The following is a 201297-nucleotide window of genomic DNA, read 5'->3' as shown; positions in this document are numbered from 1 at the left end:
TAAGCTTTCCAGCGCCGATGGTACTGCACCGGGGACGGTGTGGGAGAGTAGGACACCGCCGGACAATCTTTGTTATGCAGGAGGGCCACCCGAGGTTTCGGGTGGCCTTCCTGCGTTATAGGCGCCTTTCGTATGCGGGTCTCTCGTCTCCTGTACCGAGTCGTGGGTTGCGTTTGCAGGGTGTCGTCAGCCGCCTGGAGCAACCCGGGTTTCTGTGTGGCATGAACCTTCAGCGGCGGACGGGGTTCTCGGGGACGTGGCGGGCCGCAGGGAAAGGACAGGCGCGTAGAGAGAACTTTGCGCGGAGGACCGGTGGGCTTGGGTGGCTTGCTAGGCTGGTGGTGCTGGCCACCCCATGGCGGGTGGCCATCGTCGCGTAAGGCGCCGAGGGCGAGCAGCGACAGAGCGCGAACGGGCCTGTGGCTCGCGGCCGGACGGACCGTCCCCTCTCCACACGGTCGGCGGCGCGATGGACGAACGCGATCATGATGCACGTGGTCTGCGAATGACTAAGGACAGAAGTGAACAGAGACAACGGACGTGAGGACTCGGGCCGTCCCGACGACGGCGGATACCGCTCGGGCGAGCGCTCTGGCGGGTTCCGTGGCGACCGCTCCGAGCGAGGCAGGGACGGCCGCTCGTTCGAGCGTGACCGCGGTGGACCGCGCCGGGAAGGACGTCCAGGGGACGGTCCGCGCTACGGTGAGCGCCGCGAGGGGCGTCCGGCCGGCTCCTACGGGTCCCGCGACCGTGACTCTCGGGGAGGTCGCCCGTTCCAGCGCGAGGGGGGCGGCGATCGGCCGTTCGACCGTGAGGGCCGCGGAGGCCGGGGGTTCGGCCGAGACAGCGGTGGGGACCGTCCCGGCCGTTTCTCTGATCGCGACGGCCGTCCCTCCGAGCGCGGCGAGCGCGGTGGTTACGGCGGCGAACGTCCCTATAACCGTGATGACCGTGATCGCGGCTCCGGCCGTGGTTCGTACGGCTCGCGGGAGGACCGTCCCTATCGTGAAGGAGGCCGTCCCGAGTCGCGTTACGGGGACCGGCGGGAAGGCGGCCAGGGGGACGGCTACGGGCGGCCCCAACGTGACGACCGTGGCGGGCGGCCCAACCGCTCCGATGACCGCGGTGGTTACCACCGTTCTGATGATCGCGGCGGCAGGCCCTACCAGTCCGACCGGGGTGAGCGCGGCGGCAGGCCCTTCCAGAGAGACGACCGCAGAGGCGCCTCGGGCCCACGCCCGTTCAGCCGTGAGGGACGCGGCGAGGGCGAGGGTCGGCGTCCGTACAACCGCGATGAACGTGGTGACCGTGACAGCCGTCCGTCGTACCGCGATGACCGCGGGGCTTCCGGTGAGCGCCGCTACGGCCGCGACGACCGTGGTTTCGCCGGTGGCGGCCGCCCGTCGGGCAGAGACGATCGGTACGGCCGTGAGAGCCGTTCGTTCGACCGAGGGAGCCAGGGCGGTGGAGGAGATCGCTTCTCCGGCCGTGGCGACCGGGGTCCTCGTCCGTTCGACCGCGATGATCGTCCGGGACGCGGCGGCCGCTCTTTCGAGCGCGACGATCGCCGGGGCGGGGAATCGCGTCCCCCCTTCAACCGTGAAGGCCGCGAAGGCCGTGAAGGCCGGCCGGATCGTGACGACCGGGGCGGCTTCGGCGAGCGTCCCCCGTACCGGCGTGACGATCGGCCGTACGGCCGGGACGATCGCGATGGGCGTTCGTTCGGGCGTGACGATCGGCGTGGCGCGGGACCGCGTCCGTTCAGCCGTGAGGGCCGTGAGGGCCGTGAGGCTCGGGACGACCGTGGGCCGCGCGGCGGGCGGACGTTCGAGGGAGATCGCGGGCGGTCGTCGGGGCACCGGGACAGGGATGAGCGGGGCTCCGGTGAGTTCCGTGCCGGGACCGGGCAGTCCGAGGGCGGCGGCACCCGTGCGCGGTACGGCCGTGAGCGTGGCCGGCCCTTCGATCGTGAGACCCCGCGTGCGGCGCGGGAGGAGCAGGCCCCCATTCCCGAGCTCGCGCCCGACATCACGCCTGACGAGCTGGACAAGGAGATCCGGGACGAGCTGCGCGCTCTCCCGAACGACCTCGCGGACAAGATCGCCAGTCACCTGGTGGCCGCAGAGCGCGCGTTGGGTGACGATGATCCGGCACTGGCCTACGAGCACGCGAAGGTCGCGCGCAGATTCGCGGCCCGCATCGGGGTCGTGCGTGAGGCGGTCGGCCTGGCGGCATACCGCGCCGGCCAGTACGCGGAGGCCCTCAGCGATCTACGGGCGGCGCGTCGGCTGACCGGCTCGGACGAGTTCCTGCCCATCATGGCCGACTGCGAGCGCGGCCTCGGCCGTCCGGAGCGTGCCCTCGACCTGGTGCGTTCTCCCGAGGCTGAGCGTCTCGACCGGGCCGGGCGCATCGAGCTCGCGATCGTCGAGTCCGGGGCCCGGCGTGACCTCGGGCAGCACGACGCCGCCGTGATCACGCTGCAGCGCCTGCCGGAGCTGCGCGTCCAGGAGCCTCGCCCGTGGTCGGCGCGCCTGACGTTCGCCTACGCGGACGCGCTCGCGCAGGCGGGTCACGTGGAGGCCGCCACCGACTGGTTCGAGCGCGCGATGGCGTTCGACGAGGACGGTGAGACGGACGCCGCCGAGCGCTACGCGGAGCTGACCGGCGCGGTGATCGAGGACGTCGAGGAACTCGAGGACGACGAGTCGTTCGATGACTTCGACGACGCGGAAGGCGATGTCGACGACGAGGCCGGGGAGGACCTGGACGACGTCATCGACGCCGATGACGACCTCGATGACGATGAGGACGACCGTGCTGGCGTGGCCGCCGAGGCGATCCTGGTCGAAGACGCCGCCGAAGACGACGCCGAGGACATCGACGAGAACGCGAACGCCACCGCCGCGGTGACGCGGGAGCCTGTCGCCGAGCGCGGAGCGCCCGGGGAAGAACCCGCTGCCGCCGGAGCCTCGTCCGAGGGCGCGGCCGTCGCCGAGGACGTCGATGACGAGGACGACGACATCGAGGGTGACATCTTGGGGCCCACCGGCGGGCGCGTGCGGCTGGAGCCGGGGATGGCTCCGGCGTTCATCGAGCCCGACTTCGGCGACGTGAACGCCGCGCACTCGGGCGACGACCTCGATGACCATGACGAACCCATGGAGAAGCCGGACAAGTCCGACAAGCGCAAGGCCTAGGCGCGCGAGGGGAGTTGGTGGGCGCCGCCTAGCGTGAAGGCGCGCGGCGCCCGCCAGACATGGTTCCCACCCCGCATCGTTCCTATGCATGCTCATGGAAATTCGAGCCCGGCCTCCGCGTTTAAGCGGTGGCCGGGCTGGACGGGTTCAGGTGGACTCCGGCTTGGCGAGATCGAGCCAGTGCATGATGCCCGCCACATTCGAGGGCGCGCCGCTGAGCAACTCGAAATGCTCCGCCGTCTGCTCGTCGCCTGAGGTCAGGGCGGCATAGCGTTCGCGCGTCCTGTCCCGGACCATCGCGACCGCGTGATCGAGGTCCATGCCCGCCGTGTGCGCCTGCTTGGTCAGATCCACCCATATGCGCAGTTCCTCGGCCGACCGCTCCAGCGTGGCGGCGACGCCGGTCACCGGTCCGTAATGGCTGAACAGCAGCCGCTGGGGACGCAGATCGCCGAACAGCGCGACGGAGCGGAGCGCGGTCTCGAGGTCGAAGTCGGGCGGCGGGGTGGCGGGGCGCAGGTCGCCGCTCTCGGGAAGGTAGACGCCCGCCGCGTCGCCGACGTAGAGGTCGCCGGTGGCGGAGTCGAGCAGGCCCACGTGGTGCTTGGCGTGGCCCGGGGAGTAGTGGCCCCCCAGGACGCGGCCGCCGCCGAGGTCGATGGAGCCGGTGTCGCCGAGGGTCCTGATGCGTGTGGCATCGGTCGGGGCGAGCGAGCCGAAGAGCGTGTCCAACTGGTCGCCCCACACCATGCGGGCGCTGGCCATGAGACGTGACGGGTCCGTCAGGTGCCGCGCTCCCTTCTCGTGGACGACGATCTCGGCGGCCGGGTAGTACCCGGCGATGTCGCCGACGCCTCCGGCGTGGTCCAGGTGGATGTGGGTGACCACGACCGTGGCGAGATCGTCCGGGCCCACACCGAGAGAAGTGAGGGCGTCGCGGACCACCGGCGCCGATGTGGAGGTTCCCGTCTCCACCAGGCAGGGGCGGTCGCCGAGGATCAGGTAGCCGGCCGTGATCCCGGTGTATCCCGCCATCCGCGTGTCGATCTCGTAGACGTCACCGCCGAGCGGTGTCACGTTGTCCACAGATCACTCCCTTGCAGGCCGGCGGGTCGGTGCGGGTTCGCTGACGAGCGTAGGGCACATCCGGGACGCGATGTGACCCTGGTTCGCCCTGCTCGCCCGCCGCCTGGGGGAAATAACGGGCCTTTTCGTCGCCGCCCATCCGCGTCATACCCGAGAGCGCCGATCTGTATATATCCGTAATGGCAGTGCCCGGATCGGTGCGCTGCCGGTCTCGCCGCCGCTTCCTTCGACCTCGGCCGGCGCGGGGGCCGTGTCTGGCGCGCGCGAAGTTATCCACAGAATGACGCTCGGCCCCTCGTTCCGCCGTCCCCGACCCCAAGAATGGGCCCCGATCGAGCGATTCGAGTGATCGAGGGGGATCCGATGGAAGAGCATGTGGTGCACCGCAACGAGGTCATGCTGGTCGGGCGCGTGTCCAGGGCGCCCGTCTGCAAGGAACTGCCCAGCGGTGACCGGGTGACGAGCTGGGGTCTCGCCGTCCGGCGTCCGCCCGGTCATCCCAGCAACAAGAAGTCCGACGGCATCGCCTGCGTGGCCTTCGGATCCGAGGTGGCGGCCGTCGTGACGCAGTTCGGCGTGGACGACGTGGTCAGCGTGGAGGGAGCCCTCCACCACCGGTTCTGGAACCAGCCGGAGGGTGGGTCGAGCACCTACGAGGTCGAGGTGCACCGAGTACGAAGGCTTTCTGATTCGATTAGCGAATCGTAGTTATGTCGTGGCGTGCTGTTACCAGCACGCCCGGCGCCCAGGCGACGTCGGGCACCCTCCCCGGTCAGGCCGTGCACGCCTGACCGGTCAGCGTCCGGAGGGACGTGCTCAACGGGCCGGCGGCTCCAGTTGCCGGCACCCTCACACGCCGCCACGGCCGCTCCGTAGAGGAAGGCCGCGGCGGCATGGGAGAGCGTGCGGGCCGGTCGCCGAACCGGCCGTCAGCCGGTCGCGAAGGTGCGGAGGATCAACCCGGTGCGGGGCTTGGGGCCGAACGAGGTGGACTTGCGCGGCACGCGTTCGCCCCCCGCCGCGATGGCGTACACGTCCTCCACGGACAGGGACGGCACGATCACGGCTGTGCCCGACTCGCGGCGAGCCATCCGGACGGCGAGCAGGGGGTCGTGGTGGACGATGCGCACGGTCCGCTCGTCGTCGCGCAGTCCCCAGACCTTCGGCAGGAGGAACTCCGACAAGATCGAGGTGGTGAGCGACTTCCATCGGGCCGTCCGCGACCCCGGCATCGCGTGGTCGAGCTGGACCGGGTCCGGGTCGGTGAGCAGATGGCTCGGGCCGTTGCCCGCCAGGACGAAGGCCGGTCCCCGGGCCGCGGCGAGTGCGGCGAGGGCGTCCTCCACGTGGGCGTGCTCGTGCACCTGCCAGGCCCCCTTGGCGCGCGCCGCCGCCTCGGCCAGGGGAAGCCCGGGGATGACGCGGTGGATGGCCTTGAGGTGCGGGGGGTAGGCCGTCGAGTCGACCAGAAGCGCGAGGCCGTAGTCCCAGGGCCCGGGACCGCGCCCTTCGGCGCGGTACTCGCGCTGGAGCGCCAGGTATGTGGCGTACCGATGGTGGCCGTCGGCGATCAGAGCCTGGTGGTCGTGCAGCCCGGCCGCCACGGTGTCCAGTTCGGCCGGGTCGGTCAGGGCCCACAGGCGATGGACGATGTCGTCGTCGGTGCGGACGTCGACCAGAGGCGGCCGGGTGGAGGCCACGTCGTCGATGAGCGGCGCGAGGGCGCCCTTACCGTCGTAGAGGAGGAAGATGGGTTCGAGATTGCTCTCGGTCGTCCGCATGAGCGCGAGCCGGTCCGCGACCGTGCCGGGCATGACGTTCTCGTGCGGGAGGACGATGCCGTCCTCCGGGGCCGAGAGGGCGAGGTCGCCGATGAGACCCCGCACCACGAGACCGGGGGCGCTCTGTTCGTACACGTAGACGGCGGGGAGGTCGTCCGCGGCCAGGACGCCGGATTCCAGCCACGTGTGCAAGGTGTCGCGGGCCTCGCCGTAACGCCGCTGGTCGGTGCCGGGAAGGATCAGTCGCACGACATTGTTGGAGTGGACGTCAAGAAGGGGCTGCACGTCTTCCCGCGGGATGAGGTCGTACGGTGGGGAGGTGACTGCGGCCAAATCGTCGACGGCGAATCGCACGCCGCGAAATGGGCGTAGTACCAGTCCGTCCGGTGACGGCAGTTCAGGAATCGCCATACCGGGCATGGTGCCATAAGGCCCTCGGCCACTCAGAGACAGCCCCGACATCGTTGCGTTGACCGGCTCGTCGGAAAGCCGGAATCACAGGTCACCTGAAGGAGGCTTCGAGGAAATGACGCAGGGACGAGGCCAGCCTGAATCCCCCGACTACGAGCCGAGTGCTCCTGCGGGTGATGTCTACGAGTGGTTTCAGCGCGGAGTAAAGCTGTTGAAGGACGGCAGCCCGGCCGCGGCGGCGGCCATCCTGGCCCGGGCGGCCGATGCCGAGCCCGATTCCCGCAGCATCAGGGAGGCGCTCGCCCGGGCGCAATTCAATTCGCGGCGCTACGAAGACGCCGCCGACAGTTTCCGCTGGATCGTCTCGGCCAACCCCACCGAGGACTACGCGTACTTCGGCCTGGGCATGGCTTTGTGGCGCACCGGCGACATGGAGGCGGCCCAGGAACCCCTGGCCATCGCGGTGGCCATGCGCCCTGATTCCCGCGACTATGTGTCGGCCCTCAAACAGGTAAGGGCCACCCTCCGAGCGAGAGAGACCTGACACGTCTGCGGCGCGGTGCCGTAGCCGGAGGGGGGCGGTGGTGGAGGCCGGGGATCGGTTCAGTGGGGGGTGGGTCTTGGGATTCTTGGATCGGACATAGTAGGGGCATGGACTCCGTGTTGATCGACTCTTACGACACCCTGTTGCTCGATCTCGACGGGGTCGTGTATCTGGGACGACAGGCTGTGCCGGGTGCGCCGGAGGCGCTCGTCCAGGCTCGTGACGCCGGGGTGCGGTTGGCCTATGTCACCAACAACGCCTCGCGCACTCCGGCCGCCATCGCCGAACACCTGGCTCATCTGGGCGCGCCCGCCACCCCCGACGACGTGGTGACCTCGGCGCAGGCGGCCGCGCGGCTGATCGCGGAGCGGGTGCCCCCGGGCTCGCCGGTGCTGGTGGTCGGGGGGATGGGGCTGCGCTCGGCCGTACGGGCGCGGGGGCTTCGCCCGGTGACGACGGCCGCCGAGGAACCGGTGGCGGTCGCCCAGGGCATCTCACCCGATCTTTCCTATGGTCTGCTCTGTGAGGGCACGCTGGCCGTACGGCAGGGGGCGTGGTTCGTCGCGGCCAACGCGGACACGACCATGCCCACCAACCGGGGGGTGCTGCCGGGCAACGGGGCGATGACCCGTGTGATCGCCACCGCGACCGGCGTCGCGCCCGTGGTGGCGGGCAAGCCCGAGCCTCCCCTGCATCGGGAGTCGATGCTGCGTACCGGCGCGGAGCGCCCGTTGATCGTGGGGGACCGGCTGGACACCGACATCGAGGCCGCCACGCGCGCGGGCGTCGACAGCCTGCTCGTGCTGACGGGCGTTACCGGTCCGATGGACCTGCTGACGGCACCGCCCGAGCACCGCCCCACGCACATCGCGGCCGACCTGTCCGCCCTCCACCTGCCGCCCGCGCCGGTCGCCCAGGAGGGGGACGCGTGGACCCGCGCGGGCTGGACGGCCGGTTGGGAGGGAGATCGCCTGCGGCTGACAGGGGTGGGTGATCCGGTGGACGGCCTTCGTGCGGCGTGTGCCGCCGCCTGGGCCCGCGCGACCGGCGGGCCAGTGGAGGAGGACAGTCTCAAACAGGTTGTCGAGGCCCTGGACCTCTAGCCGCCTCTAGCCGGCCGACAAGAGGGCCCGGGGCGTCAACGGGGTTCAGTCCCCGGGGGTTAGAGGAGTTTTCGGAGGCGGAGGAGGTCGCCGAGGCTGGCGTCGATCTTCACGCGTCCCCCGAACAGGGCCCGCCCCATGTCGAGCTCGCCGTTCACCAGCGAGAGCAGGTCGTCGCTGGAGATGCGGATGCGCACCTCGGCGGGCCGCCCGTCCGGCGGGGGCACGTCGGTGAACGGTTCGAGCCCGTCCTGGTGGATCCTGCCGTAGAAGGTCACGTCCAGGTCGGTGATGCGGCAGCTCAGACTCCTGTTGACGACGTGCTTGGTACGGGTCTCGTCGTCCAGCTCGCCGAACTGCTCGGTGAGCTTGTCCAGCGCCGCCCGGCACTCATCGACGGTCGCCATGCGTCCTACCCCTTCTCATGCGCCGAAGCTCCTGACCTACGGAAGGTAGCGTTTCACTTGAGTACTACGCGAAATTCGGCTCGCGGGAGCGGCCTGGGAAGAGAAGTGCATCGCACGAGTCGTGGCTTCCGATACGGTCAGGGTCTGACGGCTGTGACACAGGCGGTCGTCCGCCTGCGCGTTGAGCACACCATCATGGACCGGAATCCGCGCCGCGACCAAGAGCGACACCGGGAATGGAGGGTGTCCGGCAGTGGGATTTGCCCGGGGTTCGCGTGACCGGGCGCGGGCGCGGCGCCCGGGGGCCGCGAGGACGGCGGCAGGGCGCGGTGCCGGGCGGTGGGACGATGATGCGGGTGGGTGGAAAGACGGATGACGGAGACCGGCGAGTCCCGGACGGGCAGCGGCGAGGCGCGGGTGGCGGCCGCCCTGACCAGGCTGGGCGCCCTCGGCGATCTTCCCGCGGGGGAGCACGTCGCGGTGTTCGAGGAAGTGCTCGGGGGGCTGGAGGCGATCCTGGCCTCGGTGGACGAGGCGTCCGCCGTACCTGGGAACGGGAACGGGCATCAGTGAGGGCGGCGGCACCGGCCGGCCCCACCATGTACGACATGAACCACATGAACCACAGGGCCGCGTGGCGGCACGGGCGTGCGCGGTGAGCCGTCGCACCCGGCTGGACAGCGAGCTCGTACGCAGGGGCCTGGCCCGTTCCCGTGAGCACGCCGCCGATCTGATCACCGGGGGCCGGGTGACCGTGGGCGGCCGTACGGCGGCCAAGCCCGCCACACAGGTCGACACCGCCTCGGCGATCGTGGTGGCCGAGGCGGCGCAGGGCGCCGACTACGTCTCGCGGGGCGCCCACAAGCTGCTCGGCGCCCTGGACGCGTTCGGCCCGGCGGGGCTGGCCGTTGTCGGCCGCCGCTGCCTGGACGCGGGCGCCTCGACCGGAGGTTTCACGGACGTGCTGCTCCGTTCGGGCGTGGCGCACGTGCTGGCGGTCGACGTCGGGTACGGTCAGCTCGCATGGTCGCTGCGCACGGACGATCGCGTCACGGTGATGGAGCGGGTCAACGTCCGCGATCTCACGCCCGAGATGGTGGGCGAGGCGCCGTCCCTGGTGGTAGGCGATTTGTCGTTCATCTCGCTGCGCCTGGTGCTGCCGGCCCTGGCCGCCTGCGCGGCGCCCGAGGCCGACTTCGTCATGCTGGTGAAGCCGCAGTTCGAGGTGGGCAAAGAACGTGTGGGGGCGGGTGGTGTCGTGCGCGATCCGGTGCTGCGGGCGGGCGCCGTGCGCGATGTCGCGGCGGCGGCGTCCGCGCTGTCCCTTGAGGTGCGCGGCGTGACGGCCAGCCCGCTGCCCGGTCCGTCGGGCAACGTCGAGTACCTCATCTGGCTCGGGAGAGGTCCCGGGCCCGCGCCGGTGGCCGATCTCGACGCCGTGATCGAGCGCGCCGTCGCGGAAGGTCCCCAGTAGTGCGCGGAGTGCCCGCCGGACGAGCGGAGTCGAGCATGGATGCCGTCAAGCGTACGGTGCTGATCACGGCCCACACCGGGCGCGAGCCGGCGGTCGAGAGCGCGCGGCGGGTGATCCAGCGCTTCCTGGAGGCGGGCTTCACGGTCCGCGTCATGGAGCCGGAGGCCGAGGAGATCGCCGCCCCCGGGGTGGACGTCGTGCCCGCGCGTCCCACGGCGGCCGAGGACGCCGAGGTGCTGATGGTGCTGGGCGGGGACGGAACCCTGCTGCGTGCGGCCGAGCTGGCCCGCCCCGCCGGTACGCCTCTGCTGGGCGTCAACCTCGGCCACGTCGGATTCCTGGCCGAGGCCGAGATGGCCGACCTCGCCGAGGCGGTGGACCGCGTCGTGGCGCGCCGCTACACGGTCGAGGAGCGGATGACCGTCGAGGTCAACGTCCGGGCCAACGGCGAGGTGCTGGCCTCGACGTGGGCGCTGAACGAGGCGAGCGTCGAGAAGCGCGACCGCATGCTGGAGGTGGTGGCCGAGATCGACGGACACCCGTTGTCGCGCTGGGGCTGCGACGGGGTGATATGCGCCACTCCCACGGGTTCGACGGCCTATGCCTTCTCGGCCGGAGGCCCGGTGGTCTGGCCGGAGGTCGAGGCCCTGCTGCTGGTGCCCAACAGCGCCCACGCCCTGTTCGCCCGCCCGCTGGTGGTCTCGCCCAATTCGGTCATCGCGCTGGAGATCCTTCCGGGGACGACGGGCGCGGTGTTGTGGTGCGACGGCCGCCGCCGGTTCGACCTGCCGCCGGGCGTGCGGGTGGAGGTGCGGCGGGCCGGGCTGCCCGTCCGGCTGGCGCGGCTGCACGATGTGGACACCACCGGGGCGCCGTTCACCGACAGGCTGGTGGCCAAGTTCGACCTGCCCGTACAGGGCTGGCGGGGCCGGGTCCGCCCGTAGTACCCGGGCGGCGCCGCGACACTCCAGGACGCGCGAGCCCGGCTCCCGGTCCGTGTGGGGTTTACGCCCTGGTCGCGCCCATGTGCGGGGGTAGTCATCGAAAACCTTGGCGATTTCCGCGTAGGATCGGCTCCGCACGGAGAGGTGACCGAGCCATGCCCGACACGGTCCGGCGAGGTGCCCGATCGGGAGGCGGCGCGGCGATACGGCGGGAGGGACCCAGTGCGGCCACGGGTCGATGAGGTCCGGATCAAAGGGCTCGGCGTGATCGATGAAGCTGTCCTGAAGCTCTCGTCGGGTCTCACCGTCGTCACGGGCGAGACGGGCGCGGGAAAGACGATGGTCGTGACCGGGCTCGGGCTCCTGTTCGGCGGCAGGGCCGACCCCGCGCGCGTCCGGCCGGGCGCCGACCGCGCGTCGGTGGAGGGCACGCTGGTCGTCGAGTCCGGCGGCCGGGTGGCCCAGCAGGTCGAGGACCTGGGCGGCACGGTCGAGGACGGCGAGCTGATCATCGCGCGCACGGTCTCGACGGAGGGCCGTTCGCGGGCGTGGCTGGGCGGCCGTTCGGTGCCGGTCGGCACGCTGACCTACCTCGCCGAGGATCTCGTGGCCGTCCACGGCCAGATGGACCAGCAGCGGCTGCTCCAGCCGGGCCGCCAGCGCGCGGCCCTGGACCGCTACGCGGGCGAGGAGCTGGTCAAGCCGCTGCGTGCCTACACCCAGGCGTACAAACGGCACAAAGACGTCACTGGGGTCCTCGACGAGCTGACCACCCGCGCCCGCGAGCGCGAGCAGGAGGCCGACCGGCTGCGCTTCGGCCTGGAGGAGATCGAGAAGGTCGATCCCAAGGCCGGCGAGGAGGTCGAGTTCAAGCAGGAGGAAGAGCGGCTGGCGCACGCCGACTCGCTGAAGAGCGCGGCCGTCACCGCCCACACCGCCCTGCTCGGCGACCCCATGGCGAGCACCCAGGGCGCCCAGGACGCCATCTCGCTGCTCGGGAACGCCCGCGCGGCGGTGGAGGCCGTGCGCGGGTTCGACGACGCGCTGGCGGGTATCGGCGACCGGCTGGCCGAGGCCGGCTATCTGGTCTCGGACGTCGCCACCGAGCTCGCCGCCTACGCCGAGTCGGTCGACGCCGACCCGGCCAGGCTGGCGGCCGTGCAGGAGCGCCGCGCGCTGCTGACGGGCCTGCTGCGGAAGTACGGCGAGGACACCGCCGCCGTCCTGGCGTGGGCCGCGAACGCCGCCGCCCGGGTCTCCGAGCTGGAGGGCGACGACGACCGCATCGCCGAGCTCACCCGCGAGCGCGAGGAGCTCACCGCCCGCCTTACTGAGCTGGCGGACGACCTGACCCGCATCCGCACCGCGGCGGCCGAGCGCTTCGGCGCGGCCGTCACCGCCGAGCTGGCCGCGCTCGCCATGCCGCACGCCCGTGTGGTCGTGGTGGTCACGCCGAGCGGCCAGTTCGGCACCGAGGGCGCCGACGAGATCGAGCTGCGCATGATGTCCCATCCGGGGGCTCCTGCGCTGCCGCTCAACAAGGGGGCCTCCGGCGGTGAGCTCAGCCGGGTGATGCTGGCCATCGAGGTCGTGTTCGCCGGCGCCGATCCGGTGCCGACCTTCGTGTTCGACGAGGTCGACGCCGGGGTGGGCGGCAAGGCGGCCGTAGAGATCGGCCGCCGCCTGGCCCGCCTGGCCCGCACGGCTCAGGTGATCGTGGTGACCCACCTTCCGCAGGTCGCGGCGTTCGCCGACCAGCATCTGGTCGTCGAGAAGGCCGGGGACGGCCGTGTCGTGCGCAGCGGCGTGACGGCGCTGGACCACGAGGCCCGTGCGCGCGAGCTGTCGCGCATGCTGGCCGGCCTGGAGGACTCCGAGCTGGGTCGCGCGCACGCCGAGGAACTGCTGTCGATCGCCGCCGCCGACAAGGTGGCGGACTGACGAAGACGGCCGGACCCGCCCGTTTCGCCGGGTATGCGATGACTCACCGCGGGCAGGGAGATCGGGTGATCGCGGGGCGGATGCCCGCGATCCGGGGGCAGTGACAAATCTGACACGCCGTGAAGCGAGCCCATCTTGGTCTCAAGCTCTGGCAGGATGGTTCGTGATGAAGGTGCCGACCTTGAGGGTTCAGGGCCTCCGCCGCAGGAAGGCGTCAGACCTTCCCGGGGTGACGGCAGTGGCGAGGATCGATCGGCGGACCAAGACACTGACCAAGCGTCTGCGGCCGGGGGAGATCGCGATTGTCGATCACGTCGACGTCGACCGGGTGAGCGCGGAGGCTCTTGTCGCGTGCGGAGCTTCGGCCGTGGTGAACATCGCCGCCAGCATCAGCGGGCGCTATCCGAACCTCGGACCGCAGATCCTGCTCAACGCCGGGGTCGCGCTGATCGACAACGCCACGCCCGACCTGTTCGACCGGGTGCGCGACGGCGACGTCGTGCGTGTCCATGAGGGCGAGGTCTACCTGGAGGACGAGCTCGTCGGCAAGGGCGAGCCGGTCACCGCCGAGAGCGTGAGCGCGGCGATGACCGAGGCGCGGGCGGGCCTGTCGATCCAGATCGAAGACTTCGCCATGAACACCATGGAGTACATCCGCCGCGAGCGGGACCTTCTCATCGACGGCGTGGGCGTCCCCGACATCCGCACCACCATGGAGGGCCGTCACGTCCTGGTCGTGGTGCGCGGGTACCACTACAAGGAGGACATCGCCACCCTCCGCCCCTACATCCGCGAGTACCGCCCCGTCCTGATCGGTGTGGACGGCGGGGCCGACGCCCTGATCGAGGCCGGCTACCTGCCCGACCTCATCGTGGGCGACTTCGACTCGGTGTCCGAGCGCGCGCTGTGCTGCGGCGCCGAGCTGGTCGTGCACGCCTACCGTGACGGGCGCGCCCCCGGGCTGGAGCGGGTGCAGCAGCTCGGTCAGCAGGCCGTCGTCTTCCCCGCGACCGGTACGAGCGAGGACATCGCGATGCTCCTCGCCGACGACAAGGGCGCCAGCCTGATCGTCGCGGTCGGCACGCACGGTACCCTGATCGAGTTCCTGGACAAGGGCCGGTCCGGCATGGCCAGCACTTTTCTCACCCGGTTGCGCGTCGGGGGCAAGCTGGTGGAGGCCAAGGGCGTCAGCAGGCTCTACCGCAGCCGCATCTCGATCGGCTCGCTGCTGCTGCTGGTGGCCACCGCCGTCGTCACCATGAGCGTGGTGCTGTGGTTCTCTCCGATGGGCAAGGTCTGGCTGAACGGGCTTCGTGACGCCTGGAACGGTTTCGTCTTCTGGTTGGTCGGGCTCTTCTCGTGATCGATTTCCGCTATCACATCGTCTCCATCGTCGCGATCTTCCTCGCGCTGGCCATCGGCATCGTGCTGGGCAGCACCGTGCTGAACGCGCCGCTCGTCGCCTCGACGGAGAAGGTCACCGCGCAGCTCCGCGGCACCAACGCCGAGCTGTACGACCAGATCGCCCAGGCGCAGACGCGCGGCGGCGCCAGCGACGCCTTCATCGCCGAGCGGCTGCCCCAGCTCGTGCAGGGCACGCTCGCCGGCGAGCGCGTCGTGATCGTCGAGGCCCCGGGCGCCGACTCCAAGCTGCGCGAGCCGGTCCAGCAGGTGCTCACCGCGGCCGGCGCCGTGGTCAGCGGCCGGGTCACGATCACCGAGAAGTACCTCACCGCCGACCCGTCGCCCGCCGTCGACCAGCTCGTCACGGCCAGGCCCACCCCGCTGACGTTCTCCGCCGACGCCACCCCCTACGACAAGGCCGCGGCGGTGCTGGCGAGCGCCGTCGTGACGTCCGACAAGACGCTGGCGGGCAAGGACGACCCCACGGCCACGAGCGTGCTCGACGGCTTCGAGAAGGGCGGCATGCTCGCGCTGGACGGCGACCCGGGCAAGCGGGCCACGCTCGCGCTGGTCATGGCGCCCGCCGCCCCGTACGAGGGCAAGGACGCCGAAGCGCAGACCGCCGCCATCGTCGCCCTGGCCACCGGGCTGGACCAGGCGAGCGAGGGCGTGGTCGTGGCCGGGGTGGTCCCGGTCTCCACGGCCGCCGGCGTCGTGGCCGCGGTGCGCGCGAACGGGGACGCCTCCGGGAAGGTCTCCACGGTCGACAACGCCGATATGGCCTTCGGCCGGGCCGCGGTGGTCTACGCTCTGCGGGAGCAGGTGGCCGGGGACGCCGGGCAGTACGGCCTGGGTTCGGACGCCGTGGCGGCCGACCCGTCCCCAGCGGCCCCCCTGACCCCCACGCCCACCTCCTCGGAGGGCGCGGGCGGCTGATCTGCCCTGACGACCACGCGTCCCGGCGCGCGCCGGGTGCTCCTGACGAAGAGGGATCCGCTGTGGCCCAACGCTCCTGGCTCGGTGCCCTGGCCGGTGCCGCCCTCGGCGCCGTCGCCGCCCGCGCCGCCTACACCGCGTTCACCCGCCGCCCGCCGATCGGCGACGAGAAGACCTGGACGCGCACCAACCACCGCGGCGAGCCGATCACACTGCTCGAAGGCCCGGCGTTCGTGGCGGGCGCGGGGGCCGCAGCCGCCCTGGTCCCGGGCCTGCCCGGGCGGGTCCGCGCCGCCGCCGTCCTCGCCGGGGCGAGCGCCGGGGGGCTCGGCGCCTACGACGACCTGCGCGGGTCGGGCGCGTCCAAGGGCTTCAAGGGGCACCTGACCGCGCTGGCCCGGGGCGAGGTGACCAGCGGGGCGGTGAAGATCCTCGGCATCGGCGCCGCCGGCCTCGCCGCCGCCGCCCTGCTGCCGCGTGCTCCCAAGGGGGCGGCGCGGCTCGCCGACACGCTGATCGACGGCGCGCTCATCGCCGGGGCGGCCAACCTCGCCAACCTGTTCGACCTGCGCCCCGGCCGCGCCATCAAGGTGGGGCTGCTGGCCGGAGGCCCGCTGGTCGCGGCGTCGCTGGCCAAGGACGCCCCGGCGGGCGCCGCGCTGGCCGCCGTGCCGCTCGGCGCGGGCATCGCCCTGCTTCCCGAGGACCTCGGCGAGCGCGCCATGCTCGGCGACGCGGGCGCGAACGCCCTCGGCGCGCTGCTCGGCGTCGCCGCCGCCTCCTCGCTCGGCCGTCCCGCTCGGCTGGCGGCGCTCGGCGTGGTGGCCGGGCTGACCGCGGCCTCCGAGAAGGTCAGCTTCACCAAGGTGATCGCCGGGAACCCCGTGCTGAACCGCCTCGACATGCTGGGCCGCCGTCCCAGATGATCAAACGGGTGGGCCAGGGGGTCGCGGCGGCCGCGGTGGTGATCGGGGTCGTCACGATCCTCGCGCGCGTGGTCGGCTTCGGCAAGCAGCTCGTCCTGGCCCGCACCGTCGGCACCAACTGCCTGAGCACGGCCTACTTCACGGCCAACCAGGTGCCGAACATCGTCTTCGAGATCGTCGTGGGCGGCGCGCTCGCCGGCATGGTCGTCCCCGTGATCGCCGGCGCGTCGTCCCGCGGCGGCCACGGCGCGGAGCGGACGCCCGAGGCGCGTGCCGAGGCGGGGCGGATCACCTCCGCCCTGCTGACGTGGGTGCTGCTGCTCCTGGTGCCGCTGGCCGTGCTCACGGTGCTGGCCGCGGGCCCGGTCATGGGGCTTTTCGCTGGAAATGTCCCCCGCTGCAGCGACTCAGTGGCCCTCACGGCCGTCGCCACCCGCATGCTCGTGGTGTTCGCCCCGCAGATCCCGCTGTACGGCATCGCGGTCGTTCTGTACGGGGTGCTCCAGGCCTACCGCCGTTTCGTCGGCCCGGCCGTGGCGCCGCTGGTGTCCAGCCTGGTGGTCATCGCCGCCTACCTCGCGTACACGCCGCTGGCCGGGACCGCCGCCGCCGACCCGTTGGACGTGCCCCTGTCCGCCGAGCTGGCCCTGTCCGCCGGCACGACCCTCGGCGTCCTGGCCCTGGTGGTCACCGTGATCGGGCCGGCGTCCCGGCTCGGCCTGCCGCTGCGGCCCACGCTGCGCTTCCCCGAGGGCGTCGCGGCCCAGGTGCGCCGTCTGGCCCTCGCGGGCCTCAGCGCCCTGGTCGCCCAGCAGGTCGCCATGGCGATGGTGGTGTGGCTGGCCAACAGCCAGGTCGGCGGCGGAGGGCTTCCGGGCTACAACTACGCCTGGGCCATCTACCAGGTGCCGTACGCCGTGCTGGCCGTGCCCATCGCCACCAGCGCGTTCCCCGCCCTGTCCGCGCGCGCCGCGGATCCGGAGGGCTTCGCCGCGCTGTCCGCGCGCACCACGCGCGCCGTGCTCCTGGTGTCGGGGCTCGCGGCGGGGGCGCTGGCGGCGGTGGCCGCGCCGGTGGCCGCGGTGTTCGTGGAGGGCATGGGCGGCGAGATCGCCCCCGTCGAGCTCGCTCGGGCCATCGCGCTGTTCGCCCCCGGCCTGGTCGGGTACGGGCTGCTCGCCCACCTCGGCCGCGTGCTGTACGCGTCCGGCGGGGGCAGGGCCGCCGCCGGGGGGACGGTGGCCGGATGGGTGGTCGTCATGGCGGCGCAGACCGTCTTCGTGTTCGCGTTCCCCCGTGAGTGGAAGCTTGGCGGGCTGGCGCTCGGCAGCGCGGTCGGGATGACGGCCGGGGGCGCTCTGCTGCTCGCGGCCGTCGCCCGCGCCCGGGGCGGCGGGGCGCTGGCGGGTGTGCCGCGCGCGGCGCTGGCGGCCGTGCTGGGCGGGGGAGCCGGTTTCGTCGCGGGTCAATGGGTCGCCGCGGGCGTCGCCGTCCACGGGCCGGCCGCGAACGCGGGCGTGGCCGTGCTGGCCGGTGCCGTCGCGGTGGCGGTGGCCCTGGCGGTCGCGGCCGTGATCGACCGGCGCGACCTCGCCTCGCTGCTCGCGCGGCGCCGGGGTCCTGGGGACGGAGCGCCGCCGGCGGCGCCGGACGGGCCGCCGCGAGACCCAGTCCCGGCACGGGCGGGGGACGAGGTCGTGGACACCGGCACGAGCGCGGACACGGGCGTCGACACGGATGGGGGCTCACCGTCGCGGGCCGTCCGGCAAGGTGCGGACGCGGGCGCGGCCGGTGGCCGTGGGCATGAGAGGGGCGATGGGCATGGCTGACGAGCGTGGTGACGAGCAGGGCGATGGGCATGGTGTCGGGCAGGGCGATGGGCAGGGCTGAGGCGGCGTTGCGCGTGCTGCTGGTGCTCGGGACGAGCGCGGGCGGGGTCGGGCGGCACGTGCGCATGCTCGCCGAAGGGCTGCGCGCCGAGGGGGACCAGGTCGTCGTGGCCGGTCCCGCGAGCACCGACCGGGCGTTCGGCTTCTCCGGACTCGCCCGGTTCGCCGAGGTGCCGATCTCCGATCGGCCGCGTCCCGCGAGCGACCTGCGCGCCGTCCGGCGGCTGCGGGCGCTGGCGGCGGGGGCGGACGTCGTGCACGCCCACGGGCTGCGCGCCGGAGCCCTGGCGGCGCTGGCGCCGGCCGGGCGGCGTGCCGGGCTGGTGGTCACCCTGCACAACGCGCTGACCGCTTCGGGGATGATCGGCGCGATGTACGGCGTGCTGGAGCGCGTCGTCGCGAGACGGGCGGACGAGGTGCTGGTCGTCTCGCCCGACCTGGGGGAGCGCATGGCCGCCCTCGGCGCGCGGCGCGTCGCGCCCGCCGTGGTTCCGGCGCCGCCCCTCGGCCCGCCGGTCCGGACGCCCGCCGAGGTCCGCGCCGAGCTCGGCGCGGGGGAGCACCCGATCCTGCTCACCATCGCCCGCCTGGCCCAGCAGAAGGGGCTGGAGACCCTGCTGGACGCCGCCCGAGGTCCGTACGCCGGGCCGGTCCCGCTGTTCGCGGTCGCCGGGGAGGGGCCTCTGCGGGGGGTGCTCCAGGCGCGGATCGACGCCGAAGGTCTGCCGGTACGGCTGCTCGGCGACCGCGCCGACGTCGCCGACCTGCTGCGGGCGGCGGACGCGCTGGTCCTGCCGAGCAGATGGGAGGGGCAGCCGCTGAACGTGCAGGAGGCCCTGCGGGCCGGGCGGCCGATCATCGCGACGGCGGTCGGGGGGGTGCCCGGCATGGTCGGGGACGCCGCCCTGCTGGTGCCGGCCGGTGACGCGGCTGCGCTGCGGCGGGCCGCCGAGGCATTGCTCGCCGATCCGGGGCTGGCCGCGCGCCTGTCGGCCGCCGCGGCGGCGCGTCCGCTGCCCGACCGGGACGCCGCCGTCCGCGCCGTCCGGGAGAGGTACGGGGCGCTGCGGGGCGGGCGGGGGTGATCGGGGCCGCACGGGCGGTTCCCGGCGACTTCACTCAATACGGGTGAAGTACTGATTCTGTGAGATCCATCTCCGGGGGCGCCGCGGAGGACGTAGGGGCGCGTTCTCGGGGCGCGAGCCTGTGACCTGCGTCATCACGGCCGCGGGAGTGGCCCTGTGCGTGATCAGGCGCCGTCGGGGCGCAGACGCCGTGCCCATGATCGCGCGGCGCGCTCATGGGCTGATTAGGTAGGGCTTATGTGCTCGCCTATACTCCTCGGCGAGGGGGGGAGTATCCCTTCGCGACAGCCTCGTCATCACGGTGTGCCCCCATGGGCCGACCCGGGGCTGCCGGTCCGAGGCGTCGCCGCCACGGGCGGGAGAGACCTCCGGCACTTTGACGCGGGCCGGAGGTTTTGTGTTGGACGTTTCCGTGTGGGCGTGGGCCGCCGTCATCGGCGGGCTCCTGGTGGTTCTCGCCATCGACCTCTGGATCGTGGACCGCGGCGAGCCGCGGGAATTCTCCTTGCGCCAGGCGGGTTTCTGGGTCGGTTTCTACGTCGGCCTGGCGGCGTTGTTCGGCATCGGGCTGTTCGTCGTGGAGGGCGCGGACAAGGCCGGAGAATTCTTCGCCGGCTACATCACCGAGTACAGCCTGAGCGTGGACAATCTGTTCGTCTTCTACATCATCATGGGCCGTTTCGCCGTGCCGCGGATCTACCAGCACAAGGTGCTGCTGGTCGGCGTGCTGCTGGCCCTGGTGATGCGCGGGTTCTTCATCCTCGTCGGGGCCGCCGCGCTCGAGCGCTTCAGCTGGCTCTTCTACGTCTTCGGCGCCTTCCTCATCTACACGGCGGTCAACCTGCTGCGCGGCCACGACGAGGAGGAGTTCAAGGAGAACCTCCTGCTGCGCTGGGTGCGCCGCGTCTTCCCGACCACAGACGGCTTCGTGGGGTCCAAGGCCATCACCAAGGTGGACGGCCGCCGCATGGTGACGCCCATGCTGATCGTCATGGTGGCCATCGGCACCACCGACCTGCTCTTCGCGCTGGACTCGATTCCGGCCATCTTCGGCCTCACCACGGACGCCTTCATCGTCTTCACCGCCAACGCGTTCGCGCTGATGGGACTGCGTCAGCTCTACTTCCTGCTGGGCGGCCTTCTCCAGCGGTTGGTGTACATCAGCTACGGTCTGTCGTTCATTCTGGGCTTCATCGGGGTTAAGCTCATCCTCGAGGCATTGCACGCCGGTGGCGTCGACTGGGCGCCCGAGGTCCCGATCTGGGTCTCCCTCTCGGTGATCGGCGGCACGATGGTCATCACCACCGTGGCAAGCCTGATCAAGGCCCGGCTGGACAGGAAGCGGTCCGGCGAGCCGACGGCGCCCGCGAAGGTGTCTCAAGGGTAGCGAAACGGTGCATGACCCGATTTGCTTGTCCCATATCGCTATGCGGGAGCCGCGAGCTGGGTAGCATTCGGCGATAAAGTCACAATCCGGTCTCTGGCCGCAATCATCACAAAGGTTCCCTGTGTCCAACGATTCGCCCAACCACGGCCGTCGCCGCGTGCGGCTGGCCCGTGGCGTTTCCCCCTGGCTGGCCCCCACCGCCACGGCCGCCGTCGTGTCGGCGGCGCTGGCCCGGCGGTCCCGCCCGTGGGTGCTCGCGGCGGCTCCGCTGGCCGCCCTGACGGGCGCCATGCTGTGGTTCTTCCGCGATCCCGAGCGCGACCTCGGTCCCGGACTGGTGCTGAGCCCCGCCGACGGTGTGGTGCAGAGCGTCGACCCCCAGCCGGACGGCCGTACCCGCGTGGCGATCTTCATGAGCCCGCTGAACGTCCACGTGAACCGCGCGCCGCTCGACGGCACGGTGACCTCCGTCCAGCACGTGGCGGGCGGGTTCCGCCCGGCCTTCAACAAGGACAGCGACCAGAACGAGCGGGTCGTCTGGCACTTCGCCACGGCCCTCGGTGACATCGAGCTGTGGCAGATCGCCGGAGCCGTGGCCCGCCGCATCGTGCCGTACGTGGGCATGGGCGCCAAGGTCTCGCGCGGCGAGCGGATCGGCCTGATCCGCTTCGGGTCGCGGGTGGACATCTACCTTCCTGAAGGGATTGCCCCCGCGGTCAGCGTGGGGCAGCGGACGACGGCGGGAGTGACTCGCATTGACCATGGCTGACGCCGGATGGTCCATGGACGACCTGGGCGAGGACGAAGAGCCGCGAGGGCCGGTCGGGAAGGCGTTCCGGCTGTCCGCCGCCGACTCGCTGTCCATCGGCAACGCGGTCTGCGGGTTCCTGGCGGTCTGCGTGCTGGCGTGGTCGGCGATCACCCAGCTCCAGCAGTCGAAGGGCGAGTTCCACCCCGATCCGCGCTATTTCGCCACGGCGGTGGTGCTGCTGCTGATCGGCGCCACCTGTGACCTGTTCGACGGGCTCGTCGCACGGCGGTTCCGCGCCTCGGCCATGGGCGCCGAGCTGGACAACCTCGCCGACGTGATCAGCTTCGGGTTCGCCCCCGCCTTCATGGTGGTGGCCTGGGCGGGTTTCTCCCACAAGCTTCCGCTGTGGCTGGTGCTGTGCGCCGCGGTGTCCGTGCTGGTCGCGGGCGTCGTCCGGCTGGCGCGGTTCGCCTGCGTGAAGACCAAGAGCGGCGACTTCATGGGCCTGCCCATCCCGATGGGGGCCATGACCGTGGTATCCATCGTGCTGCTCTTCCAGCCGTCCTACCCGACGGTTATCGGCGTCTTCGCCGTGGCCTGGCTCATGGTCAGCCGCATCGAGTACCCCAAGCCCAAGGGCAACCTGGCGGCGGTCGTGCTGGCGTGGATCATGGTCAACGTCACCTGCCTGATCATCTGGGCGGCCGACCTCGCCGGCGGTGACATCTTGATCCAGATCGGCGCCTGCATGCAGATCGCGCTGGTGTCGGCGATCCCGCTGCGCGTCCTGATGTTCAAGCGCGAGCAGCGCAAGGAGCGCAAGGTCGCCGCGGGCGTGCGCTAGTCCCTCCGTACTCTGGCTGATCAAGGCCTCGAACGGCCCGGCGCCTTCCTTCACGGGTGCCGGGCCGTTCGCGTCTCAGGGGCGGGAGGGCTACCAGCCCCGGGCGCGCCACTCGGGCAGCGCGGGCCGCTCGGTCCCGAGCGTGGTGTCCTTGCCGTGACCCGGGTACACCCAGGTCGCGTCGGGCAGTCGGTCGAAGACGCGCTCCACCACGTCGGTGTAAAGCTGGTCGAACCGGGCGGGGTCCCCCTGGGTGTTGCCGACCCCGCCGGGGAACAGCGAGTCGCCCGTGAACAGATGCCCGTCCTGGTAGAGCAGGGCGATCGAGCCGGGCGTGTGCCCGCGCAGGTGGATCACCTCGATGGTCACCACGCCCACGCTGACGCGGGCGCCGTGCTCCACCGGGCGGGTCACCGGCACCGGCAGTTCGGGGGCGTCCAGCGGGTGGGCGACGATCTCGGCGCCGGTCTCCTTGGCGACCTCGGCCAGGGCCATCCAGTGGTCCTGGTGCCGATGGGTGGTGATGATCTTGCTGATCGGACGGTCGCCGATGAGCTCGAGCAGGCGGGGCGCGTCGTTGGCGGCGTCGATCAGCACGCCGTCACCGGTCTCGCGGCACCGCAGCAGGTACGCGTTGTTACCGAAGTCCCCGACCTCGATCTTGCTGATCGTCAGGCCGGGCAGGTCACGCACGTCGGCGGGGCCGCCGGCCGTCACGTCACCGGTGTACGTCATGGATACTCCTCAGGAGGCGTCGGCGGGAGGCCGAGCGGCGCGGACTTCGTCAGCCACTTCGGCGCCGCCGGCGGGCTCTCCGCCAGCCTAAGCCCCGTGAAATCCAGGCCCGCCGCCCGAGGGCCGCCGTCCAGGCGTCCCGTCGCCCAGGCCAGGACGATCGGGGCGTCCCCGCGCAGCTCCGGACCCTCGCCGAGGCCGGTCCAGCTGCGCCCGCCCGCGTGGATCGCGCTGATCCGGCTCTCGGCGCGCGGCCAGGTCGCCACCGTGTCGTGCAGCTCCCGCAGGACGAACGCGGGCGGCAGATCGGCCCAGGCGTAGCCGGCGCCGAGGTCGACGTGGTGGAGCTCAACCTCCCGGAGCCTGCGGACCAGCGCGTACCAGGCGGGGTGGCCGTCGCCGGTCATGCCGGTCACGGTCGCGCGCCAGGCCTGCGGGGGCGTGTCCCGGACGGCCACGTCCAGCCGGGCCGCGCTCGCGGCCAGGTCGGCGTGCTGCTCGGCGGCGGCCCTTCCGGCGCCTTCGGCGATCTGGGCCTCCCGGGCCTCCAGCGTTGGGTACTGTGGGGTGAACACGCCCGTCTTGGCCCAGGTCAGCAAGTTGACATGGCTGTCCGCGTTGCGCGCGACGTGGGTGAGCACGTGGCCGCGCGTCCAGCCCGGAAGCAGGGAGGGGGCCGTGACGTCCCGATCGGGCATCGCGGCCGCGGTCGCGAGCAACCGCTTCGTGGCGGCGTCGAGTTCGGTCCCAAGGTCGTCCAGAACGGTCATGAACACCATCATCGCGTCAGACCCTCACGGCCGCGCGTACGCCGGGGTCACGCCTCCTCGCGGGGGCGTTTCCGGACCGGAAGAAAACTGTCGGACCCCGTCGTTAGAGTGGCGGCGACTAGTCAGAGGTGGCCCTAGCTCGGCTGCCGTGGATCATGAACGGACATGAGAGATCTGCTGTGGCCGACCGCTTGATCGTTCGTGGCGCCCGCGAACACAACCTTAAAGACGTCTCGCTCGACCTCCCGCGAGACGCTCTGATCGTCTTCACCGGGCTGTCCGGCTCGGGTAAGTCCAGCCTGGCCTTCGACACCATCTTCGCCGAGGGCCAGCGCCGGTACGTCGAGTCGCTCTCGGCGTACGCCAGGCAGTTCCTCGGGCAGATGGACAAGCCCGACGTCGACTTCATCGAGGGCCTGTCGCCGGCCGTCTCGATCGACCAGAAGTCCACCTCGCGCAACCCGCGGTCCACCGTCGGCACGATCACCGAGGTCTACGACTACCTGCGCCTTCTGTGGGCGCGCATCGGCAAGCCCCACTGCCCGGCGTGCGGCCGTCCCATCGCCCGGCAGACCCCGCAGCAGATCGTCGACCGCGTCCTTGAGCTGCCCGAGGGCACCCGCTTCCAGGTCATGGCCCCGGTGATCCGCGGACGCAAGGGCGAGTACGCCGAGCTGTTCCGCGAGCTCCAGACCAAGGGCTTCGCGCGGGCCAGGGTCGACGGCACCGTCGTCAGGCTCGAAGAGCCGCCCACTCTGAAAAAGTACGAAAAGCACGACATCGAGGTCATCGTCGACCGTCTCTCGGTGAAAGAGAGCGCTCGCCGCCGGCTCACCGACTCGGTCGAGACCGCGCTCCAGCTCTCCGGCGGCACGATCACCCTCGACTTCGTCGACCTCGCCGAGGACGACCCCGGCCGCGAGCGCTTCTACTCCGAGCACCTCTACTGCCCCTACGACGACCTGTCCTTCGAGGAGCTCGAGCCCCGGTCCTTCTCCTTCAACTCGCCGTTCGGCGCCTGCCCCGACTGCACGGGACTCGGCACCCGCATGGAGGTCGACCCCGAGCTCGTCGTCCCCGACCCCGAGAAGTCCCTCGGCGACGGCGCCATCTCCCCGTGGGCCGGCGGCCACACCAGCGACTACTTCATCCGCCTGGTCGAGGCGCTCGGGCACGCACTGGGCTTCGACCTCGACACGCCGTGGGAGCGGTTGTCCAAGCAGGCGCAGAAGGCGCTGCTGCGTGGCCACGACGAGCAGGTCCACGTCCGCTACAGCAACCGGTACGGCCGGCAGCGCTCCTACTACACGACGTTCGAGGGCGTCATCCCGTGGGTGCAGCGGCGGCACGCCGAGGCCGAGAGCGACTCCAGCCGTGAGCGCTTCGAGGGCTTCATGCGGGAGATCCCCTGTCCCACCTGCAGGGGAGCCCGACTCAAGCCGGTCTCGCTGGCGGTGACGGTCAGCGACCGCTCGATCGCCGAGGTGTCGTCCCTGTCGATCGGCGAGTGCGCGAAGTTCCTCGGCGACCTCACGCTGTCCGAGCGCGACATGCACATCGCCGAGCGGGTCGTCAAAGAGATCAACGCCCGGCTCGGCTTCCTGCTCGACGTCGGCCTCGACTACCTCACCCTCAACCGCGCGGCCGGGACGCTCGCCGGTGGCGAGGCACAGCGCATCCGCCTGGCCACGCAGATCGGCTCGGGCCTCGTCGGCGTCCTGTACGTCCTGGACGAGCCGTCCATCGGCCTGCACCAGCGCGACAACCAGAGGCTGCTCGACACGCTGATCCGCCTGCGCGACATGGGCAACACCCTCATCGTCGTCGAGCACGACGAGGACACCATCGCCGCCGCCGACTGGGTGGTCGACATCGGCCCCGGCGCAGGCGAGCACGGCGGCCAGGTCGTCGTCTCCGGCACCGTCCAGGACCTGCTCGCCAGTGAGGACTCGCTGACCGGCGCCTACCTTGCCGGGCGCAGGAGCATCCAGGTGCCCGTGGCGCGGCGCAAGCGCGACCTCAAGCGCAAGCTCACCGTCAAGGGCGCGCGCGAGCACAACCTCAAGGGGGTCGACGTCGACTTCCCGCTCGGCGTGTTCACCGCGGTCACGGGCGTGTCGGGCTCGGGCAAGTCGACGCTGGTCAACGACATCCTCTACAGCGCCCTGGCCAAGGAGCTCAACGGCGCCAAGACCGTCCCCGGCCGGCACTCCCGCGTGACCGGCACCGACCTGGTCGACAAGGTGGTCCACGTCGACCAGAGCCCGATCGGCCGTACGCCGAGGTCCAACCCGGCGACCTACACCGGGGTGTTCGACCACGTCCGCAAGCTGTTCGCGCAGACCACCGAGGCGAAGGTCCGCGGCTACCTTCCCGGCCGGTTCAGCTTCAACGTCAAGGGCGGCCGCTGCGAGGCCTGCGCGGGCGACGGCACCATCAAGATCGAGATGAACTTCCTCCCGGACGTCTACGTCCCCTGCGAGGTCTGCCACGGTGCCCGGTACAACCGGGAGACGCTGGAGGTCCACTACAAGGGCAAGACGATCTCCGAGGTCCTCGACATGCCGATCGAGGAGGCCCTGGAGTTCTTCGACGCGATCCCGGCGATCAAGCGCCACCTGCAGACGCTCAACGAGGTCGGCCTCGGGTACGTCCGGCTCGGGCAGCCCGCCACCACGCTGTCGGGCGGCGAGGCCCAGCGGGTCAAGCTATCCTCCGAGCTCCAGCGCCGCTCCACCGGCCGCACGGTGTACGTCCTGGACGAGCCCACCACCGGCCTTCACTTCGAGGACATCCGCAAGCTGCTCGGCGTGCTCGGCCGCCTGGTCGACGGCGGGAACACGGTGATCGTCATCGAGCACAACCTCGACGTCATCAAGACCGCCGACTGGCTGATCGACATGGGCCCCGAGGGCGGGTCGCGGGGCGGCCAGGTGCTCGCCACCGGCACCCCCGAGCAGGTCGCGCGCGTCGAAGAGAGCCACACCGGCCGCTTCCTCAGCAAGATCCTCGGGGGCTGACCGCGCGCCCGGGTGCCGGGGGCGCGGGCCCGGTGCCGGCCTGCGTCCGTGCCCGGCCGCGCACCCGCCCCCGGAGCCGCCCGACGGAGTCGCTCGACGTGACGTCGTGGCGCCGGGCGGCCGGGTCGGGCGCCGTCTCCGTCCAGATCGGCGACGGGCGACGGCCGGTCACGGCCGGCTCGTCCCTCTTCTCTGTTGCGGGTATTTGCCATAATGTTGGTAGGAATGCCGGGGAATCTCTCAACCCGTTCCCGCAGTAGGACGATCGATCCTGGAGGCCCCACTTATGACCGCCGCCGCCGACACTCCCGCACAGCAGGCTCCCGCCTACGCCACCCCCGCGGACGTCCAGGTCCACGGCCCGTACGGACCCGGCCGCCTCGACGCCGCCCCCAAGGGCGTCCACGCGCTCTACCCTTTCCATGGGCGGATCACCGCCGACGGCTCCAGCGGCTACCCGGCTTCACCCGGCCGCTACCACATCTACAGCGCCTGGCACTGCCCCTGGGCGCACCGCTCGGCCATCGTCCGCAAGCTCGCGGGTCTCGAGGACGTGGTGTCGCTGTCCTACGTCGACGACGAGCGCGACGCCCGCGGCTGGGCCTTCCGTGAGCGGCGCGGCGCCGACCCCGTGAACGGCTTCACGCTGCTCGCGCAGGCGTACGAGGCGACCGAGCCCGGCTTCACCGGCCACATCTCGGTCCCCACCCTCTGGGATCGCGAGAGCGGCCGGATCGTCAGCAACCACTTCCCCGACATCACCCTTGACCTCGCCACCCAGTTCGAGGAGTGGGCCGACCCCTCCGTCCGCCTCTACCCCGCCGAGTCGCGGGCCGAGATCGACGAGCTCAACGCGGAGATCCTGCGCGACGTCAACACCGCGGCCCCCAGAGTGGCGGGGGCGTCCACGCAGGAGGAGTACGAGAGGCTTCGCGGCGAGACCGTGGCCGCCCTTGAACGCCTCGACGAGCGCCTCGCCGGTCGCCGTTTCCTCGTCGGCGACGCCATCACCGAGGCCGACGTCCGGCTCTGGGTCACCCTGGCCCGTTTCGACCTCGCCGACAACCCCGGCGCCCGTATCAGCGAGCGCCGGCTCACCGACTTCACGCACCTGTGGTCCTACGCCCGGGATCTCTACCAGCGCCCCGCCTTCCGTGACACCACCGACTTCTCCACGTACCGGCATACCGCCTTCACGCCCGCGGAGGGCGTCAAGCGCTTCGACCTGGCGCCGCTCCAGGGGGGCTGGGACTCCCCTCACGGCCGCGAGCGCCTCACCGGTTGACAGGGGGAAGCCGTGCATCATAGGCCCTTGCGGTGCCTGGTGGCGGCATGGGGGACGTTTGACTCGCGCGTTACGCGTAATTGTTCATACTTCCTGAGTTGCTTCTGGCCCATGCTGAACCAACCCGCGGCGGGAGCCGTAGCAGGGGTAAGAGATCTCTAGGAAGGCGATCATGACGGATACGGAAACCACACGGCGTGCGATGATCCTCGGTGCGGGCGGCGCGGGCCTCGGCGTGGTGCTCACCGCGTGCAGCGGCTACGACTCCTCGGCCACGGTGGGCGGCGGCTCGTCGTCGGACCCGGCTCCCGCCTCCTCGTCGGCGGGCGACGCCCCGGCCGGCGCAGACTCCGCCGGGGGAGCGGGCGGCCTGGCGAAGACCAGTGACATCCCCAAGGGCGGCGGCAAGGTCTTCAAGGACCAGAACGTTGTGATCACCCAGCCCAACGACGGCGAGTTCAAGGCGTTCAGTGCCATCTGCACCCACCAGGGCTGCCCGGTCAACGCCGTGTCCGGCGGCACCATCAACTGTCCTTGCCATGGCAGCAAGTTCAGCATCTCGGACGGTTCGGTGACCGCCGGCCCGGCGAAGCAGCCGCTCGAAGAGAAGCAGCTCAAGGTCGACGGCGACTCGATCAGTCTCGCGTGACGTCGTGGCCGTGAACTAGCCGCCAGTGGCTCGGTCGCCGGGCGGGGGTGAAGGGGGCGATGCCCTTCACCCTCGCCCGTAGTCATGTCCGGGACCGAATTTCACCGGATATTTGCTGCCATATACCTTGATATCCGTATTGCGAGGTCTAACGGCGGTGTTCACCGCCTCCGGGATCGCTCCTTCCAAGGCCCCGGTCACGCGGCCTATCCGGCCGGCTTCGGAGGAAGCGGGCGTCCGTGCCCGGGGCGTGTTCCGGCCGGGGGCGGTGGCCTTGATGGTGGTGCCGTCTCCTCCGTGGACGTGGCGGCGCCGGTGATCCTCCCGTCCGGCCTCCGGACCCCCGGGTGGCGTCCGATCGCCTTATTCTGTCGGCGGGTCCGGATAGGCTTTGAGGTGTGGTGAGACCCGCGAACAGCCCCTTGAGTTTCCGGCCCGAGCCCGGGTCGATCCCCGACTGCCCGGGGGTCTACCGGTACAGGGACGCCAATGGCCGGGTCATCTATGTCGGCAAGGCCAAAAGCCTGCGCCAGCGGCTGAACTCCTACTTCGCCGACTTCGCGAGCCTGCATCCGCGCACCCAGACGATGCTCACCACCGCCGCCGGCGTCGACTGGACGGTCGTCGGCACGGAGGTCGAGGCCCTCCAGCTCGAATATTCCTGGATCAAGGAGTTCGACCCCCGATTCAACGTCAAATACCGCGACGACAAGTCCTATCCCTTCCTCGCCGTCACCATGGGGGAGGACTACCCGCGGGTTCAGGTGATGCGCGGCGCCAAGCGCAAGGGCACCCGCTATTTCGGTCCCTATTCCCACGCCTGGGCGATCCGCGAGACCGTCGACCTGCTGCTGCGCGTGTTCCCGGTGCGCACCTGCTCGGCCGGGGTGTTCAAACGCGCCGGCCAGATCGGCCGCCCCTGCCTTCTCGGCTACATCGACAAGTGCTCGGCCCCGTGCGTCGGTCGCGTCAGCGAGGAGGAACACCGCCGCCTCGCCGAGGACTTCTGCGACTTCATGGCGGGCAACACCGGCCGGTTCATCAAGCGGCTGGAGCGCGAGATGCGCGAGGCCGCGTCCGCCGAGGAGTTCGAGCGGGCAGCCCGGCTGCGCGACGACATCCAGGCGCTGCAGCGGGCGCTGGAGAAGCAGGCCGTGGTGCTCGGCGAGGGCACCGACTGCGACGTCGTCGCGCTCGCCGAAGACCCGCTGGAGGCCGCCGTCCAGGTCTTCTACGTGCGCGGCGGCCGCATCCGGGGCCAGCGCGGCTGGGTGGTCGACAAGGTCGAGGAGGCCGCGCCCGGCGAGCTCGTCGAGAACTTCCTGCTCCAGATGTACGGCGAGGCCGCGCCCGAGGCGGTGCCGCGGGAGGTCCTCGTGCCCGCCCTCCCGCCGGAGGCCGACGCGGTGGCCGAGCTCCTCGGCGAGCAGCGCGGCTCCCGGGTCGAGGTGCGGGTTCCCCGGCGTGGCGACAAGAAGACGCTCATGGAGACCGTCGAGCGCAACGCCAAGGAGTCCCTGGCCCAGCACAAACTGCGCAGGGCGAGCGACCTCACCACCCGCAGCCGCGCCCTCCAGGAGATCGCCGACGCGCTCGACCTCGACCAGGCGCCCCTGCGCATCGAGTGCTACGACGTGTCCCACCTGCAGGGTGACGACGTCGTCGCCTCGATGGTCGTGTTCGAGGACGGCCTCGCGCGCAAGAGCGAGTACCGCCGCTTCGCGATCCGCGGCACGGCCGGCCAGGGCGACGTCGCCTCGATCTACGAGGTCATCTCCCGGCGGTTCAAGCGCCACCTGGAGGAGCGCTCCTCCGTCGGCGAGCTCGACCCCGAGCCGATCGACCCCGAGACCGGCAGGCCGCGCAAGTTCGCCTATCCGCCCAACCTGGTCGTGGTCGACGGCGGCCCGGCTCAGGTGGCGGCGGCCCAGCGGGCGCTCGACGAGCTCGGCGTCGACGACGTCGCCGTCAGCGGGCTGGCCAAGCGGCTGGAGGAGGTCTGGCTTCCCGGCGACGACCAGCCGGTCATCCTGCCCCGCAGCAGCGAAGGCCTTTATCTTCTCCAGAGGGTGCGCGATGAGGCCCACCGATTCGCCATCACCTACCATCGATCCAAACGCGCGAAGTCGCTCAAAGAGAGTGCTCTGGACGAGATTCGCGGGCTCGGCGCGGCGCGCAAGCAGGCTCTGCTGAAGCGCTTCGGATCCGTCAAGCGGTTACGCGGGGCCACGGTCGACGAGATCCGCGAGGTTCCCGGCATCGGCCTGTCCACGGCCGAGGCGATCGTTGCGGCGCTGAAGGGGGAGGGCACGTGAACGAGCACACGAACCGGCACGACGACGACCACGGCACCGGGCCGTCGGCGCCGGGCGCGACGCCCGCGCCGCCGCACGGCGCCCGGGGCGTTCCGGCGTCGCCGGAGGCCGGCCAGGACGTCGTCCCGCTGCCGGGCGACCGGCCGGACGTCGGCGTGCCGCCGGCCTCCGCGGAGGGCTCCGGAACGGCGTACGGCGGTCATGGCGCGGTCCACCCGCCGGGGGAGCGGCGCGCGGCGGGGGACACCGCGTTCGTCATCGTGACCGGAATGTCCGGGGCCGGGCGCAGTACGGCGGCCAAGGCCCTGGAAGACCTCGGCTGGTTCGTCATCGACAACCTGCCGCCGGGCATGCTGTTCGCCATGGCCGAGGAGGCCGGGCGGGTCAAGCTCGCCACCGACAAGGTCGCCGCCGTCGTGGACGTGCGCAGCCTGGCGTTCACCACCGACCTCAACTCCGCCATCGAGGAACTCGAGGCGCGCGGCGTCGCCGTCCGGGTGGTGTTCCTGGAGGCCGGCGACGAAGGGCTCGTCCGCCGCTTCGAGAACGTCCGGCGTCCCCACCCGCTCCAGGGGGAGGGCCGACTGGTCGACGGCATCGCCCGCGAGCGCGGCATCCTGCGGGAGGTCCGCGCCAACGCCGACCTGGTCATCGACACGTCCTCGCTCAACGTGCACGAGCTGCGCGGGAAGATCATCTCGTTCTTCGGTGGCGAGGACCGCCCCGGCCTGCGGGTCAACGTGGTGTCCTTCGGCTTCAAGTACGGCCTGCCGGTCGACGCCGACCTGGTGGTCGACTGCCGTTTCCTGCCGAACCCCCACTGGGTGCCCGAGCTGCGCGCGATGAACGGCCTCGACACCCCCGTGCGCGACTACGTTCTCAGCCAGCCGGGCGCCAAGGAGTTCCTGGACGCCTACGAGGAGGTGCTGGGTGTCGTGGCCGCCGGATACGTCCGCGAGGGCAAGGGGTATGCCACCCTCGCCGTGGGCTGCACGGGTGGCAAGCACCGCAGCGTGGCCATGTCCGAGCAGATCGGCGCCCGGTTGCGCGAGCGCGGCATGGAAGTGCAGGTGAGCCATCGGGATGTGGGCCGCGAGTGAGCGACGAGAGCGGGGCGTCGCCGGGCACGTCCCAGGGTGAGGCCCTGGGCGGGCGCCCCGTCGATGACGCCGGGGAAGAGGGCGGCGAAGGTCCCCTCTGTCCGCCGTTCCCGCGCGCCCGCGCCCGTTGGCACGCTCTACTGCCCGCCGGGTCGATCCCCGTCGGGGCGCCCGGGCCGAGCGGGCTCTCCCCTGGTGCCGCGGTTTCCTCCGATGCGGCCGTTTCCCGCGGCCGTGCCGTCGCCTGGGGGCCTGTCGTTTCTCGCGGTGCCGCTGTCGCGTGGGGCCCGCCGTTTCTCGTCGCGCCGCCGTCGCCTGGGGGCGCGGCGTTGGCCGTGGCACGGCCTTTCCTGCTTCTCGCGGCGCTGCCGTCGCCTGGGGGCCTGCCGTCGCCGGTGGCGCGGGCTTTTCCGCCGGCCCCGCGCGTGACGCCGGGCAGGGCGTCGCCGGTGCGGGGGCCTCACGGGGGCGGCCGTCGGGTCCCGATGAGGGCGGGATGGCGGGCGCTGGGGGCGCCGGAGGGTCGGGCCCGGTGGCGGGCGGTGAGGGTGAGGGGTGGCCTCGGCGGGGCCGTCGCTCGGAACCGAGAGGAGATCGCGTGGGCCAGGGCGCCAAGGTGGTCGCGTTCGGCGGTGGGCACGGCCTGTACGCCTCTCTGTCGGCCCTGCGCAGGGTGACGAGCGAGCTGACGGCCGTGGTGACGGTCGCCGACGACGGGGGCTCCAGCGGCCGTCTGAGGCGCGAACTCGGCGTGCTCCCGCCCGGCGACCTGCGCATGGCGCTCGCGGCGCTGTGCGGGGACGACGACTGGGGCCAGACCTGGAGCAAGGTCGTCCAGCACCGCTTCCGCAGCGAGGGCGAGTTACACGGGCACGCGGTCGGTAATCTGCTGATCGTGGCGCTGTGGGAGCTGCTCGGCGATCCCGTGGCGGGCCTCGACTGGGTGGGGCGCCTGCTCGGGGCGCACGGCCGGGTGCTGCCGATGGCGTCGGTGCCGATCGACATCGAGGCCGAGGTCGAGCTGGACGGCCGGGTGACGGTCGTCCGCGGCCAGGTGGCCTGCGCGCTGACCCCGGGCAACGTCCAGGCGATCTCCCTGGTGCCCGCGGACCCGCCCGCCTGCCCCGAGGCCGTTGAGGCGGTGGCGGAGGCCGACTGGGTGGTGTTCGGCCCCGGCTCGTGGTTCACCAGCGTGATGCCGCACTTCAAGGTGCCCCGGCTCGCCGAGGCGCTGCACGGCACCTCCGCCCGCAGGGTGGTCGCGCTCAACCTCGCCCCGCAGCCCGGCGAGACCGACGGCTTCTCGGCGGGCAAACACCTGCAGGTGTTGCGCGAGCACGCCCCCGACCTGACCGTCGACGTCGTGCTGGCCGACCACCGGGCCGCCGGGGACCGCGACGAACTGGAGAAGGCCGCCGACGCCCTCGGCGCGCGGCTGGTGCTGGCCGACGTCGCCGCCTCCGACGGCTCGCCGAGACATGATGCACGACGGCTTGCCTTGGTCCTGGACGAGATTTTCCGTGGGAAGCGTTGATCCTGGTCAGCGCGCCCACGGGGTGCGAGAGACTTGCCGGGGGCCGATGGAGCCGCGTCGCCTGCCCGCCACCCACGCGTGGCGCGACGAGGCGGCTCCGACCAGAAGACGGGTCTGTATGGGGGAGGACACACGCACATGGCCATGACGGGTGTGGTGAAGGACGAGCTGAGCCGGCTCGCGGTGCTCAAGCCTTGCTGCCGCAAGGCCGAGGTGTCGACGCTGCTGCGGTTCGCGAGCGGGCTTCACCTGGTGGGCGGGCGCATCGTCATCGAGGCCGAGCTCGACACCAATGTCACCGCCCGGCGTCTGATCAAGGACATCGGCGAGGTTTTCGGGCACAAGGCCGAGGTCCTGGTGCTGGCGCCCGCCGGGCTGCGCAAGGGCTCGCGGTACGTCGTGCGGGTGTACCGCGACGGTGAGGCGCTGGCCCGCCAGACCGGCTTGATCGACAACCATGGCCGGCCGGTGCGCGGCCTGCCGCGGCAGGTGGTGTCGGGGGCGACGTGTGACGCCGAGGCGGCCTGGCGCGGCGCGTTCCTGGCCCACGGCTCCCTGACCGAGCCCGGCCGCTCGATGTCACTGGAGGTCACCTGCCCGGGCCCGGAGGCCGCGCTCGCGCTCGTCGGCTCCGCCCGGCGGCTCAAGATCCACGCCAAGGCGCGGGAGGTGCGCGGCGTCGACCGGGTGGTGGTGAGGGACGGCGACGCGATCAGCGCGCTGCTGACCCGCCTCGGCGCCCACGACAGCGTGCTGGCCTGGGAGGAACGCCGCATGCGCCGCGAGGTGCGCGCCACCGCCCACCGCCTGGCCAACTTCGACGACGCCAACCTGCGCAGGTCGGCCCGCGCCGCGGTGGCCGCGGGCGCGCGGGTGCAGCGGGCGCTGGAGATCCTCGGCGACGACGCCCCCGAGCACCTGGTGGTCGCCGGCCGGCTGCGCGTCGAGCACAAGCAGGCGTCCCTGGAGGAGCTCGGCCAGATCGCCGACCCGCCGCTGACCAAGGACGCCATCGCCGGCCGTATCCGCCGCCTGCTGGCGATGGCCGACAAACGGGCCTCCGACCTGGGCATCGCCAGCACGGACGCCAACCTGACCGCCGACATGCTCGCCCCCTGATCCGGACCGCCGCGACGGGGTCGGCCGCCGGCCGGCTGCGGACGGTGTGGCGCGACACGCCGCCGGGTCCTGAGGGACGGCAGGGACCTGGGGGAATCCGGCAGCGGTCCGAGCCCGCGCGCGGGGACCGCTCCCACGGGAGGTTCCGGGCGCGGGCGTTCGGGTGGGGATCACGGCCTTCGGGTGGCCTCGATGTGAGGCGCGGCGGCGTGGCGGAGAATTTTGATCAGGGCTTTGACCAGGGGAGACGCTATCCTTACCAAGGCCGGTGCGTGAAGGGTGGAGCCCGGTGGTCTACACCAATTGGCACCCGGTAGGGTTATCTGAGGTTTCAGCCCGCCACGACGCCGGCATGAGCCGGCGTACGACGTTCGAGGAGATCTGTTTCCGTGAGCATCCGCGTAGGCATCAACGGCTTCGGCCGTATCGGCCGCAACTTCTGGCGTGCCGTGGCGGCCAGCGGCAAGGACATCGAGGTCGTCGCCGTCAACGACCTGACCGACAACGCCACCCTCGCCCACCTGCTGAAGTACGACAGCATCCTGGGCCGCCTGCCGTACGAGGTCAAGAGCTCGGCCGATGACCTCACGGTCGACGGCAAGGCCATCAAGGTGTTCGCCGAGCGCGACCCCGCCAAGCTGCCGTGGGGCGACCTGGGTGTCGACGTCGTCCTTGAGTCCACGGGCCTGTTCACCGATGCCGCCAAGGCCAGGGTGCACGCCGAGAACGGCGCCAAGAAGGTCATCATTTCCGCGCCCGCCAAGGGTGAGGACATCACCATCGTGATGGGCGTCAACCACGACAAGTACGACGCGGCGTCGCACACGATCATCTCCAACGCCTCCTGCACCACCAACTGCCTGGCCCCCATGGCGAAGGTCATCAACGACACCTTCGGCATCGAAAAGGGCCTGATGACGACCATCCACGCCTACACCCAGGACCAGAACCTCCAGGACGGCCCGCACAAGGACCTGCGCCGCGCCCGTGCCGCCGCGCTGAACATCGTGCCGACCTCCACCGGCGCCGCCAAGGCCATCGGCCTGGTCCTGCCGGAGCTCAAGGGCAAGCTGGACGGTTTCGCGCTGCGCGTGCCGATCCCGACCGGCTCGGCCACCGACCTGACCGTCGAGGTCGCCCGCGAGACCACCGTCGAGGAGGTCAACGCGGCGCTGAAGGCCGCCGCCGAGGGCCCGCTGCGCGGCATCCTCAGCTACACCGCCGACGAGATCGTCTCCAGCGACATCGTCACCGACCCGGCGTCCTGCATCTTCGACTCCGGCCTGACCAAGGTCATCGGCAATCAGGTCAAGGTCGTCGGCTGGTACGACAACGAGTGGGGCTACTCCAACCGCCTCGGCGACCTCATCGAGCTGGTGGGTTCCCAGCTCTGATGCGGACCATCGACTCGCTTGACGTGAAGGGCCGGCGCGTCCTGGTGCGCGCCGACCTCAACGTCCCCCTCGACGGGGACACCATCACCGACGACGGCCGCATCCGCGCCTCGGTCCCGACGATCTCGTCGCTGGCCGGGCGCGGGGGGCGCGTCATCGTCTGCGCCCACCTCGGCCGTCCCAAGGGCAAGGTGGCGCCGGAGTTCTCCCTGGCCCCGGTGGCCGCCCGCCTGGGCGAGCTGCTCGGCGCCCCGGTGAAGTTCGCCTCCGACGTCGTCGGGGAATCGGCGCGCGAGATCGCCGAGGGCCTGGCCGACGGCGAGGTCGCGCTGCTGGAGAACCTGCGCTTCGAGGCGGGCGAGGAGTCCAAGGACGACGAGGCGCGCGGCGCGTTCGCCGGCAAGCTGGCCGCCCTCGCCGAGCTGTACGTCGGCGACGGGTTCGGCGCGGTCCACCGCAAGCACGCCAGCGTCTACGACGTGCCGAAGCTGCTCCCGCACGCCGCGGGCGGGCTGATCGTGGCCGAGGTCGAGGTCCTCAAGAAGCTCACCGAGGACACCGCGCGGCCGTACGCCGTGGTGCTCGGCGGCGCGAAGGTCTCCGACAAGCTCGGCGTGATCGCCAACCTGCTCGCCAAGGTCGACCGCCTGATCATCGGCGGCGGCATGGCGTACACCTTCCTCAAGGCCCAGGGCCACGAGGTCGGCAAGTCCCTGCTGCAGGAGGACCAGCTCGACAAGGTCCGGGGCTTCATCGCCGAGGCCGAGAAGCGCGGCGTCGAGCTCGTCCTGCCGGTGGACGTCCTCGCGGCGACCGAGTTCGCCCCGGACGCCGAGCACGAGGCGGTCGCGTCGACGGCGATCCCGTCCGACCGCGAGGGGCTCGACATCGGCCCGAAGACGCGCGAGCTGTTCGCCTCCAAGCTGTCCGACGCCGCGACGGTGTTCTGGAACGGCCCGATGGGCGTGTTCGAGTTCGACGCGTTCTCCGGCGGCACGCGCGCCGTGGCCGAGGCGCTGATCGCCGCGGGCGCGTTCACCGTCGTCGGTGGTGGCGACTCCGCCGCCGCCGTGCGTAAGCTCGGTCTCCCCGAGGACGGCTTCTCCCACATCTCCACCGGTGGCGGGGCCAGCCTGGAATACCTCGAGGGCAAGACCCTGCCCGGACTCGCCGCGCTGGAGGACTGAGCGACATATGAGCACCGCCCGCAAGCCGCTCATGGCCGGTAACTGGAAGATGAACCTCAACCACCTCGAGGCCATCGCGCACGTCCAGAAGCTGGCGTTCTCGCTGACCGACAAGGACTTCGACCGCGCCGAGGTGGCGGTGCTGCCGCCGTTCATCGATCTGCGCAGCGTGCAGACCCTGGTGGACGGCGACAAGCTCCGCATCGTCTACGGCGCGCAGGATCTGTCGGTCCATGACAGCGGGGCCTACACCGGGGAGATCTCCGGTTCGATGCTCGCCAAGCTCGGCTGCACGTTCGTGCTGGCCGGCCACTCCGAGCGGCGCGAGTACCACGGCGAGGACGACCACGTCGTCAACACCAAGGTGCAGGCGGCCTACCGTCACTCGCTCACGCCCATCCTGTGCGTGGGCGAGGGCCTGGCCATCCGCCAGGCCGGCGGTCACGTCGCCTACTGCCTGTCCCAGCTCGACATCGCACTGAACGGTGTCAAGACCGACCAGGCCAAGTCGCTCGTCATCGCCTACGAGCCGGTCTGGGCGATCGGCACCGGCGAGGTCGCCACGCCTGAAGACGCTCAGGAGGTCTGCGCGGCGATCCGCGTGCGACTCGCCGAGCTGTACGACGGTGAGGTGGCCGCCGCCATCCGTATCCTTTACGGTGGGTCGGTCAAGTCCGGCAACATCGCCGGCATCATGGCGCAGGCCGATGTCGACGGGGCCCTGGTCGGTGGCGCGAGCCTCGACCCGGCCGAGTTCGCCAAGATATGCCGATTTGGCGAATTGTCGGGCTAAGCTGAGCTGTTTCGGAGGTGCGAGTTGACATTACGACGTACCCTCGAAGAGATACTTTGAATCGTCACCCGGCGAAGGTCGGGCAGGTCAGGTCGCGCTACGGCGCACGTAACAGGGAACAGGTCACCGGTGACTATTGGCATCTCGATCGCCCTCATCCTGTCGAGCGCTCTCATGGTGCTGCTCGTACTGCTCCACAAGGGCAAGGGCGGAGGCCTCTCGGACCTCTTCGGAGGCGGGTTCACGTCGTCGTTCGGCGGGTCTTCGGTGGTGGAGCGGAACCTCGACCGCCTCACGATCATCACCGGCACGGTCTGGTTCGTGTGCATCATCGCGCTGGGCCTGATCCTCAAACCGTAAGCCGCCCGCCCGGGTCCGGGCCTGACAGTGATTCTTTCCCCCGCTTCAGGGCGGGGGCGATCTAGCGAGGAGTTCTTCCGTGGGTAGTGGCAACGCGATCCGTGGTAGCCGTGTCGGCGCGGGCCCGATGGGCGAGGCCGAGCGTGGCGAGGCGGCCCCTCGAGTGCGGGTCTCGTTCTGGTGCGCCAACATGCACGAGACGCGGCCGAGTTTCGCCAGCGACGCCGCCGTCCCTGAGTACTGGGACTGCCCGCGGTGCGGTCTCCCGGCCGGTCAGGACGAGTCTGCCCCGCCCGCGCCTCCGCGAAACGAGCCGTACAAGACTCACCTGGCCTACGTGAAGGAGCGGCGCAGCGACACCGACGGCGCCGCGATCCTCGCCGAGGCCCTGGAGCGGCTGCGCAGCAACAACCGCACCCTCTGGTAGACCTCGCGCCCGGCGAGCCGGGCAAGGTGTGAACGGAAGGCCCCCGCGGACGTCGCGGGGGCCTTCCGCGCCCTTGGGAGACGCGGGGAGCCGGTCAGGCGGGACGCTCGTAGACCGCCTCGCCGTCCACGAATGTCATGGCGACCCGGGTGGTCCAGATGTCCTTGGGGTCCAGCGCGTACGGGTCGCGGTCGAGCACGACCAGGTCGGCGCGCATGCCCTCGGCGATGACACCCGCCTCGTCGTCGTGGTTGATCCGGGCCGAGCCCGCCGTGTACGCCGCCATGACCGTGGCGAGGTCGAGGCTCTGCCGGGGGAGGAACGGCGTCTGGGCGGTGGGGTAGTCCGCGTGCACCGATCCTCCGGGTTCGGTGCGGTTGACCGCCACGTGCATGGCCTGGATCGGATCGGCGGAGGAGACCGGCCAGTCGCTGCCCGCGCACAGCCGGGCGCCGGTGTTCACCAGGTCGGCGAACGGGTACTGCCAGCCGGAGCGCTCCTCGCCGAGGAACGGGATGCACAGCTCGTCCATCTGCATGTGGTGGGTGGCCCACAGGGGCTGCAGGTTGGCGGTGACCTCCTGCCGGGCGAAGCGCGGGATGTCGGACGGCTCGATGATCTGCACGTGCGCGATGTGGTGGCGGTTGGCCGGGTCCGTCCCCTCCAGCGCGTTCAGGGCCTCGCGCACGGCGCGCTCGCCGATGGCGTGGAAGTGCACCTGGAACCCGCGCCGGTCCAGCTCGGCGACGTAGCCCCTCAGCAGTTCCGGGTCGACGTACGACAGGCCGCGCTGGTCGGGGCCGCAGTTGCAGTACGGCTCGATCACGGCGGCGGTGAAGTTCTCCGGGATCCCGTCCTGCATGATCTTCACCGAGCGGGCGTGGAAGCGGCCCGTGGACTTGGCGCGGCGCTCGGCCATCTCCTCGATCTGCTCGGCGCCCCGGGTGCGGTCCCACCACAGCGCGCCGACGACGCGCGCCTTCAGCCGCCCGGACGCGGCGGCGGAGATGTAGGCCGGGTACTGGTCGTCGGAGCCCGCGTACGAGCCGACGATCGCGTCCTGCCAGCCGGTGACGCCGAGCGAGAACAGGTGGGACTGGGCGTCCATCAGCGCCGCGTCGATGTCGCTCTCGGTGGGGCGCGGGGTGAGCAGACCGACCAGGTCCATGGCGCCCTCGTGCAGGACGCCGCTCGGGGTGCCGTCGGCGTCGCGCTCGATGCGGCCGTCGGCGGGGTCGGGGGTCTCGGCAGTGATCCCGGCGATCTCCAGGGCGCGGGTGTTCACCCAGGCGGCGTGGTGGTCGCGCTGGATGAGGTAGACGGGCCTGTCCACGAAGTCGATCTGCGTGCGGTGGGGGAGCCCGCCGGGGAAGGCGGACATGTCCCAGCCTCCGCCGTCGATCCACTTGTGGTCCGGGTGCGCGTCCGCGTAGGCGGCGATCTTCTCCAGGTAGGCGGGTAGACCGTAGACCGCGGAGATGTCGCACTTGGCCCGTTCGAGCCCGGCCTGCACCGGGTGGATGTGGGCGTCGACGAACCCGGGGGTGAGCAGCCTGCCGCCGAGGTCCACCGTCTCGTGCCCGGGACGCGCCTGCCGCCGGACCTCGTTCTCGTCGCCGACGGCGGCGATCCGCCCGTCGCGGACGAGCGCCGCCTCGGCGAAGCTCGGGGTGGAGTGGCCGGCGGAGCGGGTGGCCCGGGTGAACACGGGGCCGCCGCGGAAGAGCAGATCGGTCATCGAAGAATCCGGGGCCACCGCGGGGCGGGTACCCCTCCTCCTGCCTGTGGTCGGGATGGTCGGGTGATGCGACTACGTCGCCTTATCCTGCTATATCCGTCGCAAGACCGCAGCATGGCCACGGAGAACCTCGGCGATTCGCGGCGTATCCCATGGAAACGCCTGTTCGGCAACAAACTACGTAAACGAAACGGCGGGCTCATCCATGTGTAGCAGTCTTGTAACAGTCCGGCGGCACTCTGGTATCCGGACACCAGGGGGTTTTGAATGGGCTTTTTGCGGATCCGCACCACCGTGGACGAGCGGCCGGGCCGGCTGGCCTCCCTCACCGCCGCGCTCGCGGCCAAAGGCGGCAACATCCTCGGGCTGAGCGTGCAGCCCGACACCGACGGCACCGTCGACGAGTTCATCGCCGACATCCCCGCCTCCGCCGAGACCGTGCGGGAGGCGCTGGAGGCGGCCGGCGGGCGTCGTGTGCAGGTCGTCCCCGCGACGGCCCACGAGCTCACCGACGAGCCCACGCGCGTGCTGCTGCTCGCCTCCCGCCTGCGCGCCGCGCCGTGGCGGCTGCCGGAGGTGCTGGCCGACCTGCTGCGGGCCGACGACGCGCGCTGGGTGTACGGCGCGGACCTGTCCGACCTGCCGGACCCGACGCTGCTGACCGTCCCCGTGGCGCCGCGCCGGGCGATCCGCCTGCGCCGCATCGGCCTGCCGTTCACGCTCACCGAGTCCGCCCGCGCGGCGGCCCTCGTCCGCCTGGCGCAGCCGCCCGCCGAGACGATGCCCGCCGAGCGCCCCGTGACGCTCAGCGACGGCATCGAGGTGCGGGTGCGCCCGCTGACCCACCTGTACCGCGAGGCCGTCCGCGACCTGCACGACCGCTGCTCGCCCGACTCACGCCGTTTCCGGTACTTCACCTCCATGCCGTCGCTGCCGCCGCGCATGTTCGACCGGCTCTGCGACCGCGACCGCGGCCACTCGCTGGTCGCCGGGTACGACGGCCAGGTCGTCGCCATGGCCAACCTGCTGTTCAGCCCCGACCCGGGCATCGCGGAGATGGCCTTCCTGGTCGAGGACCGCTGGCAGGGGCGCGGCCTCGGCTCCACGCTGGCCCGCATGCTGCTGCAGGAGGCCCGCGACCTCGGGTTCGCGGAGGTCAAGGCCACCCTGCTCTCGGACAACGCGCGCATGCGCCGCCTGCTGCTCTCCCTCGGCGCCACCCTGGCCTATACCGAGGACCCGGGCGTGCTGGAGGCGCGGATCGCCGCGGGCGCGACGGTGCCGTTGCCCGGGCCCCTTCCCCGCCCGTCCTGAGCCTCCGGCCGCGTCAGTCGCGGCCGTAGATCACGCGGCCGGGTAGCCGGTCGCCGGCGACGCGCAGCCACGTGCGCAGGCACGCGAGGATCTCGCCGCTGCGCGCGTCTCCGGCGCGGTAGGCGATGTCCCGGTTGCCCGTGTAGTCGCGCAGGTCTGCGTACGGCCGGATCTCCAGCACCTTGACCTCGGTGTCCACCCCGGCGTCCCGCGCCCGCCGGACGTGGTCCTCCAGCAGGCGCCGGGAGCGGTCGGCCACGCCTCCCCACCAGCTTCGCGGATGGGCGGGCGGGCGGTGGACGAGCGAGCAGATCGCCTCGTCCACCAGCCGGTGCGCCCGCAGCGCGGCGGGGGACGCCTCACCGGCGGCGGCCACGGTGGTGGCCATGGTGGCCAGCCGCCGCGTCAGCTCGGTCCGGTAGGCGCTCCACGTCCGCGGGTCGTCCAGCGGGTGCAGCCCCGACGTGCGCAGCCCCTCCAGCGCGTGGCACGTGGCCGGGTCGACCTGGGAGATCCGCACGACCCGCGTGGCCAGCACGGCGAGCCCGTCCCCGACGCCGCCGCCCGGCGCCCGGGCGATGGACGGGTCCGCCGGGCACTCCGGCGTCTCCCTGATGCCCGGCGTGGCCAGGGCGGGCGCCGGCTCGACCAGCACGCGGTGCTCGGGCCCGGGCAGCTCCAGCCACGTCGCGGCCCCCGCGCCGGACAGGTGCACGTCGCGGACCGCGCACGCCCGGACGCGCCAGTCGTCGGCGACCGCCGGGTCCAGCCGCAGGCACGCCGTCCACAGCGCCCGCCAGGTGTCGACGTCCGCCTGCTTGGCCACCGTCGACCGGCCGAGGTGGTCCGCCACCCGGGGGTCGGCCATGAACGCGCGGGCCAGCTCGCCGAGGGGAGTGATGCCCGGGTCCGCCATGTGCCGCCGCGCGGGCGCCGCGGGCGGCGAGGGGGACGGGGACCGCGCCGCCGGCGGGCCGGACAGCAGCGTGGTGAGCTCCTCCGCGAGGGCGGCGCAGGCCGCGCGGGCCGGGTCCTCGGGGGAGGCGGACCGCACGCCCGACACCAGCGCGGCGTGCGTCCCGGTCAGTACCGCCCGGGCCAGCGTCGCCAGGGCCGAGTCCGGGGTGTCGAGCACCGCGCGCAGGTGCTCCTCCAGCCGGCCGCCGGCGTCCGCCATCAGTGCACTCCGGCGAACGGGTCGTAGGCCTCGCGGTAGTCCAGGTCGCCGGAGAACATGTGCGCGCGGTACACCGTGCCCGGTACGTTCTCGACCTCCCGCAGGCCGGAGGCGGTCCGGAACGGCGGGTCGCCCCGGTGCACGCGCAGGTGACCGCGTTCGTCCAGGCTCACGGTGAACCGCGGGGACACACCGGGGACGTCCCGGCCCGTGACCTGGTCCAGCGACACGGTCGCGATCAGCGTGTCCCCGGACGGATCGGGTGCGCCGTCCATCGGGGCCGCCGCGTGCGGGCGCAGGTAGAACCGCCAGCCGTACGGCGCGGGCGGGGGCAGCTCGGTGAACACGCCGCGGAAGACCGTCGCGTCCGGCCCGGACTCGGTGACGAACGAGCTGGTGAACAGCCCGTCGGCGTCGCCCAGGTCGAACAGGGGCCTGCCCACGCCGTCCGTCATGCTGCCCGGGATGCCGGGATTGACGACGATCGAGGCGGGCGTGCCCAGGAACCCGTGCTCGGAGGGCATGTCGAGGGAGGCGTGCCGCCCGGACCCGACGGCGTAGTGCGGCGCGTCGCCCCGGCACAGCAGGACGTGCATGTCCATGTCGGTGTCGGCCTCGATCATCGCGCGGATCTCGGTGCGCCAGACCTCCTCGGAGTAGGAGAAGCCCGGCTCGGGGTTGGCCTGCAGGTAGTCGGCGACGCGGAAGAACGTCCAGTACACCGGCTCGCTCGTGCTCTTCTGCCGGTACACCTGGAAGCTCTCGGTCAGGCCGATCCACCGGTCGTTGCGGATGATGAGCTGCCCGTCGCCGCCCAGCAGGGGCAGGCGGTCGCCGGAGGCGAACAGGTGGGTGGTGCCCGCGCTGCCGCTTCCGGTCTGGCCGCCCGCGGTGAAGGTGCCGCGCAGGAAGAAGAACAGGTTCTCCACGTCGATCTGCAGCCACACCGCGCCGCGCCGCAGGTGGTCCTCCACCTCGCGAGGGTCGGGGTGGATCTCCTGCCGCAGGCTCTCGGCCCAGCACGAGCCGATGGACGCGGCGTGCTTGGCGTACTCGTCCTCGATCCAGACGCTGCTCGGATCCCACTTGATCTGCCGCCGCTCGTCGGGCTGCCGTTCCGAGAAGGCGGTGATCAGCTCCTCCCTGACCAGGTTCATCCGCGAGCTGCGCCCGGTGAAGATGACCCGGTCCAGCGTGGCGTCGTGCCGTTCGGTGAGCTGGCCGCGCACCAGGTCGGCGGCCAGGCGCATGATGTCGGCGAGCACCGGGCGGATCAGCGCGGCGAAGTCCTCGTGCTGGAGTTCCTCCTCGGGGTCGCCGGTCGCGACGTACCCGAGCGCGCTCATGATCTGGTCGACGTCCTCGCGGGGAAGCGGGTACGGCCGCTCGCCGCCGAGGGCGATCTTCGCGGTCTCGGCCAGGTCCCACAGCAGGTCGAACGCCTGCCGCGCCTGCTCGGCCTCGGCGCCGTCCTTGTCCTTCCACTGCGTCGGCACCAGGAGCTGGACGTTCTCACGGGCCGTCTCGCGCGTGCCGGGCTTGGGGCTCAGCATGGCCTTCAGCAGCGACCCGGGGACGTACCGGCCGGAGGAGTCCTTGAAGCGGTCGTCGAAGACGCCGATCACCTTGCGTGGATCCGGCCCGTGCCCCGCGGGCCCGTTCCCGCCGGAGATCCTGATGATGCGCTCGGCGATCACCGCCTTCAGCCAGTTGAAGACGAGGAGCGTGAGGTAGTCGCCGCCGCGCTGCGTCTCTCCCGTGGTGCCGAGCAGCCAGGGCGTGAGCCGGTAGTAGCGGCCGTAGTGCGGGTCGCCGTCCGCCCCCGCCGCCGGGGTGCGGTCGGCGAGCTCCAGCCTCAGCAGCGCGATGTCGGTCGTCCCGCCGCCGATGTCGACGATCAGGACGTGCTGCTCCCACTCGGCCCGGTTCGCGTTCTCGCGCGGCGGCAGCACCGGCCGGCTGCGCGCGGCGAACGCCTCGACGCTCAGGTCGAAGACGCCGCCGAACTCCCGCATCAGGAAGAACATGGCCGCGCCGACGGCCTCGTCGAAGCGGGTGATGACCCGGCCGACGCCGCCCGCCTCCACCATCTTGTGCAGCGCCTGCCGCACCCGCGGCGGCGACATCGTCGGGTAGGTGACCAGGACGTTGTTCACCTCGCCCGGCGCGAAGCCCTCGCTGTTGCGGCGCCGGGCGAGGTAGCCGTCGGTGCGCCTGAGCATGTCGCCGAGGACGCCCGCGATGAGGTCCTCGACGGCGAACTCGTCGCCGGGCCCGGTGCGCGCGTCCGGCCGGCCCAGCCGCTGCTTGAGCCCGCGGTGCTCGCGCCTGGCGTCCTGGTCGGCGTCGTCCCCCTCGGACGGCGGCAGCATGGAGACGGTCAGCGGACGCCTGCGGACGACGTAGGCGGCGCTTCTCAGCTCGTTGGCGCGCGTGGACGGGTCCAGCTCGACGCGGAACAGGCGCAGGCTGTCCAGGGGCGGCTCGCGGAAGGCCGCGTCGTAGGCGTCGCTGAGGCGGTTGGTGAGGACGCGGCGCAGGTGGGGCGAGCACAGCGGCCGCGAGCGTTCGAGCTCCAGGATGAGCCTGTCGCCGATCGTCACGTCGGTGTCCGAGCGCAGCAGGGCCACCAGGCGCTCGGCCGACGGCGTCGCGGCGCCGTCCATGCCGGGACGTAGCAGGCGTTCGGCGAGCTTCTGCACGAAGCCGCCCCATTCCGTGCTCAGGGCCGGGTTGCCGCCGCCCAGGTCGCTCTGCAGCAGCGACGCCAGCTCGCCCGCCAGCCGGCGCTGCTGCTGGGGGGAGAACAGCATCCAGTCCCTGCGGCCGATGTCGTACAGCGTCGCCGTCGAGCTGGAGGTGCCGAAGTCCAGCGCGACCAGGCCCGGGTGCGGCTGCCGGACGCGCCGGCGGGTCGCCTCCCGATCCTCCGGTTCGGGGCGGGGACCGGGGAACTCGTGGGCGCGCGTGTCCCCGTCCCGGGCCGGCGGAGGGGCGTCCTGGACGGGCGCGTGGACGTCCTGGACGGGTGCCCGCGCCGCCTGGGCGTCCACGGGCGGGGGCGGAGCCTCCCAGGTCCGAGGGCGGGTGAACGGCTGCGTCACCGGCTCCACGTCGTCCACCCACGCCTCCGGTTCCGGTCGCCCGTCCTGTCGCGGCGGGCGGTCGGAGGTGGTGTGGTCCCGGGAGAACTCGCTCCAGTCCGACCAACGGCCTGACCGGTCACCGGCGTCCGGACGTTCCTCACGCATGCGCGCCCTCCCTGCCCTCGCCCGACTCGCGTTCCGCAATGATCTCCGAGAGCTTGTCCGGCCAGACGAGGCGGGAGCCGATCTCGGCCAGCCGCCGGTCCAGCACGCGGCACGCGCGCGTCTGCAGCGCCGCCAGGTGCTGGCCCACGTGCCCGGACGCGGCCTCGCCCAGATCGCGCCGGAGCCGGAAGACCTGGATCATGTCGCAGTACTCCCGCTTGCCACGCCGCGGCGAGCCCGGATGCCAGGCCAGCGACCGCGCCGGGTCGAACGGGAACGAGGCGTCCAGGTCCCGCGCCTCGGGCGGGCTCACCGACGCCAGCCGTCCCTCCACGCGCGTGACCAGCGCCTTCTCGCCGAGCAGCCAGTCGAGGGACTGGAAGAGCGCGAGCACGTACTGCGCCGCCGGGTCGCGCCGCGCCTCCTCGGCGGCCAGCGCGCGCAGGGGCTCGTCCAGCACATCCTCCACGACCAGCCGTTCCTCGGCGAACACGCGCCGCCAGCCTCCGACCCAGTCGGTCACCGCCCGGGTCAGCCGCTCGCCGACGCTGCCGTACAGGGAACGGCAGGTGTCCTGGTACGGCTCCAGGAAGTCCCGCACGTTGACCGGCGCGGTGGGCAGAGGGATGAGCGGCTCGTCGTCCTCGTCATCGAAGTCGTCGAAGTCGCCTAAATCGCCGAAATCGTCGTCGGGGCCGCCGCCCGGGACGTCGCGGACGACGATCATGCCGTTGTCCACGGAGCCGAGCAGGACCAGCCAGAGCGGCCACTCGGCGACGCCGTTCGCCGCGTCCTGGCGGATCCGGTCGAACAGGGACGGCGCGCCGTCGGGGCGGTGGCGCGGGTCGCCGAGGGTTCCCCACAGCTCGGCGCGCATGTCACTGACGTGGTTGGACAGGGACGACACCGCGGCGCGCAGCCGGGCGGCCGTCTCGCGCTCGGTGACCTCCAGCGGGCCGAGGCGCGCCTGGATCTTCTCCAGCTCGCGCTCGTGCTCGGCGAGCGTCGCGACGTCCCGGCCGAGCCCGCGGACGTGCAGGTCCAGGCCGCGGCCCCGGGCGTGGGCGAACAGCTTGGCCTTGAGACGGGCGATCCCGCCGTCCTCGGTGAAGGCCCGCAGCGCCGCGCCGGCCTCGCCCGGAGGGAAGCCGACCCGCGCCCAGCCGGCGGCCTTCTCGCGGGCCTCGTCCACCTCCTTGCGCAGGGCGAGCTTGGCGACGACGTCCTTGGCCCACTGCTCGGTCAGGCCGTCCTCGGCGGCCCGCGCGAGCGAGACCAGGGAGGAGATGACCAGGACGCGGTCGTCCCTGCCGGGCGGCAGCAGCTCTCTGGCGGCGGTGAAGACGCCCCGGATGTCGCCGGCGGCGTCGAACAGCTGCTGTTCGGTCGGCGGCGAGGGCAGCAGGGACGTGCGCTCGTCGTCGGCGAGCAGGCGCCAGGGCAGCCCTTGCAGGCCGTCGAACTTGCCGGCCGCCGCGAACAGGCAGTCCTCGAAGTCCTCGGGCAGGCGGCCGGAATGGTAGATGAGGTTGTTGAGCGTGAGCCGCTCGGCGGTGCGGGCGCGGTCGGCGCTGAACATCACCAGGGCCACCGTCACGGCGCCGATCTCCAGCGTCGTCAGGAACTCGTGCCGGGCCCAGTCCTCGCCGCCGCCCCGGCCGGGCACGTCGACGAACTCGATCTCGGCGCCGTGCAGCTCGGCGAGGTTCCACGTGGCGACCGGGACCGCCACCTCCAGCACCAGGCGGCGCACCATGGCGCGGCGCACGCCGATCGCGGCCGTGGCCGTACGGGGGCCGTCCCTGCCCTCCGCCTGGGTGAGCAGTTCCGTCAAGGCCGCCTGGTCGAGATCTTCGGCGGTGCCGGGGGAGACGGCCGCCAGGGCGTCCCGCAGCTTGCCGACCTCGGCGAGCAGGGCGGGCAGAGAGCTGTTCGGGCGGGCGGCCGACTGCTCGCTCAGGAACGTCTGGAGCGCGGGCAGCGACCGCGGCTCGTGCGGCAGCGTCCGGAGCAGGACGGACTCGTCCTTGGGCACATTGGCCTGGTCGGCCGCCTCGGCGGCGTGGTTGAGGAGCTGGGTGATGTAGGCGGACAGCTCCGCGTCGCTCAGGTACTCGGCCCGGGCGCCGGTGATCTCGGCGACGTCCCCGTCGCTCTGCGTCAGCCGGAGCACGGCCACGTTGGCGGTCGTCGCCTGATTGTGCACGGGGAGCAGGAGCGGGTTGCCGAGGACGGTGCCGAGGAGGAGGGATTTGCCGACGGAGAACCCGCCGAATAACCCAATTCTTACCCGTTTGTCCGAGTTTTCGATAATCTTGCCGGCCAGTTTCTCGGCCGCGAGCCGGAGCGCGTCCAGTTCCGGGTGGGCCGGGACCCGCCCCAGCCGCAGGAGCGCCTCCTCGGCGAAAATTCGCAGCTCAGGAAGGTCTCCGCCGTGCGTCTCAGGCATGGGTCATCGGCGCCTTCCTGGTCTCCCGGCTATGTGTGACGGCACAGAGCACCCCAAATGGTTCGGTGCGTCGGGAACAGGCGCGACCGGTTCCCGTGCCGTGCGCACCGGGATTTCCAGCCCCACCCTTTCCCCTCCGATGATAGATCGCGTCGTGACTTGGACCGTTTCATAACCTATGTGGTCCGAGGTGTACGCGCGCTTCCCGCACGAGCCGCCCCGTGCGCCGGGCGGTGGGCGTTTTCAGGAGGAAATTCCTTTTCGGTTCATCGGGGGCAGATGTGCGCACCGTCTGTCCAGGTCGGTTCGACGGTGCGCACGCCTGCGGGTTCGTACGGAACGGACGGGGGATCAGGAAGTTCTGGTGAGGGGGAGGCCGGTGAGGAGGTGGTCACGCAGGGCGGGGCCACGGATGCCGATCTCGGGGAGGTCGTCGGGACCCGGGGCTCCGGTGATCAGCAGTTCGGGGACCAGGAGGCTGCTGAGCGGGGCATCGGGCGCCGGGTCGACGAGACCGCCGATGGGGGCGGTGGGGAGGTCGAGGTAGGCGGGGGCGAGAGTCCTGCCGTGCAGGGTGCCGGCGACCAGGTCGGGGCAGAACTCGTTCCAGAAGATCGTCACGGTGGTGCGCAGGTCGCCGTGGAGCATCACCAGCTTCTCGGTCATGTCGCCGACGAAGGTCTCCGCCGTCACGTGACCGAGCACGATCAGCTTCGTGTCGCCCGCCAGGTAGATGTTCTTCGCCCGAAGATCCCCCAGGACGATCAGCGCGGCGGCCCCGTCGTCCACGTCGGTGATGTTGCCGTCCACGGTCAGGTCGCCGTCCACGACGTACCCGGTGGCAGCGTCGGGCGTGTCCTCCTGCCACGGGGTCCGCTCGTGCTCGTCGAGGGGGAGCTCCCCGGTCACCGAGACGGGACCGGGCACCAGGATGTACTCCTCTTCGTACAGGTTCTCGTACGTCCCCTCCGGCAGGCCGCGCCGCTCGAACAGGTCCACCGCATCGCCCCAGGCGAGGTAACTGCTTCGCATGCGCGTGACCGTAACAGGTACCCACGACAAACCCCGCCCGGAGATCTCGACTCCGGGTGATCGAGCGGCCCGCGCCCGGAAACGACCGGCCCGCCCTCGGGGATCGACCGGCTCGGTTTCTCGAGAATGATCGCCCTTTTTCATGACCCGCGAATATCGGCGTGAAGAGCGCTGATCTTGTTTCGCCCGGCCCGTGGGCTTCTCCCCGGAGCTTCGCACCTCGCCGTTACCAGGGACGCACGTCCGGGCGGGGACAGGTCATCGGACACGGACCCGGGACTGCCCTGTCGTCGGCGACACCACCGACCCCCTCTCCAAGAGCGTCCAGTCCACGCACGCGACCTCGTGTCGCACCTTCACCTGGGAAGTGCCTCTGGTCTCAGTGGAGACAAGGACCTAGACAATCCTCATTCTTGCTGGTCAGAGCGCTTTCTGCTTTCCTGGCCACCTACCGGACAGCCCGCCTCATGAAAGCGCGAGGCTAGGGCCCTCGGCCGCGAGCGGAAGACTGCGCAGTGACAGTGCGCTCGGCGCCGGCAATGGCTCGCGGGCCGCTTGGGCGCGGAACGACTGGAGCAGGTACGCCACCAGACGCTGGGACGCCGCACGATCGCCCGGCAGCGCGGTGACCAGGCCGCAGTGGGACAACAGGGCCACGGCGAGGTCGGAAGGGTGGAAGTCGGCTCGCAGCGAGCCCGCCGTCTGAGCCCTGCGGACCAGGGTCACGAAGTCCCGCTCGGCCCGTTCCCGTACCCGCGCGTGTTCTCGCGAGCTGTCCGGAAAGGCGGCGACGAACGCGGCCGGGAAGCCTCGTTCCTCCCGTTGCATTGCGCAGATCGTCTCGAACAGCCGCTGGAAGCCCCGCCAGGGATCGGGGTCGGACAGCGCCTCGGTGAGCGCTCGGGCGCAGGTGTCCAGCTGGTGCGCGAACGCCGCCCGCACCAGGGCGTCCCGGGTCGGGAAACGCCGGTAGAGGGTCGCCACGCCGACGCCCGCCCGTCGGGCCACGGTCGCCATGGGCGCGTCGATGCCGTGCTCGGCGAAGACCGCGCGGGCGGCCGAGAGGATGCGCCGCCGATTGCGCTCGGCGTCCGCCCGCAGCCCGTTCCGACCCGCGATCCGAGAGGATTCCCCCACCATTGTCTCTCACCTCCGGCTCAATTGGACGATCTCGTCCGGTTGGCAGCTTACGCTCGGTGCCCAGATCCCCCCGCACGACCGCTGACTGTCGAGGTGAGAACGATGGACGCCCCCGAAATGAAAGCTGTACTGTTCGACCGCTTCGGCGGCCCCGAGGTGCTGTACGTGGGTCGGGTGCCACGTCCCGGACCGGCCCCCGGAGAGGTGCTCGTGCGGGTGCGCGCGTTCAGCGTGAACAGCGGCGAACTGTTGGCCCGCTCCGGCCGGTCCCGCCTCCTCACCGGCCGGAAGTTCCCGCAGGGCATCGGACAGGACTTCACCGGCGAGGTCGCCGCACTAGGCACCGGCGCGATCGGCGTCGCGGTCGGCGACCAGGTGTGGGGCATCGTGGGCCGCGTCTCCGGATTTCGCAGCGCCGCCGAGTACGTGACGGTACGGCCCGAGCGGCTCGGCCGGGTGCCGGACGGGCTGGACCTCGTGGCCGCTGCCGCGCTGCCGGTGACGGCCACCACGGCCGTCACGGCCCTGCGCGACAAGGCCGCGCTGCGCCCAGGCGAACGGCTGCTGATACGGGGCGCGGCGGGCGGTGTCGGCAACGCCGCCGTCCAGTTGGGACAGGCGTACGGCGCCGAGGTCACGGCGCTGACCCGGGCCGCCAACCTCGATTTCGTCCGCACGCTCGGTGCGCACCACGCCGTCGACCACCGGACCGTGTCCCCGGCGGAACTGGGCCTGTTCGACGTGGTCCTCGACACGGTGGGCACCGACCTTAGTACCTTCCGGCGGCTGCTGAGGCCCGGCGGACGCATGGTCACCGTCGCCGTCGACCTGACGCGGCCCGCCGCCTGGCTGGGCTCCATCGCGGCGAGCGCCGTACATGGTCGTGGCAGGGTGCGCTTCTTCAGCGGCAACCCCCGACGTGCTCTCCTCGACGACCTCGCCCGCCTGGTGGGGAAGGGGAAGATGCGGCCGGTGGTGGACACGGTCTTCCCCCTGGAGGAGACAGCGGCGGCGCACCGCGCACTGGAGGCGGGCGGGGTGCGGGGCAAGTACGTGGTCAGGGTCGACTAGGGTCTGTCGTTTGGATCGGCCCGGCTGCGGCCGACGGGACTGTTCGGCCGACCCGAGCGGGGTCTGGTGCGTGCAGCTGCAAGGTTTACCTTCTTGCTGCACCCGGTTTGACTGCACAGGTAGTAGCCGCCTGCATGGTCGGTCCACCAGCGGTCGGGTTCCCGGTCGGTGTGCCCGACACCTTAGCTCTTCGTCAGCTCTTCGTCGCGTCGACCGGAGCCCCCTGGTGGGCCGGGAGCGAGCGCATCTTCTACTCCCGGCTCGGCTGACGCGAGAACGGCCGGAGGGGCCGGCGAGGCGCGGCGCCCCGCCGGACGCTGCGCGAGGCGCCGGGGCCGGTCAGCTCGCCCCCGGTATGGTGACGTTCTGCTCCTTGAAGTGGAAGCCGGTCTTGCTCGCGTCGCTCTGCAGACCGTCCATGGACGACTTGCTGGCGTCGAGGTCGCGTTCGGTGGCGGTCCCGCCCTTGAGCTTGTCGGTGAGGCTCTGGAACTTGCTGCTCACGCCCTCGACGGCCTTGCACAGCGTGGGGTTGGCCGCGGCGAAGCCCTTGGCGACCCTCAGCTCGTGCAGCGCGAACGCGCCCGCGATCGCGGCCTTGACGAACGTGCGCTTGCGCTTCTCGGCGCCCTCCTTGAACCCGCCGGCGCGCAGGGGCTTGTAGATGTACCGGTGGAACGCGCCGAGCGCGAGGCCCGCGTGCAGGGCGAAGCGGGTCTTGGCGAACGGCCGCGTGTTGCCTTCGGTCGGGCACGCGCCTTTGTACTCGGAGTCCCCGCCGGTCGGCGCCGCCGCCGGGCTGCCGGCCACCCCCGCCGGGCCGGTGGCCACCGCCGGGCCGGTGTTCACCGCGGCGTCCGGAGTCATGGTCGCGGATTTGCCGCCGCAGCCGCCCACCAGCGTCACCGTCAGGATCGCCGCGGTGGCGGGCACCGCGATGATCCGCGTACGTCTCGCACTCCGTACAGCCACTTCTTCCCCCTAGGAACCTCACGGCGCTGATCCGCCCCCCTCCTCTCCTTTCCCAGCGTGCAAGATCCGACACTATGTGTGACCGAGGGAAGATTCCGCCGAGGTCAGGGACGGCTCGCGCGGGCGCGGAAGGCGGCGGTCTTGACCCGGTTCTGGCAGGACGTCGAGCAGAAGCGGCGGGTGCCGTTGCGCGAGGTGTCGACGTAGACCCGGTCGCAGTGCGGGGCGGTGCAGACGCCGAGCCGGTCGTACAGCTCGCCGCCGAGCACGATGGCGAGGCCGGTCGCGCACGCGGCGGCCCAGTCCTCGCCGGGGGCCTCGCCCTTGCCGTGGAAGTGCAGGTGCCAGGGCTCGCCGTCGTGCCGCTCCAGGTGGGGGCGCGCCTGGGTGCGGTCGAGCAGCCGGTTGACCTGGAGGGCGGCGGTGTCGACGTCCCCGGCGTCGACGGCCTCGAAGACGACGCGCAGTTCGGCCGCGACCTCGGCGAGCGCCAGGGCTTCGGCGTCGGTGACCTCCCGGGGGCGTCTGCCCCCGGCACCCAGCGCCTCGCCCGCCGCCGCGCGCCGCGCCGGGCCCTCGTGGGGGAGCGCGTACGCCCGGCCGCGGGCCTCGCCCGGGGTCAGCGTGTTCACCAGGGATGCCGCCACCGCCACCACGGCATCGGAGTGACTGTTGAAGTTCACTTGACCGGTTACATCCTTCGGTTCTACGCTGTCACTATCTAAAGGATAGACGACAGTTACGTGGAGGCTTTCGTGTCCATTCTCACGCGGACGACGGCACAGGACTGGATCGCTCGCTGGGACCGCCAGCAGGAGGGCTACCTGCCCGACCGCGAGGAGCGTTTCACCGCGCTGATCGACGCCGTCGAGGCGGGCGCAGGGCGGCCCGACCCGCTCGTGCTCGACCTCGGCTGCGGCCCCGGATCGCTCTCGGCCCGCCTGCTCGACCGGCTCCCCGAGGCCACCGTCGTGGCCGTCGACGCCGACCCGCTGCTGCTGGCCCTCGGCGGGGCCGCCCACGCCGGGCGTCCCGGCCTGCGCTTCGCCGACGCCGACCTGCGCCGGCCGGGGTGGGCCGCGTCCCTAGGCCTGCCGCGCCCGGTGGACGTGGCGGTGAGCACGACGGCCCTGCACTGGCTGTCCGCGGAAGGGCTGCGCGCGATGTTCGCCGAGCTGACCACGGTGCTGCGTCCCGGCGGCCTGTTCCTCAATGGAGACCACCTCGCGGTCGGCGACGTCTCGCCGGGCCTGGCCAAGCTGGAGCGCGCGCTTCACGACCGGGCGACGCAGAGGCGCTTCGCCGGCGGCATGCCCGAGGACTGGCGCCAGTGGTGGGACGCGACCGCCGCCGACCCGGTGCTGAGCGGCCTGCGCGACGAGCGGGAGCGCAGGGTCGCGGCCGCGGACCACCACGGCTCGGAGTCCCTCGACCTGTCGATCCACGTCGCCGCGCTGCGCGAGGCGGGTTTCGGGGAGATCGGCACCCTGTGGCAGAACGGCGACAATCGCCTGCTCTGCGCCATCTACGGCTGAGTCCCGGGAAATCTGCCATTGACATCCCCGGCGAGCACGGCGTCGAGGGCGGGCCCAGATCCGGGGTCAAGGGGAGGCGGGACGGCCCAGGTCCGGCGGGATCTTGGACGCGGCGGCCCGGTCGAGCAGGAACATCGTCCGCACCCGGCCACGCGCGCCGGCAGCGGGCACCTGGAACGTCCCGGCCCCCTGCAGGGCCAGCCGGACGGCTCCCGCCTTCTCCTCGCCCGCCGCGACCACCCACACCTCACGCGCCGCCTGGATCGTCGGCAGCGTCATCGAGATGCGCGTCGGCGGCGGCTTGGGCGCGCCGTGCACCGCGACCACCGGGCGCTCGTCGTACAGGGCGGGCATCTCGGGGAACAGCGAGGCGACGTGCGAATCCGGGCCGAGGCCCAGCATCAGGATGTCGAACGACGGCACCGGCCCGTGGTCCTCGGGCCTGGACGCCTTGCGCAGCTCCTCGGCGTACAGATCGGCGGACTCCTCCGCGGTCAGGCCGGAGTCCGGCCCGGGGATGGGGTGCACGCGCTGCGGGTCGGCGTCGACGTGGTCGAGCAGCGCCCGGCGGGCCCCGGTCTCGTTGCGCTCGGCGTCGCCCGTGGGCAGGAAGCGCTCGTCACCCCACCAGATGTCCAGGCGCGGCCACTCCACCGCGTCGTGCGCCGGGTTGGCCGCGACCTCCGCCAGCGAGGCGATCCCGATGGTGCCGCCGGTCAGCACCAGGTGCGCCGACCCTTGGGCCGCCACGGCGTCGGCGAGGCCGGTGATCAGGCGCGCGGCGACGGCCTTGGCCAGCACGTCGGCGTCCCGATGGACCAGGACCGTGGGAACACTCACGAGAAGAACCGTCCTTACGAACCTTACGAATGTTGCCAACCTTATGAAGCTGAAGATGCCCCGGCGAGACGGGAGACGTCCCGGCGTCCGTCCCATGCTCGCGGGACGGACGCCGGGACGCGCCCACCATGAGCTCAGAAGCCGTCGTACCCGGCGACGCCCCTGATCGTCTCCTCGTACACCTCGTCGGGGTCGAGGCGCCGCAGTTCCTCGGCCAGGAGGTCGGAGGTCGGCCTGCGGGCCAGCGCCACCTGGCGGTCCGGCTGCCCGGGCCGTTTCAGGGTGGCGGTCCGCGAGTCGTGCCGCTCGACGGCGACCTCGCCGTCCCGCGTCCGCAGCCGCACCGCCGTGAGGCCCGGGCCCTTGGACTCGGTCACGTGGATCGGCGCGTCCAGCTTGCCCGACAGCCACACCGCCAGCAGGCGGGCGCTCGGGTGGCCGGGCTCGGCCTCGACGTAGCCGTCCAGCACCTTGCCGACCGGCTGGTCGAACGCGGCGGCCAGCAGGCTGCGCCAGGGCGTGATGCGCGTCCACGCCAGGTCGGTGTCGCCGGGCGTGTAGCCGTGGATGCGCGACTTGATCGCCGCCACGGAGTCGGGGGCGGAGCGGGCGTCGGTGACGCGGCGCTGGCCGTAGACGCCGACCGGGTCCTTGCCGGGGGCGTGCGGCGCGTCGCCGGGCCACCACACCACCACGGGGATGTCGGTGAGCAGCAGCGGGGCCAGCACGGAGTCCGCGTGCTCGGTGAGCTCGCCGTACAGGCGGAGCAGGACGACCTCGCCCGTCGTCAGCTCCCCGACCCGGATCTCCGCGTCCAGTCGGGTCGCCTCCTCGCGCTCTCTCGGGATGACCGCGAGGATACGGGACGGGTGCTCGCGCGAGGCCTCGGACACGGCGCGGACCGCGTCGTACTGGTTGCTCTCGTCGCACACCACGACGACGGTGAGCACCATGCCGACGGCGGGCGCGCCCACCTGGTGGCGCAGGCGGGTGAGCTGCGCGGCGATCTCGGAGGCCGTGGTGCTCCCCATCAGGAAACTGGTCACAGCGCCTCCCAAGAGCCGGCGGGACGGATCACAGCGGAAATAACGGTCACAGCCGCCTCCAGACGCGCCCGTCGCGGGCCATCATCTCGTCGGCCGAGGCCGGGCCGCCCGTGCCGGCCGAGTAGCCCTCCGGACGCCGGCCGCTCTCGGCCCAGAACCGCTCGATCGGGTCGAGGATCATCCACTGCAACTCGACCTCGCGCTGGTGCGGGAACAGCGGCGGGTCGCCGATGAGCACGTCCAGCAGTAGCCGCTCGTAGGCCTCGGGGGACGACTCCAGGAACGCCTCGCCGTAGGCGAAGTCCATGTTGACGTCCCGGACCTCCATGGCGGTGCCCGGCACCTTCGAGCCGAAGCGCACCGTGATGCCCTCGTCCGGCTGGATGCGGATCACCAGGGCGTTCTGCCCCAGGATCTCGGTGTCGGTCTTGCTGAACGGCAGGTGCGGCGCCCGCTGGAACATCACGGCCACCTCGGTCATGCGCCTGCCGAGCCGCTTGCCGGTGCGCAGGTAGAACGGGACGCCCGCCCAGCGCCGGTTGGCGATCTCCAGCTTGACGGCGGCGTAGGTCTCGGTCCTGGAGTCCGGCGGGATGCCGTCCTCCTCCAGGAACCCCTTGACCGGGACGCCGCCCTGCCACCCCGCGGTGTACTGGCCGATGGCCGTGGCCAGGCTCATGTCCTCGGGGAGGGTGACGGCCTCCAGGACCTTCTCCTTCTCACGGCGCAGCGCCGCCGCGCCGAACGCGGTCGGGTCCTCCATGGCCACCAGCGCCATGAGCTGCAGCAGGTGGTTCTGGATGACGTCCCTGGCCGCGCCGATGCCGTCGTAGTACCCCGCCCGGCCGCCGACGCCGATGTCCTCGGCCATCGTGATCTGCACGTGGTCGACGTAGCCGCGGTTCCAGATCGGCTCCCACAGCGTGTTGGCGAACCGCAGCGCCAGGATGTTCTGGACGGTCTCCTTGCCCAGGTAGTGGTCGATGCGGAACACCGAGTCCGGCCTGAAGGCCGAGTCGACGACCGCGTTCAGCTCCTGGGCGGTCTTCAGGTCGTGGCCGAACGGCTTCTCGATCACGATGCGGCGCCACGCCCCGGGCGACGGCCTGTGCAGGCCGGTGCGCTTGAGCTGCTCGATGATCAACGGGAAGTACTTCGGCGGCGTCGAGGTGTAGAAGGCGTAGTTGCCGCCCGTGCCCCGGGTCTCGTCGATCTCCTTCAGCACCATCGACAGCGCGTCGAAGGCCCCGTCGTCGTCGAAGGCGCCGGGCACGAAGTGCAGGCCCTCACAGATCTGCTTCCAGACCTCCTCGCGGAAGGGCGTGCGCGCGTGCTCCTTGACCGCGTCGTGAGTGATCTTGGCGAAGTCCTGCGCGGCCCAGTCGCGCCGGGCGAACCCGACCAGGGAGAACCCCGGCGGGAGCAGCCCGCGGTTGCCCAGGTCGTAGATCGCCGGCAGTAGCTTGCGTCGCGCGAGGTCGCCCGTCACGCCGAAGATGACCAGCACGCACGGCCCGGCCACCCGCGGCAGCCGCTTGTCGCGCGGGTCGCGCAGCGGGTTGGCCTCGGCGACCTCCAGGGTGGTGGGCGTGGTCACGGCGGTCACGGCCTGCGCGGCGGTCACGGCCTCGTCGGAGGCGGTCGAGGGTTCCTGCGCGCGCGCCGCCTCGTGCGCCGCGCGGGCGAGCACGTCCGCCGACGGCCCCCCGGCCGGTTCGGCGGGTCGCGCCGTGCCGTTCTCGGAGGCCGGGCCCGGCCGCTCGCTGGCGTTCATCAAACCTCCCGTGCGGCGTCGAGCAGGTGCCTGACGCCGGCCTTGCGATCGGTGAGGTGGAGGCGCAGGGCCGGACGTCCCCGCCCTCGCTGCGCGTCGAGGTCGCCGAGCGCCTGCGCGAGCTGCAGCCTTCCCAGGGTGTACGGCTTGCCGGGCACCTCGAGGTCCTCCTCGACGGCGCCGGTGATCTGCAGGAACACGCCGTTCTGCGGGCCGCCCTTGTGGTACTGCCCGGTCGAGTGCAGGTAGCGGGGACCCCACCCGAAGGTGATCGGGCGCTCGGTCCTGATCGACAACAGCCCCTGCAGGCTGGCCGGGTCGTGCGCGGCCCAGATGTCGGTGATCTCCTCGAACGACGCCTCCGTAGGCACCGGCACGTCGAACGCGGCCTCGCGGTCCAGGAAGGCCAGGATCGCCAGGTAGCCGCGGTCGGGGATCTGCTCCAGCAGGTGGGTGAACACCCCCGCGAGGTCCTTGACGTGCGCGGGGAGTTCGCCGTACACCTCCACCGGGCCGTCCACCAGCGCCGGCGTGCCCGTGGGCAGCGGGCCGTCGCCGGACTCGCTCAGGATGCGGGCGGTGTTCTCCTTCGACTCGGCGACGTTCGGCTGGTCGAAGGGGTTGATGCCGAGCAGCCGCCCGGCGACGGCGGTGGCGTACTCCCAGATGAGGAACTGGGCGCCGAGCGGGCCGTCGAGCTGCACGTGCCCCTCGGTGTCGACGCCGGCGACGATCTCGTCCTCGGCCTCGGTCGGGTCGGCGCCGACGACGGGCAGGATGCCCTTGCCCTGCTTGCCGGTGGACTCGGCGATGAGCTGCTCGATCCAGTCGGGAAGCCCGTTGATGGGGGAGAGGCCGTCCTCCAGGACGAGCTTGTCGCTCCCGGCGAGGGCGGCGGTGCCGAGCGCGGCGCCGAGCGTCAGGCCGGGGTTGGCCTCGGAGCCCTCGGCCAGACGCGGACGCACCTCGGCGGCGTCGTCGAGCAGCCGCGCGACCTCCACCCCGGCCAGCGCGCTCGGTACCAGGCCGAACGCGGTCAGCGCGCTGTAGCGGCCGCCGACGTTCGGGTCGGCCAGGATGACGGTGTACCCGGACTCGATCGCGAGCTGCTCCAGGGGAGAGCCGGGGTCGGTGACCACGACGATGCGGTCGGCCGGGTCGATGCCGGCGTCGCGGAACGCCTTCTCGTAGACGCGGCGGTGGCTGTCGGTCTCGATCGTCGAGCCGCTCTTGCTGGACACGACGAGGATCGTGCGGTCCAGGCGGTCGGCGAGCGCGCGCCGCACCTGGCCGGGGTCGGTGGTGTCGAGAACGGTGAGCGGTACGTCGGCCGTGGCGCAGATGACCTCGGGGGCCAGGGAGGAGCCTCCCATGCCCGCCAGCACGACGTGCTCCAGGCTCTCGGCCTGGGCGCGCTCGACCAGTTTGGTGATCTCGGGCAGCAACTCGCGCGAGGTGGTGGGCAGGTCGAGCCAGCCGAGGCGTATCCGCGCCTCGCTCTCGGCCTCCGGCCCCCACAACGCCGGGTCGCCGGTGGACAGCGCCTCGGGGACGCCCTCCTCGGCGAGCCTCCGCACGGCCTCGGAAGCCTCCGCGGCTACCGCCTCGTCACCGAACGTTACAGACATATCCATCCTTAAAGGTGTCTCCTCGCACGAGGGCGGGCCTGCCGAGGCGCCGCGCGGCACTCCCGTGGGCGCCGGGTAGGCCGAGGGCCTACCCGGCGCGCCGCCGGGAAGCAGGTCCGAGCCGCCGGACGCTCAGCTCGCCTTCTTGAGCTCGGACTCGACGGTCCCGAGCAGCTCGTTCCACGAGGTGACGAACTTCTCGACGCCTTCGTCCTCCAGTGCCCTCACCACGTCGTCGTAGTCGATGCCGGCCTGCTTGAGCGCGGCCATGGTGTTCCACGCCTGCTCGTAGTGCGGCCGGACGGTGTCGCCGTCGATGTTCCCATGATCGGCGGCCGCGTCGAGCGTCTTCTCCGGCATGGTGTTGACCGTGCCGGAGGTGACGAGCCGGTCGACGTACATGGTGTCGGGGTACTCGGGATTCTTGACGCCCGTGGACGCCCACAGCGGCCGCTGCGGGCGGGCCCCGGCCGCCTTCAGCGCCTGCCAGCGCGGGCTGTTCATGACCTCTTCGTACGCCGCGAACGCCAGGCGGGCGTTGGCGACGCCCGCCTTGCCCTTCAGCTCCAGCGCCTCCGGCGTGCCGATCTTGTCCAGGCGCTTGTCGATCTCGGTGTCGAACCGGCTGACGAAGAAGGACGCCACCGACTCGATCTTCGACAGGTCCAGGCCCGCGGCCTTCGCCTGCTCCAAGCCGGTCAGCCAGGCGTCCATGACCGCGCGGTAGCGCTCCAGCGAGAAGATCAGCGTCACGTTCACGCTGATCCCCTCGGCGAGGGTCTGCGTGATCGCCGGCAGCCCCGGCAGCGTCGCGGGGATCTTGATGTGGACGTTCGGGCGGTCGACCAGCCACCACAGGGCCCGGGCCTCCGCGACCGTCTTCTCGGCCGCCTCGGTGGCCAGGCGCGGGTCCACCTCGATGGACACCCGGCCGTCCACGCCGCCCGTGGCGTCGAAGACCGGCCGCAGGACGTCGGCCGCCCAGCGGATGTCGAAGGTCGTGATCGCCCGGACCGCCTCGCCGACGTCCACGCCGCGCACGGCCAGGTCGCGAAGCTGGGTGTCGTAGGCGTCGCCCTTGCTCAGGGCGGAGGCGAAGATCGTGGGGTTGGAGGTGACACCGGTGACGTACTTGTCGCGGATCAGCGACTGCAGGTCGCCGGTGCGCAGGCGCTCGCGGCTGATGTCGTCCAGCCAGATCGACACGCCCTGCTCGGTGAGGCGCTTCAGGTTTTCGCTCATGACTGTGAGTCCTCTAGTTTCCGGTGGTGTGACCCTGGTCGGCCCCGGTCCTGGCGAGGCTGCCCTTGGCGGCGGCCGCCACACGTTCGGCGGTGAGGCCGAACTGCTCGTACAACGTCTTGTACGGCGCCGACGCGCCGAAGTGCTCGAGACTCACGACCTCACCCACCTCCCCTACGAACTCCCGCCAGCCGAGCGCGATTCCCGCCTCCACCGCGACCCGCGCCCTGACGGACGGAGGAAGGACCAGCTGCTTGTAGGCGTCGTCCTGCGCGTTGAACCACTCCACGCACGGCATCGAGACCACGCGGGCCGGGATGCCCTCGTCCTCCAGGATGCGGCGCGCGTCCACGGCCAGCTCGACCTCGCTGCCCGTGCCGATGATGACCACGGCCGGCTGCCCGGTGGACGCCTCCTCCAGGATGTAGCCGCCCTTGGCGACCTTCTCGAAGTCGGACGACCCCTCGTAGACCGGGAGGTTCTGACGGGTCAGCGCCAGCGCCGCCGGGCGGTCGGTGTGCTCCAGGACAGCCTTCCACGCGGCCGAGGTCTCGTTGGCGTCGGCGGGCCGCACCACGTCCAGGCCCGGGATCGCGCGCAGCGCCCACAGGTGCTCCACCGGCTGGTGGGTCGGGCCGTCCTCGCCGAGGCCGATCGAGTCGTGCGTCCAGATGTAGGTCACCGGCAGGCCCATCAGGGCCGCCAGGCGCACGGCCGGGCGCATGTAGTCGCTGAAGACCAGGAAGGTGCCGCCGTAGGGCCGGGTGCCGTTGTGCAGGGCGATGCCGTTGAGGATCGAGCCCATGCCGTGCTCGCGGATGCCGAAGTGCAGCGTGCGGCCGTACCGGTTCCCGGGGAAGGCCTTGGTCTGGTACTCCTCCGGGATGAAGGACGGCTCGCCCTCCATGGTCGTGTTGTTCGACTCCGCCAGATCGGCCGAGCCGCCCCACAGCTCCGGCAGCACCGGCGCCAGCGCGGTCAGCACGGTGCCCGACGCCTTGCGCGTCGCCATGGACTTGCCCGCCTCGAAGACCGGCAGGGCCTCCTCCCAGCCCGCGGGCAGCTTGCGCACGATCACGCGGTCGAACAGCTCGGCGTTCTCCGGGTACTCCGACCGCCACTGATCGAACGTCTCGTTCCACTTCGCGTGCAGGGCACGGCCGCGCTCGGCGACCTCGCGGGCGTGGGCGACGACGTCGTCCGGGGCGATGAAGCTCTTGGACGGGTCCAGGCCGAGGATCTCCTTGGTGGCGGCGACCTCGTCCGCGCCCAGCGCCGACCCGTGGATCTTGCCGGTGTTCTGCTTGTTCGGCGCCGGCCAGCCGATGATCGTGCGGAGCTTGATCAGCGTCGGGCGCTCGGTCTCGGCCGCCGCCGCGCGGTACGCCTCGTACAGCTTCTCGACGTTCTCGACGTACTCGCCCGTCTCGGTCCAGTCCACGCTGATCACGTGCCAGCCGTAGGCCTCGTACCGCTTGGCGACGTCCTCCGACAGCGCGATCGCGGTGTCGTCCTCGATCGAGATGTGGTTGGCGTCGTAGATGACGTTGAGGTTGCCCAGCTTCTGGTGGCCCGCGATCGAGCTCACCTCGTGGCTGATGCCCTCCTCGATGTCACCGTCGGAGGCGATGCACCAGATGCGGTGGTCGAACGGGCTCTCGCCCGGCGCGGCGTCCGGGTCGAACAGGCCGCGCTCGCGGCGCTGGGCCATCGCCATGCCGACGGCGTTGCCGATGCCCTGGCCGAGCGGGCCCGTGGTGGTCTCGACGCCGAGCGTGTGCCCGTGCTCCGGGTGGCCGGGCGTCAGGCTGCCCCACTGGCGCAGCGACGCGAGGTCGTCGAGGGTCAGTCCGTAGCCGGAGAGGAAGAGCTGGATGTAAAGGGTCAGGCTGGAGTGCCCGGCGGACAGGACGAAGCGGTCACGCCCCACCCACGCCGGATCGGTGGGGTCATGGCGCAGGACGCGCTGGAACAGTAGGTACGCGGCCGGGGCAAGGCTCATCGCGGTGCCGGGGTGGCCCGAGCCCGCCTTCTCGACCGCGTCCATGGACAGGGCGCGTATGACGTCGACGGTGCGCCGATCGAGGTCGCTCCACTCAAGGTCTGGCACGAGTTCGCTGCTCAACTGCTCGATCTCCTATTGGCTATAAGGCGCCGGCTCGGCTCTGCGGCCCGTCCGGTCTGGTCGTTCCTCCCCACACCGGACCTTAATGGGTCGTTCCCCATACCGTAGATGCAACCTGCGTCTAACATGTGGCCGGGCAATGTGGGGCTCACATCGTTAGTTCCATCCCCTTGAGAAGCGGCATGGAACGCGATCCGCGCCACGGACGGCACGCCCGCCCCGGGGGCTCGCAGCAGGGCCGCCCGCCGCGGCCGACGAACCTCCCACCGGGCCACTCGCCCAGGTGGCATTCGCCCCCGATGCCGGGACCGGCGACTCCCCGCACTACAGTGAGTCCTCGAAGTCTGGCTCATGCCCGCAATCACGGACCGCTCTAATAGAGGTTACGCGTTGACCCCGCTCCCGCTGGAAGCGCCTTGACGGTGCTCACGACAAAGCCGCCGGCCGTCCCGATCGCCGGCGCCCGCCGATCGCCGCTCGCGGTCGTGCGCGCGTACGTCGCGCTGACCAAGCCGCGGATCATCGAGCTGCTCCTGATCACGACGCTCCCGGTGATGTTCCTCGCCGCGCGGGGCTTCCCGCCTCTCTGGACCGCCGTGGCCACACTGGTCTTCGGCACCCTGTCCGCGGGCAGCGCCAACGCCTTGAACTGCTACATTGACCGGGACATCGACGCGACCATGCGCCGCACCCGCCGCCGCCCGCTGGCGATGGCGGCGGTCGCGCCGAGGAACGCGCTGATCTTCGGCATCGTGCTCGGGGCGCTGTCGACGCTGGGCCTGGCGCTCACCGTGAACACCCTCGCCGCCGGGCTCTCGCTCGCCGCGATCCTCTTCTACGTCCTCGTGTACTCGCTGGTGCTCAAGCGCCGCACGCCGCAGAACGTCGTGTGGGGCGGCATCGCCGGCTGCATGCCCGTGCTGATCGGCTGGGCCGGCATCACCGGGCGGGTCGACTGGGCGCCGGTGGTCCTGTTCGGAGTGGTGTTCTTCTGGACGCCCCCGCACACCTGGACGCTGGCCATGCGCTACCGCGAGGACTACGCCGCCGCCGCGGTCCCGATGCTGCCGGTCGTCGCCACCGAGCGGCGCGTGGTGGTCGAGTGCATCGCCTACACCTGGGCAACCGTGATCTGCTCGCTGCTGCTGTGGCCGATCGCCGGCACGACGCCGGTGTACGGCATCGTCGCGGCCGTCCTCGGCGCGGTGTGCCTGTTCGAGGTCTACCGGCTGCTCGGCAGGGTCAACGCCGGCAAGACCGGCGTCGCCCTCCGTCCGATGCGCTTCTTCCACTGGTCCAACGCCTACCTGGCGCTGCTGTTCCTCGCCGTGGCGGTCGACTCCCTGCTCTGAGCGCGGCTCGTCTTCACCCATGGCGGAACGCCCGGCACGCTGATCGCGCCGGAGGAGCGAGGCGCCCCTCCGGGGAAGGGCGCCGGTCATGAGCGTCAGCGGCCCGAGATGATGTTCGCGACGCGGGCGTAGGCCGACGTGCGCCTCATCTGCGCGTGCTCGTGGCGGTCGGCCGCGCGGAACAGCGTGTAGATCATCTGGACGCCGATCCAGCGCAGCGGCTCCGGCTCCCACTGGCGCACCTGGCGCCCCACCCAGGGCAGCGCCGTCAGCTCGGTGTCGCGGCGCAGCACCAGGTCGCGCAGCGTGCGCCCGGCCAGGTTGGTGGTCGTGACGCCGCTGCCCACGTAGCCGCCCGCCCAGCCGAGGCCGGTCGCGTGGTCCAGGTGGACGGTCGAGCACCAGTCGCGGGGGACACCCAGCACGCCGCACCACGCGTGCTGGATCCTCGCCCCGGCCGTGGCAGGGAACAGCGTGGTCAGGATCGCGCGCAGCGCCGCCACCGTCCGGGGCTGCGTGGCGCCGCGCACGTCCGTCCGCGAGCCGAAGCGGTACGGCACGCCCCGGCCGCCGATGGCGATGCGCCCGTCGGCGGTCCGCTGCGCGTAGCAGTACGCGTGCGCCTCGTCGCCGAGCAGTTCCCGGTCCCGCCAGCCGATGCGCTCCCACACCTCGTCCGGCAGCGGCTCGGTGACGATCATCGAGCTGTTCATGGGCAGCCACTGGCGGTGCTGGCCCTTGATGCTCGCGGTGAACCCCTCGGTCGCGCGGATCACGTAGTCGGCGGTGACCGTTCCCTTCCTGGTCACCGCCTCGGCCCTGCCCTTCCCGTTCCTCGGGCGGATCTCGGTCACCGTAGTGCCCTCGAACACGTCGACGCCGAGCGCCTCCACGGTGCGGGCCAGGCCGGTCGCCAGCTTGGCGGGCTGGATGCGGGCGCAGTGCGGGCTGTACATCGCCGACAGCGCGCCGGCGACGCTGATGCGCTCCTCCTGCTCCTCGCGGCTCAGCAGGCGCATGTCCTGCTCGCCGAAGCCCCAGGTACGCAGGTCGGCCAGCTCCGCGTGCATGCGCCGGTTCTGCGCGGGATTGGTCGCCACGTGCACCAGGCCGCCCTTGTGGACGTCGGCCTCGATGCCCTCCGCGCGGGTGACCTCGATCACCTCGTCCACGGCGTGGAACATCGCGTGCTGGAGGTCGATCATCGCCTGCCGCCCGCGTGCCGCCGCGTGCCGCTCCCGCGACCCGGCGAACTCCGCAGAAAGCCAGCCGCCGTTGCGGCCGGAGGCGCCGAACCCGGCGAACTCCTTCTCCAGGATCGCGATCCGCAGGTCGGGCTGGGCCTTCTTCAGGTAGTACGCGGTCCACATGCCGGTGTAGCCGCCGCCCACGATGGCCACGTCGTAGTCCCGCGGCCCGGGCAGCGCGGCACGGCGAGCGGGCAGCCCGATCTGCCGGTACCAGAACGACACCCCGCCGTTCTCGAAGTCGCGGGTCAGGGGGATGCCGTTAAGTTCGCTGCTGCTCATGCCGTTCACACCGTTCGTACTGATTTTTACGCCTGCCACAGGATGCCGTGCCCCCCGCTCACGTCAACGCGCAGGGTACGGCCAACGCGTTCGCCCCCGCGATCCCATAACGAACCGGCAACGCCCCGCCACCGCGCATGATCGAAGAAGTAGGGCTGGAGATGATCGTGGGGGAGGACGGGTGCTCTGTGATGAACTTACGGGAGGTGCGTCATCGCCGTGACGAGAAGCGCGCGGACGTCGTTCAGGATCTCGCGCACGAGGCTCGGAGCGGCCACACAGGCGCTCGGATGCGGCATGGTGGTCGTCATCGCCCTGGTGTGGGCCGTCGGTGGCGCGTGGGTCGACAACTACCTGGTCGCACAGGCCCGTGCCTACTGCGACGCCGGGTGGGAGCCCCCACATCAGCTGGAGCTCATGTTCCTCCTCCCCGCGCGGATGCTGCACTTCCCGGTCGTCGCGCTGGTCTCGGCGATCGCGTCCCTGCTGTTCAACCCGCTCGCCCTCTGGTCGCCGCTGGGCCGCTGGAAGGTCACCCGCGCGATCTTCAGCGTCCTGGCGATCGCGGTGGCGCTCGCCGGTCCCTTCCTGCTCGTCCTCCACGACTTCGAGACCCTCGGCACCCTCGACGGCTACCCCGGCGACAGCGGCCTGTGCCCACCGGACAACATCCCCCCGTGGTGGCCGTCATGGCTCCCGGCGTGACCCTCGGGGGAGCCGGCCGATGAGAACGGAGGAAGAGCAGATTTCTTACTCGCTGAAATGGATCGCTACCCACGGAATCGGGTGGTTGACGATGACCTGCGAGGTCTGCGCGTAATGAGCTTGCGTACGGTGCGGATCATCGTCGCGGCGGCGTTCATCGTGGTCGTCGGTACGGGAGTGCTGGCCGTCATCCGCGCGAGGGCGTTGCTGGACAACCTGACCATGACACCCGATCCGGCGTGTGTATCGCAGGGCATCGCCGATAACGACAAGTTGGCGAATGAGATCGCATCGCTCCTGCCGTCGACGCGTCCTGACGACATGGGCGGTCGTCTCGGCTGCGAACCAGACGAAGCAGGCGCGTGGATAGAGGCCGAACTGCCCAACACGTCAATAGAGGACGCCATGCGGTCGTTCGTCCCTCCCGCGTGGACGCCGGTTTCGGCGCGCGAAGCCCAGGAGCAGGCAGAACCCGGCGAAACGGTTCTGGGCGTGACGGGCGAAATCAACGATCGCCAGGTCAGAGTCTTCGCGTCCCAGAGTCGATCCTGGAAAGGCCCCGTCCGAGTGGCGGCCTGGTTCCTGGACGACTGAGTCCACCCCGCGATACGGGTTCACGTCTGCCGCAAACAGGCTTACGCCCGGCGTATTCGGCTAACGCAGCGGGCACAGACGATCAGGGTTTTCCGTCGGCTGGCTCGCATGGCTTGGACCCACTGTGGTGCTTCCGTTGGGCTGTATCGGTTGAGGTCAGCGAGGCGTTTGACGTGGTGGACGGTGATTCCGTCGCGTCCTCGATCGCCTACTACGAAAACAACCTCCACCCCACCCGCCGCGCCGAGGTCAACGCCCAAGCCGCCTGCGCGGCTGAGCCGGGACGGCCGGGGGCACTGCTCGCCGGGACCCGGGAAAGATGGGAGGGTTCTCTGCATTGTTCGGGTGTGGGAACGTTGTTCCGGGGGAAGACCTGAATGCTCGGGAGCCGTTCTGGTACGGGGTGGGTGGGGTGATCGCGGGGTGCCGGCCTGCGGATCCGGTGGAGACGCGGCGCGCACGCCGCGTGGGCGAATACGCTCGCGGACATGACAGAGCGTGATCCCCGCAGGGTGCTGAGGGAGCGCCCGTCCGTCCGGCTGATCATCGGCCTGGTCGTGGCCGGGCTCTGCGCGATGGTGTCGTTCTCGTTCGACATCTTCAACGGCGAGCCGGTGCAGTTCTTCATCGCGCTCGTGCTGGCGCTGGCCCCCGTCCCGCTGCTGCTGGCCGGCCTGCTCGCTCTGGACCGCCTGGAGCCCGAGCCGCGCAAGGACCTCGCGTTCGCCTTCATGTGGGGCGCGGGCATCGCCGTGCTCCTCGCCGGCATCGTGAACAGCCTCAACCTGCGGTACGTCACCATCGCCACCCAGGACCCCGCGGGCGCGCGCAACCTCGTGGCCACCTTCGTCGCCCCCGTGGTCGAGGAGACGATGAAGGGGCTCGTGCTGGTCGGCCTGCTGCGCTGGCGCAGGCAGGAACTGGACGGGCCGACCGACGGCATCATCTACGCCGGGATGGTGGGCCTCGGCTTCGCGATGAGCGAGAACGTCAGCTACTACATCATGGCGCAGGACCAGCACGGCGTGCAGGGGCTCGCGGTCACCGTCGTGCTGCGCGGCATCCTGTCCCCGTTCGCGCATCCGCTGTTCACCTCGATGATCGGCATCGCGGTGGCGTACGCCGCAGAGAACCGCGGCTCGGCGCGGGGCGGGGTCGTCTTCCTCGGCTGGCTCGGCGCGATCACCCTGCACGGCATCTGGAACGGCTTCACGTCCTACGGCGGCCTGCGCGGGCTGGCGGCGGCCTACCTGCTGCTGATGGTGCTGTTCTTCGTCGAGCTCGGGGTCGTCCTGCGGGATCGCAGGCGCATCGTCGGCTTCATCCAGTACTACCTGCCGCCCTATGGCGGGCTCGGGCTCGTCACCGACGTCGACGTGTTCATGCTGTCCTCCCTGAAGGGGCGCAGGCAGGCCCGCCAGTGGGCCAAGGCGCACGGCGGGCAGCGGGGGCTGAGCGCCATGCGCGATTACCAGGTCGCCGCGACCGAGCTCGGCCTGCTGCACGACCGGGGACGGCGCGGCGTCATCTCCAGGGAGGCCTTCGAGGGGCAGCGCGAGGCCCTGCTGGCCTGCATGAGCGCCGCCAAGTCCGATTTCCCGGTTCCCGAGCGGCACCAGACCACGATCGCCAAGGGGATGGCCCCGCCTGGGTACGCTCCCGGGCACGACCCGCGGCAGTCCGCGTCGCCGTACCCGCCGCACCCTCCGTCCGACGGCATCCCGCGCGACCCCGTCTGACCACGTCCGACCACGCTCGACCTCGCCCCCGACGTTCCGGGGACGCGCGTCGCCGATCGGCTAACCGCATCCCACGTGCGTGAAGGCGGGTTTGGTGTCGTCCTGTCTCTTCGCGATGAATCCGGCGCTCGCGGTCGACCCGGGATCCAGCCGCGGGTTCGCCACGGGCGCGTGGATCATCGCGAACGGGCCGCTCTGCATCGGCGTGCCCTTCCACGCCTCGGTGAGGGTCATTCCGAGCGGCATCGTCCACTGGACGTACCAGGCGTTGATCGGCGCGTCCCCGGTGTTCTTGATCGTCACCTCGCCGCGGAACCCGCCGGGCCAGGCGAACACGGTGTTCACGGACGCCGAGCAGGAGGCCGGCAGCGGTGTCGACGAGGGCGTCACCGGATGGGTCGACGGCACCGCCGACGTGGCGGGCCGCTGGGACGTCGCGACGGCCGGCGGGGGGCCGGGCGGGCTCGTGCGTACGGCGTCCGAGCAGCCGGTCAGCGCCGTCAGCGTGATCAGTGTGATCAGCGTGGTGAGGCCCGCGGTGAGCGCGAGCGGATACCCGGCCGCCGTCATCGGTCCGGCCCGCCGGATCGCCTCGGACGGGAGGCACGTGGTGACGGCTCCGTTGGGAGCGCTCCCATGCATGCTGCGGACATTATCCCCTGTCGCACGGCGTCTCCAGGCCCGCGGGCCGGAGAGGTTCCGACGGCACGGGAAACCGCAGGTCCACCCGGCGGTCGTCCCCGGGGCCGATGAAACTTTCGCGAGGGAAGGGCGGGAGGCTCAGGGACGCGAGCCGAGGATGCGGTCCAGCGAGGTCTCCCTCGGCCCGGGGAAGACCGGGGACGAGCGCAGCACCATCGCGTCGAGGAAGCCCTTGGCCGTCGCGCCGAACTCCCGGACGGCGTACACGACGGTCTGGCCGGGCCACACGGCGAAGGAGTCGTCGCCTACCCCGAACGCCTCGATTCCCGCCGCCCGGCACAGCGCCACCGCGCGTGGCAGGTGGAAGTTCTGCGTGACGACGGTCAGGCGGCGCGCCCCGAAGACCTCGCGGGCCCGCACGCAGGAGTCCCAGGTGTCGAACCCCGCGTAGTCCAGCACCATGACCCCGGCCGGCACGCCGCGTGCGAGGAGGTAGGCGCGCATCGCGGACGGCTCGTCGTACCCCACCCTGCCGTTGTCGCCCGACAGCAGCAGAGCCCGCACCCGGCCGTCCCGGTAGAGCGCGGCGGCGAGGTCCAGCCGCGTGGCGAGCATCGGCGAGGGCACGCCGTGGAACAGCCCGGCCCCGAGCACGAGCGCCACGGGAGCGGGCGGGACATCGCGGACCCAGGCGCCGCCGGGGCCGGCCGTGACCCGATGGCCCGCGGCGAACAGCCACGCCCAGGTCATCGGCGCGACGGCGAGCAGGCTCAGCGCGACCGCCGCGAGGAACAGGCGGCGGCGCGCCCGCACGGGCCACCGCCACGGGCGGAGCGGGGACGGGAGATCGACAAGCACGCTCGCTTAGACGCCGACCGCGTCCACTTCGTTCGCGCCGGGAGCGAGGGAGTCGAGCGGGCCGCGCGCGCGCATGAGGTACACCACGCGCAGGGTGGCGATCCAGACCAACGTCGACCCGAGCACGTGCAGGCCGACCAGGAACGCGGGCACGGCGAGGAAGTACTGCACGTAGCCGATCACACCCTGCGCCAGCTCGACGCCGAGCAGCACCAGAGCGCCGCGCCGGGCCCGGCCAGGGGAGTCGGTGACGTGCAGCGCGAACAGCAGCGCGAAGGTCAGGCCGAGCACCACCCAGACGACGTCGGAGTGCAGGCGTGCCATGGCCTCGATGTCGAAGTCGAACCGCGAGGCGGCCTCGTCCCCGGAGTGCGGCCCGGTGCCCGTCACGACGACGCCCGCGACCAGCAGCACGAAAACCGCCGTGACCAGCACGAACCCGAGCGTGCGGATGTCGCGGTGGACGAGGCGGCGCGCGGGCGCGTCCCCCTCGCCGGAACGGGCGTACAGCGCGAACGCGCCCGCGATCATGCCGACGGACACCAGGAAATGGACGCTGACCGTCACCGGGTTGAGCGCCGAGCGGACCACCACGCCGCCCCACACCGCCTGGAGGGCCACCCCGGCGGGCTGGATCAGCGCCAGCCACGTCAGGGACCGGCGGCGGGGGACCAGCCGGAGGGCCGCCACCACACAGCCCGCCGCGACCGCGAGAACCAGGAACGACAGCAGGCGGTTGCCGAACTCGATGGCCATGTTGACCGGCGCGTGGGCGTCGTGCGGCGCGGGGACGAAGCTGCCCGGCGTGCACCGCGGCCAGCTCGGGCAGCCGAGGCCGGATCCGGTCAGCCGGACGGCGGCGCCGGTGACGGTGATGCCCGCGTTCGCCACCACGCTCGCCAGCGCCCACCGTCGCATCGAGGCGGCCGTGGGCGACCAGGCGGAGTGGAACAGCTCCAGGGCCCGGCCCCGGACCCGGTCGGGGAGGCCGCGCCCGGCGTTACTGGAGAACTGGTCTGCTGCGGTCACGGCACACATCGTAGGTGCCAGGGGGAGTGCCCCTGATTGCGGATGCGTTGGCTGAACCCATGGCACGTCCTCCGCCCGCGCGGGCGGGGCAGGGGATTGAACGAGGAATGGATATGTGACATATTACTGATTCATTGCGACGGTGGGCGATGAGGTGGGGATGGCGGACGTCGTTGTGGTCGGCGCTGGGGTCGTCGGAGCGGCGTGCGCGTATCACGCCGCCCGGCCGCGGTGCCTGGACGGGGCATGGCCTGCCTTTGAGGCGTCCCGGCGACCGGCGTCCCCGGGCCGAGACCGCGTTCGAGATCACGGTGGACGGCCGCCCGGTGCCCCCGGGGAGGAAGCACAGCATTCCGGGCAAAGCCGATATGTCCGGCACAGCGATCGGCCCAACGGACACTCTGGAGGAGAGGACCCCCGATGACGACGACCCGTGAGAAGCCCTGGCGCGGCGTGATGGTGGCGACGGCGCTGCCGTTGCGCGAGGACCTGAGCGTCGACGAGGACCGCTACGCCGAGCACTGCCGCCATCTGGTCGAGCAGGGATGCGACGGCGTGGTGCCCAACGGTTCGCTGGGCGAGTACCAGACGCTCACCCCCGAGGAGCGCGCCCGCGTCGTCGAGACGGCCGTCGCGGCCATCGGAGGCGACCGCGTGATGCCGGGCGTGGCGGCGTACGGCGCGGCCGAGGCGCGCCGCTGGACCGAGCAGGCGGGGGAGGCGGGCTGCCAGGCGGTCATGCTGCTCCCGCCGAACGCCTACCGCGCCGATGAGCGCGCGGTGCTCGGGCACTACCGGGAGGTCGCCAAGGCGGGCGTGCCGATCGTCGCCTACAACAACCCCATCGACACCAAGGTGGACCTGGTCCCGTCGCTGCTGGCGGAGCTGCACGCCGAGGGCCTGATCGTGGGCGTCAAGGAGTTCACCGGCGACGTGCGCCGCGCGTACGAGATCGCGGAGCTGGCCCCCGGCCTGGACGTGCTGATCGGCTCGGACGACGTGGTGCTGGAGCTGGGCATCGCCGGGGCGGTCGGCTGGGTCGCCGGGTTCCCGAACGCGCTGCCCGCGTCCTGCGTGGCGCTGTACCGGGCGGCGCTCGAGGGGGACCTGACGACGGCGCTGCCGCTGTACCGGACGCTGCACCCGCTGCTGCGCTGGGACGCCAAGGTCGAGTTCGTCCAGGCCATCAAGCTGTCGATGGACATCGCCGGCCGGTACGGCGGCCCGTGCCGCCCGCCGCGCGTTCCGCTGACCGCCGAGCAGGAGGCCTCGGTCCGCGTCGCCACCGAGAAGGCGCTGGCCGGAGGGCTGAGGTGATGAGGACCAGGAAGATCTACCACGTCGTCGACTCGCACACCGAGGGCATGCCGACGCGCGTGGTGACCGGGGGAGTGGGGGTGATCCCCGGCGCGAGCATGGCCGAGCGCCGGGAGTACTTCCTGGCGAACCTCGACCACGTCCGCAAGCTGCTGATGTTCGAGCCGCACGGCCACTCGGCGATGAGCGGCGCCATCCTGCAGCCGCCCACCCGTCCCGACGCCGACTTCGGTGTGCTGTACATCGAGGTGTCCGGCTGCCTGCCGATGTGCGGCCACGGCACGATCGGCGTCGCGACCGTCCTGGTGGAGACGGGCATGGTGGAGGTCGTCGAGCCGGTCACCACCGTCCGCCTGGACACCCCGGCCGGTCTGGTGGTCGCGTCGGTGCGGGTGGAGGACGGCGTGGCGGCGGCGGTGACGATCCGCAACGTGCCGTCGTTCAGCGCGGGGCTCGGACGCACGGTCAAGGTGCCCGGGTTCGGGGAGGTCGTCTACGACCTGGCCTACGGCGGCAACTTCTACGCGATCCTGCCGATCGAGTCGGTGGGGCTGCCGTTCGAGCGGGCCAGGGGCCGGGACATCCTGGACGCGGGACTGGCGATCTCGGCGGCGATCAACGAGGCGGACGAGCCGGTCCACCCGCTGGACCCGGGCATCCGGGGCTGCCACCACGTGCAGTTCGTCGCGCCGGGGTCGGACGCGCGGCTGTCGCGGCACGCCATGGCGATCTATCCGGGCTGGTTCGACCGGTCGCCGTGCGGGACGGGGACCAGCGCGCGCATGGCGCAACTGCACGCGCGCGGCGAGCTGGCCCTGGGCGAGGACTTCGTCAACGAGTCGTTCATCGGCACGCGGTTCACCGGGCGGCTGCTGGAGGAGACCGAGGTGGCGGGGGTGCCCGCCGTCGTCCCGGCGATCACGGGCCGGGCGTGGCTGACGGGGACGGCCCAGCATTTCCTGGACCCCTCGGATCCCTTCCCGGAGGGCTTTCTGCTGTGATACCTGAGCGACTGCACCATGGTCCATGACATGGACTATGGCTCCATGTAGCGGGACAATGGATAGGGAAGAGGGTCCATGATGGATGTTGTCGAAAGCCGTTCGCCGCAGAACCCCGCCGACCTGGTGGCGAGCGCGCCCCTGGCCGGCGCGGACGGCGTGGCCGGAGCCGTGCGGCGGGCACGGGCCGCGCAGGCGCGGTGGGCCGGGGCGAACGCCGCCGAGCGCGCCGCCGCGCTGACCTCCGCGGCCGAGGCCGTGGCGGGCGCGGCCGGCGAGCTCGCCGATCTGGTGGTCCGGGAGGTCGGCAAGCCGGTCGCCGAGGCCAGGGGCGAGGTCGCGCGGTCGGCGGCGATCCTGCGCTACTACGCCCAGCAGGTGTTCGACCCGGTGGGCGCGGTGCACGAGCCCTCCGGCGCCGGGCTCGCCTACACGCGCAGGCGCCCGCGCGGCGTGGCGGGCCTGATCACGCCTTGGAACTTCCCCCTGGCCATCCCGCTGTGGAAGGCGGCCCCGGCGCTGGCCTTCGGCAACGCCGTCGTCCTCAAGCCCGCCCCGCACGCCCTGGCCGGCGCCCTGCGCCTGGCCGAACTGCTCGGCCTGCCCGAGGACCTGTTCCAGGTCGTCCCCGGCGGCCCCGAGGAGGGCGCGGCGCTCGTGGACGCGGCCGACGTCGTCTCCTTCACCGGGTCGGCGGCCGTGGGCCGGGAGGTCAGCGTGGCCTCCGTGCGCCGGGGCGCCGCCGTCCAGGCCGAGATGGGCGGTCAGAACGCCAGCATCGTCCTGGACGACGCCAACCTGGAGGCGGCTGCCGCGCAGATCGCCGCCGCCGCGTTCGGGTACGCCGGCCAGAAGTGCACCGCGACCAAGCGGGTCATCACGGTCGGCAACGCCGCCGAGGTGCGCGAGGCGCTGGTCGCCGCCGTCGCCAAGCTCGGCGTGGGCGACCCGTCCGACCCCGGCACCGCCGTCGGACCGCTGATCGACGAGACCGCCCGCGACCGCGTCGTCGCCGCCGCCGTCGGCGGGCGGGCGCTGACCGGCGGCGCCGCGCTGGACCGCGCCGGATGGTTCGCCGCCCCCACCCTGGTGGACGGCGTCCCGGACGGGCACGTCCTGGCGTGCGACGAGGTGTTCGGCCCGATCTGCCTGGTGCAGGACGCGGGGTCGGTGGACGAGGCCGTGGCGCTGGCCAACGGCGTGCGCTACGGGCTGGTCTCCGCCGTCTACACCCGCGACCTGGACCGCGCACTGGAGGTCTCGGCGCGGCTGGACACCGGCCTGGTGAAGGTCAACAGCCCGACCTCGGGCGTGGACTTCTACCTGCCGTTCGGCGGCGAGAAGGACTCCAGCTACGGGCCCCGCGAGCAGGGCAAGGCCGCCCAGGAGTTCTACACCTCGACCCGCACGGTCGCCCTCGCGCCCGCGGGCGACTGACCCGGGTCACGGGTTCGCGGCCGCCCTTACCGGCCACTTAACGGTCTGGTATCGACGTCTTGACGCGGACATACGCCGCAGGTGCAATGTCACGCACCGTGTGGGACGGCGCTGTTTCGCGAGGAGAAGAGACGATGGGCAGATCGCGTATTTCGATGATCGCGGCGATGCTGGCGGCCGCGAGCCTGCTGACCGCCGGATGCGGGCAGGGACTGCTGGACGGCGGCTCGAACTCCGGGGGAGACGAGGGACCCATCACGCTCGGGATGCTGATCCCGCAGTCCGGCAGCGAGGCCGCCATCGGCCCGTACATGCAGAACGCCGCCCAGCTCGCCGTGGACGAGATCAACGGCAAGGGCGGCGTCCTCGGCCGCAAGCTGGAGCTCAAGATCGCCGACGACGCCTGCGACGCGCAGACCGCCGTCGCGGGCGCCAACAAGCTCGTCACCGAGGGGATCAAGATCTCCGTCGGCGGCTACTGCTCCGGCGCCACGCTGCCAACCCTGCCGGTCTTCGGCAAGGCGAACATCCCGATGATCATCCCTGCGGCGAACTCGCAGGAACTCGTCGATCAGCACCTCAAGCACGTCTTCCTGATCAACGGCACCGGCACGCAGCAGGCGACCGCGGCCATGGCCTGGATGACCAAGCAGGGCGCCAAGAGCGTCGCGCTGATGCACGACAACACCAGTTACTCCAAGGACATCGCCGTCCGCACCCAGAAGCTGCTCGACGAGGCCGGCGGCCCCGAGACGGCCATCCTCGAGGCGGTGACGCCCAAGGAGAGCGACTACAGCGCGAACATCCACAACATCCTGGCCAAGAAGCCCGACTTCGTCTACTGGACCGGCTACTTCCAGGAGGGCGGCCTGATCATCCGCCAGCTCCGCCAGGCCGGGTACAAGGGCGGCATCATGGTCGGCGACGGCGCGGTGTCGCCGAAGCTCGCCGAGATCGCCGGGGGCGACGCCGAGGGCGTGTACGCCACGATGACCCAGACCCCCGAGACGCTGCAGGGCGCCGAGGGCTGGATCGCCGCCTACAAGAAGAAGTTCAACGCCGACCCCGGCCCGTACTCCAACCAGGCCTACGACGGCGTCCGGCTGGCCGCCGAGGCGGTCTCCAAGGCCGGGTCCACCGACGGCGCCAAGGTGATCGCCGCGCTGGAGGCCATCGACGGCTTCCAGATGTTCTCCGGCCCGCTGAAGTTCACCGCCGACCACACCCTGTCCACCGGCGGCTTCCAGATCCTGGTCGTGAAGTCCGGCAGGTTCGCCCTGCAGGACGCGCTCAAGTGACCGTGCCGGCCGGGCCCCGCATGGCGGCGTCCCCCCGCGGTGACCACCCCTTGATCCGCACGGCGATCCCCCCGGCGGCCGGCGCACACACCGCGCCCGGCCGCCGCGGCCTCGAAGGAGGCACGACATGGCACAACTGATCTGGAACGGGGTGTTCGTCGGCTCCTTCTACGCGCTGGTGGCGCTCGGCTACAGCATGGTCTACGGGATCATGAAGCTGCTGAACTTCGCCCACGGCGACATCTACATGCTGGGCGCCTTCACCGGCTTCGCGGTCCTCGGAGCGGTGGGCGGCGTCTCGCCGGGCATGGCGCTGCCCGTGCTGCTCGGCGTCCTCGTCGTCACGATGGGCGTGACCGGCCTGTCCGGTGTCGTCCTTGAGCGCGTCGCCTACCGTCCGCTGCGCGGCGCGCCGCGGCTGTCCCTGCTGATCACGGCGGTCGGCGCCTCGTTCGCGCTGGAGTACGGCATGCGCGCCGCCGCCGGCGCCGACCCGCGGGTCTACCCGCTCAGGCTCGGCGGCACGTCCGTCGAAGTGCTCGGCGCGCGCGTCACCCTCCAGCAGATCGCGCTGATCATCGTCGCGGTCGTGCTCATGGCGGCACTGAACGTGCTGGTCATCCGTACCCGCGAGGGCCGCGCCATGCGGGCCATCGCCCTGGACCCGCGCACGGCCGCGCTCATGGGCATCAACGTCAACGCGGTCATCTCCCGGACGTTCTTCCTCGGCTCGGCGCTCGCGGGCGCGGCCGGTGTGATGGCCGGGGCCTACTACGGCAAGATCGACTTCCTGATGGGCTTCCTCATCGGGCTCAAGGCGTTCACCTCGGCTGTCATCGGCGGCATCGGCAACATCACCGGCACCATGCTCGGCGGCCTGCTGCTCGGCCTGCTGGAGTCGTTCGGCACCTACTGGCTCGGCGGCGAGTGGCGCGACGTGTTCGCCTTCGGCGTGCTGATCCTGTTCCTGACCGTGCGGCCCACCGGCCTGCTCGGCGAGCGCGTGACGGAGCGCGTATGATCGCGCCCACCCCGAAGCCCGATCAGAAGCCCACCCCCGTCCGGCCGCGCAAGGGGACGGCGCTCGGCCGCGCGACCACGCGCCTGTTCGACAGCAGGTGGGCGGGCCTCGCCGGGCTCGCCGTCGCGGTGCTGGCCCCGTTCGTCATCGCCACGCCGTACGCGCTGTCGGTCATGACCAGCGCGGCGATCTTCGTGATGCTCGCCTCCGGGCTGAACATCGTCGTCGGCTTCTGCGGCCTGCTCGACCTCGGGTACGTCGCCTTCTTCGCCGCCGGCGCCTACACCAGCGGCGTGCTCAGTACCCGGCTCGGGCTCCCGCTGCTCGCCACCGTGCCCGCCGTGATCGCCGTCACCGTCGTCGCGGGCATCGTGGTCGGCGCCCCAACCCTGCGGCTGCGCAGCGACTACCTGGCCATCGTGACGCTCGGCTTCGGCGAGATCATCCGTATCACCGCCAACAACCTTGACATCACGGGCGGTCCCTCGGGCATCTACGGCATCCCCGGCCTGGCGGGTGGCCCGGTCGTCTTCTACTACCTCGTCGTGGCGATCGTCTCGGTCGCCGTCATCGGCGCCTCCCGGCTCGGCCGCTCCCGCCTCGGACGGGCCTGGCGGTTCGTCCGCGAGGACGAGGACGCCGCCGAGGCCATGGGCGTGCACACCTACCGCGTCAAGCTCGCCGCCTACATCGCGGGCGCCGTCTGGGGCGGTCTGGCGGGCGTGCTGTTCGCCGCGCAACTCTCGGCGATCTCGCCGGGCAGCTTCACGTTCCTGCAGTCGGCGCTCGTCCTCATGGCCGTCGTGCTGGGCGGCATGGGCTCGACCCCGGGCGTGGTCATCGGCGCGATCGTCATCAGCCTGCTGCCCGAGGTGCTGCGCGACTTCGCCGGCTATCGATTCTTCGCCTTCGGCGTCCTGCTCATCCTCGTCATGCTGGTCCGCCCGCAGGGACTGTGGCCGCACCGCTCCCGGGAGGCGGGCTCATGACCCTGCTGTCGGTCCAGGACCTGCGCCTGTCGTTCGGCGGCCTGCTGGCCATCGACGGCCTGAGCTTCTCCGTCGGAGAGGCCGAGATCGTCTCGGTGATCGGCCCCAACGGCGCGGGCAAGACCTCCGCCTTCAACTGCGTGACCGGGTTCTACAAGCCCACCGCCGGGCGGATCACCCTGTCCGGCAGGGACGTCACCGGCATGCGCCCGTCCAGGATCGCGGGGCTCGGCGTGGCGCGGACGTTCCAGAACCTGCGCCTGTTCGGCGAGATGTCCGTCCTGGACAACGTCCGCGCCGGGGCCCACCTGTGGCTGCGCCAGAACTTCCTCGACGCGCTGCTGCACACCCCGCGTTACCGGCGCACCGAGCGCGAGTGCACCGAGCAGGCCCACCACTGGCTGGACTTCGTCGGCCTGCGCGGCGACCGCTTCGGCCAGGCCCGCGCCCTGCCGTACGGCGAGCAGCGGCGGGTGGAGATCGCCCGCGCGCTGGCCCGCAGGCCGGGGCTGCTGCTGCTCGACGAGCCCGCCGCCGGGCTCAACCACGGCGAGAAGGCCGAGATGCCGGACCTGATCCGCAGGGTCCGCGGCCTCGGCATCGCCACCGTGCTCATCGAGCACGACATGGGGCTGGTCATGGAGGTGTCCGAACGGGTGGTCGTGCTCAACTTCGGCCGCGAGATCGCCGACGGCCGTCCCGAGGACGTCCGCCGCGACCCCGCCGTCATCGAGGCCTACCTCGGCAAGGACGAGGACGAGGCCGGCGAGAACGGCGGGGACGCCTCGGAGGAACACCAGGGAGGCCGCGATGGCGGCGCTTGAGGTCGAGGGACTCGACGTCCACTACGGCGGCGTGCACGCCCTGCGCGGCATGTCGCTGACCGTCGGGGAGGGCGAGATCGTCGCGCTGCTCGGCAACAACGGCGCGGGCAAGACCACCACGCTCTCGGCGATCTCCGGCCTGGTGCGCCCGAGCACCGGCGCGGTCGTGTTCGACGGCCGGGACCTCACCCGGGCCAGGCCCGAGGCCATCGTCCGGGCGGGCCTGGTGCACGTCCCTGAGGGACGCCGCGTTTTCAGCACGCTGACCGTCCATGAGAACCTGCTGATCGGCGGGTATCTCGTCCGGGACAAGGCCGAGATCCGCCGGCGCGTCGACCGGGTCTACGCTCTGCTGCCGCGCCTCGCCGAGCGGCGCGCCCAGCAGGGCGGCACGCTGTCGGGCGGCGAGCAGCAGATGCTCGCCATCGGCCGCGCGCTGGTCTCCGGCCCCCGGATGCTGCTCCTGGACGAGCCGTCCATGGGCCTGGCGCCGCTCGTCGTCGCGTCGGTCATGGAACTGGTCCGCGAGGTCAACCTGGAGGGGGTGTCGGTCCTGCTGGTCGAGCAGAACGCCAAGGCCGCGCTGAGGATCGCGCATCGCGGGTACGTGATCGAGAGCGGCGCGTGCGTGCTCGGCGGGTCCGCGGCCGAGCTGCGCGGCGACTCCCGGGTCGTCGAGGCCTACCTGGGCGGGGTCTGACCATGGGACCGGAGTTCGAGGCCGCGATCGAGACGGTCGACCACCACACCGGCGGGGAGCCGTTCCGCGTCGTCACGGCGGGCGCGCCGGACATCCCCGGCCGGACGGTCCTGGAGCGCAGGACCCGCGCGGCCTGTCTCGCCGAGCCGGTGGGCGGGGCCGTCGCCGCCGGGCCGGGGCTCGCGCTGTTCACGAGTGTCGGCATGGCCTGGGAGGATCTGGTCGTGGCGGACGCCGTCCACGCCGCGTGGACGGGCAGATGAGCCGGAAGGGGATGCCGGGATGACGACCGGGGCCGAGCGGGCCATGACCGAGGAGGGCCGGCTCCACCTGCCGGCCATGAGCGGGCGCCAGAGCCTGCGCGAGCAGGTCGCGCAGGCCCTGAGGGACGCGCTGGTCGCCGCGGAGATGCGCCCGGGCGTCGTCTACTCGGCGCCGGTGCTGGCCGCCCAGTTCGGCGTCTCGGCGACGCCCGTGCGCGAGGCCATGCTCGACCTGGCCAAGGAGGGGCTCGTCGAGGCCGTGCGCAACAAGGGCTTCCGGGTCACCGAGCTGTCCGAGCGCGAGCTGGACGAGCTCACCGAGATCCGCGCGCTGCTGGAGGTGCCGACGGTCGCCCGCCTGGCCGACGCCTCGCGGGCGGAGGAGTTCGAGGCGTTGCGGCCGGTGGCCCTGGAGATCGTCGCGGCGGCCGAATCCGGCGACCTGCTGGCCTACGTCAACGCCGACCTGCGCTTCCACGTCGACCTGCTGCGGCTGGCGGGCAACGCCCACCTGGTCGAGATCGCCCGCGACCTGAGGTACCGCGCCCGGCTGTACGGCCTGAAGGGGCTGTCGGAGCGCGGCACGCTCGTCAACTCTGCCCGCGAGCACCTGGACATCCTGGACGCCCTGGTGCGCGGGGACGGCGAGGCCGCCCGGCGCGTGATCGAGCACCACATCCGGCACGTCCGGGGCATCTGGGCCGACCGTCCGGAGTGACCGGGCGTCTCGCCTCTCATCACCTGAGGTCGAGACCGGGTGCCCGCGCGAGGTCAAGGCGTGAGACCGGGCCGCCGCTCCCGGCCACGCCCCGGGATCGGGCGGCCCCATGGCGTCCGCTCGTGCCTCCCAGGCGTTTCCCGGCGCGCTCAGGAGGAGCGAGTGGCCCCGACCGAGGCGATGACCACGCAGCCGATCGCCGCCCACTCGCGCAGGTCCAGGAACTCGCCGAGGACGAACAGGCCCACCAGCGCGGCGGCCGCCGGCTCCAGGCTCATGAGGATGCCGAAGACCCGCTTCGGCATCCGGCGCAGCGCCTCAAGCTCCAGGCTGTAGGGGATGACCGACGAGAGCAGGCCGACCCCCGCGCTCAGCAGCAACAGCTCGGGACGCAGCAGGTCCGCGCCGCCGGTCGCGATCCCGGCGGGCGCGGTCACCGCCACCGCGACGATCATGGCGAAGGACAGCCCGCTCGTCCCGGGGAACCGCCTGCCCACGGCCGCCGACAGCAGGATGTACGCCGCCCAGCACGCGCCCGCCAGCGCGGCGAAGCCGATGCCGAGCCAGCTGAGACCGCTGCCGCCGTTCCACGGGGCCAGCAGGACGATGCCGAGCGCCGCCAGCACCACCCACAGCAGGTCCGTCCGGCGGCGGGAGGCCGCGACGGCGACGCCGAGCGGGCCGAGGAACTCGATCGCCACGCAGATGCCCATCGGCAGCCGGGCCAGGCCCTCGTAGAACGTGATGTTCATGACCCCGAGGGTGACGCCGAAGGCCACCCCGGCGGCCAGGTCGCGCCGCGTCAGCCCCCGCAGGCGCGGCCGGGCCACGACGCCCAGGATCAGCGCCCCGGTGGCGACGCGCAGGAAGACCACGGCGGTCGGCGGGAGCTCGGCGAACAGGTCCTTGGCGAAGCCCGCGCCGATCTGCACCGACAGGATCGCCAGGACCACCAGCCCCGACGGGGGCACGGCTCCGGCCGCCGCACGGGCGAGGGAGCCGGGCCGCGGGCGATCCCGCGAGAACGGCCCGTCGGAGATGGACAGGGTCGGCACGGTCATGGGGGTCCACTCGCGTTCTGGATGCGGCCGGGGGTCGGGGGAATGCCCGGCCGGCCGCGGGGACACCGCGCCCGAGGGCACGCCTCAGTGCCCTACCAGGAATACAAGACGCCGCTCAACCGCCCGCGCGCGGGGTCACTCCGCGGGTTTGAGGGCCGTGACGGCGAAGGCGGCTCCGAAGGGGTCGGCGAGCACGGCCGACCGCCCCTGCGGCAGGCCACGGGGCCGCTCGACCACCGTGGCGCCGCGCTCGGCGGCGAGGGCCACGACGGCGTCGCAGTCGCGGACGGCGAAGTGGACCAGCCAGCGGGCCCGCGCTCCGCCCGGAAGCGCGCCGCTGGCCGGGGTCATGCCCGCGACCGGCCTGCCGTCCACCAGCCACTCGGTGCGCTCCCCGCCGGGGACGCCCCGGGCCGCCCAGCCGAACACCTCCGGGTAGAACGCCTTGGCGTCCTCGGGGTCGCACGTGTCCAGCGCGGCCCAGCACGTCGATACCGGCTCGCCGACGAGCTGCGCGCCGAAGTGGCGCCCGGGCTCCCAGACCATGAAGGCCGCCCCCGCCGGGTCCTCGAACACGGCCATGGTGCCCTCGTCGAAGACCTGGACCGGTCCGGTGGACACCCGCCCCCCGGCCTCCTTGACCCGGTCGGCGACCGACTCGGCGTCTCCGGTGGCGATGTAGGTGTTCCAGGCCGGGGGCCTGCCGGGGCCCGACGTGGGCCCGACGCCCGCGACGAGCTTGCCGTCCTGCCGGAACGTCCCGTAGCCGCCCGCCTCGGGGGCCGGATCGAAACCGGCGCGCCACCCGAAGATCTCCTCGTAGAAGGCCGCCGACGCGCGGGGGTCGGGGCTCGAGAGATCCGCCCAGCAGGGCACGCCGGGCTGGTAACCGCTACGGGCCGGCATTGCGGACCTCCCTTGCCGCGGACGCCGCGCGCCCGGTCTGGCGGACGGCACGGCGCCAGCGTCACACGGCGCGCCCTCCCCGCGGGCGGCGACCGGCCGCCTTGGCCCGAGGCGCCCGCAAGCTTTACCTCCCTTTACCGTGACGCGGCCCTGGCGGCGCGGTCCGGCGCGGGGACCGCCCCAGGTGGTCCCTAGACTCGTCAGCATGGACTCCCCAGCCGTCGCGCTCACCGACCTGGTCAAGCGATACGGCCGCACTCTCGCCGTCGACGGCCTGACGCTGAGCGCCGAGCGCGGCGCGGTCACGGCCATCCTCGGCCCGAACGGCGCCGGGAAGACCTCGACGGTCGAGATCTGCGAGGGGTTCCGCAAGGCGGACGGCGGCACCGTCCGCGTGCTCGGCCTCGACCCCGCGCGCGCCGCCGCCGCGCTCAAGCCCCGCATCGGCGTGATGCTGCAGGCCGGCGGCGTGCCCCCGGCCATCCGGGCGGGGGAGTGGCTGCGGCTGGTCGCCCGCTTCCACGCCCATCCCCTCGACCCCGGGGCCCTGCTCGACCGGCTCGGGCTGTCCGAGCACGCCCGCACCCCCTACCGCCGCCTGTCGGGCGGCCAGCAGCAGCGCCTGTCGCTCGCCGCCGCCGTCGTCGGCCGGCCCGAGCTGGTCTTCCTGGACGAGCCGACCGCCGGGCTCGACCCGCAGGCCCGGCACGCCTGCTGGGACGTGGTCGGCGAGCTGCGCGCCCGCGGGGTGTCCACGGTGCTGACCACCCACCACATGGACGAGGCCGAGAAGCTCGCCGACAAGGTCGTCATCATCGACCGGGGCACCGTGGTCGCCGAGGGCAGCCCGCGCTCGCTGACGGGCGCCGAGCGGCAGCTCCGCTTCCGCGCCAGGTCGGGCCTGGATCTGGACGAGCTGCTCACCGCCCTGCCCGCCGGTACTGCCGCCAAGGAGTCGCCGAGCGGCCACTACGTCATCGAGGGGCACGTCGGCCCCGAGCTGCTCGGCACGGTCACCGCGTGGTGCGCCGCCGAGGGCGTCACCGCCGACGACCTCAGCGTCGAGCGGCGCACCCTGGAGGACGTCTTCCTCGAACTGACCGGAAGGGAGCTCCGGTGACCACCGCGCTGGACTTCACGCCGCGCCCGGGCGCCGCGCCGCTGCGCCGCATGGTGCTGGCCCAGACCGCGGCCGAGGTGCGGGCGGTGCTGCGCAACGGCGAGCAGCTCCTGCTCACCCTGATCATCCCGCTGCTCGTGCTCGTCGGCTTCTCGGCCGCGCCGCTGCTGGAGGTGCCCGGACGGCGCATCGACTTCGTCGCGCCCGGGGTGCTCGCCCTGGCGATCATGTCGACGGCGTTCACCGGCCAGGCGATCGGCACCGGCTTCGAGCGCCGGTACGGCGTGCTCAAGCGCCTCGGCGCCACGCCGCTGTCGCGCGCGGGGCTGATGCTGGCCAAGACCCTCGCCGTGATCGTCGTCGAGGTGCTGCAGTTCGCCGTCATCGCGGCCGTGGCCCTCGCGCTCGGGTGGCGGCCGCACGGCGACCCGCTGGGGGCGGTCGCCTGGGTGCTGGTGACGGTCCTCGCCGGGACGGCGGCGTTCAGCGGGCTCGCGCTGCTCATGGCGGGCACGCTGCGCGCCGAGGCGACGCTGGCGGCGGCCAACCTCGTCTACCTGGTGCTGCTGGGGCTCGGCGGCGTGGTGGTGCCGGTGACGTCGTTCCCGCACGCGCTGCGCGTGGTGGCCGAGGTGCTGCCCATCACGGCCCTGACCGGGGGCCTGCGGTCGATCCTGGCCCAGGGCGCCGGGCTCCCGGTGCGCGAGCTGCTGATCCTGCTCGCGTGGGCCGCGGTGACGCTGACCCTCGCCGCCCGCACGTTCCGCTGGGAGTGACGAAGCCCCAGGTTAGGTAAGCCTTACCTGCGTGACGGACTGCATTCCTCCAGCGTGCCGTTCGGGTTGTGCCTCGGGAAGGAATTACGGCACACTGATGTTGTGAAAAACGTGGCCGGGATGACGAACGCCGAGAAGGGCGCCGAGCGCGGTACACGCGCGCGCGTCGCTCGGCTGATCCTGGAACACGGCCCCGTCGACGCCGCCGCGCTGGGCGAGCGGCTGGGGCTTACGCCCGCGGCGGTCCGCCGCCATCTGGACGCGCTGCTCACCGAGGGATTGATAGAGCCTCGCACCGCACGGCCACGGGGGCAGCGGGGGCGGGGCAGGCCGGCGAAGCTGTTCGTCATCACCGACGCGGGCCGCAGCGCCTTCGAGCACGCCTATGACGGCCTCGCGGGCAGCGCGCTGCGCTTCCTGGCCGAGCGCATGGGCGAGGAGGCCGTGGCCGAGTTCGCCAGATCCCAGGTCAGTGGCCTGGTCAGACGCCTTGAGCCGTTGATGCGCGAGGTCCCCGCCGACCAGCGGGTGCGCGTGCTGGCCGAGGCACTGACGGCCGACGGCTACGCCGCGTCGGCCAGCAGGGCCAAGTCCGGCGGCGAGCAACTGTGCCAGCACCACTGCCCGGTCGCGCACGTGGCGGCGGAGTTCCCGCAGCTCTGCGAGGCCGAGACCGAGGCGTTCGGGCATCTGCTCGGCACGCCGGTGCAGCGCCTGGCGACGATCGCCCACGGCGACGGGGTGTGCACGACCCACGTCAGCCCGAGGGCGCTGGCGTCCCAGCGCATCACGCAGGGCACGCGTGACGACTCCGACCCGACCGTCGGCAATTCGCGGAACTCGATCGATAAGAGCAAGGAGACCGGAAGGTGACTGTCACCGACCGCCCGGAGCTTGAGGGCCTCGGGAACTATAAGTTCGGCTGGGCCGATCCCGACGTGGCCGGTGCCACCGCGCGCCGTGGCCTGTCCGAGGAGGTCGTGCGTGATATCTCCGCGCTGAAGAACGAGCCGGAGTGGATGCTCGACCTTCGCCTCAAGGGCCTCCGCCTGTTCGGCAAGAAGCCTCTGCCGAGCTGGGGCTCCGACCTCACGGGCATCGACTTCGACAACATCAAGTACTTCGTCCGCTCCACCGAGAAGCAGGCCGCTTCCTGGGAGGAGCTCCCCGCGGACATCAAGAACACCTACGACAAGCTCGGTATCCCCGAGGCGGAGAAGCAGCGCCTGATCGCCGGCGTCGCCGCCCAGTACGAGTCCGAGGTGGTCTACCACAAGATCCGCGAGGACCTCGAGGAGAAGGGCGTCATCTTCCTCGACACCGACACCGGCCTCAAGGAGCACCCTGAGCTGTTCAAGGAGTACTTCGGGTCGGTCATCCCGGTGGGCGACAACAAGTTCGCCTCGCTGAACAGCGCGGTGTGGTCGGGCGGCTCGTTCATCTACGTGCCGCCGAACGTGCAGGTCGAGATCCCGCTCCAGGCCTACTTCCGGATCAACACCGAGAACATGGGCCAGTTCGAGCGCACGCTGATCATCGTCGACGAGGGCTCGTACGTCCACTACGTCGAGGGCTGCACGGCGCCGATCTACTCCTCCGACTCGCTGCACAGCGCGGTCGTCGAGATCATCGTGAAGAAGAACGCCCGCTGCCGGTACACGACCATCCAGAACTGGTCGAACAACGTCTACAACCTGGTGACCAAGCGCGCCGTCGCCTACGAGGGCGCCACCATGGAGTGGATCGACGGCAACATCGGCTCCAAGGTCACGATGAAGTACCCGGCCGTCTACCTCATGGGCGAGCACGCCAAGGGCGAGACCCTGAGCGTCGCCTTCGCCGGCGAGGGCCAGCACCAGGACGCAGGCGCCAAGATGGTGCACCTCGCGCCGAAGACCTCCTCGACGATCGTCTCCAAGTCGGTCGCGCGCGGCGGCGGGCGCACGTCCTACCGCGGCCTCGTCCAGATCGAGGAGGGCGCGGCGGGCTCGGCCTCCACCGTGAAGTGCGACGCCCTGCTCATCGACCAGATCAGCCGCTCGGACACCTACCCCTACGTCGACGTCCGCGAGGACGACGTCTCGATGGGCCACGAGGCCACGGTCTCCAAGGTGTCGGAGGACCAGCTCTTCTACCTGATGAGCCGCGGCCTCAACGAGGACGAGGCGATGGCGATGATCGTCCGCGGTTTCGTCGAGCCGATCGCGCGCGAGCTGCCCATGGAGTACGCCCTGGAGCTCAACCGCCTGATCGAGCTGCAGATGGAAGGGGCGGTGGGCTGACCATGGGCCTGGACACCAAGCCTCTCTCCACCCTGCACGGGAAGTCCTCCTACGACATCGGCGACTTCCCCGTGCCGACCGGGCGTGAGGAGTCCTGGCGGTTCACCCCGCTGTCGCGCCTGCGCGGCCTGCACGACGGCACCGCGCCGGTCACCGGCAGCGTCGTCGTCGAGGTGCACCCGTCCCCGGAGGTCTCGGTCGAGACCGTCGGCCGCGACGACCCCCGCGTCGGACAGGCCTACGTGCCGGCCGACCGGGTGAGCGTGCAGGCGTACACCTCGTTCGAGAAGGCCACCGTCATCACGGTGCCCAAGGAGGCCGTGACCTCCGAGCCCACCGTGGTGAACCTCCGCGGCGAGGGCGCGGGCGGCGCGACCTACGGCCACCTGGTCGTCCAGGTCGAGCCGCTGGCGCAGGCCGTGCTGATCCTCGACCACCGCGGCAGCGCCGTCTACGCCGACAACGTCGAGTTCGTCGTCGGCGAGGGCGCCTCGCTCAAGGTCGTCAGCCTCCAGGACTGGTCGGACGACGCGGTGCACGTCTCGCACCACCACGCCCAGCTCGGCAAGGACGCCACGTTCAAGAGCTTCGTCGTCACCCTCGGCGGAGACCTGGTGCGCCTGTCCCCGTCGGTCTCCTACACCGGGCGCGGCGGCGACGCCGACCTGAGCGGCCTGTACTTCGTGGACGCCGGCCAGCACCTCGAGCACCGCCTGCTGGTCGACCACACCGTGCCCGACTGCCGCAGCAAGGTCGACTACCGCGGCGCGCTGCAGGGCGACGAGGCGCACGCCGTGTGGATCGGCGACGTGATCATCCGCGTCGAGGCCACCGGCACCGACACCTACGAGCTCAACCGCAACCTCATCCTCACCGACGGCGCCCGCGCCGACTCGGTGCCCAACCTGGAGATCCTCACGGGCGAGGTCGCGGGGGCGGGGCACGCATCGGCCTCCGGCAGGCTGGACGACGAGCACACCTTCTACCTGCAGGCCCGGGGCATCCCCTACGAGGAGGCGCGCCGCCTCGTCGTGCGGGGGTACTTCGCCCAGCTCATCCAGAAGATCGAGGTCGAGGAGGTCCGCGACCGCGTACTCTCGGCCGTCGAGGCGGAGCTCGCGCGATGACCTTCGAAAAGGTCTGCACCCTCTCCGACATCCCGGACGGCGGCGTCGTCGGGGTCGAGGCCGGCGGGCTGCCTGTGGCACTGGTCCGCAGGGACGGCGAGGTCTTCGCCCTGCACGACGTCTGCTCGCACGCCGAGGTCCGGCTCAGCGAGGGCGAGGTGTACGACGACACGCTGGAATGCTGGCTGCACGGCTCGTGTTTCGACTTCCGCTCCGGCAAGCCGACCGGACCTCCCGCCACCCGTCCCGTCGCCGTGTACCGCGTGAAGCTCGAAGGCGACGACGTGCTCGTCTCGATCGACGCGGACGACACCGAACCAGCCCAAGATCAGGAGTCCTAAGTTGTCCACCCTGGAAATTCGTGACCTGCATGTCGCCGTGGCGGACAAGGAGATCCTGCGCGGCGTAGACCTGACCGTCGGGTCGGGCGAGACCCACGCCCTGATGGGGCCGAACGGCTCGGGCAAGTCGACGCTCGCCTACGCGATCGCGGGTCACCCGAAGTACACCGTCACCTCCGGCACGGTCACGCTCGACGGCGAGGACGTCCTGTCCCTGTCGGTGGACGAGCGCGCCCGCGCCGGCCTGTTCCTCGCGATGCAGTACCCCGTCGAGGTTCCGGGCGTCTCGGTGTCGAACTTCCTGCGCAGCGCCGTCACGGCCGTGCGCGGCGAGGCGCCCAAGCTGCGCCTGTTCACCAAGGAGCTCAAGGAGGGCATGGACGCCCTGTCCATCGACGCCTCCTTCGCCCAGCGCAACCTCAACGAGGGCTTCTCCGGCGGTGAGAAGAAGCGCCACGAGATCCTCCAGCTCGAACTGCTCAAGCCGAAGATCGCCGTGCTCGACGAGACCGACTCCGGTCTGGACGTCGACGCGCTGCGCGTGGTGTCCGAGGGCGTCAACCGCTTCCGGGCCGCGGGCGAGACCGGCGTGCTGCTGATCACGCACTACACCCGCATCCTGCGCTACGTGAAGCCGGACTTCGTCCACGTGTTCGCGGGCGGGCGGATCGTCGAGGAGGGCGGCCCGGAGCTGGCCGACAAGCTCGAGGCCGAGGGCTACGAGCGCTACACCAAGGCGAGTGCATGACCGACAGCATGTTCGAGGTGGAGAGGATCCGGAAGGACTTCCCGATCCTCTCCCGCGAGCTGCCCGGGGGCAGGCCCCTGGTCTACCTCGATTCGGGCAACTCCTCCCAGAAGCCCGCGCACGTCATCAACACCATGCGCGACCACCTGGAGCAGCACTACAGCAACGTCGGGCGGGCCCTGCACGTTCTCGGCAGCGAGTCGACCGAGGCCTATGAGGGCGCCCGCGACGCGGTGGCGGCCTTCGTCAACGCGCCGAGCCGTGACGAGATCGTCTTCACCAAGAACGCCTCCGAGGCGCTGAACCTGGTGGCCTACGCCTTCGGCAACCCCGTGGGCACCGACGAGCGCTTCCGCCTCGGGCCGGGCGACGAGATCGTCATCTCCGAGATGGAGCACCACTCCAACATCGTGCCCTGGCAGCTTCTCGCGCAGCGCACGGGAGCGACGCTGCGCTGGTTCCCCGTCACCGACGAGGGCCGCCTGGACCTGTCCGGGCTGGACGAGCTGGTCACCGAGCGCGCGAAGATCGTCTCGATCGTCCACCAGTCGAACGTCCTCGGCACGGTCAACCCCGTCGCCGACGTCCTGGCGCGGGCCCGCCGGGTCGGCGCGCTGATGATGCTCGACGCCTCCCAGTCGGTGCCCCACCGCCCGGTGGACGTCGCCGCGCTCGGCGTCGACTTCGTCGCCTTCACCGGCCACAAGATGGTCGGCCCGTCGGGCATCGGCGTGCTGTGGGGCCGCCGGGAACTGCTGGAGGCCATGCCCCCGTTCCTCGGTGGCGGCGAGATGATCGAGGCCGTCTGGATGGACCACTCGACCTACGCCCCGGTGCCGCACAAGTTCGAGGCCGGCACCCCGCCCATCGTCGAGGCGATCGGGCTCGGCGCCGCCGTCGAGTACCTCAATGGCGTCGGCATGGAGGAGATCCGCCGCCACGAGCACGACCTCACGGTGTACGGCCTGGAGGCGCTGGCGGAGGTCCCGGGCCTGCGGATCATCGGCCCGGCCACGGCCGAGGAGCGCGGCGGCACGCTGTCGTTCACGATCCCCGGCATCCACCCCCACGACGTCGGGCAGATCCTCGACGACCGGTTCGGCATCGCCGTCCGCGTCGGGCACCACTGCGCGCGGCCGCTGCACCTGCGCTTCGGAATACCGGCGACCACGCGGGCGTCTTTCTACCTGTACAACACCACGGACGAGATCGACGCGCTGGTCCGGGGGCTCCACCACGTCCAGAAGGTGTTCGGATAAGACATGATCGCCGAGTCGCTGTACCAGGAGCTGATCCTGGAGCACTACAAGCACCCGCAGGGGCGGGGCCTGCGCGAGCCGTACGACGCCGAGGTGCACCACGTGAACCCGACCTGCGGCGACGAGGTCACCATGCGGGTGAAACTCGGCGACGGCGGTAAGGTCCAGGACGTCTCCTACGACGGGCAGGGCTGTTCGATCAGCCAGGCCGCCGCGTCGGTGCTGTACGAGCTGGCCACCGGCTCGACCGTCGAGGACAGCCTCGCGGTCGTGGACGAGTTCACCCGGCTCATGCAGGGCCGGGGCCAGGTCGAGCCCGACGAGGACGTCCTCGGGGACGCCGTGGCGTTCGCGGGTGTGGCCAAGTATCCGGCCAGGGTCAAGTGCGCCCTGCTCGCCTGGATGGCCTACAAGGACGCCGTGGTGAGGAGTTCGTCATGAGCGGCAGGCGAGTCCGGGCAGACTACCGCCGCACCCCGGCCGGGGCGCGGCGAGGCGAGGAGGCGGCGTGAGCAAGCCCGTGGAGACCCCGACCGGCACCCCGGCCGGGTTCGACGGTGAGACAGGCATGGAGGACGTCCTGGAGGCTCTCAAGGACGTCGTGGACCCCGAGCTGGGCGTCAACGTGGTGGACCTCGGCCTGGTGTACGGGGTGAACCTGGACCCGGGCGAGCCCGGCGCGGCGCCGGTCGCCACCCTCGACATGACGCTGACCAGCGCGGCGTGCCCGCTGACCGACGTCATCGAGGAGCAGGCGCACTCGGCCCTGGACGGCATGGTCTCGGACGTGAAGATCAACTGGGTCTGGCTTCCGCCGTGGGGACCGGACAAGATCACCGACGACGGGCGCGAGCAGCTGCGCATGCTCGGCTTCAACGTCTGACGGCGAACGTCCCGGCCGCCGCCGGGGTACCGTCCCACCCGCCGGGGTCGTGCGCGTGACGTTTCAGGCCCCGGCGCCCCACCGTGCCCCGGGCGCGGCGGCTGTCCAGGGCGGCGAAGGGCCGGCCGCCGCCGGCGGTGGCACCGTGAAAACGGCGAAGCCGAGCCGGGCGCGCGAGGGCCCGGTGGCCCGCGAGGAGGGCGTCGGTACGGTCACCGGGGCGCTCCGTCCGGGGGAGGGCGTCAGGCCGCGTGGAGGTGTCCGGGAGCCGGGAGAGGGCTTCGCCGGCCCAGGCGATCACGGCTTCGGCGCCGTGCCTGCCGGCCGAGACGGTCAGCAGGGCGTATGGCATTGCCCGCGGCCCTGGACAGGCCGCCCGTGCGCATGCTGATCGCGGTCCGCCGCGCGTCCGGTAGACTGAGGGACGACGATGATGAGCGGTGCTCGTGTGTCGTGACCGACACACCCGCTCAGTGCCCCAGCAGGCACCACGTGATCCCTAGCGCGGCAGCACGCCGTGCACCCCCTGGCTCGTCCTTTCGCAGAAGTGACGCGCCGCATCGCTTCGATCGAAAGGCACGACACTCGTGACCATCAGCAACGCCGTCATGCCCGCCGACGCCCCCGCCGGGGCAGGGCAGGAGGGGGACGCGTCTCCCCTGACGGTGTCGGACACCCCCGCGGGCCCGCCGGAGTTCAGCCTCCTCGGCCTGCCCAAGCCCCTGGTCGCCGCGCTTGCGCGCCAGGGCATCACCAGCCCGTTCCCGATCCAGCGCGCGACCATCCCCGACATCCTGTCCGGGCGTCACGTGCTCGGCCGGGGCCAGACGGGCTCGGGCAAGACCCTGGCCTTCGGCCTGCCCACGATGGCCCGCGTCGCCGGCGTCAAGGCCGCGCCCGGCCGTCCCCTCGCCGTCGTCCTCGTGCCCACCCGCGAGCTGGCCATGCAGGTGACCGACGCCCTGGAGCCCCTCGGCCGCGGGCTGGGGCTGCGCATGAAGACCGTCGTCGGCGGCATGTCCATGGGCCGGCAGATCGAGGCCCTGCGGCGCGGCGTCGAGATCGTCGTCGCCACGCCCGGGCGGCTCACCGACCTCGTCCAGCAGGGCGAGTGCTCGCTGGCCGACGTCCGGGTCACCGTCCTCGACGAGGCCGACCACATGTGCGACCTCGGCTTCTTCCCCGTGGTCAGCGCGCTGCTCAAGCAGACTCCCGCCGACGGCCAGCGCCTGCTGTTCTCGGCCACCCTCGACGGCGACGTCGACAAGCTCGTCCGCCGGTTCCTCGACGATCCGGTGACCCACTCGCTGGCCCCGGCCACCTCGCCTGTTGACACCATGGAGCACCACATGCTCCAGGTCACGCGGGACGACAAGTTCGCGGTCACCGCCGAGATCGCCGGCCGCGAGGGCCGCACGATCATGTTCGTGCGCACCCAGCACGGCGTCGACCGCCTGGTGAAGCAGCTCGCCCGGGTCGGTGTCCGCGCGGGCGGCCTGCACGGAGGCAAGCGCCAGAACCAGCGCACGCGCATCCTGGCGGAGTTCCGCGAGGGCGCGATCGGCGTGCTGGTGTGCACCGACGTCGCCGCCCGCGGCATCCACGTCGACGACGTCAGCCTCGTCCTGCACGTCGACCCGCCGATGGACCACAAGAGCTACCTGCACCGCGGCGGCCGCACGGCGCGGGCCGGCGAGCGCGGCACCGTCATGACGCTCGTGCTGCCGAGCGAGCGGCGATCGGCCGAGTCGATGACCCGGCGCGCCGGCGTCGAGCCGCAGCGGTTGAAGGCCACCCCGGGCCACCCCATGCTCGCCGAGCTGGCGGGCGCGCGGCAGCCGAGCGGCGTCGCCGTGCCGGTGTGGGAGCCGCCGGCTCCGGCCGTCAAGCAGCGCCCGCGCCGCGAGGGCGGCCAGGGCGGCGACCGGCGTCCGCGCCGGTTCCACGACCGGGGCCGTGAGGACGGAGAGCGCCGCGAGGGCGAGCGCCCGGCGGACCGCCGCGAGCGCCGGTTCGACGGCGAGCGCCGTCCGGAACGCCGTCCCGAGGGCCGCGGCGAGTTCCGGGGCGCGCCCGGTTCGCGCGGCTCGGGCCCGCGCGGCGGGCGCCAGGGCTCCGCGGAGCGCTCGGGCGGCAGAACCGGCCGCTGACGACGCGAAGGGCCGCCGAAGCGGCCGGAAACGCGACGAGCCGCCCGGGAACGCCGGGCGGCTCGGTCGTGGGCCGGGGAAGCCGTCAGGAGTGGTCGGCGCAGCAGGGCGTCGGGTTCGGCACCTCGGCGGGCATGAGCAGCCCGCCCCTGGCGGGCATCGTCAGCAGGACGGCCCGCCCGTCCCGCCACTGCGGCCGGACGAAGTCCTGGGTCGCGACCGGGGCGTCGGAGGGCGGCTCCTCGGCCTGTGCCAGCACGGCGACCTGATCGATCGCCGAGCGGGCCAGCACCTCCGAAACGCTCAGCGTCCCGGTCAGCTCCGCGTGCCCGGGGTAGACCACCAGACGCCCGCCGGATCTGCCGGCGTGCTCGGCGGCGGCCAGCGCCGCGCCCTCCGCCAGGTCCCCGGGCCCGTTCCGGCGCTCGCCGAGCGCCACGCCGATGCTCTCGGGCACCGCGGAGAGGTCCACGCCGCCGTCCGCCGGGTCGCCGGCGAGGGACAGGGAGAGGGCGACGTGCGGCAGGCCCGTCGCCGTGCGTACGAAGTGCGTGCAGCCGATGGTCCCCGCCGGGAGGCCGAGCGCCTCCACCATGTCATGGAGAAGGTGCTCGGCCTCGGGAACCGTCCGCGTGCCCGCGTCCAGTCCGAGGATCATCCGCGGGGCACGATCCAGATCGGGTTGCTGTAGAACCACAGGTCCTTCCACGGGTCGGCGTCGCCGAAGACGTCGATCGCCGGACCGGCCGGGTCGACGGACGCGCCGAGCAGGCCCGTGGCGCTGCGGTTGCCGTCGGTGCCGCGCAGGCGCACGTACACCGGCTTGGCGACCTCGCCGAGCTGGTAGGTGAAGCTGACCGTGCCGGTGTTCTTGCCGACCTCGTAGGACTTGACGACCTTCGTCGCCGGGGTCGTGAAGACGTCCTTGTTGGAGACGGGGCCGGTCACGTCGCCCTGGATGACGTCCACGCGGGCCAGGGTCGGCACGAACTGCGCCCAGTTGGGCTGGTTCGCCAGCGTGATCTCGATGGAGACCTCGACCTTGGCGCCCTTGCGGACCTGCAGCGTGTCACCGAGGGTGACGCCGCGCTCGCCGCCGCGGACCTCGCGGACCCGCACGACCAGGCCGCTGATCAGGCCACCGTGGTCCACCCAGACGCGGCCCTGGCGCAGGCCGTCCATGACGGCGCGGTAGGAGAAGCCGCGCGCGCCGACGTGCGTCCGGCTGTAGTAGCCGGGCCAGAAGTCGCCGTTGGTGAGGTTGGGCGCGGTGCCGCCGTGGACCGGGTCGTTGTACCGGCCGTTGGCGTTGAAGTCGCTGCCCGGGCCGCGCACGCTGGTGTCGCCCCAGACGGTGTGGGAGTCGGAGTTGGCGGTGATCCACCAGCCCTTGCCCTCGGCGAGGAGGCTGTCCCACAGGCCGCCGACCGTCGAGGTCATCCAGTCGAAGCCGCCGAAGGTCTTGTAGCTCTCGGCCGGGTACCCGGGGAAGGAGTCCGCGCTCGGGGTGTTGTCGTAGTAGCCGCGGCCGGCGCCGCCGCCGTTCGGCTTGGCGATGCCCGCGGCCTGGTGGCCCGGCGCGCCCTCCATGCCGATGGCGATGTCCGGCTGGGCGTCACGCCAGCCCCGGACCTCGTGCGGGGAGTCGATGCCCTTGCGCGAGGGGTGGTTGGCGAGGAACAGCGCGTCGTCGACGCGGCGCCTCTTCACCGCGTCCGCCAGGAAGTTCAGGCCCGCGATGGCGAGCGCCTCGTTCTGCGGGGTGTTGGAGCTCGCGCCCTTGACCGTGCCGTCGAAGGAGTTCTCGAACTCCTTCAGCGTGGCGACCTCGTTGCGGCCGGGGGCCACGAAGACGGTGCCGTGCTCGGCGGCCGGGATGTTCCACTCCAGGCCCTGGAAGACCAGGGTGTCGTCGATGGCCCGGCGGGCCTCGACGATGTCGGGGTTGACCTTCTCGACGCCGATCTTGGCGTGCGCGACGCTGCCGTGGTCGGTGATGACCATCCAGTCCAGGCCGTACGCGTTGGCGTGGATGACCTGGTCGATGACGCGGTACTGGGCGTCGCTGCTGTACTGGGTGTGGATGTGGTGGTCACCCGCCAGCCAGTGGTACCCGTCGCGCGGCTCGTCGCCGTGGCGGGCGCGGCGCTCGGAGGAGACCGACGCGGCGGCCTGGCCCTGCGTCCCGAGCACGCCGGCGGCGGTGAGGCCGGCGCCGAGCAGGCCGGCGCGGCGGAACATCTGGCGCCGCGAGAGCTCGGAAGGGGAGAGCTCGGCGTCCGGGATCGTCAGGTCGACGACCGGGGCCATGTCGCCCTGGTCCTGACCGGCCCCGTGGCCGTGAGTGTGCGGGTGAGAGTGATCATGCGGGTGATCGTGCCCGTGGCCCATGTGTTGCCTTTCCATCCCGCCGGATCGATCTTGGTCCGGCTACTGAGGAACCATGGCAAAAGGCGCTTAACCGGACATGAACACACCGGATCCGGTGAGGGTCGAGTGGCTTGCGATCGTGGCACCGGGCCGTCTGACCACCGGGTTTGTGTGCCACGCCGGACGGATGTCCGGAGTTTTGTGACTGAATGTCAGGACAAATCGACTTTCGGGTCGCTTGGGCATATCGAGGTGTTTGTCGGCCGCGTTTCGGAGGGCCGAAATCCTCGGCGCCGACGGGGTTCCCGGCGGCCCGTCACATTTCTCGGGGACGAGCGCGCGCAAACTTCCGCCCATATCAGCGAAAGTTACGATTTACCGATCTAAAGGCTGGACGGGTCGATCGAAAGAATCTAGAGTCGCGGCCAATAGCCCCGAAGGTGCGGTTCGTAACCTCCGGGAAACAGGACCGGGCACGCACCTGTGCCCAAGGCGCGGGGGCGGCGCGCCTTGCCTGGCGAGACATCGGCCAGGGAAGGAGACATTGAGCATGTCAACGGCGATTCCACACCGGCGCGCGCCGATGGGCGCGAGCGCGCCCGGCCGCGCCCCATCGGGGCGCCTCGCGTGGCGCCTCACCCGCGGGGCCAGGGCGGCGGCGGCCTCCCTACTCGTGGCGGCGGGCGCGCTGGTCGCCGGGGCGTCCCCGGCCGCCGCGGTGCCCGTCAACCCCGCGGCGTTCCAGCAGGTCACGCTGGCCAAGGGCGTGGCCGAGGTCGGCGAGCCCATGTCGCTGGCCGTCCTGCCGGACCGCTCGGTGCTGCACACCGCCCGCGACGGCACAGTACGGCGCACCGACGCCGACGGCACGACGTCCGTGGTCGGCACGCTCCCCGTCTACACCCACGACGAGGAGGGGCTCCAGGGCGTCGGCGTCGACCCCGGCTTCGCCACCAACCGCCGGATCTACCTGTACTACGCGCCCCCGCTGTCCACCCCCGCGGGCGACGCCCCGGCGAACGGAACGAACTGGACGGCCTGGCAGGGCGTCAACCGGCTCTCCCGGTTCACCCTCACCGCCGACTGGAAGCTCCAGGCCGGCAGCGAGGTGAAGGTCCTCGACGTGCCCGCCGATCGGGGCATGTGCTGCCACGTCGGCGGGGACATCGACTTCGACGCCGCGGGCAACCTCTACCTGAGCACGGGCGACGACACCAACCCCTTCTCCTCCGACGGGTACAGCCCCATCGACGAGCGCGCCGACCGCAACCCCGTCTTCGACGCGCAGCGGACCTCCGCCAACACCAACGACCTGCGCGGCAAGGTGCTGCGCGTCAAGGTGAACGACAACGGCACGTACTCCATCCCGGCCGGCAACATGTTCGCCCCCGGCACCGCGAACACCCGCCCCGAGATCTACGCCATGGGCTTTCGCAACCCGTTCCGCATGAGCGTGGACAAGGCCACCGGCGTCGTCTACCTCGGCGACTACGGCCCCGACTCCGGGACCAGTTCGGCGCGCGGCCCGAGCGGCCAGGTCGAGTTCAACCGGATCACCGGCCCCGGCTTCTTCGGCTGGCCGTACTGCACCGGGACCAACACCGCCGCCGAGACCTACGCCGAGTACGACTTCGCCACCGGCGTCAACGGCGCGAAGTACAACTGCGCCGGCGGCCCGGCGAACAACTCCTTCCGCAACACCGGGCGGCCCACGCTCCCCGCCGCCCAGCCCGCCTGGATCCGGTACGGCGGCGACGCCGGCTCCCCGCCGGAGTTCGGCGGCGGCTCCGAGTCGCCCATGGGCGGCCCCGTCTACCGCTACGACGCCTCCTCCACCTCGCCGGTGAAGTTCCCGCAGGAACTGGACGGGGTGTACTTCGCCGGTGAGTTCGGGCGGGGCTGGATCAAGGCCATCGAGGTCGGCCCGGGCGGCGCCCGCGGCGCGATCACCTCGGTCCCGTTCACCGGCAAGCAGGTCATGGACCAGGCCTTCGGCCCCGACGGCGCGCTGTACGTCCTGGACTACGGCACCGGGTACTTCGGCGGCGACGCCAACTCGGCGCTGTACCGCATCGAGCACATCGGCACCGGCAACCGGGCGCCGACCGCGCGGGCGAGCGCCGCCCCGACCTCCGGCCAGGCGCCGCTGACGGTGGCCTTCTCCTCCGCCGGCAGCTCCGACCCCGAGGGCGGCGCGCTGACGTACGCGTGGACGTTCGGCGACGGCGGCACCTCCACCGCCGCCAACCCCTCCCACACCTACACCGCCAACGGCACCTACACCGCCACGCTGACGGTCAGGGACCCGCAGGGGGCGACGGGATCGGCGAACGCGATCATCACGGTCGGCAACACGGCCCCGCAGGTGACGATCACCTCGCCCGGGGACGGGCAGCCGTTCACCTTCGGCGACACCGTCTCCTACGGCATCAGCGTCACCGACCCCGACGGCGGGACGGTGGACTGCGCCAAGGTCACCATGAACTACCTGCTCGGCCACGACAGCCACGCGCACGCCATGACCTCGAAGACCGGCTGCTCGGGCACGATCACCACCGCGGTCGACGGCGAGCACGCCACCGACGCCAACACCTTCGGCGTCCTGGTCGCCGAGTACACCGACCCCGGCGGCCTGAAGGGCACGGCCCAGGTGACGCTGCAGCCCAGGCACCGCCAGGCCGAGCACTACTCGTCCTCCTCCGGCGTCAACCCGATCAACCACACGGGCGCCGAGGGCGGCAAGACGGTGGGCGACATCGAAAACGGCGACTGGATCGCCTTCCAGCCCTACCTGCTCTCCGGCGTCACCTCCTTCACCGCGCGCGTCTCCTCGGCCGGCGCCGGCGGCACGCTGGAGGTGCGGGCCGGGTCGGCCACGGGCACCCTGCTCGGCGCCGTGACGGTGCCGGTGACCGGCGGGTGGGAGACCTTCCGCGACGTCACCACCCCCCTGAACCCGGGGCCGGCGGGCGCCACCACGCTCTACCTGGTGTTCAAGGGCGGGGCGGGAGCGCTGTACGACGTCGACGCCTTCACCTTCGCGACCGGCGGCGCCCCCGCCCGCAACGGCCCGGTGAAGGGCCTGGCGGGCAAGTGCCTGGACGTCAGCAACGCCGACACCGCCGACGGCACCAAGGTGCAGCTCTACACCTGCAACGGCACCGGCGCGCAGAACTGGGCGGTGAACGGCCAGACCCTCCGGGCGCTCGGCAAGTGCCTGGACGTGGCCGGTGGAGCGACCGCCAACGGCACCAAGGCGCAGCTCTACACCTGCAACGGCACCGGCGCGCAGAACTGGGCGGCGCAGAGCGACGGCACGCTCCGCAACCCGCAGTCCGCCAAGTGCCTGGACGTCGCCGGTAACAACTCCGCCGACGGCACCCAGGTCCAGATCTGGGACTGCGTCGCCGGCGCCGCCAACCAGAAGTGGACCCTGCCCTGACCGGTCGCGTCTGCTGACGGGGCGGCCCTCGCGCCGCCCCGTTTGCGACCGGCCCGGGAGGGCCGCCGGCGGAGTGCTTCCGGCATCGGAGCGCTCAACGGCATCGACTCGGCACTCAGGACAAGGAGGGAGCAAGTTGAGACACCATCTGCGCCGCGCTCTGGTCATGGTGGCGGCCATCGTCACCGCCATGGTCTGCGCCGGCACGGGCCAGGCGATGGCGGCCGACACCCCCTACAAGGTGCTCGTGTTCTCCAAGACCGCCGGATTCCGGCACGATTCGATCCCCGCGGGGATCCAGGCCGTCCGCGACCTCGGCGCGGCCAACAGCTTCACCGTCGACGCGACCGAGGACGCCGCCGCGTTCACCACCGGCAACCTCGCCCAGTACGCGGCCGTGATCTTCCTGAGCACCACCGGCGACGTGCTGAACGCCGCCCAGCAGACGGCCTTCGAGTCCTACATCGCCTCGGGCAAGGGGTACGTGGGCGTCCACGCCGCCGCCGACACCGAGTACGACTGGCCGTTCTACGGCCAGCTCGTCGGCGCCTGGTTCTCGTCCCACCCGGCCATCCAGCAGGCCGGCGTCCGGGTCGTGGACCGCGCGCACGCCGCCACAGCCTCGCTGCCGGCGACCTGGACCCGCACCGACGAGTGGTACAACTACCAGACCAACCCCCGCGCCTCGGCCCGCGTGCTGGCCACCCTGGACGAGGGCTCCTACACCGGCGGCACCATGGGCGCCGACCACCCGACGGCGTGGTGCAAGACCTACGGCGGCGGGCGCTCGTTCTACACCGGCGGCGGCCACACCATCGCCTCCTTCTCCGAGGCCCCCTTCCGGGCCCACCTGCTCGGCGGCATCCGCTACGCGGCGGGCAAGACCAAGGCGGACTGCCGTCCCGAGTCCGGCTACACCACGCTGTACAACGGATCGACCACCGGCTGGTCGCAGGCCGGGCCCGGCGGGTTCACCAACGCCGACGGCGCCCTGACCTCCTTCGGCGGCCTCGGCATGCTGTGGTACTCGGCCAAGGAGTTCGGCTCCTACTCCCTGAAGCTCGACTGGAAGATGCCGGGCGACGACAACTCCGGCGTGTTCATCGGCTTCCCGGCCAGCAGCGACCCGTGGTCGGCGGTGAACAACGGCTACGAGATCCAGATCGACGCCACCGACGCCCCCGACAAGACGACCGGCTCGGTCTACGGGTTCAAGTCCGCCGACGTCGCCGCCCGCGACGCCGCGCTCAACCCGCCCGGCGAGTGGAACACCTACGAGCTGCTGGTCGAGGGCGAGCGCGTGCAGATCTTCCTGAACGGCACCAAGATCAACGACTTCACCAACACCGACCCCGTCCGCAGCCTGCGCCAGGGCCACATCGGCCTCCAGAACCACGGCGACGGCGACGACGTCTCGTTCCGCAACATCCGCATCAAGGAGCTCGGCGCGCCGCCCACAACCCGCACCGGTCCGATCAAGGGCCTGGCGGGCAAGTGCCTGGACATCAGCAACGCCGGCACGGCCGACGGCACCAAGGTGCAGCTCTACACCTGCAACGGCACCGGGGCACAGCAGTGGACCACGGGCAACGGCCAGACGATCAGGGCGCTCGGCAAGTGCCTGGACGTCGACAACGCCGGCACCGCCAACGGCACCAAGGTGCAGCTGTGGACCTGCAACGGCACCGGCGCGCAGAACTGGGCGCCGCAGGGCGACGGCACGGTGCGCAACCCGCAGTCCGGCAAGTGCCTGGACGTCGCCGGCAACAACTCCGCCGACGGCACCCAGATCCATATCTGGGACTGCGTCGCCGGCATCCCCAACCAGAAGTGGGTGCTGCCGTAAGGAAAACGGTTGATCCATTCAGGGACACGCCACATATTTCCCCTACGAGTCGGCAAAGGCCGTAGAAGGCCATAAGGCATGGAGAACGTGAGGCGGGACCGCGACGCCGACCGGCCCCGTCTCCGCGCCCCGTCCGGCCCCGGGCATCGCTGTCCCGGACGCGCCGCGGTGACGCCGACACCGCGGCGCCCCGGTGGTCCCGGGCGGACGGGGTGACACAGCGTTCCCCGCGTCCCGGCGCGCCCCCCGGTGCCGGGCCGCGGGGACGTCCCGGCACGCCCGGGAACCGTGACGCGATCTCGCCAGGTGAGAGCCTGACACGTCTTCCAGCGGTGGACGACTACTCTTGACGAGCAGGCACCCCGACGTGAGAGAGATCATGAAGACCTTCGAAGAGCTGTTCGCCGAGCTGTCGGACAAGGCGCGCACCCGCCCCGCGGGGTCGGGCACCGTCGCGGCGCTGGACGCCGGTGTCCACGCCATCGGCAAGAAGGTCGTGGAGGAGGCCGCCGAGAGCTGGATGGCGGCCGAGTACGAGTCCGCCGAGCGCGCGGCCGAAGAGATCTCCCAGCTGCTCTACCACGTGCAGGTCCTGATGATCGCCCGGGGCATCGGGCTCGACGAGGTCTACAAGCATCTCTAGGCCGGGTCCCTCCCGGCCTTCGCCGACCGGCCTCGTCTCTCCGATCCGAAGGAATCTCCGTAAGCCATGCTGCGCATAGCCGTACCGAACAAGGGCGTCCTCACCGAGGCCGCCCAGACCATCCTCAAGGAGGCGGGCTACCGCCCCCGCAGGGATTCCAAGGAACTCGTCGTCGTCGACCCCGACAACGGCTGCGAGCTGTTCTTCCTGCGCCCCCGCGACATCGCCGTCTACGTTGGCGAGGGCACGCTCGACGCCGGCATCACCGGCCTGGACATGCTCTTCGACTCCGGCGCCCCTGCCGAGGAGGTCATGCCGCTCGGGTTCGGCGTCTCCACCTTCCGCTTCGCCGCCAAGGCCGGCGCGTTCTCCTCGGTCAAGGACCTGGAGGGCATGCGCGTGGCCACCTCCTACGCCGGGCTGCTCGGCAAGCACCTCGCCGATGTCGGCGTCGAGGCCCGGGTGATCAAGCTGGACGGCGCGGTCGAGACCGCGATCCGCCTCGGGGTCGCCGACGCCGTGGCCGACGTGGTCGAGACCGGCACCACCCTGCGCAACGTCGGTCTGGAGGTCTTCGGCGACCCGATCGCCCACTCCCAGGCCGTGCTGATCAAGCAGGTCGGCGCCGAGGAGACCAACGGCGTCCGCCAGCTCGTCCGGCGGCTGCAGGGCGTCATCGTCGCCCGCGACTACGTCATGATCGACTACGACATCCGGGCCGAGCGCATCGACGAGGCCATCGCGATCACCCCCGGCATGGAGGGGCCCACGGTCTCGCCGCTGCACCGCGAGGGCTGGGTCGCGGTCCGCGCGATGGTCCCGCGCAAGGGCCACCAGCAGGTCATGGACCGGCTCTCGGAGATCGGCGCCAAGGCCGTCCTCGCCACGGCCATCTTCGCCTGCCGAATCTGAGCCCGCCGCATCTGAGCCCGCGGTCCCTGAGCCCGCGGGCTCAGGCCACGCCACGTCCGAGCCCGATGCCTCGGCCCGCCCGGCGCCGGCGCAGCGCGCGTAGGTGACGGGTCGGCTTCCCTTGGGGAACCCGAACTCCAGGTACTTCTTCAATTCCTCCATCTGGCTGTTGGCCAGCGCGTTCATCGGATAGACCACGATCGCCTTGATCCGCCGGGGCTCTGGATTCCACAGGACCGAGTCCACGATCGGGACGATGTAGGTAAGGCTCTTGCCCGAGCCCGTTCCCGTCGTCAGCACGTAGCTGCGGCCGTCTCGGGCCAGTTCGACGGCCTCCCGTTGGTGCCGGTACAGCACCAGCGGAGGACCTTGCACGCCCTCCGCCGCCTGTTTGTTGCGGAATATCGAGTCGGTTCCGGGGTGCAGCACTCCATCGGCTATGAGATCTGGAATCGAACCGCCGGAGACGAAACGAGGATTGAGCGAGACCCAGGGATCGGGCCAGCGCGTCTTGAGTGCGCGTTCCCGCTCGACATCGGCCGTGATGGCAGGGTCACGCACCTCCACGAAGGAGGAGGTGTAGGACTCGTAGTCACCGATGAGTCGCTCGTGAACCTTGAAGACGTCCATGCGGGACGCTCTTTCTGTGTCGAACATGTGATCTAAAACTTCTAGGGCCAGGGCTTCGGCCGAGTTTACGATCTTGCTGTTGGCGGGCCGTGCCGATCGGCCGGCTCTCCGCGCTGACGGGGCGGGAAGACGCCCCGGTGACTGGACGGGAGATCGAGCTTGAGGCGTGCGCTGATCGCGTTGGGTGTGGGGTTGAGTCTGTTGGGTTCCGCCGTCGTCACCGAACCGGCACGGGCCGCGAGTCCGCTGGCGGTTCCGTTGGCCTCCACTGTGACGGCGGCTCGGCAGGTCGCGGGGTTCTGGCTCGCCGATGGGGCCGCCAATCTGAGGAACGCCACGCCGTACACAGTGCGGACGGAGACCGGCGGAGAACGCCTGTCCATCGACATCGTCCCGGATGGCCCTCCGGCATCCATCCCGCCGCTGGAGGGGCCGGTCTCGCCGGAGAGCGGGACGCCTGCGACCTCGGGCAAGGTGTTCTTCATCGGCAGCGACCTGCAGCCGCACTGGTGCACGGGCACGGTCGTGCACTCGAAGTTCCGGAACGTCGTCGCGACGGCGGGTCACTGCGTGCTGGACGTCGAGGCCCCGATGGGCCCGCTCTTCAAGTGGGTCTTCGTCCCTGGCTACTCCGACGGCACGACCCCGTTCGGCCTCTATGTCGGCAAGCAGGCCTACACGCACTACGACTTCGACGACCTCCGGGACTACGACCGGGACTACGCCTTCGTCAACGTGTACAACGGGGTCGTCTCCGCGTTGCCGGACGTGCTGACCGATCTCGGGAGGCTGGGCGATAGCGTCGGCGGGCAGGGAATCGCGATCAATCAGCCGCTCGCGCCCACGGTCGACGTCCTCGGGTACCCCGCCGGTCCTCACCCCGACGGCAGCCTGCCCTACACCGGAGAGACCCTCGAACGCTCGACCGGATCGACGTTCGCGGCGAAGGTCACGCCCCTCAGGATGGACCGGTCTGTCGGCGTGGATTCGCCGTTCACCGGTGAGGGCTCTCTCGGGTCCTCGTGGCTGACCCAGTACAGCGGCGACAGCCGTACGGGCTATCTCAACGGCATCACGATCAGCGTTTCCGACACCGATGGCGACAGCCGGTACGACACCGGCGTCTCGCCGTACTTCGACGGCGAATTGTACGGGGTTTACAAGAAGGCCGCCGCCTACTGGACCGGTTCCATCGCCTAGACGGTCTTCGTCCTCGCCGCGCCCGCCCGGAGGGGCGGGCGCGTTCGTCGACAAGTTCGGAGCCGATCTCGGGAACCGAATCGTGCGGCGGACCTTCGGGGAGGATTGATGCGGAAATCAGCGGTGGCAGCAGCCGCTGCCTACGGTGCAACAGTGAAAGGCCCACAGGCGCGGCTCCCGGCGCTTCACCCAGGTTCCGCAACGCCTCCGGATGAGGAGGCTCGCAGACGGATCTAACTTTATGTAGTCGGTCGACTACGTTTCGGATACGCTTGGTCGCGGCCCTCCGACCATGGTGGGCGTCTCTCGAGTACCCCCCTCGAACGGAGACACACCCATGTCAAGTGATCAGCTCAGCGTCGAGACCCGGCGAGGCGTCGATAGGCTTCTGCGGTTCTCCGGGAACGTCGGCGGGCTGAACGAGGACGACGTCCTGGCCGTCCTGCGCGAGGCGGGCATCACCACGCTGGAGTCCCTGGTCCAGCACGCCCTGGCGGTGCCGCCACCCGCCGAGCCCGAGCCCCTCGACTGCACCCGCCTTCTCGCGCCCGTTCCGTTGGACGCCGACCCGCCGTCCGCGCTCCTGTCGCACCGGGTGCCGCAGGTGGCCGTGGTCATCGACGGCGTCGAGTACGACCCGGCGGACGTCACGCGCTTCGACGGTCAGGTGCTGACCTTCGTGGCCGACGGTTCCACCGATCGCATCCTGGCCTTCACCGACGACCGGCCGCTGCGCACGGCGATATGGGCGGCCAAGGCGATCGGCCGGTCGAGCACAGGCACCGCCACGCCCGACGACATGCGCGCCGGCCCTCGGCCGCCCACGATCGGTGAGGTGCAGATGTTCGAGCACCACTTCTACGGCGGTGACTGGTTCTGGCTGGGCGCCAAGCTCGGCTGGCCCGACCTGACCCGGGTCAGGCACGGCTCCTGGCCCGGCTCCGACTGGAACGACACCATCAGCTCGATCGGCGCGACCAACTGCCTGGTCTTCTACTACGAGCACATCAACTACGGCGGCATCAGGCTGTACGGCACCCCGGGCATCGACATACCCGACCTGGGCCGGATCGGCTGGAACGACCGCATCTCCTCGGTCGCCAACTACGGCCCCATCGGGGGCTGAGCGCAGCCCCCTCAGCGCATCGACGAGGCCATCGCGATCACCCCCGGCATGGAGGGGCCCACGGTCTCGCCGCTGCACCGCGAGGGCTGGGTCGCGGTCCGCGCGATGGTCCCGCGCAAGGGCCACCAGCAGGTCATGGACCGGCTCTCGGAGATCGGCGCCAAGGCCGTCCTCGCCACGGCCATCTTCGGCTGCCGCATCTGAGCCCGCGCATGACCGGTGCCCGCCCGCGCCGGGAGATCGCGGATGACAAATGTCACCGCGAGGCCCGGACGGGCGGCACTGAGGATCCCCGCGCGGGCTTCCTAGCGTTGTCCCCATGAACGCCATCGACCTCACCGACGTGAGCAAGAGCTATGGCGAGGTTCGCGCCGTCAGCGGCCTGAACCTCGCCATGGAGCCCGGCCGCACCGTCGCCCTGCTCGGCCCCAACGGCGCGGGGAAGTCCACGACGATCAACATGCTGCTCGGCCTGACCCGCCCCACCTCCGGCCAGGTCAGGATCTTCGGACGCGCCCCCGGCGAGGCCGTGGCGGCCGGCGAGATCGGCGCCATGCTCCAGGAGGGCGCGCTGATCCCCGAGCTGACCGTGCGCGAGCTGGTCGACTTCGTCCGCCGCCTGTACCCCGCCCCGCTCCCGCTGGACGACGTGCTGCGCATGGCCGACCTCACCGGCCTGGCGTCGCGGCGGGCGGGGGCGCTGTCCGGCGGGCAGGCCCAGCGCGTCCGTTTCGCCCTGGCCGTCGCGGGCGCCCCCAAGCTGCTGGTGCTGGACGAGCCCACCGCCGCGATGGACGTCGAGTCGCGCCGCGCGTTCTGGCAGAGCATGCGCGCCTACGCGTCCCTGGGCCGCACGGTCCTGTTCGCCACCCACTACCTGGAAGAGGCCGATGAGAACTCCGACCGCGTGATCGTCGTCGCGCGGGGCAGGGTCGTCGCCGACGGCACGGCCGCGCAGATCAAGGCCGGAGCGGGCGGCAGCTCGGTGTCCTTCTCGCTCGGCGGCCAGTCCGCGGCCGGGCTGGACGCCCTGCCGGGCGTCACCGCGGTCGAGATCGACTCCGGCGCCGAGGGTACGGCCCGGCTGGTGACCGCCGATGTCGACGCCACCGTGGACGCGCTCTACCGTAAGACGACCCTCCAGGTGCGCGACCTGCGGGTGCGCGGCGCCGCCCTGGAGGACGCCTTCCTCGCCCTCACCCGGTCCGCGGAGAACTGAGACCATGCCGAACTCGACGCCGAACCCGATCCTGAACGTGATGCCGGCCTACGTGCGGCTCGAAGCCGTCCGCATGCTGCGCAACAAGCGCTACATCATCTTCGTCGTGGCCTTCCCCGTCGGCTTCTACCTGCTGTACTCCAACCTCTGGGGGGACCAGACCGACGCGTCGACCGGCGTGCGGGGCAGCGTGGCGCTCATGGTGTCGATGGCCGCCTACGGCGCGCTGGCCGCGTCCATCATGTCCACCGCCGTGCCGTGGTCGCAGGAACGGCAGACCGGCTGGCTGCGCCAGCTCCAGATCACCCCCATGCCCAACTGGGCGATCATCGTCACCAAGGTGATCACCTCGCTGCTGCTGGTGCTCCCGGCGCTGCTGCTGGTCGTGCTCGCCGCGGTGCTCACCCAGCACGTCTCGCTGCCCGCCGGCCAGTGGGCCGCGCTGATCGCCGTCATGTGGGCCGGGACGATCCCCTTCGCCGCGCTCGGCCTGGTCATCGGCTCGCTCGTGCCGCCGGACACCGCCCAGCCGCTCGCCGTCATCGGGATGTTCGGCCTCGCCCTGCTCGGCGGCCTGTGGTTCCCCGCCGACATGCTGCCGGGCGTCCTGCGCTCGGTCGCCCACGTGCTGCCGTCCTACGACTACGCCGAGCTCGGGCAGCGGATCGTCGCCGGGCAGGCCCCGCGCGCCGCGGCGGTCGGCGGCATCCTCGCCTGGGGGGCCGCGCTGTGCACGCTGGCGATCGCCGCCTACCGCAGGGCGACGGCGCGGGCCTGACGCATGAGCCCCGAGAGCCGCGTGAGCGGCGTCCTGACCTTCGGCGGGACGGAGCAGAGGCCGCCCCGCTGGAGGCGCCTGATCGGCACCTCCTTGGGGCTGGTCTACCTGTTCTACCCCATCGGCGACGTGACTTCGGGCGCGATCACCGGCGTCAAGGCGGTCTGGGCCGTCCTGGCGCTGGTGGCGTTCATCGCGACGTTCCTCGCCACCGTGCTGAGCCCGGTGAACTACGGCGAGCCAGGCCGCTGGACGTACCCGCTGCTCGGCCTGACCGTGGCGATGGCCGTGATCTTCCCGCTGGTGTTCGGCGGCGGCTGGCTCGCGCTGCCGATTTACGTCACGGTGGTCATCAGCATGGCGTTGCCGATGCGGCGGGCGATCGCCGGGGTCGTCGCCATGGCCGTGGTCGTGCTGGCCGAGGGACTGGCGGACGGCGCAGACGGCGGCACGATCACGCTCCTGCTGCTCCAGATCTCCACGCTGTCCATGCTGTTCATGAGCGTGCGCAACACGCGGATGCTGGTCGTCGAGCTGCACCGCGCCCAGGGCGAGGTCGCCCGGCTGGCGGCGGGGGAGGAGCGCCTGCGCATCGCCCGTGACCTGCACGACCTGCTCGGGCACACCCTGTCGCTGATCGTGCTGAAGAGCGAGCTGGCCGGGCGCCTGGCCGAGCAGGGCTCGCCGAGGACGGCCGGCGAGATCCGCGACATCGAGTCGGTGGCGCGGACGGCGCTGCAGGAGGTGCGCGAGGCGGTGACCGGCTACCGGCGGCGGGGCCTGTCGGAGGAGCTCGACAACGCACGCGCCGCGCTCGGCGCCGCCGGGGTGGCGGTGACCGTCCGCACGTCCGGCACCCCGCTGCCCGACCCGCTGGACGGCCTGTTCGGCTGGGCCGTGCGCGAGGCCGTGACCAACGTCGTCCGGCACGCGCGGGCCACCCGCTGCGAGATCTCCGTTACCTACGAGGACGGCACCCACGAGGACGGCGCCGCGGGGCTGGAGGTCGCGGACAACGGGGCCGCCGCCGGCGGGCTCGCGTTCGGCAGCGGCCTGACGGGGCTGGCCGAGCGCGTCCGGGCGGCCGGCGGGTCCCTCGACGCCGGGGGGCGCCCGGGAGGCGGGTTCCGGCTGCGGATCACGGTGCCCGTGGCCGTAGACTCGCCTGCCTGTGGTACGTCCGTGCCTCCGTCGTGAGGCCTCGCCCCAGGGAGCGTCGATGATCAGGGTGGTGCTCGCCGAGGACCAGGCCATGGTCCGGGGCGCGCTGGCGTCCCTGCTCGGGCTGGAGCCCGACATCGAGGTCGTGGGGGAGGCCGCCACGGGCGAGGACGCCGTGGCCGCCGTCGTGTCCGCCCGCCCGGACATCGCCCTGCTCGACATCGAGATGCCCGTGATGGACGGCATCACCGCGACGGCCGAGATCCTGCGCGCGGCCCCCGGCTGCCGGGTCATGATCCTCACGACGTTCGGCCGGCCCGGCTACCTGCGGCGGGCCATGGAGGCGGGCGCCTCGGCCTTCATGGTCAAGGACAGCCCCGCCAAGGAGCTGGCCGCCGCGATCCGTCGCGTGCTCGGCGGCGAGCGGGTGATCGACCCGGGCCTGGCGGCCGCCGCGCTCAGCGCCGGGCCGAACCCGCTGTCGGCGCGCGAGCGCGACGTCCTCAGCGCCGCCTCGGACGGTTCCACGATCGGGGACATCGCCGGGCGCCTGCACCTGTCGGAGGGCACCGTCCGCAACTACCTGTCCTCGGCGATCCAGAAGACCCACGCCCGCAACCGCATCGAGGCCGTGCAGCGCGCCGAGGCCCAGGGCTGGCTCTGAGAGGGCCGTGAAAGGGCCCGGCCCCGGCGCGTCGCCTCCCGGCGGGTCAGAAGGCGTCAGAAGGTGATGGTCCACCCCTCCCGGGCGGCCTGGTCGGCGGTGTAGGCCACGCCGTGGACCTTCAGCCCGGCCGGGTCCAGCAGGGTGATCGCCCCGCCCTTGTTGCCGAGCTGGAGCCCCTCGCCGGTCGGCACCACCAGGGTCGCGCCCGGGGCCAGCGGCCCGGCGGGCAGCGCCAGGTTGTTCTTGGCGCGGTCGGCGAGGCGCCACCCGGCCAGGTCGACCGGGTCGGGCGAGGCGTTGAGCAGCGTGACGGTCTCGTGCTCGGGCGCCGGGCCGGTGGGGTTGGCCAGCGCCGCGATGATCCGCACCCGCGCGTCCGCGCCGGTGGCGGGACGGGCCGGCGCCTCGGCGAGGGCGTGCCCGGTGACGTCGTCGGTGTGCCAGGCCTGGGACTGGAACGCCAGGAAGATGCCCACCCACCGCGACTCGGCCGGCCGCGATGGAACCGGAAGGTGCACCAGCAGGGCCCCGTCCTGCCACACGTGGTCGTCGGCGCGGAAGCGGCCGCTGTTGCCCTGGTTCATGTGCACGTCGTGCACGCCGTTGCCGGGCAGGAACCCGAAGATCTTGTCCGCGGTCCTCGGCTCGGGCCCCCAGCGTTCGCCGAGGACGTACACCCCGGCCCGCGGGTCGCCGATCGCCCGCTGGACGTAGTGGTCCAGCAGGTCGGCCAGGTCGTTGTCCTCGCCGGGCAGGTCCGGCGGCAGCGGGCGCATGGCCGCCGGGTCGAACAGGTTGCCCCGGATGAAGTCCGCCGCGGCGCCGCCCGGGGCGCTGGGCAGCGACGTCCATCCGCTGCCCGCGGGTGGCAGCGCCGCGGTGAGCGGGTGACGGAAGTCCTCCACCGCCGCGTACAGCAGCTCCGAGGGCGCCTGCTGGGACAGGACGTTGACCGCCGCCCGGTAGTTCGTGCCCATGTCGTCGACGAGGTGGATCTGGTAGTGCGGTGTGTCGCCGCGGCCTTCTCTGCGCCGGGAGACCGCCCGGCCGGCGAGCACACCATAAGACTTGAGCGGCATCGCGAACCCCTTCCAAGGGAGCGGAACATGCCCGCGCCGCCCCCGTCCCCCCGCGCCCCCCGGCGCGCCAGGAGCAGGGTAACGCCGGGCCGGTCGCGCATCCAGGCCCACCGGGGCGCGACACGCGAGGCCGGGCCGAAACGGCGCGAGGGGACGGCCCGGTACGGCCGGAACGTTCCCGGACGTCCCTCAGCGGCGTCCCGGGCGCAGGTCGGCGACGTGGCGGATCAGGTCGCCGACGTGGACCACCCCCATGCACCGCCCCACCTCGTCCACCACGACCAGGTCGTCGTAGACGCGGGCGCCGTCCTTGCCCGCGACCTGCATGGCCGCGATCGCGGGCGTCGTCTTCGGCACGACGCGCGGCGCGTCGGCCAGGCGGTGGGCGGGCTTCTTGGCGTGCAGGGCGTGGCCGTAGGGCCCGGCGATGGACAGCAGGAAGCGGCTGCGCTCCACGCTGCCCCGGGGCCGCTGGTACTCGTCCACCAGGATGACGCTGGTGATCGACGGCTCGGTGCCGAGCGCGTCGACCACGTCCTCGGCCGTCGCGTCCATCTCCAGGGTGACCGCGGGCATGAGGAACTCCTGGACCCGCGGGCCGAGGTCGATCGTGGACGGCTCGGCGGCCGACGCCGGCACCGGCAGGGGGACGTGCACGCGGCCGTGCGCGGGACGCCAGTCGGGCGGGGCGAGCAGCGGGCCCTGGGCGAGCCGGATGCCCCAGCCGCGCAGCGTGGTGAGCTGCAGCTCGTCGCGCACGTGCGGCGCGAGCACGTGGATGCCGATGGTCTTGGCCATCTGGGCGACGGCCTCGCCGAGCGCGTTGCGCCGCGGGTCGCGGGGGATGCGGTCGACCAGCTCGGGGGACAGGACGGCCGCGTACGGCGAGGCGTCGGCGACCAGGTCCAGTGGCATGTGGGTGGTGCCGAGGCCGCCGAGGGCGACCAGGTACCCGATGGTCCGCAGGCCCTCGATGCCGACCAGGAGCGCCTGGCGGTACTCGGGGGGGAAGTCGCCCGTGACGACCAGGATGACCTCGCGGGGCCGCCGTCGCGTGGCGCGCATCGCCTCGTGGAGCGGCGCCATGGCGGCGGAGCCCTCGATCACGGCCCCCGACGCGACGGTCAGGAGGAGGGGCAGCAGGGCCTCCTCGCGCGCGGCGGCGTAGGCGGCGGCGACGGCGGAGGAGATGTCACGGGAGAAGCCGGGAGGCGTGACGCCGGCGCCGGCCTCGACGGCGATCACTCCGCCGGTGTCGAGGTCGACGATCGGCTGGAATAGGGGAGAGCCGCCGGATGCCTGGCGGTAGGCGTCGTCGGCGGTGGAGAGTTCCGGGGGTGAAGCGGCCGGAGAGGTGGACCTGGGGACCGTCACGTGGCGATTGTCCTGCGGTTTCAGGGGGAACTACCGCCCAGAAAGGCGAATTCACCCACATTTCCCCTTTCGTTGGAAGGGAAGTTCTTCTTTACTGGAAGTCCGGAACAGTGTCACCGTTCGTGACCATGATCACGGTCCCGGACCCCTCGTCCCGCCCTCCCCGAGCCGCCCGCGACCGCCGGGATCCCGCCCTCGGTAAGGTGTGCGGTCGGGCGGCGCACGGGTTCGCCCGGGCCCGGGAGGAGGAGATCGTGACGTCACGTCCCGCGGCGGGAGGCGGGCGGTGGGTGTCGGTCGCCCCCGAGCGCCTCGCGGGCTGGGCGCAGGGGTTCGCCGGACGCCACGGCCCCGTCGTCGCCGTCACGGAGGGCGACGTGGTCCGGCTGCGCGCCGAGGACGGCGCCCTGGCCGAGTGCCACGTGCCGTTCCCTCCGCTGCCGGTCCAGGACGGCCCGGCCGGCGAGGGCGGCCCCGTGGCGGACCTGGCCGCGCACGCGGCGCGCGAACGGCGCGTCGGGGTGCTGCTCGTGCGCCTGGGCGGGTACGCCGCCGGCGTGTTCGAGGGCGAGCGCCTGGTGGCCTCCAAGGTCGGCTCCCGGCAGGTCCACGGGCGCAGCGCCGCCGGGGGCTGGTCCCAGCAGCGCTTCGCCCGGCGCAGGCGCAAGCAGGCGGACGAGGCCCTCGGGGCGGCGGCCGACGTCGCCGCCCGGGTGCTCGGCCCGCACGTGCCCGACCTGGACGCCGTCGTGCTCGGCGGGGACCGGCGGGCGGCCGACGCGCTGCGCGAGGACCGCAGGCTCGCCGCCGTCTTCGCGCTCGCGTCCGGGCCGTTCCTGGACGTCCCCGACCCCCGGCTGGCCGTGCTGAAGGAGACGCCTCAGAGGTTCAGGGCGGTGCGCATCCGCGTCGTCGACCCGGGGGACTGAGCCCGCGCCCGCGTCAGGCGGACAGCGGGAGGCGCAGGACGAACCGCGCCCCGCCGGTTTCGGAGTCCTCGACGTGGATCGACCCGCCGTGCCCGCGGGCGATCTCCTGCGTGATCGCCAGGCCGAGGCCGGTGCCCGGGCCGTCGCGATCGGGGCAGACGTCGAGCCGGGTGAACCGCTCGAAGATCCGCCGCCGGTCGGCCTCGGGCACCCCCTCGCCGTCGTCGGACACCGCGAGCAGCGCGTCGCCGCCCTGCCGCCGGACCTCGACGTCCACCGTCTTGCGGGCGTAGCGCTGGGCGTTGTCCAGCAGGTTGACCAGGGCCCGCCTGATCTCGGCGGGCACGGCGTCCACCGTGACGCCCGAGCCGGCCATCAGGGTGACCGGGCACCGGTCCAGCCGCTCCGACACCACCTGACGCGCGCACTCGTCGAGGTCGAACCGCTCACGCCGCCCGGCGCGCCCCACCCGCGACCGCGCCAGCGTCAGCAGGTCCGTCACCATGGCCTCCAGGCGGTCGACGCACGGCAGCAGCCGGGTGGTCAGGGTCGGCACGTCGGTCTGGCCGGGGTACAGGAGCGCGTCGTCCAGTTCCGCCCGGAGCGCGGTGATGGGAGAACGGAGCTCGTGGGAGACGTCGGAGGTGAATCCGCGCTCCCGGGAGAGCATCTGCAGGGTGACGTTGAGATGGCGGACGAGCTCGGCGATCTCCTCGGGGTCGTGCTCCGGGGCGATGCTGCCGCCGGCGTCGCCCTCGTAGATCGCGGCCAGTTCGGCCGAGATGTCGCTCACCCGGCGCAGCACCTTCCTGCCGGCCGCCCGGGCGGCCAGGGCGGCGGTGGTGATGAGGGCGACCGCGGGGAGGCCGCCGGCGACCCTGCCGGCGACCGCGGTGATCCCGTCGGCGCCCGAGGCGGTGCCCGAGGAGGCGCCCGTCGCGTTCCGGCGGGCGCCGGAGCGATTCCGCCCGCGCCTGATGTGGTCGCATGACGGCGCCCGCGTGTGCCAGATGCCCACAGATGCCTCCGTCCGCGCGGTATCGGCCTCCCGCTCCCCGGTACCCGCCCGGGGGACCTCCTGTCAGGTCATGACACGGGAACCCGCGAGGGCACGGCACCTGCCTCCGCGGGTGGGCGCCGACGTTTGCAGGTCGGCGACTCCGTTCCCTAACTCTACGTGCTCAACTGCAATGACCTGCGACAACGTGGTCGGCGAGTACCCCGGCGGCGGGCGGGTGGTGCGATCGGCGGCCGGTTCCGGGGCACCCGGCGGCGGGCGGCCGGACGCCGGGCCGCGGGTACGGGGCCCCAGGGGAGCGCGGGCCTTACACTAGGCCTATGCGCACTCCCGATTGATCGGCGCACTCACCACGGAGGCGGCCGGGCCGTCTCGCGGCACCCGTGCTCTTTTCCGACAGCACGTCCCTCGAATCTCGTTCCCCGCTCTGGGAGTGTTCCCTCATCATGATCATCGCGTCCGACATCGAACTGCGCGCCGGTTCCCGCCTGCTCATCGAAGGGGCGTCCTTCCGCGTCAACCCCGGCGACCGCATCGGCCTGGTGGGCCGCAACGGCGCGGGCAAGACCACGCTGTGCAAGGTGCTCGCGGGCGAGGGCCTGCCCGCCACCGGCACCGTCACCACCAGCGGCAGCGTCGGCTACCTCCCCCAGGACCCCCGCACGGGCGACCTGGCGGTGCTCGCCTCCGACCGCATCCTGTCCGCCCGCGGCCTGGACGAGGTGCTGCGGGAGCTGCGCGAGGCCGAGGGCGGCATGGCCTCGGCCGACGAGCGCGTCCGCGACCGCGCCGTCCGCGCGTACGGCCGCCTGGAGGACCGGCTGCACGTCCTCGGCGGGTACGCGGCGGAGGCCGAGGCCGCGTCGATCGCCTCCAGCCTGGGCCTGCCCGACCGGGTGCTCAAGCAGCCCCTGGAGACCCTGTCCGGAGGCCAGCGACGACGGGTCGAGCTGGCCCGCATTCTGTTCAGCGGAGCGGAGACTCTCCTGCTTGACGAGCCGACAAACCACCTCGATGCAGACTCAATCGGGTGGCTTCGTGATTTTTTACGATCACACCAGGGCGGCTTGATCATTATTAGCCACGATGTCGGGCTTCTTGAAGCGACGGTCAACCGCGTTCTGCACCTCGACGCCAACCGCTGCGTCGTCGACACCTACAACGTCGGCTGGACCGCCTATCTCGCCCAGCGCGAGGCCGACGAGCGCCGCAGGAAGCGCGAGCGCGCCAACGCCGAGCGCCAGGCGTCCCAGCTCCTCTCGCAGGCCGACCGCATGCGCGCCAAGGCGACCAAGGCCAAGGCCGCGCAGGACATGGAGCGGCGGGCCAGGCGCCTGCTCGCGGGCGTCGAGGAGGAGCGCCGCAGCGACAAGGTCGCCAAGCTGCGCTTCCCCGATCCCGCCCCCTGCGGCCGCACCCCGCTGACGGCGACCGGCCTGTCGAAGTCCTACGGCTCGCTGGAGGTCTTCACCGACGTGGACGCCGCCGTCGACCGGGGCAGCCGGGTGGTGGTGCTCGGCCTCAACGGCGCGGGCAAGACCACGCTGCTGCGCATGCTGGGCGGCCTGGAGAAGCCCGATACCGGCCAGATCCGCCCTGGTCACGGCCTCAAGCTGGGCTACTACGCCCAGGAGCACGAGACCCTGGACGGCGACCGCACCGTGCTGGAGAACATGCGCTCCGCCGGTCCCGACGTGCCCGATGTCGGCCTGCGCAACGTGCTCGGCTCGTTCCTGTTCTCCGGCGACGACGCCGACAAGCCCGCCTCGGTCCTGTCCGGAGGGGAGAAGACACGACTGGCCCTGGCCACACTGGTGCTCTCGAGCGCCAACGTCCTGCTGTTGGACGAACCTACGAACAATCTGGATCCGATCAGCCGCGATCAAGTACTTTCAGCTCTGAGGTCCTATTCTGGGGCAATTGTCCTCGTTACACATGACGAGGGTGCCGTAGAGGCCCTACGACCGGATAGGGTGATCTTGCTACCGGACGGAGTGGAAGACGCTTGGAGTGATGAATTTTCCGATCTTGTGGCACTTGCCTGATCTTAATTTGAGCGGGTACGGATCTTTTCCCGTGGAGTAGGTAGCCGATCCGGCTGAAATGACTGATCATGGCGTGAGTAACGCTGCGGAAGTCTGGCACTACAGGAGGTACTCGTGGCCGAGACTCTGAAGAAGGGCACCCGGGTGACCGGGGCCGACCGTGAGAAGCTGGCCGCCGATCTTAAGAAGCGCTACGCCGCGGGTGAGAGCATCCGCGCGCTTGCCGCTTCCACCGGCAGGTCGTACGGGTTCATCCACCGCATCCTCAGCGAGTCCGGCGTGACTCTGCGCGGGCGCGGCGGGGCCACCCGGGGTAAGTCGAAGCGCTAGAAGCGGCCGCCTCGGAACGCGCGACCGCAACCGCTCGTCCTGTTCGTCCGTGGCCGACCCGCGCCCACCGGTAGAATCCGATTCTGGAATCATCACCGGGGCCGGACGTGGCGGGGCCGCGACTTCACGAACGGAGCGAGCGATGCCGGAAGCGACGGCTGGGGGGAGTGCGGCGGCGATCTCGGCGGGCGAGGGCGCCGGACCGGGCACGAACGGAGCGCGGAGTCGCTCGGAGGATGTGCGCGGCGAGGCTGACAGGGCCCTCGGCAGCGAGGAGCTCGCGGAGATCGGCATGCGCTTCGAGGTGGACGGCGAGATCGCGACGATCACATTGGACCGGCCGGACAAGCGGAACGCTCAGACGTTCGCCACCTGGTCGGCCCTGGCCCGGATCGGCAGTACGCTGCCCGGGCACGTGCGTGTCGTCGTGGTCAGAGGCGAGGGGCCGTCCTTCTCAGCGGGCATAGACCTGCGAATGTTCACTCCGGAGGGGGTGCCGGGGCAGGGCTCGTTCGCGTCCGTGGCCGCGCTCGACTCCGAGGCGTTCGAACGGCGGATCCAGGGGGCCCAGCAGGGGTTCCTGTGGTTGCGCCGGCCGGACATCGTGTCGATCGCGGCGGTTCAGGGACACGCGATCGGGGCCGGATTCCAACTGGCCCTGTCCTGCGACCTGCGGATCCTCGCGGACGACGCCAGATTCTGCATGAAGGAGCCCGCGCTCGGGCTCGTCCCCGACCTCACCGGCACCAAGCCGCTGGTCGACCTCGTGGGCGTGGCCAGAGCCGTGGAGATCTGCCTCACCGCCCGCGTCGTCGAGGCCGGGGAGGCGCTGAGGCTCGGTCTCGCCGAGCAGGTGGTCCCGCGCGAGGAACTGGAGGCGGCCACGGCGAAGCTCGCGTCCGCCCTGCTCGCGACCGACAGGGCCGCCGCCACGGCGACCAAACGGCTGCTGCGGGCCGCGCCGGGCCGCTCGCTGGAGGAGCAGGCCGCGGCCGAGCGCGCCGAGCAGGTGGCGCGTGTGCGGGCGCTGTTCGCCGCGCCCGCCGCGGAATTCGCCGCCCCGGAGCGGTAGGTGGTGAAGCCGCCGTGAGCGGCGGAGAGGAACAGCGGGGCCCCGCCTGACCCGGGGCGCCCGGCGGCCGGACTCCCTGCGATGATCGTTCGCTGTGAGCTGATCCGGGCTGATCGGGGAATGGCGCGACCGGGACGCGCGCTTCGCCGAAGAAGACGGGCGAACGTGGAGAGGACCGGCGAAGAAGCACGATGTCGATGCTGGGCGGGGGATACAGCCCCCAAGTGATGCGGTCCCTGCGGCGGGACAGCTCCGTGACCAAGGAGCGGCTGACGCCGGGCACCGTGCCGCGCATCGCCCGGTACGCCAGGCCCTACCGCTGGCACATCGCCGCCTTCCTGGTGCTCGTCGTGCTCGACGCGGCGATCGTGATCGCCAACCCGCTGCTGCTGAAGGCGATCATCGACCAGGGCATCGTCCCGCGCCGCACCGACATCGTGATCTGGCTGTCGCTCATGATCGCGGGCCTCGCCGTGGTGGACGCCGGGCTCGGGCTGGTGCAGCGGTGGTTCTCCTCGCGCATCGGCGAGGGCCTGATCTACGACCTGCGCACCGAGGTCTTCGACCACGTGCAGCGGATGCCGGTGGCGTTCTTCATGCGCGCCCAGACCGGCGCGCTCGTCTCACGGCTGAACAGCGACGTCATCGGCGCCCAGCGCGCGCTGACCAGCACCCTGTCGACCGTCGTCTCCAACGTCGTGAGCCTGATCATGGTGCTCGGCGCGATGCTGCTGCTGTCGTGGCAGGTGACGCTGGTCGCGCTCGTCCTGCTGCCGGTCTTCATCTTCCCGGCCCGCTGGGTGGGGCGCCGCATGTCCGGGCTGACCCGCGAGCAGATGCAACTCGACGCCGAGATGAGCTCGGTGATGACCGAGCGGTTCAACGTCGCCGGCGCCATGGTCGCCAAGCTGTACGGCCGGCCCGAGGACGAGGCCGCGCACTTCGGCGAGCGCGCCGGGCGGGTGCGCGACGTCGGCATCACGGTCGGCATGTACGGCACGGTGTTCCGGGTAGCCCTCGGCCTGGTCGCCGCGCTCGCCACCGCCCTGGTGTACGGCGCGGGCGGTGTCCTGGTAGTCGACGGCGCCTTCCCGATCGGCACGCTGGTCGCGCTCGCGGCGATGCTCATGCGCCTGTACGGGCCGCTGACCAGCCTGTCCAACGTCCACGTCGACATCATGACCGCCCTGGTCAGCTTCGACCGCGTCTTCGAGGTGCTGGACCTGCGGCCGATGGTGGCCGAGAGCCCCGGCGCCCGGCCGCTGCCGCAGGGACCGGTCACGATCGAGTTCGACGACGTCCGCTTCCAGTACCCCTCGGCCGAGGAGGTCTCGCTGGCCTCGCTGGAGTCGGTGGCCCGCCCCGACACCGGGCCCGGCCAGGAGGTGCTCAAGGGCGTGAGCTTCACCGCCGCGCCCGGCGAGCTGATCGCGCTGGTGGGGCACTCCGGCGCGGGCAAGACCACGATCACCTCGCTGGTCTCCCGGCTGTACGACGTGACCGGCGGCGCGGTGCGGGTCAACGGCGTCGACGTGCGCGACGCCACGCTGGCCTCGCTGCGCGAGACGGTCGGCGTCGTGATGCAGGACGCCCACCTGTTCCACGACACCATCGGCGCCAACCTGCGGTACGCCCGGCCCGGCGCCACCGACGAGGAGATCTGGGAGGCGCTGCACGCCGCGCAGATCGGCGAGCTGATCGAGTCGCTGCCCGAGGGCCTGGACACCGTCGTCGGCGACCGGGGCTACCGGCTCTCCGGCGGCGAGAAGCAGCGGGTGGCGCTGGCCAGGCTCCTGCTGAAGGCGCCGGACGTGGTCGTGCTGGACGAGGCCACGGCGCACCTGGACTCCGAGTCCGAGGCCGCGGTCCAGCGGGCGCTGAAGACCGCGCTGGCCGGCCGGACGTCCCTGGTGATCGCGCACCGGCTGTCGACGATCCGCGAGGCCGACACGATCCTGGTCGTCCAGGACGGCCGGGTGGTCGAGCGGGGCCGTCACGACGACCTGCTCGCCCAGGGCGGCGCCTACGCCGAGCTGTACCGCACCCAGTTCGAGCACCAGAGGTGAGCACCCTTCGGACGGGTGCCGGTCAGGTGGACGCCGGCTCCAGGTAGCCGAGCCGCACCAGCTCGCCCTTGGCGACCTTCTCCACCAGCGCCGCCTGCCGCGGCTCCAGCGCGGTGCGCCACGCGCCGACCCGCGGGGCCGCCGCGCCGTACAGGGCCACCGTCGAGACCCGGGACTCCAGGAACTCCGACACCGTGGCGATCGTCTCGGTGGGGGAGGCGGCCATGGCCTCGTACCGGACCGTGAGCAACTGGTCGCGGGGCAGTTCCTGGCGCAGCGCGGCGCTCAGGCGGACGGCGCTGCGCCAGCGCAGGGCGCACTTGCCGGCCGGGTCCATGCGGGACCACTTGTCGCGGTGCTCTCCCGCGTTGACCCCGAGGAACGGGTTGGGGAACTCGGTCTCGTCGCTGAGCGTGCCCGGGCGCGCCCACGCCATGGACGCGCGGTCGGCGAGCATGTCGGCGGCGACGTCCCTGCCGTCCCGGATGAACTGGACGAAGCGGGCGTCGGGGAAGGCCTGTATCAGCACGGGGGCGCTGTAGAGCAGGTCGGGGTTGGCGTCGCCGAACCGCACGACGGCGCCGGGGGAGGCGCACGGCCCCGTCCCGGTGACGGCCCCGGCCTCCCGGCAGGCCGCCGGGCACTCGGCGCAGGCCCCGGGGACGATCTGCCAGGCCTCGGCGAGCGCGTCGCGCAGCACCCGCACCGCGCCGCCGCCCTTCCTGCGCATGATCGACGGCCGTCGCGCGAACGCGTAGACGACGTGGGCGACGGCCGCGCGGCCGATCGTGACGTGGAACCCCGGCGAGCGTTTCAGGGCACGGGCGAGCAGGTCCGCGCCGGAGTGCGGGGCGCCCAGCACGAACACCGGTCTGCGGACCTTGATGCCGTTGACCACGAGAATGTGGGGCGGGGGTCGCATTAGTGAGGACAGTCTGACACCCTTTGCGAGGTGAACGAACCGGCTACGCCCCGCCTCTCGGTGGTATATGGCGTCACCTGGGTAAGAGTATTCACCATGGCGGGCATATCCGCTGATTCGCGGCATGACGCCGCCGCCGGACCGGGCCTGGGGGCGGACCGGTGAGCGGCAGGCGCCTGTGGATCCCGTCCCGGCTGCGGCCGGGGGACCGGGTGGCCGTCGTCGCGCCCTCGGGGCCCGTCGACCCGGTCCGCCTGGCCCGGGGCCGCCAGGTGCTCACCGAGGCCGGCCTGGACGTCGTCGTCATGCCGAGGGTGATGCACCGGCGCGGGTACCTCGCGGGCTCGGACGCCGGCCGGGCGGCCGACCTGCAGGAGGCCTGGTGCGACCCGTCCTTCCGCGCGGTCGTCTGCGCGCGGGGCGGCTACGGCGCCACCCGCCTGCTCGACCTGCTCGACTGGCCCGCGATGGAGGCGGCGCGCCCGAAGATCCTGCTCGGGTCCAGCGACATCACGGCCCTGCACCAGGCGTTCGCCGTCCGCCTCGGCGTGGCGAGCTGCTTCGGGCCGATGCCCGCCTGCGAGACCCTGGGCGACCCCGAGGGGCCCGACCGGACGTCGCTCGACCACCTGCTCGCGTCGCTGTTCGAGACCGAGGCTCCCGGCCCGATCACCGGCGACCGCGTGATCGTCCCCGGCCGCGCGGAGGGCACGCTCACCGGCGGCAACCTGTCGCTGCTGGCCGCCCTGTGCGGAACCCCGTACGCGCTGCGCGCCCAGGGGCGCATCGTCCTGCTGGAGGACGTCGGGGAGGAACCGTACCGCGTCGACCGCATGCTGACCCAGCTCGTCCAGGCCGGGTGCCTGGACGGCGCCGCCGGCGTCGTCCTCGGCTCCTGGGTGGACTGCGGGGACCCGATGCCCGCGCTCGTCGAGCGGCTGGCCCCGCTGGGGGTGCCCATGATCGCGGGCCTGCCGATCGGCCACGGGACACCACAGTTCACCGCCTGGATGGGGGCGGAAGCGGTTATTGATGCAGAATCGTGCTCTTTGACTTGCCTGTTCCGCGACCCGGCCACGGCAATGTAGTCGCTGGTCCGGGGGATGACGGCGGTAGTTGGGAGCCTCGTGTGGGCTTGTTCAGGCGGTACCGCGACCGGCGGGGCGGCGCGCGGGGGCGCGCGAGCGAAGACGTGGATCTCGACTCGCTGCTCGCGCTCGTCGCCGACGACATGGGGTACGCCTGGGAGTTCGCGCCCGACGGCTCCGCCCTCATGCTGTCCGGGCCCCGGCGGATCACCGTCCGCCTGACCGGGCTGCGCCGCGAGGCAGGGCGCCGTCCCCGTGAGGACTGGCCCACGCTCGTCGCCGGCCACCTGTCGCGCACGGTGGCCAGGTCCGACGACATGCCCGACGTGTGCGACCTGCCCCGCGTCCGGCCGCTGCTGCGCACGCGCGTCGTCCTCGCCGACGACCTGGAGGACGACCCGTCCCGGCTGATCGGCCGGCACATCGGCTCGGACCTGGTGGAGGTCCTCACCGTCTACGGCCGCCCGGTGCGCCCCGAGGAGGCGTTCTGCTGGCCGATCACCCCGGCCGAGGCGCTCGACCTGGCGGCGGGCAACGTGCTCGCCGACGAGAGGCTGACCTCCGAGCGCGTCGACCTCGACGGGACGCCCGCCTGGGTCATGTCGGGCTCCCATTCCGGGGCCGCCGTGCACCTGCGCCGCATCGAGGACTACCTGCTCGTGTCCTCCGACGGCCTGATGGTCGCGCTGCCGCGCCCCGGCGAGATGATCGTCCACCCGATCGGCGGGCTGTCGGTGATGCGCGCCATCGAACGCCTGTGGCTGCTCGCCCACCGGGAGTACCGCTCGCGCGACGACGGTCTCAGCCCGCACGTCTATTGGTGGAAGGACGGCCGGCTGACGCGGATCCAGGCCGAGCTGGTGGAGCAGGACGGCCTGCGCCGCCTGGTCGTCGCCCCGCCGCCCGAGTTCGCCCGGCTGCTCGCCGACCTCGCCAAGGGTCGCTGACCCCCGCCCGGCCGTTTGGTCGATCCAGCTAGCCGATGTAGGCGTGGTGGCGGGAGGGGGCGCCCTCGGGCTGGGACAGGGTGTGCGCGGCGTGGATCAGCGGGACGTGGCTGAACGCCTGCGGGAAGTTGCCGACCAGCCGCCCGTAGCGGGGGTCGTACTCTTCGGCCAGCAGCCCCACGTCGTTGCGCAGGGACAGCAGCCTCTCGAACAGCTCGACGGCCTCATGGCGCCTGCCGATCATGGCCCGCGCCTCGGCCAGCCAGAAGCTGCACGCCAGGAACGCGCCCTCCCCGCCGGTGATGCCGTCCACGGAGTTGCGCTGGGCCAGCGGGTAGCGCAGCACGAAGCCCTCCGACATCAGCTCGCGCTCGACGGCCTCGATGGTGCCGATCACGCGGGGGTCGCGGGCGGGCAGGAACCCGGTCTGCGGGATCAGCAGCAGCGAGGCGTCCAGCTCCCGGGAGCCGTACGACTGGGTGAAGGTGTTGCGGTCGGAGTCGAAGCCCTTCTCCATGACCTCGGAGTGGATGCGCTCGCGCAGCGCGCGCCAGCGGTCGGCGGGCCCGGTCTGGCCGAACCGCTCGATCTGCCGGATCGACCGGTCGGCGGCGACCCACGCCATGACCTTGGAGTGGACGAAGTGCCGCCTCGGCCCCCGCACCTCCCAGAGGCCCTCGTCCGGCTCGTCCCAGTGGGACTCCAGGAAGTCCATCAGCGTCCGCTGGATGGCCCACGTGCGCGATATGGCGGGCAGCCCCGACGCCCGGGACACGTAGAGGCAGTTGATCACCTCGCCGTAGACGTCGAGCTGGAGCTGGTCGACGGCGGCGTTGCCGATGCGCACCGGCCGGGACTCCTCGTAGCCCTCCAGCCAGGGCAGCTCCATCTCCGGGAGCCGCCGCTCGCCCGCGACGCCGTACATGATCTGCAGGTCCTGGGGGCGCCCGGCGATGGCGCGCAGCAGCCACTCGCGCCAGTCGCGGGCCTCCTCGACGTAGCCCGCGTAGATCAGCGCGTCGAGCGTCATGGTGGCGTCGCGCAGCCAGCAGTAGCGGTAGTCCCAGTTGCGGACGCCGCCGAGGTCCTCGGGCAGGGATGTGGTCGGCGCGGCGACGATGCCGCCGGTGGGGGCGTAGGTCAGCGCCTTGAGGGTGATCAGCGAGCGGATCACCGCGTCGTGCCAGCGGGTCTCGGTGCCCGGGTCCCACTGGGACGCCCACTCGGTCCAGATCGCCTCGGTCTCGGCGAGCTCGGCGATCGGGTCGATGTCCTGCGGCTTGGGGGAGTGGGAGGGGTGCCAGGTGAACACGAACGGCAGCCGGTCGCCCGCCGACATGCGGAACGTCGCCCGGTGGGCGTAGTCGCCGCCCTGCAGCGGCACCGGCGAGTGCAGCCAGGCCGAGTCGGGGCCGCCGATGGCCTGGAGCAGGCCGTCGCTGCGGCGCACCCACGGGACGATGCGCCCGTAGTCGAAGCGGATGCGGATCTGCGTGGCCATCTCGACGGTGCCCGTCAGGCACTCGACGATCCGCACCAGGTCGGGGTTGGCCTGCCGGGGCGGCATGAAGTCGGTCACGCGGACCGTGCCGCCCTCGGTGTCCCACTCGGTCTCGAGGATCAGCGTGTTGTGGCGGTAGCGCCGGCGTGTGCTGAGCCGGCGCCGCGTGCCCGCCGGGCCTATCCACCAGTGCCCGTTGCCTTCGTCGCCTAGCAGGGAGGAGAAGCACGCGGGGGAGTCGAAACGGGGCAGGCACAGCCAGTCGACCGAGCCGTCCCGTCCGACGAGGGCCGCCGACTGCATGTCGCCGATGATGGCGTAGTCCTCGATCCGCATGTCGTCACGCTAGTACGCGCGGGGGGCGGGCGCGCGTCGCGGTTTCTCAGGCGGCGCCGGGTTCAGGCCGCGGCCGGGGGCGCATCCGGGGCATGAAGAACTGCGTGAGCGGGCCGATCGTCACCGCGAACACGATGGTCCCGACGCCGACCGTCCCGCCGAGCAGCCAGCCGGCCGCGAGCACGGTGAGCTCGATGATCGTGCGCGCGGCGCGGATCGACAGCCCGAGCCGGTGCAGGCCGGTCATCAGCCCGTCGCGGGGGCCGGGGCCCATGCCGGCGCCGATGTACAGCCCGGTGGCGGCGGCGACGCACACGACGGCGGCCGGCAGGTACGCCCAGCGCACGAGCACAAGGTCCGGGGTGGGGGCCAGCCACAGGGTCAGGTCGGCGAACAGGCCGACGAAGACGATGTTGCTGACGGTCCCGATGCCCGGCCGCTGCCGCAGCGGGATCCAGAAGACCATCACGATCGCGCCGACGAGGATGATCCAGGTCCCGATCGACCAGCCGGTCCTCACGGACAGGCCCTGGTGGAAGACGTCCCACGGACCGTTGCCGAGCCCGGACTCGACCTGCAGGCCGATCCCGGCGCCGTAGAGGGCCAGCCCGGCGTACAGGCGGAGCAGGCGGTTGGGCAGCGAGCCCAGGTGAGGGAGGGAGAGTTCGCTCATAATGCTGGTAATGGTCCGCGCCGATTGGCTTGCTCATAAAGGGCCAATCGGAGAAAGTGGCCTTATGGAGCGCTATCTGAGCGGGCCACAACTGGCCAGACTGGTCGACCTGCCCGGCGGCGCCCGGCCGTACTACCAGGCCCTGGCACGGGCCGTCCGCACGCTGATGCTCGACGGGCGCCTGCCCACCCGGGTGCGCATGCCCGCCGAGCGCCACCTGGCCGAGGCGCTCGGCGTCAGCCGCACCACCGTCACCGCCGCCTACGACCGGCTGCGCGAGCAGGGCTACCTGGAGAGCCGCCAGGGCGCGGGAAGCTGGACGGCGCTGCCCGACCCCGGCGCGCTCGGCGCCGAGAACCCCTGGATGGCCTCCGACGACGACGGCCTGCTGCCACTGCACTCCGCGGCCCCGGCCGCCACCGCCCTGCTCCCCGAGGCCATCGCCGCAGCCACCGACGCCTACCCGCGCTACGCCCTCGGCAGCGGCTACGACCCGATGGGCATCCGGCCGCTGCGCGAGGCCATCGCCGCCCGGTACATCGCCCGGGGCCTGGCCACCCGGCCCGACCAGATCCTCGTCACCCTCGGGGCGCAGCACGGCATCCACCTGGTGATGGCGCTGCTGGCCGGGCCCGGCGACCCCGTCCTGGTCGAGTCGCCGACCTACCCGCACGCGCTGGACGCGGCCCGCAACCGGGGCGCCCGTCTGGTCCCCGTCGGCGTGCAGGACGACGGCCTGAGCATGGACCTCGTGACCTCGGCCATCCGCCAGTCATCGGCCCGCCTGGCCTACGTCATCCCCGACTTCCAGAACCCGACCGGCCTGCTGATGCCCGACGCCGACCGCGCGGCGCTGGCCGGGGCGGCGCGCCGGTACGACGCGACGCTGATGGTGGACGAGAGCTGGGCGGAGATGGCGATCGACGAGGTGCCGCACACCTCCCCGGCGGCGGCCTTCGACACCGACGGCCGCGTGATCAGCATCGGGTCGGCGTCCAAGCTGTGGTGGGGCGGCCTGCGGATCGGCTGGATCCGCGGCACGGCCGCGCTGGTGCGCCGCCTGGCGGTGACGCGCGCCTCGGTGGACATCGCCGCCCCGCTGTTCGAGCAGCTCGTCGTGACCCACCTGTTCGAGCGCATCGAGGAGACGAGGGCCGAGCGCCGCCGTACCCTGCGCGCCTCGCGCGCGGCCCTGGCCGAGGTCCTGCGGGCGGAGGTCCCCGAGTGGCGCTTCAGGCCGCCTGCGGGCGGCGCGTCGCTGTGGGTGCGGCTGGACGCCCCCGTGGCCACGCCCCTGGCCGACGCCGCCGCGCTGCACGGCATCCGGCTCGCCCCGGGCCCGTGGTTCGGCGTGGACGGCACGCTGGAGCGCTACCTGCGCCTCCCGTACACCCTGCCGCCGGGGCCGCTCGCCGGCGCGGCCCGCCGCCTGGCCGCGGCGCGGGCCCTCGGCGCGGGCGCCGTCCCCTGCCCGTCGCCGGCCGCCCCGCTGACGCCCACGCTGTGAGGGCTACGCTGTGGGGGCTACGAGGCTCGGACCTCGCCCATCAGCACGCGCAGCCGGTGGGAGAACCCCAGCAGCACCACCGCGGCGATCACGGCGATGGCGGCCAGCGTGGCGAAGTAGGCGGGCTGGGACATGTACTGGAGCAGCCGCGCCGTCTGGCCCCCGATCGCGTCGCCGACGGCGAACGACAGGAACCAGACGCCGAGCATCTGGCTGCGGAACGCGTGCGGGGCCAGCTCGGTGGTCACCGACAGGCCCACGGGGCTGAGCGACAGCTCGCCGAACACCTGGATCAGGTACACCAGGAACAGCCACCACACCGAGATCTTCCCGAACTGCGCCAGGTGGGCCGCGAAGGCCATCACCACGAAGCTCACGCCGATCATGAACAGCCCGGCGGCGAACTTCTGCGCCGCCCCCACGCGGTCGCCGAGCCGCACCCACAGGCCCGCGAAGATCGGCACGAAGATCAGGATGAGCAGCGGGTTGAACGACTGCGTGGTGGCGGCCGTGATGGAGTGGCCGAACAGGCTGAGGTCGGTCCTGGTCGCGGCGAAGTCGTTGAGCACGGTCGGCGCCAGATCGTAGATCATCCAGAAGACCGCGGCGGCGGCGAACAGCCAGATGTACGCCTTCATCTTCGACCGCTCGCCGGAGGTGAGGTTGTGGCTGCCGAGCAGGATGTAGGCGAAGTAGCCGACCGGGATCAGGATCGTGAGCACGGTGAGGGCGACCGTGAACCGGTCGACGGTGAGCGTGCCGGATATCGCCCACAGGCCGATCGCGAGGGCCGCGGTGGCGAGGCCGGTCACGGCGAGGGCGCCGAAGCGGCGGCCCTCCTCGGGGGTGAGGCGGTGCCCCGGCTCGTCGCCGACGCCGCGCAGGTGCCGGCCGCCGATCACGTACTGGGCGAGGCCGAACGCCATGCCCACGGCGGCGGCGCCGAAGCCGAGGTGCCAGCGTTCGTCCAGGTTGCTGACGACGTAGGGCGCGGCGAACGCGCCGAGGTTGATGCCCAGGTAGAAGATGGAGAAGCCCGCGTCGCGCCGCGCGTTGTCGCCCTCGGGGTAGAGCCGGCCGACCATCGTCGAGATGTTGGGCTTGAGCAGCCCGGTCCCGGCGACGATCAGGGCGAGGCCGAGCCACACCAGCGTGGAGCCCTCGATCGGGACGGCCATGCAGATGTGCCCGAGCATGATGACCGAGCCGCCGGCGAGCACCGCCCTGCGCGCGCCGAGCACCCGGTCGGCGATCCAGCCGCCGGGCAGCGCGAGCAGGTACACCAGCGCGCCGTAGACGCCCACCACGGCCGTCGCGGTGGTCTTGGGCAGGCCGAGCCCGCCGCCGGCCACGGTGGCGACGAGGAAGAAGAACAGGATCGCGCGCAGCCCGTAGAAGCTGAAGCGCTCCCACATCTCGGTCATGAACAGCGTGATGATGCCGCGTGGATGACCGAAGATCGTCTTTTCCTCCGCGCGCTGGCCGGCCTCTACGGACATGCCGGTACGCCCCCGTTCCGCTCAGGTGTCCCCGGTCCCCCCGTGGACCGGGTGATCGCGTGCCCGGACGGACCCCGGAAGGTATCCGACCAGATGCACCGAATGTCCTGAATATCCGAAAAAGTGCTAACTATACAAATATGCCCGCTTGCCGTCCGTGATCCGATCGGTCTCGACCGGCATCCGATCACTCTGGGTGATCATGCCCGCCGCTCTCGTGTGACGGCACGGGCAACGCCGCGTTTCTTCTCGCTTACGGGGACTTGTCTGCCGTGAACGCCCTGTGGTGCGATGCATGCCACCCGTGCTCATGGGCATTCTCTGGAGGCGCGACATGGCCGACCCCCGAGTCCTGGCGGAACGTTCCGAGATCGAGTCGGAGATCGCCGGGCACACCATCTGCCGACAGCTCAAACTCACGGCCGAGCGCTTCCCCGACGCGCCGGCCTACTCCGACCCCGCCGACGGCGGCGGCTGGACCACGCTGACCTACGGCGAGGCCCGCCACCGCGTGCTGGCCATCGCCGCCGGGTTCGCCGCCCTCGGCCTCGGCCCCGGCGAGGCCGTGGCGCTCATGATGGTCAACCGCAGCGAGCACGTGCTCGCCGACCTCGGCGCCGTCCACGCCGGCGGCAGGGCCTGCTCGGTCTACTCGACCTTCGCCCCCGAACAGGTCGCCTTCGTCGCCAAGGACGTCGGCGCCAGGATCGTCGTCCTCGGCGGCGCCGCCGACCTCGACCGCTGGCGGCCGATCCTCGGCGAGCTCCCGGACGTGCTCAAGGTCATCCTCCTGGAGGACGCCCCCGAGGGCGAGCCGTTCATGAGCTGGGACGACTTCCTCGCCCTCGGCGAGCGCGCCCTGGCCGAAGACCCCGCCGCCGCGGAGGCGCGCGCGGACGCCGTCACCGCCGAGGACGTGCTCAGCGTGCTCTACACCTCCGGCACCACCGGCAACCCCAAGGGCGTGCCCCTCACCCACACCAACATCTTCTACGAGGTCGTGGCCACCGACCGCGTGACGGGCGTGCCCGAGCGCGGCGCGCAGATCTCCTATCTCACCTACGCCCACATCGCCGAGCGCGTGCTCAGCCTGTACCTGCCGCTGTTCAAGGTCTCCCACATCCACTTCTGCACCGACCTGGCGCAGCTCGCCACCGTCCTCGGCCAGGTCAAGCCGATGCTGTTCTTCGGCGTGCCCCGGGTCTGGGAGAAGATGAACGCCCGCCTGCAGGCGCTGCTCGCCACCCAGCCCGCGGAGCAGCAGGAGCAGGTCCGCGCCGCCATGGCCGCCGGGCTCGCCTACATCGAGGCCACGCAGTACGGCCGCACGCCGAGCCCCGAGGTCACCGCCGCCTACGAGCGGGCCGACGCCGCCCTGCTGTCGATCATCCGCGCCATGATCGGCTTCGAGAACGCCCGCTGGCTCGCCACCGCCGCCGCGCCGATGCCGCTGGAGGTGCAGCGCTTCTTCGCCGGTCTCGGCCTCAAGGTGCTCGACGTCTACGGCATGACCGAGACCAGCGGCGCGTTCACCGCCAACAGCGACGCGGAGTTCAAGCTCGGCGCGGTCGGCCGCCCCGGCCCCGGCATCGAGGTCCGCATCGCCGAGGACGGCGAGATCATCACGCGCAGTCCCGCCAACACCGCGGGCTACCTCAACCGGCCGGAGGCCACCGCCGAGCTCGTCGACGAGGACGGCTGGCTGCACACCGGCGACGTCGGCTCCATCGACGAGGACGGCTTCGTCCGCATCCTCGACCGCAAGAAGGAGCTGATCATCACCGCGGGAGGCGAGAACATCTCCCCGGCCAACACCGAGAACTACCTCAAGGAACACCCGCTGATCGGCCAGGCCCTCGCCTACGGCGACCGCAAGCCGTACGTCGTCGCGATCCTCACCCTGGACGGCGAGGTCGCCCCGGTCTGGGCGCGCGGGCGGGGCGTCGAGTTCACCACCCTGGCGGACCTCGCCGAGCACCCCGACGTGCTCAAGGAGGTCGAGGCGGCCATCGCCGTGGCCAACGAGAAACTCGCCCGCGTCCAGCAGGTCAAGAAGTGGCGCCTGCTGCCCGTGGAGTGGACCACGGAGACCGCGGAGCTCACGCCGAGCCTCAAGCTCAAGCGCCGGGTCATCCACGCCAAGTACGCCGAGGCCATCGACGCGATGTACAAGGGCTGAGCCCGCCCGCCCGCGCGGCCGCCGTCCCTCCCGGACGGCGGCCCCGGGACGCCGGGCGGGTGTTTTACCGGAGCGGGCGCGTGTCGGGCTCCGGTCGTTTACCGGTCGCTGCCTAGCCTCCACCGCATGACCTTGAGACGAATGCTCACCACGTCCGCGGCGGGGCTGGTCGCGCTCACGGTCCTGGCCGAGGCGCCCGCGTCCCTCGCCGGGACGGACGTCCACGCGCCCCCGCCGTCCTCCCGTCCCGGATCGCCGGCGGTCTCGCCCGTGCCGGCGGCGCCGCCGGTCCCGTCGGGGGCGTCCCGGCGGCCGGAGCGGCCGGTCATCCGGTCGGTGAGGGTCCGCCCGAAGAGCCCGGTGGCCCGGCCCCGGGGAGCGGTGCGCCTGGTCGTCGAGGTGGTGGCCAAGGGAGCCTCGGGGAAGGACGGGGTGACCCTGCGCCTGGAGCCCGCGCGGCGCCGCGCCACGGCGAAGCGCCCCGCCGTCCGGAAGCACTCGGCCGCCGGGAAGCGTCGCGCGGCCCGGAAGCGTCCCGTCGCCGGGAAGCGTCATGGCATGGCGGGGCGGAGCCTGCCGGCGAGGGCGGGTGTGGGGGAGGGCGGCGTTCGTGTTCCGGCGCCCGGGGCCGCCGGGCGATGGGAGATGTGGCGGTTCGGTCCGCCGGTGGGGCTCACCCGCTGGTACCCCTCTGGCCGGTGGCGGGTCGTCGCCACCGCCAGGAACGCGAGGGGGGCGCGGTCGACGGCGTCCTCGTCCTTCCTGTTCAAGAAGGCGACCGTCCTCACGGGGGTGCGGGTCACCCCGGTGCGCAAGCGCCCGTGGCTGGCGCGGGTGTCGGGCACGCTGATGCGGGTCGACCCGGCGGGCAGGTTCGACTACTGGTCGTTCCCGGGGCAGCGCGTCACGCTGCGGTTCAGGAGCCACCGCGGGAAGACGTGGCGGACCGTCGCCGAAGCGCGCACGAATCGCGAGGGGCGTTTCTCGCGGCGAGTGAGACGGGCACACGGCGTATGGCGGGCTATTTACCCAGGAACACCGCATTACGCCAGTAGTGCCACCATTTCGCGACAGATGTCAAGAAAATAGGACAAAAGGCCGCACTTAGTGGTGTGCTGTTATGGTGAGGTGTCCATTTTGTAATAATTTCCTGGAGATTATCTGGCAACTTTTCCTCCCCTGAAAGCGTCTATGACGTAGGCACACCCCCACCTGGGATGCCTTTCTCTACGGGGAGAGGAAGTTCCAACAATGATGAAACGCATCGCTACCGCACTGGTAGCGGCCGCCATGGGCGCCTCCGCGCTCACGGTGGCGGCGCCGGCGCTGGCCGACACAGCGCCGGGCGACGCGGTGAGCATCGAATCCATCAAGGTGACTCCCGACCCGGTGGTCATCCGTGGAGGCGATGACGTCGCGGTCACGGCCACGGTCCAGGTCGTGAACGCCGAGGACGTGAAGTTCGACTTCGAGCCGACGGGACGGGGCGGGCAGTCCTACTGCAACCCCTGCGCCGGGGCCGCGAAGTCGTCCTCCGGCGAATGGAAGACGTGGGAGAAGACCATTGTTCTCGACCGGCACGATCCGGACGGGAACTGGGTCGTCTACGTCGAGGCGACGGGCAAGGACGGCAAGGTCGCGAAGGCCAAGGCGTACTTCTACGTCAAGCACGACAGGGCGAAGCCGCCGTACAGCGGCCCCCGCGCGACGCGGATCGAAGGGTTCGACGCGAGCCCTAACCCCGTCAAGAAGGGCCGCAAGCTGACCCTCGAGGGCACGCTCTCGGCGGCGCGGTGCCACAACGACTGGTGGTGGGACGGCGACGTCTTCGTCGTGGGCGGCGACCGCTGCCGCGACGACTACCGCTGGAGCAACTGGCGCTGGCTCGGCTGGCAGAAGATCAACGTGTACTTCCACCCGGCCCGCGGTGGCAAGTGGCAGTACGTCGACACGATCGAGACCAACCCGGACGGAACCTTCTACACCAAGATCCCGGCCTACTGGTCAGGGACGTGGAAGGTCGTGTTCAAGGGCACGCGCGGCCTGTACGGGTCGTCGGCGAGCGACTACGTGAAGGTCGTCCGCTGAGCCCGTAGGTCCGAACGAACGGGACGCCTGGTCCCCGCCACGCGCGGGGCCAGGCGTTCCGGCGTCTCCGGGCCTTCGCGGCGCCCGCCCGGTCTACGACTCTCGCGCGAGTTCCAGCGCGGTCAGGTCGAGGGCGCTCAGCGTGAAGATGTTCGCGATCTGGTCGACGGGCATCCCCGCGTCGCCGAGCTGCGTCATCGTGACCGCCGCGCGCAGGAACACGCGGCCGATCACCACTTCGTCCACGTCGGGCATGTCCCTGCGGAAGAAGTCCGCGAGCTGCTGCCCCACCTCGCGGTCGGCGTGCACGCGTGGGTGGTTCAGCTCGGGGCTGGCGAGGATGTCGGCCAGGTCCCCGCGCTCGTCGTCGGTGAGCTTGCTCAAAGGTGGTCGCCTCCCGCAGCGATGTTCGTCATGTGGAGACTATGCGCTGGCGACCTTGAGGTGAACGCCCCCTGTCGGAGGCCGGGCGGAAACCCGGCCGCGCGGGCGTCAGGGGGAGACGGCTTCGACGAGCTTGCGGCGCTGCTGCACGCCGAGGCCGCCGATGCGCCGCTTCTCGTCCACGCCCGCGCGTTCCATGAGCGCCGCGGCCTTGGTCGGGCCGATTCCGGACAGCGCGCGCAGCGCCTGCGAAACCTTGATCTTCTTGGCGGTGTCGTCGTCGCGCTCGAAGAGCTGGGCGAGGGTGAGGTCTCCGTTCTTCAGGCGGGTGAGGAGCGCGGCGCGCGCCTGACGGGCCTCGGTGGCCTTGACGAGGGCGGCCTGACGCTGCTCGGGGGTGAGGACGGGGAGGGCCATAGGGGTCTCCTAGGTGGTTCGTGTCCTGGGCCGTCTGACCGGCCGTTGCTGTGGTCGGGGGTGTGTTACCCCCACATCGCGCGTTAATCATGGGTTCCCCTGGTGATCGCCCGATCGCGCTGGATTCGCACCCGCCCGCCATGTCGTACAAGTCGTGAAATTTGGGCCTTTAAACTTCGGACCGCTGGCCTGACTCTCGGTGAAGGCGCGCGATAAACCCTCCGATGCGCGCCTGAGGGAGGAACAGGTGAGACGACGTCTGTTCGTCGGGTTCGCGATCCTGGCACTGCTGCTGACCAGCGGCATCACCGGGGTCGGAGCCGCGGCGGAGCCGCCTGCCAACTACCAGTACCTGGTACAGGGGCCGAGCACGGCCCAGCAGCGGACCGCCATCGCCCAGACCGGCGCCGCCATCGACGAGGTGGCCGCGAACTCGGTCGTGGTCACCGCCACGGCGGCCGAGATCGGCGCGGTCGAAGGCCTGGGATTCACGGTGAAACGGCTCCCGCGGCCGTTGTCCCCGGTGCTGCCCCGCCCGCAGGACTTCCCGCCGGCCGACTCCGGGTACCACAACTACGCCGAGCTGACCGCGCTGGTGAACCAGGTGGTCGCGAGCTACCCGTCCATCGCCAGGAAGATCAGCATCGGCACGTCCTACGGCGGCCGCGACCTGATGGCGATCAAGATCAGCGACAACGTCGGCACCGACGAGAACGAGCCGGAGGTGCTGTTCACCGCCCACCAGCACGCCCGTGAGCACCTGACGGTCGAGATGGCGATCTACCTGCTCAACCTGTTCACGAGCAGCTACGGCACCGACAGCAGGATCACCAACCTCGTCAACACGCGCGAGATCTGGATCCTGCCCGACCTCAACCCCGACGGCGGCGAGTACGACATCGCCACCGGCTCCTACCGCTCCTGGCGCAAGAACCGGCAGCCGAACTCCGGCTCCTCCGCCGTCGGCACCGACCTGAACCGCAACTGGGCCTACCGCTGGGGCTGCTGCAACGGCTCCTCGCCCACGCCCTCCAGCGACACCTACCGCGGCACCGCCGCCGAGTCGGCCCCCGAGGTCAAGGCCGTCGCCGACTTCGTCCGCAGCCGGGTCGTCGGCGGCGTCCAGCAGATCAAGACGAACATCGACTGGCACACCTACTCCGAGCTGGTGCTGTGGCCGTACGGCTACACCTACGCCGACACGGCGGCCGGCCTGACGCAGGACGACCACGACGCGCTCGCCGCGCTCGGCCAGAACATGGCGAGCACCAACGGCTACACCCCGCAGCAGGCCAGCGACCTCTACATCACCGACGGTGACATCAACGACTGGCTGTGGGGCAACTACAAGATCTTCACCTACACCTTCGAGATGTACCCGAAGAGCTCCTCGCCGGGCTTCTACCCGCCCGACGAGCAGATCGTCCCGCAGACCACCCGCAACAAGGAGGCCGTCCTGCGCCTCCTGGAGTACTCCGACTGCCCCTACCGCATCATCGGCAAGCAGGCCCAGTACTGCTAGGACGTCGGCAGTAGGTGATCGGGTGGCTCTGGGACAGCCGCCACTCGTCACACAGATCTAGAACGCGCGCGGCCGCCGCCCAAAAGGCGGCGGCCGCACGCGCTGGTGCGCCGGAAGGCTCAGGAGAACGAGACGGACGACGGAACGAGTGAGGCGACCGCCAGGCTCCACGATGAACCCGACGTATCCGATCTGGTTTGCGGTTCCGAACGTTCAGCGAGCTGTCGCGGGTGGCTGCCTGGCGCTCACGGCTCGGAACCGCCGCTCTTGGTTCGGCGAGCCGGCGAGCGAATGCATCGAGCCACCGCCGTCTCGATGGGACTGCCTCCCTCGTTCAGTTCGAGGATCTGTCTGCTGATACGCGGTTCGTGAAGGATGAGCGTCAGGGCGGTCGCGACGTCGTGTCGGCTGATCTGCTCGTGGAGTTCGGCTGGGCCGATCGCGATGCGTCCGGTTCCGGGCTCATCGGTAAGGAGGGAAGGGCGGAGGATGAGCCAGTCCAGGTCGCTATGGGTGAGCGAGACTTCTGCTTCCTTCTTGGCCGCGAAGTAGTATTCCTCGTCCTCGGGGAGGTCGCGTTCACGCCATGCTTCCGGGAAGACGGACACGAGTGTGAAGCGGCGCACGCCGGCCAGGTGCGCCGCTTCAGCGGCCTTGGCGACTCCGTCCCGGTCGATCGCTTCCGTCACGTGTCGCGCGCCGCCGTTCGACCCGGCGGTGTAGACGATCACGTCGGCGCCTTCGGCGGCGGTGGCGAGTTCCTGCGGGGTCATGACGCTCACGTCGCCGAGAGAAGTCCGGATGCCGCTCGCGGCGAAGTCTGCTTCGTCGCGACTTCGTCGAACGAGTCCGCTGACCGTGTCGCCACGGTCGCGAAGCTTGCCGGCAAGGAGGCGGCCGATTCGTCCGGTGATGCCGATGATGAAGACGTCCATGGCTTTCCTACCTCTCGCGATCTAACGGGGCCTGTGGTCGCGGATGGTGCAAGGCTTCGCTGTGCGTGCGGACGCGGGCCGGCCGCCGAGGTGCGCGCGTGCAGGCTCACGACATCGAGCGGTGAGTACGCGGCGGCGGCACTCGACCAGGGCCTCGCGGCATCCTCTGCGCACTCACCTCACGTGTTCAGTTTCCAGCGACCGCGTTTATCACGATGTACGTCGAGTTGAACACGTGAGGTGATCGAGGGGTCGGATCACTTCCGCTCGGCTTCGGCGAGGATCTCGGCGAGGTCGTCGTAACCATAGAGAAGGGCGAGACCTCGGGGCGTGAGGCCCGCATGCGTCTTCAGGTCCAGGCGGGCTCCGGCGTCGATCAGTGCTCGCGCCGCGTCCACATGCCCGTGCCAGACCGCGTCGTGCAGTGCGGTCAAGCCGTTGTAGGGGCCCTGCGCGTCGATCTCAGCTGCCGGCGCTCCGGCACGCCCGGGCTTCTCCGTCAGCGCCCGTATGACATCGGCATGCCCGAAGTAGCTGGCGTCGTGCACTGGTGTGCCCCTCATCAGCCCGATCACCCGGCGAGGATCCGCACCCGCGTCGAGCAGCACGCGCACGATGTCGGTGTGCCTCTCGCGGCTGGCCATGCCGAGCGGAGTGTAGTCGTCGTCGAGGCTACCCACGATCGGCGTCCGCTCGTTGACCGGAGCTCCGGCAGCGATCAGCCGTTCGACCTCGCTGATGTCGCCGGCCTTGACGGCGGCTATCAGGGGCAGAGCGCGGATTTGCTCGGTATCGGTCTCGTTCCGCCTCTCGATCAGGCGCGCGATCGCGTCGAGATGGTCATCGTGCGCGAGGTCGAGGGCCGTTTGCTGCCAGTGGTTCGTGATCAGCGTCCTGGCCCCGCGTTCCAGGAGGAGTCGCACCACCTCTTCGTGCTTGTTCAGCACCGCATCCATGAGCGGCGTGTTCCCGAGAGTGGGGGACTGCTGATCGATGAAGGATCCGTGGTCGAGGAGCAGCCCGACGACGTCGGTGTTGCCCGATTGCACCGCCTTGTGAAGCGCCGTCGCTCCCATCCGCGGCTCGATCGCGTGCACCATCGCTCCAGCCGCCAGCAGAAGTTCCACCATCTGCGGTTGGCCGAGGCCGGAGGCGATCATCAGCGGAGGGAGACCTTCGGGCCCGGCGCGGTTCACATCCGCGCCCGCGCGGAGGGAATCGATGGCGGCCGGGAGGTCGGCGGACCGGATCGCGGTTTCAAGGTTCATGTCGGTTCTCCGTTCGATGGAAGTGGGCGCGGTGTGGCCGGACATCAGCCGTTGAGCCGGGCCGAGCCGGGCCCTTCCGGCAACTCGAGCCCGCCGAGAAACTTGATCAGCTCGGCGTTTACGCGGCCGGCCGCCTCGTGCTGTAGCCAGTGGCCCACGTTTTCCAGCCGGATCACGTCGACCAGGCCGGGGGCGAGGGGCAGAAGGTCCTCGCGCGTGGGGGATGTCGGATGGAACAACTGGCACAGGCCATCAGCGGCGCCCCAGATGTAGAGTGACGGCTGCTGGATCACCGCGCCCTTGAACGCCGGCATGAGATCGAACGTCACCTGCGCGCCACGGTAGTGATTGATCCCGCTATCAAACCCGGTCTTTTCGAACGAGCGGATCGTGTGGTCGACGTAATCCCGGTCAGCCCATTCTGGAACCGACACCGGAGCGGTTCGAAGCATGTGCCGGGCAGAATCAATAGGGTCCCACCTGGTCTCCGGCGACGGACTACCGGAAAGCCAGTACAGGATGCTGGGAATGGTCTTCTCAGCGGGCTCGAAATCTGTGCCTGCGCCGGGCTCCATCATGCCGAATGCGTAGTATCGCTCGCCCAGACCCTGCTGGCGAAGCCCGTCCCAAGTGCTGAGCTCACCGCGGGGCTGGAAAGGTATGCCCAGGCTGACAACCGCGCGGAAGCGGTCCGGCCGCATCACCATCGCACGCTGAGCATGGTCCGCGCCCCAGTCATGTCCGACGAGAACGGCGGAACCGATATCGAGGGCATCGAGCACCCCCACCAGATCGCCCACGATATGGAGGGCGCTATAGAGTTCTACTTCAGATGGGGCGTAACTCGCCCCGAAGCCGCGCATATCGAGCGCGACCGCCCGATAGCCCACCTCCGCGACGGCGCGCATTTGGCTGCGCCACGTTTCGGCGGTGTCGGGAAAGCCGTGAGCGAACAGGACAGCCGGCCCCTCGCCCTGCTCGATCACGTGGAATGACGCTCCGTTCGCCTCCACCTGTGCGCGGCGCAGCGGGAACGGGTCGCTCGGTGCCGAGGTGGCTGAGACGAGATTGTCATGCAACACACTTACTCCAATTCAGGATGGTTCATTGACATGCTTGAGCCGGGCGAGATGGGACTGTTCGATGACGATCTTGGTTGACATCGGCTCGCCGCGGTGGCGGGCATAGCGGCGCGATTTCTGCACCGTGGCCTGGAAACTGGCGTCGGGTCAGCACCGCCGCCGCCATTCTCTTGACGGACGAAAGGATTGCCGGCTAGAGACCGGCCACGAGGTGGCAGCCACCAAGTCAGCGACCGACGATGCCGGAACCGCCGACGAGTACCGTGGGATCCGGTCTTATGGCCGAACCTCCTCACCTCGGACCAAGCGGCCCCTAGCGGCAAGACCGCGCTAACCTACCTTTGGTAGGTAAGGCGCAACGCTAACCTACCTTTCGTAGGTTGGCAAGCGAGCGTGAGGTGATGAGTGACATGCGAAGTGGGGCCAGAGGGGCGGCTCCGCGTCGACTCTCCAAGGCGGAGCGACGGCGCCAACTGCTCGAAACGGCGCTTCTGATCGTCCGCGAGGAAGGTGTGGATCGGCTGAGCCTCGCGCGTCTGGCCGCGCGCGCAGGTGTCTCCAAGCCAGTCGCCTACGATCACTTCGGTACGCGGTCGGAGCTGTTGATCGAGCTCTACAGGTCGATCGACAGAGAACAGCAGAACACGCTGCGGAACGCGTTGACCCCCGGGGAACGGGGCCTCGATGAAACCGCCGAGATCCTCGCGGCCGCCTACGTTCGGTGCTCTGCCGACACGGGCGGTGAATGGCATGCCGTCGGTGCTGCGCTGGGGGGCAGTGCGGAGAAGGACGCCGTGTACCAGGAACTCCTCGAGGACTCCGTCCAGTTGTTCGCAACAGTTCTGGAGCCGCACAGCGCCTTGTCCTCGGCAGAGCTCCAACGACGCTGTGCCGGCTTGGTCGGCGCGGGTGAAGCCCTCTCGGGCCTGATGGTGCGCGGCGGCTGCAGCGAAGCGGAGGCCGCGGAGACGTTCACCTCCCTGATAAAAGGCGGATTGCGCGAACCTGCTCAATGAGCGGCTGTCGGCTTGATCAGCCAGGAGTTGTCGCCGCCCAGCTCCAAGACCGAGGGAGCAAGATAGACGATCAGGTGACCTGATCGTGGTGACGATCTTCCGCTGATGTGGTGGTGAAGTCGAATTCACCGGCCTTGACGCCGTCGATGAAGGCCGTCCACTCGGCCCGGTTGTACACGATCACTTGGCCGTTCGGGTGATGGCTGTGGCGGACGGCGACACGGCCGCTGCCATCGGCCAGCGGCCCGGCCTCGATACAGCTCCCGCCGCCGTTCTCGCTCTTGGTGCTGATGTGCCATGCAACCCGCGCAAGATCCTCTGACCTGGGCGCTCCGGGTGTGTTCACCTCGTTCACCGCAGCTCCTCTGCTATTGCGGAGATCAGCTCAGCCGACCGCTGCGGGTCGAGCGTGAGTCTGCGTAGCTCATCGAAAGAGCTGAACCTCCGGCTGGCCATCTCCTGATCGTTCTTACGCTCGTCGGCGCTGGAAGCACCCAGGTTCGTAACGCGGAGAGGCATCAGGTGGTGAAGTCGAATTCACCGGCCTTGACGCCGTCGATGAAGGCCGTCCACTCGGCCCGGTTGTACACGATCACTTGCCCGTTCGGGTGATGGCTGTGGCGGACGGCGACACGGCCGCTGCCATCGGCCAGCGGCCCGGCCTCGACGCAGCTCCCGCCGCCGTTGTCGCTCTTCGAGCTGATGTGCCATGCGATCGACGCCATTTCCTCGGTGCTGAGCGCACCTCGCGATTCCATCTGGCTCACGGCGACTCCTCTGCCATTACCGAGATGAGAGCGGCGGACTCCTCGGGGTTGAGAGCCAGCCCGCGCAAGTCATCGTACGTCCGCACGAAGCTCTGGCTGTCCGGGGATTCGACGTAGATGGCCCCTCTGGGAGTCTCCGCGTATCCCACCTCAGGGAATGGCTTCTCGATGGTGAAGATCCGGAAGGCCCCTGTGGGGCTGGCATGCGCTCCGGCTGTGAACGGCAAGACGCGTATCTCGATGTTCGGCCGGGCGGCGAGTCCCAAGACGTGGCGAAGCTGTGCCGCCATGCAGTCCGGACCGCCGACCTGGCGGCGGAGCACCGATTCATCAATGATCACGTAGAGCCAGGGCGGGTTTGTCCCCGCCAGGATCTGCTGGCGGTTCATGCGCAGTTCGACCCAGCGGTCGATCTGTTCCTCAGTGGCGCCCGGCTCGGCCGCCGTGATCGCCGCGCGGGCGTACTCCTCCGTATGGAACAGGCCGGGCAGCAACGTGTTGTCGAACGCACGGATCTCGCGAGCTCGCGCCTCCAGCCACACGTAATCGATGAACGACCCGGCGACATCGCCCGCGTACCCGTCCCACCAGCCCTTCTGCCATACCTCCTGGCTCAGCCGCATCAACGTCTCGCGACGCCGGCCGTCGGCCACACCATAAAGATCGAGAAGGGCCAGGAGATCGGGTCGCCTGATGGGATAACCGCCTGTTTCGAAGCGGCTCACCGTGGCCGGGTCGCGCTGCAGGTATTCGGCCGCGTCCTTGAGCAACAGCTCATTCGCTTCGCGCAGTTCACGAAGCTGCTGTCCCAGCCACTGAGCGCGCAACGTGATCCATTTCGGCGCGGCCATGTTCGTGTCCCTTCTCGGCGGGTGCAGGTCTGCGAGGGCACAGGTAGTTGGTGAGACAACTTGTGCATCGGTTCCCGTGCATGCGACTATACCGAACGTAGTTGACTGATCGCTGTGAGTGTTCGCGATCGGTTGTGTCGCCGGGCGATCCGGCTTCGTGTGTACAGAAACAGAGTCGGCCGAGGTGGCTTCCCTTGAGGTAGGTCCACCTTGGCCCCGACGGAAGGAGGCCTCACATGGGGCGATCTCCTGAGTTCGGCTACCCGACCATTCATCACGGCAGGGAGTCGCCCGACGCCGTCGATGACGTCGATGAGGCGAGAGCGTCCGGAGAGGTGGGTTCCGCGCCGCGAGCCGAGGACGTCCGCGTGCTCCTCGGAGGCTTGCCTCGCGTGTTCGCGCTGGTCAGGGACGAGGGGGAGGAGGAGATAGATCTCTGCGTCATAGCCGTGGGGATGGTCCTGCCCCAAGGGGGCGCGACGACCCTGTCGATCGGCGGACATGGCCTCGGCCGGTGGGAGAACGCTCATCGCGCCGCGACCCGGCTCGGATGCGAGTGCGTCTGGCTGGGGGAGGCCGGATAGGAAACGGCCGCCGCCTGGAGCACGCCGGTTCCTCGTGCCCGCCCGGTAGTCCGGCCGTGGCGGGCACACCGCTGAACGCGTCATCGGCCGGGCGTAGGCGCCGGAACCCGGCTCCTGCCGTGTGAAGTAAGCTTTCCTCTCCTGTAGGCATGAAAGGACCGCTCCCAAGTGCGGAGGCGCGGCTCCGGGCACGCCGGGCGAGATCCCGGGGGCGGAGCGGAGCGCCGGAGCGCGCACCCGGTGGACGGCGAGCATGCCGCCACAGTGGAACATCGTGATCATGGTGTGAAACCACCATGCGCGTCCGCCCCTACCGAGGAGCCCGATCATGACCCCCGACGCCACCGAAGACATCGAAGACACCACGGCCTTCGCTGACCTGGGGCTGCGGCCCGAGCTGCTGCGCGCGTTGCTGGACCTCGGGTACGAGGAGCCCACGCCCATCCAGCGCGAGGCGATCCCGCCGCTGCTCGACGGCCACGACCTGCTCGGCCAGGCCGCGACGGGCACCGGCAAGACGGCCGCCTTCGCCCTGCCGATCCTCCAGCGCATGACGCCGGGCGGCGAGGGTACGGCGCCCACCGCGCTGGTGCTGGTCCCGACGCGCGAGCTGGCCGTCCAGGTGTCGGAGGCCGTCCACCGCTACGGGCGCGACCTCGGCGCCCGCGTGCTGCCCATCTACGGCGGCCAGCCGATCGGGCGGCAGCTCAGGGAGCTCCAGCGCGGCGTGGACGTCGTCGTCGCCACCCCCGGGCGAGCGCTGGACCACATCGGCCGCAAGACGCTCCAGCTCGACGCGCTGCGCATGGTCGTCCTCGACGAGGCGGACGAGATGCTCGACATGGGGTTCGCCGACGACATCGAGGCCATCCTCCAGGAGACCCCCGGGGAGCGGCAGACCGTCCTGTTCTCCGCCACGATGCCCCCGCGCATCGACTCGATCGCCCGCGCCCACCTGAAGGACCCGGTGCGCATCCAGATCGAGCGCGAGTCCACCGCCCCCGGCGAGGCCCCGCGCGTGCGCCAGAGCGCTTACGTCGTGTCGCGGGCGCACAAGCCCGCCGCGCTCGGGCGGGTGCTGGACGTCGAGGCGCCCGAGGCCACCATCGTGTTCTGCCGCACCCGCGAAGAGGTCGACCAGCTCACCGAGACCATGAACGGCCGCGGCTACCGCGCCGAGGCGCTGCACGGCGGCATGGGCCAGGAGCAGCGCGACCGCGTGATGGCGCGGCTGCGCGCCGGCACCGCCGACCTGCTGGTGGCCACCGACGTCGCGGCGCGCGGCCTGGACATCGAGCAGCTCACCCACGTCGTCAACTACAACGTCCCCTCCGCGCCGGAGTCCTACGTCCACCGCATCGGCCGGGTCGGGCGGGCCGGTCGCGAGGGTGTGGCGATCACGCTGGCCGAGCCGCGCGAGCACCGCATGCTCAAGACGATCGAGCGGGTCACCAAGAGCCGCATCGTGGTCGAGAAGGTGCCGACGGTCGCCGACCTGCGCGCCCGGCGGCTGGAGCTGACCCGTTCGGCGCTGGAGGAGAGCATCCTGGAGGACGACCTGGAGCACTTCCGGGTCGTGGTCGACACCCTCGCCGACGAGTTCGACGTCATGGAGATCGCCATGGCGGCCGTGAAGCTGGCGCACGAGGCGAGCGGCGCCGCCGCCGACGAGGAGGAGATCCCGGAGGTCCCGCTGCGGCCCGAGCGCGAGGGCCGGGGCCGCCGCGAGCCCGGAGGGCGCGACGAACGGCGCGGGCGCGGGCCCACCAGCGGCATGACCCGCATCTTCGTCGGCGCGGGGCGCAGCGCGGGCGTCCGGCCCCAGGATCTGGTGGGCGCGATCGCCAACGAGTCGCGGCTGAGCGGTCGTGACATCGGCGCGATCGAGATCGCCGACCGGTTCTCTCTGGTGGAGGTCCCGCAGCAGGCGGCCGACGACGTCATCGCCTCCCTGCGGCAGAGCACGATCAAGGGCAGGAAGGTCACCGTCCGCCGGGAGCGGTTCCCGGCCCGCTGACCGCCCCGCCCGGCCGTGCCGGGTCGTGCCCGCTCGGCCGGGCCCGGCGGGCCGTCAGGCGAGGGCGTTGACGGTGGCGGCGAAGACGGCGGGCAGGCGGCGGGCCGCCGGGACGATCAGCCGGGCCGTGCCCGGGTGCCGCCGCGCCGCCAGCAGCCCCTCGGTGAGCAGCCGGTGGCGCAGGGACAGCCGCCGCCACGCCCGCTCGTACGCCTGGGGCCGCCCGCCGCGCAGGCACCCGACCAGGGCGCGCGCCGCCAGCAGGCCCAGGGAAACCCCCTCGCCGGTCAGCGCGTCCACGTACCCGGCGGCGTCGCCCACCAGCAGCACCCGCCCGGCCACCCGGGCGCGCACCCGCCGCCTCAGCGGGCCGGCCCCGCGCACGGGCGTCGCGGCCGGCCCCTCCAGGAGGGCCACGAGCCCGGGGAACTCCGCGAGGTGCTCGTCGTAGCGGCGCCGCTCGGAGCCGAGTACGGCCACACCGACCAGATCGTCGGCCACCGGGGTGACGTACGCCTCGCCGCGCGGCGCCCAGTGCACCTCGACGAAGTCGGTCCAGGGGGCGATGCGGAAGTGGCGGCGCTGCCCGTACCGGCGGGGGGCGCGGCTCGGCAGCTCCAGGCCGAGCAGGGCGCGCAGCGGCGAGTGCAGGCCGTCGGCGGCCACCAGCCAGCGGGCCCGCGTCCCGAAGGCCTCCACGTGGTCGTCGTACTGGCGCAGGGCCTCCACGCGGCCGTGGACGATCTTCACGCCGACCTCGGTGGCGCGCCCGGCCAGGGCGGCGTGCAGGGAGGTGCGGCGCACGCCGAGCCCGGGGCCGTGCCGGAACTCCGCGTGCACACGGTGGTGCGCGTCGGCGTAGCGGATGCCGCGCAGCGGCCGGCCCGGCGCCCGCACGCCGAGCGCGCTCAGGGCGGCGGCGCCGCTGGGCATGAGGCCCTCGCCGCACGCCTTGTCCACCGGCGTCGCGCGGGGCTCGACCACCACCGCCTCCATGCCGGCCAGCGCGGCGTTGATGGCGGTCGCCAGGCCCGCGGGCCCGCCCCCGGCGATGAGCACGTCGATCACGCGGCGACCTCGCCGGTCGCCGGCGTCCTGGTCAGCGAGGACAGGGCGGCCTCCTCGCAGCGGACGCGCACGACCATCAGCACCGCGTTGAGCGCCGTGAACACGAGCGCGGTGACCCACGCCCCGTGGACCAGCGGCAGCGCCGCGCCCTCCACGGCCACGGCGACGTAGTTGGGGTGGCGCAGCCACCGCAGGCGGTACGGCCCGCGCGTCACCAGCGGCAGGCCGGGCACGACGATGACCTCGGTGTTCCACTGCGGCCCGAGCGCGATGATGCACCACCAGCGCAGGGCCTGCGCGGCGGCGGCGAGCGCGAGCATGGGCAGGCCGAGGGCCGGGACGAACGGGCGGTCCGCCAGCCAGGTCTCCAGCAGGCACCCGGCGAGCAGGCCGGTGTGCAGGGCCACCATCCAGGGGTAGTGGCCGCGCCCGAACACCCGGCCGCCCCGGGCCAGGCTCCAGCGGGCGTTCCTGCGGGCCACGACGAGCTCGGCGAGGCGCTCGGCGCCGACGAGCAGCACCAGCAGCACGTACCACGGTGACATGTCGCCCAACGATAGGGGGACGGTGATCGCCGCGGCGGACGATGACGGCATCGCGTCCCTACCAGCGCAGCAGGACGAGCTCGGAGCAGAAGCCCGGCCCCATCGCCAGGAGCACGCCCGGCGTCCCGGCGGGGGGAGGCCGCAGCGCGAGGGTGTCGCGCAGCACGTGCAGCACCGAGGAGGACGAGAGGTTGCCGACGTCGGCCAGCGAGCGCCAGGTGAGGTCCAGCGCGCCCTCGGGCAGGTCCAGGCTTTCGGCGACGGCGTGCAGCACCTTCGGGCCGCCCGGATGGCACACCCACGCCGTCACGTCCGCCGGGGTGAGCCCGTGGTCGGCCAGCAGGCCCCGCACGTCGCCGGCCAGGTAGGTGCGCACCACGTCGGGGACGCTGGTGTCGAGCACCACGCGGAAGCCGGTGCCGGAGACGTCCCAGCCCATCACGGTCTCGGAGTCGGGGTACAGGTGGGCGCGGCTGCCGACGACCTCGGGGCCCGGTCCCTCGGCTCGGTCCGCGCCCACGGCGACCACGGCCGCCGCGCCGTCCCCGAACAGGCCGCTCGCCACGAGGTTCACCGGGGAGGCGTCGCCGCGCTGGAGGGTGAGGGAGCACAGCTCCACCGACAGCAGTACGGCCACGTGGCCGGGCCATCCGCGCAGGTAGTCGTGCAGGCGGGCGATCCCGGCCGCGCCGGCGACGCAGCCCAGGCCGAAGACGGGTACCCGCTTGACGTCGGGACGCAGCCCGAGCTTGCCCGCGAGCCGGGCGTCCACCGAGGGGGCGGCGATGCCGGTCACGGACGTGAACATGATCATGTCGACGTCGGCGGGGGTCAGTCCGGCGGCCTCCAGCGCGGCGCCCACGGCCTCCGCGCCGAGGTCCACGGCCGCCTCGACGAAGATGGTGTTGGCCGTCCCGAAGCCGTCGAGTTTCGCGTACTCCTCCAGGGGAAGCACCAGGTTGCGGTGGCCGACTCGGGCGGAGGTGTGCACCCGGTCCAGCAGCCGCCGGCTCGCCCCGGGGGGCAGGCATAGGCGCGCGAACGCGTCGGTGATCTCTGCTTGAGGGTAACGATGAGGGGGAAGTGCACCGCGGACAGCCGCAATTCGGGTCATAAGAAGTTCCCGCTTCGCCGACACTGGGAGACATCTCTGTCTTGCCCACCCGGCCCGCCCGCATACCTGAAGCGCCAGCTTGAGGATCTTTTGGTGATGTCTGCCGGGGATCTGCGGGTTCGCCCGGTTCGTCAGCCGGCCTGCGGGACGCGCACGCCCGCGAGTTGCGTCGCCTGCGCGACCAGGCGCCCCTTGGCGTCTGCGCGGAGGCCAGTGTGGCAGGCCGCTCTAGGCCCGCTCGCGCGCCTCCTGCCGCCGGACGGTTTCCGGGCCGGAGGGCGCCGGGCCGGCCGGGGCGCGGCGGCGCATCAGCGCGTGCACGAGGCATCCCGCCACCAGCCCCCAGAACGCCGATCCGACGCCGAGGAACGTCGCCCCCGAGAACGTCACCACGAAGGCCACCACGGCGCCCTCGCGCCCCTCCGAGGCGGCGGATGAGGCGGCGAACGCCCCGGTGAGGGCGCCGGCCAGCGCGCCCAGCAGGGCCAGCCCCGCCACGGCCTCGATCAGCAGCGGCGGCGACAGCAGGACCAGCGCCGTGGCCAGTCCCGACCCGAGCCCCAGCACGATCATCGAGGCGCCGGCCGTGACCGAGGCGATCCAGCGGCGCGAGGGGTCGGGTCCGGCATCCGGCCCGGCCGCCAGCGCGGCGGTGATCGCGGCCAGGTTCACCGCGTGCCCGCCGAGGAGCGCGGCGCCGGCCGAGGCGGTCCCGGTGGCCGTGAGGACGTCCCGCAGGGGCGTGCGGTAGCCGAACCCGGCCAGCACCGCCATGCCCGGCACGTTCTGCGAGGCCATCGTGACCAGGAACAGCGGCACCCCCACGCCGACGACGGCGGGCAGGCTCCACACGGGGGCGACGACCTCCACGACCGGCCACGGGTCGAGCCCGCGCAACCCGCTGGCGGGCGTCGTGACGGCGATGGCGACGGCCGCCGCCACCAGCGCGCCGGGCACGGCCCAGGTGCGGGCGAACCGGTACAGCAGCGCCCACACGAGGATCACCGGCCCCGCCATCGCGGGCACCTCCAGCATGGCGCGGACCGGGGCCAGGCAGAGCCCGCCGAGCACGCCCGCGAGCATGGCGGCGGCGATCGGCGCCGGGATCGCCGCGATCGCCCGGCCGAGGGCGGGGACGAGGCCCGAGGCCACGATCAGGGCCCCGCAGACGAGGAACGCCCCCACGGCGGCAGGGAACCCGCCGTCCAGGCCGGTCGTGGTCACCAGCAGCGCCGCGCCCGGGGTGGACCAGGCGATGGTGATCGGCACGCGCCGCCGCAGGCCGAGGACGATCGCCACCACCCCCACCGCGACGCACAGCGCCATCAGCCCCGAGGCCGCCTGCCGCTCGTCCGCGCCCGCGCCGCGAAGGCCCGTCAGCACGACGGTGAACGAACTGGCGAAGCCGACCAGGGCGGTGACCACCCCGGCGACGACGGGCTGGGCGGGGGAGGTGCGTTCCATGAACGGAACGCTAGCGACCGGGGCCCGCGCCCGGCAAGGTAGGGCACGATGACGGTATGGACGCCCCGGACCGCCGACCCGCCCTCGACGCCGCCCCCGTGGAGATGGGACGGCGGGTGCGCCGGCTGCGCGAGGAACGGGGCATCTCGCTGTCGGAGCTGGCCCGGCGGGCGAACGTCGGCAAGGCCACGCTGTCCGGGCTGGAGAACGGCACGCGCAACCCCACGCTGGAGACCCTGTGGGCCGTCACCGCCGAGCTCGGCGTGCCGATCGCGGCCATCTTCGGCCCGCCCGCCGGGCCGCTGGCCGTGCACGGGACCGCCGTCGAGGCCACGCTGCTGCAGGTCTTCCAGGAGGACCACGTGACCTTCGAGCTCTACCGCATCCACCTGCCCGCCGGAACGTCCCAGACCTCGCCCGCCCACCCCGCCGGGGTCACCGAGCACATGACCGTGTTCAGCGGCGTGCTCAGCGCCGGCCCCGCGACCTCCCCGGGCCGTGCCGGTCCGGGCGGGTACCTCACCTGGCGGGCCGACGTCCCGCACACCTACGCGGCGGTCGGGGCCGAGGACGTCCACGCCGGCCTGCTCATCCGCTACCCGTCCGCGCGGCGGGCAGGATGACGTCCGTGGAGCCCCCCGAGTCCTTACTGGCGGCGGCCGGCGAGCTGCTCGCCGTGCCGTCCACCGCCGACCGGCCCGCGGACCTGCGGCGCGCGCTCGACCTGGTGCTCGCCTACGTCGGCCCGGGGTTCACGGTCGAGCGGTTCTCCTCCGGCGGCAAGCTGAGCGCGCTGGTGTACCACGGCGGCGCGCGGCCCCGGTTCCGGGTCATCCTCAACGCCCACCTCGACGTCGTCCCCGCCGAGCCCCGCCAGTTCCGGCCGCGCCGCGACGGCTCCCGGCTGTACGCCCGGGGCGCCCAGGACATGAAGGTCTCGGCGCTGGTGCTGGCCACGGTGTTCCGCGAGCGCGCGCCGCTGCTGGCGTACCCGATCGCGCTGCAGCTCGTCACCGACGAGGAGGTCGGAGGCCGCGACGGCACGCTGCACCAGCTGGAGCGCGGGGTCGCCGGCGACTTCGCGCTGATCGGCGAGCAGAGCGGCCTGCGGATCGTCACCGACTCCAAGGGAATGGTCACCGCCGACCTGCGCGCCACCGGCCGGGCCGCGCACTCCGCCTATCCCTGGCTCGGCGACAGCGCCGTCCTGAAGCTGACGCGCACACTCGGCAACCTGCTGGCCCGCTACCCCGACGCCGCCGAGGAGGTCTGGCGCACGACCGTCAACGTCGCGCGCGTCACGACGCCGGATACGGCGCGCAACCAGGTGCCGGACCTGGCCGAGGCGTGGCTGGACATCCGCTATCCGCCGGAGGACGCCGACCTGAACGGCAGGACCGCCGGGCAGATCGCCGAGCACCTGCTGACCTTCTGCGAGCCCGGCGTCACGCCGGTCGTCGGCCACGTCGGCCCGCCCCACCACGCCCGCCGCGACAGCGTGGAGGTCCGCGCGCTCCAGGCCGCCGTACGCGAGCAGGGGTACCGCCCGGACTTCCTGCGCAAGCACGGCGCCGCCGACGGGCGGTTCTACTATGAGCGGGGCGTCGACGCCGTCATCTTCGGCGTCGGCGGGGACGGCCAGCACGGCCCGGACGAGTACGCCGACCTGACCACGGTGATGCCCTATCAGCGCGCCCTGGAGGACTTCCTGTCCCGGCTGGGACCGGCCGTGCCCGGTGGCTCGTAGTCGTTCCCGTCGCTAGTCGCGGCGCAGGCAGCGTTCCCCTTCGGCGATGGCGAAGCCCGCGATGATGGCGGCGAGCATGCAGCAGGGGAACAGCAGGGACCACATCTCGGTGAGCCCCGCGTAGATCGCCAGCGCGACGCAGAGCAGCACCGCGGCGCACGCGGCCCAGAGCCATGCGCGCGTCCGCCGGAAAGCCTCCATGTTGGACGCCGTACCCGCTCGAATGAGCATCTACCGCGTAAATTCATAACATCCAGCTGATCGGCGGCCGATCGCCGGATGAATCCGGTGTGCGGTGGGATCTGACGTAGTGCGGCCCGGGACCTTGGATAGTGCGCGACCTCCGCCGCGCTCCCATGGGCGCCGCGATCTCCCCAGGTTTAGCGTGATTCGAGGCTGAATGCCGTGTACGGGCGAGATGCGAACGGGGCGCACGTACCTGGTCGGCACCGCGCCGGACGCGGCCTCCTACCGCGAGCGAGACCCCCGCACACGAAGAGAGGCAGGAGAACGTGGCCGCCAGCAGACCCGCCCGCGTGGCGATCATCGAGCAGTTCCAGGCCGACGGCATCACTCATATTTTCGGAAACCCGGGAACGGTCGAGCAGGGGTTTCTCGACGAACTGCGCCGCTTTCCCGACATCCAGTACGTCCTCGCGCTGCACGAGGCCGCCGCCGTGGGCATCGCCGACGGGTGGGCCCGCTCGACCCGCAGGCCCGCGCTCGTCCAGCTCCACTACGGCGTCGGCCTCGGCAACGGCATCGGCATGCTGTACGAGGCGCTGCGCGGCCAGACCCCGATGGTCGTGATCGCGGGCGAGGCCGGAGTCGCCTACGACAGCATGGACGCCCAGGGATCGGCCGACCTGGTCGGCATGGCCAAGCTGGTCACCAAGTGGTCCACCCGCGTCGTCGACCCCAGGTCCTCGCTGCGCATGCTGCGCCGCGCGTTCAAGATCGCCGCCACGCCCCCGTACGGGCCGGTGCTCGTCGTCCTGCCCGCGGACGTGATGGACGCCGAGACCGACGAGGACGCCGTCCCCACCTCCGTCCTGGACGCCGCGAGCGCCCCGTCGCAGGACGCCGTCCAGGAGGCCGCGCGGCTGCTGTCCGGCGCCCGCCACCCGATCGTGATCGCCGGTGACGGCGTCCACTTCTCCGGCGCGCAGGACGCCCTGGCCCGGGTCGCCGAGACCCTGGGCGCCGAGGTGTGGGGCGCCGACTGGTCCGAGGTCAACCTGCCGGTGGACCATCCCCTGTACCGGGGCGAGCTCGGCCGCATGTTCGGCACCAACAGCCACCGGATCACCGCGGCGGCCGACGCCGTGCTCGTCTGCGGCACCTATGTCATGCCCGAGGTCTTCCCGGCGATGGACGGCGTGTTCGCGCCCGGGGCCAAGGTCGTGCACATCGACCTGGACGCCGACGCGATCGCCAAGAACTACCCCGTGGACCTCGGCCTGGTGGCCGACCCCCGGCGCGCCCTCGGCCTGCTCGCCGACGCCCTCGAGGTCGAGATGACCCCGCGGGACCGCGCCGCCGCCTCGGAGCGCCTGCGCGCCGGCGCGGCCCGCAAGGCCGAGACCCTCGCCGAGGCCCGCGCCCGCGACCTGGAGAACGCCGGCAGCCTGCCGCTGTCCACCGCCGTGTTCGCCCAGGAACTGGCCAAGCACCTGCCCGACGATGTGATGATCTTCGACGAGGCGCTGTCCCAGTCGCCCGCCATCTCGCGCTACCTGCGGGCGAACCGGCCCGGGCACTGGCACAAGAGCCGCGGCCGGACGCTCGGCGTGGGCGTCCCCGGCGCCGTCGGCATGAAGATCGCCAACCCGGACCGCACGGTGATCGGGTTCGCCGGGGACGGCGGCACCATGTACACCCTGCAGGCCCTGTGGACCGCGGCCCGCTACAACATCGCCGCCAAGTTCGTGATCTGCAACAACGGCCGCTACCGGACGCTGGACGACAATGTCGAGCACTACTGGGGCACGCAGGACATCGCCGAGCACCCGCTGCCCGAGATGTTCGACATCAGCTATCCCGCGATCGGCTTCACCCAGCTCGCCGCCTCCCTCGGCGTGCGCTCGGTCCGCATCGAGAAGCCGCAGCAGGTCCGCGACGCGGTCGCCCAGGCGCTCGACTACCCCGGGCCCTTCCTCATCGACCTCGCCATCAGCCGCGACTCCTGAGGGCGGCCCGCCGCTCCGAAACGAGAGCCGGACCCGGCCGCCGATCGGACAGCCCAGCGCCCGATCGGCGGCCGGCGCGCATTACCACAGGGATCGGCGAGCAGGGAACCTTGGCAGGGGGCATGGTCTCCTGCCTTACGGGTGGCAGGTGTCCCCTTGTAGCGTGGGCGCGGGGACCAGACGAGCCGAGCCGGGAGTGGGCGCATGCGCTGGAAGGTCAACTCGGAAGATCCGCTCTACACCGACCGGTGGCTGGACGTCCGGCTGGCCGATGTCGAGCTTCCCGACGGCACCCGCATAGGCCACCGGCTCATCCGCATGGCCCCGGGGGCGGGGACCGTGGTCGTCGACGACCGGCGGCGCGTGCTGATGATCTGGCGGCACCGCTTCATCACCGACTCCTGGGGGTGGGAGATCCCCGGCGGCCTGGTGGAGCCGGGGGAGGAGCCGATCGCCGCCGCCGCGCGCGAGGTCTTCGAGGAGACGGGCTGGCGCCCCGGGCCGCTGCGTCCCATGTTGACGCTGCAGCCCCTCAACGGCATCTCCGACTGCGAGCATCACATCTTCCGCGCGGACGGCGCCGTCCGCGTCGGCCCGCCGCTGGACGGCTCGGAGGCCGCGCGCGTCGACTGGGTGCCCGTGGCCGACGTCCGCGGCCTGATCGACAAGCGCGAGATCGTCGCCGGCTTCACGATGGCAGCCCTCCTCTACCTGCTCGGCGGGTCCTGACCTGTTCGCCCCGGACACGCCGACCGGAGCGAGGCCGTCGGCACGACAGCGATCTGTCGTCCCCACCTTTGGTCACCACGCCCGGCGCCCGGAAAGGACAAAACCGGCGGAAGTGTAATTTCCCCCCAAGAACCCACTACCGGGTTCTTGTATCCCGGAGGGGGACACGCCCAACCGGAGGGACGCACCCCCCGGCCTGGCGCGCCGCGACGCACCCGTGCCGCGATCATTAATCGGTTGCGGGCAGTGTGTGCGGTCTGGCGTTATTGAAGGGTCAGGAGTGTTTTCCGGAGGGAGGCGGCGCGGCATGGTGTACAGCGAGGTGGCGGGTGGGCGTGCGCCCATCCGGATGTGGGCCGACCCCGGGCAGGTCGAGGACCAGGCGATGCGGCAGTTGCGCAACGTCGCCAACCTTCCCTGGACGCATGGTGTCGCGGTGATGCCGGACGTGCACTACGGCATGGGGGCCACCGTGGGCTCGGTGATCGCGATGCGTGACGCGGTGTCGCCGGCGGCGGTCGGCGTGGACATCGGGTGCGGGATGAGCGCGGTGAAGACCTCGCTGAAGGTTCAGGACCTTCCGGACAACCTGCCGTATCTGCGGTCGCGGCTGGAGCAGGCGATCCCGGTCGGGTTCCACGCGCACAAGCGCCCGGTGAACCCGTCCTCGCTGCACGGGTTCCCGACGGCCGACTGGGCGGGGTTCTGGAAGAACTTCGACGCGCTGGCGCCGGCGGTCCGGGGACGCCGTGACAGGGCCGAGGTCCAGATGGGCACGCTCGGCGGCGGGAACCACTTCCTCGAGGTGTGCTCCGACGACGAGGGCGCGGTGTGGGTGGTGTTGCACTCGGGGTCGCGCAACATCGGCAAGGAACTGGCCGAGCATCACATCGAGCAGGCGCGCGGGCTGCCGCACAACCAGGATCTGCCCGACCGCGACCTGGCGGTGTTCGTGGCGGGAACGGCGAAGATGGAGGCCTACCGCCGCGACCTGTTCTGGGCGCAGGACTACGCGCGGCGCAACCGCGCGATCATGATGGCGCTCGCCTGCGGCGTGCTGCGCAAGCACTTCGCCGGCATCACCTTCGAGCAGCCGATCTCCTGCCACCACAACTACGTGGCGGAGGAGACCTATGACGGTGTGGACCTGCTGGTCACCCGGAAGGGGGCCATCCGGGCAGGAGGCGGGGAACTCGGCATCATCCCCGGGTCCATGGCCACCGGAACCTACATCGTGAAGGGACTCGGCAACGCGAAGGCGTTCAACTCCGCGTCGCACGGGGCGGGGCGGAAGATGAGCCGGACGAAGGCGAAGAAGACCTTCACCGTGGGTGATCTGGAGGCGCAGACCAGCGGGGTGGAGTGCCGCAAGGACGCCGGCGTGCTGGACGAGATCCCGGGTGCCTACAAGGACATCGAGTCGGTCATGGCCGCCCAGACCGACCTGGTCGAGGTCGTCGCCCACCTCCGCCAGATCATTTGCGTCAAGGGCTGAGCACCCGGCTTGGTTCGCGGAAGGCAAGCCCTTCGCGGGGCGAACCATTCCATGTAAGGCCGTGATTCAGGGACGTTGTGGAAGACATGCCCACGCCTTCTGGGGTGACCTGCGGTCGCCGGGGACCATCTCGCCCAGAGGATGGAGAAAGCGGGGTCAACGCCGTTGAATCCGCGGGGGGCAGGGGTGTGTGCTTGCGGCGTCGACCGTCTAGTGTGAAACGAGTTTCACGTCCACCGCGCGGCCCGCGCCGGCACGTCACCGGACCCGCGTCCAGGACGGTGCCGCCACGGCGCCGGGCCGGGCGCCCGCCGCCGTAACCTCGGCGCCGCGACACGCACGCAAGGAGGGCCTTCCGGTGCTCGTTGACTCGTTCGGGCGAGTGGCGACCGACCTGAGGGTCTCGCTGACCGACAGGTGCAACCTGCGCTGCTCGTACTGCATGCCCCCGGAGGGCCTCGAGTGGCTGCCCAAGCCCGAGCTGCTCACCGCGGACGAGATCTGCAGGCTCGTGGCGATCGGCGTCGAACGGCTGGGCATCACCGAGGTCCGCCTCACCGGGGGCGAGCCCCTGCTGCGCCGCGAGCTCGTGGAGATCGTCGGGCGCGTGGCGGCGCTGCGGCCGCGTCCGCATTTGTCGGTCACCTCCAACGGCATCGGCCTGGCCCGTCTCGCCGGGCCCCTGGCCGAGGCCGGGCTCGACCGGGTGAACGTCTCGCTGGACACCCTCGACCGGGAGACCTTCGTCCGGCTCGCGCGCCGCGACCGGCTGGGGGACGTCCTGGCGGGCCTGGCCGCCGCCGAGGCCGCGGGGCTGCGCCCGGTGAAGGTCAACGCGGTGCTCATGCGCGGCGTCAACGACCACGAGGCCGTCCCGCTGCTGCGCTTCTGCCTGGAGCGCGGCTACGAGCCGCGGTTCATCGAGCAGATGCCCCTGGACGCCCAGCATGGCTGGCGCCGCGAGGACATGGTGACCGCCGACGAGATCCTCGCCAGGCTCACCGAGGAGTTCGCGCTCACCCCGGACGACCCCGCGGCGCGCGGCAGCGCCCCGGCCGAGATCTTCCTGGTGGACGGCGGGCCCGCGCGGGTCGGGGTCATCGGCTCGGTGACCCGCCCGTTCTGCGGCGCCTGCGACCGCGTGCGCCTGACCGCCGACGGCCAGATCCGCAACTGCCTGTTCGCCACCGAGGAGTCCGACCTGCGCGGCGCGATGCGCGCCGGCGCCTCGGACGGCGAACTCGCCGCGCGGTGGGCCGCCGCCGTCCGCGGCAAACGCGCGGGGCACGGCATCGACGACGAGGGCTTCCTCCAGCCGGCGCGCCCCATGTCGGCCATCGGCGGCTGACGATGCCTCCCGGGGGCGGCGTGGACGCGGGGGATCACCGGCCCTCCGCGGCCCTCTACGGCCCCTCTGGCCGCACCCGGCCGCCGGGGGAGGTGCGGGACGTCGCCGGGGTTCCCGTGGGTTCGTGCGGCCCCTACGACGCGGTGGTGCTGGCAGGCGGCGAGGCGCGCAGGCTCGGGGCGTTCGCGGGGGGCGACAAGCCGGGGGTCACCGTCGGCGGGACGACGCTCATCGCGCGGGTCGCGGCCGCGGTCTCCGGTGCCGCCCGCCTGATCGTGGTCGGCCCGGCGCGTCCCGGCCTGCCCCGCGCCGAGTTCGTCCGCGAGGATCCGCCCGGCGGCGGCCCGGTCCCGGCCGCGCGCGCGGGGCTGGCGCGGGTGTCGGCCCCGTGGACCGCGCTGCTGGCCGCCGACCTGCCGTTCCTGCTGCCGCGTCACCTCGCCGCGCTGCGCGAGGCGGCCGGGAGCGGGCCGGGGGCCGTGCTGGTGGACGACGAGGGCCGCGAGCAGTGGCTCACCGGCGTCTGGCGCACCGACGCGCTCACCGCCGCGCTGGCCGCGTACGCGGGGCGGTCGCTGCGCGGGGTGCTCGGGCCGCTCGAACCGGTGCGGCTCGGCCCGCCGGTGTGGGACGGGGAACGGGTTCCGTGGTTCGATTGCGACACGATCGACGATGTGAAAGACGCGAGAAGGCGGTTCACTCCCACGTCCGGCGAGTCATGATTCATCGGCGGATGCACGGGAAAGCCGTTTTGGCCCGTACGAATATCACCGGAGGAAAGGGACACGATGAATGTGCTGGCCGAGTGGACGGCGCTCGTCTGCAAGGAACTCGGTGTCGACCCGGAAAAAGTGGATCGCGACGCGGTTCTCGATCTGACCCGGGACGTGGCCCACGGCGTCGCCCGTCCGGCCGCGCCGCTGACCGCGTACCTGCTCGGGCTGGCCCAGGGAGCTGGGACCGCGTCGCCGGACGCGCTGGACAGGCTCTCGACGCTGGCCCGCAACTGGGGGCAGGCCACGGCCGAGACTTTGGGCGATCACTGAGACGTCCTGAACATCCGGAAAATCGATTCAACGAATGTTTTCCCGAGAAATGGACGACGCCGGGTGGTTACGGGGGCAAACCACCCGGCGTCGCTTCATCGGCGTTCCGACGGGGGCCCGGAACGCCGGCACGAGCGCTCCGACGGGGGACCAGAGCGCTTGTCTAAAGCGTACACCTACAACCCATGGGGTGCGTCAAGAGTTTGTCACGACCCGATCTCGCGTCGGTGGTGTGGTATCTCGCTTTGGTTAGGTGTGTCCCCGTCAAAGGCCGAGGTCACGCCACGAGTCGGCTGGTTCGCCCCGATGACGGCGATGTACGGCAGGAAGATCGCTCCCGCGACGAGCAACGCCCTGACAGGCCACGGGACGGTGAGCACGACCGCCAGGACGAGGCATACCAATCGGATCCCCATCTGGACGAAATACCGCTTCTCGCGTCGGCCGATGTCCGAGGACAGGGACGGCTGCGCGTCGGTGACCTGGTGCACGACGGTGCGGCGGCGCCATAGCTTCACAACTTCCACGGTAGACCCCGGGGTGGCCGGAGTGTTCCGCGCGCCCGTCCCGGACGGTGTATACGATCAAGGACGACGGTGAGGAGAGTGGGATGAGCGATCGTACGTACCGCGTGACCGAGATCGTCGGCACGTCCCCCGAGAGCGTCGACCAGGCGATTCGCAACGGCATCCGCCGAGCGGCCCAGACTCTGCGCCACCTGGACTGGTTCGAGGTCACCGAGGTCCGCGGCAGCATCCAGGACGGCGAGATCGCCCACTACCAGGTGGGCCTGAAGGTCGGCTTCCGCCTCGAGGACTCCTGACTCAGGTCCTGACACCGCTCGCGGCGGCCCCCGAGGCCGCCGCCGGGCGACTCCCGGCGGCGGGGGGATCAGCGGATCATCGGCGGATCAGTTGGCCTGGCTGACCGTCGACATGTTGAAATCGGGCACGCGCAGCGGGGGCATGATCGCCCGGGTGAAGTAGTCGCTCCACTCGCGGGGCAGGGTGTGCTCCTCGCGCCCGACCTCGGTCATCCGGTCCAGCAGGCCGACCGGGCTCTCGTTGAAGCGGAAGTTGTTGACCTCGCCGACGACCTCGCCCTTCTCGACGAGGTACACGCCGTCGCGCGTGAGGCCGGTCAGCAGCAGCGACTGCGGGTCCACCTCGCGGATGTACCAGAGGCAGGTCAGCAGCAGGCCGCGCTCGGTCGAGGCGATCATCTCCTCCAGCGAGCGGCCGTCCCCGGGCCCTTCCATGATCAGGTTGTCGATGCCCGGGGTCGTCGCCAGCCCGGTGAGCTCGGCGGAGTGGCGGGTCTGCAGCAGCGCCGACAGCGACCCGTCGTGGATCCAGTCGGTCGACGACAGCGGCAGGCCGTTGTCGAACACCGACCGCTGCCGGCCGCCCGCGTGCGCGATCACGAACGGGGCGCATTCGATGCCGCGCGCCGCCGGGTCGCTGTAGAGCCGCACGGGGGAGCCCGACAACGACTCGCCCACGCGCGTCGCGCCGTCCGGCTTGGAGAACACCGTGCGGCCGTCCGCGGCGTCCCTGGCGCCCGCCGACCAGTAGAGGTAGATCATCAGGTCGGCGACCGACGACGGCGGGAGGAGCGTCTCGTACCGCCCCGGCGGCAGGTCGACCCGGCGCTTGGCCCATTCCAGGCGGCGCGCCAGCGTGGCGTCCAGGGCGGCGACGTCGACGTCGGTGAAGTCCCGGGTGGCCACGCCCGCCCAGGCCGAGCGCGCCATGTCGGGGGACTTGGCGTTCAGCTCCAGCCGGCCCGTGGGCTGGTCGTGGCGCAGCCGCAGCCCCGTGGAGGAGCCGAGGAACGTCGTGGTGAGCAGGTGCTCGGCGAAGCCGTACAGCTTGCGGTCGCCGGTCTCGGCCACCGCGAAGGCCTCGCCGAGCGCCGGGGCGAAGTCGCCGAACACGCCGATCGAGGTCGGCTCCGCCGGGGCGTCCCAGTCGGGCGACACCGCCGCGCCGACGAGCGGGCGGGCGTCCTCGGCGGGCGGCGCCTCACGCGAGGCGAGGTCGGCCGCGGCGACGACGTCGGCGAGCTGGTCGGGGCGCACGGCGGAGCGCGACACGACGCCGACCCCCTTGCCGGTCACCGAGATCACGGTCAGGCGCGAGGACCGGCTCACGCCGTTGGTGGTGAGCGTGTTGCCGGCGTAGCGGAGGTTCGCGGAGGACCCCTCGTCGACGATCACGACGCAGTCGTCGGCCCCGCTCAGGGCGAGGGCACGCTCGACGGTCTCCTGGGGAGTCACTTTCCACCCTCCTGGACGGTGTTGAGGATCTTGACCCCGCGGAACAGCGCCGACGGGCATCCGTGGCTGACCGGCGCCACCTGGCCCGGCTGGCCCTTCCCGCAGTTCATGGCGCCGCCCAGCACGTAGGTCTGCGGGCCGCCGACGGCCTCCATGGAGCGCCAGAAGTCGGTGGTGGTGGCCTGGTAGGCGACGTCGCGCACCTGGCCGGTGACGCGGCCGCCCTCGATGAGGTAGAACCGCTGGCCGGTGAACTGGAAGTTGTAGCGCTGCATGTCGATCGACCAGCTCTTGTCGCCCATGATGAAGATGCCCCGCTCGACGCGGGAGATCAGCTCCTCGGTCGAGGGGCCGTCGGCGGCGGGCATCAGCGAGACGTTGGCCATGCGCTGGAGCGGCACGTGTCCGGGCGAGTCGGCGAACGCGCACCCGTTGGACCCGCCGAGCCCCTTCAACAGCGCCATGCGCCGGTCGAGCTGGTAGCCCACCAGCCGCCCCTCGCGCACGATGTCGAACCGCCGCGTCGCCACGCCCTCGTCGTCGTAGCCGATCGTGGCCAGGCCGTGCTCGGCGGTGCGGTCGCCGGTGACGTTCATGATCGACGAGCCGTACCGCAGCGTTCCGAGCTTGTCGAACGTCGCGAAGCTCGTCCCCGCGTAGGCTGCCTCGTAGCCGAGGGCGCGGTCCAGCTCGGTGGCGTGGCCGATCGACTCGTGGATCGTGAGCCACAGGTTGGACGGGTGGATGACCAGGTCGTAGTCGCCCGCCTCGACGGAGGGCGCCTTGAGCTTCTCCTCCAGCAGCTCCGGCAGGATCGCCACCTCGGAGGGGAAGTCCCAGCCGGTTCCCGTGAGGTACTCGTACCCGCGCGCCGACGGCGGGGCCAGCGTGCGCATGTCGTCGAAGCGCCCTTCGGCGGCCCGCATCACCGTGAGCACCGGATGCGTCCTGACCCGCTGCTGGGTGGTGTCGGTGCCGGCGGTGTCGGCGTAGAACTTCTGCTCCTTGACCTGCATCAGCGAGGCGGCGACGTGGTCGACCCGCGGGTCCTTCAGCAGGCCGGAGGACCAGTCGGCCAGCAGGGCGACCTTCTGTTTCAACGGCACGGTGAACGGGTCGACCTCGTAGGGCGACACCCACGTCGCCCCGGCGTACACCGGCTCGGCAGCCAGCTCGACCGGCTCACGGTTGACGGCGGCGGCCACCCGGGCGACCTCGACGGCCTGCTCGGCGACCTCCGCGGCCGCCTCCGGCGTCAGTAGGATGCCCGCGGCGAAGCCCCAGGTGCCGTCGCGGATGACGCGCACGGCGTACCCGAGGTCGTCGGCGTCCATGGACCCTTCGAGCCGGGCGTCGAAGAGGCTCAGGGTCTCGCCGCGCACCCGTTCCAGCCGGAAGTCGGCGTGCTCGGCGCCCAGGTCACGGGCACGCTGCAGGGCGGCGTCCGCCAGCTGCCGCAGCGGCAGGGCGAGAAAGTCCGGATCGATCTGGCGCATGTCCACGATCCTAACCCCGTGATCTTGTACGGCGCGGATAAGGATTTACCTGCGAGTAAGCGATAGCGTCGTGCTCATGGCTCGATCAGTACTCGTAACCGGCGGCAACCGCGGGATCGGCCTCTCGATCGCCCGCGAACTGGCCGCCGCCGGTGACGCCGTCGCCGTCACCTACCGCTCAGGAGAACCCCCCGAGGGCCTGTTCGGGGTGAGGTGCGACGTCACCAGCTCGGAAGACGTGGACACGGCCTTCTCCAAGGCGGAGGCCGAGCACGGGCCCGTCGAGGTCGTGGTGGCCAACGCAGGAATCACCAAGGACACGCTGCTGCCGCTGATGAAGGAGGCGGACTTCACCGGCGTCCTCGACACCAACCTCACCGGCGCCTTCCGCGTCGCCAAGCGCGCCACGCGCGGCATGCTCAAGATGCGCCGGGGCCGCATCATCATGGTCTCCTCGGTGGTCGCGTTGCTCGGCTCGGCCGGCCAGACCAACTACGCCGCCTCCAAGGCGGGCATGATCGGCTTCGCCCGGTCGCTGGCCCGCGAGCTCGGCTCGCGCGGCATCACGGTCAACGTCGTCGCCCCGGGGTTCGTCGAGACCGACATGACGGCCGCGCTCGAATCCGGGCAGCAGGAGGCCATACTCAAGAACGTCCCGCTCGGCCGCGCCGCGACCGCCGCGGACATCGCGCGGGCGGTCAAGTTCCTGGCGAGCGAGGACGCCGCCTACATCACCGGAGCGGTCCTGCCCGTCGACGGCGGCCTGGGAATGGGGCACTGACATGGGAATTCTCGACGGCAAGCGGCTGCTGGTGAGCGGCGTGCTCACCGAGTCCTCGATCGCCTTCTCCGTGGCCAGGCTGGCCCAGGAGCAGGGCGCCCAGGTCGTGCTCACGGGCTTCGGCCGGCTCAGCCTGGTCGAGCGCATCGCCAAGCGGCTGCCCGAGCCGCCCCCGGTGATCGAGCTGGACGTCCAGAACACCGACCACCTCGACACGCTGGCCGGCCGCGTCGGCGAGCACCTCGACGGGCTCGACGGGGTCGTCCACGCCATCGCCTTCGCCCCGCAGACCGCGCTCGGCGGCAACTTCCTCAACACCACCTGGGAGGACGTCTCCACGGCCGTCCAGGTCTCCACGTACTCCTTCAAGTCGCTGGCCGTCGCCTGCCTGCCGCTGATGAAGGAGGGCGGCGCCATCGTCGGCCTCGACTTCGACGCCACCAAGGCCTGGCCGGTGTACGACTGGATGGGCGTGGCCAAGGCGGGCCTGGAGTCGTGCTCGCGCTACCTCGCGCGCGACCTCGGCAAGCACGGCATCCGCGTGAACCTCGTGGCGGCCGGCCCGGTGCGCACCATGGCGGCCAGGTCCATTCCCGGTTTCACCGAGTTCGAAGAGAGCTGGCCGGCCAAGGCCCCCCTCGGGTGGGACCTGACCGATCCCACCCCCACGGCCAAGGCGTGCGTCGCGCTCCTGTCGGACTGGTTCCCCGCCACCACCGGCGAGATCGTCCACGTCGACGGCGGCGTCCACGCGATGGGCACCTGAGACCCAGGAGTCCGGCCGGGACCTGGTCCGGCTGAGACCTAGGCGTCCGGCCGAGGCCCGCCGGGGGCGGCCCGCCCTTCTCCGGCCGGGGGCCAGGGCCGGGTCTCAGGCCAGGCGGTGGCGCCCGTCGGGGCGGCCCAGCCCCTCCAGGGGCATCGTCCTCGGCGCCTCGTCGCGCCTGCGCGCCTGAACGACGCGCGTGGCGAGGATCGCCGAGGCCAGCAGCACCGCCGTGAGCGCCGTCCCGACCGCGTCGTAGGGCCTGCCGGGGGCGACGGCCCGGGCGCCGAGCCGTCCCGCGAGCGTGGGAAGCGGCTGGCCGGGCCACAGCGGCATGATCGGCGGCGCGTCGACGTCCGCGGACGGCGGGGGCGTCACGCGGGGGACCTCGACGGCCCACGAGCCGCCTCCCGGCCGCGCGCCGCCCGAGGGCCCGGACTGCGCCGGCCACAGGGAGGTCGCGGACGGGGCCGGTGTCCGCGAGGGACCTGGGGAGAGGCCGGTGTCCGGTCGGCGAGGGATGGACGAGGCCGCGGGCAGGGTCGGCGCGGCGGGTGTGGAACGGTCCCGGGGGGTGGACGGCCGCGGGGCCGGCGCGTCCTCGTCGCAGTCGGCGGACCCGACCAGCGGCAGGCACGAGGTGTCCACGGGCACCCGGAGCAGCGTGTCGTCGCCTGCGGGCGGGTCGCCGGTGGGCCGCCCGCTGGGCGCGGGGGAGGCGGCCGGAGGCGGCGTGGCGGCGGGGGTGGGCTTGGTGGACGGCTTGGCCGACGGCCCGGCGGAGGGACGGTCGCCGCCGAGCAGCTTGTCGGCCGTCTCGGCGATCGGGCGGGTGATCTCGTCGAGGCCGCCGGTGAGGTGGTCCACCGTTCCGGCGACGTCGTCCAGCAGGCCGCACAGGTCGTCTGTGAGCCCGGACGAAGGGCGGCCGCCTCCGCAGCCGGCCGGGCGCTCCGGCGACGCCGCGGCGGGCGCCGCCCCCAGGAGCGCGGTCACCCCGCTCAGCGCCAGCGTCAGCGCTCCCGCCGATACGACGGTCGTGCCCTTGCGCATGCTTCCCTCCATCTTCCTCGTGCGGCGCGGGCCGCCGGGCTCCCCTCCCCGCCGACCCTCGTCAATCGTGTAACTCCGCGTCCGTCATTCCAGTAAAAGGTGCGATTCGGTACCGACTAGTGATACGTGAGGAGGATTCCCGTTCACCGTGTCGTGACGGCCGGTGACGGACCGGTGAACGCGTCCTCAGTCGGTGGCGGAGACGTCGTCCAGGGCCTCGCGGATCTCCATCGGCAACGTGAGGGCCTCGGCCTGCAGGGTGCCCTTGAGCTGGGCGTGCGTGCGGGCTCCGACGATGGCGGCGGCCACGCCCGGCTGGTCGCGCACCCAGGCCAGCGCCACCGCCAGCGGCGAGACCCCGAGCCCGTCGGCGGCGGTGGTCACCGACTCGACCACGCGGCGGCACCGCTCGTCGAGGTACGGCTGGACGAAGTCGGCGAAGTGCGGCGTCGCGGCCCGCGAGTCGGCCGGTATGCCCACGCGGTACTTGCCCGTCAGCACCCCCCGCCCGAGCGGCGACCAGGCCAGCAGGCCCGCGCCGACGTGCTCGGCCGCGGCCAGGACCTCGCGCTCGGCGTCCCTGGCCAGCAGGGAGTACTCGACCTGGACCGACACGATCGGCGCGCGGGAGGGCGCCGAGCGCTGCCAGACGCCGGCGGCGGCGACCTGCCACCCGGCGTAGTTGCACACCCCGGCGTACATCGTTCGGCCGGAGGAGACGGCGGTGTCGACCGCGGCCAGCGTCTCCTCCAAGGGCACCTCGGGGTCGAAGGCGTGAAGCTGCCACAGGTCGACGTCGTCGACCCCCAGCCGGTCCAGCGAGGCGTCCAGCGCCGAGATCAGGCTCCTGCGCGAGGCGTCGCGCGAGCGCGGCCCGTGCGGCGTCAGGACCGCCTTGGTGGCGATGACGACGTCCGAGCGCGGCACCGACCCGCGCAGCAGGCGGCCGAGCAGCCGCTCGGCGTCGCCCCCCGCGTACACGTCGGCGGTGTCGACGAGCGTGCCCCCGGCCTCGGCGAACTCGACGAGCTGCGCGGTGGCCTCCTCAGGCCCCGTGTCGCGCCCCCAGGTCATCGTGCCGAGCCCCACCCTCGACACCGAAAGACCGCTGCGCCCGACCAATCGCTGATCCATGATCTGGCCACGTTACCGTGCCGGGCCTCCCACCGGCCGGGAAGCCCCCGGACGCGCCCGGGAGGGCCCGTGCGAGAGAGGGTCCCGGCGATTCCTTCACCCGGTCATCGTCGCGTCGTCACCGCGCCCGGCTCACCAGGGGGCGGCGCTGCCCTAGGCTGGCGCCCACTATGGACGCACTGCAAGCGATCGTGCTCGGCATCGTGCAGGGTCTCACCGAGTTCCTGCCGATCTCGAGCTCAGCCCACCTGCTCATCGTTCCCCGGCTGTTCGGCTGGTCCGACCCGGGCGCCGCCTTCACCGCCGTGATCCAGCTCGGCACCATGCTCGCCGTGGTCATCTACTTCTGGCGCGACATCGTGCGCATCGCCTGGACGTGGCTGCGGAGCCTGTGGACGCCCGAGCTGCGCGGCGAGGTGGACGCGCGCATGGGCTGGTACATCGGGCTGGGGACGATCCCGCTGGGCGTGCTAGGGATCGTGTTCAAGGACGCCATCGAGGGCCCCGCCCGGAACCTGTGGATCAACGCCACCGTGCTGATCGTCTTCGGGCTGCTGCTCCTGCTCGCCGAGCAGATCGGCCGCCAGCGCACCCCTCTCGACTCGCTGACCCTCCGGGACGGGCTGATCATCGGAGGTTTCCAGGCGCTGGCGCTGGTGCCCGGGGCCTCCCGGTCGGGCTCGACGATCACCGGCGGGCTGTTCCTGGGGTTCACCCGCGAGGCCGCGGCCCGCTACTCGTTCCTGCTGTCCATCCCGGCCGTGGTGCTGTCCGGGCTGTTCGAGATGCGGCACCTCGGCGACGGAGGCGGCCCCGACCTGGTTCCCACGGCGATCGCCACCATCGTCTCCTTCGCGGTGGGCTACGCCTCGATCGCCTGGCTTCTCAAGTACATCACCAGGCACTCCATGATGATCTTTGTCACCTATCGCGTATTCATCGGCGCCTTTCTCCTGACTCTGCTGTCCCTAGGGGTGATCACGGCCCAATAAGCTTGGGTTTGTGACCACTTTGCTTCTGGTGCGGCACGGTCTGACGGACATGACCGGGCCCGTGCTCGCCGGCTGGACCCCCGGGGTCCACCTCAGTGAGCGGGGGCGGGAGCAGGCCGAGGCCCTCGCCGCCCGGCTCGCGCCCCTGCATCTGGACGCGATCGTCTCCAGCCCTCTGGAACGCTGCCAGGAGACCGCCTCCGCGGTGCTCCGGGGACGTGACGGAGTGAAGATCGACACCGATGAACGTTTCGGCGAGTGCGGGTACGGCGACTGGACCGGCCGGCCGCTGAAGGAGCTCGCTCAGGAGCCGCTGTGGCGGGTCGTGCAGCAGCACCCGAGCGCCGCCGTCTTCCCGGGCGGAGAGTCCCTCGCCGGGGTCCAGCGCCGCGCGGTCGCGGCCGTGCGGCACTGGAACGAGAAGCTGGGCGAGAAGGCGACGTACCTGGTCTGCAGCCACGGAGACGTCATCAAGGCCATCGTGGCCGACGCGATGGGCGTCCACCTGGACCAGTTCCAGCGCGTCACCGCCGACCCGGCCTCCCTCACGGCCATCCGCTACACCCCCCTGCGGCCGTTCGTCCTGAGGGTCAACGATGTGGGAGGCGGGGTCGAAAATCTCATCCCCCCGCCGCCCGGGCCTGAGGGTTCGGAGCAGGAAGACGGGGCAGAAAATTCCACCGAGAGCGACGCCGCTGTCGGCGGCGGAGCCGGGACCACGTAAGGTCGGGCTATGCCGGTCTTCGACTACGATCCGCCAGAAAGGTTCGTGGCCGGTGCCGTTGGGCAACCGGGATCACGCGCCTTCTTTCTGCAAGCCCGTGGTCAGGGGCGCCTGACGACCGTCGGGCTGGAGAAGTTCCAGGTCGCGGTCCTGGCCGATCGGCTCGACGAGCTGCTCGACGAGGTGCTGCGCCGCAGCGGGGGCACCGCGCCCGTGCCGGCCATGGCGCCGGTGGAGCTCGCCGACAAGGCCCCCCTCGACCTTCCCATCGAGGAGGACTTCCGGGTGGGCACCATGGCCCTCGCCTGGGACCCCGACACCGCGCAGGTCGTCATCGAGGCCCAGGAGGCCACCGACGAGGACGAGGAGCGGCCGGAGGACGAGCTCGACCGTCCCGAGTCCACGGTCCTGCGGGTCCACATCAGCGCCGCCTCGGCCCGGGCGTTCACCCAGCGGGCCCTGGAGATCGTCGCGGCGGGCCGGCCGCCCTGCCCCCTGTGCGGGCAGCCGCTCGACGCCGAAGGCCACATCTGCGTCCGTCTGAACGGCCACCGGGGGGACCGTACGTGAGTGCAGAGAGCGACCCCCGGCTCAGCAGCCTCCCCGGTGCGTCCGGCCTCGACGACGTCACCGCGCTGCGCCTGCTCCGCGAGGGGACCATCGAGGTCGCGGGCCGCCTGGTCGAGGCGACCAACATGACGCTCTACTGCACGATCCGCCTGGACGGCCTGGCCACCGAGTGCGTGTACAAGCCCGTGCGGGGCGAGCGGCCGCTGTGGGACTTCCCCGACGGCACGCTGGCGGCCCGCGAGGTCGCCGCCTTCGAGGTCTCGGCCGCGACCGGCTGGCAGATCGTCCCGCCGAGCGTCCTGCGTGACGGCCCGTTCGGCCCCGGAATGTGCCAGCTCTGGATCGACACCGACCCCGAGGCCGACCTGATGGCCCTGATCCGCAGCCGCAACCCGGCGCTGCGCCGCATGGCCATCTTCGACGCGGTGGTCAACAACGCCGACCGCAAGGGCGGCCACCTGCTCCCGCTGCCCGACGGGCACATCTACGGCGTGGACCACGGCGTGTGCTTCTCCGAGGAGGACAAGCTCCGCACGGTCCTGTGGCAGTGGCGCGGCAAGCCGCTTCCCCGCGAGGCGGTGAACGTCCTGGCCAGGCTCGAACGCGAGATCGAGCGCGGCAGGCTCGGCCGGCGGCTGCGCGAGCTGCTGACACTGGCGGAGGCCGAGGCCACCTGGGAGCGGGTGCGCCGCCTGCTCAGCACGGGCATCCACCCGTACCCCTCCGAGGACTGGCCCGCCATACCCTGGCCGCCCATCTGACCGCGTTCCCGCCGTTCCGGGCACAAGGCGTACCCTTCCAGAGGTCTGTCCATCTCTACCGACCCTGGAGGGAACGGGCATGTGCACCGTCGTCATCGGAATCCAGCCGGGCGCGCCGACGCCGGTGGTCCTCGCGGGCGTGCGCGACGAGTTCGCCACGCGGCCGTGGGAGCCGCCGGGCGCGCACTGGCCCGAGTACCCCCGCCTGGTGGGCGGGCGCGACCTGGAGGCGGGCGGCACCTGGCTCGCGGCCGACCCCGGCGCCTCCCGCGTGGCCGCGCTGCTGAACGGCCACGGGACGCCTGCCGCCGCCGCGATCCGCAGGTCGCGCGGCGACCTCCCCCTGCGCGCCGCCGTGGCGGGCGAGCCGCCCGCGGGCGGCCTGGCCTGCTACGACCCGTTTCACCTGCTCGTGGCCGACCCGGGCGGCGCGCGCCTGTGGAGCTGGGACGGCGAGCGGATGACCGAGGCCAAGCTCCCCGAGGGCACCCACGTGATCGTCAACGACGGCTGGGAGCGCGACGAGGAGGGGCCGCGCGGCGCCTACTTCCGCCCGCGCTTCGCCGCGGCGGCGCGCCCGTCCGCGTACGACGACGGCGGCTCGTGGGGGGAGTGGCGCGCGCTGGCCTCGGGCGCGGGACTGCCGGTGTCCGACCCCCGCGCCCTGGTGGTCCGCCACGAGCTCCCCGAGGGGACATGGGGCACGAGCTCGGTCACGCTGGTCGCGCTCGGCCCGGGCGCCCTGCGCTACGAGTTCTGTCCCCGTCCCGCCGACCCCTCGTCGTGGTACGCCGTGCCGCTGCCCGGGGCCGGCTGAGCGGCGCCCGGCCGGTCGGCAGAGGGTGCCGCAGGCGGTTCGCGTGATCGGCCACGCCCGTCCCCCTACTCTGACGAAACGGACACCCCAGGGTGATCCCACCGGACCTGCGCATGGATAGGCTCAGGGCATGCGATCCTGGCCTGCTCCCGAGATAGCGCCACTGCCCGGCGCCGGCCTCCCTCTCCGGCTCTACGACACTTCGGCGCGCGAGGTCAGGCCGACCTCCCCTGGGCCGACGGCGCGCATGTACGTCTGCGGGATCACCCCGTACGACGCCACCCACCTGGGGCACGCCAACACCTACCTGGCGTTCGACCTGGTCAACCGCGTGTGGCGGGACGCCGGCCACGAGGTTCACTACACCCAGAACGCCACCGACGTCGACGATCCGCTGCTGGAGCGCGCCGAGCGGGACGGCATCGACTGGCGTGAGCTGGCCGCCCGCGAGATCGAGCTGTTCCGCACCGACATGGAGGCGCTGCGCCTGCTGCCGCCCCGCGAGTACGTCGGCGTGACCGAGGTCGTCGGCCAGGTCGCCGAGCTGATCCAGCGGCTGAAGGACAAGGACGCCACCTACGACGTCGGCGGTGACGTCTACTTCTCGGCCGCCGCCGCCCCCAAGTTCGGCGCCGTCTCGGGGTACACCGAGGAGCACATGCTGGAGCTGTTCGCCGAGCGCGGCGGCGACCCCGGGCGCGAGGGCAAGCGCCACCCCCTCGACTGGCTGCTGTGGCGCGCCGAGCGGCCCGGCGAGCCGTCCTGGCCGTCGCCCTTCGGCCCTGGCCGTCCCGGCTGGCACGTCGAGTGCACCGCGATCGCGCTGAGCCGCCTCGGCAGCGGCTTCGACGTCTCCGGAGGCGGGTCGGACCTGATCTTCCCTCACCACGAGATGGGCGCCAGCGAGGGCCACGTCGCCACCGGCGAGTGGCCCTTCGCGAAGTCCTACGTCCACGCGGGCATGGTGGGGCTGGACGGCGAGAAGATGTCGAAGTCCCGGGGCAACCTGGTGTTCGTCTCGCGGCTGCGCGCCGGGCACGACCCGATGGCCGTGCGGCTCGCGCTGCTGGCCCACCACTACCGCTCCGACTGGGAGTGGACCGGCGACCAGATCGGCCGCGCGGAGACCCGCCTGGCGCGCTGGCGCTCGGCGGTGGACCTGGCCGCCGGTCCGGACGCCCGGCCGGTTCTCCAGGAGGTCCGGGAGCGCCTCGCCGGCGACCTGGACGCGCCCGGGGCCCTGGCAGCGATCGACTCCTGGGCCGAGCGCGCCCTGGCGGGCACGGACGGCGCGGGCGATCCGGACGCCGGCGCCCCCGGGCTGGTCCGCGCCACTGCCGACGCGCTGCTCGGCGTCCGGCTCTAGCGGTCGGCCTCTAGCGGTCGGTCGGCAGCAGCGTGCCGAGCGGTCCGAGGTCGAGGTTCAGGTCCGCCGGGGACACCTCGAACCGCTCGCACAGGTCGTTCATCGCCTCTTCCAGGCGTATGAGCGTCACCCCGAGCGCCTCGACCTGCTCATCCGACAGGTCGCCCTGCTCCATGCGCCGGACGCACTGACGTTCGACGAGCCGGCGGACCAGCTCGACCAGCGTCAGGACGAGCCGGGTCAGGTCCCGCTCCACCGTGTCGGGGGCGGCCCGCAGATGCCGGCGCCCGGCGGAGGCCGGCTCGCGGTCCCCGCGTCCCTCCGGCCGCCCGGAGGCGGGCCCGGGACGCTCGGCGGGCTCGGGGGCCCTCAGCGGTTCAGTACCGTCGGGGTTCCGCGAACTCCAGGGCGGTGAACGAGTACGGCGCCCAGGGGCCGGTGACCTCGACGTCGATGCCCGGCTCCCGCAGGCCCTCGACCGCGGCCGCGAACTCCCCGCGCCGGTCCTCGTCGACGAGGTAGGCGCCGTTCAGCAGCATCCAGTCCTCGCGGCCGGACAACTGCGGGTCCTGCGGCCGGTGCCGGCGGGCCGCCGCCGCGACGTCCGCCAAGGCCTCGTGGATGTGCTCGGCGCGCTCGGCGGCCTCCCGCCACGCCTCGTCGCGGCTGCGCAGGCTGTCCCTGCGCCGCCGCAGGTAGGCCGTTCCCGGCCCGGCGCCGGAGGGTTCGGCGGCCTGAGCGCCGGCGGGGGAGGCGGGGTTGGCGTACACCTTGACGCCCCACTCGTGCCTCCCGGCCACCTGCTTGAGCACCTTGGCGAAGTCGTCGTGCCTGCGCTCCAGCATCGCGCGGACCTGCGCCTCGCCGCTGTACACCGTGACCAGCCGCACCGGCGCGGTCGCCGCGTCCATGGCGATCGCCTCCACGACGCGGTGGTGGGCGCGGGCCGTCTCGCCCACCCAGTCCAGGTCCTCCAGCCAGCGCCGCAGGGGTTCCTCGCCGAACTCCGCCAGCGGCACGGTGCTCACGTAGGCGACCAGGCCGGCGTGCGCCACCGCGCGGACCGGCGCCCCGGCCACGCCCGCCAGGCCGGCGAGCCGCTCTGGGCGGGCCCGGTCCTTCTCCCGGGTGATCGCGTACAGGTACGTCGCGCTGTCAGCCACGGTGATCCTCCTCCCCGGCGGCCGGGCGCGTCGCGGCGTGGCCCTTGACGTCACTCACGGCGGCGCTCCCGGTCGTACGCCCGTTCCGCCTCGCGGGCCCGCTCGTCATAGGCCGCCCGGCGCGGCCCCTCGATGCGTGTCGCCCGAGGAGGGGATGCGGTGGTCCTCCACCAGTTCGACCTCCACGGTCCAGCCGTCGCCCGCCGGCCTCACCAGCGTCACGCCCTCGACGTCCTTGCCGGTCAGGTCGGCGATGTGCCGCGACCCGGCCCGCCGCCGTCGCCGCCGTCAGGCGCCGCGGCTCGCCCCCGGCCTCCCGGGCGCGCTCGCGCCGGCTCCCGGAGCTCTCCCGGTCGCCGGCCGCGCCCTCGTCGCCTTGAGGCGGCCCGTGCCGCCCTCGGCGCCGGCGAGCCGGCCGGTCGTGCGGAAGCCGTCACCCTCGGCGAAGCCGGTGAGCCGCCTGGTGGTCTCCTCCACCTTGCGCCGCACCGCGCGGAGGGCCATCTTGCCCGCCGGCCCGGCCAGGCCGCGGATCTGCTGCTTGATCGGGGACAGCAGCCCCTTGCCCTCGTCCGCCATCGCGGTCACTCCCTCCGGCGGACCGGCCGGGACCGCGGCGACGGCCGGTCACGGACCACGCGCCCGCGCGGGGCCGGTTCCTCGTCCTCTTCTTACTCCTCCACGTCCTCCGGGCCGACGTCCCGTGCCCGCCTGGCGCCCTCGCGCGCGGGCCCCCGGGGCGGCGGTTCCTCGTAGTCCTCTTCTTCCTCGTACTCGGCGTATTCGCCGTACTGGTCCTCGTACGGCCCTTCCTCCTCGCCGCGCGGGCGTCGTGCCCTGGCGGTCCGGTAGCCTCCCGTGGCCCGGTGCCGCAGTCCCGAGACGCCGCCGCGCGCGGTCCTGGCGGCTCCTCTGGCGGCACCCGTGGCCGTCGCCGTCGCTCCGGTCGCCGCCTCGGTCGCGGCTCCGGTCGCGGTCTCCTCCAGCCCGGCTGCGCCGTTGGCCGCGTGCTGGAGGGACTCGGCGCGAGCCTGGAGCTTGGCGCTGATCGAGGAGACCTGCCTGCTCGCGGCGGCCTTGCCCGCCTCGAACAGCTCGCCGCGGACGCTGTTGACGATCTTCTCGAGCTCGGGGGACGAGCTGACCAGCTTCATGCCCTGCTCCAGCAGGTTGCCGCGCGTCCCGCCGAGCCTGCCGGTCGCGCCCGCCACGGCCAGGGCGATCGCGAGCTTGAACCTCCGGTGCCGGCCGAGGAAGTAGCCGAGCGCGACCGCCACGGCCACTTTGAGTCCGCCTGCCACGATTGCCTCCTCCTCCGGCTCCCGTTTCGACGGTTCAGCCCTACCCGCCCATATCGGTACAGAACACGCATGACCGGTAAAAATGGACATGGTGCGCGGAGAAAACGGAGGCGCCCGCCCGGGGGCGGACCTACGTCAGCGCGGCGAAGAAGCGTTCCCGCTCGTCGGCGGGCAGATGATCGCTGAACAGCACGCCGTCCAGGTGGTCGACCTCGTGCTGCAGCACCCGGGCCAGCATGCCGAGCGCCCGGATCGTCACCGGCTTGCCGTACATGTCGCGCCCCTTGGCGACGACCGAGTAGGAACGCTCCAGCGGCCACCACACGCCGGGCGCCGACAGGCACGCCTCGTCGGCGACGATCGTGCGCGGGGACGCCTCAAGGCGGGGGTTCACCAGATGCCCCGACCTGCCCTCCACCTCGAAGACGAGCACGCGCAGCGGCACGCCGAGCTGGGGGGCCGCGAGCCCGGCGCGGCCGGCGCCCGCGCGGGTGGTGGCCTGCAGGGACTTGACGAGCTCGCGCAGGGATCGGTCGAAGTCGGTGACCGGGGAGGCCACGGTGCGGAGCACGGGGTCGGCGAAGAGCCTGATCGGCTGGACGCTGGACAAGCTCGCTCCAGGGGGTGTCGTCGGGTCGGCTGGACGGTTCCCGGGAGGAATTCCCGGATCGGCCTGACGGCAACCTTTGTTGAATCCAGGTTGCCTCAGTGATGCCTGCGGATCACATGTTTCAAGGGTGCGTCGGAAGTAACGGCGATATCTAACCATCGTCGCGGGGCGGTGTGATGAGCGCGGATACGGTCTGAACCTCCTGAAAACAGCGAAATAGGAGGAAAGCGACCGTGGTCGAGGTTACGCGGACGGCGTCGGCGAAAGGCCGGCTTTAGCTCCGGGGAGGAAAGCGGGGCAGGGCCGCCGTGGGGCTGGCCGAGGCCCGTGTCCGACCCCGATTCGCGGGCCGGCCGGGATGTAGCACAGAGGTAACAGGAGGGACCCAACGGTGAAACGGCCTGAAAGCACCATCGGATCCATGCCGATCTCACTTGCCCCGCAGGCGTCTGTGATGTCGCCCGCGCACGTGGGAGCGGCCACGCACTGCCCGCTGCAGTGGGCATGTCGCGCGGCATCGTCGGCACCCGGGGCGAGGAACCCGTGGTCGTCACACCCATGCACAAACAGGTCTTCTCCCTCGTCACCGGCGCATGCCTGGACGACCCGGAGACAGCGATACCGACATACCCCACCCGAGTCACCGACGGCACCCTGGAGGTGAGCGTGGAATGACAGCCGCGCTTCTGGACGATCCGCTGACCAGTCCCGAGACCGCGCCGGACGCGCTGGCGGGCTTCACCATCGGCGTGACCGCCACCCGCAGGCGCGAGGAGTTCGCCGCGCTCCTCGAACGCCGGGGCGCCCGCGTCGTCCTCGCCCCGGCGATCCGGCTCGTCCCGCTCGCCGAGGACGCCGGCCTGCTCGCGGCCACCCGCCAGTGCCTGGACGCGCCCGTCCACGACGTCGTGGTCACCACCGGCGTGGGCTTGCGCGGCTGGATGGCCGCCGCCGAGGGCTGGGGGCTGTGCACCGAGTTGGCCGCCCACCTGGCCTCCGCGCGCATCCTGCCCCGCGGGCCCAAGGCGCGCGGGGCCGTGCGCGCCGCCGGGCTGAGCGACCACTGGACCCCGGCCACCGAGTCCTGCGACGAGATCAAGCAGTACCTCCTCGCCCAGGACCTGCGCGGGCGCCGCATCGTCGTCCAGCTTCACGGCGAGCCGCTGATCGGCTTCATCGCCGCCCTGCGCGCCGCCGGGGCCACCGTCATCGAGGTCCCGGTCTACCGCTGGCTGCCCTACCGCGACCCTTCGCCGCTGCGCCGCCTGATCACCCAGGCGATCTCCGGCTCGGTGGACGCCGTCGCCTTCACCAGCGCCCCCGCCGTGCTCGCCATGCTCAACGCCGCGCGGGCCGAGCACCTGGAGGACTCGCTGATCGACGCCTTCCGCGGGTCGGTCATGGCCGCCTGCGTGGGCCCGGTCACCGCCGCGCCGCTGGTGGCCAGGAACGTGCCGGTGATCCAGCCCGAACGCTCGCGGCTCGGCGCCCTCGCCCGCACCCTGGCCCGGCACCTGCCCGAGCACGGCGTCACCCGGGTCACCGCCGGCTCCCACGAACTGGAGATCCGCGGCCACGCCGTCGCCGTCGACGGCGACCTCAAGCCGCTGCCGCCCGCGCCCATGGCCGTCCTCAAGCGCCTCGCCGAGCGGCCCGGGCACGTCGTCGCCCGCTCGGAGCTGCGGGTCGTGCTCCCCGGCGGCCCGGCACGGGAATCCGCCGAGCACGCCGTCGAGATGGCGGTCACCCGGCTGCGCCGCGCCCTCGGCCCGGCCGGCATCGTCGAGACCGTCGTCAAGCGCGGCTACCGCCTGGCCTGTGACCGGCTGGAGGTGCGGTGACCCTGCCGCCCGCGCTGGTGCTCGCGGCCCACGGCACGCGCAGCGCCGAGGGCGAGGCCACGATCGCCGCCCTGGCCGCCCGCGTACGCCGGGCACGCCCCGGCCACCGCGTCGAGGCCGCCTACCTGGAGATCAGCTCGCCCCCGCTGGACGGGATCCTGGCCGGGCTGCCCGGACCGGCCGTCGTGGTCCCGCTGCTGCTCGCCGGCGGCTACCACGTCCACATCGACCTGCCCGCCGTCGTCGCCCGCGCCAAGCCCGGCGCGCTGGTCGCCGGCAGGCTCGGCCCCCACGCGCTCATCACGTCCGTGCTGGTGCGCCGCCTGGTCTCGGCGGGGCTGCGCTCCACCGACACGGTCGTCCTCGGCGCGGCCGGCTCCTCCGACCCCGGCGCCCTGGACGACGTCCGCGCCGCCGCCCGGCTGCTGTCGATGCGGCTGTCGCGGCCGGTCACCGCGGCGTTCGCCTCGGCGGGCCGCCCGGCCGTCGGCGAGGCCCTGGACCGGCTGCGCTCGGGCCCGGCACCCCGGGTGGCCCTGGCGTCCTACCTTCTCGCGCCCGGCCACTTCCAGGGTCGGCTGGAGGAGTCCGGGGCCGACCTGGTCTCCCGCCCGCTCGGCGCCGACGACGAACTGGCCGCCCTGGTGTGGCACCGCTTCGACGAGGCGACGGCCGGGTCGGCGTGGCAGGGGGCGGCGCGGCGCGTGCCCGGCGCGGCCCGCGGGCTCAGGAGAGCGCCGGCGTCCGGGGGGTGATCGCCTCCAGCCGCAACTCGCGCACGATCTCGGCCGCGCAGTCGTCGCGGGACAGGCCCGCGCCGGCCCCGATGAACGTCTCGTAGTAGGCGTGCCGCAAACAGCCCGCCAGCAGCAACCGGGCGCTGGCCTCCGGCGTCACGTCGGGCGCCACCCGGCCGAGGCTCCGCTCCAGCGCGAGGTACTCGGCCAGCGGGGCGATCTCCGAGGCGGGCCCGAGATCGGTCTCGCGCAGCGCCTCGCGAAAGCGCACCGTGATCGACGGGGAGATGAACGCGGGCATCGCCGCGGACTGGACCTCGGCGTAGTAGTCGATGCCCGTGCGCGCCACCGGCAGCAGGTTGTCGTTGACCCGACCCTTGCCGGCCTTGTGCATCAGCGCGTCGAGCGTGCGCAGCCAGACGGGCAGGCGGTCCTGCAGGAGGGCGAGGAACATGTCCACCGCCTGGGCGGGGGTCGCGCCGCGCATCTGCGGATACGCGCCGCCGTCCTCCGGGCGCGGCGCCTCGTCCCTGCCCTCCTGGTGCATGTACACGGCCATCTCGAGGACGCGTCGCCGCGTCTCCTGTGCTCTCTTGTGCGGATCTGGATATTGAGTCGTCGCCATGGGGATCCCAGGGTGCGCGGTCACATGTGTCGGTTCAGCACGCGGGTGGCGTGGTTCCGGGGGGTTCGCGGAGCGGTGTTCCTCTCCGTCGCCGAAGCGTGGCCGCGCGTGAGGGGTGCCGCCCATACGTGCAGGTGCGGAACGGCGCGGCGGCCAATTATTACCCGTGATCCGCGAAGCGCGCGGTGAATATGCGAAACGTGGCTTTCCCGCGTGTCGCACGACGTGCCGGGGGCGCCGGCCGGACCGGCGCCCGTGACCTCAGGCGTCGCCGGCCGTCGCTAGCCGTCGCTGTCGTGGTCGCGCCGCCGCAGGTAGCGCTCGAACTCGGCGGCGATCGCGTCGCCGCTGGCCTCGGGAAGCTCGGCGGCGTCCTTGCGCTCTTCCAGCTCCCGGACGTACTCGGCGACCTCGGAGTCCTGCGCGGCCAGCTCGTCCACGCCGTGCTCCCACGCCTGCGCCTCGTCCGGCAGCTCGCCGAGCGGCATCGGGATGTCGAGCAGGTCCTCCATGCGGCTCAGCAGCGCGAGCGTGGCCTTCGGGTTCGGCGGCTGGGCGACGTAGTGCGGCACCGACGCCCACAGGGAGATCGTCTTGGTGCCCGCCGCGCTGAGGGAGTGCTGGAGCACGCCGACGATGCCCGTGGGCCCCTCGTAGCGCGTCAGCTCCAGGTTCAGGGAACGGGCCAGGCCCGGGTCGCTCACGCTGCCCATGATCGGCACCGGCCGGGTGTGCGGCGAGTCGTTCAGCAGGGCGCCCAGCAGCATCGCGGTCTCGACCCCGAGCTCCAGGCAGATGCCGACGATCTCGGAGCAGAACGTGCGCCAGCGCATGTTCGGCTCGATGCCGCGCAGCAGCACGACGTCGCGCTCGCTGCCCGGGGGCCGCGCGACCAGCAGGCGGGTGGTCGGCCACACGATCGAACGGCTGACGCCGTCGCGCATTTCGACCACCGGGCGGGTCACCTGGAAGTCGTAGTAGTCCTCAGGGTCGAGCTCGACGAGCGGGGTGGCCTTCCACTCCGCCTCCAGATGCGCCAGAGCGCCGCTCGACGCCTCGCCCGCGTCGTTCCAGCCCTCGAACGCGGCGATCAGCACCGGGTCGACGAGCTCGGGAAGTCCTTCGAGCTCGATCACACGCCGCCTCCTCCTGGCATGGCCAAGGGCGTTCACACGACGAAGCGCCCTCTCGACCGCCGGCGGCGGCCTTGTGCCTAACTAAGCCTATTCGTTGAGGGGCGGTCAGTGTCACCGAGAGGGGATAGCCGTGCGCGAGAGCGGTCCAACGGGACGGCCCCGTGCGATGTCGCTCCGTGTCGATTTAGGCCCGGCGGCTACGCTTGGGCCCATGAACCGTGAAGCCTCCTCGTTCAGGCGTCACCTGGGCGAGCGCGTCCTGGTGGCCGACGGCGCGATGGGCACGATGCTGCAATCGTACGACCCTTCGCTGGACGACTTCGACGGTCACGAAGGGTGCAACGAGGTCCTGAACGTCACCCGTCCCGACATCGTCCGGGCGGTGCACGAGGCGTACTTCGCGGTCGGTGTCGACTGCGTGGAGACCAACACCTTCGGCGCCAATCTGGCGGCGCTGGGGGAGTACGGCATCGGGGAGCGCGTCTTCGAGCTGTCCCGGGCGGGCGCCGCCCTGGCCCGCCAGGCGGCCGACCAGTGGACGTCGGAGGATCGGCCGCGGTTCGTGCTGGGGTCGATGGGGCCGGGGACGAAGCTGCCGACTTTGGGTCATCTGCCGTACGGGGCATTGCGGGATGCCTATGAGCTGAACGCGGCGGGGTTGATCGCGGGTGGCGCCGATGCGTTGATCGTGGAGACGTGTCAGGACCTGTTGCAGGTGAAGGCGGCGGTGATCGGGGCCCGTCGTGCGGTGGAGGCGGCGGGCCGTGATGTGCCGGTGATCGCGCAGGTGACGATCGAGACCAATGGCGCGATGTTGCTGGGGTCGGAGATCGGTGCGGCGCTGGCGGTGATCGAGCCACTGGGTGTGGACGTGGTCGGGCTGAACTGCGCGACGGGTCCGGCGGAGATGAGTGAGCATCTGCGGTATCTGTCGCGGCATGCGCGGTTGCCGTTGTCGTGCATGCCCAACGCCGGTCTGCCCGAGCTCACCTCCGACGGCGCCCGCTACCCCCTGACCCCGCGGGAGCTCGCGGCGGCCCACGTGCAGTTCACCTCCGCGTACGGGCTGGGCCTGGTGGGCGGCTGCTGCGGCACCACCCCCGAGCACCTGCGCCAGGTCGTCGAGGCGGTGCGCGGGCAGGCCCCCGTCCCGCGGCGCCCGCGGCCCGAGCCCGGCGCGGCCTCGCTGTACCAGGCGGTCCCCTTCCGGCAGGACACCTCCTACCTGGCCATCGGTGAGCGGACCAACGCCAACGGCTCCAAGGCGTTCCGCGAGGCGATGCTGGCGCGGAACTGGGAGGAGTGCGTCGACATCGCCCGGGCGCAGGTGCGCGACGGGGCGCACATGCTGGACCTGTGCGTGGACTACGTCGGCCGTGACGGCGTGGCCGACATGAAGGAACTGGCCTTCCGGTTCGCCACCGCCTCCACCCTGCCGATCGTCCTGGACTCCACCGAGCCTGCCGTACTCCAGGCCGGTCTGGAAATGCTCGGCGGCCGCGCCGTGATCAACTCGGTGAACTACGAGGACGGCGACGGCCCGGACTCCCGCTTCACTAAGATCATGCGCCTGGTGAAGGAGCACGGCGCCGCGGTGGTGGCGCTGACCATCGACGAGGAGGGCCAGGCGCGCACGGCCGAGTGGAAAGTGCGCGTCGCCACGCGGTTGATCGAGGATCTGACGGTCAATTGGGGAATGGCCGTCGCTGACATCATCATCGATTGCCTCACCTTCCCGATCGCCACCGGCCAGGAGGAGACCCGCCGCGACGGCGTCGAGACCATCGAGGCCATCCGCGAGCTCAAGCGCCGCTACCCCGAGGTGCAGACGACCCTCGGCCTGTCCAACATCTCCTTCGGCCTCAACCCCGCGGCCCGCGTCGTCCTGAACTCGGTGTTCTTGAACGAGTGTGTGAACGCGGGGCTGGATTCGGCGATCGCCCACGCCTCGAAGATCGTGCCGATGGCGCGGATCCCCGATGAGCAGCGGCAGGTCGCGCTGGACATGGTGTACGACCGGCGGCGGGAGGGCTATGACCCGCTGCAGCGGTTCATGCAGCTGTTCGAGGGGGTGGACGCCGGCGCGGTACGGGCCGGGCGGGCGGCCGAGCTCGCGGCCATGCCGCTGGCCGAGCGGCTCAAGGCGCGCATCGTGGACGGCGAGCGCAAGGGCCTGGAAGCCGACCTGGACGTCGCTCTGGAGGAGCGGCCCGCGTTGGAGATCATCAACGAGGTGCTGCTGGAGGGCATGAAGACCGTCGGCGAGCTGTTCGGCTCGGGACAGATGCAGTTGCCGTTCGTGTTGTCCTCGGCCGAGGTGATGAAGGCCGCGGTGGCCTACCTGGAACCGCACATGGACCGGGTGGAGGGCGAGACCAAGGGCCGTATCGTGCTGGCCACCGTCAAGGGGGACGTGCACGACATCGGCAAGAACCTGGTCGACATCATCTTGTCCAACAACGGCTACGAGGTCGTCAACCTGGGCATCAAACAGCCCGTTTCGGCGATCTTGGAGACGGCGGTGGAGAAGGACGCCGATGTGATCGGCATGTCCGGGCTGCTGGTCAAATCCACCGTGATCATGAAGGAGAACCTGCAGGAGATGAACGCCCGCGGCATCTCTCAGCGGTTCCCCGTCCTGCTCGGCGGCGCCGCCCTCACCCGGGCGTATGTGGAGCAGGACCTGGCCGAGACCTTCACCGGCGAGGTGCGCTACGCCCGCGACGCCTTCGAAGGGCTGCGGCTGATGGACGCGTTCATGGCGGTCAAACGCGGGGTGAAGGGTGCCCGGTTGCCGTCGTTGCGGGAGCGGCGGGTCAAGTCCGGTGCCACCCTGGCCCGCACCCCCGAGGCCGAGTTGCCGGCGCGTTCGGATGTGGCGGGCGACAATCCGGTCCCGGTGGCGCCGTTCGTGGGGGAGCGGGTGGTCAAGGGCATTCCGCTGGCCGATTACGCGGCGTTCTTGGACGAGCGGGCCACGTTCATGGGCCAGTGGGGGCTCAAGGCCGCCCGCGGCACCGGCGGGGCGTCGTATGAGGAGCTGGTGGAGACCGAGGGCCGGCCGCGGCTGCGGATGTGGCTGGAGCGGTTGCAGACCGAGAACCTGTTGCAGGCCGCGGTGGTCTACGGCTACTTCCCCTGCGTCTCCCACGGCGACGACCTGATCATCCTGGACGAGGAGGGCAAGGAGCGGACCCGGTTCTCCTTCCCCCGCCAGCGCCGCGACCGGCACCTGTGCCTGGCCGATTTCTTCCGTCCGGCCGGCTCAGGGGAGGTGGACGTGGTGGCCTTCCAGGTCGCCACCATGGGCTCGCGGATCTCCCAGGCCACCGCCGAGTTGTTCGCCAAGGACGCCTACCGTGACTACCTGGAGTTGCACGGGCTCTCGGTGCAGCTGACCGAGGCGTTGGCGGAGTACTGGCATGCCCGGGTCCGGTCCGAGCTGGGCATCGGCGGGAACGAGAGCCTGGAGGACATGCTGAAGGTGAACGTCACCGGCTGCCGGTACTCCTTCGGCTATCCGGCGTGTCCGCGTCTGGAGGATCAGCGGCAGGTGTTCGAGTTGCTGGATCCGTCCCGGATCGGGGTGTCGCTGTCGGAGGAGTTCCAGTTGCATCCGGAGCAGGCGACCTCCGCGATGATCGTTCACCACCCCGAAGCCAAATACTTCAACGTCTGACGCCTGACGGCCAGACGGTACGGTCAGGGTCTAGTAATTGCGCACTTTCAGGGGGTTTTGAGTGGATGCGGTCTTCTTCGACATGGACGGGCTTCTCGTGGACACCGAGAAGCTCTGGTTCCAGGTCGAGTCGGATGTGATGAGACGTCTGGGGGCCGCGTGGTCGGACGCCGATCAGGAGAACCTGGTCGGCGGTTCCATGCCGGCGACGGTCGCGTACATGATCAAGGCCGGCGGCTCCGACCGATCTCCCGCCGAGGTCGAGGCCTGGCTGGTCGACGGTGTGCTCGCCCGGCTCGCCGACGGCTTCGAGACGATGCCCGGGGCCATGGAACTGCTGGGCGAGGTCCGCGCGACGGGCCTGCCCGTCGCCCTGGTCACCTCCTCCGCCCGGGTGATGGCCGACGCCATCCTCGACGGCATCGGCCGGCGCGACCACTTCGACGTCATCGTGACCGGCGACGACGTCCGGAACTACAAGCCCGACCCTGAGCCGTACCTCATGGCCGCGCGCCTGACGGGCGTGGACCCGGCGAAGTGCGTCGCCCTTGAGGACTCCCCGAACGGCGTCGCCGCCGCCACCGCCGCGGGCTGCGCGGTCGTGGCCGTCCCCAGCATCCTCCCCATCGCCCCGGCTCCGAGGCGTCTCGTGGCCGAGTCCCTCAAGCAGGTCGACGTCGCGGCCCTCCGCGCCCTCTCCATCTCCTGAACCCCTTCCCGGTGGCTCCGCGCCTTGGACGACGGTCCACCCTGAGGCGGGTCTCAGGAGGATCATCCTCCCTTAGGGGACGTCCCCTCCTTGGGAAGGAGGGGACCGGCGCGTACCAGGTGCCAGGATGGAACGGAAAGCCATGACAAGGGGGCGAAGCCGTTATGTCGTTCGACCAGATCGCCTGGTTGCCGTTGTGCGGGGGCCTGACCGCCGTGGGCCTGGTGCTGAGCTTCCTGGCGTTCCGCAGGCGAGGCGCGGGCGCCGGGCTGCGCGCCGCCGCGTGGTCGCTGATCCCGGTCGCCGCCTACCTGACCGGAGCGCTGCCCGCGCTCTGGACGATGGGCACCGCCGCCGTCGGCTTCGTCACCGGCCTGGTGTTCTCGCCGAAGGTCTGGGCGGGCGTCGCCGTGGCCGGCCTGGCCGCCCTGCTCTTCCTGGTCTCGGGCGTCCTGCGCGGCAGGACCCTCGGCGAGTCCCGCACCCGCCGCCGCGCCAAGCAGGACCCAGCCGCCCAGCCGTCCGCGGGGCCGTCGCCGACCCTCCCGTCCGTCACGGCCCCCACCCAGCCGAACCGCCCGCCCCTCCCCAAGCGTCAGCCCACCACGGCCGCCGCCCCCGACGACGACCTCGGCGACATCGAGGAAATCCTCAAGCGCCGCGGCATCAGCTAGCGACGAGCGTGAAGCACGCCCGGCGGTGAGGGGGACACACCGGTCGGGGCGTGGCCGGGCGAAGGTCGAAGTGGCCTCCGTGCGGTGGGCGGCGCCAGGGCCCTCCACCGCACGGATGTGGCGGTCGCGCGTCCGGCCACGGGCTCGCGTAGGGCTGACAGGCGCCGGTGGCGAGCGTCGCGCGCGGGCGGAGGCACGTACGGCATGCCCTCGTCCGGCGTCGACGCCTCAGGGCATACCCGGATCTTCGCCCGCGCACCCGTGAGAATGGGACCATCGCGGGAGCCGGTACGTTGATCACCGGGTTCCCCGGCACCGGTGCTCGCATCCCGCGCGGCGGGGTCGCAGTGGGTAAGGAATTCGGCGGGTGATCAGGTCACATTGCCATAACGGCGTGGCGATGGCCGTGTGGCTCCCGAGGAACGCGTAGCGTCCTCGGTATGGTCGGCCACCCTCGACCGGGTCCCTGTTTCGCGGGGCGTCGCGCCCCGCGGGCGGCGGCCTCCGGGGGCCGCGATCGCGTGCGCCACGGCGCATCCGCGCGGCGTGTCACGGATCCGAGACACAATGCGGACAGGCCCCGAACAATCGGTCCAAGATCGATACGAATGAATTTCGCGTGAATCACAGTTGAGCCACATAGCGTGCGCAGGTACTGGTCAGTGCAGCTCAGCACGTAGATTCTGCGTCCGGGGCCGTATACGCGGTCTCCCATGCAACATGGGGCGATGCCCGCCCGCCACCTCCGGCCGGGCGGCGCGCCAGACGGACTACGTCGTCTGGGATCCAGGGGGCCGACACTTATGACCGCACCGCTCGACGTCTCCGGCTCGGAGCTCGAAGCCGCGCCGGAAGCCGTGCTGGACGGGCAGGCCAAGACGATCCAGGGCAGGTCGCTCGGCCAGATCGCGTGGACGCGCCTCAAGCGCGACAAGGTCGCCCTCACCGGCGCCGGGGTCGTGATCTTCCTGATCCTCGTCGCGATCTTCGCTCCGCTGATCGTCGGCTTGATCGGCCATCCCCCCAACGACTTCAACCAGGACCTCATCAGCTCCGAGACGCTGGCTCCGAAGGACGGCACCGGCATCGGCTGGGACCACCTGTTCGGCGTCGAGCCGGTCAACGGGCGCGACATCTTCAGCCGCGTGGTCTACGGCGCCCGCATCTCGCTGCTGATCGCCTTCCTGGCGACGCTGCTTTCTGTGGTGATCGGGACGCTGCTCGGCGTCATGGCCGGGTACTTCGGCGGCTGGGTCGACTCGGTCATCAGCAAGACCATGGACGTCTTCCTGGCCTTCCCGATCCTGGTCTTCGCGATGGCGCTGTCCGGCATCGTGCAGCAGGGCAACAGCAGCGCGTTCGGCCTGACCGGCGACACGCTCAGCGTCACCCTGCTGATCTTCATCATCGGTTTCTTCAACTGGCCCTACATCGGGCGCATCATGCGCGGCCAGACGCTGTCGCTGCGCGAGCGGGAGTTCGTGGACGCGGCGCGAAGTCTGGGCGCGCGCGGGCCGTACATCATCTTCCGCGAGATGCTGCCCAACCTGGTCGCGCCGATCCTGGTCTACTCGACCCTGCTCATCCCGACGAACATCCTCTTCGAGGCGGCGCTGTCGTTCCTCGGAGTCGGGGTGCGCCCGCCCACCGCGACCTGGGGTGGCATGTTGTCGGACGCGGTGCGGTTCTACTCGATTCCGCACTTCATGTTCTTCCCCGGTATGGCGATCTTCATCACCGTGCTGGCCTTCAACCTGTTCGGTGACGGACTCCGCGACGCCCTCGACCCAAGGGCCCGATGAGCTCGATCCGGTTCCCCCGTTAGTTCCCTGGCCTCGACAACAAGGGGTTGTGTAGATGAAGAGAAAGACCACGCTGGGGGTGACCGCCCTGAGTGCGGTTCTCGCCCTGGGGTTGGCCGCCTGCGGCGGCGGCACCGCCACGTCGCCGAGCTCCTCCGGCTCGGCGCCCGCCTCGAGCGGAGGTGGCGACGCCCCCAAGGCCGAGTTCAACGCGGCCCTGGACAAGGTGTTCAACCCTTCCGACAAGAAGGGCGGCATCCTGAAGTTCGCCAACGCGGGTGACTGGGACTCCCTGGACCCGGCGGACACGTACTACGGCTACTCGTGGAACTTCGTCCGGCTCTACGGCCGGTCCCTCGTGATGTTCAAGCCGGCGCCGGGCAAGGAGGGCAACCAGCTCATCCCCGACCTCGCCGAGAGCCTGGGCGTCCCGAGCGACGGGGCGAAGACCTGGACGTACAAGCTGAAGCAGGGCGTCAAGTTCGAGGACGGCACCCCGATCACGTCCAAGGACGTGAAGTACGGCGTGCTGCGGTCGCTGGACAAGGAGGTGTTCCCCGACGGGTACACCTACTTCAACGAAACCCTCGATCTGCCGAAGGACTACAAGGGCCCCTACAAGTCCAAGGGCGTCAACACCGACAGCGCGATCGAGACCCCGGACGACCAGACGATCGTCTTCCACCTGAAGCAGCCCTACAGCGGCTTCGACTACTTCGCGCAGCTCCCGGCGACGATCCCGGTGCCCGAGGCCAAGGACACCGGCGCCAAGTACCGCGAGCACGTGATCTCCTCCGGGCCGTACAAGTTCGACAAGAACGAGATCGGCAAGGGCTTCAACCTGGTCCGCAACGACAACTGGGACCCGGCGACCGACCCGAACCGCAAGGCGCTGCCCGAGGGCTACGAGGTCTCGACGAACGTCAACGCCGACGACATCGACAACCGGATCCTCGCCGGTGACCTGCACGTCGACGTGGCCGGCACCGGCGCCCAGCCGGCGACCCTCGGCCGGGTGCTGACCGACCCGAACCTCAAGGCCAACACCGACAACCCGACGCTGACCCGCCTCTGGTACACCTCGATCAACGGCAACGTGAAGCCGCTGGACAACATCGACTGCCGCAAGGCCGTCGAGTACGCCGCGGACAAGGTCGCCTACCAGACCGCCTACGGAGGCGAGTTCTCCGGCGGCCAGATCGCGACCAGCCTGATGCCGCCGCTGATCCCCGGCCACAAGGACATCAACCTGTACCCGGCCGGCCCGGACAACCACGGTGACGTCGCCAAGGCCAAGGAGCACCTGACGGCCTGCGGCCAGCCGAACGGCTTCGAGACCAACATCTCCTACCGGGCCGAGCGTCCCAAGGAGAAGGCGACCGCCGAGGCGCTGCAGCAGTCCCTGGCCAAGGTCGGCATCAAGCTGACGCTGAAGCCGTTCCCGCAGGCGGACTACTTCGCCCTGTACGCCGGCAAGCCCGGGTACGCCAAGTCCAACGGCCTCGGCCTCGCCGTCAACGGCTGGGGCGCCGACTGGCCGGACGGATACGGATTCCTCAGCCAGATGGCGGACAGCCGTGTGATCCGCGAGACCGGTGGCTCCTCCAACGTCAGCGTCCGCGACCCCGAGGTCGACAAGATGTTCGACCAGGCGGCGCAGGAGACCGACATCGCCAAGCGCGAGGCGATCTGGGGACAGATCGACCAGAAGGTCATGGAGGACGCCTTCATCCTTCCGGGCCTGTGGGCGAAGAGCCTGCTGCTGCGCGGCAAGGGCGTGACGAACGTGTACATCAACGACGCGTTCAGCATGTACGACTACCTCAACATGGGCGTCCAGTAAGTGCCCCTGAGCACCCGTTCGATCCGATAGACACGTGAACGCGGCAGGGGGCCGGCCGACCGGCCGGCCCCCGGAGCCGGGGGGACTGTGGTCACATACATCATCCGGCGCCTGATCTGGGGTGTCTTCATGCTCGCCATCGTGAGCATGATCACCTTCGCCATCTTCTTCCTGGTGCCGCGCCTGGCGGGCGCCACCTCGGAGAGCCTCGCCACCCGCTACGTCGGGCGTACCGCCACCGCCCAGGACGTGAAGATCGCCACCGAGCGGCTGGGCTTCAACGATCCCCTGATCGTGCAGTACGGCCGGTTCGCCAAGGGCATCGTCGCGGGCGCCGACTACGACTACGGGCCCGGCGTCGAGCGCTGCCCCGCGCCGTGCTTCGGCTACTCCTTCCTCACCCGGCTCCCAGTCTGGCCGGACCTGCTCAACCGGTTGCCCGTCACGATGTCGCTGGCCTTCGGCGCCGCGATCATCTGGCTCATCACCGGCGTGGCGACCGGAGTGGTGTCGGCGCTGAGACGCGGCAGCGTCTTCGACCGCGCGGCCATGACCGTCGCGCTCGCGGGCGTGTCGCTCCCCATCTTCTTCACCGGCATCGTGTCGCTGGTGGCGTTCAGCTACGGGCGCCCGCTGGCGATCACGGCGCCGGGCGGCAGCTTCACCCCGTTCTTCGACAACCCCGCCCAGTGGGCCTACAACCTGATCCTGCCCTGGATCACCCTGGCCTTCCTGTACGCCGCCGGGTACGCCCGGCTCACGCGGTCGGGCATGCTGGAGACGATGAACGAGGACTACATCCGCACGGCCCGCGCGAAGGGCCTGGCCGAGCGCACCGTGGTCTTCAAGCACGGCCTGCGCGGCGCGCTGACCCCGATCGTCACCATCTTCGGCCTCGACGTCGGCCTGCTGATGGGCGGCGCCGTGCTGACGGAGAGCACGTTCTCGCTGCCCGGCATCGGCAAGTACGCCATCGACGCCATCGTCAGCCAGGACCTGCCGAAGGTCATGGGCGTCACGCTGGTCACCGCGTTCTTCGTCGTCGTGGCGAACCTGGTCGTCGACATGCTGTACGCGGTGGTCGACCCGAGAGTGAGGCTGACGTGACCGGCGACCATCGGGCGGGCGGCCGCATCGGCGCCCGGGCGGCGAAGGAGGGTTCGTGAGCTTTCTCGAGCTGAACGACCTGCGCATTCATTTCCCCACGGACGACGGCCTCGTCAAGTCGGTCGACGGCCTGTCCTTCAAGCTGGAGCGTGGCAGGACGCTCGGCATCGTCGGCGAGTCCGGGTCGGGCAAGAGCGTCACCAGCCTCGGCATCCTCGGCCTGCACAAGGGCGGCCGGGCGAAGATCTCCGGTGAGATCTGGCTGGACGGCGAGGAACTCGTCGCCGCCAGTGCCGAGCACGTGCGCACGCTGCGCGGCAAGAAGATGGCGATGATCTTCCAGGATCCGCTGTCCGCGATGCATCCGTACTACACGGTGGGCGCGCAGATCATCGAGGCGTACCGGATCCACAACAAGGTGAGCAAGGCGGTGGCGCGCAAGCACGCCGTCGACCTGCTCGGCCGGGTCGGCATCCCGCAGCCGGACAGGCGGGTGGACAGCTATCCGCACGAGTTCTCCGGCGGCATGCGCCAGCGCGCGATGATCGCCATGGCGCTGTCGTGCGATCCCGAGCTGCTCATCGCCGACGAGCCGACGACCGCGCTGGACGTGACCGTCCAGGCGCAGATCCTCGACCTCATGCGCGACCTGCAGCAGGAGTTCAACTCCGCGCTGATCATCATCACCCACGACCTCGGCGTGGTGGCCGAGCTCTCCGACGACATCCTGGTGATGTACGGCGGCAAGTGCATCGAGTACGGCACCGCCGAGGACATCTTCGAGCGGCCCGAGCACCCCTACACCTGGGGCCTGCTGGGCTCGATGCCCCGGCTCGACCGCGAGCGCACCGAGCGGCTGACCCCCATCAAGGGCACGCCCCCGTCCCTCATCAACGTGCCGTCCGGCTGCGCGTTCCACCCTCGCTGCGCGTACGAGCCCCGGACCGGCGGCAAGGGCAGGACCGAGGTGCCCGAGCTTCTCGAGACCGAGGGCGGTCACCTGGTGCGCTGCCACATGTCGCGCGAGGAACGCCGCGCCGTCTGGGAGCAAGAGATCAAGCCCACCCTGGAGTCCGTGTGAGCGAGCAGTCCGAGACCCTGCTGTCCGTCCAGGGACTGGAGAAGCACTTCCCGATCACCAAGGGCCTGATCAAGCGCCAGGTCGGTGCCGTCAAGGCGGTCGACGGGCTGGACTTCGAGGTCCGCACGGGCGAGACGCTCGGCCTGGTGGGGGAGTCGGGCTGCGGCAAGACGACCACCGGCCGCCTGATCACCCGGCTGCTGGAGCCCACGGGCGGGAAGATCCTCTTCGAGGGGCGCGACATCACCCACATGTCGCAGGGCGCGCTGCGCCCGCTGCGCCGCGACATGCAGATGATCTTCCAGGACCCGTACAGCTCGCTGAACCCGCGCCACACCGTCGGCGCCATCGTCGGCGCGCCGTTCCGGATCCAGGGCGTGAAGACCGAGCACGGCACGAAGAAGGCCGTCCAGGACATCCTGGAGCTGGTCGGGCTCAACCCCGAGCACTACAACCGCTACCCGCACGAGTTCTCCGGCGGGCAGCGGCAGCGCATCGGCATCGCCCGCACGCTGGCCCTCAAGCCCAAGCTCATCATCGCCGACGAGCCGGTGTCGGCGCTCGACGTGTCGATCCAGGCCCAGGTCGTCAACCTGCTGGAGGACCTGCAGAACGAGCTGGACCTCACCTACGTCGTCATCGCGCACGACCTGTCGGTGGTGCGGCACATCAGCGACCGCGTCGCCGTCATGTACCTCGGCAAGATCGTCGAGCTGGCCGAGAGCAAGAGCCTGTACGAGACGCCGATGCACCCGTACACGACCGCGCTGCTGTCGGCCGTGCCGGTGCCCGACGTCAAGGGCCGCGCCGGCCGCGAGCGCATCCGCCTCCAGGGCGATGTGCCGAGCCCGCTCAACCCGCCGCCGGCCTGCCGGTTCCACACCCGCTGCTGGAAGGCGCAGGAGATCTGCAAGACCGTCGAGCCCCCGCTCGCCGAGATGGCCACCGGCCACCGCGTCGCCTGCCACTTCCCGGAGAACGCACCCAAGGACGCCGTCCAGGGCGACCCGGCCACGCAGGTGCCCGCCTGAGCGCGCGGCCGTCCGGGGCCCCGGACGTGGTCTGAGGGGGCTGTTGCTCTAGGGGGCTCTAGGGGATCGCGCCCGGGGTGATCAACCCCGTCTCGTAGGCCAGCACCACGGCCTGGACGCGGTCGCGCAGCGCCAGCTTGGTGAGGACGTTGCCGACATGGGTCTTCACGGTGGTCTCGCTGACCACCAGCTCGGCGGCGATCTCGGCGTTCGACATGCCGCGGGCGATCAGGCGCAGCACCTCCAGTTCGCGCTCGGTCAGGCGGCCGACGCGGGCCGGGGTGGCCTGCTGGTGGGCCGAGGGCAGGAGGGTGGCGAACTTGTCCAGCAGCCGCCGGGTCACGCTCGGCGCGACGATCGCGTCGCCGGCCGCGACCACGCGGATCGCCTGCACGAGCTCGTCGGGCGGGACGTCCTTCAGCAGGAAGCCGCTCGCGCCCGCGCGGAGCGCCTCGACGATGTACTCGTCCAGGTCGAAGGTCGTGAGAACCAGGACGCGGGGCACGTGCGCGCCGGGGGCGGCGTCGCGGACGATGCGCCGCGTCGCGTCGATGCCGTCCACGCCGGGCATGCGGATGTCCATCAGCACGACGTCGGGCAGCAGCGCCCGGGACTGGTCCTGCGCGGTGGAGCCGTTGCCGGCCTCGCCCACCACCGTGATGTCGGGCTCGGCCTCCAGGATGAGCCGGAAGCCGGTGCGCAGAAGGGGCTGGTCGTCGACCAGCAGCACCCGGATCGTCATGTGTCAGTCCTTGAGGGGGAATCGGGCCCGTACCTCGAATCCGCCCCCCTGCCGTGGGCCGATCCGCAGAACTCCACCATAAAGGGCGACGCGCTCACGTATGCCGACCAGACCGTGCCCGGGACGGTCACCGGGGCCGCGGGTGAGCCCGCCCGTCCCACCGCGCCCGTCGTCCTCGACGTGCACGAGCAGTTCGTCCCGCTCGCGGCGCACGGTCACCCACGCCCGGGCGGCGGGCCCCGCGTGCCGCAGGCTGTTGGTGAGGGCCTCCTGGACCAGCCGGTAGGCGGCCAGGTCGATGCCGGGGGGAAGGACCGCCTGCTCGCCCTCGATCCAGAGCTGGGCGCGCAGCCCGGCCTCGCGCATCTGGTCCACCAGCACCGGCAGGTCCACCATGCCGGGCTGCGGGGCCAGCTCGCCGCTCTCGCCGTCGGTGCGCAGCACGCCGACGATGCCGCGCATCTCGCGCATCGCCGTCCTGCCCATCTCCTCGATGGCCACCAGCGCGTCCCTGGCGGCCTCGGGGCGGGTCTCCAGCACCTTGCGCGCGGCGGCCGCCTGGACGGTCATCACGCTCACGTGGTGGGCGACGACGTCGTGCAGCTCGCGGGCGATGCGCGAGCGCTCCTCGGCGCGTGCGGCGCGGGTGTCGGCCTCCCGGGCGCGTTCCAGCCGCTCGGCGCGGTCGACCAGTTCGGCGGTGTAGGCGCGGCGCAGCCGTACCGAACGGCCCACCAGCCAGACCGCCAGGGCCACCACGAGGACGAACACGTGCTCGCCGAGGCCCCCGGGTTCCCAGGCCATCAGCACGCCGGCGGCGTAGGAGGCCGACAGGATGGCGGCCGCGACCAGGCTCAGGGCCAGCCCGCGGTAGGCGGCGACGGTGTAGAGCAGGACCAGGGCGGCCAGGCCCGTCAGCCCGCCGTCGTACCCCATCACCATGAGGACGAGCTGGGGCGCCTCCGCCGCGCAGAGCAGGACGAACGGCCAGCGCCTGCGGAACGCCACCAGAACGCAGGCCGCCAGGATGAGCGCGCCGCCGAGGAGGTCCGGATCGCGGAGCGGCAGGCCGGGCAGCGGCACGTCCGGCGGCTGAGGAATGGGGAGCATGGCCGTCACGAACGAGGCCACCGCCAGGACGAGGGCGAGAACCGAGTCGACGACCAGGGGGTGGGTTCTCAGCCAGGCTCGCGGACTGCCGGGGGTGGTGCGCACCCTCTCAATTTAGGACGACTTCTTCGCTCGCCACCCTGCTGAGGAGGGATATCGCCCTCATCCCCGGGAAGGACCCGCGGCGCCGGCGTGACCTGCGCCACGCCGGGCTCACAGCTCGTCGGTCGCCGAGCGGCGCGAGCCGCGGACCGCGTCGCCCGGGCGGCGGTCGGGCACAGGAGGAGGGGTGCCGCCCCATTCCGGGCACAGGGCCTGGTAGTCGCACCAGTCACACAGGCGGCTGCGGCGTGCGCGCCACTCGCGGGTGGTGAGCGACCGCTCGATCGCCTCCCACAGGGCCTGCACCTTGCGCTCGGTCGCGCGCAGGTCGGCCTCGTCGGGGGCGTACCGCAGGACCTCGCCGTTGCCGAGGTACATCAGCTGCAGCACGCGGGGGACCGTGCCGTGCAGCCGCCACAGCACCAGCGCGTAGAACTTCATCTGGAACAGCGCCTTGGCCTCGAAGTCGGGCCCCGGGGCGTTGCCGGTCTTGTAGTCGACCACGCGCAGCTCGCCGGTCGGCGCGACGTCGAGCCGGTCGATGTAGCCGCGTAGCATCAGCCCGCTGTCCAGCACCGCCTCGACGTACAGCTCGCGCCGGGCGGGCTCCAGCAGGCGCGGGTCCTCCAGCGCGAAGTAGCGCTCCAGCATCTGCCGCGCCTGGGCGAGCCACCGCTCGCGCTCGGCGTCGTCCTCGAACAGGGCGGAGTATTCGGGCACCTGGCCGAGCAGCTTGTCCCACTGCGGGTCGAGCAGGGACTGCGCCGCGGCGACGGTGCGCTCGGCCGCCGGCAGGTCGTACAGCCGCTCCAGCACGGCGTGCACCAGAGTGCCGCGGACGGCGGCGGGCGAGGGCCGCTCGGGAAGCTGGTCGATCACCCGGAAGCGGTAGAGCAGCGGACAAGTCATGAAGTCGCCCGCGCGTGAGGGGGAGAGGCTTCCGGTGATCGCGGGCGGCTCCGTGATGCTCATGAACGGAACTGTAAGTCAGCGCACCGACACTTCGCCCCAGGGGTGCGGCACGTGATCGGCCTATCGGCCGCCGCGGGCGCGTAGCATCGAGGCACAAGGAGGGAAGACGACAATCATGAGCACCCAGACCCCGCAACGGCCCGAGTCGCCGGGGCTGCGCATGGGACGCCCGTTCGGCATCCCCGTGTACGTCTCGCCGACGTGGCTGATCGTCGCGGCGTTCATCACCTACACGTTCCAGCCCTACGTGTCCGATGGGCTCCCCGGCAGGGGCACGGTCGTCACCTACCTCGTCGCCTTCGTGTTCGCCGTCTTCCTGTACGTCTCGGTGCTGCTCCACGAGCTGGCGCACTGCGTGGTGGCCCGCCACTTCGGGCTGCCCGTGCGCCGCATCACGCTCTACCTGCTCGGCGGCGTCTCCGAGATCGAGCGGGAGCCGGAGACGCCCAAGAGGGAGTTCCTGGTCGCCTTCGCCGGCCCGCTGGTCTCGCTCGGGCTGGCCGGCATCGGCTGGGTGGTGAACCTCTTCATCCCCCAGGAGACCATCCCCCATGTCCTGGCCTACCAGCTGTGGCTGTCCAACCTGATGGTCGGCGTGTTCAACCTGCTTCCCGGCCTTCCCCTGGACGGCGGCCGCATGCTCCGCGCCGGTGTGTGGAAGATCACCCGCAACTCGGGCTCCGGCACCATGGCGGCCGCCTGGTTCGGCCGCGGCCTCGCGGTCGTGCTGGTCGTCGTGCCGCTGCTGCCGTCGTTGATGACCGGCCAGCAACCCACGTGGGGGCTGGTGCTGTGGTCGGTGCTGCTGGCGTCCTTCATCTGGATCGGCGCCAGCCAGTCGCTGCGCGTCGCCAAGGTGCGCGCCCGCATGCCGCAGGTCCAGGCCCGCGCGCTGGCGCGGCGCGCGATCCCGGTGACGGCCGAGGTCCCGCTGGCCGAGGCGATGCGCAGGGCGCGGCAGGCCGAGGCGGGCGCCATGGTCGTCGTCGACCACGAGGGGCATCCGATCGCCATCGTCAACGAGTCGGCGGTGGCGGCCACGCCCGAGCAGCGGCGGCCGTGGGTGACCGTCGGCTCGCTGGCGCGCAGCCTCGATCCCTCGCTGGTGCTCCCCGCCGACCTGTCCGGCGAGTCCCTGATCGACGCCATGCGCGGTTCCCCCTCGGGCGAATACCTGCTGGTCGAGCGTGGCGGCGAGGTGTTCGGCGTGCTGGTCACCGCCGACGTGAACCGCCTGTTCACGGGGGTCTGACCGTCCGTTGTCAGGCATTGTCGGGCACGGCCGGGCTCGCGGCTCCGCCGCCCACGCGGCTTTCCGTGCAGAGGGCGCCGAGCGTGCTCGAAGTGTATGATTCGCCCGCGCCGGTGCAGGTAGGACATCCGCGGTGGTTTTTGCTACGGTCCGATGCCATTGGAAGCGTTTCCGGCCTCGTCCCGCCCACCGACCGCCCTCCGGCCCCGGTGGGCGATCGTCCGGATATGTGTTTGGCTGGTGGCGGGTGGGGCCGGCGCGGGCGTCGTCCGTCCGGTCGTGTGGCCTGGGGAGGAGAGTTCTGTGACGGAGCAAGGCGTGGGGGTGGTACGCCCGCTCCCCGGCGACGGGCTGATCGCCCACATGGGCGGCCTGTTGCTGGTGTGCGACGCGGCCGACGCCGTGGCCGACGACCTGGTGGCGGCGGTGCGCGAGACCGCGGCCGCCGGAGGTGACGGCCGGGTGCTCGCCCGGCGCGCCGCCCAGGTCCTGGCGCGGACGATGACGGCCGAGCCGATCGCCTGCGCCGTCGCGGGCCGCGCGGGCGGCGGCATCGCGGTCCTGGTCTGCGGGGACGCCCAGGCGTCCATCACCGGGCCGGGCACCGACGTGCATCTGGACGGCAAGAACGCCCTCACCTGGACCGACCGCCTGGTCACCACCCCGGTGACCTCGGTGGAGCTGCGCCTGCCCGGCGCCGGGCGGCCGCTGCGGCAGACCCGGCTGGACTCAGGGGTGATCCCCGGCGGCGGCGTCGTCTCCGACCTCGGCGAGGACGCCGGCCCGCAGGCCGTCCCCTCCCGGCCGGCCGAGTCCTCGAGTCCCGCGCCGCTGGGCGAGCCGTCGTATCCGGCCCCGGCGGGCACCGGCCCGTCCCCGGCGGTCCCCGACCCCGTGCCTTCCTACGACCCGGCGCCTTCCTACGACCCGGCGCCTTCCTACGAGCCCGCGCCGTCCTACGACCCGGCGCCGTCCTACGAGCCGTCCTTCGGTTCCGAGCCGGCGGGCGTCCCGTTCGGCCTGGGCCACGGCCCGGCCGAGGTCCCGCCGCCCGTCACGGCCGCGCCGCCGGTGAACGTCCCGCCGCCTCCCTCCGACCTGGCCGGGCCGCCCCCGCGCGAGTACGAGCAGCCGCCCGCGCCGCTGACCGACCCGGAGTCGCCCCGCGCGGGCTCGGCGGGTCCCGGCCTGGCGGAGCAGGAGTACGACCCGTTCCTGCTGTCCCCCGATCCCGGCGACCACGGCGGGACGCCCGGGTCGATGCTGGAGCCCACCGAGATGGGCCCGGCGCCCGAGCCGCTGAACCGGCCGATGGTCTACGGCGTCGACTGCCAGAACGACCACTTCAACGACCCGCGCGTCCCCTACTGCGCGGTGTGCGGCGTCGCCCTCGTGCAGCGCAACCTCGTGCCCTACAAGGGCGAGCGCCCGCCGCTCGGGGTGCTCCTGCTCGACGACGGCGTGGCCCTCACGCTCGACGCCGACTACCTGCTCGGGCGCGACCCCGACCGGGCGCCCGAGGTCACCTCCGGCGAGGCCCGCCCGGCGCGGGTGACCAGCCCGGACGGCTCGGTCTCGCGCCGCCACCTGCGGGTGCGGCTCGACGGCTGGGACGTCAACCTGCTGGACCTGGGGTCGGTCAACGGCACGCAGGTCCAGCCGCCCGGCGACCCGAACTTCTACGACATCCCGCCGAACGAGCCGGTGCCGATCCTGCCCGGCACCACTGTGCGCATCGGGGTCTCGCGCACCATGCGCTACGGGATTCGTCCGTAGTGCTCCGGCCTTCTTTCAGGCCGGGGGTGAAGCGGACTCTCCCGCGTAGCGGGGCAGAGAAAGCCGATCCGCCGCCACGGCGGATCGGCGTCTGTCAGCCTGCTCGCGTCAGGTACCGCCGGACGGGCGGGAACGGAGCCCTCGGGTTCGAAAGCCTGTGGAGACCTGGTAAGACCGCTTCGGTGGCGCGGGTCGGTGAAGCAGGAAGCCGCAGAAGTGCCGCACGCGCGGCACAGGCTGAATCTCCGGCATTCATTCATGCCGGAGAGCGCGTCAAGAATCCCACCGCCAGGCCTGACCTGTTCGGGGCCTGTTCGGGGCGCGGCGGTGTTCTGGAGGAGGAGGGAGGAAGGGGTGAGGGACGAGCCCCTTCCGAGTGACGACGGAAGAACATCGCCTGAAGTGCGCCCCGAACACGCGGTGCCGGAGGCGCGGCCATAGACGCAGTCCGGGAAGGGCCGCGCCCGGTCCTACCGTCCGTCCTCGCGGCCCCGCGGGGCGGGGGCGGTGGTGACACTCCGGCGGGCGCTCTCGCGGGCGCTGAGCGCGGCACGGCCGATCACGCCGATGAGCTCCTCCTCGCTCAGCACGCGCGGCTCGCCGATCATCTTGGCCTGGACGTAGACGGCGCACAGCCACTCCAGCAGGCGCGCCCCCTCCAGGGCCTGCGTCAGGTCGCCGCCGAGCGCCACGGCCCCGTGGTTCTGCATGAGGGCGGCCTGCCGGCCCGCCAGCGCCTCGCGGACGTGCGCGGCCAGCTCGGGGGTGCCGTAGGTCGCGTACGGGGCCACGCGGACGGCGCCGCCGAGCAGCAGCGCATTGTAGTGGATCGGCGGCAGTTCGGTCATCGTCGTGGAGACGACCACGGCGTACCGCGAATGGGTGTGCACGACGGCCGCGGTGCCGGTGCTCTCGTAGATCGCCAGGTGCATGGGCACCTCGGAGGACGGGGCGCGTGAGCCCTCCACGATCTCGCCCGACAGGTCCAGGACCGGGCAGTCGGCGGGGGTCAGCTCGTCCAGGGCGACCCCTCCGGGGGTGACCGCGACCAGGTCGCCGGCGCGCACGCTGACGTTGCCGGACGTGCCGAGCACCAGCCCGTCCCGGACCATGCGGCGGCCGGTCTCGCACAGCCGCTCGCGCTCCTCGGCCAGCCTCATGCCCTCTCCGTCCCCGTCCCCGTCGCGGTCCCGGCCTCCGGCGAGACGGGCGTGGCGAGGCGGTCCAGCTCGGCCGTCATCAGCCGCCGGAGCGTCTCGGGGGAGACGCGGTCGGGGTACAGCAGCCGGTGGGCGCTGAGCCCGTCGACCAGCGCGAGCAGCCGCTCGGCGACGTCGTCCAGGTCCTCGCCCACGGTGATCTCGCCGGCCGCCGCGGCGGCGTCGAGCAGGGCGCGCACCAGGTGGCGCAGCTCGGCGGCCTCTTCGCGCTGGACCTCCAGCAGCGTCCCCCCGGCCAGGCTCCGGCCCCAGAAGCCGACCTCCAGGGCGGTCTCGCGGGCGCGCTCCTCGTCCAGGGGCAGGTTGTCCAGCAGCAGCTCGCGCAGGGCCGACAGCCCGGTGCGCCCGGCCAGCTTGTCCTTCAGCCGCCGCACGATGTGGCGGTGGGAGGCGCGCAGCGCCGACAGCAGGATGTCGTCCTTGTCGGCGAAGTAGTGGGTGAGCACGCCGTTGGAGTAGCCGGCCTCCTTGGCGATGGCACGGGTGGTGGCCGCTTCGATGCCCTCGCGCAGGATGACCCTGCGGGCGGCGTCCACCACCTCCTCGCGGCGCTCCTCGTGATCGACGATCTTCGGCATCCCTGGTCCCCTCGGTGGAAGGCTTGACATTGTAGTCGGACGCCCGTCTATTATCCGGCAATCCCGGAACACCGCGGAAGGAACCGCCATGACCGTCCTCACGCTCGGGGTCCACATCGTCGACGTGCTCGCGAGGCCGGTGGAGTCCATCCCCCAGGGGCAGGACACCCACCTGCTGGAGGAGATCCGCCTCACCGCCGCCGGCGCCGCCGCGGGGGTGGCCGTCGACCTCGCCAAGCTCGGCGTGCCGGTCGCCTCGGCCGGAGCGGTCGGCGGCGACGAGCTCGGCGACTTCCTGCTCATGATCATGGCGCGGCGCGGCGTCGACGTGAGCGGGGTGGCGCGCAAGCCGGGGGAGCGGACGGCGGCGTCGATCCTGCCGATCCGCCCGGACGGGGGCCGTCCCTCGTTCCACGTGCCCGGCGCCAACCTCGGCCTGTCCCTCGCCGACCTGGATCCGGACCTGGTCACCGGGGCCCGCCTGGTGCACCTCGGCGGCATGGACGCGACCTGGGGCCTGCACGACCCGGCCTTCCTGGAACTGCTCGGGGCCGCGCGCGCGGGCGGCACGGTGGTCACGATGGACCTGCTGTCCACCATGGCCGACCTCATGCCCGCCACCCGGGCCTTCCTGCCGTACGTCGACCACTTCCTGCCGAACGAGGAACAGGCGCTGATGATCAGCGGGGCGTCCGGCGTGGAGGAGGCCGCCCGGCGGCTGCTGGAGGAGGGGCCTTCGGCCGTGCTGATCACCCTCGGCGCCGAGGGCAGCCTGGTCGCCACCGCCGCGGGCACGGTCCGCGTCCCCGCGCTGGATGTGCCCGTCGTCGACACCACCGGCTGCGGCGACGCCTACTGCGCCGGGTTCATCGCCGGGCTGCTCGACGGGCGGGACGTCGTCGCGGCGGCCCGTCTCGGTACGGCCGTCGCCGCCCGGGTTGCCGGAGGGCTCGGGTCCGACGCGGGGCTGGACGGCCTGACGATCGAGGACCTCGACGCCGCCGAGACCCCCACAAGAGGCCCCGAGGAGGGCCCCGAGGAAGGTCCCGTTCCACACTCCGCCCAGGCCGCCCACGGCATCGAAGGGATCTAGAGCACATGGCAGACACCACCCCCGGACGCGACGCGTCCCTGCGCGAGCGGGCCGCCAAGGTCGTCCCCGGCGGCATGTACGGCCACCTCAACGCCGCGATCTTCACCCCCGCGTACCCGCAGTTCTTCGTCCGGGGCGAGGGCTGCCGCCAGTGGGACGCCGACGGGCGCGAGTACGTCGACCTGATGTGCAGCTGGGGCCCGGTGATCCTCGGCCACCGCCACCAGGCGGTCGAGGCCGCCGCGGCGGCACAGCGGGCCTCGGGGGACTGCCTCAACGGGCCCGGCCCGATCATGGTGGAGCTCGCCGAGCTGATGGTGGACACCATCCCGTCGGCCGACTGGGTCATGTTCTCCAAGAACGGCACCGACGCCACCACCCAGGCGCTCATGGTCGCCCGCGCCGCCACCGGACGCGCCAAGGTGCTCGTCGCCCACGGCGCCTACCACGGGGCCGACCCCTGGTGCACCCCGAGCACGGCGGGCACCACCCCGAACGAGCGCGCCGACCTCGTCGAGTACCCCTACAACGACCTCGCGGGCGCGGAGGCCGCCGCCGCGTCGGCGGACGGCGACGTCGCCGCGATCATCGTGACCCCGTTCAAGCACGACTCCTTCGAGGACCAGGAGCCGGTGGACCCGGCATTCGCCCGCGGCCTGCGCGCGCTCGCCGACCGGATCGGCGCCGCGCTGGTGATCGACGACGTCCGCGCGGGGTTCCGGCTGGACCTGCGCGGCTCGTGGGAGCCGCTCGGCGTCCGCCCCGACCTGACGGCGTGGAGCAAGGCCATGGCCAACGGGTACGCCATCGCCGCCATCACCGGGACCGACGCCCTCCGCGGTCCCGCCCAGACCCTGTACTCCACGGGCTCGTTCTGGTTCTCGGCCGTGGCGATGGCCGCCGCCAAGGCGACCATCGAGACCCTCCGGGACATCGACGGCGTCGCCCTGATGGAGCGCGCGGGCACCCGCCTGCGCGAGGGCCTCGCCGCGCAGGCCGCCGCGCACGGGTTCACCGTCCGCCAGACCGGCCCCGCGCAGATCCCGTGGCTGTCCTTCGAGGGCGACGCGACGCTGGAGAAGGGCATGTTCTGGGCGGATGCGTGCCTCGCCGAGGGCGTGTACCTGCACCCGTGGCACAACTGGTTCATGTCCGCGGCGCACACCGACGCCGACATCGACCGGGCGCTGGCGGGCACCGACGCCGCGTTCGCCAGGCTGCGCGCAAAGTTCGGCGCCGGCTGAGGAGAGGTCCGCGCCGCCCGGGAGGTCAGTCCCGCAGGCGGACCCACTGGATGTCGTCGTGGCGGCTGCCGTCGACGGCCGGCAGCAGCGCTCTGATCACGGCCTCCCGGGTGAACCCGGCGCGCTCCAGCACGCGCTGGGAGGCCGTGTTGACCGCCGCCGTGCCCGCCACCAGCCGGTACAGCGGCGTGGCCTCGTACGCCCACCCGGCCAGCAGGTTCACCGCCCGGGTCATGAACCCCCGGCCGCGGAACCGGCTGTGCAGGCTGTAGCCGATCATGGCCTGATCGAGAGGCGGGACGACGTTCATGAGCTGGATGTGCCCGGCGAACGCGCCCGTCGCGGCGTCCCTGACGCTCATCTCGGCGCGCTCGCCCGACAGCCACCACGTGCCGGTGTACCGGCAGCGGCGGACCGTCTCCTCGCGGTCGGGGACCTGCGGGGGCACCATGTAGATGTAGGAGTCCGGCTCGCTCGTCATCTCCTGGTAGGGGTCCACGTCGTCCAGGGTCAGCGGCTCCAGCCGCACCACGCCGTCGGTCAGTGATCCGCCGGGCAGGCCGGGCAGGTAGGAGCGCTGCGGCTCGCCGGGGTCGCGGGCCAGGCGGGCGAAGGCCACCATGTCGGCGTGGCCGCCCCCGCGCCGCGGGCGGGCGTCCCGGAGCACGCCCTCGCGCCGGTAGCCCGCCGCCATCGCCACGCGCTGGCTCGGCAGGTTCTCGACGTCGGCCAGGATCTCCACGCGGTGCGCACCCTGGGCGAACACCCACTCGGTCACCGCCCGGACCGCGGCCGAGGCCACGCCCCGGCCGCGTGCCCAGGGGGCGAGGTGGTACCCGACCTCGAACACACCCCGGGTGCCCGGCGGCTTCACCTCTATGTCGCCCAGCCATCCGCCCCCCGCGGCGTCGGCGATCGCGAAGGTGGCGCCGCCCGCGTTCCAGATGGCGGCCGCCCCCTCGGTGATGTACCGAAGCGCGTCGTCGAGGGTGTACGGAAAGGGAAGCGTGGGGAGGAACCGCGCGGTCTCGGGGTCGGCGCAGGCGCGGGCGATGGTCTCGGCGTCGTCCTCGACGGGCGGGCGTAGTACGATCGGCCCTGCGTGGATGGTGTCGCGGGGGAGCATGTTCCAGTGCTACCAGCATCGGGACGCCGAGGGCGAACGCTTATCGCACCGGCCCCGGCCACCCCAGAAGGCTCGCCGTCCATCACCGGTGGGTTGCGCGCGAGTATAGCCTAGCGGGCATGGGTTTTCGCAGGCACGGGCCGTTCCGGCCCGGTGATCAGGTACAGCTCACCGATCCCAAGGACAAGCGCCACACGGTGACGCTCCGTGAGGGCGCGCAGTTCCATACGCACAAGGGATCGATCCCGCACGACGACCTGATCGGCCTGCCCGAGGGCTCGGTCGTCCGCTCCTCCGGGGGGACGTCCTACCTGGCCTTCCGCCACCTGCTGCAGGACTACACGGTGTCCATGCCGCGCGGCGCGGCCGTCGTCTACCCCAAGGACTGCGCGCAGATCGTCGCCATGGCCGACATCTTCCCCGGGGCGCGGGTCGTGGAGGCCGGGGTCGGGTCCGGCGCGCTCACGTGCTTCCTGCTGCGGGCGGTCGGCGAGTCGGGCACGGTCACCTCCTACGAACGGCGCCAGGATTTCGCGGATGTGGCCCGCAAGAACGTCGAGAAGTTCTACGGCGGCCCCATGCAGGGGTGGCGGCTGGTGGTGGGCGATCTGGTGGCGTCCCTGGACGAGACGGACGTCGACCGGGTGATCCTCGACATGCTGGCTCCGTGGGAGTGCGTGGACGCGGTGGCCAAGGCATTGACCCCAGGGGGTGTGATCTGCTGTTATGTCGCGACCACGACTCAGTTGTCGCGAACGGTGGAAAGCCTCCGTGATCACGGAAGTTTCACCGAGCCGCATTCGTGGGAAACCTTGGTCCGCGACTGGCATGTCGAAGGGCTCGCCGTGCGACCCGGTCACCGCATGGTCGGCCACACGGGGTTCCTCGTCATCGCCCGTCGCATGGCGGACGGCGTCACGCCCCCGCCGAGACGCCGGCGTCCTGCCAAGGGCGCTTATGGGGAGGATTCGGCCATATGACCTCTGGAATCCAGGTGTGGCGTTTCGGTAAACAATCATGCTCAGTGGCATGGGCGGGGAACAGATCCGCTTCCGTAGCTGCTTACTAGCAATGAGCCGCTAATAGGGCCCTAAACGCTGAACACTGGATGTAATGACACGAACACTCCCCGGCCAGGTTACGGATGCCCCCGAGATAGGTAGGGTCTTGAGTAGTCGCCCTCGACTGGGAAGGAGGTGACTGTGGCAGCTCGCGAGGACGCTGAGGCTCGAGCCGCCCAGCGCGAACGGGAGGTCGCTGACCTCACAACTCAGGTCTCCTTCCTCCAGGAGGAGATCACCGCGTTGCGCCGGAAGCTGGCCGAGTCCCCCCGGCAAGCCAGGGTCCTGGAGGAACGGCTTCATGAGGTGCAGGCCAATCTGGCCGCCGTCACCGGTCAGAACGAGAGGCTGGTGGCCACCCTCAAGGAGGCCAGAGACCAGATCGTCGCCCTGAAGGAAGAGGTCGACCGGCTGGCGCAGCCGCCGTCCGGTTTCGGCGTGTTCCTGGAAGCCCGCGACGACGGCACCGTGGAGGTGTTCACCGGCGGCCGCAAGCTCCGCGTGAACGTCAGCCCCGCGGTCGACGCCGAGTCACTCAGGCGCGGTCAGGAGGTCATGCTCAACGAGGCGCTCAACGTGGTCGAGGCGCTCGGCTACGAGACCGTCGGCGAGATCGTGATGCTCAAGGAGCTCCTGGAGGACGGCCAGCGCGCGCTGGTCATCTCGCACGCCGACGAGGAGCGCGTGGTCCGCCTCGCCGAGTCCCTGCTCGACCAGCCGATCCGGGCGGGCGACTCGTTGCTGCTCGAACCGCGCTCCGGCTATGTCTACGAGCGCATCCCCAAGTCCGAGGTCGAGGAACTGGTGCTGGAGGAGGTCCCCGACATCTCCTACAAGGAGATCGGCGGCCTCTCACGGCAGATCGAGCAGATCAGGGACGCCATCGAGCTGCCCTACCTGCACGC

186 protein-coding genes and 2 pseudogenes (1 of these 188 cut by a window edge) are annotated in these 201297 nt (G+C 71.7%); 118 read left to right on the top strand and 70 right to left on the bottom strand.

Annotated elements, in window-relative coordinates; all coding sequences use genetic code 11:
* Window positions 1-509: 509 nt before the first annotated feature.
* Window positions 510-2111, bottom strand: coding sequence for a hypothetical protein (locus AB0H21_RS27725; RefSeq protein ID WP_358522008.1), 1602 nt, complete (start codon window positions 2109-2111; stop codon window positions 510-512).
* A gap of 3 nt (window positions 2112-2114) precedes the next feature.
* On the opposite strand from AB0H21_RS27725, the gene AB0H21_RS27720 reads away from it, so the two are divergent.
* On the top strand, window positions 2115-3200 hold the full coding sequence (locus AB0H21_RS27720; RefSeq protein ID WP_358522006.1) for a hypothetical protein: 1086 nt from the start codon (window positions 2115-2117) through the stop codon (window positions 3198-3200).
* 147 nt (window positions 3201-3347) lie between these two features.
* Here AB0H21_RS27720 and AB0H21_RS27715 read toward each other — a convergent pair whose 3' ends face one another.
* On the bottom strand, window positions 3348-4286 hold the full coding sequence (locus AB0H21_RS27715; RefSeq protein ID WP_358522003.1) for an MBL fold metallo-hydrolase: 939 nt from the start codon (window positions 4284-4286) through the stop codon (window positions 3348-3350).
* A 363-nt stretch (window positions 4287-4649) separates the two neighbouring features.
* Between AB0H21_RS27715 and AB0H21_RS27710 the strand changes: the two genes are divergently transcribed.
* Window positions 4650-4994, top strand: coding sequence for a single-stranded DNA-binding protein (locus tag AB0H21_RS27710; RefSeq protein WP_358522001.1), 345 nt, complete (start codon window positions 4650-4652; stop codon window positions 4992-4994).
* A 221-nt stretch (window positions 4995-5215) separates the two neighbouring features.
* On the opposite strand, the gene AB0H21_RS27705 is transcribed toward AB0H21_RS27710, so the two are convergent.
* The gene (locus tag AB0H21_RS27705; RefSeq protein WP_358521998.1) at window positions 5216-6478 is read right to left on the bottom strand and encodes a DUF1015 domain-containing protein; all 1263 of its coding nucleotides are present in this window, start codon (window positions 6476-6478) and stop codon (window positions 5216-5218) included.
* A gap of 115 nt (window positions 6479-6593) precedes the next feature.
* On the opposite strand from AB0H21_RS27705, the gene AB0H21_RS27700 reads away from it, so the two are divergent.
* Both AB0H21_RS27700 and AB0H21_RS27695 read left to right on the top strand, forming a co-directional pair.
* Window positions 6594-7022: a tetratricopeptide repeat protein gene (locus AB0H21_RS27700; protein WP_358521995.1), complete on the top strand. Its 429-nt coding sequence runs from the start codon at window positions 6594-6596 to the stop codon at window positions 7020-7022.
* A gap of 107 nt (window positions 7023-7129) precedes the next feature.
* Window positions 7130-8125 (top strand): HAD-IIA family hydrolase, encoded by a 996-nt coding sequence (locus AB0H21_RS27695; RefSeq protein WP_358521993.1) that lies wholly within the window; start codon window positions 7130-7132, stop codon window positions 8123-8125.
* A gap of 59 nt (window positions 8126-8184) precedes the next feature.
* Here the strand turns inward: AB0H21_RS27695 and AB0H21_RS27690 are convergent, their stop codons facing one another.
* Window positions 8185-8532 (bottom strand): SCP2 sterol-binding domain-containing protein, encoded by a 348-nt coding sequence (locus tag AB0H21_RS27690; RefSeq protein ID WP_358521991.1) that lies wholly within the window; start codon window positions 8530-8532, stop codon window positions 8185-8187.
* Between the two features lie 372 nt (window positions 8533-8904).
* Between AB0H21_RS27690 and AB0H21_RS27685 the strand changes: the two genes are divergently transcribed.
* The 12 genes from AB0H21_RS27685 to pssA all read left to right on the top strand — a co-directional run bounded on the left by AB0H21_RS27685 (window position 8905) and on the right by pssA (window position 22113).
* Complete coding sequence (locus AB0H21_RS27685) at window positions 8905-9105, top strand: hypothetical protein (protein WP_358521988.1); 201 nt, start codon at window positions 8905-8907, stop codon at window positions 9103-9105.
* Window positions 9106-9187: 82 nt separating this feature from the next.
* Window positions 9188-10006: a TlyA family RNA methyltransferase gene (locus AB0H21_RS27680; RefSeq protein ID WP_358521986.1), complete on the top strand. Its 819-nt coding sequence runs from the start codon at window positions 9188-9190 to the stop codon at window positions 10004-10006.
* A 35-nt stretch (window positions 10007-10041) separates the two neighbouring features.
* Complete coding sequence (locus AB0H21_RS27675; RefSeq protein WP_358521983.1) at window positions 10042-10950, top strand: NAD kinase; 909 nt, start codon at window positions 10042-10044, stop codon at window positions 10948-10950.
* Window positions 10951-11172: 222 nt separating this feature from the next.
* Window positions 11173-12891 (top strand): DNA repair protein RecN, encoded by a 1719-nt coding sequence (recN, locus tag AB0H21_RS27670; RefSeq protein WP_358521981.1) that lies wholly within the window; start codon window positions 11173-11175, stop codon window positions 12889-12891.
* Window positions 12892-13057: 166 nt separating this feature from the next.
* Window positions 13058-14254, top strand: a complete 1197-nt coding sequence (gene steA / locus AB0H21_RS27665; protein ID WP_358521978.1) for a putative cytokinetic ring protein SteA — start codon at window positions 13058-13060, stop codon at window positions 14252-14254.
* Window positions 14251-15231, top strand: coding sequence for a copper transporter (locus AB0H21_RS27660; RefSeq protein ID WP_358521976.1), 981 nt, complete (start codon window positions 14251-14253; stop codon window positions 15229-15231). The genes steA and AB0H21_RS27660 overlap by 4 nt, the downstream gene beginning before the upstream one ends.
* Window positions 15232-15293: 62 nt before the next feature.
* Entirely contained in the window at window positions 15294-16157 is an 864-nt protein-coding gene (locus AB0H21_RS27655; RefSeq protein WP_358521973.1) for a hypothetical protein, read from the top strand.
* An 8-nt stretch (window positions 16158-16165) separates the two neighbouring features.
* On the top strand, window positions 16166-17986 hold the full coding sequence (locus tag AB0H21_RS27650; RefSeq protein WP_358521971.1) for a lipid II flippase MurJ: 1821 nt from the start codon (window positions 16166-16168) through the stop codon (window positions 17984-17986).
* A gap of 47 nt (window positions 17987-18033) precedes the next feature.
* On the top strand, window positions 18034-19131 hold the full coding sequence (locus AB0H21_RS27645; RefSeq protein WP_358522055.1) for a glycosyltransferase family 4 protein: 1098 nt from the start codon (window positions 18034-18036) through the stop codon (window positions 19129-19131).
* Between the two features lie 400 nt (window positions 19132-19531).
* Window positions 19532-20518 (top strand): TerC family protein, encoded by a 987-nt coding sequence (locus tag AB0H21_RS27640; RefSeq protein ID WP_358521970.1) that lies wholly within the window; start codon window positions 19532-19534, stop codon window positions 20516-20518.
* Window positions 20519-20639: 121 nt separating this feature from the next.
* Window positions 20640-21287, top strand: coding sequence for a phosphatidylserine decarboxylase (locus tag AB0H21_RS27635; protein WP_358521968.1), 648 nt, complete (start codon window positions 20640-20642; stop codon window positions 21285-21287).
* Entirely contained in the window at window positions 21280-22113 is an 834-nt protein-coding gene (gene pssA, locus AB0H21_RS27630) for a CDP-diacylglycerol--serine O-phosphatidyltransferase (protein WP_358522051.1), read from the top strand. Before AB0H21_RS27635 ends, pssA begins: the two co-directional genes overlap by 8 nt.
* 90 nt (window positions 22114-22203) lie before the next feature.
* Here the strand turns inward: pssA and AB0H21_RS27625 are convergent, their stop codons facing one another.
* Window positions 22204-22848 carry an MBL fold metallo-hydrolase gene (locus AB0H21_RS27625; RefSeq protein ID WP_358521966.1) on the bottom strand — a complete coding sequence of 215 codons (645 nt, stop codon included), beginning with the start codon at window positions 22846-22848 and terminating at the stop codon, window positions 22204-22206.
* Window positions 22845-23618: a maleylpyruvate isomerase family mycothiol-dependent enzyme gene (locus tag AB0H21_RS27620; RefSeq protein ID WP_358521965.1), complete on the bottom strand. Its 774-nt coding sequence runs from the start codon at window positions 23616-23618 to the stop codon at window positions 22845-22847. The genes AB0H21_RS27625 and AB0H21_RS27620 overlap by 4 nt, the downstream gene beginning before the upstream one ends.
* 179 nt (window positions 23619-23797) lie before the next feature.
* Between AB0H21_RS27620 and uvrA the strand changes: the two genes are divergently transcribed.
* The 12 genes from uvrA (at window position 23798) to AB0H21_RS27560 (ending at window position 38801) form a co-directional block, all read left to right on the top strand.
* Window positions 23798-26638 carry an excinuclease ABC subunit UvrA gene (gene uvrA, locus AB0H21_RS27615; RefSeq protein WP_358521963.1) on the top strand — a complete coding sequence of 947 codons (2841 nt, stop codon included), beginning with the start codon at window positions 23798-23800 and terminating at the stop codon, window positions 26636-26638.
* Window positions 26639-26924: 286 nt separating this feature from the next.
* A complete protein-coding gene (locus AB0H21_RS27610; RefSeq protein WP_358521961.1) occupies window positions 26925-27923 on the top strand; it encodes a glutathione S-transferase C-terminal domain-containing protein in 999 nt (332 codons plus the stop codon).
* A gap of 172 nt (window positions 27924-28095) precedes the next feature.
* On the top strand, window positions 28096-28572 hold the full coding sequence (locus tag AB0H21_RS27605; protein WP_358521960.1) for a Rieske (2Fe-2S) protein: 477 nt from the start codon (window positions 28096-28098) through the stop codon (window positions 28570-28572).
* A 422-nt stretch (window positions 28573-28994) separates the two neighbouring features.
* Window positions 28995-30887 carry an excinuclease ABC subunit UvrC gene (gene uvrC, locus AB0H21_RS27600; RefSeq protein WP_358522048.1) on the top strand — a complete coding sequence of 631 codons (1893 nt, stop codon included), beginning with the start codon at window positions 28995-28997 and terminating at the stop codon, window positions 30885-30887.
* Window positions 30888-31144: 257 nt separating this feature from the next.
* Window positions 31145-31987, top strand: coding sequence for an RNase adapter RapZ (rapZ, locus tag AB0H21_RS27595; protein WP_358522045.1), 843 nt, complete (start codon window positions 31145-31147; stop codon window positions 31985-31987).
* 598 nt (window positions 31988-32585) lie between these two features.
* Complete coding sequence (gene yvcK / locus AB0H21_RS27590) at window positions 32586-33521, top strand: uridine diphosphate-N-acetylglucosamine-binding protein YvcK (protein ID WP_358521957.1); 936 nt, start codon at window positions 32586-32588, stop codon at window positions 33519-33521.
* A 138-nt stretch (window positions 33522-33659) separates the two neighbouring features.
* On the top strand, window positions 33660-34640 hold the full coding sequence (gene whiA, locus AB0H21_RS27585) for a DNA-binding protein WhiA (RefSeq protein WP_114030119.1): 981 nt from the start codon (window positions 33660-33662) through the stop codon (window positions 34638-34640).
* A 389-nt stretch (window positions 34641-35029) separates the two neighbouring features.
* Window positions 35030-36034, top strand: a complete 1005-nt coding sequence (gene gap, locus AB0H21_RS27580; RefSeq protein WP_358521954.1) for a type I glyceraldehyde-3-phosphate dehydrogenase — start codon at window positions 35030-35032, stop codon at window positions 36032-36034.
* Window positions 36034-37221 (top strand): phosphoglycerate kinase, encoded by a 1188-nt coding sequence (locus tag AB0H21_RS27575; RefSeq protein WP_358521951.1) that lies wholly within the window; start codon window positions 36034-36036, stop codon window positions 37219-37221. The genes gap and AB0H21_RS27575 overlap by 1 nt, the downstream gene beginning before the upstream one ends.
* 7 nt (window positions 37222-37228) lie before the next feature.
* Complete coding sequence (gene tpiA / locus AB0H21_RS27570) at window positions 37229-38014, top strand: triose-phosphate isomerase (protein WP_358521948.1); 786 nt, start codon at window positions 37229-37231, stop codon at window positions 38012-38014.
* A 129-nt stretch (window positions 38015-38143) separates the two neighbouring features.
* A complete protein-coding gene (gene secG, locus AB0H21_RS27565; protein ID WP_184883768.1) occupies window positions 38144-38374 on the top strand; it encodes a preprotein translocase subunit SecG in 231 nt (76 codons plus the stop codon).
* 79 nt (window positions 38375-38453) lie between these two features.
* A complete protein-coding gene (locus AB0H21_RS27560) occupies window positions 38454-38801 on the top strand; it encodes an RNA polymerase-binding protein RbpA (protein WP_358521945.1) in 348 nt (115 codons plus the stop codon).
* A gap of 94 nt (window positions 38802-38895) precedes the next feature.
* Here the strand turns inward: AB0H21_RS27560 and AB0H21_RS27555 are convergent, their stop codons facing one another.
* Window positions 38896-40539 (bottom strand): amidohydrolase, encoded by a 1644-nt coding sequence (locus tag AB0H21_RS27555; protein ID WP_358521943.1) that lies wholly within the window; start codon window positions 40537-40539, stop codon window positions 38896-38898.
* A 267-nt stretch (window positions 40540-40806) separates the two neighbouring features.
* Between AB0H21_RS27555 and AB0H21_RS27550 the strand changes: the two genes are divergently transcribed.
* The gene (locus tag AB0H21_RS27550) at window positions 40807-41853 is read left to right on the top strand and encodes a GNAT family N-acetyltransferase (protein WP_358521940.1); all 1047 of its coding nucleotides are present in this window, start codon (window positions 40807-40809) and stop codon (window positions 41851-41853) included.
* A 13-nt stretch (window positions 41854-41866) separates the two neighbouring features.
* Here the strand turns inward: AB0H21_RS27550 and AB0H21_RS27545 are convergent, their stop codons facing one another.
* The 5 genes from AB0H21_RS27545 to AB0H21_RS27525 form a co-directional block, all read right to left on the bottom strand.
* Window positions 41867-43030 carry a hypothetical protein gene (locus AB0H21_RS27545; protein ID WP_358521938.1) on the bottom strand — a complete coding sequence of 388 codons (1164 nt, stop codon included), beginning with the start codon at window positions 43028-43030 and terminating at the stop codon, window positions 41867-41869.
* Window positions 43030-46281 carry a hypothetical protein gene (locus AB0H21_RS27540; protein ID WP_358521935.1) on the bottom strand — a complete coding sequence of 1084 codons (3252 nt, stop codon included), beginning with the start codon at window positions 46279-46281 and terminating at the stop codon, window positions 43030-43032. Before AB0H21_RS27540 ends, AB0H21_RS27545 begins: the two co-directional genes overlap by 1 nt.
* A complete protein-coding gene (locus tag AB0H21_RS27535) occupies window positions 46274-48730 on the bottom strand; it encodes a dynamin family protein (protein WP_358521933.1) in 2457 nt (818 codons plus the stop codon). The genes AB0H21_RS27540 and AB0H21_RS27535 overlap by 8 nt, the downstream gene beginning before the upstream one ends.
* A gap of 351 nt (window positions 48731-49081) precedes the next feature.
* A complete protein-coding gene (locus AB0H21_RS27530) occupies window positions 49082-49762 on the bottom strand; it encodes a hypothetical protein (RefSeq protein ID WP_358521931.1) in 681 nt (226 codons plus the stop codon).
* Window positions 49763-50227: 465 nt separating this feature from the next.
* The gene (locus tag AB0H21_RS27525) at window positions 50228-50902 is read right to left on the bottom strand and encodes a helix-turn-helix domain-containing protein (RefSeq protein WP_358521928.1); all 675 of its coding nucleotides are present in this window, start codon (window positions 50900-50902) and stop codon (window positions 50228-50230) included.
* A gap of 117 nt (window positions 50903-51019) precedes the next feature.
* Between AB0H21_RS27525 and AB0H21_RS27520 the strand changes: the two genes are divergently transcribed.
* Complete coding sequence (locus tag AB0H21_RS27520) at window positions 51020-51973, top strand: NAD(P)-dependent alcohol dehydrogenase (protein WP_358521925.1); 954 nt, start codon at window positions 51020-51022, stop codon at window positions 51971-51973.
* 339 nt (window positions 51974-52312) lie between these two features.
* Here AB0H21_RS27520 and AB0H21_RS27515 read toward each other — a convergent pair whose 3' ends face one another.
* Together AB0H21_RS27515 and AB0H21_RS27510 are read right to left on the bottom strand one after the other, a co-directional pair.
* Window positions 52313-52945, bottom strand: a complete 633-nt coding sequence (locus AB0H21_RS27515) for a hypothetical protein (RefSeq protein ID WP_358521922.1) — start codon at window positions 52943-52945, stop codon at window positions 52313-52315.
* Window positions 52946-53049: 104 nt separating this feature from the next.
* A complete protein-coding gene (locus AB0H21_RS27510) occupies window positions 53050-53628 on the bottom strand; it encodes a CGNR zinc finger domain-containing protein (protein WP_358521919.1) in 579 nt (192 codons plus the stop codon).
* 72 nt (window positions 53629-53700) lie between these two features.
* Here AB0H21_RS27510 and AB0H21_RS27505 point away from each other — a divergent pair, with 72 nt between their 5' ends.
* Window positions 53701-54480 (top strand): class I SAM-dependent methyltransferase, encoded by a 780-nt coding sequence (locus tag AB0H21_RS27505; protein WP_358521917.1) that lies wholly within the window; start codon window positions 53701-53703, stop codon window positions 54478-54480.
* A 66-nt stretch (window positions 54481-54546) separates the two neighbouring features.
* Here the strand turns inward: AB0H21_RS27505 and pgl are convergent, their stop codons facing one another.
* The 6 genes from pgl to tkt form a co-directional block, all read right to left on the bottom strand.
* Complete coding sequence (gene pgl, locus AB0H21_RS27500; RefSeq protein WP_358521914.1) at window positions 54547-55320, bottom strand: 6-phosphogluconolactonase; 774 nt, start codon at window positions 55318-55320, stop codon at window positions 54547-54549.
* Window positions 55321-55454: 134 nt separating this feature from the next.
* The gene (locus tag AB0H21_RS27495; protein ID WP_358521912.1) at window positions 55455-56366 is read right to left on the bottom strand and encodes a glucose-6-phosphate dehydrogenase assembly protein OpcA; all 912 of its coding nucleotides are present in this window, start codon (window positions 56364-56366) and stop codon (window positions 55455-55457) included.
* A 46-nt stretch (window positions 56367-56412) separates the two neighbouring features.
* A complete protein-coding gene (gene zwf, locus AB0H21_RS27490; protein ID WP_358521909.1) occupies window positions 56413-58140 on the bottom strand; it encodes a glucose-6-phosphate dehydrogenase in 1728 nt (575 codons plus the stop codon).
* A complete protein-coding gene (locus AB0H21_RS27485) occupies window positions 58140-59774 on the bottom strand; it encodes a glucose-6-phosphate isomerase (RefSeq protein WP_358521906.1) in 1635 nt (544 codons plus the stop codon). The genes zwf and AB0H21_RS27485 overlap by 1 nt, the downstream gene beginning before the upstream one ends.
* A 126-nt stretch (window positions 59775-59900) precedes the next feature.
* Window positions 59901-61010, bottom strand: a complete 1110-nt coding sequence (gene tal, locus AB0H21_RS27480; RefSeq protein WP_358521904.1) for a transaldolase — start codon at window positions 61008-61010, stop codon at window positions 59901-59903.
* A gap of 13 nt (window positions 61011-61023) precedes the next feature.
* Window positions 61024-63135 carry a transketolase gene (tkt, locus tag AB0H21_RS27475; protein ID WP_358521902.1) on the bottom strand — a complete coding sequence of 704 codons (2112 nt, stop codon included), beginning with the start codon at window positions 63133-63135 and terminating at the stop codon, window positions 61024-61026.
* Between the two features lie 422 nt (window positions 63136-63557).
* On the opposite strand from tkt, the gene AB0H21_RS27470 reads away from it, so the two are divergent.
* On the top strand, window positions 63558-64487 hold the full coding sequence (locus AB0H21_RS27470; RefSeq protein ID WP_358521900.1) for a heme o synthase: 930 nt from the start codon (window positions 63558-63560) through the stop codon (window positions 64485-64487).
* Between the two features lie 95 nt (window positions 64488-64582).
* On the opposite strand, the gene AB0H21_RS27465 is transcribed toward AB0H21_RS27470, so the two are convergent.
* On the bottom strand, window positions 64583-66016 hold the full coding sequence (locus tag AB0H21_RS27465) for an FAD-binding oxidoreductase (RefSeq protein WP_358521898.1): 1434 nt from the start codon (window positions 66014-66016) through the stop codon (window positions 64583-64585).
* A gap of 219 nt (window positions 66017-66235) precedes the next feature.
* Between AB0H21_RS27465 and AB0H21_RS27460 the strand changes: the two genes are divergently transcribed.
* On the top strand, window positions 66236-66721 hold the full coding sequence (locus tag AB0H21_RS27460; RefSeq protein ID WP_358521896.1) for a hypothetical protein: 486 nt from the start codon (window positions 66236-66238) through the stop codon (window positions 66719-66721).
* Window positions 66722-66835: 114 nt separating this feature from the next.
* Window positions 66836-67315, top strand: a complete 480-nt coding sequence (locus tag AB0H21_RS27455; protein WP_358521894.1) for a hypothetical protein — start codon at window positions 66836-66838, stop codon at window positions 67313-67315.
* Between the two features lie 41 nt (window positions 67316-67356).
* Here AB0H21_RS27455 and AB0H21_RS27450 read toward each other — a convergent pair whose 3' ends face one another.
* Window positions 67357-67545 carry a hypothetical protein gene (locus AB0H21_RS27450; RefSeq protein ID WP_358522044.1) on the bottom strand — a complete coding sequence of 63 codons (189 nt, stop codon included), beginning with the start codon at window positions 67543-67545 and terminating at the stop codon, window positions 67357-67359.
* Between AB0H21_RS27450 and AB0H21_RS27445 the strand changes: the two genes are divergently transcribed.
* Both AB0H21_RS27445 and AB0H21_RS27440 read left to right on the top strand, forming a co-directional pair.
* The gene (locus AB0H21_RS27445; protein ID WP_358522058.1) at window positions 67489-67692 is read left to right on the top strand and encodes a hypothetical protein; all 204 of its coding nucleotides are present in this window, start codon (window positions 67489-67491) and stop codon (window positions 67690-67692) included. The two genes, AB0H21_RS27450 and AB0H21_RS27445, sit on opposite strands and share 57 nt — an antisense overlap.
* A 111-nt stretch (window positions 67693-67803) precedes the next feature.
* Complete coding sequence (locus AB0H21_RS27440; protein ID WP_358521893.1) at window positions 67804-69054, top strand: PrsW family intramembrane metalloprotease; 1251 nt, start codon at window positions 67804-67806, stop codon at window positions 69052-69054.
* Between the two features lie 60 nt (window positions 69055-69114).
* Here the strand turns inward: AB0H21_RS27440 and AB0H21_RS27435 are convergent, their stop codons facing one another.
* The 3 genes from AB0H21_RS27435 to AB0H21_RS27425 form a co-directional block, all read right to left on the bottom strand.
* Window positions 69115-69696: a cellulose binding domain-containing protein gene (locus tag AB0H21_RS27435; RefSeq protein WP_358521890.1), complete on the bottom strand. Its 582-nt coding sequence runs from the start codon at window positions 69694-69696 to the stop codon at window positions 69115-69117.
* A gap of 138 nt (window positions 69697-69834) precedes the next feature.
* The gene (locus tag AB0H21_RS27430) at window positions 69835-70554 is read right to left on the bottom strand and encodes an ElyC/SanA/YdcF family protein (RefSeq protein ID WP_358521887.1); all 720 of its coding nucleotides are present in this window, start codon (window positions 70552-70554) and stop codon (window positions 69835-69837) included.
* A gap of 6 nt (window positions 70555-70560) precedes the next feature.
* Window positions 70561-71583, bottom strand: a complete 1023-nt coding sequence (locus AB0H21_RS27425; RefSeq protein ID WP_358521884.1) for a COX15/CtaA family protein — start codon at window positions 71581-71583, stop codon at window positions 70561-70563.
* Window positions 71584-71743: 160 nt separating this feature from the next.
* Between AB0H21_RS27425 and AB0H21_RS27420 the strand changes: the two genes are divergently transcribed.
* The 11 genes from AB0H21_RS27420 (at window position 71744) to AB0H21_RS27370 (ending at window position 81151) form a co-directional block, all read left to right on the top strand.
* Window positions 71744-72007 (top strand): FAD-dependent oxidoreductase, encoded by a 264-nt coding sequence (locus AB0H21_RS27420; RefSeq protein WP_358521882.1) that lies wholly within the window; start codon window positions 71744-71746, stop codon window positions 72005-72007.
* Window positions 72004-72900, top strand: coding sequence for a dihydrodipicolinate synthase family protein (locus tag AB0H21_RS27415; RefSeq protein WP_358521879.1), 897 nt, complete (start codon window positions 72004-72006; stop codon window positions 72898-72900). The genes AB0H21_RS27420 and AB0H21_RS27415 overlap by 4 nt, the downstream gene beginning before the upstream one ends.
* On the top strand, window positions 72900-73901 hold the full coding sequence (locus AB0H21_RS27410) for a proline racemase family protein (RefSeq protein WP_358521876.1): 1002 nt from the start codon (window positions 72900-72902) through the stop codon (window positions 73899-73901). Before AB0H21_RS27415 ends, AB0H21_RS27410 begins: the two co-directional genes overlap by 1 nt.
* A 78-nt stretch (window positions 73902-73979) precedes the next feature.
* Complete coding sequence (locus AB0H21_RS27405) at window positions 73980-75338, top strand: aldehyde dehydrogenase family protein (protein WP_358521873.1); 1359 nt, start codon at window positions 73980-73982, stop codon at window positions 75336-75338.
* Window positions 75339-75472: 134 nt separating this feature from the next.
* Window positions 75473-76636 carry a branched-chain amino acid ABC transporter substrate-binding protein gene (locus AB0H21_RS27400; protein WP_358521870.1) on the top strand — a complete coding sequence of 388 codons (1164 nt, stop codon included), beginning with the start codon at window positions 75473-75475 and terminating at the stop codon, window positions 76634-76636.
* 127 nt (window positions 76637-76763) lie between these two features.
* Window positions 76764-77657, top strand: a complete 894-nt coding sequence (locus tag AB0H21_RS27395; RefSeq protein ID WP_358521867.1) for a branched-chain amino acid ABC transporter permease — start codon at window positions 76764-76766, stop codon at window positions 77655-77657.
* Window positions 77654-78646: a branched-chain amino acid ABC transporter permease gene (locus tag AB0H21_RS27390; protein WP_358521865.1), complete on the top strand. Its 993-nt coding sequence runs from the start codon at window positions 77654-77656 to the stop codon at window positions 78644-78646. Before AB0H21_RS27395 ends, AB0H21_RS27390 begins: the two co-directional genes overlap by 4 nt.
* Entirely contained in the window at window positions 78643-79470 is an 828-nt protein-coding gene (locus tag AB0H21_RS27385) for an ABC transporter ATP-binding protein (RefSeq protein WP_358521863.1), read from the top strand. The genes AB0H21_RS27390 and AB0H21_RS27385 overlap by 4 nt, the downstream gene beginning before the upstream one ends.
* Window positions 79457-80170 carry an ABC transporter ATP-binding protein gene (locus AB0H21_RS27380; RefSeq protein ID WP_358521860.1) on the top strand — a complete coding sequence of 238 codons (714 nt, stop codon included), beginning with the start codon at window positions 79457-79459 and terminating at the stop codon, window positions 80168-80170. Before AB0H21_RS27385 ends, AB0H21_RS27380 begins: the two co-directional genes overlap by 14 nt.
* Window positions 80171-80172: 2 nt before the next feature.
* Window positions 80173-80433 carry a proline racemase family protein gene (locus AB0H21_RS27375; protein WP_358521858.1) on the top strand — a complete coding sequence of 87 codons (261 nt, stop codon included), beginning with the start codon at window positions 80173-80175 and terminating at the stop codon, window positions 80431-80433.
* 19 nt (window positions 80434-80452) lie between these two features.
* Window positions 80453-81151 (top strand): GntR family transcriptional regulator, encoded by a 699-nt coding sequence (locus AB0H21_RS27370; protein WP_358521856.1) that lies wholly within the window; start codon window positions 80453-80455, stop codon window positions 81149-81151.
* 149 nt (window positions 81152-81300) lie between these two features.
* Here the strand turns inward: AB0H21_RS27370 and AB0H21_RS27365 are convergent, their stop codons facing one another.
* Window positions 81301-82212 carry an EamA family transporter gene (locus AB0H21_RS27365; protein ID WP_358521853.1) on the bottom strand — a complete coding sequence of 304 codons (912 nt, stop codon included), beginning with the start codon at window positions 82210-82212 and terminating at the stop codon, window positions 81301-81303.
* 135 nt (window positions 82213-82347) lie between these two features.
* Window positions 82348-83118, bottom strand: a complete 771-nt coding sequence (locus AB0H21_RS27360; RefSeq protein WP_358521851.1) for a VOC family protein — start codon at window positions 83116-83118, stop codon at window positions 82348-82350.
* Between the two features lie 205 nt (window positions 83119-83323).
* On the opposite strand from AB0H21_RS27360, the gene AB0H21_RS27355 reads away from it, so the two are divergent.
* The 10 genes from AB0H21_RS27355 (at window position 83324) to AB0H21_RS27310 (ending at window position 91654) form a co-directional block, all read left to right on the top strand.
* Window positions 83324-84238: an ABC transporter ATP-binding protein gene (locus AB0H21_RS27355; RefSeq protein WP_358521848.1), complete on the top strand. Its 915-nt coding sequence runs from the start codon at window positions 83324-83326 to the stop codon at window positions 84236-84238.
* 50 nt (window positions 84239-84288) lie between these two features.
* Window positions 84289-85014 carry an ABC transporter permease gene (locus AB0H21_RS27350; protein ID WP_358522041.1) on the top strand — a complete coding sequence of 242 codons (726 nt, stop codon included), beginning with the start codon at window positions 84289-84291 and terminating at the stop codon, window positions 85012-85014.
* A gap of 120 nt (window positions 85015-85134) precedes the next feature.
* Window positions 85135-85887: a MarR family transcriptional regulator gene (locus AB0H21_RS27345; protein ID WP_358522038.1), complete on the top strand. Its 753-nt coding sequence runs from the start codon at window positions 85135-85137 to the stop codon at window positions 85885-85887.
* The gene (sufB, locus tag AB0H21_RS27340) at window positions 85884-87296 is read left to right on the top strand and encodes a Fe-S cluster assembly protein SufB (RefSeq protein WP_358521845.1); all 1413 of its coding nucleotides are present in this window, start codon (window positions 85884-85886) and stop codon (window positions 87294-87296) included. The genes AB0H21_RS27345 and sufB overlap by 4 nt, the downstream gene beginning before the upstream one ends.
* Window positions 87297-87298: 2 nt before the next feature.
* Entirely contained in the window at window positions 87299-88423 is a 1125-nt protein-coding gene (sufD, locus tag AB0H21_RS27335) for a Fe-S cluster assembly protein SufD (RefSeq protein ID WP_358521842.1), read from the top strand.
* A complete protein-coding gene (locus AB0H21_RS27330) occupies window positions 88420-88764 on the top strand; it encodes a non-heme iron oxygenase ferredoxin subunit (RefSeq protein ID WP_358521839.1) in 345 nt (114 codons plus the stop codon). The genes sufD and AB0H21_RS27330 overlap by 4 nt, the downstream gene beginning before the upstream one ends.
* A gap of 1 nt (window position 88765) precedes the next feature.
* Window positions 88766-89512, top strand: a complete 747-nt coding sequence (sufC, locus tag AB0H21_RS27325) for a Fe-S cluster assembly ATPase SufC (RefSeq protein WP_358521836.1) — start codon at window positions 88766-88768, stop codon at window positions 89510-89512.
* Complete coding sequence (locus AB0H21_RS27320; protein WP_358521834.1) at window positions 89509-90771, top strand: cysteine desulfurase; 1263 nt, start codon at window positions 89509-89511, stop codon at window positions 90769-90771. The genes sufC and AB0H21_RS27320 overlap by 4 nt, the downstream gene beginning before the upstream one ends.
* Before the next feature lie 3 nt (window positions 90772-90774).
* Window positions 90775-91212, top strand: a complete 438-nt coding sequence (sufU, locus tag AB0H21_RS27315; RefSeq protein ID WP_358521831.1) for a Fe-S cluster assembly sulfur transfer protein SufU — start codon at window positions 90775-90777, stop codon at window positions 91210-91212.
* Between the two features lie 127 nt (window positions 91213-91339).
* Window positions 91340-91654 carry a metal-sulfur cluster assembly factor gene (locus AB0H21_RS27310; protein ID WP_358522035.1) on the top strand — a complete coding sequence of 105 codons (315 nt, stop codon included), beginning with the start codon at window positions 91340-91342 and terminating at the stop codon, window positions 91652-91654.
* Here AB0H21_RS27310 and AB0H21_RS27305 read toward each other — a convergent pair.
* Entirely contained in the window at window positions 91644-92006 is a 363-nt protein-coding gene (locus AB0H21_RS27305) for a hypothetical protein (RefSeq protein WP_358521829.1), read from the bottom strand. The genes AB0H21_RS27310 and AB0H21_RS27305 overlap by 11 nt on opposite strands.
* A gap of 235 nt (window positions 92007-92241) precedes the next feature.
* Here AB0H21_RS27305 and AB0H21_RS27300 point away from each other — a divergent pair, with 235 nt between their 5' ends.
* On the top strand, window positions 92242-93804 hold the full coding sequence (locus tag AB0H21_RS27300) for a DEAD/DEAH box helicase (protein WP_358521826.1): 1563 nt from the start codon (window positions 92242-92244) through the stop codon (window positions 93802-93804).
* Between the two features lie 85 nt (window positions 93805-93889).
* Here AB0H21_RS27300 and AB0H21_RS27295 read toward each other — a convergent pair whose 3' ends face one another.
* Entirely contained in the window at window positions 93890-94462 is a 573-nt protein-coding gene (locus tag AB0H21_RS27295) for a hypothetical protein (protein ID WP_358521825.1), read from the bottom strand.
* Complete coding sequence (locus tag AB0H21_RS27290; RefSeq protein WP_358521822.1) at window positions 94459-96114, bottom strand: PHP domain-containing protein; 1656 nt, start codon at window positions 96112-96114, stop codon at window positions 94459-94461. The genes AB0H21_RS27295 and AB0H21_RS27290 overlap by 4 nt, the downstream gene beginning before the upstream one ends.
* Before the next feature lie 610 nt (window positions 96115-96724).
* On the opposite strand from AB0H21_RS27290, the gene AB0H21_RS27285 reads away from it, so the two are divergent.
* The 4 genes from AB0H21_RS27285 to hisG (AB0H21_RS27270) all read left to right on the top strand — a co-directional run bounded on the left by AB0H21_RS27285 (window position 96725) and on the right by hisG (AB0H21_RS27270) (window position 103017).
* Entirely contained in the window at window positions 96725-99616 is a 2892-nt protein-coding gene (locus AB0H21_RS27285; protein WP_358521820.1) for a carbohydrate-binding protein, read from the top strand.
* Window positions 99617-99752: 136 nt separating this feature from the next.
* The gene (locus AB0H21_RS27280) at window positions 99753-101462 is read left to right on the top strand and encodes a ThuA domain-containing protein (protein WP_358521818.1); all 1710 of its coding nucleotides are present in this window, start codon (window positions 99753-99755) and stop codon (window positions 101460-101462) included.
* A 379-nt stretch (window positions 101463-101841) separates the two neighbouring features.
* Entirely contained in the window at window positions 101842-102105 is a 264-nt protein-coding gene (locus AB0H21_RS27275) for a phosphoribosyl-ATP diphosphatase (protein ID WP_358521816.1), read from the top strand.
* A gap of 66 nt (window positions 102106-102171) precedes the next feature.
* Window positions 102172-103017 (top strand): ATP phosphoribosyltransferase, encoded by an 846-nt coding sequence (gene hisG, locus AB0H21_RS27270; RefSeq protein WP_358521813.1) that lies wholly within the window; start codon window positions 102172-102174, stop codon window positions 103015-103017.
* A 144-nt stretch (window positions 103018-103161) separates the two neighbouring features.
* Here hisG (AB0H21_RS27270) and AB0H21_RS27265 read toward each other — a convergent pair.
* Window positions 103162-103647: pseudogene (locus tag AB0H21_RS27265) on the bottom strand (DEAD/DEAH box helicase); the annotation flags it as partial.
* Window positions 103648-103905: 258 nt separating this feature from the next.
* On the opposite strand from AB0H21_RS27265, the gene AB0H21_RS27260 reads away from it, so the two are divergent.
* The 7 genes and pseudogenes from AB0H21_RS27260 to AB0H21_RS27230 all read left to right on the top strand — a co-directional run bounded on the left by AB0H21_RS27260 (window position 103906) and on the right by AB0H21_RS27230 (window position 109795).
* Window positions 103906-104847 carry a hypothetical protein gene (locus AB0H21_RS27260; RefSeq protein WP_358521811.1) on the top strand — a complete coding sequence of 314 codons (942 nt, stop codon included), beginning with the start codon at window positions 103906-103908 and terminating at the stop codon, window positions 104845-104847.
* Window positions 104848-105184: 337 nt separating this feature from the next.
* Window positions 105185-105973 carry a hypothetical protein gene (locus AB0H21_RS27255; protein WP_358521809.1) on the top strand — a complete coding sequence of 263 codons (789 nt, stop codon included), beginning with the start codon at window positions 105185-105187 and terminating at the stop codon, window positions 105971-105973.
* A 12-nt stretch (window positions 105974-105985) separates the two neighbouring features.
* Window positions 105986-106177, top strand: a pseudogene (gene hisG / locus AB0H21_RS27250) (ATP phosphoribosyltransferase); the annotation flags it as partial.
* Between the two features lie 115 nt (window positions 106178-106292).
* Window positions 106293-107192 (top strand): ABC transporter ATP-binding protein, encoded by a 900-nt coding sequence (locus AB0H21_RS27245; protein WP_358521807.1) that lies wholly within the window; start codon window positions 106293-106295, stop codon window positions 107190-107192.
* 4 nt (window positions 107193-107196) lie between these two features.
* Window positions 107197-107970, top strand: a complete 774-nt coding sequence (locus AB0H21_RS27240; protein WP_358521804.1) for an ABC transporter permease — start codon at window positions 107197-107199, stop codon at window positions 107968-107970.
* Between the two features lie 3 nt (window positions 107971-107973).
* A complete protein-coding gene (locus AB0H21_RS27235) occupies window positions 107974-109167 on the top strand; it encodes a histidine kinase (protein ID WP_358521802.1) in 1194 nt (397 codons plus the stop codon).
* Between the two features lie 22 nt (window positions 109168-109189).
* Window positions 109190-109795, top strand: coding sequence for a response regulator transcription factor (locus AB0H21_RS27230; protein WP_358521799.1), 606 nt, complete (start codon window positions 109190-109192; stop codon window positions 109793-109795).
* 56 nt (window positions 109796-109851) lie between these two features.
* On the opposite strand, the gene AB0H21_RS27225 is transcribed toward AB0H21_RS27230, so the two are convergent.
* Both AB0H21_RS27225 and AB0H21_RS27220 read right to left on the bottom strand, forming a co-directional pair.
* Window positions 109852-110877 carry a DUF2278 family protein gene (locus tag AB0H21_RS27225; protein WP_358521797.1) on the bottom strand — a complete coding sequence of 342 codons (1026 nt, stop codon included), beginning with the start codon at window positions 110875-110877 and terminating at the stop codon, window positions 109852-109854.
* 189 nt (window positions 110878-111066) lie between these two features.
* Window positions 111067-112251, bottom strand: a complete 1185-nt coding sequence (locus AB0H21_RS27220) for an EAL domain-containing protein (protein WP_358521795.1) — start codon at window positions 112249-112251, stop codon at window positions 111067-111069.
* Between the two features lie 254 nt (window positions 112252-112505).
* On the opposite strand from AB0H21_RS27220, the gene AB0H21_RS27215 reads away from it, so the two are divergent.
* The gene (locus tag AB0H21_RS27215; protein WP_358521792.1) at window positions 112506-113180 is read left to right on the top strand and encodes an acVLRF1 family peptidyl-tRNA hydrolase; all 675 of its coding nucleotides are present in this window, start codon (window positions 112506-112508) and stop codon (window positions 113178-113180) included.
* Between the two features lie 13 nt (window positions 113181-113193).
* Here the strand turns inward: AB0H21_RS27215 and AB0H21_RS27210 are convergent, their stop codons facing one another.
* Window positions 113194-114198 carry a HAMP domain-containing sensor histidine kinase gene (locus tag AB0H21_RS27210; RefSeq protein ID WP_358521789.1) on the bottom strand — a complete coding sequence of 335 codons (1005 nt, stop codon included), beginning with the start codon at window positions 114196-114198 and terminating at the stop codon, window positions 113194-113196.
* A 446-nt stretch (window positions 114199-114644) separates the two neighbouring features.
* On the opposite strand from AB0H21_RS27210, the gene AB0H21_RS27205 reads away from it, so the two are divergent.
* The 4 genes from AB0H21_RS27205 to AB0H21_RS27190 all read left to right on the top strand — a co-directional run bounded on the left by AB0H21_RS27205 (window position 114645) and on the right by AB0H21_RS27190 (window position 119711).
* Window positions 114645-116243: an ABC-F family ATP-binding cassette domain-containing protein gene (locus tag AB0H21_RS27205; RefSeq protein ID WP_358521787.1), complete on the top strand. Its 1599-nt coding sequence runs from the start codon at window positions 114645-114647 to the stop codon at window positions 116241-116243.
* Between the two features lie 114 nt (window positions 116244-116357).
* Entirely contained in the window at window positions 116358-116573 is a 216-nt protein-coding gene (locus tag AB0H21_RS27200; protein ID WP_093173121.1) for a helix-turn-helix domain-containing protein, read from the top strand.
* Window positions 116574-116865: 292 nt separating this feature from the next.
* Window positions 116866-117645, top strand: a complete 780-nt coding sequence (locus AB0H21_RS27195) for an enoyl-CoA hydratase/isomerase family protein (protein ID WP_358522032.1) — start codon at window positions 116866-116868, stop codon at window positions 117643-117645.
* Window positions 117646-117836: 191 nt separating this feature from the next.
* On the top strand, window positions 117837-119711 hold the full coding sequence (locus AB0H21_RS27190; protein ID WP_358521784.1) for an ABC transporter ATP-binding protein: 1875 nt from the start codon (window positions 117837-117839) through the stop codon (window positions 119709-119711).
* A 22-nt stretch (window positions 119712-119733) separates the two neighbouring features.
* Here AB0H21_RS27190 and AB0H21_RS27185 read toward each other — a convergent pair whose 3' ends face one another.
* Window positions 119734-120633: a sulfotransferase gene (locus AB0H21_RS27185; protein ID WP_358521782.1), complete on the bottom strand. Its 900-nt coding sequence runs from the start codon at window positions 120631-120633 to the stop codon at window positions 119734-119736.
* A 161-nt stretch (window positions 120634-120794) separates the two neighbouring features.
* Here AB0H21_RS27185 and AB0H21_RS27180 point away from each other — a divergent pair, with 161 nt between their 5' ends.
* Together AB0H21_RS27180 and AB0H21_RS27175 are read left to right on the top strand one after the other, a co-directional pair.
* Window positions 120795-121721, top strand: a complete 927-nt coding sequence (locus tag AB0H21_RS27180) for an LD-carboxypeptidase (RefSeq protein WP_358521779.1) — start codon at window positions 120795-120797, stop codon at window positions 121719-121721.
* A gap of 41 nt (window positions 121722-121762) precedes the next feature.
* Complete coding sequence (locus tag AB0H21_RS27175) at window positions 121763-122668, top strand: hypothetical protein (RefSeq protein WP_358521778.1); 906 nt, start codon at window positions 121763-121765, stop codon at window positions 122666-122668.
* Window positions 122669-122696: 28 nt separating this feature from the next.
* Here AB0H21_RS27175 and AB0H21_RS27170 read toward each other — a convergent pair whose 3' ends face one another.
* Both AB0H21_RS27170 and AB0H21_RS27165 read right to left on the bottom strand, forming a co-directional pair.
* Window positions 122697-124505 (bottom strand): glycoside hydrolase family 15 protein, encoded by a 1809-nt coding sequence (locus AB0H21_RS27170; protein ID WP_358521776.1) that lies wholly within the window; start codon window positions 124503-124505, stop codon window positions 122697-122699.
* A 46-nt stretch (window positions 124506-124551) separates the two neighbouring features.
* Complete coding sequence (locus AB0H21_RS27165; protein ID WP_358521773.1) at window positions 124552-125178, bottom strand: hypothetical protein; 627 nt, start codon at window positions 125176-125178, stop codon at window positions 124552-124554.
* Between the two features lie 64 nt (window positions 125179-125242).
* Between AB0H21_RS27165 and AB0H21_RS27160 the strand changes: the two genes are divergently transcribed.
* The gene (locus tag AB0H21_RS27160; RefSeq protein ID WP_358521770.1) at window positions 125243-126685 is read left to right on the top strand and encodes a PLP-dependent aminotransferase family protein; all 1443 of its coding nucleotides are present in this window, start codon (window positions 125243-125245) and stop codon (window positions 126683-126685) included.
* A gap of 17 nt (window positions 126686-126702) precedes the next feature.
* Here the strand turns inward: AB0H21_RS27160 and AB0H21_RS27155 are convergent, their stop codons facing one another.
* A complete protein-coding gene (locus tag AB0H21_RS27155; RefSeq protein WP_358521767.1) occupies window positions 126703-128184 on the bottom strand; it encodes an oligopeptide:H+ symporter in 1482 nt (493 codons plus the stop codon).
* A 334-nt stretch (window positions 128185-128518) separates the two neighbouring features.
* Between AB0H21_RS27155 and AB0H21_RS27150 the strand changes: the two genes are divergently transcribed.
* From AB0H21_RS27150 to AB0H21_RS27140, 3 genes are all read left to right on the top strand, one after another.
* Window positions 128519-130363, top strand: a complete 1845-nt coding sequence (locus AB0H21_RS27150; protein ID WP_358522030.1) for a long-chain fatty acid--CoA ligase — start codon at window positions 128519-128521, stop codon at window positions 130361-130363.
* Between the two features lie 126 nt (window positions 130364-130489).
* Window positions 130490-131452 carry a hypothetical protein gene (locus AB0H21_RS27145; RefSeq protein WP_358521764.1) on the top strand — a complete coding sequence of 321 codons (963 nt, stop codon included), beginning with the start codon at window positions 130490-130492 and terminating at the stop codon, window positions 131450-131452.
* 165 nt (window positions 131453-131617) lie between these two features.
* On the top strand, window positions 131618-132451 hold the full coding sequence (locus AB0H21_RS27140; RefSeq protein WP_358521762.1) for a hypothetical protein: 834 nt from the start codon (window positions 131618-131620) through the stop codon (window positions 132449-132451).
* Window positions 132452-132544: 93 nt separating this feature from the next.
* Here the strand turns inward: AB0H21_RS27140 and AB0H21_RS27135 are convergent, their stop codons facing one another.
* Together AB0H21_RS27135 and mihF are read right to left on the bottom strand one after the other, a co-directional pair.
* Entirely contained in the window at window positions 132545-132835 is a 291-nt protein-coding gene (locus AB0H21_RS27135; RefSeq protein ID WP_358521760.1) for a hypothetical protein, read from the bottom strand.
* Window positions 132836-132943: 108 nt separating this feature from the next.
* Window positions 132944-133252, bottom strand: coding sequence for an integration host factor, actinobacterial type (gene mihF, locus AB0H21_RS27130; RefSeq protein WP_358521758.1), 309 nt, complete (start codon window positions 133250-133252; stop codon window positions 132944-132946).
* A gap of 247 nt (window positions 133253-133499) precedes the next feature.
* Between mihF and AB0H21_RS27125 the strand changes: the two genes are divergently transcribed.
* Window positions 133500-134774 (top strand): M14 family metallopeptidase, encoded by a 1275-nt coding sequence (locus AB0H21_RS27125; protein ID WP_358521756.1) that lies wholly within the window; start codon window positions 133500-133502, stop codon window positions 134772-134774.
* Window positions 134775-135019: 245 nt separating this feature from the next.
* Here the strand turns inward: AB0H21_RS27125 and AB0H21_RS27120 are convergent, their stop codons facing one another.
* The 3 genes from AB0H21_RS27120 to AB0H21_RS27110 form a co-directional block, all read right to left on the bottom strand.
* Complete coding sequence (locus AB0H21_RS27120) at window positions 135020-135709, bottom strand: NAD(P)H-binding protein (protein ID WP_358521753.1); 690 nt, start codon at window positions 135707-135709, stop codon at window positions 135020-135022.
* 257 nt (window positions 135710-135966) lie between these two features.
* Complete coding sequence (locus AB0H21_RS27115; protein ID WP_358521750.1) at window positions 135967-136977, bottom strand: ankyrin repeat domain-containing protein; 1011 nt, start codon at window positions 136975-136977, stop codon at window positions 135967-135969.
* 44 nt (window positions 136978-137021) lie between these two features.
* Window positions 137022-138059 carry an alpha/beta hydrolase gene (locus tag AB0H21_RS27110; RefSeq protein WP_358521747.1) on the bottom strand — a complete coding sequence of 346 codons (1038 nt, stop codon included), beginning with the start codon at window positions 138057-138059 and terminating at the stop codon, window positions 137022-137024.
* Between the two features lie 401 nt (window positions 138060-138460).
* On the opposite strand from AB0H21_RS27110, the gene AB0H21_RS27105 reads away from it, so the two are divergent.
* Window positions 138461-139075, top strand: a complete 615-nt coding sequence (locus AB0H21_RS27105; RefSeq protein WP_358521745.1) for a TetR/AcrR family transcriptional regulator — start codon at window positions 138461-138463, stop codon at window positions 139073-139075.
* A gap of 70 nt (window positions 139076-139145) precedes the next feature.
* Here AB0H21_RS27105 and AB0H21_RS27100 read toward each other — a convergent pair whose 3' ends face one another.
* The 3 genes from AB0H21_RS27100 to AB0H21_RS27090 all read right to left on the bottom strand — a co-directional run bounded on the left by AB0H21_RS27100 (window position 139146) and on the right by AB0H21_RS27090 (window position 140693).
* Entirely contained in the window at window positions 139146-139430 is a 285-nt protein-coding gene (locus tag AB0H21_RS27100) for a DUF397 domain-containing protein (RefSeq protein WP_358521742.1), read from the bottom strand.
* Between the two features lie 163 nt (window positions 139431-139593).
* Window positions 139594-139833: a DUF397 domain-containing protein gene (locus tag AB0H21_RS27095; RefSeq protein WP_358522029.1), complete on the bottom strand. Its 240-nt coding sequence runs from the start codon at window positions 139831-139833 to the stop codon at window positions 139594-139596.
* Between the two features lie 5 nt (window positions 139834-139838).
* Window positions 139839-140693 (bottom strand): helix-turn-helix transcriptional regulator, encoded by an 855-nt coding sequence (locus AB0H21_RS27090; RefSeq protein WP_358521740.1) that lies wholly within the window; start codon window positions 140691-140693, stop codon window positions 139839-139841.
* 236 nt (window positions 140694-140929) lie between these two features.
* Between AB0H21_RS27090 and AB0H21_RS27085 the strand changes: the two genes are divergently transcribed.
* Together AB0H21_RS27085 and AB0H21_RS27080 are read left to right on the top strand one after the other, a co-directional pair.
* A complete protein-coding gene (locus AB0H21_RS27085) occupies window positions 140930-141277 on the top strand; it encodes a hypothetical protein (protein WP_358521738.1) in 348 nt (115 codons plus the stop codon).
* 328 nt (window positions 141278-141605) lie between these two features.
* Window positions 141606-143294, top strand: a complete 1689-nt coding sequence (locus AB0H21_RS27080; protein WP_358521736.1) for a DEAD/DEAH box helicase — start codon at window positions 141606-141608, stop codon at window positions 143292-143294.
* A gap of 54 nt (window positions 143295-143348) precedes the next feature.
* Here AB0H21_RS27080 and AB0H21_RS27075 read toward each other — a convergent pair whose 3' ends face one another.
* The 4 genes from AB0H21_RS27075 to AB0H21_RS27060 all read right to left on the bottom strand — a co-directional run bounded on the left by AB0H21_RS27075 (window position 143349) and on the right by AB0H21_RS27060 (window position 147485).
* A complete protein-coding gene (locus tag AB0H21_RS27075) occupies window positions 143349-144362 on the bottom strand; it encodes an NAD(P)/FAD-dependent oxidoreductase (RefSeq protein ID WP_358521733.1) in 1014 nt (337 codons plus the stop codon).
* Window positions 144359-144907: an isoprenylcysteine carboxylmethyltransferase family protein gene (locus AB0H21_RS27070; RefSeq protein WP_358521731.1), complete on the bottom strand. Its 549-nt coding sequence runs from the start codon at window positions 144905-144907 to the stop codon at window positions 144359-144361. The genes AB0H21_RS27075 and AB0H21_RS27070 overlap by 4 nt, the downstream gene beginning before the upstream one ends.
* 58 nt (window positions 144908-144965) lie before the next feature.
* Entirely contained in the window at window positions 144966-146021 is a 1056-nt protein-coding gene (locus AB0H21_RS27065; RefSeq protein WP_358521728.1) for a 3-oxoacyl-[acyl-carrier-protein] synthase III C-terminal domain-containing protein, read from the bottom strand.
* A gap of 228 nt (window positions 146022-146249) precedes the next feature.
* Entirely contained in the window at window positions 146250-147485 is a 1236-nt protein-coding gene (locus AB0H21_RS27060; RefSeq protein WP_358521726.1) for a benzoate/H(+) symporter BenE family transporter, read from the bottom strand.
* A 56-nt stretch (window positions 147486-147541) separates the two neighbouring features.
* Between AB0H21_RS27060 and AB0H21_RS27055 the strand changes: the two genes are divergently transcribed.
* Both AB0H21_RS27055 and AB0H21_RS27050 read left to right on the top strand, forming a co-directional pair.
* On the top strand, window positions 147542-148108 hold the full coding sequence (locus tag AB0H21_RS27055; RefSeq protein WP_358521723.1) for a helix-turn-helix domain-containing protein: 567 nt from the start codon (window positions 147542-147544) through the stop codon (window positions 148106-148108).
* Window positions 148109-148113: 5 nt separating this feature from the next.
* The gene (locus AB0H21_RS27050; protein ID WP_358521721.1) at window positions 148114-149232 is read left to right on the top strand and encodes a M20/M25/M40 family metallo-hydrolase; all 1119 of its coding nucleotides are present in this window, start codon (window positions 148114-148116) and stop codon (window positions 149230-149232) included.
* 12 nt (window positions 149233-149244) lie between these two features.
* Here AB0H21_RS27050 and AB0H21_RS27045 read toward each other — a convergent pair whose 3' ends face one another.
* The gene (locus AB0H21_RS27045; RefSeq protein WP_358521718.1) at window positions 149245-149433 is read right to left on the bottom strand and encodes a hypothetical protein; all 189 of its coding nucleotides are present in this window, start codon (window positions 149431-149433) and stop codon (window positions 149245-149247) included.
* A 311-nt stretch (window positions 149434-149744) separates the two neighbouring features.
* Between AB0H21_RS27045 and AB0H21_RS27040 the strand changes: the two genes are divergently transcribed.
* The 6 genes from AB0H21_RS27040 to AB0H21_RS27015 all read left to right on the top strand — a co-directional run bounded on the left by AB0H21_RS27040 (window position 149745) and on the right by AB0H21_RS27015 (window position 156039).
* The gene (locus AB0H21_RS27040; protein ID WP_358521715.1) at window positions 149745-151421 is read left to right on the top strand and encodes a thiamine pyrophosphate-binding protein; all 1677 of its coding nucleotides are present in this window, start codon (window positions 149745-149747) and stop codon (window positions 151419-151421) included.
* 204 nt (window positions 151422-151625) lie between these two features.
* A complete protein-coding gene (locus AB0H21_RS27035) occupies window positions 151626-152150 on the top strand; it encodes an NUDIX hydrolase (protein WP_358521713.1) in 525 nt (174 codons plus the stop codon).
* A gap of 307 nt (window positions 152151-152457) precedes the next feature.
* The gene (locus tag AB0H21_RS27030) at window positions 152458-153645 is read left to right on the top strand and encodes an RtcB family protein (protein ID WP_358521711.1); all 1188 of its coding nucleotides are present in this window, start codon (window positions 152458-152460) and stop codon (window positions 153643-153645) included.
* Between the two features lie 358 nt (window positions 153646-154003).
* Window positions 154004-154993, top strand: a complete 990-nt coding sequence (moaA, locus tag AB0H21_RS27025) for a GTP 3',8-cyclase MoaA (RefSeq protein ID WP_358521708.1) — start codon at window positions 154004-154006, stop codon at window positions 154991-154993.
* A gap of 116 nt (window positions 154994-155109) precedes the next feature.
* On the top strand, window positions 155110-155715 hold the full coding sequence (locus AB0H21_RS27020; RefSeq protein ID WP_358522026.1) for an NTP transferase domain-containing protein: 606 nt from the start codon (window positions 155110-155112) through the stop codon (window positions 155713-155715).
* A gap of 66 nt (window positions 155716-155781) precedes the next feature.
* Window positions 155782-156039: a DUF6457 domain-containing protein gene (locus AB0H21_RS27015; RefSeq protein ID WP_358521705.1), complete on the top strand. Its 258-nt coding sequence runs from the start codon at window positions 155782-155784 to the stop codon at window positions 156037-156039.
* Between the two features lie 206 nt (window positions 156040-156245).
* On the opposite strand, the gene AB0H21_RS27010 is transcribed toward AB0H21_RS27015, so the two are convergent.
* The gene (locus AB0H21_RS27010) at window positions 156246-156557 is read right to left on the bottom strand and encodes a DUF3099 domain-containing protein (RefSeq protein ID WP_358521703.1); all 312 of its coding nucleotides are present in this window, start codon (window positions 156555-156557) and stop codon (window positions 156246-156248) included.
* Between the two features lie 92 nt (window positions 156558-156649).
* Between AB0H21_RS27010 and AB0H21_RS27005 the strand changes: the two genes are divergently transcribed.
* Complete coding sequence (locus AB0H21_RS27005; protein WP_358521701.1) at window positions 156650-156862, top strand: dodecin; 213 nt, start codon at window positions 156650-156652, stop codon at window positions 156860-156862.
* 87 nt (window positions 156863-156949) lie between these two features.
* Here the strand turns inward: AB0H21_RS27005 and AB0H21_RS27000 are convergent, their stop codons facing one another.
* Together AB0H21_RS27000 and AB0H21_RS26995 are read right to left on the bottom strand one after the other, a co-directional pair.
* Window positions 156950-158317: a metallopeptidase TldD-related protein gene (locus AB0H21_RS27000; RefSeq protein ID WP_358521700.1), complete on the bottom strand. Its 1368-nt coding sequence runs from the start codon at window positions 158315-158317 to the stop codon at window positions 156950-156952.
* Entirely contained in the window at window positions 158314-159813 is a 1500-nt protein-coding gene (locus AB0H21_RS26995; protein ID WP_358521699.1) for a TldD/PmbA family protein, read from the bottom strand. The genes AB0H21_RS27000 and AB0H21_RS26995 overlap by 4 nt, the downstream gene beginning before the upstream one ends.
* Before the next feature lie 76 nt (window positions 159814-159889).
* Between AB0H21_RS26995 and fabG the strand changes: the two genes are divergently transcribed.
* Both fabG and fabI read left to right on the top strand, forming a co-directional pair.
* On the top strand, window positions 159890-160594 hold the full coding sequence (gene fabG, locus AB0H21_RS26990; protein ID WP_358521697.1) for a 3-oxoacyl-ACP reductase FabG: 705 nt from the start codon (window positions 159890-159892) through the stop codon (window positions 160592-160594).
* A gap of 1 nt (window position 160595) precedes the next feature.
* Window positions 160596-161360 (top strand): enoyl-ACP reductase FabI, encoded by a 765-nt coding sequence (gene fabI, locus AB0H21_RS26985; protein WP_358521694.1) that lies wholly within the window; start codon window positions 160596-160598, stop codon window positions 161358-161360.
* A gap of 105 nt (window positions 161361-161465) precedes the next feature.
* On the opposite strand, the gene AB0H21_RS26980 is transcribed toward fabI, so the two are convergent.
* Window positions 161466-162413, bottom strand: coding sequence for a hypothetical protein (locus AB0H21_RS26980; RefSeq protein ID WP_358521693.1), 948 nt, complete (start codon window positions 162411-162413; stop codon window positions 161466-161468).
* Between the two features lie 186 nt (window positions 162414-162599).
* The gene (locus AB0H21_RS26975; protein WP_358521691.1) at window positions 162600-163547 is read right to left on the bottom strand and encodes an aldo/keto reductase; all 948 of its coding nucleotides are present in this window, start codon (window positions 163545-163547) and stop codon (window positions 162600-162602) included.
* Between the two features lie 170 nt (window positions 163548-163717).
* Here AB0H21_RS26975 and AB0H21_RS26970 point away from each other — a divergent pair, with 170 nt between their 5' ends.
* The 6 genes from AB0H21_RS26970 (at window position 163718) to mshC (ending at window position 168777) form a co-directional block, all read left to right on the top strand.
* Window positions 163718-164539, top strand: coding sequence for an undecaprenyl-diphosphate phosphatase (locus AB0H21_RS26970; protein ID WP_358521688.1), 822 nt, complete (start codon window positions 163718-163720; stop codon window positions 164537-164539).
* A 10-nt stretch (window positions 164540-164549) separates the two neighbouring features.
* Window positions 164550-165263, top strand: a complete 714-nt coding sequence (locus tag AB0H21_RS26965; protein WP_358521685.1) for a histidine phosphatase family protein — start codon at window positions 164550-164552, stop codon at window positions 165261-165263.
* Window positions 165264-165272: 9 nt separating this feature from the next.
* Entirely contained in the window at window positions 165273-165833 is a 561-nt protein-coding gene (locus AB0H21_RS26960) for a DUF3090 domain-containing protein (RefSeq protein ID WP_358521683.1), read from the top strand.
* Window positions 165830-166594: an SCO1664 family protein gene (locus tag AB0H21_RS26955; RefSeq protein ID WP_358521681.1), complete on the top strand. Its 765-nt coding sequence runs from the start codon at window positions 165830-165832 to the stop codon at window positions 166592-166594. The genes AB0H21_RS26960 and AB0H21_RS26955 overlap by 4 nt, the downstream gene beginning before the upstream one ends.
* A 79-nt stretch (window positions 166595-166673) precedes the next feature.
* Window positions 166674-167411, top strand: a complete 738-nt coding sequence (locus AB0H21_RS26950) for an NRDE family protein (RefSeq protein WP_358521678.1) — start codon at window positions 166674-166676, stop codon at window positions 167409-167411.
* A 130-nt stretch (window positions 167412-167541) separates the two neighbouring features.
* Window positions 167542-168777 carry a cysteine--1-D-myo-inosityl 2-amino-2-deoxy-alpha-D-glucopyranoside ligase gene (gene mshC, locus AB0H21_RS26945; protein WP_358521675.1) on the top strand — a complete coding sequence of 412 codons (1236 nt, stop codon included), beginning with the start codon at window positions 167542-167544 and terminating at the stop codon, window positions 168775-168777.
* Between the two features lie 10 nt (window positions 168778-168787).
* Here mshC and AB0H21_RS26940 read toward each other — a convergent pair whose 3' ends face one another.
* From AB0H21_RS26940 to AB0H21_RS26915, 6 genes are all read right to left on the bottom strand, one after another.
* Window positions 168788-169054: a gas vesicle protein K gene (locus tag AB0H21_RS26940; protein ID WP_358522025.1), complete on the bottom strand. Its 267-nt coding sequence runs from the start codon at window positions 169052-169054 to the stop codon at window positions 168788-168790.
* A 100-nt stretch (window positions 169055-169154) separates the two neighbouring features.
* Window positions 169155-169940 (bottom strand): GvpL/GvpF family gas vesicle protein, encoded by a 786-nt coding sequence (locus tag AB0H21_RS26935; RefSeq protein ID WP_358521674.1) that lies wholly within the window; start codon window positions 169938-169940, stop codon window positions 169155-169157.
* A gap of 105 nt (window positions 169941-170045) precedes the next feature.
* Entirely contained in the window at window positions 170046-170162 is a 117-nt protein-coding gene (locus AB0H21_RS26930) for a hypothetical protein (protein WP_358521672.1), read from the bottom strand.
* A 66-nt stretch (window positions 170163-170228) separates the two neighbouring features.
* Window positions 170229-170519, bottom strand: a complete 291-nt coding sequence (locus AB0H21_RS26925) for a hypothetical protein (RefSeq protein WP_358521670.1) — start codon at window positions 170517-170519, stop codon at window positions 170229-170231.
* A 92-nt stretch (window positions 170520-170611) separates the two neighbouring features.
* Window positions 170612-171241: a hypothetical protein gene (locus AB0H21_RS26920; protein ID WP_358521668.1), complete on the bottom strand. Its 630-nt coding sequence runs from the start codon at window positions 171239-171241 to the stop codon at window positions 170612-170614.
* A 130-nt stretch (window positions 171242-171371) separates the two neighbouring features.
* Entirely contained in the window at window positions 171372-171851 is a 480-nt protein-coding gene (locus AB0H21_RS26915) for a peptide deformylase (protein WP_358521665.1), read from the bottom strand.
* Between the two features lie 504 nt (window positions 171852-172355).
* Here AB0H21_RS26915 and AB0H21_RS26910 point away from each other — a divergent pair.
* From AB0H21_RS26910 to AB0H21_RS26900, 3 genes are read left to right on the top strand one after another with little or no spacing between them, the layout of a single operon-like run.
* On the top strand, window positions 172356-172526 hold the full coding sequence (locus AB0H21_RS26910) for a nitrite reductase (NAD(P)H) small subunit (RefSeq protein WP_358521662.1): 171 nt from the start codon (window positions 172356-172358) through the stop codon (window positions 172524-172526).
* Entirely contained in the window at window positions 172523-173692 is a 1170-nt protein-coding gene (locus AB0H21_RS26905) for a uroporphyrinogen-III synthase (RefSeq protein ID WP_358521660.1), read from the top strand. Before AB0H21_RS26910 ends, AB0H21_RS26905 begins: the two co-directional genes overlap by 4 nt.
* Window positions 173689-174447, top strand: coding sequence for a CbiX/SirB N-terminal domain-containing protein (locus AB0H21_RS26900; protein ID WP_358521657.1), 759 nt, complete (start codon window positions 173689-173691; stop codon window positions 174445-174447). Before AB0H21_RS26905 ends, AB0H21_RS26900 begins: the two co-directional genes overlap by 4 nt.
* On the opposite strand, the gene AB0H21_RS26895 is transcribed toward AB0H21_RS26900, so the two are convergent.
* Both AB0H21_RS26895 and AB0H21_RS26890 read right to left on the bottom strand, forming a co-directional pair.
* Window positions 174419-174988, bottom strand: coding sequence for a hypothetical protein (locus AB0H21_RS26895; protein ID WP_358521655.1), 570 nt, complete (start codon window positions 174986-174988; stop codon window positions 174419-174421). The genes AB0H21_RS26900 and AB0H21_RS26895 overlap by 29 nt on opposite strands.
* A 347-nt stretch (window positions 174989-175335) precedes the next feature.
* Window positions 175336-176190 (bottom strand): PAC2 family protein, encoded by an 855-nt coding sequence (locus tag AB0H21_RS26890; RefSeq protein ID WP_358521653.1) that lies wholly within the window; start codon window positions 176188-176190, stop codon window positions 175336-175338.
* Window positions 176191-176401: 211 nt separating this feature from the next.
* Here AB0H21_RS26890 and metH point away from each other — a divergent pair, with 211 nt between their 5' ends.
* The 8 genes from metH to AB0H21_RS26850 all read left to right on the top strand — a co-directional run bounded on the left by metH (window position 176402) and on the right by AB0H21_RS26850 (window position 188116).
* A complete protein-coding gene (gene metH / locus AB0H21_RS26885; RefSeq protein WP_358521650.1) occupies window positions 176402-179869 on the top strand; it encodes a methionine synthase in 3468 nt (1155 codons plus the stop codon).
* A 61-nt stretch (window positions 179870-179930) separates the two neighbouring features.
* The gene (locus AB0H21_RS26880; RefSeq protein WP_358521648.1) at window positions 179931-180578 is read left to right on the top strand and encodes an HAD family phosphatase; all 648 of its coding nucleotides are present in this window, start codon (window positions 179931-179933) and stop codon (window positions 180576-180578) included.
* A gap of 164 nt (window positions 180579-180742) precedes the next feature.
* Complete coding sequence (locus tag AB0H21_RS26875; protein ID WP_358521645.1) at window positions 180743-181252, top strand: cellulose synthase; 510 nt, start codon at window positions 180743-180745, stop codon at window positions 181250-181252.
* Between the two features lie 803 nt (window positions 181253-182055).
* Window positions 182056-183054, top strand: coding sequence for an ABC transporter permease (locus AB0H21_RS26870; protein ID WP_358521643.1), 999 nt, complete (start codon window positions 182056-182058; stop codon window positions 183052-183054).
* Between the two features lie 55 nt (window positions 183055-183109).
* Window positions 183110-184897 carry an ABC transporter substrate-binding protein gene (locus tag AB0H21_RS26865; protein ID WP_358521640.1) on the top strand — a complete coding sequence of 596 codons (1788 nt, stop codon included), beginning with the start codon at window positions 183110-183112 and terminating at the stop codon, window positions 184895-184897.
* Between the two features lie 87 nt (window positions 184898-184984).
* Window positions 184985-186004 carry an ABC transporter permease gene (locus tag AB0H21_RS26860; protein WP_358521637.1) on the top strand — a complete coding sequence of 340 codons (1020 nt, stop codon included), beginning with the start codon at window positions 184985-184987 and terminating at the stop codon, window positions 186002-186004.
* A gap of 55 nt (window positions 186005-186059) precedes the next feature.
* Window positions 186060-187085 carry an ABC transporter ATP-binding protein gene (locus tag AB0H21_RS26855; RefSeq protein ID WP_358521635.1) on the top strand — a complete coding sequence of 342 codons (1026 nt, stop codon included), beginning with the start codon at window positions 186060-186062 and terminating at the stop codon, window positions 187083-187085.
* Window positions 187082-188116 (top strand): dipeptide ABC transporter ATP-binding protein, encoded by a 1035-nt coding sequence (locus AB0H21_RS26850; RefSeq protein WP_358521632.1) that lies wholly within the window; start codon window positions 187082-187084, stop codon window positions 188114-188116. Before AB0H21_RS26855 ends, AB0H21_RS26850 begins: the two co-directional genes overlap by 4 nt.
* Before the next feature lie 58 nt (window positions 188117-188174).
* On the opposite strand, the gene AB0H21_RS26845 is transcribed toward AB0H21_RS26850, so the two are convergent.
* The 3 genes from AB0H21_RS26845 to AB0H21_RS26835 form a co-directional block, all read right to left on the bottom strand.
* Complete coding sequence (locus AB0H21_RS26845) at window positions 188175-188858, bottom strand: response regulator transcription factor (RefSeq protein WP_358521630.1); 684 nt, start codon at window positions 188856-188858, stop codon at window positions 188175-188177.
* A 3-nt stretch (window positions 188859-188861) separates the two neighbouring features.
* The gene (locus AB0H21_RS26840) at window positions 188862-190073 is read right to left on the bottom strand and encodes a sensor histidine kinase (protein ID WP_358521627.1); all 1212 of its coding nucleotides are present in this window, start codon (window positions 190071-190073) and stop codon (window positions 188862-188864) included.
* A 108-nt stretch (window positions 190074-190181) separates the two neighbouring features.
* Entirely contained in the window at window positions 190182-191042 is an 861-nt protein-coding gene (locus tag AB0H21_RS26835; RefSeq protein ID WP_358521624.1) for a PD-(D/E)XK nuclease family protein, read from the bottom strand.
* 115 nt (window positions 191043-191157) lie between these two features.
* On the opposite strand from AB0H21_RS26835, the gene AB0H21_RS26830 reads away from it, so the two are divergent.
* A complete protein-coding gene (locus tag AB0H21_RS26830; RefSeq protein WP_358521621.1) occupies window positions 191158-192294 on the top strand; it encodes a site-2 protease family protein in 1137 nt (378 codons plus the stop codon).
* A 303-nt stretch (window positions 192295-192597) separates the two neighbouring features.
* Window positions 192598-194070 (top strand): FHA domain-containing protein, encoded by a 1473-nt coding sequence (locus AB0H21_RS26825; protein ID WP_358521618.1) that lies wholly within the window; start codon window positions 192598-192600, stop codon window positions 194068-194070.
* Between the two features lie 470 nt (window positions 194071-194540).
* Here the strand turns inward: AB0H21_RS26825 and AB0H21_RS26820 are convergent, their stop codons facing one another.
* Together AB0H21_RS26820 and AB0H21_RS26815 are read right to left on the bottom strand one after the other, a co-directional pair.
* Window positions 194541-195230, bottom strand: a complete 690-nt coding sequence (locus AB0H21_RS26820) for a class II aldolase/adducin family protein (protein WP_358521616.1) — start codon at window positions 195228-195230, stop codon at window positions 194541-194543.
* Entirely contained in the window at window positions 195227-195868 is a 642-nt protein-coding gene (locus AB0H21_RS26815) for a TetR/AcrR family transcriptional regulator (protein WP_358521613.1), read from the bottom strand. The genes AB0H21_RS26820 and AB0H21_RS26815 overlap by 4 nt, the downstream gene beginning before the upstream one ends.
* Before the next feature lie 88 nt (window positions 195869-195956).
* Between AB0H21_RS26815 and AB0H21_RS26810 the strand changes: the two genes are divergently transcribed.
* Both AB0H21_RS26810 and AB0H21_RS26805 read left to right on the top strand, forming a co-directional pair.
* Window positions 195957-196961 (top strand): sugar kinase, encoded by a 1005-nt coding sequence (locus AB0H21_RS26810; protein ID WP_358521610.1) that lies wholly within the window; start codon window positions 195957-195959, stop codon window positions 196959-196961.
* A gap of 5 nt (window positions 196962-196966) precedes the next feature.
* The gene (locus tag AB0H21_RS26805; protein ID WP_358521608.1) at window positions 196967-198205 is read left to right on the top strand and encodes an aminotransferase class III-fold pyridoxal phosphate-dependent enzyme; all 1239 of its coding nucleotides are present in this window, start codon (window positions 196967-196969) and stop codon (window positions 198203-198205) included.
* A 25-nt stretch (window positions 198206-198230) separates the two neighbouring features.
* Here AB0H21_RS26805 and AB0H21_RS26800 read toward each other — a convergent pair whose 3' ends face one another.
* On the bottom strand, window positions 198231-199331 hold the full coding sequence (locus AB0H21_RS26800; protein ID WP_358521607.1) for a GNAT family N-acetyltransferase: 1101 nt from the start codon (window positions 199329-199331) through the stop codon (window positions 198231-198233).
* A 119-nt stretch (window positions 199332-199450) separates the two neighbouring features.
* Here AB0H21_RS26800 and AB0H21_RS26795 point away from each other — a divergent pair, with 119 nt between their 5' ends.
* Both AB0H21_RS26795 and arc read left to right on the top strand, forming a co-directional pair.
* The gene (locus tag AB0H21_RS26795; protein ID WP_358521605.1) at window positions 199451-200311 is read left to right on the top strand and encodes a tRNA (adenine-N1)-methyltransferase; all 861 of its coding nucleotides are present in this window, start codon (window positions 199451-199453) and stop codon (window positions 200309-200311) included.
* Window positions 200312-200533: 222 nt separating this feature from the next.
* Window positions 200534-201297, top strand: the 5' end (the start) of a protein-coding gene (arc, locus tag AB0H21_RS26790) for a proteasome ATPase (protein WP_358521602.1). Its footprint extends 1000 nt past the window's final position; 764 of the gene's 1764 nt are visible here — the first part of the coding sequence; the start codon lies at window positions 200534-200536; its stop codon lies beyond the right edge, outside the window.

This window comes from Sphaerisporangium sp. NPDC051011 (genome assembly GCF_040653595.1).
Lineage (GTDB): Bacteria > Actinomycetota > Actinomycetes > Streptosporangiales > Streptosporangiaceae > Sphaerisporangium.
Note: the sequence above shows the minus strand (reverse complement) of the source record. Positions and strands in the feature narration are given on the sequence as shown.

Coding starts and splice junctions, on each gene's coding strand:
- AB0H21_RS27295 (WP_358521825.1), bottom strand. CDS start 94,462: ATGATCCTCGGACTGGACGCGGGCACGCGGACGGTTCCCGAGGCCGAG.
- AB0H21_RS27240 (WP_358521804.1), top strand. CDS start 107,197: ATGCCGAACTCGACGCCGAACCCGATCCTGAACGTGATGCCGGCCTAC.
- AB0H21_RS27120 (WP_358521753.1), bottom strand. CDS start 135,709: ATGGACGTCTTCATCATCGGCATCACCGGACGAATCGGCCGCCTCCTT.
- AB0H21_RS27235 (WP_358521802.1), top strand. CDS start 107,974: ATGAGCCCCGAGAGCCGCGTGAGCGGCGTCCTGACCTTCGGCGGGACG.
- AB0H21_RS27165 (WP_358521773.1), bottom strand. CDS start 125,178: ATGAGCGAACTCTCCCTCCCTCACCTGGGCTCGCTGCCCAACCGCCTG.
- AB0H21_RS27255 (WP_358521809.1), top strand. CDS start 105,185: ATGTCAAGTGATCAGCTCAGCGTCGAGACCCGGCGAGGCGTCGATAGG.
- AB0H21_RS27380 (WP_358521860.1), top strand. CDS start 79,457: ATGGCGGCGCTTGAGGTCGAGGGACTCGACGTCCACTACGGCGGCGTG.
- AB0H21_RS27410 (WP_358521876.1), top strand. CDS start 72,900: ATGAGGACCAGGAAGATCTACCACGTCGTCGACTCGCACACCGAGGGC.
- AB0H21_RS27085 (WP_358521738.1), top strand. CDS start 140,930: ATGGGGCGATCTCCTGAGTTCGGCTACCCGACCATTCATCACGGCAGG.
- AB0H21_RS27700 (WP_358521995.1), top strand. CDS start 6,594: ATGACGCAGGGACGAGGCCAGCCTGAATCCCCCGACTACGAGCCGAGT.
- AB0H21_RS26905 (WP_358521660.1), top strand. CDS start 172,523: ATGACAGCCGCGCTTCTGGACGATCCGCTGACCAGTCCCGAGACCGCG.
- AB0H21_RS27365 (WP_358521853.1), bottom strand. CDS start 82,212: ATGACCGTGCCGACCCTGTCCATCTCCGACGGGCCGTTCTCGCGGGAT.
- AB0H21_RS27550 (WP_358521940.1), top strand. CDS start 40,807: ATGGGCTTTTTGCGGATCCGCACCACCGTGGACGAGCGGCCGGGCCGG.
- AB0H21_RS27690 (WP_358521991.1), bottom strand. CDS start 8,532: ATGGCGACCGTCGATGAGTGCCGGGCGGCGCTGGACAAGCTCACCGAG.
- AB0H21_RS27290 (WP_358521822.1), bottom strand. CDS start 96,114: ATGGCCCCGGTCGTCGACCTGACGATCCCGGACGCCGAGCTCTCCCCT.
- AB0H21_RS27310 (WP_358522035.1), top strand. CDS start 91,340: ATGGAGGACGTCCTGGAGGCTCTCAAGGACGTCGTGGACCCCGAGCTG.
- AB0H21_RS26815 (WP_358521613.1), bottom strand. CDS start 195,868: ATGCCGAAGATCGTCGATCACGAGGAGCGCCGCGAGGAGGTGGTGGAC.
- AB0H21_RS27360 (WP_358521851.1), bottom strand. CDS start 83,118: ATGCCGGCCCGTAGCGGTTACCAGCCCGGCGTGCCCTGCTGGGCGGAT.
- AB0H21_RS27070 (WP_358521731.1), bottom strand. CDS start 144,907: ATGTCACCGTGGTACGTGCTGCTGGTGCTGCTCGTCGGCGCCGAGCGC.
- AB0H21_RS26995 (WP_358521699.1), bottom strand. CDS start 159,813: ATGCGCCAGATCGATCCGGACTTTCTCGCCCTGCCGCTGCGGCAGCTG.
- AB0H21_RS26980 (WP_358521693.1), bottom strand. CDS start 162,413: ATGCGCAAGGGCACGACCGTCGTATCGGCGGGAGCGCTGACGCTGGCG.
- AB0H21_RS27390 (WP_358521865.1), top strand. CDS start 77,654: ATGATCGCGCCCACCCCGAAGCCCGATCAGAAGCCCACCCCCGTCCGG.
- AB0H21_RS27435 (WP_358521890.1), bottom strand. CDS start 69,696: ATGCATGGGAGCGCTCCCAACGGAGCCGTCACCACGTGCCTCCCGTCC.
- AB0H21_RS27465 (WP_358521898.1), bottom strand. CDS start 66,016: ATGAGCAGCAGCGAACTTAACGGCATCCCCCTGACCCGCGACTTCGAG.
- AB0H21_RS27160 (WP_358521770.1), top strand. CDS start 125,243: ATGGAGCGCTATCTGAGCGGGCCACAACTGGCCAGACTGGTCGACCTG.
- AB0H21_RS27355 (WP_358521848.1), top strand. CDS start 83,324: ATGGACTCCCCAGCCGTCGCGCTCACCGACCTGGTCAAGCGATACGGC.
- AB0H21_RS27090 (WP_358521740.1), bottom strand. CDS start 140,693: ATGGCCGCGCCGAAATGGATCACGTTGCGCGCTCAGTGGCTGGGACAG.
- AB0H21_RS27140 (WP_358521762.1), top strand. CDS start 131,618: ATGAAACGCATCGCTACCGCACTGGTAGCGGCCGCCATGGGCGCCTCC.
- AB0H21_RS27320 (WP_358521834.1), top strand. CDS start 89,509: ATGACCGACAGCATGTTCGAGGTGGAGAGGATCCGGAAGGACTTCCCG.
- tpiA (WP_358521948.1), top strand. CDS start 37,229: ATGAGCACCGCCCGCAAGCCGCTCATGGCCGGTAACTGGAAGATGAAC.
- sufD (WP_358521842.1), top strand. CDS start 87,299: ATGGGCCTGGACACCAAGCCTCTCTCCACCCTGCACGGGAAGTCCTCC.
- AB0H21_RS27095 (WP_358522029.1), bottom strand. CDS start 139,833: ATGGAATCGCGAGGTGCGCTCAGCACCGAGGAAATGGCGTCGATCGCA.
- AB0H21_RS27105 (WP_358521745.1), top strand. CDS start 138,461: ATGAGTGACATGCGAAGTGGGGCCAGAGGGGCGGCTCCGCGTCGACTC.
- AB0H21_RS27525 (WP_358521928.1), bottom strand. CDS start 50,902: ATGGTGGGGGAATCCTCTCGGATCGCGGGTCGGAACGGGCTGCGGGCG.
- AB0H21_RS27420 (WP_358521882.1), top strand. CDS start 71,744: ATGGCGGACGTCGTTGTGGTCGGCGCTGGGGTCGTCGGAGCGGCGTGC.
- AB0H21_RS27145 (WP_358521764.1), top strand. CDS start 130,490: ATGACCTTGAGACGAATGCTCACCACGTCCGCGGCGGGGCTGGTCGCG.
- AB0H21_RS26960 (WP_358521683.1), top strand. CDS start 165,273: ATGCCGGTCTTCGACTACGATCCGCCAGAAAGGTTCGTGGCCGGTGCC.
- AB0H21_RS27195 (WP_358522032.1), top strand. CDS start 116,866: ATGCGCTTCGAGGTGGACGGCGAGATCGCGACGATCACATTGGACCGG.
- AB0H21_RS27620 (WP_358521965.1), bottom strand. CDS start 23,618: ATGACCGTTCTGGACGACCTTGGGACCGAACTCGACGCCGCCACGAAG.
- AB0H21_RS27150 (WP_358522030.1), top strand. CDS start 128,519: ATGGCCGACCCCCGAGTCCTGGCGGAACGTTCCGAGATCGAGTCGGAG.
- AB0H21_RS26795 (WP_358521605.1), top strand. CDS start 199,451: ATGGGTTTTCGCAGGCACGGGCCGTTCCGGCCCGGTGATCAGGTACAG.
- AB0H21_RS27275 (WP_358521816.1), top strand. CDS start 101,842: ATGAAGACCTTCGAAGAGCTGTTCGCCGAGCTGTCGGACAAGGCGCGC.
- AB0H21_RS27080 (WP_358521736.1), top strand. CDS start 141,606: ATGACCCCCGACGCCACCGAAGACATCGAAGACACCACGGCCTTCGCT.
- AB0H21_RS27345 (WP_358522038.1), top strand. CDS start 85,135: ATGACGAACGCCGAGAAGGGCGCCGAGCGCGGTACACGCGCGCGCGTC.
- AB0H21_RS27625 (WP_358521966.1), bottom strand. CDS start 22,848: ATGACGTACACCGGTGACGTGACGGCCGGCGGCCCCGCCGACGTGCGT.
- AB0H21_RS27385 (WP_358521863.1), top strand. CDS start 78,643: ATGACCCTGCTGTCGGTCCAGGACCTGCGCCTGTCGTTCGGCGGCCTG.
- AB0H21_RS27225 (WP_358521797.1), bottom strand. CDS start 110,877: ATGCCGCTCAAGTCTTATGGTGTGCTCGCCGGCCGGGCGGTCTCCCGG.
- AB0H21_RS27610 (WP_358521961.1), top strand. CDS start 26,925: ATGACCGCCGCCGCCGACACTCCCGCACAGCAGGCTCCCGCCTACGCC.
- AB0H21_RS27205 (WP_358521787.1), top strand. CDS start 114,645: ATGATCATCGCGTCCGACATCGAACTGCGCGCCGGTTCCCGCCTGCTC.
- mihF (WP_358521758.1), bottom strand. CDS start 133,252: ATGGCCCTCCCCGTCCTCACCCCCGAGCAGCGTCAGGCCGCCCTCGTC.
- AB0H21_RS27575 (WP_358521951.1), top strand. CDS start 36,034: ATGCGGACCATCGACTCGCTTGACGTGAAGGGCCGGCGCGTCCTGGTG.
- AB0H21_RS27455 (WP_358521894.1), top strand. CDS start 66,836: ATGAGCTTGCGTACGGTGCGGATCATCGTCGCGGCGGCGTTCATCGTG.
- whiA (WP_114030119.1), top strand. CDS start 33,660: ATGGCCATGACGGGTGTGGTGAAGGACGAGCTGAGCCGGCTCGCGGTG.
- AB0H21_RS27685 (WP_358521988.1), top strand. CDS start 8,905: ATGACGGAGACCGGCGAGTCCCGGACGGGCAGCGGCGAGGCGCGGGTG.
- AB0H21_RS27395 (WP_358521867.1), top strand. CDS start 76,764: ATGGCACAACTGATCTGGAACGGGGTGTTCGTCGGCTCCTTCTACGCG.
- AB0H21_RS26845 (WP_358521630.1), bottom strand. CDS start 188,858: ATGACGATCCGGGTGCTGCTGGTCGACGACCAGCCCCTTCTGCGCACC.
- AB0H21_RS26875 (WP_358521645.1), top strand. CDS start 180,743: ATGTCGTTCGACCAGATCGCCTGGTTGCCGTTGTGCGGGGGCCTGACC.
- AB0H21_RS26975 (WP_358521691.1), bottom strand. CDS start 163,547: ATGGATCAGCGATTGGTCGGGCGCAGCGGTCTTTCGGTGTCGAGGGTG.
- AB0H21_RS26800 (WP_358521607.1), bottom strand. CDS start 199,331: ATGCTCCCCCGCGACACCATCCACGCAGGGCCGATCGTACTACGCCCG.
- AB0H21_RS27415 (WP_358521879.1), top strand. CDS start 72,004: ATGACGACGACCCGTGAGAAGCCCTGGCGCGGCGTGATGGTGGCGACG.
- AB0H21_RS27705 (WP_358521998.1), bottom strand. CDS start 6,478: ATGGCGATTCCTGAACTGCCGTCACCGGACGGACTGGTACTACGCCCA.
- AB0H21_RS27115 (WP_358521750.1), bottom strand. CDS start 136,977: ATGAACCTTGAAACCGCGATCCGGTCCGCCGACCTCCCGGCCGCCATC.
- AB0H21_RS27155 (WP_358521767.1), bottom strand. CDS start 128,184: ATGTCCGTAGAGGCCGGCCAGCGCGCGGAGGAAAAGACGATCTTCGGT.
- AB0H21_RS27370 (WP_358521856.1), top strand. CDS start 80,453: ATGACGACCGGGGCCGAGCGGGCCATGACCGAGGAGGGCCGGCTCCAC.
- AB0H21_RS26805 (WP_358521608.1), top strand. CDS start 196,967: ATGGCAGACACCACCCCCGGACGCGACGCGTCCCTGCGCGAGCGGGCC.
- AB0H21_RS26925 (WP_358521670.1), bottom strand. CDS start 170,519: ATGGCGGACGAGGGCAAGGGGCTGCTGTCCCCGATCAAGCAGCAGATC.
- AB0H21_RS27400 (WP_358521870.1), top strand. CDS start 75,473: ATGGGCAGATCGCGTATTTCGATGATCGCGGCGATGCTGGCGGCCGCG.
- mshC (WP_358521675.1), top strand. CDS start 167,542: ATGCGATCCTGGCCTGCTCCCGAGATAGCGCCACTGCCCGGCGCCGGC.
- AB0H21_RS27230 (WP_358521799.1), top strand. CDS start 109,190: ATGATCAGGGTGGTGCTCGCCGAGGACCAGGCCATGGTCCGGGGCGCG.
- AB0H21_RS27005 (WP_358521701.1), top strand. CDS start 156,650: ATGAGCGATCGTACGTACCGCGTGACCGAGATCGTCGGCACGTCCCCC.
- AB0H21_RS27675 (WP_358521983.1), top strand. CDS start 10,042: ATGGATGCCGTCAAGCGTACGGTGCTGATCACGGCCCACACCGGGCGC.
- AB0H21_RS27350 (WP_358522041.1), top strand. CDS start 84,289: ATGGTGCTGGCCCAGACCGCGGCCGAGGTGCGGGCGGTGCTGCGCAAC.
- AB0H21_RS27170 (WP_358521776.1), bottom strand. CDS start 124,505: ATGCGGATCGAGGACTACGCCATCATCGGCGACATGCAGTCGGCGGCC.
- AB0H21_RS26910 (WP_358521662.1), top strand. CDS start 172,356: ATGTCGCGCGGCATCGTCGGCACCCGGGGCGAGGAACCCGTGGTCGTC.
- AB0H21_RS27305 (WP_358521829.1), bottom strand. CDS start 92,006: ATGCCATACGCCCTGCTGACCGTCTCGGCCGGCAGGCACGGCGCCGAA.
- AB0H21_RS27540 (WP_358521935.1), bottom strand. CDS start 46,281: ATGCGTGAGGAACGTCCGGACGCCGGTGACCGGTCAGGCCGTTGGTCG.
- AB0H21_RS26810 (WP_358521610.1), top strand. CDS start 195,957: ATGACCGTCCTCACGCTCGGGGTCCACATCGTCGACGTGCTCGCGAGG.
- AB0H21_RS27695 (WP_358521993.1), top strand. CDS start 7,130: ATGGACTCCGTGTTGATCGACTCTTACGACACCCTGTTGCTCGATCTC.
- AB0H21_RS27245 (WP_358521807.1), top strand. CDS start 106,293: ATGAACGCCATCGACCTCACCGACGTGAGCAAGAGCTATGGCGAGGTT.
- AB0H21_RS27545 (WP_358521938.1), bottom strand. CDS start 43,030: ATGGCGGACGCCGGCGGCCGGCTGGAGGAGCACCTGCGCGCGGTGCTC.
- AB0H21_RS27535 (WP_358521933.1), bottom strand. CDS start 48,730: ATGCCTGAGACGCACGGCGGAGACCTTCCTGAGCTGCGAATTTTCGCC.
- AB0H21_RS27645 (WP_358522055.1), top strand. CDS start 18,034: ATGGGCAGGGCTGAGGCGGCGTTGCGCGTGCTGCTGGTGCTCGGGACG.
- steA (WP_358521978.1), top strand. CDS start 13,058: ATGAAGGTGCCGACCTTGAGGGTTCAGGGCCTCCGCCGCAGGAAGGCG.
- AB0H21_RS26830 (WP_358521621.1), top strand. CDS start 191,158: ATGAGCACCCAGACCCCGCAACGGCCCGAGTCGCCGGGGCTGCGCATG.
- AB0H21_RS27605 (WP_358521960.1), top strand. CDS start 28,096: ATGACGGATACGGAAACCACACGGCGTGCGATGATCCTCGGTGCGGGC.
- AB0H21_RS26970 (WP_358521688.1), top strand. CDS start 163,718: ATGGACGCACTGCAAGCGATCGTGCTCGGCATCGTGCAGGGTCTCACC.
- hisG (WP_358521813.1), top strand. CDS start 102,172: ATGCTGCGCATAGCCGTACCGAACAAGGGCGTCCTCACCGAGGCCGCC.
- tal (WP_358521904.1), bottom strand. CDS start 61,010: ATGAGCGAAAACCTGAAGCGCCTCACCGAGCAGGGCGTGTCGATCTGG.
- AB0H21_RS27710 (WP_358522001.1), top strand. CDS start 4,650: ATGGAAGAGCATGTGGTGCACCGCAACGAGGTCATGCTGGTCGGGCGC.
- fabG (WP_358521697.1), top strand. CDS start 159,890: ATGGCTCGATCAGTACTCGTAACCGGCGGCAACCGCGGGATCGGCCTC.
- AB0H21_RS26870 (WP_358521643.1), top strand. CDS start 182,056: ATGACCGCACCGCTCGACGTCTCCGGCTCGGAGCTCGAAGCCGCGCCG.
- AB0H21_RS26820 (WP_358521616.1), bottom strand. CDS start 195,230: ATGAGGCTGGCCGAGGAGCGCGAGCGGCTGTGCGAGACCGGCCGCCGC.
- zwf (WP_358521909.1), bottom strand. CDS start 58,140: ATGAACGCCAGCGAGCGGCCGGGCCCGGCCTCCGAGAACGGCACGGCG.
- pssA (WP_358522051.1), top strand. CDS start 21,280: ATGGCTGACGCCGGATGGTCCATGGACGACCTGGGCGAGGACGAAGAG.
- AB0H21_RS27030 (WP_358521711.1), top strand. CDS start 152,458: ATGGTGTACAGCGAGGTGGCGGGTGGGCGTGCGCCCATCCGGATGTGG.
- AB0H21_RS27055 (WP_358521723.1), top strand. CDS start 147,542: ATGGACGCCCCGGACCGCCGACCCGCCCTCGACGCCGCCCCCGTGGAG.
- AB0H21_RS27520 (WP_358521925.1), top strand. CDS start 51,020: ATGAAAGCTGTACTGTTCGACCGCTTCGGCGGCCCCGAGGTGCTGTAC.
- AB0H21_RS26950 (WP_358521678.1), top strand. CDS start 166,674: ATGTGCACCGTCGTCATCGGAATCCAGCCGGGCGCGCCGACGCCGGTG.
- AB0H21_RS27015 (WP_358521705.1), top strand. CDS start 155,782: ATGAATGTGCTGGCCGAGTGGACGGCGCTCGTCTGCAAGGAACTCGGT.
- AB0H21_RS27045 (WP_358521718.1), bottom strand. CDS start 149,433: ATGGAGGCTTTCCGGCGGACGCGCGCATGGCTCTGGGCCGCGTGCGCC.
- AB0H21_RS27190 (WP_358521784.1), top strand. CDS start 117,837: ATGTCGATGCTGGGCGGGGGATACAGCCCCCAAGTGATGCGGTCCCTG.
- AB0H21_RS27185 (WP_358521782.1), bottom strand. CDS start 120,633: ATGCGACCCCCGCCCCACATTCTCGTGGTCAACGGCATCAAGGTCCGC.
- AB0H21_RS27440 (WP_358521893.1), top strand. CDS start 67,804: ATGACAGAGCGTGATCCCCGCAGGGTGCTGAGGGAGCGCCCGTCCGTC.
- AB0H21_RS27485 (WP_358521906.1), bottom strand. CDS start 59,774: ATGGATATGTCTGTAACGTTCGGTGACGAGGCGGTAGCCGCGGAGGCT.
- metH (WP_358521650.1), top strand. CDS start 176,402: ATGAACCGTGAAGCCTCCTCGTTCAGGCGTCACCTGGGCGAGCGCGTC.
- AB0H21_RS27330 (WP_358521839.1), top strand. CDS start 88,420: ATGACCTTCGAAAAGGTCTGCACCCTCTCCGACATCCCGGACGGCGGC.
- AB0H21_RS26835 (WP_358521624.1), bottom strand. CDS start 191,042: ATGAGCATCACGGAGCCGCCCGCGATCACCGGAAGCCTCTCCCCCTCA.
- AB0H21_RS27405 (WP_358521873.1), top strand. CDS start 73,980: ATGATGGATGTTGTCGAAAGCCGTTCGCCGCAGAACCCCGCCGACCTG.
- AB0H21_RS27035 (WP_358521713.1), top strand. CDS start 151,626: ATGCGCTGGAAGGTCAACTCGGAAGATCCGCTCTACACCGACCGGTGG.
- fabI (WP_358521694.1), top strand. CDS start 160,596: ATGGGAATTCTCGACGGCAAGCGGCTGCTGGTGAGCGGCGTGCTCACC.
- AB0H21_RS27060 (WP_358521726.1), bottom strand. CDS start 147,485: ATGGAACGCACCTCCCCCGCCCAGCCCGTCGTCGCCGGGGTGGTCACC.
- AB0H21_RS27285 (WP_358521820.1), top strand. CDS start 96,725: ATGTCAACGGCGATTCCACACCGGCGCGCGCCGATGGGCGCGAGCGCG.
- AB0H21_RS26865 (WP_358521640.1), top strand. CDS start 183,110: ATGAAGAGAAAGACCACGCTGGGGGTGACCGCCCTGAGTGCGGTTCTC.
- AB0H21_RS27530 (WP_358521931.1), bottom strand. CDS start 49,762: ATGCGAAGCAGTTACCTCGCCTGGGGCGATGCGGTGGACCTGTTCGAG.
- AB0H21_RS27555 (WP_358521943.1), bottom strand. CDS start 40,539: ATGACCGATCTGCTCTTCCGCGGCGGCCCCGTGTTCACCCGGGCCACC.
- AB0H21_RS26895 (WP_358521655.1), bottom strand. CDS start 174,988: ATGGCCGTGTACATGCACCAGGAGGGCAGGGACGAGGCGCCGCGCCCG.
- sufU (WP_358521831.1), top strand. CDS start 90,775: ATGATCGCCGAGTCGCTGTACCAGGAGCTGATCCTGGAGCACTACAAG.
- AB0H21_RS27065 (WP_358521728.1), bottom strand. CDS start 146,021: ATGACCCGAATTGCGGCTGTCCGCGGTGCACTTCCCCCTCATCGTTAC.
- AB0H21_RS27375 (WP_358521858.1), top strand. CDS start 80,173: ATGGGACCGGAGTTCGAGGCCGCGATCGAGACGGTCGACCACCACACC.